Consider the following 230686-nt stretch of genomic DNA (forward strand, 5'->3'; position numbering starts at 1 on the left):
GCCGCAACAGGTACACGTATGATTACGCAAACATTGAGAGAACTGAAACGCCGTGGCGGAGGGGTCGGTTTGACGACTGCTTGTGCCGCTGGTGGTCTTGGTGCAGCAATGATCCTGGAGGTTGAATAATGTGTGAGTCAATTTTTGAACTGAACATGCAAGATGATGGCATTGCCGTCATTACAATCGATCTACCAGGCGAAGCTCAGAATGTTTTGAAGCCTGAGTTCGGTGAGCAGGTTGGAGAGATTCTTGAGAAGCTGTCCGATGATATCAGTGTAAAAGGTGTCATCATTCGCAGTGGAAAAGCTGGTAGTTTTATTGCCGGAGCTGATATCACAGTCCTTAATAGTGTTGATACAGCTGAAGAGGCTGAAGAGATCGCGAAAACGGGTCAGAGACTATTTACCCAATTAGAAAAGTTCAAGGTGCCGATTGTGGCAGCGATTGATGGTGCCTGTCTGGGTGGTGGCCTCGAGCTTGCTCTTGCTTGTCATGGCCGTATTGCAAGTGATAGCTCCAAAACCAAACTGGGGCTACCGGAAGTTCAGCTAGGATTGTTGCCAGGAAGCGGCGGCACTCAGCGCTTACCGAGACTTGTGGGTATTCCATCAGCTTTAGATATGATGCTTACGGGTAAGCAGCTTTTCCCTAAGCAGGCAAAGAAATTGGGGCTGGTTGATGAGATTGTGCCAGCTGCAAATTTAATGAAGGCAGCCACCAAGCGACTTCATGATTTACGCAAAGACCGCTCCATGAAAAAGCCGTGGACTTATTATCTTTCTCTGGCCGGTATTAAAGAGTTATTACTGGAGGCTAATCCTCTAGGTCGAAACCTGGTGTTCAATCAGGCTCGTAAAACCGTGGATAGTAAAACTAAGGGCAATTATCCGGCGCCTCATAAAATTATTGAGTGTGTTGAGAAGGGATATAGCCAGGGATTTGATGCGGGTTTGGCTGTTGAAGCAAAGAACTTTGGTCAGTTGGTGGTGACACCTGAAGCAAAAGCGCTGATCAGTATTTTCTTTGCAACCACTGAGCTTAAGAAGGACAAGGGCGTTGAAGCTGATGTTGAAGCCGCTAAGGTCGATAAAGTTGGCGTATTAGGCGGCGGTTTAATGGGGTCGGGAATCGCCTATGTTTCCGTAGACAAAGCTGGCAAGCAGGTACGTGTTAAGGACGTCAGTTCAAAAGGCATAAATGGTGCCCTTAACTACAGCTGGAAAATCATCAGCAAGAAAATGAAGCGTCGTATTATTTCACCCAGCGATGCTCGAAATACCATGTCATACCTGACTGGTTCGACGGATTACAAAGGCTTTAAAGATTGCGATATGATCATTGAGGCAGTATTTGAAGATTTAGAACTGAAGCATCAGATGGTTAAAGATGTTGAGGATAACTGTGCTGAGAAAACGATCTTTGCCACCAATACTTCCTCTATCCCAATCAGTAAAATCGCTGAGGGTGCCAAGCGTCCTGAGCAGGTGGTGGGACTGCATTATTTTTCACCTGTAGAGAAAATGCCGTTGCTTGAAATCATTAAGACAGAAAAGACCGCAGACTGGGTTATTGCAACCTGCGTTGCTTTAGGCAAACAGCAGGGCAAGACGCCAATAGTGGTTAATGACGGTGCTGGTTTCTATGTTAATCGAATTTTAGCGCCTTATGTGAATGAAGCTGGTATTCTTCTGAGCGAAGGCGTCGCTATTGAAACTCTCGATAAAGCGATGGTGAAAGCTGGATTCCCAGTAGGCCCAATAACCTTGCTGGATGAAGTTGGCATTGATGTGGCGACCAAAGTCGCTCCGATTCTGCAGGATGCCTTTGGTGACCGCATGGAAACTCCAAAAGCCTTCAGCAAATTGCTTGATGACGATCGCAAAGGCCGTAAGAACAATCGTGGCTTCTACCAATATCCAGCCAAAGGCAAAAAGAAACAGGTGGACGAATCCGTTTACCAAGTACTTGGAGTGGAACCAGGTAAAGAAGTGAGTTCAGCTGAAATAGCCGAACGAGGAATGTTGTTAATGGCCAATGAAGCAGCCCGTTGTCTGGATGAAGGCATCATTCGCAGCGCAAGGGACGGAGATGTTGGAGCTATTTTTGGTATTGGTTTCCCTCCCTTCCATGGTGGGCCATTCCGTTATATGGATAAACGTGGCATCGCGACCATTGTTGATCGTCTGGAGCATTACCAGAATTTATATGGTGAGCGTTTCAAGCCGGCAAAAGTCCTAGTCAAGATGAAGGAAAATCAGGAATCTTTTTATTAAGTAAAGTTGTATGAAAAAGCCGGGCAACCAAGCTCGGTTTTTTTATGCCTGTTTTTTATACCTGAAGTGATATAAAGAATATACGGGAAAAATAAAAGGCGACCGGAGCCGCCTTGAAAAACTACAGGGAGGAGTTACTCAAAGATTTTCTTTAACAAGGGTTTAGAAGCAATAGTCAGGGCAAATGCAACAAACAGCTCTTTGTTTTCAGCAAATAGCTGAGCAAAGTATGGAGTGTCTGCCAAAAACTTGATACCTGCTAAAGCAGCTACAATAACAAGTATATATTTCATCTTAATTTCCTACACATATGGTTTGTTTACATCGTATGGTGGATATTCTAGAGAGTTTTCAAAAATGATCTGTGTGCTGATTCTCACTGAGTTGTGAGCTAGTGTGAAACAGTTTGCAAAAAATGTCAGAAATCTTTACAGGCTTATAATGTTCAGGAATATCAAGGGTTGTATAGGAGCCACCAGCGTGAAACTCATGGCTCCGATAGCTATTAGCGATTAAGGTGTAAATCTTAAGTTTAGTCCAGATGTAAGGCCTGTTGCCTCTTCAGATACGGCAATACCTACAGACCACAACTTAGAGAAATAATAGCGCGTTTCTAAACCATAGACTGAATCGTTATCATCTTCATGGTTAATTTCGTCAACATAAGGAGAAAATTCTACATCACGATATCCGGCAAAAACTGTATACTCCCAATTGGCCGCGAATCTGCTACGAATACCAATATTGGCTAAGTAACCATCTTCATCATTACCGTATGTATCGCCTGGTATTATTCCTTCAGCGTCTTGCTTTAGATAACCAACTTCAGCAAAAAAGTCTGTACTTCTCCCCATTGGTGTATGCCAACCTAAAGCAACGGAATACTCCTTGGCTGTGACCTCTCCAGCGACATTGTCTGTCCAGATATCCGCCTTTTGTTCTTGGGCTATATAACGCAGGTATGTGGACTCATTAAAACTACCCACCAAATCAATCTTGAAGCCGGTTTTATCGCTAGTAAGTTCACCTTCACTGTGGATATAACCAAACTGCCAGTAATCATAGCTGAGTTTATCGTTAGCTTGCGTAGTTAAGCCAATCGTGCTCATAAGTGCTAAGAATAATGCTTTTTTCATCGTTATCATTCCATATTCAAAAAATTCACCGGCCATCATACTATAACCAAATCCGGATTAGAAAATAAAAAGCCACTTAAAAGTAAGTGGCTTTTTAGGTCTAGCTGATATGCTTAGAAGCTATAACGGAAGTTTACACCGATATGCTCGTCAAGCTCATCATCGTTACCAAACTCAAGGGCAACTGACATGTTACGGTCAAAGTGATAACGACCCTCCACAGTAATGTCTGTTGAGTCAAGAACGTCTGAGTGAGTGGCATAGGCGCCTACTTCTAAGTCGTTAGTAAACATGCTTCTAAAGCCGGCCATAACGTTATAACCGTTATCATCAAAACCAAAGTCAGCATCAAAGTCTTCATAACCTAACTCGGCAACGAAGTCGGTATTGTTGGTGATTTCCATATTGAAACCAGCATTGATTCGTAAAATGCTAATGTCAAAACCACCGTTATCTAGGTCACTATAGTCAACTTTACCGTAGAAGTTTTCAGTAAAGCTTTTTGAAAATTCAAAGTTAACACCGTCAACTTCGTCATAATCGATTAGACCACCTTGAACATAGTCATAGCTGACGTTGTTCGCCATGGCTAGACCTGATGAAAGAGCGATCGTAGTTGCAACGAACAATTTCTTTAATGACATTATTATCTCCTCATGTATTCTTGTTAAATAATGCGAGGTCAATTATCCTCGTCAGTATCTGAACGATAACTGAACCCTGATTAATGAAATATTAATAGGTTCACAGAACTTATATCCGGTAAATTTATGCATAAAAAGTTGAATCCTGTCCTTGACCAGCTTAACAAAGTAGTTTTAGGCAAGCCTCATCAAGTCAAACTTGCCGTTGCCTGTTTATTAGCCAAGGGGCACCTGCTGATAGAAGATTTACCCGGCATGGGTAAAACAACCTTAGGGCAGGCGATAGCTAGAGTTTTTGGCCTCGAGTTTCAACGGGTTCAGTTTACCAGTGATATTTTGCCCGGGGATATCGTAGGTGCCAATATTTATGATCGTGAGAAAGGCAGTTTTGAGTTTCATCCTGGACCAGTTTTCTCGCAGCTGGTTCTGGCAGATGAAATTAACCGGGCAACTCCTAAAGCTCAGAGTGCTTTACTGGAAGCCATGGAAGAGCAGCAGGTTACGATTGAAGGTAAAACGTATCCATTACCGCAGCCTTTCTTTGTAATTGCCACTCAGAATCCTTCCTACCAGATCGGTACTTACTCTTTACCTGAGTCGCAACTGGATCGTTTCCTGTTTCGAATTCAACTGGGTTATCCAGAGGCGGGCTTTGAAAAAGTCTTGCTTCGTGGAGAGTCAGGGCGAGTACAAATGAATAAGATTGAAACTCTGCTTGAGCTGGATGAGTTGATGAAGATTCAGAAATTTGTTCAAACTATAACAATCAGTGATCACTTATTAAGTTATGTCATGGAGCTGATAAATGCTACTCGGCAAAGTCCTGACTTTGCACACGGTCTTTCGCCTCGTGGTGGACTGGCGCTGATCGGCGCTGCAAAGGCCTGGGCTTTCCTTGATGAAAGGGACTATGTTCTACCTGAAGATTTACAGATGGTTTTTGTGCCAACCGTTGCGCATCGCTTGCAGTCAGTGAAAACTTCCAGTGAGAAAATTGAAGTACTGGTGGAGCAAATAATCCAAGATACACCAGTACCAGCATAACCGAAACTTGATGAAAATTGTTAGCGCCATAGAACAGAAATTCTTCAGCTGGGTGGATAAGAGAAGCCCTGAGCAGCAAGAAGTTCATCTTCGCCAGAAAAATATCTATATTTTACCTACCCGTTACGGCTGGCTGATGTTGATGATTCTGATTCTGATATTGGTCGCCTCAACTAATTATCAGAACAACATGGGCTTTATGGCGGGTTTTATTCTGTTGGCGATCGGCATGCTATCGGTTTTCTATACCTACCGGAATGTGCGAGGCCTTAAAATCAGAGCCTTAAAACCGCAGTCGGTTTATGTTGGACAGGAGTGCTCATTTCCTTTTGAATTTAATAATTCATCGGAGAGTTACCGTTCTTCAATAGGTATTGGCCTGAACAAGAAACAAGTTGAATACTGTGACGTTGATTCTCGTTCTAAGACTCTCTTTCATATCAAAATCAAGGCGAACAAACGTGGGCTGTTAGAACCAAAGCGATTCGTCTGTACCAGTATTTTCCCATTTGGCATTTTTCAGGTCTGGTCCTGGTTTAAGCCGAGTTATGGTGCATTAATTTATCCTAAACCTATCGAATGTCCTCAGATCCTGGCACCGCAGTCTCATGGGCAGGAAGAGGGAGCCTTTGCCCAGAGAGGTTCAGAGGACTTTCATAGTCTACGAGATTATCAGTCAGGCGATCCCATCAAGCAGGTGATGTGGAAAGCTTTCGCCCGAGAGCGTGGTTTATTAACCAAAGAATTTGAAGAGTTGGTTGGTGAGCAGCACCTTCTTACTTGGGAAAGCGTCAGTCAATATGATAAAGAGTTAGCAATATCATATTTGACTGATGCAGTTATTAAGGCCGAGCAGGCTGGCAATCTGTATGGACTTGAATTACCCAAAGTTCGAATCGAAAAAGGGCAGGGCGCTGAACACTTGCATCAATGTTTAAGTGCTCTGGCTTTGATGGAATAAAGGGCGAGCAAAACTATGAATACTCAATCGCTGCCACTGACCCGCCCGGGCATTATTCCTATTTTAATTATCGTGCAAGCTATTGTGCTTTCACCCTTATGGTTTCATCTCCCTGCCTGGATTTCAGCGTCAACTATTGCACTTCTTTTGACACGATTTGCAGTTTATAAAAAGGCCGTTCATATTCCTTCCTGGTTGATTTTGATTTTGGCGATTTGTGCGCTTGGTGGTGTGTTTCTTTACTTCAGGACTATTAGTGGTCGTGAAGCGGGCGTTGGACTTATTAGTTTGATGTACACCTTCAAACTTCTTGAAGCAAAAAACTATCGCGACGGTGCGTTAATTTTATTTATTTCTTTTTTCATCTTGGTAACTGCATTTTTATACGACGAATCGATTTTGATGGGCGTCTATTTGCTGGTTGCAATGATGTCAATATTGATGGGGCTGATTGCGCTGAATAGTATCCAGGGTGTCGCAGGCATCCGAAATCTAGGCAAGATTTCAGGAATAACTTTACTGCAAGCATTACCGATTATGTTGATTCTCTTTTTTCTTTTTCCGAGACTTTCTGGACCTTTGTGGGCCATGCCTTCGCAGCGTGAAAGTGGTATGGGAATTGACGATGAGATGATCCCTGGTTCTATGGCTGGATTGTACGGCTTTGATGAAATTGCATTTCGAGTAGATTTTGAAGGTGAGGCTCCTCCTATCAACCAAATGTATTGGCGCGGCCTCGCGCTATCCGAGTTTGATGGCATAGCATGGAAGATAGGCGTTGAGTCTCCACTTCGAAGAGATAGTTATCCAAAGGGCTCGCCTACTTATCAATATCGAGTTCAGTTAGAACCGCATAATCGTCGTTGGATTTTTGGTCTGGAAGATCTGATTGAACCACCCAAAGAAAAAGTCTATCTATTTAACAATTACACTTGGCGACAATCTCAGAGAGTAACCCAAAGATTACTTTATTCTGCCCAGGCTTACCAGATTGATTACTCAGATATTGAGCTATCCCAATGGCAAAGACAGCTCAATACTCAGTTACCCGAGGATAGTAATGAGCAAACAAGAGAGTGGGCAATTGAGGAGTATCAGAAAGTCAATGAGCCTGAAGAGTTTGTTCGATATGTATTAAGCCATATTCGCCAGCAGAATTATCACTATACACTTTTACCTGAAGTCTTTGAGCAGAATGTTATCGATGGATTCTGGCTTGATAGCCGTGAGGGTTATTGTGAGCATTATGCCAGTGCCTTCGTGTTTATTATGCGTGCCGCTGGAATTCCGGCAAGAGTGGTAACCGGCTATCAAGGTGGCGAGTATAACCCCTACGGTGATTACTACATCATTCGCCAAAAAGATGCTCATGCCTGGACTGAAGTCTGGTTAGAAGGTGAGGGCTGGAGAAGGGTTGATCCTACCGCAGCTATCCATCCGTCACGAGTTGATGATTCATTGTTAAATCAAACCAGCTCAAGGGATGACTGGTTTACTGATTTTGATAGTTTAACGACTACTGACAGTGAACTGGCTAGAACTTTTTGGCGGCAGATTAGCCTGCGCTGGGATGCCATGCAAAGCTTCTGGAACGAGAGCTTGATGGGTTATGACAAGGATATGCAGTTCAACTGGTTGTCAAAAGTAGGTATCAATAATAACCAATGGCGCTACCTAGGTTACGCTTTGCTGGCAACTATATTGCTGGCAGGCGCTGGCTTCGGTCTGTGGATTTTAAGTCAGGCTAAAAGTAAGGATAAGATTGAACGGGCTTACAGACGTTTCCAGCGAGTATTAGAAAAGCAGGGAGTGGATATCAGGCTTTATGAAGGTCCTAAGGATCTGCTGCATAGAATTAAGCAACAACATCCCGAGCTTTACCCAAAAGCCGAGCGAGTTATTAAGCGATATATCTCTATTCGATATCAGAAGAGCAGGGTTTCCGAATCCAATCAGCAAAGCTTTATTAAAACTGCCAAAAGCTACCATTAGTATGGATTGCTGGCTAACCATCTTAAGCACGGGGGCGCTAACACTGACAACGTAAGGGCAAGCGGGTATAATGCGCCCATATTTGGCTACCAACAATGATCCCATGGCTGATATCACGCCAATCCATAATTTCTTGCATTGCAAAACCCCTGCTGCCTGGCTTGAGAGAGCCACTCAGGAAATCGAAACCTTGCTGATTGATCATGCGCACTGTGAAAAAAAAGCTGCTGCAACTGCGGTTAAACTAATGTTTCGCTATCCTGATCGCATTGACCTGCTGAAGAAACTGTCGCAACTGACTCGTGAAGAAGTGTTGCACTTCGAGCAGGTACTGGAGTTTATGGAGCAACGTGATATTCGTTATCGAGCCATTAAGCCTTCACGTTATGCTGCTGGTTTGCATAAGTATGCAAGTAAAGATGAGCCACAACGTTTAATCGATGGTTTGATTATTGGAGCCATTATCGAAGCTCGTTCCTGTGAGCGCTTCCATGCTTTGGCACCTTATTTCAAAGATAGTGAGCCGGAGCTTTCAAAGTATTACCGCTTCTTATTAAAATCAGAGTCACGCCACTTTGCGGATTATCTGGAACTGGCGCAAAACTACGCCAAAGAGCCCATTGATGAGCGCGTGCAGTTTTTTCTTGAGAAAGAAAAAGAGCTGATTGAAAGTCCGGATAAGCAGTTCCGTTTTCACTCCGGGGTGCCCGCATAACCTAATTCCAAATTGATGGAGAGACCTAATGTCACAATCATCACAACAAAAGTTATTATTACTAAGCGCTTCAAGAGAAGGGCAAACAGACTATCTTGAGCATGCACTGCCCATGATGGATGCTTTTTTACCATCTGCAGTTAAAGAAATTCTATTCATTCCGTACGCAGGATTTGCCATGGGCTATGACGCCTATGAAGCAAAAGTCAGTCAGGCCTTGCAGCCGATTAAGCGAAAAGTAGTGTCGATTCATCAGTTCGACGATCCTGTTAAAGCAGTAGAGGATGCGCAGGCAATTGCTATCGGCGGCGGCAACACCTTTTATTTGTTGAAGCAACTTTATGACAATGAGCTAGTGGACGCGATTCGCAAAAAAGTGAATGCAGGAACGCCTTACATGGGCTGGAGCGCGGGCTCAAACATGGCTGGTCTGACGATTTGCACGACGAATGACATGCCAATTGTTCAGCCAAGAAGCTTTAACGCTTTGTCATTGGTACCATTCCAAATTAACCCGCATTACACCGATTATCAGCCGCCGAATCACAATGGCGAGACACGTGCCGAGCGTATCTATGAGTACACTCGTGCTAATCCTCATCGTTATGTGGTCGGCATTCCAGAAGGAACGGCACTCGAGCGTCAGGGCGATCAGTTATTCTTGCGTGGAGCTAAAGACGGTTTAATATTCCGTGACGGAGAGGGGATTAAATCCATCAAAGCAGAGAGCAATATCAGCTGGTTGTTGTAACCCAGCATTTTACAATCTGCTTTTAATGCAAGAATGACCAGAAATGATGTGCTGGTAAGACCAAATAATCTTTTCATATCAATTGGTTATTGATTGCTATAGGATTGAAGTTAGCCAAGGACGGGTAACTTTTCCATAATCATAAATTAAAGAATCCTCCTTGGTGTTAACCATATAGCATTAAGGAGATCTATCTATGAACAACTGTCTAAAGTTGTGTTCCTGGTTAGGAGGAGTTGTTGTGGCCAGTTCGATGGCCGTGCTAACTTCCGGGGCCGCACAAGCATCCGATAAAGCATCCCACGATGACGAGTTACAGGGCAAAGTTCCATTTCTAACGTCCACAGCGCAAAATCTTGATCTGGCTGATTCGCCCATTCATCCTTTCATCAATTCAGCACTACCCAATCCGCCAGCAGAGGTTTATTCAGGACCACTGTTCCAGTTGCGTCATGACTACCCAAGTCAAGTTCCTTCGGGACAAACTTATCCCTGGAAGCAGGTGACCAATAATGGCCTGATAACACCTCAGAATTCCATGGCTTATGTTGAAGCTTTGAAAGACTATGTGTCTGATGATATGCGTAAGTTGCTGTACAGTTATGATCAATGGGATCCACAAAGTGAGCCATGGTGGCAGTCGATCTGGTTGGGGACTGAGCGAGAGCCCATCCATGGCTTTTATGTGGGCTCGGGTTTTCCTGCAGGCACCATGCCTGAGCAAACGTTAGATCTAACCACTTACGTTTTGACCTTGTATGATGAAACTGCAGCGGTAACCTTGGGCAACATCTGGGGCACAACCGAAGCGCAAGCTTATAAACCCAATCTGACTAGTCCGGCAGCTCAATATGCTGAAGGCAGCGTTATCGTCAAGTTTGCCTTTGTCACGCCCTGTGGCGCAGACTGGGCGCCAATGGAAGGAACGGTTGCTTGGCCGATTTACTCGACCTTAAATGAAAGTAATGGCTCGGGAAATAATCCCAGTATTTCAAAATGTCCCAACAATGGCTCTAATGGTACAACTGCTGACCCTACCTTAACCAATGTGTACCTCATGCAATTCGATATCATTGTTAAGGACAGTCAGGCCGCACCGCAAACCGGCTGGGTATTCTCAACACTGATTTATGATAAAAACGCACCGGGTAATGATGCCTGGGATAAGATGATTCCATTGGGAGCGACTTGGGGTGGTGATCCGGATATCATCAACACAGCCAGTACCGCATTAACACCACCGGTCACGGTCAATACCAATTTGAAACAGAACTGGATTAATCCCCAGGCACCTGCTTATGCAACGGCCACCTTGGGCTGGGACGGTCGACTATCAGGGCCTAATGATGGTGCGGTAGTAACTCCAGCTTGGGCTGGCAGCCATTATTACCCAAAAGGGTTAGCATCCGCAGGCTGTTTGGGATGTCATAGCAATGCTCAGTACCCACAAAAGTCATTTCTATTGCCAAGCACCACCTATCCTCCGCAAGTTACCAATGCCCCAGGCTCCAGCACCAAACAGGCACTTGTTCTACATGAACCTGGTTCGAAAGGCTGGATGAAATGGTTCCAAAGTCGCTCAGGCACAGAACCGATGGATCCGGGTGATGGTCGAATTGGACTGGACTATGATATGGTCACTGCATTCAAAGCCATTCCAATGTGGCAAGCAGCGCTTGAGGCAATTCAAAAAGAAAATGCTGCTAAACCGTCATTAAAAAGAAAATAGTAAAGGAAGCAATGTCACTATGAACTTAGATGATTTAACACGCGATGTGTTGGACTTCTGGTTCGGCGCGCCTGACTCAGCAGAGTTGGGCGCTGACCGCGCCATCTGGTTTCAATCCGATCCGGAATTTGACCAAGAGGTACGCGACCGGTTTGGCGAAGCACATCAGCTTGCCGCAGAAGGCAAGTTAGATGATTTGATGCAGAGTCAAAAAGGTGCTCTGGCCTTAATCATTATCCTTGATCAGTTTTCTCGCAATATTTATCGAAATCAGGGACAGGCATTTGCTACCGACCTTCAGGCTCAGCACTATGCAGAACAGGCATTGAAACATGGTTTTGATAAAGGGCTATTAACGGTTGAGCGAAAATTCTTCTACATGCCTTTTATGCATGCAGAAGATCTGATGTTGCAGGAAAAAAGCATCGAATTGTTCATCCAATTGGGTGATCCCAATACGCTAAAATTTGCATTGTGTCACCGCGATCAGATTGTCCGTTTTGGCAGGTTCCCTGGCCGCAATCAGGCGTTAGGTAGGCAAAGCACTCCTGCAGAAGAGGCTTTCCTGAAAAATCCCTTCTGCTAATACTCTGAAATTAAATCATCAGCATTGACTTCAACTCTAATGACATGATGTTGTGAATAGTGTTTGCGCCACTCCCAAGTTTTGTCCAAAAGTACGATATTAGTCAGCCCAAATTTTTGCATGTCGCTTATTGAGTAGTCATAGCCTACAGTTTCTTTAAAGTAGCGATATAGAAAGTTCCAGAAAGTGAACTCTTTATGTCCGTACTCTGCCAACATTGGATGAATATTAACTTTTTTATTGAAAGCATTCTCTTCTTCTCTGTACTTGACCGCATGTTGCTTCCCGTCCAGATAATGCTCATTGATGTCTTCTTGGTATGAGTTGCCGTGCCAAATAAGTGCAGAGTGTTTGTGAAGATATTTTGTTTTACCAGCCGGAAATACATAGTTAGCACATGATGAAGCACAAACTTTATCAATTATGACATCTAACTTATTATCAAAGACCCAGTTGCCTAGTCGAAGTCCTTCCATGGCATTTCCACCTAGACTCGAAATTTTAAGTTTAGTCGGTTTAACTTTGGATTGAAGGTAAAGATTGAATAATCGTAAATTTGCATGCTCATTAATGCTGCCAACATAATTTAAAGTATTGCCTTGATCGATAAAGACCTTGGTATTTGGTTTTGTATCTTTTGGGGCTGAGTCAACAGTCGCACAGCCTGAAATCAATGTGGTAATGAGTAGTATTAGGCTCAACAGTTTTTTCATTATATGTCCCTATAAAAAAATTGATTACGCAAAATAATGGCTATCGATTTCATCACCTTCGATGGTCAGGAAATGACCTTTATCGCCCCAGTCGCTGAGTACGATGCGTTGGCAGTGTTTGCCATTGACTTCAATGTCATGGAAATCGGGGCGGTGGGTGTGGCCATGAATCAGGATGTCTGCCTGATGTTTTTGCAGAACTTCTTTGACCGCATCAGGATGCACGTCAGTGATGGCGCTGGCTTTGTTAGCCTGAGCTTCACGGCTTTTCTGGCGCAAATCGGCTGCAATTCCTCGGCGCACGGCTAAGGGTTGAGAAAGCAGTTGCTGTTGCCATTCGTCGGAGCGTACCATCTGACGAAACTGCATATATTCTTTGTCGTCCCAGCATAGACTGTCACCGTGCATCAGGATGGCCTCTTTATTGCCAATGGTGATGGGATGAACCTCGCCAACAATGACACCACCAGTTGCCTTGGCAAATTCATCGCCTAATAAAAAATCTCGGTTGCCATGCTGAAAGTACAATGGCTTACCAGTTTCAGAATAATCTTTGAATTTCGCTATGATACTTTTAACAAATTCCGAGTCATCATCGTCACCAATCCAGCTTTCGAATAAATCTCCCAGCACATACAAAGCATCCGACTTTGGGGCAATCTCATCCATGTACTGATTGAAAAGGGCGGTCAGGTCTGGGCGTTCTTCGCAAAGGTGTAAGTCGGAAATAATATGAATCATAGGGTTATCTTTTATTGGATGTTGGATTAGTTTGTAAGAGAAAGCTGTATTAACTTGATGCTAATACAGCTTATTAGAGAGCTCTGGTCTTAGTCTTGGTGAACAACTGCTTTCTCAATGATAACAGGCTCTACCGGAACGTCTTGGTGAACGCTATAACTGCCGGTTTCGACTTCTTTGATGGCGTCTACCACGTCCATACCTTCAACCACTTTCCCAAATACGCAGTAGCCCCAGCCTTGCATGGATTCCTGAGAAAAGTTCAAAAAGTCATTGTCTTTGACATTGATGAAGAACTGGCAGGTTGCCGAATGAGGATCCATGGTGCGGGCCATGGCAATTGTACCGCGGGCATTGGCCAGGCCATTATTGGCTTCGTTCTCAATAGGGCTATCTGTTGGAAGTTGTTCCATGTCAGTAGAAAAGCCACCGCCCTGAATCATGAAGTTAGAAATAACTCGATGGAATATGCTGCCGTCATATTGGCCCTTCTCTGCATAATTAATGAAGTTCTGAACAGTATTGGGTGCTTTACGAGCGTTAAGCTCAATAACAATATCACCGTGATTGGTGGTTAAAGTGACTTTTGGATGTGCGTTGCTCATGATTAATGTCCTGATATTTTGCGATTCGCTGACCAAATCCCGCAGTGTAAATTCAACATGCTCTAGCCTGTAGGCCTGATGATGGTTACAATGTCGGGCTTATGTTTGCCGCATATAATAATGTTTTTTATCGCTAAAAGCTAAATTCAAAACCGAGAAAAGATACCTATGTTACAGATCTATAATAATTTGACCCGTCAGAAAGAACCTTTTAAGCCCATGGTAGAAGGCAAGGTTTCCATGTATGTGTGTGGCGTGACGACTTATGATCTGTGCCATATTGGCCATGCTCGGACTTACGCAGCCTTTGATGTAATTAATCGTTATTTGAAGTTTCGTGGTTATGACGTGACTTATGTGCGCAATATTACGGATATTGATGACAAAATTATTAATCGCGCCAATGAAAATGGCGAAGACTTCAGTGAGCTGACTGAGCGTTTCATTCAGGAAATGTATCAGGACTTTGATGCGATAGGTTTGCAGCGCCCGGATATCGAGCCTCGCGCCACGCGCACCATGGCTGAAATCATCGAGATGACCCAAACCTTGATAGACAAGGGCGCAGCTTACGCAACTGCTAATGGTGATGTGTACTTCCACGTACCTGCGTTCAAGGACTACGGTAAACTCAGTAAGCAGGATCTGACACAGCTCAATGCCGGTGAGCGCGTTGATGTGAATGACATCAAAAAAGACCCGATGGACTTTGCCCTGTGGAAATCCTCAAAACCGGGCGAACCTGCCTGGGACTCACCTTGGGGTAAAGGTCGCCCCGGCTGGCACATTGAATGTTCGGCCATGAGTAAAAAATGCCTCGGCGATACTTTTGACATTCACGGTGGTGGTTCTGACCTACAGTTTCCGCACCATGAAAATGAAATTGCTCAATCAGAGTGTGCGAATGGCTGCACTTTTGCCAATACCTGGATACATACCGGTATGGTACAGGTGGATAAAGAAAAAATGTCTAAATCCCTGGGCAATTTTTTCACCATTCGCGACGTGCTGAAGCAGTATCGCCCGGAATCAGTGCGTTACTTCCTGATGAGCGGTCATTACCGCAGTCAACTTAGTTACTCTCAGGCTAACCTGGAGTCAGCAGATGCCAGTCTCGAGCGTTTATATAATGCGCTTAGAGGTGTGGATTTAAGTCAGGCAACTGAAAAAAATCTGGATATTCTAGAGCAGGCCCAGTCACGCTTTACGGAAGCTATGGATGACGACTTCAATGTTCCAGAGGCGATGCCTGTGTTGTTTGATCTGGCAAAGGAAGTTAATCGTTTGAAAGCCACTGACATGGCCTCAGCAGCCACCATTGCTGTGAAGCTGAAAGAGTTGGCTGGCGTGTTAAGCCTGCTGCAACAGGATCCTGAAAGCTTCCTCAAGTCCGGTGCTGGCGATAACGATGTGTCCGATGAGGACATTGATAGTTTGATTCAACAACGTCTGCAGGCGCGTGCCGATAAGAACTGGGCACTGGCCGATGAGATCCGCGATAAGCTTCATGCCATGAATATTGAGTTGGAAGATGGAGCGGGTGGTACCAGCTGGCGTAGGAAGTAGTCATCTTGTCATTCCCGCGAAGGCGGGAATCCACTGTTTTTTATGTTTAAATAGATTCCCGCCTTCGCGGGAATGACTTTAAAGCGGCTTTCTTCTTAATTCATTAAACACCGACAGTTCCCAATTCCTTAAACCAACCACCAGGCTGGTGCCTTTTTTTTCTGCCAGCGCAACATTCTTGTCTTCTCGCAATTGCTGACGATAGGCTATGCCCAACTCATCAATCAGTTCCTGAATCTTCTGGTTCGATTTGTCGCTTAACATGCCGGATATAAACAACACCTTTTCATTCTTTTCGGTAAAGCTGGAGCGAAAAAATTCATTCTGAATATGCTCAGCAAAAAAGTTCTGGACCGGTCCTTTCGGGTGCCATTTAAAATGGGGGCTGACTCGTTTGCGAATCCTATTGCCTGGTAACAATTCAATAAACTCAATCCGATCCAGCTGCACCAGGTATTTAATTAGCTGAGGCTCAGTGAAGCTATAACGCTCCAGCATTTCATCAAACTTCCAATCTGACAGACATAATTGTGCGACCAATAACAAGCGTTGATCACTGATCAACTGGTTTTCCTGTTGCAGCGTCAGCTGTGAAATTTGTTTGCGTTGCTGATGAGCAGATTGAGTCAGCTGCAAAATATCCAAATGCAATAAATCACAGATCTTTTCCAGCCGGTCGAGACTTATTTTATGTTGGGAGAACATACGCTTGATATTTGCTTCACTCATGTCCAAAGCCTTGCTCAGTGCTTTATAGGTGATTCCCTGTTTCCTGAGCTCTTGCTTCAGAGCTTCGATAATTTCCAGCGTTTGATTACTCATAGTCTATTATTTGTATACCAAAAAGACACTTCTGCACGACTTTAGCATTAAAAGTAGCTTAAAGGTAGCGCCTATGACAACTTATCCCCATCAAAACAACGATTCACAAGGAAATACCATGATTTCTGTTTACCAACTTAAACCCAAGTTTCAGCAGTTATTAAGACCCCTGGTTAACGGGCTAGCCCGCAAAGGCATCACCGCTAATGAGGTCACCGTGCTAGCGATGCTACTGAGTGTCATTACAGGTGTTGCCCTTGTTATCAGCAATAGCCTGGTATCTTTATTGGCTTTGCCAATTATTTTATTGATTCGTATGGCGCTGAACGCTATCGATGGCATGCTGGCCAGAGAGCATAACCAGCAATCGAAGCTGGGTGCCTATCTCAACGAAATCGGTGACGTGATTTCCGACCTTTTCCTAATCATTCCTTTAATCATTATTCCTGACATCAGTCTATGGCTCTTGGCTGCATTTGCTTTTACAGCTCTGCTAACCGAGTTCGCGGGCATTCTAGGCGTCATGGTGGGGGCTGAACGTCAGTACCAGGGGCCGATGGGGAAAAGTGATCGGGCATTGGTATTGGGACTGATTGGCCTGCTGGTCCCGTTGTTTGCTGTGTCATCGATTTATTTAAATGCTGCTCTGACTGTTTTTACCGCTCTGTCAGTGTGGACTGTGATTAACCGAATTCGTGCCGCGCTGTAAGCGGACTGTATAAAAAGAGGATATGGATATGTTTTTCGATATAAGTAGTTTGCAACCCGTTACGCAAGTTTTTGGCAGTTTGTTTGTTCTGTTATTAGTGGCGACTTTAGTGTCATTTATGCTCAGTCGCTCAAAGCCACAAACGGATTACAGTGAACTAACCCAGCGCATCAACTCCTGGTGGATCATGATGGGTGTGTTTGCACTATCACTCTACATGGGGCCTATGGTGACGATTCTGATGTTCGCCATGTTGAGTTTTATCGCGCTCAAAGAGTACTTCTCCATGACGCCAACCCGATTGGTGGATCGGAGGGTTCTGTTTTGGGCTTATGTAACCATTCCATTGCAGTATTACTTTATCTCTATTGGCTGGTACGGCATGTTCATTATTTTCATCCCGGTCTATGCCTTCTTATTTATTCCTTTCCGCATGGTCCTGGCGGGTGAAACTAAAAACTACTTACGTGCAGTGGGTAATATCCATTGGGGCTTAATGTTGACTGTCTTTACCTTGAGCCATTTGGCTTATCTGGTGATGTTACCGAACGAAGCCGAAGTTAAAAACCTGATGGTGTCCGGTTCAGGCGCAGCATTACTGTTATATCTTGTGCTTTTGACTCAGTTGAATGACGTCAGTCAATACGTCTGGGGTAAGTTGTTTGGCAAACATAAAATCGCACCAGCGATAAGCCCGAACAAGACGCGCGAAGGCCTGATTGGTGGCGTTTTAACGACTGGCTTATTGGCGATGGCTCTGGCTGAAACCCTAACGCCAATGCTGTGGTGGCATGGTCTGTTGGTTGGCCTGGGTATTGGCATTGCGGGCTTTATTGGTGATGTGTCTTTGTCAGCCATCAAGCGTGATATTGGTATCAAGGATTGCGGTCAGCTCATTCCAGGACATGGCGGTATTCTCGATCGTCTCGACAGTCTGACTTTTACCGCACCGTTATTTTTCCATGTTATTCGTTACTGCTATTACTAATAATCCGGGAGCCAAACTCATGAACATGATTAATAGAGCATTACGTTGGTTATTTTTCGCCATCATTATCAAGCCTATAGTGAAATTGGTGATAGGTCTTCGTTATCAGAATAAGCCCATTCTTCCTGAGGATGGGCCAGCTCTGATTATCGCCAACCATAACAGTCATCTGGATACCATGGTTCTAATATCGCTGTTGCCATTGAAGGTATTGCACAAAGTACAGCCGGTAGCTGCTGCTGATTATTTCCTGAAAAATAAATTTATTGCCTGGTTCGCACTAAATATCATCGGCATCCTACCGATTGAGCGTCAGTCAGAACGCCAAACTCGAAGTCCCGTTGAACAGTGTGCCGAAGCTTTACAGCAGGGAAAAATCTTAATCTTTTTCCCCGAAGGCTCGCGTGGCCAGCCAGAAACTATGTCTGAGCTGAAATATGGCGTAGTAAAGTTGGCCGAAAAATGTCCTCAAGTACCGCTTTATCCAATTTATATGCATGGACTCGGGAAAAGCCTGCCCAAAGGCGATGCCCTATTGGTGCCTTTCTTCTGTGACGTTGTTTTCTCAGAACCTATGCACTTCCAGCCGAACTTATTTGATCAGGTAAAAGCACGATTCGAGCAGATGCAGTCATCGGTCAAGTTACCGAAGTGGGATTAGAGCAAAACAATCATAAGGGTATAAAACTATGAATCGTTCGATATTGGCCGGAGTTTGGGGTTTTGCTGAAGCGACATTGTTTTTTATTCTGCCCGATGTGTTACTGAGTTACTACGCGCTCGACAAGAAGAATCAGTTGATACGGCTTTGTAGCATTACTTTGATTGGCGCTCTTTTGGGTGGAACGCTGATGTATTGCTGGGGACAGTATCATTATGCAGCAGCGTATGAGTGGGTCGAATCAGTTCCAGCAATAAATGTAGAGTTGATGGCAACGGTTAAAGATAATATGCAGCAGACTGGTTTGTTGGCTATTTTCTTAGGCCCTTTGCAGGGATTGCCTTATAAAACCTTTGCCGTGCAAGCCTATGGTGCCGGTATATCCCTTGAAACATTTTTGTTGATTAGTGTACCTGCGAGATTGCTGCGGTTTCTGGCTATTGCTTATATTGCACGCTGGATAGTTACAGGGCTATTGAAGAATTTGCCGCGAAAACAATTAATTGCAGTGTGGGGCGGGGTGTGGATTCTGGTTTATGGCTTGTATTTCTACCTTTTCCCATCTTAAAAATATCCTACAGATAATAAAAAGCCATGCACTAAGGCATGGCTTAAACATCAAAACTAATTCGTCTTAGTCGTGCAGGTGCTCGCAGGCAAATAAAGTGTTGCTCATCAGCATGGCAACCGTCATTGGGCCAACGCCGCCTGGAACCGGGGTAATCCATGAAGCCTTTTCTTTAGCCACGTCAAACTCTACGTCACCAACCAGTTTGCCACTTTCCAAACGGTTGATACCAACATCAATGACAATGGCTCCCGGTTTAATCCAGTCACCTTTGACCATTTCGGGGATACCAACGCCGGCTACGACAATATCAGCCTCAGAGACTTTTTTCGGTAAGTCTTTGGTTTTGCTGTGACAGAAAGTGACCGTACAGCGTTCCATTAAGAGCTCTAAACCCATCGGACGACCAACAATATTCGAAACCCCGATGACGACCGCATCTTTACCCATTAAATCGATACCGGTCTCTTTTAGCATGACCATAACACCATAAGGTGTGCAAGGGCGCATGGTCGGCATTTTCTGTGCTAGACGCCCCATGTTATAAGGATGGAAACCATCCACATCTTTATCGGCCTTAATTCGCTCAAGGATGACATTTGAGTCCAAATGCTCTGGAAGTGGAAGTTGCACCAGAATACCGTCAATTTCGGGATCAGCATTTAACTGGTCAATATGCTTTAATAGTTCTTCTTGAGTGGTAGTAGCATCAAGGACTATTTTACGAGAAATAAAGCCGACCTTTTCACAAGCTTCTACCTTTTTGTTAACGTAGATCTGTGATGCTGGGTCAACACCAACCAAGATAACCGCTAAACCTGGTGCGCGTAGACCTTTATCTAGGCGTGCTTTAACTTTTTCGGCCAGCTGTAGCTTAACTTTTTCGGAAATGGCTTTGCCATCAAGAATTTGAGCAGACATAAGATTCAATAAATTCAAATGAGCGTTTGAAAGGCGCTATTGTCGCAATAATTGGCTATCGGCTCAATGGTTTTATCAGAAGCAACATTTTGTAAAAAAACAAAAGAAAAAGTGTTGACGGTAATGGGGGAAATCAGTAATATGCGCGTCTCGCAGGGGCAAGCCCTTGTGAAGTTCGGAGATTAGCGCAGTCTGGTAGCGCGCCTGCTTTGGGTGCAGGATGTCGGGGGTTCAAATCCCTCATCTCCGACCAATTTTTTCTCGCCTCGTACGTCTGGATTCACATGCGTCCGTAGCTCAGCTGGATAGAGCAACGGCCTTCTAAGCCGTGGGTCGCAGGTTCGAATCCTGCCGGACGCGCCATTTTAACGAATGGCCGACATGAGGAGAGAGTAGCGGTTGATGGTGGGCGTAGCTCAGTTGGTAGAGCCCCGGATTGTGATTCCGGTTGTCGTGGGTTCAAGTCCCATCGTCCACCCCAGATTCTATCTGCAAAAGTATTATGATTCTAAGAATCAAGCAGTTAGAATAAACAATATGGTACGATGAGGGCTCAGGGCCCGCATTCAAAAATGCGAAAGTGGTGGAATTGGTAGACACGCTGGATTTAGGTTCCAGTGCCGCGAGGCGTGAGAGTTCGAGTCTCTCCTTTCGCACCATTTTAATCTCGGTGCTTAGTTAAACATTATATAGCAAGCATTTATCGATATAGAGATTAAATGGTATTCCCTTCAAGTCTTCATCCAAAAGCCTTATCATATTCATTTTATGTAAAGAATAGCTATTGCTAACGATAGCCTATTGGAGATCAGCGAATGCAAGTTTCAGTTGAAACCACCAACGGTTTAGAAAGAAAGCTTATTATTGATGTTCCTGCTGAGAACATTGATGGTGCGGTACAAAAGCGCCTACAAGACTTGGCACGTAACGTTAAAATGAACGGCTTTCGTCCAGGCAAAGTTCCATTCAGCGTAGTCAAGAAACGCTATGGTGCTTCAGTACGTCAAGAAGTCCTTGGTGATGTTATGCAACGTCACTACTTTGAGGCAGTACAACAAGAGAAGTTGATGCCTGCTGGTTATCCTCAATTAGAACTTATTGAAAATAACGACGGTGCTAATCTTAAGTTCTCTGCAACTTTCGAAGTTTATCCTGAAGTTAAATTAGCTGATCTAAATGCTATTGAAATCGAAAAAGCCACTTCTGAAGTATCTGATGAAGATTTGACAAAAATGATGGATACCCTGCGTGGCCAACGTGCTAGCTGGGTTGAAGTGAAGCGCAAATCAAAAGATGGTGATCAAGTAGTTATCGACTTTAAAGGTTTCATCGATGGTGAAGCATTTAAAGGTGGCGAAGCAAAAGAATTCCCATTGGAGCTTGGTGCAGGCAACATGATTCCAGGCTTTGAAGAGCAACTAGTTGGTGTTTCTGCTGGTGATGATGTTGAAGTTAAAGTGACTTTCCCAGAAGATTATCATGTTGACGATTTGAAAGGTAAAGAAGCTACTTTTGAAACGCATGTTCATGTCGTTAACAAAAAAGAACTTCCAACAGTAACCGAGTTAGCTGAACAGCTAGGTGCTGACGACATCAACAGTTTGAAAGGTGATGTTAAAAAGAATATGGAGCGTGAGCTTCGTAATGCCATTAAATCTCGAGTTAAAGGCCAAGTGATGAATCAGTTGGTTGAAAAGCATGAGGTAGAAGTTCCTAAAGCAATGCTGGATCAAGAAATCGAGCGTATGCGTCAGGAAATGGCACAACAGATGCGTGCTCCACAAGGTCAAACTCCTGACCTTCCTGCGTCATTGTTCGAAGAGCAGGCAACTCGTCGCGTTAAGCTTGGTTTGGTAGTTTCTGAAATTATTAAAGCTGAAGGCCTTAAAGCTGATGAAGATAAAGTTCGTGCACAGGTTGAAGATTTGGCTGGTGTTTACGAAGAGCCACAAGAAGTTATTGATTGGTACTATGGTGACCCAAATCGCTTACGCGAAGTAGAGTCATTAGTATTAGAAGATACAGTGGTTGACTTGGTGCTGGAAAAAGCTAAAGTAACTGAGAAATCAGTAAGCTTCGATGAACTTTTAAATCCTAACAAAAATCAGGATTAAAAGTAGCACGATAAACTATCGTTTATTCTAGAAAAGAAGCGGACTTGTTCCGCTTTTTTTATTTTCAGGCAAGGAAATACAACATGAGTAAAATTATAGAAACTCAGGCATCTGGCCTTATCCCAATGGTAGTTGAGCAGACCTCACGTGGTGAGCGCTCATATGACATATATTCCAGACTTTTAAAAGAACGCGTTATTTTCTGTGTCGGTCAGGTAGAAGATTACATGGCCAATTCAATTGTCGCTCAAATGTTATTCCTAGAGTCTGATAATCCAGACAAAGATATTCATTTATATATCAATTCACCAGGCGGCGTCGTAACTGCTGGATTAGCTATCTATGACACTATGCAGTTTATTCGCCCTGATGTGTCGACGGTTTGTGTGGGTCAGGCCGCCAGTATGGGTGCTTTATTGTTGGCTGGTGGTGCAAAAGGTAAGCGCCATACTCTGCCAAATTCGCGTATGATGATTCATCAACCGCTAGGCGGTTTCCAGGGGCAGGCCTCAGATATAGCCATCCATGCTCAGGAAATTACTGAATTAAAACATAGGCTTAATTCGATTATGGCCGATCACTGTGGTAAAACGGTTGAAGAAGTAGAAAAAGATACTGACCGTGATAATTTCCTTACTGCAGATGAGGCCGTTAAGTATGGTCTGGTAGATTCAATCATCAGTTCAAGAAAGCAAAGCTAAACCCTCCTACTGTTCATCCCTAAACAAGCTCTTGCCTCAGGCAAGAGCTTGTTCATTTCTTTTCGCACTTCATCATTATTTTAGATATCATCCAGTTTAGTGCAGCTTTTTACCTTTTTTATTGTCTAATTCTAGATAGGTTAGAATAAATAGCTGTAAGTCCAGTGTCGTTCTTGGCTTAATCAATAGGGAATCCCTTTAATTGGGGCATTTATGGATGATCAACAACGAAAATTCAGCTGGTTAGAGACTAAACTTTCCAGGATTGTCAAAATCCGTCCAGGAGAAGGTAAAAGCACCGCTTTGCATTTCCTGACTCTTTTCATACTCATGTTTTCCTATTATCTGCTTAAAGTCATCAGGGACCCGTTGATCCTTTCCGAAAGTACTGCGGAAGTAAAAAGCTACTCAACTTCAATACAGGCGGGACTTTTGCTTTTACTGGCGCCTCTGTTCAGTAAATTTTATTTTGCCTACTCGAGAAATAACGACCATTCACGATTTATTAAAGCCGTGATGCTTTTTTTTAGTATGAACATAATCGTCTTCGCTCTACTCAGTTATATAGGAGCTGCGATAGGCGTTATCTTCTATATCTGGTTAGGAGTGTTCAGTGTGGTTGTTATTGCTCTTTATTGGGCATTTTGCGCTGATTGCTACAGCACCGAAGCGGGTAGTCGCCTATTTATACTGATCGCCGTGGGTGGAGCTATCGGGGCATGGGTCGGATCCCGGTGTGCAGGTTGGAGCTATCAATTAATTGGGGTCACTGGTTTGATGGCGCTTTCAGCACTATTGTTGGTCATTGCAGCGCTTCTTACCACCTATTGTTTTAAAGCAGTACCTTCAGATTCCAGGTCTATCTCATCGGCAGAGCCAATAAAGTCTCAGAAGTGGTACCTTGCAATAGTAAAGCTTTTGAAAAAACCATATTTATCTCTTATCGCAGCATTTATTGTGCTGATTAATTTTATAAACTCAATGGGGGAGTACATTTTAGCCAAGTTTGTTGTAGAGTTTGCTTCAGGTCTTGAGCTAGTAGGCGAAGACAGGCAGTCATATATGACAGAGTTTTATGCTGGTTATATTGCATGGATAACACTATTTGGACTTCTTTTGCAGATTTTTCTCGTTGCAAAGATATTTAAATGGATTGGTGTGGGAGCTTCTATATTAATTCTGCCTACCTTGATGATGTTTAATTACACTTTGGTGCTATACCTACCGGTATTTGCTCTAATTAAATGGACTCTGATTGTAGAAAACAGTGCTAATTATTCTATACAGAATACCACCCGGCATGCTCTTTTTCTGCCTATATCGAGGGAAGATAAATATATCGGAAAGAATGTCATTGAAGGATTCTTTTATCGTTTTGGTGACTTATTATATGGTGCAGTAGTTGCCATTGGCGTCACTTTTTATGCCGCCGATAAAATTGCTTTTATCATGCTTAATGCTTTACTGGCATTTGGCTGTTTCCTCATTGCTTTTAGGATTAGAAACCGTTATAGAGACATGGAGGACGAGATCTATTGGTCGACAAAAAACGGTAATAGTTAGTGGTCGTATATATGCTGACCACTAATGATTCTGACCATAAAGCTGCAATAATTTATCTCGCCTTTTCAACAGAGCCACTATCTGTTTATCATTCAACAGGAAACCTAGTTCAGCCTTGAGGTTATCCTTAGAAAGAGACTTTAACTGTTGCTCTAACTGAACGGATAGTTTAGCCACCGGAGGGAGATCATATTCCGGTAACGTGTATAGGTTACGGAAGCTTCGGGTATGATCAATGAGCCATAAATAACCAGTATCTAAGCTATAAAGTTTATTGCCTGTATTTCTGTCGTCATTATGAATCAGCAAATCGAATATTTGCATTAACTCTTCTTCATCATCAGCCGAGCAGTAACCCTCTAACTGCTGCTTACTTTGGATAAGTTCAGTTTTGCTGATAGAGTCTTCAATCCAATATTGAATGATGCCTTCTTGATCTTTGTAGGTAAAGGCTGCTGTATACGGAACCATGTATAAATTTAAAAGCCTATCCAGTTTGAAGGCTGCCAGATCATATAAAAAACGATCGGCAAAATTATCCTGACGAGAATGCTTTCTTTTATTTTCCAGTTTTGGATCGCTATCCATGTATTTAAAAATTGCATTGTGTTGTTTCCCCTGGAAATCAAAAGTTAGCTTTAATGGTTTGCTGTAAAAGTCTGATAATGGTTTTTCAGAAATAACTTCAGCATTTGCAAAATATTCAGATAGATACTCATCACTCAACTGGTTTGGATACAAAGGCTTTCTAACTGGATCCGGCTGTGGTTCTGTATTACTTGGATCTTTAAGATTAACTAACCGGAGCTGGTTATTTTCGATTACTGCGGCTGTGGGCTGGCCTTTATAGTATGCCTGTAGCATGCCTGTATCCAAAAGAATCAATTTTCCATCAAAACGGGAGCGTGCAACTCGGCTATCATCTGGGGTGTGGCCAACAAGAACTTGCTTAACACCAAAGTGTTTTAAGGCTTTTTCTATGGTATGGCTTTCCATATATTCATGACAATAAATGTTGCCACGATACCAGACTGGTCCCTTTGTCGTAATTAATAGAGATTGAGAAAGCTCTATAAACTCCTCTGCTTTTTTCAATATACTTCTTTTGGTAAATCTATCCTGTTTAATCTGGCCAGCTAGTAGTGCCTCCAGAACCTCGATTCTTTCTCGCTTATTGAAATAATGCTTAAATAATCCCAGCTCTATGAATTCGTGATAGAGCTCAGAATAGGACTTAACAGTCTGGCGAATCTGACGGTTGATCTGTTGCTCGCTAAAACCAAGGTCGAGTAGCTCTTCAGAGATACCTGCGTGTAGATAAAGTCGATCCTGAAAAACTTTGACCGTATCCTTCTCAAGTAGCCATTTGCCATATTTGCCCGAATGGGAGTAGGCCTCAACCAGACCAAAATATCCGGGTGGATATAGCCGATTGAAGCTTTTCAGGCTTTCGCTGGAATGCTCAAGATTAGAGTAATTTAGATAGTCCTGGTAGACCGACTCACGATAGCTGGCAGATTCTTCTGGTTTGAAAGCAAGAAACTCCTGGTCAGAGACATAGCGAAGATCAGCAATGATGTTCATGATTTCATGATTGCCAAGAAGAACTATGACATTTCCACCACTATTGGCGGCCTCATCTTCAAGTCTCATAAACAGGTCGATGACTTTGCGTGATTCTGCACCTCGGTCAAGATTATCCCCCAGACTTATCAAGGTAGCCGTATTACCGCTCCATTCCAGCTCGTCATTGATTACATTTGTGGCCTTAAGCAAACTGATCAGCGAGACATAGTCACCATGCACATCGGTTAATACTACAGTTTTACTTTGCACTGGGTTTGCATTGAGCAATCCACTAAATATTAAAGTGAATATCAGCAATGTCTTAATTACTATCGATTTGGTATGGCTCATGGGTCTGCCTCTAATATAGTTACTTCGTTTCCGATACCGAGCGCTTTAAATATTAAGGATATTAGCATAAGTATAAGTTGGTGCTAATTTGGCTGCAGAGGTTCTGGTTACTGTGGATTAGACAGTAAGTGAAGGGATTTGTGCTTTTGTTAGAGTAATTATTTTGATACTGTAATTAGTAGCGAGAAATAAAATGAGTGCCAGACCTTGAGTTTCGGAGGTTTAGCCTCAATAAAGCGTGATAGAAACGCCTTTTGGCGGTGGAAATGTCTAACGGACTGTAGTGACAGTCTTATGAGGTAACGATGAGTAGCGATAACTCAGACAACAAAACGTTATATTGCTCTTTCTGTGGCAAAAGCCAGCATGAAGTAAAGAAGCTCATTGCCGGTCCAAGAGTTTTTATATGCAATGAATGCGTAGATTTATGTAACGATATAATTATTGAAGAGATTCAGGAGGTTGCTGCAAAAGAATCGCGTAGCCACCTACCTAAGCCAAAAGAAATAGCTGAATTTTTGGAGCAGTATGTCATTGGCCAGGAACGCGCCAAAAAAGTATTGTCTGTAGCTGTTTACAATCACTACAAACGATTAGAAAGTGAGCCTGCTTCCAGCGAGCATAAAGAAGTTGAGCTGGGTAAAAGTAACATCCTTCTAATTGGTCCAACAGGTAGTGGTAAAACCCTGCTTGCTGAGACTTTGGCTCGCATGCTCGATGTGCCATTTACCATGGCAGATGCGACAACCTTGACTGAAGCCGGTTATGTGGGTGAAGACGTCGAGAATATCATTCAGAAATTGTTGCAGAAGTGTGATTATGACGTTGAGAAAGCTCAGCGCGGAATTGTTTACATTGACGAAATTGATAAGATTTCTCGTAAATCCGACAACCCCTCTATTACGCGTGATGTTTCAGGTGAAGGTGTTCAACAAGCTTTGCTTAAACTGATTGAAGGAACTGTTGCATCCGTGCCTCCGCAAGGCGGTCGCAAGCACCCGCAGCAGGAGTTCCTGCAAGTTGATACTGGAAATATCTTATTTGTTTGTGGCGGTGCTTTTGCAGGCCTTGAGAAGATCATTCAGGAACGCACCGAAAAAGGCGGTATCGGTTTCGGTGCTGACGTTAAGCAGGTTAAAGAAGGTAAGGCTATTGGCGAAATGCTCAAAGCCGTCGAGCCTGACGACTTAGTGAAGTTTGGCCTGATTCCTGAGTTTATTGGCCGGTTACCAATCGTTACAACTTTGCAGGAGCTAGATGAAGACGCCTTAATCAGAATCCTGACAGAGCCAAAAAACGCACTAACCAAGCAATATAGTAAATTGTTTTCATTGGAAAATGTGGATTTAGAGTTCCGCAAAGATGCGTTGTCTGCTATTGCTCATAAAGCTATGCAGCGTCGCACAGGTGCTCGTGGTTTACGCTCTATCCTTGAAGAAATTTTATTAGACACCATGTATAACTTACCTTCCCTCGAAGGCGTCAGCAAAGTATGTATTGATGCGGCTGTGGTAAAAGGTGAGGCAGAGCCTCTACTGATTTATGACAACCAACAACAAGCTGCTGCTGAGTAGCCTTCGTTATCAGGCTTAATAATGAGCTTGGTGGTGAGCAAAGACAGTTAAGTAAAGGGGAGGAGGTTAACTTCGCCCCTTTTTTATTACTTATTCAGGATTAATGATTCATGCAAACAGAAACTACTACCAAACAACTTCCTCTGCTACCACTGCGAGATGTCGTAGTGTTCCCACATATGGTGATTCCACTGTTTGTTGGTCGCGAGAAGTCAATCCTGGCGCTTGAAGAGGCTACCAATGGCGACAAACAGGTCATGCTGGTCGCACAACGTGAAGCCACCGAAGATATGCCAGATACAGAGCAGATCTATGATTACGGCTGTGTTGCAACCATACTACAGATGCTTAAATTGCCCGACGGTAATGTCAAAGTATTAGTGGAAGGTGTACAACGAGCTAAAGTTACAAAGTATGTCGATACTGATCCTATGTTTGTTGCTGAAGTTGAGCTTATTCCAACAGAAAGTGAGCACAACGATGAGGCTGACTCTTTAGCTCGTGCGGCTTTAAGCAGCTTTGACAAATATGTGAAACTAAACAAGAAAGTTCCGGGTGAGATACTGACAACCTTATCTGGGATTGAGAACCCAAGCCGTCTGGCTGATAGCATCGCTGCTCACATGTCTTTAAAAATTGAAGATAAGCAGCAAATCCTGGAAATGGAAAGCGTTGCTGAGCGCCTTGAGCAGCTGATGGCAAAGATGGAAAGCGAGATGGATTTGCTTGAAGTCGAGAAGCGTATTCGTGGTCGTGTCAAAAACCAGATGGAAAAAAATCAGCGCGAATATTATCTGAATGAGCAAATTAAGGCGATTCAGAAAGAGCTAGGTGAAGGTGAAGAAACCGTCTCCGAGCATGAAGAGCTGGCTCGTAAAATTGAAGAATCAGGCATGACTAAAGAAGCTAAGGAGAAAGCAGAAGCCGAGTTGAAAAAGCTTAAGATGATGTCTCCTATGTCAGCCGAAGCGACGGTTGTACGGGGCTATATTGACTGGCTTCTGGGTATGCCCTGGAGCAAGCGAAGCCGCGTTAAACACAACTTGAAGAATGCTGAAGAGACTTTGGATGCTGACCATTATGGGCTAGAAAAAATTAAAGACCGTATTCTTGAATATCTGGCAGTACAGCAGCGAGTGAAAAAGCTCAAAGGGCCAGTATTATGCCTGGTAGGCCCTCCAGGTGTCGGTAAAACCTCTCTGGGCCAATCTATCGCCAAGGCTACCGGTCGTAAGTATGTTCGTATGGCATTAGGTGGTGTCCGTGATGAGGCTGAGATTAGAGGCCACCGACGCACTTATATCGGTGCTATGCCAGGCAAGTTAATGCAGAAAATGAGTAAGGTTGGTGTTAAAAACCCACTTTTCCTGCTCGATGAAATAGACAAAATGTCGATGGATATGCGTGGTGATCCATCTTCTGCGCTGTTAGAAGTGCTTGATCCTGAACAGAATCATACCTTCAATGACCACTATCTTGAGGTTGATTATGACTTGTCCGAGGTTATGTTTGTGGCAACCTCAAATTCCATGAATATTCCAGCGCCTCTGTTGGATAGGATGGAGGTTATTCGAATCCCGGGCTATACCGAAGCTGAAAAGCTTGAGATTGCTAAACGCTACCTTGTACCTAAGCAGATGAAAAATGCCGGACTGAAAAAAGGTGAGTTGGCACTGGAAGACTCGGCTATATTAGGAGTAATTCGCTATTATACCCGTGAGGCAGGTGTACGGAATCTAGAGAGAGAAATCTCTAAGATTTGTCGTAAAACCGTTAAGCAGCAGTTGCTAGCTGACAAACCAGAAAAAACGGTTACGGTTAATGATGAAAATCTTGATCAATATCTTGGTGTTAAGATCTACGATTATGGTCGTGCTGGCGAATCTAACAAGGTAGGGCAGGTCACAGGCCTTGCTTGGACATCGGTGGGCGGTGAGTTGTTGACTATTGAGTCAGTAGTTGTAGATGGTAAAGGTAAAACAACCTATACCGGCCAACTGGGCGATGTGATGAAAGAGTCCATTCAAGCCGCTATGACAGTGGTTAGAAGTCGTTGTCTTGCGCTTGGGATTGAAGCCGACTTCTATGAGAAGAAAGACATCCATATACATGTTCCTGAAGGTGCGACACCTAAAGATGGGCCTAGCGCAGGTATTGGTATGTGTACGGCTATTATTTCTAGCCTAACGGATATTCCTGTCAGAAAGGATGTCGCAATGACTGGTGAAATCACTTTGAGAGGTGAAGTATTACCGATCGGCGGTTTAAAAGAAAAGCTTCTGGCGGCGCACCGAGGTGGTATTAAAACAGTCATAATTCCGAAGGAAAACGAAAGGAATTTGGCCGATATACCGGATAATATTAAAAAAGATTTGAAGATTGTTTGCGTGAAGTGGATTGATGAAGTGATTGATATTGCACTGGAGAGACCTCCTGAGCCAATCAGTAAACCAGTCTCAGAAGCGCCCGAGAGTGAAACAGGGAAAGTTGACGAGCAAGATAAGATTCATGCTCATTAATGCACAAAAAGCCTGCAATTAGCAGGCTTTTTGTCCGTTTATCGGAAATTTTCTTGACACATAAAAGGCTCAGTTGATATAACAGCAGACCTTGAGTTGTGCAGTAGAACGCTAATAATTACTGCTTATTTTTTGTACTTCAGATTACTCTAAATAAAAGGGGAAAGTGAGTGAATAAATCAGAACTAATCGACGCTATCGCAGCTGGCGCGGATATCTCTAAAGCAGCTGCAGGTCGTGCACTAGACTCTATGTTAGGCGCAATTACGGATTCATTACAAAAGGGCGAACAAGTATCTCTAGTTGGTTTCGGTACTTTCGCAGTTAAAGAGCGTGCTGCTCGTACAGGTCGTAATCCAAAAACTGGTGAAACTATTCAGATCAAGGCTGCAAAAGTTCCTGGTTTTAAAGCTGGTAAAGCTCTTAAAGACGCGGTAAACTAGCCGCCGTTTTTACGGGTGGTTAGCTCAGTTGGGAGAGCATCGCCCTTACAAGGCGAGGGTCACTGGTTCGAGCCCAGTACCACCCACCATGCTTCTTTTAGCGTGGCGTCCGTAAAACGACAATTTAGGAGCGGTAGTTCAGCTGGTTAGAATACCGGCCTGTCACGCCGGGGGTCGCGGGTTCGAGTCCCGTCCGCTCCGCCAGAAACTAAACGCGCCTACCAAGGCGCGTTTTTTTTATCCAGTATCCAAGTCTGCGTCCTGAGCTTTCAGGTTATCCTTTTTATCGACTAAGTGATTAATAGTGAATTAATGCTGAGTAACTGGGTAGATTGAATTATAATTTAAAGTTTAATGTTCGGACTGAATAATTAACAAATAGGTAGTTTCAGCCATGATGTTGGAAAGAATACAGCAAAGCATGCAAGGCCCAATAATGAAGGTGATATTATTTGTCATCATCATCTTCTTTATTTTTGCAGGATATTTTACGGGTACCCTGTTTAGTGGTAACCCAGATAAAGTTGCAGAAGTTGAAGGCGCAGAGATTACAAGTGCGCAAATTCAGCAAGGCGTTGATCGTGTACGTCAACAGATGGGTCAGCAGTTTGACCAGCAATACGCAACTGAAGCCAGTCAAAAGTTGTTGCGCGAACAAATCAAACAACAGCTTATCAATGAGCAGGTTATTAAGGCCAACCTTAATAAAGCGGGCCTAACTGCCTCTGAAGAACAAATCAAAAGCTGGATCAGGGAGTTTCCGCAATTTCAGATAGGCGGTATCTATTCTCCAGAGCAGGCAAAAATGATTATGGCCCAGATGGGTTGGTCAGAAGACCAACTACGTCAGTATGCCCGTCAGCAAATTGCACAGGAGCAACTTAATCAAGGGCTAGGCACTACTAATTTCGCTTTGGATTATGAAGTTGATAGCTATTACCGCTTGCAGGAACAATCTCGTGATGTTCGCTATGTTCGAGTTTCGCAGGAAGATTTTGCTGACTCGGTTGACGTGACAAGTGAAGAAGTTGAAGAGTACTATCAACAGAATCAGGCTCAGTTCGAGCAGTCTGAAAAAATAAACTTACGTTATGTCCGCTTATCCACTGAACAATTGGCTGAGAGCTACAAAGACAAGATTAGTGAAGAGCAGGTTCAGGAGTTCTATGATGCGAATAAAGCAAATTACCAGGACCCTACTGAAATATTAGTTGCACATATCTTAATCGATAATTCTATTGATAGTGCTGAATCAAAAGCTAGTGAACTGTTAAATCAGCTCAAAAATGGCGCTGATTTTGCTGAATTAGCAAAGGAGCACTCAAGTGATACTTTCAGTGGTGAAAACGGTGGACAGCTTGATTGGGTAGATGCAATTCCGACGTCTGATGAGAACCCTTCAGGTACCGGCTGGGTGCCTGAGTTTGAAGCTGCAGCATTGGCTTTGAATAACGTTGGTGATATGACTGAGGTTGTTGAAACTCAATATGGCTATCACATTATCAAGCTAGTTGATAAGAAAGAAAGTCAGACAACACCTTTAGCTGAAGTTGAGAGTGATATTCGAGAAACTCTTGCTAACGAAAAAGCCCAGGAAGAGTTTTTCGCTAAACAGTCAAAGTTGAATGAAAACTTATTCGAGTTTGGTGATGATCTCGATAAATTTGCTGAACAGGTTGGTCTGGAAGTTCAGGAAACCGGTATGTTCAGTGAAAGTTCTGCAACTGGCCTTACAGCAAATCCTGTATTCCTTGAGAAAGCTTTCTCTGCATCGGTTCTAGAGTCTACAGAAGTTAGTGACATGATCGAGCTGACCAACAATGATATCGTTTATGTAACGGTTAAAGAGTATCAGCCTGCTCAAGTACAGCCTCTGGACGAAGTTAAAGAAACAGTAGTTGCAACTTTGAAAGAAGAGAAAGTTCGAACAGCTGCTAAAGATTTTGCAGAACAGGTGTTGGCCCGTCTACAAGAAGGCGAGGATGCTGAAACTTTATTAAGTTTAGAAGGTTTAAGCTGGAGCGAGACCACAGGCCTGAAACGACGTGATACAGCTATTGGTTTTGATCTGACTAATGCAATATTTAATGTTAAAGCTCCAGCTGAAGGTCAGGCAAGCCGTTCGGTAGAGCAGCTATTCAACGGTGATTATGTAGTAGTTGAAGTCAATGCTGTTAACTATCCTGATCCTGACACCATGGATGATGCAACGCGTCAGCAGATTGAGCAAAGATTAGCTAATGCTAGTGCTCAGGCAGAAATGCAAAGTCTGATGCAGAACTTCAGGGAGAAGTCAGAGGTTACGCAATAATCTCTGATTAGAACCTGAATAGTATCAGGTGATAGAAGTTATTTAAAAAGCCACTCATTAATTGGGTGGCTTTTTTATTTCTCGATAGCCTTACGATAGCTTGCTGAGGCGTTTAACAATTCCAGAGTATATCTTGACTGGGGTTGACTAAAGACCTCACCAACACGGCCATATTCCTTCTGTTCGCCGTTATGCATGACCAGTACCTTGTCACTGAAGTGTTGTACCAGTCCCAGGTCATGTGAAATGAAGACATAGGCTAAGTCGAGCCTGTCCTGCAAATCGAGTAATAGATTAATAATTTGTGCCTGAACGGAAACATCCAGTGCGGAAACTGGCTCATCAGCGACAATGACTTTGGGATTGAGCATAAGCGCTCTTGCAATCGCGATACGTTGACGCTGACCACCAGAAAAAGTGTGTGGATAGCGTTCAGCATACTCTGGTCTTAATCCCACTAAATCAAGTACCTCAGCGATTCTATCTTTGCGACTTTGACTATTGCCTGCTTTGGCGTTGATTAGTGGCTCTTCCAGACTTTGTCTGATGGTTGCCCTGGGGTTTAGTGAGGCCGAGGGGTTCTGGAATATCATTCGGATATTACGGTACCAGCTAAAAGAGCTATTCTTAATAATATTATTGCCTTCAAATAAAAGCTCTCCACTGTCGGGCTTTTCTGCACCCACTAGAATTCTGGCTAGTGTAGACTTACCTGAGCCAGATTCACCAACAACCGCCAAGGTTTGTCCCGCATTTAAGCTAAAGCTTATACCTTTAACCACTTCAAGATAGCGTTGCTTGAAAGGGTTATTGGAAACCTTGTATGACTTACGAATAAGTTTGGCTGATAACAAACTAGGCATCAGGAATCCTCCTCTTCAATCAGAGGGAAGTGACAGCGAACTCTGCGGCCTTTAATATTGAATAGCTCTGGAGACTGAACACACTTTTTGGCTGCATAGGGGCAACGAGGTCCAAGGTAGCAGCCAACAGGTAGATGACTGATTGGTGGCGTGGTGCCGGGCAGATTAAATAAGCGGCGTCCTTTTTTATAGCGCATACCAAAATGCGGAACGCTATCAAGGAGAGCTTTTGTGTATGGGTGATATGGCTGGCTCAATAAGTTATAAGTTCTGCCTGATTCGACAATTTGTCCGCAATACATGACATGTACTTTTGAGGTTGTTTCCGCCAGAATCGAAAAGTCATGAGTGATGAGCATCAGAGCCATATCATGTTCTTCTTTCACTTTTAACAGCAGGTCAAGAATCTGAGACTGGACGGTAACATCAAGTGCTGTTGTAGGTTCGTCTGCAATCAACAGCTTGGGTTGGCAGGCTAGTGCTATGGCAATCATAACCCTTTGATTCAGCCCACCAGATAGTTGGTGTGGATACTCTTTATATCGTCTTTTGGCGTCCATGATGCCAACCTGCGACAAGAGCTCCAGCGCACGCTCTTTGCGTTGTTTTGGAGTTCCACCTTCATGGAATCGAATGGTTTCATCCAGCTGATAGCCTATAGTCAGAGCTGGATTTAAGCTCGAGGTTGGCTCTTGAAAAATTATTGAGATATTGCTGGTTATATGATTCTGTCTTTCTGCAAGGCTCATTCGAGTGAGATCATGACCATCCAGATTAAACAGATCCGCCTGCATTCTGGCCGCTGGAGACAGTAAGCCAGCAATGGCAAGCGCCATTACGCTCTTGCCTGAACCCGATTCGCCAATGACTCCAATCACCTGACCGCTTTCTATGTTGAGCTTAACCTTGTCGACAGCTCTAACCAGACCATCGTCTGTCATAAAGTCCACATTCAGGTTTTCAATTTGCAGCAAACTCATAGCATCACCTGTTCAAGCGCGGGTCAAAGGCGTCTCGTAACCCATCACCGACTAGATTAATAGACAGCACAGCTAAGAATATAGCCAGTCCCGGCAAAGTCATAGTCCATGGCGCAAACTGGATAAAAGCACGCGCTTCTGAAAGCATGGTTCCCCATTCTGCCATCGGCGGCTGAGCACCAAGCCCAAGGAACCCTAACGCTGCGATATCTAATAGTGCGGTAGAAAAGCTGAAGGTCAGTTGGACAATCAAAGCTGGAATAATGTTGGGCCAGACATGATGTAGCAGTAATCTTATATGGCCAGCTCCATCGAGCCTCGCAGCCATCACATAATCTTTGCCTAACTCCTCAGAAATGGCGCTTTGCGTCACTTTGACGAATTGAGGGATGAGGACGATCACCACTGCGTATACCGCATTGGGTAGTCCTGGCCCAATAATAGCAACAATCGCTATGGCTAGTAACAAAGATGGCAGAGAGAGTAATAAGTCCATAAAACGCATGAGCAATGAGCGTAGGCCTGCATTCAGAAAAGCGGCAGCAGCGCCGAGCAGAATGCCAATAAAAGCCGCTGCAAACACAACCATTAAGGTTAATTTCAATGATAATCGTGCGCCGTGCAGAAGCCGGGACAACATATCCCTACCCAGGTCATCGGTTCCCAAGGGGGTTACAAAGTCGCCATTGTCGTACCAAAGGGGCGGTGTCAGAATTTTATCGCTGAATTGCTGCGCTGGATCATGAGGGGCAAACCACGGACCGACCAGACTCATTAGCAATATAACTAACAAAATCAGACTGCCCGTCATGGCACTTTTATTATGGCTGAACACCTGCCAGGCTAACTTGGTGTTAGACAGTGTCATGATGGCCTCCTAAGTCGAGGATTCATGTAACTTGCAAGTAAATCCAGAGCCAGGTTGAATGCTATAACCAGCAACGAAAGGGCCAGAATACCAGCCTGGATACTGGCAAAATCACGTCTGGAAACCGCCTCTAGCAGCCATTTACCAACACCAGGCCAAGCGAAAATATATTCTGTGATAATCACCCCTGACATGATGATGCTGACCTGAACGCCACTGATAGTCAAAATAGGAATTAATGCGTTACGAAGCGCGTGAACCCAGATAATCCTTTGCTGGCTGAGGCCTTTTGAACGTGCTGTTCTAATATATTCAGCTTTGAGGACTCCCAACAACGATGAGCGGGTCATTCTGGCTATGATAGCCATCGGAATAGTGCTAAGAGTTATTGCAGGAAGTATTAGATGGAGCAGGGCATTAAAAAATGCATCAAAGCCATATTGGTCCTGACTCAGCAATGAGTCAATAAGCATAAATCGAGTGACTGGTGGGACGTCATATATATAATCAATCCTCCCGGCAACTGGCGTCCAGCCAAGTGTCAGAGAGAAAAGGAGGACTAACAACATTCCCCACCAATAGATTGGCATGGAGTAACCTGCCAGGGTAACTCCCATCAGGGTATTGTCCAGCCATTTACCCCGTCGATTGGCAGCCATAATGCCAAGTGTCAGCCCAAAAATAATGGCAAACAGTAGGGCCAGCATCACCAGCTCAATGGTGGCCGGGAAGTGCTGTAGAAAGTCATAGAGCACTGGCCGGTTGTGAATACTGGAATAACCCCAGTCGCCTGCTAGCAGATACTGCAGATACTCGAGGTACTGCCCCATAAAGTGCTGACTCTGATAAATATGAAGTGCACTGTCGCCTCGTTGACTAAGCACAAAGGTCAACAAGGTCAAACCAAACAAGCTGATCAATAAGGTGGTGCCGTGTCTGATAAGCAACTTAAACATCAGTTTGTGTCCTCATCAGGGGGTGTTTCACCCTTGTTGAACGAGACCTTATCAAATTCCACATTACCAACCGGAGAAATTACAAGACCAGTCACATCGGGTTGCGTTAACAGACTTTTGTTGGCGTGTGCAATAGTCAGCCAAGGAGCCTCTTCTTTAAATAGAGCCTGAGCTTGTAGGTAATATTGCTTGCGTTTTTCAATATCGGAAGATTGGCTGGCATTTAGAATTAGCTGGTCAAACGTTGGGTGACACCATTTTGCATAGTTATTGCCACTACGTGCGGAAGCACAACTGAGCAAAGGATTGAGGAAGTTGCTGGGGTCCCCGTTATCAGCATTCCAGCCAAGAAGTACGCTATGGTGCAACCCCTGTGCAACGCGCGCTAGAAACGTTCCCCATTCGTAGCTGATGATTCTTGCCTTGACCCCAATTTTTTCCAAATCCTGCTGCATCATTTCAGCCATCTTGCGGGCGTTTGGATTATAGGTTCTTTGGATGGGCATGGCCCAGATATCAATGGTAAAGCCATTTTCATATCCCGCTTCCGCTAACAACTGTTTTGCCTGCTGGGTATTATATCGAACACGAGAAACTTGCTTGTTATAGGCCCATGAGGAAGGTGGGATGGGGCTGGTTGCTATCTGTGCCTGCCTGTCATATACCGCTTTTAAAATAGCTTCCCGGTTAATCGCCATGGATAATGCCTGTCGTACTTTGACATCGTGAAATGGTGGCTTTTCAACATTAAATGCCCAATAAGCAACGTTAAAGCCGGGTATTTCTAGTATGTTCAATTTGTTCTGACGAGCAATCCGAAGGTGGACTGGCAGGGGGTTGCTCATGATGTCGCATTCGCCTGCGCTAAAGCGTGCAAAGCGCATAGCTGCGTCCGGTGTAATCGAGTAAACCAGATCCTTTATCTTCGGGGCGCCACCAAAGTAATCCTCAAATGCCTCGTAGCGTATGTAGGAATCCGGCTCGTACCGCTTAAACCTAAATGGGCCTGTACCGATAGGCTTGCTGTCTATCCACTCTAATCTATCGAGCCCTTGTAACACTTCTGCATACTCAGCGGAGAGTATTGAAGCGAATGGGGTCGCAAGAATGGCCAGGAAAGGACTCTCAGGGCGGGATAGAACAAACTCTACTTCTTTATCACTGACTTTGTTGATGTCAAGGATAAGCTGATCAAGTCCCTGGGAATAAAAATACGGGTAACGGCCCCCTGAAACTTCATGGAATGGGTGGGAGCTTAGCCTTTGGCGATTAAAGCTAAAGATAACATCGTCAGCATTTAAGGTGCGAGTAGGGGTAAAGTCCTGATTGCCATGAAAATTGACGCCTTCCTTTAGCTTGAAGCGATAGCGTGTGCCATCGTCACTAATTTTCCAGGATTCGGCCAAAGCTGGGGCAATGTCTGTGGTTCCAGAATTATAGGTGACCAGCTGGTTATATATAGTATGGGCCGTTGCGTCGTAGGATGTGCCTGAGCTGACTAATTGAGGGTTGAATGCATCCGGACTACCTTCAGAACAGTAAACCAGCAGACTATCTCTCTGGTTTGATGCAATATCACCTTGGGGCTGACAAGACCAGCAAGCAAGGCCGCTCAGAAGTGCCGTAAGCAAGGTTCTAGTCAAAGGTTGTGAGCTCATTCAGCAAAATTGTTTTTATCAGAAGCCATCATCATACCAATGTTAATTTGGCATGAATAGCCGAGTCTGGGAATAAAGCCACAAAATACAGGCAGTTAGCATGGAAACTTGTGAGTTTTACCTAATTTTACAACTCTTATCATTGAAAGAAATCAGGCGTTTACCTATACTGAATGAATGCTAAAAGGGTTTGGTTCAGTAACCATGTTGGTTTCTAAGTTCTTGAAAATCTAGAAAAAATCAATCCTTTTAAAAAATTACAAAGTGAAAGTTCATTTATTAAGAGTCGTGCAGTGATGATAAAACCAATCTCAAAGCCATTCCGTGTGCCTGCAATCAGGACACTACTATTGGCATCGATGAGCTCGATAGCGCTTAGCAGCTATGCTGAGAGCACGGAGCAGGGTGGTTCATTCATGAATGATGAGTTGTTTGTAATGGAGAGCCTTCCCGGAACACAGTTCTCGGGGTTTAATCCATTTGTAATCGATGATTCAAGCGTGCGAGTCACTGCTAATGATATAAGCGTGAGTTTATTGGCTAATAATCAACTGAAAGAATTCGGCAGAGAGCGTCTGAAAAGTGACCCCTTGTCTTTTAACATTAAAGATGAAGACCAGGGTGAGTGGCTAGTTTCGTTAGATTTGTCTGATTCTGCCAGTAATCGACCAAATGCTAATCTATTCGCCGGCTACCAAATGCCGAATCAAAGTTCCCAGTTTTTCATAAACTATGGCAAACAGAGCCTACCTGTTTCGGTCAGCTTTGATGATTCGGTTAACGGCCTACTCGAAGAGAAACATCTGAAGCAAAATACCATGGCTTTAGGTTTTAATCAGGAAATAAGTGAAGGCTGGGATGTGACGATTAGTTATATGAAGTCTGATCTAGACCTAATTACTACTGAATCAGCGTTAGCTCAAATGGGCAAGCAGGAAGCTGGGTATCGCTTTTATTATGATTTTGATATGGACGGTTCTCCAGAGGCAATTAACCTTAAATCAAACCTGGCTGGTATTGAAGGCTTTCAGCAAAATCTAGAAGGTATTGAAATAAAAATTAGCCGGCAAGTCAGCGATGATTTAACGATAGGGGCTTCAGTTGAAACAGCCAAAGGTTTATATCACGAACAGTTATTAGGTTTAAAAGAGCAGGAGACACCCTTTGAGGCAAGTGCTATTTCCCTGTATGGCGGAATGCGTTTTGCTGAAGACTGGACTTTTGCTGCTAACGTTAATAAGCAAGATAGTAAGCTAGCCCTTGATAGGGGGGAAGCGAGTCTACTTGAGTTTGAAGACACCACTCTTGATATTGGTCTCCAGTATCAGACTAAGTGGAACAAAACCGGATTAGTTATACGAATTGATTTGATGAATCTACTGGGTGCTGCACACTTGGATGATTCGATATCACAGTCAATGGATTTAGATGCCAGGGGCCTGGTTCCTTATACATTCCAAAGCCCAAAGTATATAAAGTTAAGCGGTAGCATCAACTTCTGATAACGCACAGTTTTTAAAGCAATTCGGACGCTATACTGAGCTATAAGATAAAGTTATGTATTGCATAAAGAATTGTGAATTCCCCCGATACATTTGTTGACCCATACCGCCTTTCTCTTTATAGTTGGCCTCTTTGTCCACAAGTTTAGGCCGTAAGGCTGGCGTTAATGCTTTTAAAATTAAGGCTTTTTGCTGGGCGATAAATCACTTGATTTTTTTGTCTGAAAGCTCTAGTTTTCAAAAGCATTGGCAATCAAAAGCAAAGATTTCTGAACAGAAATTTGGGTAAGTTTATGAAAAAACAACTATTTTTGAAAAAAACAGCTGCTGCCGTTCTGGCAACTGCTGTCATGGGCAGTTCATTTGCAGCTGGCCAATTTGAATCATCAATGAATATCGAGAAGCGGATTGACCGTGCTGCAGCCAGCACTCAAACCACGGTAAATAAGTTGGCTGAAGAAGCAACTGATTTATCTCTTGAATATCGTAATACTCTACAAAGAGTAGACAGCCTTCGTATCTATAATGCTCAACTTGAAAAGCAGATTGCTAGTCAGGAAAAGCAAATTGTTGATAGTGTCCAGGAAATGGAGAGTATCGATGAAACTGAGAAGGGTGTTTTACCTTTGATGGACGAAATGATCACAACTCTTGACGAGTTCGTTGAGTTGGATATCCCTTTCAACTTGGACGCACGTCAAACTCGTGTTCAAAATCTTTATGCTTTAATGGATGATGCGAACGTTTCAGTTTCTGAAAAGTATCGTAAAATTCTAGAAGCTTACCAAATTGAAATGCAGTACGGTAACGCGGTATCTGTGGATACTGGTAGCATTGATGCTAACGGTGAGCCGCTTGAAGTTGAATTCTTACGTGTCGGTCGCTTGACTTACGTTTATTTGACGCTGGACGGTAAGCGTGGTGCCTACTGGAACAAGTTAGAGCGTAAATGGGAAACACTACCTGAAGAGTACCTAGACTCAGTTAATAACGCGATTAAATTCTCTCGTGGTATTTCATCACCAGTTCTATTTAAAGTCCCAGTTCCTGTAGCGGAGGCAGCACAATGAGAAATATCCTAGCTATTACATTAGCTGGCGTCTTCGCGCTGGCATCTGTTGCTACTAATGCGGCAGAGAGTTTGTCACACGCAGATCTTTTAAAGAAAGTTCGTGACAAAGAACGCATTCAAGAACAGGTTAACGAGCAGCGTGTTCAACAGTTCAGATCACAGCGTAATCGTCAACAACAACTTTTAGCTGATGCAAAAGCACGTTTGGCTGCAGAAGAAGCTAAGAGTGAGCGTTTAAAAGCACAGTTTGACGAAAACGAAAAGCAGTTAACACAAATCGCTGAAGATCTTCGAATCAAGCAGGGTAACTTGGGTGAATTGTTCGGTGTGGTTCGTCAAGCAGCAAATAGTATGACAGGCGATATTGGTACATCATTAGTAAGTGCTCAATATCCTGGCCGTCAAGGTTTGTTGAATACTCTTACTGAAGCTGATGCTCTACCTAAGATGGAACAATTACGTGCATTCTGGGTATTAATGCTTCAGGAAATGTCAGAGCAAGGCGAAACGACAACATTTACTGCAGATGTAGTGAATGAAGGTGGCCGTTCTGAACAGCAAACAGTTACTCGTGTTGGTACATTTAACCTTGTTTCTAGTGGCGAGTATTTGTTCTTTGATAAAGGCGTTATCAAAACATTACAAGTGCAACCAGACTCACGTGTACTTAATCAAGTGGAAGAGTTCCAATCTACTAACTCAGGCTATGCAGGTTTATTCCTGGATCCAAGTAAAGGCGCAATTCTACAGCTAGAAAAGCAGAAAATGAGCCTGATTGACCGCTTGTGGGAGTTTAGTGGCTTTGCTGGTAAAACAGTTATGGTACTTCTTGTAATTGGTCTATTAATCGCGCTAGAGAGAATCTTCACTCTATATTTTGTTACTGGGCCAAAAGTTCAGTCTCAAAAGAAGTCTTCTACACCTGGAAACAACCCTCTTGGTCGTATCATGAAGGTTTACCAAGCGAATCGTAATGAAGACGTAGAGAACTTAGAGCTTAAGTTGGATGAGGCGGTTCTTAAAGAGACGCCTAAAATTGAGCGCGGTATCAACTTAATTAAAGTTATTGCAGCACTTGGTCCTCTACTAGGTCTATTGGGTACGGTTGTAGGTATGATTGAAGTATTCCAATCAATCACCTTATACGGTACAGGTGACCCAAAAACCATGGCTGATGGTATTTCTCAAGCGTTGGTAACAACAGTTTGGGGTCTATTAGCTGCGATTCCTTTGACTTTCTTACACGCTGTAGTTGCTGGCAAGAGCAAAAGTATTATTCATGTTCTTGAAGAGCAAAGCACTGGCTTAATGGCTCAGCACGAAGAAAGTAACGGATAGGTAATTCTTATGGAATTAATCTATACGATATTAGATTTTATTGATAAAGGTGGATGGGTCCTATGGTGGATAGGACTCGTTCTCTTCTTGATGTGGACATTTATTATCGAAAGGTATTGGTACATTTACAGCCAGTTCCCTAAAGAAGCCAGAATGATGGTTGCTCAATGGAACGCTCGTGAAGACACCAAGTCATGGCGTGCACACAGAATTAGAGAGGCATGGGTATCTATTGCTCGTGAAGCACTCAACCAGAGAATGCTTCTAATAAAAACTCTAATTGCAATTTGTCCATTACTTGGTTTGTTAGGTACCGTAACCGGTATGATTGATGTGTTTGAGAGTATGTCTGGACAAGGTTCCGGAAGTGCTCGTCAAATGGCAGGTGGTATTTTTAAAGCTACAATCCCAACAATGGCTGGTATGGTTTCAGCTTTGTCAGGTATTTTCTTTAGCAGCCGCCTTGAGCAAACAGCTTATATTAAGTCGCATCAGTTAGCTGATAACCTTCCACATCACTAGAATTTGGTGAACCTTAATGGCTATTGAGACTCAAAAAAAACAGGAAGATGTAGAAATTGATATGACACCGATGTTAGACATCGTGTTTATCATGCTTATCTTCTTTATTGTTACGACTGTATTTGTGAAACAGGCTGGCGTTGATGTAAGTAAACCTACTGCTGACTCAGCAGTAGAAAGAAAGAATGCTTATATTTTCGTAGCAATTGATGATAAGAACCAGATTTTTATCGACAAAGATATGTTGCAGCCATCTGAAATTAAGGCAAAGATTCAGTCGTTAAGAACCGAGAACCTTGAAGGTGAAGTTGTGATCCAGGCCGATAAAAAGGCGAAAGCTGGATTAGTACTTGAGGTTTTAGATATTGCAAAGAGTTCCGGTGCTACTGTTTCTGTGGCAACGGAAAGGGTTGAATAATATGGCAAGAGTATTACTAAGCGCATTATTGGCTATAGGTATCGTACTTGGCATTTTCTTATTAATGAATGCTTTGATTGACACTGCAGGCAATCAAGAAAAAGAAAGAGAAAATGTAAATGTCGATATTGGCTTTATTGAAGAGGAAAAGGATGTACAGCGAAAAGAGCGCACTCCACCCAAAAAGCCACCACCGCCTAAAGAGCCACCACCACCTCAGCAACAAGATGTTCCTGAGCAAAAGCAGGTGGTAACAGCTCTAGTCGATATTAAAATTGACAACATTGACGCAACAATGGATGGTGGTGGTATTTATATCGGTGGTCTAGGAACAACTGACTTTTCGGGTATGGGTGACGGTGAGGCAATTCCATTAGTCACGGTTCCCCCAGAGTACCCACAGAAAGCAGCAATGGAGGGTATAGAAGGTTACGTTATGTTCCAATTTGACATTGCGCCTGATGGTTCTCCATCTAATATTCGAGTTATTGATGAAAACCCTAGAGGAATGTTCCGAAGAGAAGCATTAAGAGCTATCAGGAAATGGAAATTTAAGCCTCGTATTGTCAATGGTCAGGCAATTCATCAACGAGATATGAAATATAAGCTGGAATTTCAGCTAAACAATTAAATGAGTGAAAGTATCAATTATGACTAAAATCACACATATAGTCGGATTTATTGCTTTGACGTTTGGTTTTGCAGTTAATGCTTTACCTCAAACTAAATACACAAGTTCTTGTGAGTTGCTAGCACCTAAATCAGGTGAATACGAGGATGACAAAGCACCAGCGATGACATCTGAGTCAGCCTATAAAAAAATTACAGCGGCTAACGAGGCATATGCAGATGCTAAGTACGTTGAATCTATAGCAATACTTCAAGAATTAATTGCCAACTCGAACGATAAGGCTGCAGTTGGGAAAGCGATTTTCCTTTTAGGCTTAAATTACCGTGAGCAAGGTAAATACGATCAAGCTAAAGCAGAGTTAAGGCGTGCAATGAGTTCTGGTATGCTAGGAAAGCCAAACGAAGTAAATTTACGTTTAACACTGGCACAAATATCTGCAACTCAAGAAAACTATTCCGATGCATTGCGTTGGATGAAAGAGTATTTTAGCGAAGTAATTAATCCCCCAGCGTCCTCATATGCTACTTACGCAAGTTTATATTACCAAAACCAGGACTTTCGTTCTGCGATTTGCCCGGCATATTTAGCTTTGCAAGAAGGAAGCAAATTGACTAAACCACTTTACAGTCTACTTTTTGCATCCCATATTGAGCTAAAAGATTTGGCCGGCGCAGAAGTAATAGGCAGAGAGATGGTAGAGCTTCTTCCAGGAGAGAAGTCTGTTTACGATAATTTGTTTGCTGTCTTGAGTCAAAGAGGCAAAGTTCAAGATATGCTAGCACTTGCAGAACTTGCATACATGAATGGTATGTGGGACTCAGAAACAAATTATAAACAACTTTCAGCATTATACTCAAATAACCAGATACCTTTGCTAGCTGCAGATAGACTTGAAGAAGGTGTAAATAAAGGTATTGTTGAATCTAATGAAGAGATCTGGCGTAGCATTGCTAATAGTTATAAGTATGCAAAAGCTAGCGCAAAAGCGATCAATGCTTACAATAAAGCTTCAAGCTACACCAGTAGTGGTAAATACGACTATGAGATTGCTAGCATTTATTTCAATGATGAAGAATATGCAAAGGCAATTGAATCTTTCAGATCAGCTATTAGAAAAGGTAACCTAAGAGATGGTGATGCAGGCTATGCTTATTTACAAATGGGTGTTGCACATCAACGAATGGGTCAACCGGATCAAGCAATAGCTGCGCTCGAAAGAGCTAAAAATTATAAGAATGTATCTAAGAATGCAAACGCTTACATTTCTTACATTCAACAAATTGAAAGTATGAAGAAAGAGTTGGCATTAAACGATTAATGTTTTATAAAGGCCTCAACTGAGGCCTTTTTTCTATGCGTAAATTATTATTAATAACCTTTCTTACTCTTTGCTTTTCCTCCAAAGCAGCGGACTTTTATACCTCTATTAAGTCAAGTTTATTAGAGGGAATATCTGATGGCTTTCATATTCAATTAATTGACGCAAACATTTCAAGCCACTATGTTTTATTACAGGCGAGCGGCTCAGATGAGTTAAAAGAAACTTTTTTAACGCTAAAAAATGAATTATCTAGAAGTGGGCTTAAAGTTACTTATACCAATAGTATCGTTCGCCAGAGCTTGATTTTAAAACTACCAAAAGAGCTACTGGATTCGCATCTTGAAAAGCTATTACAAAGGTTGTCATCTAATAAGTTATCATCAGTAGAGTTAATTGTTTTTGGTGGAATCAATCAGCAGCGGCTTCTTGGGGTAATTAATCGTCAGTTTAATGCAAGTAACTTCAATATTACGACTGATAATGAGGTGTTGGCATCAAGGAACTTGATTGCATTACCAGCTTCATCAGAGGAACCGCTTGAAGCACAACAAAATGATTGGTTAATTGGTCTTACAGTGGGGCTTTTTAATTGTTCTTATATTGATAACGGTTATATTAATTTTTACTATTTCCAACAACAGTTCTGGTGTAAAGATTATTCTCCAAACCACTCTTTAACCGATAAAGATGTGGCAGATCTTAAAGACAAACTTTATTCAGATATACAGTTAAGTCTTGATACTCCAGAGGGTTTTCTTAATTATATTGGTTCTTTCAAGTCGGAACGTCGATTAGAACTTTCACAATTATTTTTTAATCGTTTACCTTCGATATCAATTGATAACATTCTTGAATACCATTACAAAAAAATTCTTAATGTTCCTCCAACGTCCGACTCTTTAGGTTCTGATATTGAATTCGCTTCAGTTTATCAGTTACCTGGAAGTTATAAGGTCAAGTCACAATTAGTATCCAATAACTCCAAAGTAGTTAAATTTGATCTTGCGATTGATAGTAGCTTTACCTGTGTTCAGCTTAACTGTGCAAGTCTGGCTGGCCTTCCTTATATAAAATATTCGGCTTCTGATAAAGTCCATTTATTCTCTATGCGATATCCTTCAGCACACGAAACGACTGTTATCAATGAACTTAATAAAGTACTGTTCATACCTTTATCAACATCTAACAGAATTGCCCAGGAAAACCTTCTGGTATCATTACAGGGAGGCTTTCTGTTGGAGGCTTATGACGATAGTTTTAAGCTAATGTCCAAGTTACCATTAGTTAATGCCCACATGAATACTTATGCCGGTATTCCCTCACAGAATACGACTTTAGCATTTACAATTAATAATGATAATAAAAGTCGTATTTCCGTATTTTTGAATTCAGTACCTGGAGGGCAGCACTGGGAAGAGTCAGAGCTGATGTATTTCATTCTTCTTAGTTGGAGCAAGGGAGCAAGTAATCGTTTTCAGGTGCATAAATCCAATACTTTGGTTAATACAGAGCTTTCTGAGAACGTTTATCTCGAAGCAGATAATTCACCCCTATTCATTGATATTGACAACACCGACACTGAGCAAACTGAGCAGATGATACAGGAAGCATTGAACTTTTTGGGTGACTTCCCAGAAAAGCTATCTCGTAATGATTTTGTTGATTTTAAGAAGAGTATTATTACCAATCTTAGTTTGCTAGAAGCGGATAATAAGGCATTACTTCAAGTATCTCACTTATTTGACTTGGAAAAGCCAAGTGGTTTACTCATTCAGCGCTTAGAAAACCTTAGTTATGAACAGTTTAAGGCATTTCTAGCTCAAAAAGCAGCATTCAATAAGATTATTATTTCTACAAATTTTGAACTTAATGAGTCTACCAAACAGTCAATTACAGACTTATCGAACGATCTCTAGCTAAGCCTCTTAAGATCCAAGCCCTCAACCATTAATTCTACAATTTATTTATGCTATTTAACTCATAAGCAACCAGAAATATCTGTTTACGATTCGATATAATGCCTAATCGTTTTGTGTTTTATAATGACTAAAAGTTAAACATGGTCAATATATGAGTGATAAAAGCTCAATTAAAAGGGTGCTTTACAAGGTTGAGCAACTTGTAGAGAGAGGTATTGATAAACGCGTCAGGATTGCGGTTACCGGTTTAAGCGGTGCTGGCAAGACCGCCTTTATCACTTCGCTCATGAACCAGCTTTTGCATATAGCTGATAATGACCAGTTGCCATTCCTTAGAGCCGCTAAAGAAGGTCGAATTCTAGCAACTAAGGTAAGCTCCTACGATGAGTTACATATACCAGAATTTAAGTACAAGCAGTCTCTAGATGCCATCTTCGATAAAAAACCCACATGGCCTGTATCCACTACCGGTATTTCTCAGGCACAACTTGATATTCGATACACTATAAAAAATGAATGGCTAAAGAAGCTACAAAAACAAAGTCAATTAACAGTCGATATCATTGACTATCCCGGTGAATGGTTGCTGGATTTGCCTCTACTAAGACTATCTTTCAAAGATTGGTCTATGCAATGCCATGAACTATTGGAACAGAGTGAGCTTGATAGCAGTTGGAGAGAGCAAGCTGTAGAGCTTATTTATCAGCAGCCTTTACAAGACGATAAAATTGCACAGGTATCGACTGAATATAAGGATTTTATTAGGCAAAATTTCTCACAACAGCACACTTATAATTTATTACAACCTGGACGATTTATCCTTCCTGGTGAGCTTGCGGGAGCCCCGGTATTAGACTTTTTTCCAGTACTTGATATCGATATTTTAAACTCTGACTGGAGTACCCTTTCGTCAGACAGTTTAATTAGAATTTTAGAAAAGCGCTTTAACTATTACAAAAAACAAATTATTGAGCCATTCTTTAAAGAATATTTTGAAAAGGTTGATCGTCAGATTTTACTTGTAGATTGTCTTGAAGTGCTCAACAACGGATATCAGAATTACCGTAATATGCAGTTTACCTTAAGTGAGCTTTTGAAAAGTTTTCATTACGGTCATTCAAACTGGATAAAAAGGATGTTCAGTCCCTCTATCGATAAGTTGCTTATAGCCGCAACTAAAGCTGATCATGTCCCTCCTGAACAACATAGAGAGTTGGAGCTATTCTTACAAAAGATGCTTCAGGGCTCTAGAAACGATATTCAGTATGAAGGTATTGAGCTGGAGACTTTGGCCATTAGTGCTATCAAAGTCACTGAGGCTGTGATGGCCGAACATCAGGCGCAAAAGCTAATGTGTGTAAAAGGCGTGGAGCTTTCTTCGGGTGATGAAGTCATCAATTATCCAGGAAAAATTGCACCTCATTCTTTATCAAAAGAATTATGGCAGGAGCAACAGTATGACTTTGTGGACTTTGCGATTCCTGGAAATTTAACTAGCAGCATACTTCCGCATATCCGGATGGATAAAGTCTTGCAGTTTTTAATAGGAGATAAGTTCCGATGAAGGATAAGCCAGTAAAGATTAAAAGTAAAAGCGTAGATATAGCGGTCGAAAAAGTTGATGAAAAACTATTTGAAGAAGCTGCTGAGAAATCTTTAGCTGATTCAAGTCAGTTCGGTAGGCGCTCATTATCGACTACTGCCAAACCTAAACTTTTAGTTAAAAAGTCAAACAAACGAATAAGAAAACTATTCTGGCCTTCATTATTTACCTTTGTCGCTGGTGCGGCTGTTTATGAGTCCTATCTATTTATTGAGAACCTTTTTTCTTTGAACTCAATTGTGGGGATTGCTGCTACTGCTGTAGCTGGGCTTGTAGTTGTCAGTGGGGCAGTTAGTCTAGTAAAAGGCTGGTTAAGCAGGAGAAAACTTAGGAATCGAAAAAGCAAGCAGATGGCATTTTCACAGCTTATTTCTGAAAACACCTATGGTGAGAGTCAGAAGTTGATAGATGATGTTAATTCCGAAATTGGCCAGCATCTCGATTTGTCCGGTCCAATATCAATATACACAGGTCAAAAACAACAGGTTCATAACGACCGGGAGTTAATTCAGCTCTACTCGCAAACGGTGCTAGAAGGTTTAGATGAGATTGCGCTGGACACCATTACAAAGCACGCAACGGAATCGGCGATTATGGTTGCATTAAGCCCATTAGCAGCAGCTGATATGGCGCTAGTGGCTTGGCGTAGTAGCAAAATGCTTCAGGAAGTATCCCGTGTCTATGGTTGTCCCCAAACAACACTGGGGCGAATTGGACTCACCAGACAGGTAATGACTAACATGATGTTGGCTGGTGCAAGTGATATGCTAGCTGACGCTGGGGCAGAGTTATTAGGTAAAAGCCTGACTGCAACTGTCTCCACAAAAGTAGCGCAGGGAATTGGCGTCGGTCTGCTTATTGCTCGCATGGGCATTCAGACCATGAAACTATGTAGACCTGTAGAGTTTACTGATGACAACAAACCAAAACTTAGCTACATTCGAAAATCTTTGTATAACAAGATTACGACTATCTTAAAGAAAAGCGAACCATCAAAGGACGCTGTTAAAGTAAAAGGGGAGCAAGATGATAGAGATTAAAGATCTCGCAAAAACATTTGCCTACGATAAAAAGGAAGCAAAAAAGAAGAAAGGTAAGACGGTTAGTGATCCTCGAGAGGGTGAGGGTGTTTTCCATGCCGTAAAAAATGTCTCATTCAGTTGCAATGCTGGCGAGGTGCTTGGGTTGTTGGGACCTAATGGAGCAGGAAAAACAACGACTTTACGCATGCTATCAACAGCACTGGAGCCAACAGCGGGGCAAATTCTCATTAATGGGCATGACGTCACCAAAGAGCCTCGGTATGCACAAAAACAAATTGGATTCCTATCTGGTAAAACAGGGCTCTACCACCGCTTGAGTGTTCGTGAAAATGTTGCCTATTTTGGTCGTATGCATGGTCTTTCACGCCAACAGATTGATGAGCGTATTGAGAAGATTTTCACGATGCTGGATATGCATTCATTTGCAGGTAAGCGTGCAGATGACCTTTCAACGGGTATGATGCAAAGAGCATCCATCGCTCGAGCTGTGATTCATGAGCCAAAGGTATTGGTCTTTGATGAGCCAACCACCGGCCTCGATGTGATTTCAGCCAAGACGGTGCTCGATTTCATCCAAAGTTATAAAGGCAGCGAAATGTCAGTCATCTTTTCGACTCACCACCTGCATGAAGTTGAAAAGCTCTGTGATAGAGTTTGTCTGATTGATTTGGGAGAAACTAAATTCTTTGGGCCTACAGATGAGTTTGCAGCAAGTACTGCATCCGGTTCACTGTATGATGCTTTCCTTGCCAGTGTAAATAATAAGAAAGAGGTAGCTTAACATGTGGTTAGTTTACAAAAAGGAATTACTGGAAATTTTACGCGATAAGAAAACGCTAATATTTTCTATTTTGTTACCAACGCTTATTTTTCCTGTTTTGTTTTTTGCAATTGGTAAATTTACCGCAAGCAAAACCGAAGAAGCAGAAAATAAAGAAATCAAAGTGGCATTCGTTAACAGCATAACCCTGCCTGGCTTTGAGGATTTGTTCACTCGAGAGAAAGGTTTCATTAAGGTAGAGCTAGAGTCGGATGATTATAAAGCAGCAATCCTGGATAAAAAGGTCGATTATATCTTCCATGTTCCAGCTGGCGTCAGCTTACCTGCAGAGTCAAGAAAGCAGGAAGTTTTAAAAGTATATTCCAAAGAATCAACCAGGCTGGATAATATTTTAGGTAAGCGCGTTGATGATGTAGTGGATGCTTTTAATAATACGCAACGAATGGAGTTGGGCCGCAACTTTGATTTAACCACCGACAACGTTAAAGCCTTTAATAAGCCTATTCTGATTGAAGAAAATAACTTTGCCTCTCAGCGTGAAAAAACGGGTGAGTTTGCAGGTCCATTGCTCGCTTATTTATTGATTGCATTGGCGGTTTCCGGCGCTATGTATCCAGCACTGGAGCTAGGTGTTGGAGAGAAAGAGCGTGGTACGCTGGAGACATTATTGCTGACACCTATGTCAAAAGGTCAAATCGTAATGGCTAAATTTGGCGTTATTTTTACGGCCAGTTTCTTTACGGTGGTGGTGACGCTGCTCAGTTACCTGTTCTGGGTCTGGATATTTAGCTTCTTTGCCATGGATTCATCAGTAGCTGCTGATCCTGATAGCCTGACGGGTAAGCAGTCAGGCGGTGGCCTCGATTTCCTTTCGAATATTTCGAGTCTTGATCTGTTGTTAGTTGCAGTTTTATTGGTGCCACTAACCAGCATATTTGCTTCCATCATGCTCAGCGCGTCAATTTATGCCAAGAACATGAAAGAAGCCCAGGCCTATATGTCGCCTATCTTTATGATCGGCTTTATGCCTGTTATTGTTGCATTTGTTCCGGGTATGGAGCTCAATGTTAAAACTGCCATGATTCCGGTAACCAATGTTGCACTGGCAATGAAAGACTTGATTAAGGGTACGGTTGATTACGGTTTAATTACCATTCTGTTGATATCAACTGCGGTATTAGCTGGTGGTTTGCTTTACTGGACAACGGTATTCTTCAAGAAGGAAAAGGTTCTATTTAGGAGTTAGATTGAAGCTGCTACGCTAATAAAAAAGGGGCTAGTTAGCCCCTTTTTTATATCTATTCGCCAATCCGTAATGGCTTTTGTAGAAGACCGCTTAACTATTTGCTGTAAATTGTCAGCGTCTGTCCCGGTTTGATTAAAGAGGCATTTTTTAAGCCATTCCATTTGGTTAAATCACTGACCTTGACGTTGAAGCGTCGAGCAATGGTGTACAACGAGTCTCCACTTTTGACCTGGTATGAGCTTTTGTTCGATGCATAATTGGCATAACCGCGAGGCCAAACTTTTAACTTCTGGCCGATACGAATGGTGCTGTTTTGAGCAATTCCATTCCAGTTAGCCAGTTGCCGTGTACTCACCCCAAACTTTTTGGCAATGGTCCACAGACTATCACCGGAGCGCACGTTATATACCTGATAGCGACGTCGCTGCTGGTTTTTGCTCAATGTTGCAAAGAAGTTTTTTTCATACTCAGTGGCATTGATAATGCCGGGCATTTTTAATTCCTGACCGATTTTTAGAAAATCCGATTTAAGCCCATTTAACTGCTTAATGGTTTTAACCGAAGTATTATGTCGCTTAGCGATAAGACTCAGGTTATCTCCAGATTTCACTTTATAGCTTACTGAAGCCATCAGCTGCTTGGGATCAATTTCTAGAAGCCCCTGGTTGAAATGGTCCACTGTTTCCACAGGGACCAAAATAGTCGCCTTTTTATGGTGTTCAGGTACGAACAAACGGTTATAGGCAGGGTTCAGGCGATAAAAAGTATCTTTGTCAATTTGTGCAATCTTAGCCAGCTCCATTAAGTTTGCTGGAGCATCAACTTCTACCTCAACAAAGGCCGGCTGGTTATCGATTAAGGGTAAATCAACCTGGTATTTAGGCGCATTCAGGAAAATATCCGACAGTGCCAACCACTTTGGTATATGGCGCATGGTTTCTTTAGGTAGTTTAAGTGACCAATAGTCGGTTGGTTTGCCTTGGCGCTTATTGGCACGAATGGCCTTCATCACATTACCCGGACCTACATTGTAAGCGGCAACAGTCAGTAACCAATCTCCATCAAACATTTTGTTAAGATACTGGTAGTAATCTAATGCGGCATGGGTAGACGCTACAATGTCACGGCGGCCGTCGTACCATTCATCGATTGTGATACCAAAGCCCTTCGCTGTTTTAGGCATAAACTGCCACATTCCAGCAGCCTGAACGACTGAGTGTGCCAAGGGATCGAAATTACTTTCTACCATAGGGGTAAAAGCTAACTCGACAGGCATATTACGGTTCTCAAGTTCAGTAATGATGTAGTACAGGTAGGGCGCCGCTTTATCTGCGCGCTTTAGAAGCAGATGTGGGCTCTTAAGGTATTGTTCTCTAAAGGCATCAATGCGTGGGTGCTGGACATTGGCAAAACTTTGTTCGCTGGCCAGGTGTTCCCATAAGTTAGGAACAAAAGGTGCAACCTCTGAATCTGACAGTAATAATGGATTGTTGTTATCCAGCTCAGGAGCGGGTAACGGGCTTCCATCCTCGGTCGTCTGTGGATTATCAAAACGAGGGTCATTGACTGTATCTTCTTGTTTTACAAGGGTACTACAGGCCGTTAAACCCAAACAACTTATCAATAGCAAGCGCTTCATAGGCATTTATATTTATTAAAAATTATCTTTTAGTCGTCTGATTGTAGCAAAAGTTTCCACAGGATCAGAGAGACTTTTATGGGTGGCCTTTTCTGCGGCCTGGATCACAGTCGCTTTCGAGCAGCGTAAAAAGGGGTTGGTATTCAGTTCGCTTTCAATAGTAGAGGGCAGAGTTTCCAGATCCTTTTCCCTTAACTGTTGGCATTTTTCTTCCAATGCCAACAGTTCAGAGTTATCCGGCTCTACCGTTTTGGCAAAAGCAATATTGGCCAAAGTATATTCATGCGTGCAATAAACCAGAGTATTGGCAGGAAGCTGCGCCAGCTTCTGAAGCGTGTTATAAAAAATCTCAGGAGTACCCTCAAACATTCGCCCACAACCGGCCCGAAATAGCGTATCGCCACAGAATATCAGGTTCTGTCCATCAAGGTTTTGTCCAAAGTAGCCGATATGACCCATGGTGTGGCCGGGCAGATGAAGGACCGAAAACTGGTAAGTATTATCAAACAAACTGATTTGATCGCCTTCATCAAGCTCGGTATCGGTAAATCTGAGTTTGTCATGTCGTGACGCGTAGACATGGCAGTGATAACGATCTTTAAGCTTCTGAACACCGCCAATATGGTCATTATGGTAGTGAGTGATGAGGATGCTATTGAGCTTGAGGTTGTTATCCTCAAGGAACTCAATAACTGGGCGGCTGTCACCTGGGTCAACTACCGATACCTGCTTGCCGTCAGGGGAAAATATCACCCATATATAGTTATCACTGAAAGCTTTTAAAGGAATAATACGCACTGGCTTGCTTGAGTTCATTTGTCAGGTTAGCATGACCCCTAATGTACATAACCGACCAGTGACTGGCAACTTGCCGTGCCCAGTCCTTCGAACGATGAATTAGCCATGACCATAAAGCTGTCAGAACTCAGTTGGCCAGAATTACCTGCCGGTAATCGGATTCGTTATATCTGGCAGGAGTGGTTACAAAGTCACCTTGAAGAGTATCATGGCGGTTATCTGTTAACTCTGGATAGTCTGACTCAATGCCTTAGCCTTCCGGATAATGTCTTTGAGCATGAAATCAGGCTGGGCAAAAGCCTGGAGCATTGTGTTGAGGCAGATCCTGAACAATTACCTTTTATGACTGACTCTTTGCAAAGCGTGGTAATCAGTCATGCGCTTGAATACACCGAAAACCCAAGTGTGTTATTAGGCGAAATACATCGTAGTCTGGCTCCGCAAGGGTATTTGTATGCCCTGATTTATGCTCCGGATAATCCTTGGTACTGGCAGGGAAAACTACGCCTTGCGCATAAGCGACGTAACTTGCCGCTTCATCGTTATACACTGAGTCGTTATACGGATTGGTTCAATTTGTTGGGCTTTAAAACAATAGAAGTCGAAACCATTGGCTGCCCATGGTGGCGAGGCTTTAAGAGTTTTCAGCGCAAAAGTCAGATGAGTAAGGCGTGGATGTCTGCGCCTATTGCCTATATGGTCAAGGTGCAGAAAAAGGTCTCTACAATGACACCTATCAGGCCGCTGGAAGAAAATCTGTCAGTGGCAATGGCTGGCAAACTGGCAAATATATCAACCAAACAACTTGATCAAATAAACAACTAGAAGAACGAATTTGTGAAAAAAGTAGAAATTTATACTGACGGAGCCTGTAAGGGCAATCCAGGCCCTGGTGGATGGGGCGCACTATTACGCTATGGTAAGCATGAGAAGCATCTGTTCGGTGGTGAGTTAAATACAACAAACAACCGAATGGAGTTGATGGCCGCAATCGAGGCTTTGAAGGCCTTAAAGGGAAAATGCCAGGTTGATCTGACGACCGACTCGGTGTATGTCAAAAATGGTATTAATCAGTGGCTGGAAAACTGGAAAGCTAAAGGCTGGAAGACTGCTAATAAGAAGCCGGTTAAGAATCAGGATTTATGGCAGGAACTGGATCAGCAGGTTGCACGGCATCAGGTAAGCTGGCACTGGGTCAAAGGGCACAGTGGTCATGCAGAAAATGAAATTGCAGATGAACTTGCTAACAAGGGCGTAGAAAAAGTGCTGCGGACAGCAGGCGTTTAATCGAGAAGATTACTGATATGAGACAGATCGTTTTAGATACAGAAACTACGGGTCTTGAGCCCTCTGATGGCCATCGAATTATTGAAATTGGTTGTGTAGAGCTTGTTAACCGAAAATTCACAGGTAATCACTACCATCAATATCTACAGCCTGATCGAGAGATTGATGAGGGCGCCATTGAAGTTCACGGCATCACGAACGAATTCTTGGCTGATAAACCGAGATTTGTTGATGTTGTGGATGAGTTTCTGGAGTTTATCGAAGGTGCTGAGCTGGTTATCCATAACGCGCCTTTTGATGTTGGTTTTCTTGACCATGAATTAAATTTACTTGATAGCAGCAAAGGGAAACTTTCTGATTATTGTACGGTGCTGGATACATTGGTGCTGGCCAGGCAAATGCATCCGGGACAGCGAAACAGTTTGGATGCGCTGTGTAAGCGCTATGATATTGATAATAGTCACCGCGAGTTACACGGAGCATTGCTGGATTCTGAAATTCTGGCCGATGTTTATTTGAGAATGACCGGCGGTCAAACCAGCCTAACCTTGGGGCGTCAGAACGCAGCAAATCAACAAACTGCGGAAACAACCATTCGACGTATTTCCAGCAACCGACAGCCGCTGAAAGTCATAAAAGCCAGCGAGCAAGAAGCTGAAGCGCATTTGAAGAAGCTGGAATCACTTAATAATGCCATCTGGAATCAACAGGAAGGGTAGAATGTCAGAATTTGTATCAAGCCATATTGAAAATAAAGTACTGCATATAGAGTTAAGCAGAGCCGATAAAAAGAACGCCTTAACTTCAGATATGTATACCGCATTAACTAAAGAGTTTGCTGAAGCAAAGTCCAATTCAGATATTCATGTAGTGTTGTTTAAAGGGGCAAAAGATTGTTTCTGTGCCGGTAACGACATTGCTGATTTTCTTGAACAGCCGGTTCTTGATAGTGGGAGTCCGGTTTTGTCTTTTCTTAAAGAGCTATACAGTTTTAATAAACCTATTGTGGCCGCTGTTTCAGGACCTGCAGTTGGCATTGGTACAACTTTCTTGCTGCATTGTGATTTGGTCTATGCCACTGAACAGACATATTTCAGTTTGCCTTTTGTTGACTTAGGGCTGTGTCCTGAAGCTGGCTCCAGTTATTTGTTGCCACGCCAGATTGGTTATGTCAGAGCAGCAGAGTTGCTGTTGCTAGCAGAGCCATTCGATGCATCAAAAGCAAAAGAATTAGGTGTTATTAACGATGTTGTCGATGCAGAAAGCTATTGGCAGTTTGCACAGGAGAAGGCTGAAAAACTGGCAAGAAAACCAGCTCATGCATTGCAGGTAAGTCGCCAATTGATTCGTTCGAACGCCAGTATGGTTGGACAGGCTATTGAACGCGAGGCCAGAAGTTTCTCTGAGTTACTGAAAAGTGACGAAGCAAAAGCTATTTTCAAAAAGTTTCTAGAAAAGTAGTTTTAAGTCCTATAAAAAAAACGGACTTCAGGTCCGTTTTTTTATAGGTTTGAGTTATTAATGGCCAACCAGGAAGTAAACCACCAAGGTAATAATTCCCGCTCCAATCAGGTTCAAAATAAAACCATTTCTAACCATCAGTTCTACACTTAATTTGTTGCTGGAAAAAATCACTGCATTGGGTCCTGTTGCCACTGGCAACATGAAGGCGCAACTGGCGCTAATTGCTGCAGGGAACATTAAAATAGCAGGGTCCATGTCAGCTGCAACTCCTGCTGCTGCCAGTATTGGCATTAGTAATGCTGCAGTTGCTGTATTGCTTGTCAGTTCGGTAATAAAAGTAACGATCAGGCAAATTGACACTATCAACAATAGTGGCGGTAAACTAGTCAGGAAGCCCATAGAGTTGCCGATGATTTCGCTAAGTCCTGAAGCGGTGAACGCTGAGGCAATGGCAATCCCACCAGCAAATAGTAGCAAGACTCCCCACGGGATCCTGTTGGCTGTCTCCCAGTCTAGAAGCTTGCAGCCTTTTCCATTAGGGATCATAAACATGGCAATAACCCCAAGTAGAGCAACTGAGGCATCGTTTGCATGCTCAAGTCCAAGCAATTCGCTCCAGCCGCCAAACGGCCCAGTACGGGAAATCCACAGAAGGGCGACTACTGTAAACACCGCCATGGTACGCTTTTCTTCGGGACGCCACTTGCCTACTGGGGGCAAGTCATAGCTCTGGTGTGCCTTGAGTTTACGTGTCAGCCATAGCCACATTAGAGGTACAAACAAAATAACAATAGGTAGAGCCCACATCATCCAGTCGATAAAGCTGATGACTTCCCCGGTCGCTTGCGCGTAGAAGTTCATAAATAGCAGATTGGGAGGTGTTCCTATCGGAGTACCGACACCGCCAATATTGGCGGCATAGCCTAGACCGAGTAACAGGGCTATGGCAAATTTTCGGGTGTTCTCATTGTCCGGCCCACACTGGATGATGGCCATTGCAACGGGTAATAGCATCAATGTGGTGGCTGTGTTCGAAATCCACATGCTTAGAGCGGCACTTGCTACCATAAAACCGAACACTATTCGCTTTTCCGAATGTGACCCGACTAATCGAATCATTCCCAGTGCCAGTCTTTTATGCGTACCGCTTTTTTCCAGGGCCGTGGAAAGGATAAAGCCACCCATCAGTAACAGTATCAGCCAATGGCCATAGGCTTCTGCAACCTGCTTGGCACTAAGAACATCGAATGCTGGAAAAGCAGCGATAGGAATTAATGAGGTTGCCGGAATAGGGATAGGCTCAAAAATCCACCAGATTGCGCAGAGTGAAGCGATCGCTGCGGTAATTGAAGCTGGGTGGGTAAAGCCAGAGCTGCTCATTAGAAAGTAAACCAGAGCGGCAAGTGCTGGCCCGAAAAATAAAGCAATAGGTCGTAACTGTTGTTGCATTGCTTAACGCCCCCATTTAGTTAAGCGAGTTGACTGAAGTTTATTCTTTGTTTTTTGTTTCAGTATTATGTTCGTTGTTTGGTGTTTTGGATTGATCAGTTAATTGAGGTGTTTCTTTGTGGTGGTCATTACTTGAATCATCCTCATCCGTTTTGTCATCATTCTCCTGGCGATCATTACCGTATGGCTGTGGCTTAACACCTTTCGGAACCTTCCAGTGACTGGCCGAGCGTTTCAGAGCTATGATGCCAGAAAACAGTATGGCAAAAATGATAAAGGTTACCGCTAATGCTTTTAACATCCTGTACCTCGCTTGGTTAGTTGTTTCTATAACTACTCGGCCTTGCAGATATTCATAACATACTTATGCACAAGAGCATCAAGCTTGGGCATGATGAACTGTTTGCCGCCTAGGTCAGATTGTTCTAATGTCTGTCTTAAAAGCTCGAGGGGAAATTCTTTCAGTGCTTTATCAGCAATCGGCTGATAACTGATATGCCATGGCTCGCAGGCTACGCCACCAATATCCTGTGCATAAGGTTTGAAAAACTGGTACTCACTTAAATGGTCTTCTAGCCAATCGTTAAGACTGGCACATGGGCCTTGTTTTGCAAACTCCTGTTCGGTGAGTTCGACGTCATGCCCCATGTCAATTGCACTTGCGTCAAATACATCGAAATCAGTTCCCCAGTGGTGTCGACTGGCTCCAGGTAACGCTGAATAGTGAAGTATGGCATTCACTCGCTCCTGTCCATCAAGATCCTGAGAGTTGACCGTTGAGCCATCGCGAAGATTGAGGGTGACTTCCTGATAATATTTTTTGTTCCAGATAGCAAGCTGATGTTCAAACGATCGGTAGCTGCTAACGATACGTATCGGAATGCCATCCTGCTCGGAACGTCGAATGAGTTTTGCAATAGGCACCAATGCTTCGTGATGACATTGAAACTTTTGGCCCAGCAATTCGCTGTTGTCAGCGATATGCAACAGATGATCCTGATTAATGCCGATAATCTGTTCCGCTGTCATCATAGAAGAGTGCATAAGGAGCCTTTGGGTTGTTAATTATAAAGTCTTTGGCGTTGCCAATAACTCTACCAGAATTTGATAATAGACTTCAGTGAGTTTATCGAGGTCTTCAATCTTTACGCACTCGTTGATTTGATGAATGGTTTTATTGACCGGACCAATTTCTACAATTTCTGCACCGGTTTTAGCTATAAAGCGGCCATCAGAAGTACCGCCAGTTGTTAGTGGCGCTGTGTTGATCTGGCATACTGCCCTGATAGCATTACGAGCTGCTGTCAGCAAGTGACCGTGATCCGTTAAAAAAGGTTCGCCATTGAGTTTCCAGTTAAGGTCGTACTCAAGATTATATTTATCAAGTACGGCAACAACTTTTTGTTGTAACTCCTGGTGAGTGGTTTCTGTGGAATATCGGAAATTGAATTCAACGTATTTTTCGCCCGGGATTACATTACCAGCAGTACCGGCTTTAATGATCGCAATCTGGAAACTGGTTGCCGGGAAGAACTGATTACCCTGATCCCACTCCGTATGTGCCAACTCATCCAGTGCCTTGAGCGATTTATGAATAGCATTATCTGCCAGATGCGGATAAGCGACGTGCCCCTGAGTGCCTTTGATGGTTAAGAATCCAGTTAATGAACCACGCCGTCCATTTTTTATGACATCACCAAACTGTTCGCTACTGGACGGCTCTCCAACCACGCAGTAATCAAGCGGCTGGTTTCTCTTCATCAACTCTTCAACAACGCGCACAGTGCCATTGATAAAAGGACCTTCTTCATCGCTGGTGATTAGAAAACCAATCGAGCCAATGTGTTCTGGGTAATCCTTAACGAAACGTTTAGTTGCGACCAGCATCGCAGCCAAGCTGGACTTCATATCAGAGGCACCACGCCCATACAGATAGCCTTCTTTTTCGGTGGCTTCAAAGGGAGGAGTGTGCCAATTTTCTAATGGCCCGGCAGGAACTACATCGGTGTGGCCTGCAAAAACAAAAACTGGACCTTCGGTTCGTCCGTGGCGTAATGACCAGAAGTTGCTGGTATCTTCAAAGTTCATGATCTCATTCTTAAAACCAAGAGCTTCAAGATATTGCATCATCATTTGCTGACAACCAGCATCTTCCGGCGTTACGGATGGACGATTGATCAGGTCTTTACTAAGTGCCAGCGTTTCGCTCATAGAACTGTCTCGTTAATTAAAAATCGCTTGATATTGTTCGGGTTTAAAACCCAGATGAACATCAAGTTTGTTACCATCCTTTAACACTAATACTGGGCGCTTGATAAGAGTGACTTTATCCAGCATCAGCTCAAGTGCAGAGTCACGATCAATATTATCTTTTACAGATTGCTCCAGTGGCTTCCAGGCAGTGCTGCGTTTATTCAAAAAAGTTTCCCAACCAATAGCCTTGTCCCAGCTTTCAATCTCTTTTCGAGGTAAAGGATTCTTACGATAGTCGATAAACTCATGGTTAATATCGTTAGCTTCTAACCATTTAACCGCTTTACGCACAGTATCACAATTTGGAATGCCATAGATTTTGATAGTCTGACTCATAAGCAGGCCCCTTAAAATTTATCCATGCGTAACAGATCGTTGATGCTGGTTTTAGCACGAGTTTTAGCATCCACCTGCTTCACGATAACCGCGCAGTTCAGGTTATATTTTCCACAATCTGACGGTAGACTGCCTGGTACAACTACTGAGCCAGCCGGTACGCGACCATAAGTCACTTCATCGGTCAGGCGGTTATAAATTTTGGTGCTTTGACCCAGGAAAACGCCCATCGAAAGTACGGAGCCTTCCTCAACAATAACGCCTTCAACAACTTCGGAGCGTGCGCCTATAAAGCAGTTATCTTCAATAATGGTTGGCCCAGCCTGCAAAGGCTCTAGAACGCCACCAATACCTGCTCCTCCAGACAGATGTACATTCTTACCGATTTGCGCACATGAGCCGACAGTTGCCCAGGTGTCAATCATGGCGCCTTCATCGATGTATGCACCTATGTTGGTGTAGCTAGGCATTAAGACAACATTTTTTGCGATAAAAGAGCCATGACGGGCAATGGCATGCGGAACGACTCGTGTGCCACCTGCCTTGAATTCTTCTTCAGTCATGTTCTGATATTTCATCGGAACCTTGTCATAGAACTGAGCAAGACCAGTATCAATGACTTTGTTGTCATTCAAACGAAATGATAAAAGCACTGCTTTTTTTAGCCATTGGTGTACTACCCAGTCGCCATCAATCTTTTCAGCAACACGGGCCTTGCCTGAGTCGAGCAGATTCAGTGCTTCGCTTACGGCTTCTTTAACTTCTTGCGGTGCTGATGCTGGCGATAATTGATCGCGGTTTTCAAAAGCTTGTTCAATAGTAGTTTGTAATGACATAGGATTTCTCTTTATACAATCAAAAGGTTTATCAGTTAGCCAGCAATGGCTTCTAATATTTTCTGTTTAACTTGTTTGAGCTCAGCCTTATCTTTTAGAGGCTGGTTATTACGACGACTCAGGGTAAAGGTATCTTCAACTCGCTCACCCAGAGTCACAATCTTGGCCGAGTGGACTTTTAGCTCGCAGTCCATAAAGGCCTGTCCCAATTTTGCCAAAAGTGCCGGACGATCCAAAGCGGTAATTTCCAATGTGGTCAGATTGGATTTTTCGTCATAACTAAAGGCTATACGAGTTTTTACATTGAAATGTTTCAGGCGGCTTGGCACGGCTCGAGTCACATCAAGTCTACGGTTCTCAAGGTCGGACAGACCATCAATTAAATTGTCACGAATTTCCTGAATACGTCGCTCATAGGAAAGAGGGTGGCCTTGTTCATCAAGAACAATGAAAGTATCCAGGCATAGACCTTTCGGCGAGGTGTATAAAGTGGCTGCCTGAATATTCAGGTGATTCTGACTAAGCAGGGCAGTAATCGCGGCAAACAGGTCACGCTGATCTTCAATCGCGATAAATACTTCGGTACCAGCCTGTGAGCGGTGATTCTTAATTGCAACGTAAGGAAGTTCAGGTTGCGACATTAACTGTTCGGTCTGCCAGATAATCTGCTCAGGGTGGTAACGCAATAAATATTCATCACCGAGCTCTTCAAGCAATTCTCGAATAGGCTCAATTGAATCGCCAACCTTACCAAACTGCTCCAGTACTTGCTGACGAGTATCTTGCACCATTTCACTTTGGTTAGCTCGAGGTGTAGATTGAGTCAGATATTGCTTTGTAGCTAAAAATAACTCCTTAAGCAGCGACTCTTTCCAGGAATTCCATAGAGTTGGATTGGTTGCGCGAATATCTGAAACCGTTAATACATACAGTAGCTCAAGGTGCAAAATCGAAGGAATTTGCTTGGCAAAGGTTTCAATGATGTTTGGATCGCTGATATCTTTGCGTTGGGCTACCAATGACATAATCAAGTGGTTTTTGACCAGCCATGACACCAGTTCGCAAATGTGTGGCTCAAGTCCGATACTTTGTGTGTATTCAAGTGCGTCAATAGCCCCAAGTTCAGAGTGATCACCACCGCGACCTTTGCCAATATCATGAAAAATGGCGGCCAGATAAAGCGGGGTAGGATCGACCAGAGTTTTCATAATCTTACTGCACAGAGGGAATTCCTGCTGAAACTCTGGTTTGTTGTAACGAATAATGTGGCGCAGTAAAAACAGAGTATGCTCATCAACCGTGTAGGCATGAAATAAGTCAAACTGCATCTGACCTTCAATCTTGGCAAAAAGAGGAATCAGCGAGCCAAGAATATTGGTTCGCTTCATCAGGGCAAAGCCGCGACTGGTCAATTGCTTAGTGGATAAAAACTCTTTGAAGAAGCTGATGTTTATCGGGTCGTTTCGATATTGCTCATTAACGATTTGCTGACTCGAGCGAATGATCCGCAACGTACGAGCTTCGATTTCCTGAATCTCAGGATGCAGTGAAATATGGCGGAAGATTTTGATCAGGCAGTGAGGCTTTTTATAAAACAAATCCGGATCGTTGGCGCCAATGCGACCTTTGTAGATATAGAAATCATCATCCAGGTCTATGACTTTCTGGCGTTCATCCGGACGTAAATGCTCCTGTTCAAAAACCTGAATAAACAGTTCGTTCAAATTTCGAATCGACATTACAGCGCGATAATAACGTTGCATCATATGCTCAACCGCAAGCTTATGATCGTCATCTTCGTATCCAAGCCACTCTGCGACTTTTTTCTGATGCTCGAATAACAGCCGATCTTCACGTTTGTCACACAGCACGTGTAATGCAAAGCGAACACGGTTTAAGTATTGCTGATGATTAATCAGACTTTTATATTCGCGTCGAGTGAAAATGCCATGGGCAATCAGATCATGCAGACTGCTGGTTTTAAAATGCTTGAGCGTGATCCACTGCATGACCTGCAAGTCACGCAGTCCGCCCGGATTAGATTTGATATTGGGCTCAAGGTTAAAGGAAGTGTCCTTGAACTTAGCATGACGAGCTCGTTGCTCGCTGACCTTGGCTCTAAAAAATTGCTCAGAGGGCCAGAAAGTGTCTGATTTGATAACTTTGAGCAGATCCTTAAACAGGTTATTTTCACCGCACAGGAATCGTGACTCAATCAGGTTGGTCGCCACTGAGATATCGGTACGAGCAAGCTCTTCGCATTGGCTGACTGTTCTGACGCTGTGCCCCACTTCCAGGCCAATGTCCCAGAGGAAAGCCAGCCATGATTCCAGCTCCTGAGTGTGCTCAGAATTTGAGTCCTCATTTAATAGAACCAGGATGTCGAGATCAGAATAGGGCTGCAGCTCTTCTCGGCCATAGCCACCTACTGCGACCAAAGCCGAATGGCCATTAACCTGAAACTGCTGCCAACTGGAAATTAGGATATGATCGAGCAAAGCACTGCGAGCTTTCAGAAGCTGGTTGATACTGGTGCCTTTCTTGAATTGCTTTACTAAGGCATCAAGACCAGCCTGTAAGTAACCTTTATAGCTTTTAAGGCGTGCTAATGGGTCGCTGGCATCGCTTCCTTTAAATAGCTCTGCTGCTTTCGGTAGATAATTGTATTTGTCAGGACTGGCCACGATTTATTTGAAAGGCTCTTCGCTGCGACGAGTTAACACCTCAACGCCGTCAGCGGTAACCAGTAAAGTATGTTCCCATTGCGCTGACAATGACTTGTCTTTGGTCATGACTGTCCAGCCATCTTTTTTATGATGCTTAACGAAGCGTTTACCAGCATTAACCATTGGCTCAATGGTAAAGGTCATGCCTTCTTTAAGCTCAACGCCAGTACCAGGACGACCATAATGAGTTACCTGAGGTTCTTCATGGAAGGTCGCGCCAATTCCATGTCCACAATACTCGCGCACGATGGAATAGCCTTTGCCTTCGGCATATTTCTGAATTGCAGCACCGATATCACCCAAACGCACGCCAGGTTTAACCATGTCGATGGCCAGATAAAGCGCTTCTTGGGTGGTGTCGATTAATTTTTTAGCTTGTGGGGTTGGTTCTCCGACAACAAACATCTTGCTGGTGTCGCCGTGATAGCCGTCTTTAATCACGGTCACATCAATATTAACAATATCCCCATTGCGTAAAGGTTTTTTGCTTGGAATGCCATGGCATACCACATCATTGACGGAAGTGCAGACTGATTTGGGGAAGCCGCCATTGCGCACAGGAGCCGTTGGTTGGCCGTCTTCACCCAAGGAAACAGGGTAGGGTGAGCCACCATAATACAAAGGCGCAGGGTAGCAACCTTGCACCTTAACGATATGCTCATGACAGATGTCATTCAGCTCTTCTGTGGTCACGCCTTTCTTAACGTGCTCACCGATCATTTCCAATACTTCCGCAGCCAGACGTCCGGCAACGCGCATTTTTTCAATTTCTTCAGGAGTTTTAATAGTAATCGTCATCTTCTGCCCAAATGGTGCTCTCACAAAGCCTTACTATTCAAGGGGTTAGTGAAAGCTGAAACGGTAACTCGTAATTTGCGGTCTATTCTAACGAATTGTAGGAAACAAGGGAAACTGGATAGTAAAAACCGCCAGTTTAAATTGGCGGTTTTGATTCTGTAGGCTTACGTCTTCTTTGTATTCTCGTCCTGCTGATTATCAATACCCTTAAGGCCGAATTGAGCTGCAAAAATGTATTTGATTGATGGTATTGCAATGGCTAATGATATTGCAATTGAGATAATGGCTTCTATCTTTGGAACTGTGTATGGCTTGGTTTCATAAAAGAAAATCAAAGAGAAGAATACGTTAACCATAATAAAAGTAGCTAAAGCTAGGAATATTAGAGCCATAACACTTCCTAGAAACTTTTTGGCTCGACCTTCTACAAGGCAGGCAACGAAAACAAGAATACAAAAGCCTGTAAGAATATATAGAAGCTTTGGTTGCTTACTTTCTGGAGCGGATATTACAAGGTATACAGAAAGTATAACGGCAAGAATGGCTATGACCAGCCCTTGCCTTTTACTCAAGCCTTCATCGATTGCTCGAATAATTACGAAAATATTCAACGCGGCATCCCTTTTTTACAGACCTGGTGAGTAAACCTTTACTTAGATTTTCGGTTCTTAGCATCTATCGCCAGGCCAACGGCAAAGCCAACTGCGATACCAATTGGTATCCCAAGCGCAATATTATCCAAGGCAACGCCTAAGGCCGCGCCAACACCGACGCCAACTGCCATAAAGGCGCCAACGAAGGTTTGTGGTTCTTTATTATCGTTGTTTTGATCAAGTTGCTTGTTTTCCATGGAATCCTCTTAGTTTTTATCTTGCTTGGTTTTCGGACAATCACCAAGACGCGTTGACTCCCAGTTCATACTGAGTTTCATTTCTTGGCCCATTCCCATAATGACAAAATCCATCTTACCATTGCCTTTGTCGCCGTTAACTTCATATTCGCCAGCGACAGAAGATGTCATTCCAGCATCTTCACAATGCATAGTGAAATTGAGTTTATTGCCCTTAAGTTCATTTTGAGTCAGTTTGCAACCTTGCATATCTTTGGTCAGCTCTTCAGGATCGAAATACCTTTCCTCGATACATTCTTTTTGGGTATCGGTGACTTCCTGCCCACTTAAGGGATCGGTTCTGGTCATACTGGTTTCCCACAATCCTGGTTCAACCTCGAGTCCCTTTGCCATAGTTAAAGTAGGCAGCATAATGCTAACCAGTAAAATCGCCTTATATTTCATGATATATATATTCCTTTAAGTTAATTGTAGTGCCTTACTTTAATCGATTTGCACGGTTGTGTCAGGAATGAATTTCAAAGTTCAAAGATATAGCTTTGAACCCTGAGCCAGTGATTGTAAGCAATGCAGTTTTCTTCATTCGAGGTATTTATTATTTGATTGTTCCTGTAAATCTTCTCTTAGTTCAGCTGGGCGAGGAAGCTTAACCTCAATGACCCAGCCTAAAGTTTTAAGAAACTCTATAAAGTGCCATGTAGGATCTGACTGGCCTTTCTCAATCCCAATTCTTGCTGATTCAGGAAAAGCGTGATGGTTGTTATGCCAACATTCTCCGTAAGTCAAAATCCCTAATCCCGGTAAGTTTGATGCCTGAACATAGGCACCTTTTACTTTCCACCTGCCCTGACCGGGGTTGTGGCAAAAGTAGGTTATTGTCCAGTGCCCAACGACACTTACTGAAACTCTTACAAATATCCCCCAAACCACAAATGGCAACCCACCAAAGTAATAAAGGATGAAGGCCAGCGGTATCTGGTGCAGACGCCATGTTTTCTCAAGAAATTGGTAGAAGCGATCATTCTGTAGATGATCTTCTATTTGAAGGAGTGGAGGATGAGTGAACTTAAAGCGTGACGTTAGTTGCCACCATAAGTCTTGCCAATAAGATCTCTTGTGAGAGAAAAAATCGTGACACTTATTTTGGCGCTGCGCCCAATCTCGCAAGTCATGAATCTTGATTACGCCATAAGGCCCAGACATACCCACTAAAACACCAATATAAATTAAAACTCTCTCAACGGGTTTAATAGCTTTAAATGACCGATGAATCATCATTCTATGCATACCAGCGCTATGGCCAATTAGTAGGGTAAAGTAGGTCAATACAACAAAAAGCAGAACTGAACCGGAAGTGGTATAAAAAGGTATCAATGCAACTGAAGCCAGAATCATACCAAGGTTCCAAATGGCTTTGGGCCAATCAGTTACCACGTTACCCTCATTGGGGTTAGCATTCTTTCCGTTGACTCGTAGGACGGGTTCCATCATGAAATTTTATTCCTGTGTATTAGGAAGCCAGTTATTTAATGGCTCCCATAAAAGCATATATCCAACGGGAAGCAACCATACTGAAAAGTATCCTCCTATTATGTAGTTTGTAACCACTTGTTTCTTAGTAATATTCTTTATGAGTCCGAAGATGCCGGTGACTATAAATGGGATTATTAAGCTTACAAACAGTATTTGGATAATGGTTTTGTAAGAGTGTTGAGTATATGAGTTAGAAATCATGTAGATAATGCTTGCAGTACATATAACTGAAATCATAGTTCCAGCAAAAATATGTAGGGGGGAAGAATGCTCTGTATAGCTTTTTAAAATACGGGCTGAGGCAATAAAGGAGATGATGCTCAGAATGATTAAAGCAAGCAGGTATATAAACATAGTGTTGATCGTTCCCTGAATTTATTGTTCTGAAGTGTATTTCACTAGAGTAGTAAGAACAAGTCTGCATGTTGTTACTAATAATGAAAAGATAAATAGATACACCATAGACCTTCTTTTGATATCTAGTCTACGTGCAAACTACTTGGTGGAGGGACAATTGCTAACGAGAATGGCGGCTGTTCCGTATACCCATTGGGCTGAAATACAACATAAACAATTGCTTCAACCCCTTAAAAATGGTATAAAGCGCGCCGTGGCTGGCAAGTGCGTCTATTTTTGATGGATTTCTAGTCACTAAACTTAAACTACACACGCAAATCGACACATTTGCCGGGGTGCTCAGCCAGTATATAGCTGGTCTGGGTCGGGAAATGGGATTTGCGGAGGCTTAACCCGAAATTCGGAGAATTTATTATGTCTAAAGTTAGTATGCGTGACATGCTACAGGCGGGCGTGCATTTTGGTCACAAAACCCGTTTCTGGAACCCTCAAATGCGTCCATATATCTTTGGTGCGCGTAACAAGATCCACATCATCAACCTTGAAGAAACTGTACCTATGTTCAACGACGCGTTGAATTACCTAGGTAAAATTGCTTCTAACAAAGGTAAAATTCTGTTTGTTGGCACTAAGCGTGCTGCTAGCGATATCGTTAAAGAAGAAGCGACTCGTTGTGGTCAGTTCTTTGTTGATAAGCGCTGGTTGGGCGGTATGTTGACTAACTACAAAACGATTCGTGGCTCTATTAACCGTTTGAAAGACTTAGAAAAACAGTCTGAAGACGGTACTTTCGAGCGTTTGACTAAGAAAGAAGCTTTAATGCGTCGTCGTGAGATGGAGAAATTGGAAGCTTCTATCGGTGGTATCAAGAACATGGGCGGTTTGCCTGACGTATTGTTCGTGATTGACGCTGACCACGAAAACATTGCTATCGCAGAAGCTAACAAAATGGGTATTCCAGTTGTTGCTGTTGTTGATACCAACTCTAGCCCTAAAGGCGTTGATTACATCATTCCTGGTAACGATGATGCGATTCGTGCCATTCGTCTATACTGCGCAGCGGTTGCTGATGCGGTTCTTGACGGCAAGCAAAGCAGCGCTACTACTGCCGATCAAAGCGACGAGTTTGTTGAGGCTGAAGAAGCTTAATCAACGGGCTGACAATGCTTTTCTAAGGGGGCGATGCCCCCTTTTTTGAATTATTTACTGATATTCGTTGCAGGATTTAAGCAACGAAAGATATGCGGAGAGAAATCATGGCTATTACTGCAGCATTAGTTAAAGAATTACGTGAGCGCACTGGCGCTGGCATGATGGAGTGTAAAAAAGCTCTAGTTGAAGCTGACGGCGATATCGAGTTAGCGATTGATAACATGCGTAAATCAGGTCAGGCGAAAGCGGCTAAAAAAGCAGGCCGTATCGCTGCTGAAGGCGTTATCATGGCAAAATCAAACGGCGGTGTTGGTGTGTTGGTTGAAATCAACTCAGAAACTGACTTCGTTGCGCGTGATGAAAACTTCTTGAAGTTTGCTAACGCGGTTACTGATTTAGCGCTAGAAAAAGGTATTGGCGATATCGAGACTTTGAACAGCACAGCAATGGAATCAGGCGAAACTGTTGAAGAAGCTCGCGCTAACCTGGTTGCTAAAATCGGTGAAAACATCACTGTACGTCGTGTGACTAAAGTTGAAGGCGACAACTTAGGCGCTTACATCCACGGCGGTCGTATCGGTGTACTAGTTTCTGTAAATGGTGGTGACGAAGACTTAGCAAAAGACGTGGCTATGCACGTTGCAGCAAGTAACCCACAGTTCAACAAAGCTGATGACGTTGCTCCAGAAGTTATTGAAAAAGAAAAAGAAATCATCAAAGCTCAACCTGATATGGAAGGCAAGCCTGAAGAGATCGTTGAGAAAATGATGGTTGGCCGTATCAAGAAATTCGTTGGTGAAATCACTCTTGAAGGTCAAAACTTCGTTAAAGATCCATCAACAACTGTTGGTGCTTTAGTAAAATCTAAAGGCGCTGAAGTTGTTTCATTCACTCGTTTCGAAGTGGGTGAAGGTATCGAGAAGAAATCAGAAGACTTTGCTTCTGAAGTTGCTGCTCAAATGGGCAAGAAGTAAGCTAGGTTTAGCTTAAAGTAACAGTTCTCGATAGACGCGATAGTTAAAGAGGAACCGCGCATGACAAACCCGGCTTACAAGCGAATCTTGTTGAAATTAAGTGGTGAAGCACTAATGGGACAGGAGGCGTTTGGAATCGACCCTTCGATTCTGGAGCGTATGGCAAAAGAAATTAAGGGGTTGAGTGAGCAGGGTATACAGATTGGCGTGGTGCTCGGTGGCGGTAATATTTACCGTGGCCAGAAGCTATCCGAAGCTGGCATGAACCGTGTGACAGGTGATCACATGGGCATGCTGGCTACAGTAATGAATTCGCTGGCTCTACAAGATGCTTTCGAGCGTGTTGGACAGCCAGCGAAAGTTTTATCGGCAATGCCTATCGATGGTGTTTGCCAGGGTTTTTCACGTCGAGGAGCAATCAATGCTCTAGAGAAAGGCCGTGTTGTCATCTTCTGTGCCGGTACAGGCAATCCATTCTTTACTACAGATACAGCTGCCTGTTTGCGCGGAATTGAGATTGATGCAGACTTAATTTTGAAAGCGACCAAGGTTGATGGCGTCTATTCAGCAGACCCAGCTAAAGATAAGAATGCTGTTCGATATGAACAGTTAAGCTATAAAGAAGCTCTTGATAAAGAGCTTGCTGTTATGGATTTGACTGCATTCTGTCTGGCTCGTGACCATAATAAAAATATTCGTGTTTTTGATATGACTAAAGCCGGCGCTTTAGAAAAAGCAGTTTTTGGTCATAATGAAGGGACATTGATTCATCCCTGATAGAACCATACGTCCGGAGAACTAACCGGCCGTTGATCCCAGCCCGAAATTGGGCATAATAGCCCTTGCTAATAAGAAACAAGCAAAATAGGAGAATATTCTGTGATTAACGACATTCAAAAAGACGCTGACCAGCGTATGGATAAGACCATTGAGTCATTTAAAAGTGACTTGGCAAAGGTTCGTACTGGTCGTGCCCACCCTAGTTTGCTTGAGCACATTATGGTGCCATATTATGGTGTTGACACACCTATTAATCAGGTTGCCAGCATCAGCGTGCAGGAAGGCCGTACCTTGTTGTTGCAGATTTTCGACAAAGGTGCCATCGAAGACACTGAAAAAGCGATTCTGAAATCAGATTTAGGATTAACGCCAAGTGTTGCAGGCCAGGTACTTCGTATTACGCTTCCACCACTGACAGAAGAACGTCGTAAAGAGTTTATTAAAGTGGTTAAGGGCGAAGCTGAAAACGCTAAAGTTGCTGTACGTAATATTCGTCGTGATGCAAATAACTCATTGAAAGAATTAGAAAAAGAAAAGGAAATCTCTGAGGACGAGTTACGTCGTGCAGAGGACCTTATCCAGAAGTTGACAGACGCCAAGGTAGCGCGTATTGATGATATTTTGGCGGAGAAAGAAAAAGAATTGATGGAAATTTAATTTCCTCAGTGCTATTTCATGAACGCCGTGGGCTTATGCTTCGCGGCGTTCTTGTATTTAAGTCTTTGAAATTTAGGATATAACAGGGTGTCAGATAAGCAAAAAGCTACTACAGATAAGCTTCCCCAGCATATTGCCATTATAATGGATGGTAATGGTCGCTGGGCACAGGCGCGTGGCAAAAAGCGAGTGTTTGGCCATAAAGCTGGCATGGAAAGGGCTCGCGAAATGGCTGAAACCTGTGGTGAGCTGGGGGTTCAGTACCTCACGCTTTTTGCTTTTAGTAGCGAGAATTGGAACCGCCCACCTGAAGAAGTCAGTTTTCTGATGGATTTATTTGCAACTAGTCTCAAGAATGAGTCAAAGAAACTGAATAAAAATAATGTCCAGCTGAAAGTGATTGGCGACAAAGACGGTTTTGATAAAGGGTTGCGGAAAGCGATTGATAAGGCCGAAGCTCTGACTGCTGACAACGATGGATTGGTTCTAAATATTGCCGCTAACTACGGAGGTCGTTGGGATATATTGCAGGCTGGTCAGAAGCTAATCAATAGCGGTCAAGAGGTTACCGAAGACAACTTGAGTAAGTTTTTGGCTACTGGCAATGCACCTGAACCTGACTTGCTGATAAGAACCGGTGGTGAAAAGCGGATCAGTAACTTTTTATTATGGCAGGCTGCCTATTCCGAGCTCTATTTCAGTGATGCTCTGTGGCCTGATTTTGATAGTGAACACTTAAAGTTAGCGTTAGCTGACTATGCACAAAGACAAAGACGCTTTGGCAAAACCGGTGAACAGGTAACAGGGTAAATTATGTTGAAACAAAGAATTATTACTGCGCTAGTGCTTTTACCATTAGCCTTAACACTGCTTTTCTACCCTGGGCTTAAGGTCTTTTCGCTTATTCTCATCCCAATCTTCGGTATTATCGCCTGGGAATGGAGTCGCCTGTTACAGACAAATACTTTCCTCAAAACGTTATTTATAATGATAGTTCTGGTTGCTCTTGGCGGGATTTATTATTGGTTAACTCAACGTGAGTTTTTTGAGTATCCCACAATCCCCACTAACTGGACCGAAGTCCATCCCTTTAAACTCTTAATGGTTTCGATCATGGCGTGGGTCGTAGCGTTTGTACTAATTCTTCTCTACCCAAAAGCTGGTCGAACATGGTTGCGCGGACCATGGATACGTGCGTTGTTTGGTTTGGTATTTTTAGCAGCAGCCTGGCTGGCTATCGTGCTGATTCGCAGCACCGACATACTAGAAAATCATTTTTATGGCGGTTGGTTACTGCTGTTGATGTTTGTCGTTATCTGGGGCGCTGACGTTGGTGCCTATTTCTTCGGCAAAACAATTGGAAGGCATAAACTTGCTCCTGTGGTGAGCCCGAATAAAACCTGGGAAGGCGCTATTGGTGGTCTGGTAACAGCAACGGTTCTTTCAACAATTGCTGCATTCTTTATAGACCTATCCTTTTCGTTGAGTTGGTTTGTCCTATTGGCAGTGATTCTTGTAGTGGTTTCCATAATTGGGGATCTGTTTGAAAGCATGCTTAAAAGACAGGCAGGCATTAAAGACAGCAGTCAGATTTTGCCGGGACACGGCGGCTTACTGGACCGACTCGATAGTACTTTATCAGTAGCACCATTCTTTATTGTTGCTTTACTTATTTTTAAGCATGGCTTCAGCCTTAGTTTGTGATTATGACTGTGCAACGTGAATCTATCTGCATACTTGGCGCAACGGGCTCCATAGGAACCAATACGCTGGACGTGATTAGACGTCATCCAGAGCGCTACCGTGTCTTTGCACTGACGGCTAATCAAAACATTGATTTGTTGTTTAAACAGTGTGTTGAATTTGAACCTGAGTACGCCGTACTCACAAGTTCAGAGCATGCAGAGTCACTACAGATCAGACTTGCTGAGCATAATGTTTCTAGCAAGGTTTTAGTCGGTGACGAGCAGCTTGCCTGGGTGGCCAGCCATGACCATGTAGATACAGTTATGGCTGCAATCGTCGGTGCAGCAGGTCTATTACCAACTTTGGCAGCAGTAAAAGCAGCTAAGAAAGTTTTATTGGCTAATAAAGAAGCATTGGTGATGTCTGGTGCTATTTTTATGCAGGCAGTAAAAGAAAGTGGTGCCACTCTGTTGCCAATAGATAGCGAGCATAATGCTATATTCCAATGTTTACCGGAACATTTTGTTGCGCGAGGCATCCAATCCTGCGGTATCCATAATATTGTTCTGACCGGTTCAGGTGGACCATTTTTAACGAAGCCACTGGCTGAATTCTCTGTGATTAGTCCTGATGAAGCCTGCGCTCACCCGAACTGGACAATGGGACGAAAAATTTCTGTAGATTCAGCCACTATGATGAATAAAGGTTTGGAATTGATCGAGGCCTGCTGGTTATTCGATGTTCAGCCTCAGCAAATAGAAGTGGTTCTGCACCCGCAAAGTATAATACATTCGATGGTTCGCTATCAGGATGGTTCTGTATTGGCGCAGATGGGGAATCCTGATATGCGTACACCAATTGCGCATGCTCTGGCTTTTCCTGAAAGGATTAGTGCAGGCGTTGAGCCCCTTGATTTCATGCAGATAAGTCAGTTGACCTTTGAGCAACCAAGTTATGAGCGCTACCCCTGCTTGAAGCTAGCGAAAGAAGCCATGGAGCAGGGTGGTAATACACCTGCCCGATTGAATGCAGCTAATGAAGTTGCCGTTGCGGCTTTTTTAGACGAAAAAATAAACTTTGATCAGATTGCAGTGGTTATTCAGCAGACATTAACTGAAACTGTGTATGCTGAAGTGATTGACTTAGATTCAGTACTGGACGCTGACAAGCAGGCAAGAGACCGAGCACAGCATATTGTCGATGGATTTGCTGCAAATTAATATACCCGCATTGACGGGCAAAAGATTGAGAACTTATTAAGAATGACGGATTTTTTATACAGTATTTTTGGCTTGTTAATCCTGCTTGGAGTGCTGGTCACTTTTCATGAGTGGGGACACTATTGGGTTGCAAAAAAACTTGGCGTAAAAGCGCTAAGGTTCTCGGTCGGCTTTGGCAAACCAATTTGGGGGCGCACCAATAAGCATGGAACTGAGTTTGTTGTTGCCCCAATCCCTTTAGGCGGCTATGTGCGGTTTGTTGATGAGCGAGAAGGTGACGTAGCCGAAGAAGACCTGCCTTACGCATTTAACCGCCAGCCAGTGTGGAAACGAATCTTGATTGTTTTGGCAGGGCCCATGGCAAACTTTCTATTAGCCATATTGGTTTATGCGGCTGTGTATATGATGGGCATAGCGGTTGGAAAGCCATTTGTTACGGATGTTTTACCAAATACTGTAGCATCACAGGCCAATTTCCCTGAAAACAGTGAAATTCTGGCAGTGGATGGGGTTCCTGTAAAAAGCCTGGAAGATGCGGTCTTTGCATTTGTAGATCATATCGCCGATGACAAAACCATTGACGTTGAAGTGAAGCCTATCGGACAGGATCCAACGATCGTTACATTAGATGTGAGTCAATGGCAGGAGCCAGACGAGGGTACTATTTTTGATAGCCTGGGGCTCGATTTTGGTCCAGTAAATGGTCCTCCTAAATTGGGTACAGTTGTTAAAAACTTGCCAGCCGATAAGGGTGGGCTAAAAGCACAGGATCAGATCCTGTCGGTCAATGGCCAAAACATCACTCTGTGGAGCGAGCTGGTTGAGTTTATTGAGGATAACCCAAATAAACCGCTGGAGCTGGTTGTATTAAGGAATGGATCTCAACAGCACTTAACCGTTACACCACAACCGAACGAGCGAGATCCCAATATAGGTTTTGTAGGGATTAGTCCTGGGTTTCAAAGCTATAACGTCATCAACTATGACTTTTTTGGTGCTATTGGTAAGGGAACTGAACAAACCTGGGTCATGATCGAGCGAATAGGTAGTTTTCTCGGTAAGCTGGTGACTGGAAAACTCTCAATCAAAAATCTGGGTGGGCCCGTTGGCATTGCTCAGGGTGCAGGCCAGACTGCACAGGCTGGAATGGTTGCATTCTTGCTTTATCTCGCTATGATAAGCGTCAATTTAGGCTTCGTGAACCTTTTGCCAATCCCAATGCTGGATGGTGGTCATTTAATGTACTATCTTGTCGAACTTGTTCGTGGCAAGCCTGTCTCTGAAAAAATTATGGAACTTGGTATGAGAGTTGGCATCATACTAGTGCTGACAATCATGGCGATTGCGCTATTTTTCGATATAAACCGAATAAACCAATAGAGAACAATCAATGCGTTTGATAACAAAAACAGTTACGGCTTTAGTATTATCTGCACTTTTTTCCAAAGCAGGCGCAATCGAGCCCTTCGTTGTAGAAGACATTCAGGTTGAGGGATTGCAAAGGGTAGAGTTAGGCTCATTTTTTACAGAGCTACCTATTCGTGTAGGTGAAACCCTTGACGATGCACGTGTCCCAGGAATTATTCGAGCTATTCATCAGAGCGGTAATTTTGATTTTGTAAAGCTAGAGAAAGAGGGTAATACACTTAAAGCCATAGTGGTTGAACGTCCTGTTATCACAGACATTATTATCAAAGGCAACAAGGTCTTAAAAACCGAACAGCTGCTTGAGGGTATGGAAGGAGCTGGGATCTCCAAAGGAGAAGTACTCAACAGCTTTGTTCTAGAAAAAATTGAGCAGGAAATTGCCAATCAGTACTATTCGAACGGGCATTACCATATCAGTGTTGAAAAGAAGTTAGCGGAGTTGTCACGTAACCGTGTTCAGTTACATTTAACCATCAATGAGGGTGGTTCGGCTAAGATTAAAGAGTTTAATATTATTGGTAATAATGTATTTCCTGATAATAAATTACTATCTCAGTTTGAGCTAACAACTGGTGGGTTTTTAACTTTTATCACTGATGATAATAAATACAGTAGTACAACTCTTGAAAAGGATCTTGAGACATTAACATCTTTTTATAAAGACCGTGGATATTTACAATTTAAAATTACCTCTACAGAAATTTCATTAGCAAATAATGAAGAAGATATATATATCACTATCGTTGTTGATGAAGGTGAGGTGTATACCATTTCGGAGTTAGATGTTTTGGGTGATTTTAACTTTGATGTTGAAACATTTAAAAATCTAATTCCTCTAAAAGCTGGAGATACTTACTCTGCAGCGGCCATGACATTCGCTGAAGAACAGATTAAACAATTTTTAGGGCTTTATGGTTATGCATTTGCTGAAGTGAGAACGATACCTGAACTTTCGAAAGATACCCCTGAAGCAAAGTTGAGAGTCTTTATAAATACAGGGGAGCGTTATTATGTTGATCGCATTGGTTTTAAAGGGAATACTTCTACAGATGAAAATGTTTTAAGGCGCGAGGTAAGGGTCCAGGAGGGTGGCTCCCTATCTTCGGCTTTGGTGGAAAGATCTAAAATTAGGTTACAAAGATTACCTTATCTAGAAAGCGTTAAGGTTGATACTGTAAAAAAGGAAGGAAGCACTGATAGAGCTGATGTGATTTTTGAGGTTCAAGAAAGAAGTGCTGCTCAAGTTAGTGGAGGCTTGGGTTACAATGACTTTTATGGAATGAGCATTAATGGAGAGTTATCACACAGTAACTTTATGGGTACAGGTAATTCAGTAGGTTTAGCGCTAAATACAAATAAAGCAATAAAAAGTATCAGGTTGAATTATACTGATAATTATTTTACTCAAGATGGTATTGGTTTATCTTCTAATATTAACTTCAGTGAAACTGACTATGGAAAATTAAATTTAATCGCACAAAGCTTAGACACCATTGGTTTTGGGACCAACGTTTTTTTACCTACTGGTGAGTTTTCAACTTTCAATGTTGGCTTTAATGTATCCAAGAATGAACTCAGCTCGCCTATCACAAACTCTCAGAGAGTAATAGACTTCTTTGAATTGCTTGGGAGTGATGCAAGAGTAGATACAGACGTTGAGTTTGATATTTTCTCAGTTAATTTAGGTTATAGTATTAACTCACTGAATCGCGCAATTTTTCCTTCAAAAGGTACTCGTCACCGTTATGGTTTAGATGTAGGCACCTCAATCGGAGATTTGGAGTTCTACAAAGCCACCTATGATTATGACTATTACTTCCCAATATCTAATGATGGATGGATTTTCTCTATTCGTGGTGGACTAGCGTATGGAGATGGATATGGTGATACAGAGGATTTACCATACTTCCAAAACTTTTATGGTGGTGGTAGCTCATCTTTAAGGGGATTTGAAACTAATACAATCGGCCCCAGAGATATTCAAAGGATTCGTACAACTCAGAGCGTGCCCAGCCCGATACCAGGTGCAGGAAATACTACCGTAATTTTGCCAAGTGAGTATGACCAGCTCTTCATAGGAAGATATTCGGTAGGAGGTAATGCTCGTTTCTTGAATTCATTTGAATTGATTTTCCCGACCCCATTTATAGAAGATAACTCTAATGTAAGAACCAGCTTTTTTGTTGATGTTGGTAATGTCTGGGATACAAAGTTTGACGCGGAGCGATTTGAAGGTTTAAATATTGAACAAAATAGCCTTCTACAGTTTGTTCCTGATTATAGTGATTACAAGGATTACAGGGCTTCATATGGAATATCATTGCAATGGTATTCAGCTATGGGCCCGTTGCAGTTTAGTTTATCTCGACCTTTAAAAAGTGAACCTTATGACGACACAGAAACTTTTAGTTTTACAATTGGTCGAACATTTTAATTAAAATTATTGGAGAAATATTTTGAAAAAATTATTAGCTGTTATTTTATTTGTTGTGGCAAGCGTACCAATGTTGGCAAATGCTGAGACTAAAATTGGTATTATAAACTTTGGTGAAGTTATGGCTAAAGTCCCACAAAAAGATGCAATCAATCAAAAGTTGAAAAAAGAATTTTCTGGACGTGAAAATGAGTTGAAGCGTTTAGGTGAAGAAATTGAAACTGCTCGTCAAGAATACATCAATAACGTAGCAACCATGTCAGAATCCCAAGCTACTGAAAAGAAGCGTGCGATTCAGCAAAAAATGTCTGATTTCCAGTTAAAGGAAGCCGCTTTTAAAGAAGACGTTGAGAAACGTAGTCGTGAAGAACAGATTAAATTGGGCAATCAAATCAGAGCTGCTGTTGAGTCTGTTGCTAAAAAAGGTGGTTTTAACATTTTATTAGACCGTCAATCAGCACCATACATTGATAGCTCTGTACCAGAAGTAACCGATCAGGTTCTTGCTGAGTTATCAAAATAAGCCAATAAAGCTTTAAAAATATTGCAACCGTTTGATAAGTGAGTAGTATTATTCTTAATAAGGGTATATTCAGGTAGTCAAAGGTTTGCAAAAGACACTTCAAGAAATCGCTGAGCACATTGGCGCTGAGCTTAAAGGTGAACCGCAGTTAGCAATAACTGCGGTTTCGCCGTTAAATAAGGCGCAAAAAGGTGAGCTGAGCTTTATAAGCGACAAAAAGTATTTAAGTCATGTAGAAAGTAGCAATGCTTCGGCATTGATAGTTAATTCTGCTATTGCTGAGCAGTTAAGTGGTAATTTGCTGGTCATGCAAGACCCCTATCTTGGTTATGCAAAAGTTGCTCAGCTCTTTGATACAACTCCTCGTCCCAAGCAGTGCATTTCATCAAGCGCTATAATTGCCGAATCAGCTCAACTGGGCGTTAATGTAACTGTTGATGCTAATGCGGTGATTAAGGAAGGAGCTGAGATTGGTGATAATGCGGTAGTTGGAGCGGGCGTAGTAATTGGTGAAAACGTCAAAATTGGTTCCAACACCTTAATATATCCCAATGCGGTTATCTATCATGCAGTTGAAATAGGCAAGGATTGTATTATTCACGCTAATGCAGTGATTGGCTCAGATGGTTTCGGTTATGCCAATGACAAGGGTGAATGGGTAAAGATTCCTCAGGTCGGTAGCGTTATCATAGGGGACTCAGTGGAAATCGGTGCACATACAGCTATAGACCGCGGTGCTCTCGAAAATACCATTATCGGAACAGGGGTTAAGCTCGATAACCATATTCATATTGCACACAATGTTGTCATTGGTGATTACACAGCTATCGCTGGCTGTACGGCAATTGCTGGCAGTACTACTATTGGAAAGCACTGCACAATAGCTGGCAGAGTGAGTATAATTGGCCATCTTGAGGTATGTGATAAAGCACATATCACAGCTACAACTTTTGTGAATAAATCAATTACGGAGCCTGGAGCCTATTCTTCAGGTACAACATTCCAGTCTAACAAGGAATGGCATAAAAGCGCCGTACGGTTCAGGCAACTGGATGAGATGTGGCGTAAACTAAAACAGCTGGAAAAAGAATTAGGACAGCTAAAAGACTCAAGAGAAGATAAAGATGAGTGATAACAATTTTACAGAAATGAATTCGATGGATATCTATGAAGTAATGAAGCATTTGCCTCATCGTTATCCTTTTTTGTTAGTTGACCGAGTGGTTGACTACAAAGCAGGGGAGTATTTGAAAGCGATTAAGAATGTTACGGTAAACGAGCCATTCTTTCCGGGCCACTTCCCGCACCGTCCAGTATTTCCAGGGGTTTTAATGCTTGAGGCGATGGCTCAGGCAAGTGGTATATTGGCATTTAAGACTACCGAAGATTTGCCAACAGATGACTCTTTGTTTTATTTTGTTGGTATTGACGATGCACGCTTCAAGAAACCTGTTGAGCCAGGCGATCAGTTGGTGATGGAGGTTACTGTCTTGAAGCGTAAGCGCGATATGTGGAAATTCGCTGCCAAGGCTACCGTTGACGGTAAAGTAGTGTGTTCCGCTGAACTCATGTGTGCAAAGAAGGATATTGTGTGATCCATCCAACCGCCATTATTGACCCATCAGCAAACATTGCTGAAGACGTAGAAATTGGCCCATACTCAATTGTTGGTAAAGAGGTTTCCATTGATTCTGGGACTGTAGTTGGTCCTCATGTCGTTATTGGAAGCTACACCACGATTGGTAAAAATAACCGCTTCTTCCAGTTTTCTTCAATTGGTGAAGAAAATCAGGATAAGAAGTATGCGGGCGAGCCCACTCGAACCATTATTGGTGATGGAAATGTATTCCGCGAGTGCTGCACTGTGCATCGAGGTACAGTACAGGATAATTCAGAAACGCGTATTGGCAATAATGGCTGGTTTATGGCCTATACTCACATAGCACACGATTGTGTGCTGGGTGATAACATCATCATGTCGAACAATGCGACTCTTGCCGGGCATGTTCATGTTGGTGATCATGTCATTCTTTCCGGATTTGCCAAGATTCATCAGTTCTGCAAGATTGGCGCGCATGCCTTTATTGGTATGGATTGTGCCATCAGTAAAGATATTCCACCGTTTGTTTTGGTCGCTGAAAATGCGCCCTATGGCCTTAATTCAGAAGGCCTTAAGCGCCGTGGCTTCTCTGCGGAGAGTATCAGCGAGCTCAAGCGTGCCTACCGAAGTATCTACCGTAAGTCACTGAAGACCGAAGAAGCAATTGCTGAAATGTCGGAAAGTTCCGATCCGCATGTGCAACAAATGATAGAATTTTTGCAGAATGCGAACCGAGGTATTTTGCGTTAAGTTGTTTAAAGCAAAGCTGTCGTAGATATCTGGTCTGCTTAAGTTAAAAATAATAAAGGGGTATAGCGATGCAAACATCGCCTTTTGCTGATAATACCGTAGCAGAATCAGTGACCAAGATTGCCATAATCGCCGGAGAATCATCTGGCGATATCTTAGGTGCAGGCCTAATTAAACAGCTAAAAAAACACTTCCCTCATGCCGAGTTTGAAGGCATTGCTGGCGATTTGATGCAAGCCGGGGGCTGCAAATCCCTATATCCGATGGAATCTCTGGCGGTAATGGGGATTGTTCCAATTCTGAAAAGACTTCCAGAATTACTTAAAATGAGGCGTGAACTGGCCAAACGCTGGATTGAATCACCGCCTGATATGTTTATCGGTATCGATGCCCCTGAGTTTAATATTGGTCTGGAAAAGAAGTTAAAAGCCAATAATATTAAAACGATTCATTATGTCAGCCCGTCAGTTTGGGCCTGGCGTCCGAAACGTATTTTCAAAATCCGTAAAGCTACCGATCTGATGTTGTGTCTGTTTCCTTTTGAGCAGGATATTTATCAGAGACATGCGATTGATAACTTCTGTGTGGGTCATCCGTTGGCCGATCAGATCCCAATGGAGATGGATAAGTCAGAAGCCAGACAGCGCTTAGGATTATCTTATTCGGCTGACCAGCGAGTTGTTTGTATTATGCCGGGAAGTCGTGGGTCAGAGATGAAGTTCCTTGGGCAGGATTTTATCGATACGGTAAAACTGATTCAGGATTATTATCCAGACACCCAATTTATTGCGCCAATGGCAAACCAGGCTCGCCGACAGCAATTTGAAGCATTGTTGCAAGACACCCGAGATGCGCCTGATATTCAATTATTTGATGGGCAATCGAGAGATTGTATGGCTGCCAGTGATTTGGTTGTGATGGCTTCAGGTACTGCAACTCTGGAAGCGATGCTGATAAAACGTCCTACTGTAGTGGCGTACAAAGTTGGCGGTTTCAGTTATCAGATATTTAAACAATTACTGATCATCGATACTTTCGCCATTCCTAATTTGCTGGCTAAAAAGCCCTTGATACCAGAGTTGATACAGGACGAATGTACGCCAGACAATATTTTTGCAGAAGTCCGTGCATGGCTGGAAGATGATGGCCAACGCTGGCAGGAAACTAAGGCTGTATTCGAAGAATGGCACAGCAAATTGCGTAAGGATGCAGATGTTTACGCAGCTAATTCTATTACCCAGTGGTGGCTGAATAACACACGCTAACCCCATTTCATAAATAAAAAATAGTCTATGGAACAAACAATATTAATTGCAGGTGTTGATGAGGTAGGGCGAGGCCCTCTAGCGGGACCGGTAGTCGCGGCAGCGGTAATTCTCGATCCTGCCAAGCCTATTGAAGGACTTGCAGATTCTAAGAAGTTGACTGAGAAGCGTCGCGAAGCGCTTGTTATTGAGATAAAGGAAAAAGCTCTGGCTTGGTCAATAGCTCGAGCCGAAGTCGAAGAAATTGACCAAATCAATATTTTGCAGGCCAGCTTGCTGGCCATGAAACGGGCCGTAGAATCGCTTCAGCATGCTCCTGAACTTGCACTAATTGACGGTAACCACTGCCCTGAACTGGATTGTCGAATGGAAGCTATCATTAAAGGTGATAGTAAGGAACCGGCAATCAGCGCTGCATCAATTTTGGCAAAGGTTGCAAGAGACACTGAGATGGCTGAAATGGAGCAGGTTTATCCGGGGTATGGTTTCGCCAAGCATAAAGGTTATCCTACCAAGCAGCATCGAGAGGCGATTTTAAAGTTAGGTATCACTCCCATTCATCGTCGTTCCTATGCGCCAGTCCAGAAAATGCTCGAATTTTAAGTGTTGATTCTAAATTATTGAAAAATAATATAAAAATAACAAATCAATTAAAACACTGGAAACAATTCTACTGGCTTTTATAATAAGTCAGTTCATACCAATAATTAATATCTCATAACGACAAGAGCCAACAGACAGAAAACTATGACGCCACGCTTTGTTCACCTTAAAATGCATACCGAATACTCTATGGTGGATAGTGTGGTGCGGGTTAAGCCACTGATCGCGCATTGTAAGGAACAGAATATTCCGGCAATCGCCATGACCGATCAGATGAACATGTGTGGCCTGGTCAAGTTCTATTCCCAGTCAGTATCCGCGGGCATAAAGCCGATAGCAGGCGCTGACTTATTAATTCAGAATCCTAATGATGAGGACGACCATTTTCGTGTCACGGCTTTGTGCATGAACAATACCGGTTACCTCAATCTCAAGTATCTTATTTCTCGTGCCTACCTTAAAAACCAGCATCGTGGTTTACCTCTTGCAAAAAAAGAATGGCTACCCGAGTTTGCCGAAGGGCTCATTATTCTTTCCGGCGGACGTCAAGGGGATGTAGGTAAGGCACTCCTTGCTGGCAATATGGATCAGGCAGCATCAAACCTGGGTTTCTGGAATCATCATTTTAAAGATCGCTTCTATCTGGAGCTGCAGCGTACTGGTCGTCCACAAGAAAATGAATACATTCATCAGGTGATAGGTTTAGCGCAAGGCGCTAGCACACCTGTTGTGGCTACTAACGATGTGCGATTCCTGCACAAAGAAGATTTCGATGCCCATGAGGCTCGTGTGTGCATTAACCAGGGACGTGTTCTCGCTGACCCTCGTCGTCCAAGAGACTACAGTGAGCAGCAATATTTGCGCAGCGAAGCCGAAATGGTTGAGCTGTTTGAAGATATTCCAGAAGCGCTAGAAAACAGTGTAGAAATTGCCAAGCGCTGTAATTTGGATATGCGTCTAGGCGAGTACTTCCTGCCGGAATTCCCCATTCCTGAAGGCATGACCATTGAACAGTACTTTGAGAAGGTCTCCAAAGACGGCCTCGAAGAACGACTTGACCAATTGTATGACCGCAATGCAGAGAACTTTGCAGAAATCCGCAAGGAATATGATGAGCGTTTACAGATTGAGCTAGACGTTATTAATCAAATGGGATTCCCGGGCTACTTCCTGATCGTTGCCGACTTTATTCAATGGTCCAAAAATAATGGCGTACCGGTTGGCCCCGGCCGTGGTTCCGGTGCCGGTTCCTTAGTGGCCTATGCCATGAAGATTACCGATCTTGATCCACTGGAATACGACCTGCTTTTCGAGCGATTCCTGAATCCTGAACGTGTATCGATGCCCGACTTTGACGTCGACTTCTGTATGGAAGGACGCGATCGAGTCATTGATTATGTGGCCGAACGTTACGGCCGAAACAGTGTTTCGCAGATTATTACCTTCGGTACTATGGCCGCCAAGGCGGTTATTCGTGACGTTGGTCGTGTACTGAGTCATCCTTACGGTTTCGTCGATAAGCTGGCCAAGTTGATTCCTTTCGAAGTAGGGATGACGCTGGAAAAAGCATTTGAGCAGGAACCAGAATTACCACGCTTGTACGAAGAAGATGAAGACGTTCGTGAGATGTGGGATTTGGCGCGTAAGTTGGAAGGCGTCACTCGAAATGCCGGTAAGCACGCCGGTGGTGTGGTTATCGCACCGAATGATCTGGAAGAGTTTGCGCCGCTGTATTGCGATGAAACTGGTCACAATATTGTTACTCAGTTTGATAAAGACGATGTGGAAAGTGCCGGTCTGGTCAAGTTTGACTTTTTGGGTCTAAGAACCCTGACCATTATTGACTGGGCACTTGAAACGGCCAACGCCATTATCGCCAAGAAAGGCGAAGACCCAATCGATATTGCGAAGATTGATACCGAAGATCAGCAGGTTTTCGATTTGCTGCAACGCGCAGATACCACAGCAGTTTTCCAGCTTGAATCACGCGGTATGAAGGATCTGATTAAGCGTCTTAAACCAAACCGTTTTGAAGACATTATCGCACTGGTTGCTCTGTTTCGTCCGGGTCCGTTGCAGTCAGGTATGGTTGATAACTTCATCAATCGTAAACACGGACGCGAGAAAGTTTCTTACCCAGATCCTCATTATCAACATGAATCCCTAAAAGAAATTCTCGAACCGACCTACGGCATCATCCTCTATCAGGAGCAGGTGATGCAGATTGCTCAGGTTTTGGCTGGTTATACGCTTGGCGGCGCGGATATTTTGCGTCGTGCCATGGGTAAGAAAAAGCCCGAAGAGATGGAGAAGCAGCGTAGTATCTTCAAAGAAGGCTCGATCAAGAATGGTGTTGATGGCGATCTGGCCATGAAGATTTTCGACCTGGTAGAAAAATTCGCCGGTTATGGTTTCAATAAGTCGCATTCGGCTGCTTATGCATTAGTAGCGTATCAGACCGCATGGCTGAAAACGCATCATCCGGCAGCCTTCATGGCTGCGGTAATGTCCTCCGATATGGATAATACCGACAAGGTTGTTACCTATGTTGAAGATGCGCAGAACAGCGGACTAACCATTACGCCGCCAGATGTGAACAAAGGGCAGTACCGTTTCTCGGTGGATGAAGAAGGTCGTATCGTCTATGGAATCGGTGCCATTAAAGGAGTTGGTGAGGGTGCTATCGAAAGCATCGTCAAAGAACGTGAAGCCAATGGCCCATACAAAGACCTGTTCGATTTCTGTAGTCGAGTTGACCTGAAAAAAGCCAACCGCCGTACTTTAGAAGCCTTGATTCGTGCTGGCGCGATGGACCTTATAGGGCCGAATCGCGCAACGTTGATGGCTTCGCTCGATGAGGCGGTAAAAGCTGCTGAGCAGTTTAATAAAAGCCAGGCAGCAGGGCAGGACGACTTGTTTGGAAGCGTCGTCACCACAACCGCCACCGAACAGCATCAATATATTCGTGTTAAGCCGTGGACTGATGAACAGGTTCTGCAAGGCGAAAAAGAAACATTGGGATTATACCTGACAGGTCACCCAATCGATCGTTACATTCCAGAAATTAAACAAATGAGCATTACCCGACTGCGTGACCTGCAACCAACCGGGCGTGGTAATTCAGCAAGAGTGGTAGGCTTGATTGTTGGCATGCGCGTCATGAATACTAAGCGCGGCGATAAAATGGCGATTCTCACTTTGGACGATAAGTCCGGTCGTTGTGATGTCACAGTCTATGCTGAAACTTTTGAAACCTACCGCCATTTATTGAGCCGCGATAATGTCATTGTGGTTGATGGCGAAGCGCGCCATGATGATTATTCTGGCGGCACCAGCGTCAGCGCTAATAGCGTCATGTCATTTGAACAGGCGCGAGAACAATACTGCAAAAAAATCGTCATCACCATCTCCGACTCCATCATCGGCCCAGACACCATGGTCGAGCTTGAAGAAAAAATCAGCCAAAACCGCGACGGCGCCTGCCCAGTAATTATCAACTTCCAGTACCAACAAAAACAAATCGCCGGTGATTTCGTCATGAGCGAAGACTGGTGCGTACAGCCAGTTGATTCATTAGTGTTCAGCCTCAAACACATCCCCGGCTGTGTTGATGCAAGAGTGGAGTATTAGATAAATCTGCTGGGATTCACTTCGTTGATCCTGCCCTAGGGGTACATCACCAGCCTACGGGTGCCTTTAATTTGACTAAAAGTAGGTTGGCGATGAGCAACGCGAATCCCAACAAAATCTTCTTTATCCCAATACCCCATAAACCAAAGCACCACCCAACACTAAACAACCAATTGCATATATAGGAAGTAATCGAATTACCCAGGGAATAATTTTATCAGCAAACTTTTTGTGCCACCACCAGGGAATACACAATAACCCGATACTGGTAACCACCAGTAACCAACCAAAATAGAAAAAGACTTCGCTGTATAACATCTGCGGTGAGTAGAGAATCAAGGATAAACCAAAGATGATTCGAACCAGCTGTTCGCTGTAATGTGCTTGGCTAGATGAGGCAAACTGTCGCAAGAAGTGCTTTGCAGGTGCAGGTTTGATAACAGCTATGAATGCGAAGCCTATAAGAAATATGGCTGCGACTAGAATGATGAGGCTGAAAATCCAATTCATCTAAAGTGACTGTTAAAGTGGAGCAGACTTAGAGTCTGCTCACTATGATGACTAATTACAACTTTTTCTTTAAGCGCTTTTCCACCATCTTCTTTTCCCAATTGATCTTGAAAAGGTTGATGACCTCAAAGGCCTGCAATCCATGGATGGTAAGACCCAATGCCCAGGCTCCCCACGGGATTAACATCTCAGAAATTTTCCCCGTAAAAATGAAGATGACAGTAAAAATGATGAAGAACAGTAAATGTCCATAAAAGTCTTTAATCCCTTTTACGTACTCCATTGCTTCAGCTTCTTCATTGCTAACAGTTTCAACAGCTGGCTTAGGTTTCGCGCCTTGTTGAGCTTCTTGAGTCGTTTCATTGGTATTGGTGGTGTTCATATCAGGCTCTCCTGTGCTGTCCATTGCTATGGACGGTTCAAATGTTGCTATATCAACCTCAAACACAGCGGCTAATGACTTTTGAGTTTCAAGACTGGGCTTAGTCTGGCCACGCTCAATCCGCTGAATCGTACGAGTGCTAACACCCATCAACTCGGCTAAGTGCTCTTGTGACCAACCTCTTTTCAATCTCAATTTTCTAACAATCATAATCAATCCGTTTGTGTGTTTAGTAGTAACGCTGGCTGATACAGCGGTGAGCCTGAATTATGGAAATTCCAGGCCAAGTATAACACGACATCTTCGCGAAGGATGAGCGACATTGGGGTGACAACAAAGCGACATGGCTATAATAATCAATGGGTTATATGACCACCATTCTAGTATTGTCATTCTGGACTGTGACGACGGTAGAGCTCCTGAGAAATTCAGAATCTGCTCTAAAACATTTCACTAATACCAATGGTGGCAAATTGGAGAACATGCATGCTACCGAGCGGAATCGATACTTGTATAAAGAGACTAATGATAATAGAGTCTTATGATACGAATTCGTATAAGAAAGCGGTATTTGCTTAAGGAAGTGAAGTGTTAAATTTGATACCTAATAAAAAACTCGATTACAGTGAGGAATTATCAAAAGAGTTTATTGAGCGTGGTATTTCTAGTTTTCACGCTGCATGTGATTATGTATGGAAACTGCCTTACGGAAGAACTTCTGACAGAGCTAATTGGAAACTTGTGCTAACTGAAAGTCGAGGTGCTTGTAGTACAAAACATGCTTTACTGAAAGCACTAGCAGATGAACTTTTGATTGATATCGATTTGGTAGTGGGTATTTACCCTATGACAGGAAAGAATACTTCAGGGGTTGGTAAAGTTTTGCTAAAGCATAACGTTGAATATATTCCTGAAGCACACTGTTATCTTCGGTATCAGGATGAACGGCTTGATTTTACAAGATACAGTGTGCAAGCCGACGAACCGATAAACAAATTCTTTTCTGAAATTTCTATAAAGCCCAATGAAATTGGCGAGATAAAGTTAAATTTCCATAAAAATTTTATTCGCAATAACTATAGTAAAGTTGAGTTTGAAAGAATCTGGGCTATAAGAGAAGAGTGCATTGCAGAAATTAGTACATAACAAACGCAGTTCATGTAAACGTTATGTTAATAAATTTAGAGGACGACCTATGTCGACAAACAACAGACAGATCTTATTAGCTTCGCGCCCGAAAGGGGCTCCTACCGATGATGATTTCCGTCTAGTGGAATCGGCTAAGCCAGAACCAAAAGAGGACGAAATACTGCTAAAAACTATTTATTTGTCCTTAGACCCATACATGCGCGGTCGCATGAATGATGCCAAGTCGTATGCCGATCCGGTCGAGTTAGACCAGGTGATGGTTGGCGGTACGGTGTCTCAGGTTGAAGCTTCCAACAATGATAAGTTTGCGGTCGGTGATTGGGTCTTGAGCCAGAATGGTTGGCAGGATTACAGCGTTTCGGATGGTAAAGACGTTATGCCGCTGGGCAAGAACCCTTCTAATCCGTCTTATGCCTTGGGCATTATGGGAATGCCTGGGTTTACGGGGTATATGGGGCTGTTAGATATTGGCCAGCCTAAGAAGGATGAGACTGTGGTGGTGGCAGCGGCTACCGGGCCTGTTGGCGCAACGGTTGGCCAAATTGCAAAGATTAAAGGCTGTAAGGCGATTGGTGTTGCCGGTGGTGAAGAAAAATGTCGTTTTGCAGTTGAGACATTAGGTTTTGATGCCTGTATTGATCATAAGGCCGATGATTTTGCCGAGCAATTAGCGAAGGCATGCTCTGATGGTATTGATGTTTATTATGAAAACGTTGGCGGAAAAGTGTTTGATGCAGTGTTGCCACTTTTAAACACCAAGGCAAGAATTCCGCTGTGCGGTTTAGTTTCCCAGTATAACGCCACTGAACTACCTAGTGGGCCAGACAGAATGGGTATGTTGATGGGTACCTTGTTAGTCAAGCGTATCAAGATGCAGGGCTTTATTATCTTCGACGATTATGGGGACCGTTATCCTGAATTTGCTCAAGACATGGGGCAGTGGTTGAAGGAAGGAAAAATTCATTATCGTGAGCAGATGGTTGAAGGACTGGACAAGGCACCGCAAGCGTTCATGGGAATGCTCGAAGGCAAAAACTTTGGCAAGCTAGTGGTTAAAGTGAATGAGCCAATAAGTTAAAGACTGCACAAGGACAATCATCCTATGACGTCGAATATGACACACCAACTGCTTCTCTATCCAATGGCTGCCCACATCGCGTGGGTTGCTTTTCTTTATGTTTTGCTGACGATTGTTCGTGCTCCTGCAGTGTGGGGTGTTATAAAGAGCAAAAAAGAAAACTGGGCGTCAATCGAACCGCGAATTTAGTGCAAACCTCTCGAATCAATTCGAGTGGCCTTTGTTTTTCCACATCACCTGTTTGCTGTTAATCGTGTTAGGTAATACTGATACTTTTCAATTATGGCTGGCTTGGATATTTGTGGGTGGCCGATTGATTCATAGCGCAGTGCAGATATTGACAAATAATATCCGCTTAAGAGGCTTGGTCTTCACCATCAATTTTTTGGCGGTTTTGGCGATGTGGTTTTTTCTTTTGATATAACCTCTGAACATTATTCAGGCATCCTGCACTGAATTTCTCTTTCACATATCTGTCGCTAAACAAAATAAAATCTTACATTTAGAAACCCGCTCCTTGTATCAAAAGCAATCTTACATGCGTAGATTGAAATAATAACGAATATTAAAAAGGATAATGAGGAATTTTCAGTGAATAACTTACGATTTATAGCAGGTTTATGCGTGGGATTGGTTGTGCTATCTGGTTGCGTAATCAAGCAGCACGCTGCGCAGGGAAAGAACAATGAAGAAAATAAAACATTTGCTCTAACTAACGTAAATATCATACCAATGACCGTTGATAATGAGATCATCGAGAACACGACAGTTGTAATTGTTGATAATAGAATTTCAGCCATTGGTGAAAAAATACCAAATGATGCCAAGATTATTGATGGTGAAGGTAAGTGGCTTATCCCTGGCCTGATAGACATGCACGTTCACAATCTAGTAGATGGCAGCCCTGGAAATAACTACCCAACCAAGGGGGCATCAATCTTCTTCGACAACCAAGATATTATGTTGTTATACGTTGCTAATGGCGTTACCACCACATTTGAACTTAGCGGTAGAGTTGAGCATTTCGGGCAAAGAAACGAAATCGTTAAAGGCGATGTCACTGGTCCCAGGATTGCGTTGGCGGCGTTAATTGATGGAAGCAATGCGAGTAAAGTGGCAACTACTCCGTCCGAGGGGCGCCAGGCTGTTCGCATCGCAAAAGGCGATGGCTACCAATTTATCAAGGTTTACTCAAGGCTTAATATTGAAACCTACAAAGCGATTGTGGATGAGGCTAACAAACAAGGTATGAAGGTGGTGGGGCATATACCCAATGCCTTCGAGGGTAAGAGTGAAGATGCCTTCGTCCCTCACTTTGGCTTAGTAGCTCATGCAGAGGAGTTTTCAAAGCAAGCCAATGAGTTTACTGAAGAAGAAGCTTATAAGCTTGCAAGATTGGCTAAAGAGAATGGCACCTGGGTTACTCCTAACCTATCGAACCTGGTAAGGATTGCTGCTCAGGGACGCTCATTGGATGCTGTAAGAGATCTTCCAAGTTTTAAATACGTACATCCATTAATGCAAGACAAATGGATTACTGCTAATCAATATAATCAAGGCACAACCCCAAAAAGAATTGCTTACTATGATGAGCTGGTTGATTTTCATGTAAAGCTCGTAAAAGCATTTAAAGAGCTTGGCGTTCCCATGGTAGCGGGTACCGATGCAGGCACTTCAGGTATAGTTTGGGGTTATTCATTACATGACGAGCTGACCTTGTTAGTGGATGCTGGTTTAACCACAGAAGAAACCTTGGCAGCTGCAACAAGGTTGGCAGCTACATGGTTAGGAATTGATGATAAAGTTGGGACTGTTGAAGTTGGTAAGCTAGCTGACCTTGTTTTGATTGATGAAAACCCTTTGTTGGATATTAATAACACTAGAAAGATATCAGGAGTGTTTTTTAATGGACGTTGGGTTGATAAAAGTCAGATTGATATCATGCTTGAAAATCTGGCAAAGAAAAACTCAGACAATCTCGGTAAAGATGAGTTTCTTTGGAGCAAAATAAGAGAGCGTTGATTGAGGTGATTAAAAGCTTATCTGTTAATCCTGAACTGAAATTGAAAGCCACTTCGTTTCCACATCATGGCGGTTAATCCAAAAAAGAACGACATGTATAAGGCGAAGTGCCATTCAATGATGTTTTCTGCTTGATCGGCCCAGCTTACTCCAGTTGCTTTGATGACGACGTTTGAAATACCTAAAACCCAGTAAACTGTAATTAGAATAAATTGAATGGTTAAATACCGTAGAATCTTTTTATCCAATGAATTGCCAAGCTTTTGTAAGCTGCGAATGCTTAACATCTGCGCCAGAATGGTCATGGCAAAGTAGAGGGTGATTCCATAACGTCTCATAAACTCATAAAAGTCACCTTCGGTACCAAGAAAGTCTGCGTATAGAACTAAAAACACAGCGCCAATGGTTCCTAGCACGAAAATCGTGTTGTGCGATTTATGGGTTAGCTCTTTCAGCCAGACACACTTTAAATACCAGAACATCACCAGAAATGCCGCTGTTGGCATCATCAATCCACGAAACAAAAATATCGCATCACCATTTCGGGCAGCGCGGCTGATTGAAGTGCATCCCTCAAAGTAGGGTACACACTCGTTGGCAACCCCCTGCCATAGGCCAATGAATAAAGCTCCATGCGCGGCTATGATGGGAACTAAACAGACTATCCAGGCTATGTGATGTGGACGGATGATTGTCTCCTAGTATTTAAAGCTTTGGTTAATCATAGAGCTGAAAAGTGAAACAGTGCAAGTATAGATCCAACCAAACAGTTTAGTCATCCTGAACTAGATTCAGGATCTGCTCTTTGATTTAGCCATTCCGTGCTAGGACACGGAATCCAGGCTTTATTCCTGCTGGTAATAATAATCATCTAGCACTGGCTTGCACACTATTTAAATTGCCAATAAACTTCATGCCGTTTGAAGTAATTGCTATTAGTTCAGATGTATTGGCGTAGTTAAAGAAGATTACGTTTGGATTAAATTTTACAAAAGGAATAACAATGAGCAAGATTACAATAAGCCGCGATAGTGGCTATGCGGATAGGGTTCGCAAGTATAAAGTTATCTGTAATGGGGAAGAAGTAGCACAGGTTGGAAATGGCGAGACCATTGAATTCGAAACGCCACCGGGCGAAAAGGAAGTCTATTTGAAAATAGACTGGTGTCGTTCGAACAAAGTTACTGTCAGTGTACCCCCCGGTAGCGAGGTCAAACTTAATGGAGGCTCAAGTCTGAGAGGGGGCAAGGTGCTATTAGCGGTCTTTTACGTGTTATTCATGCCTTCGAAATATCTTTGGTTGCAGACTAACTAAACTTTTCCAAAAGCATTTGTTGGGTTACGAGGCAAGCTCTAACCCAACCTAGAACAGTTCAAAATCCTTTAACTAAACTAATTACTATTAAGCTATCGAATACTCACTATTGAGTATCCTCATTAGTTTTTCACATTTCGCTCTGTATAATCTTTTGTGTCTTTGAATATAAACCCTAAGGAGCGATCGAATGAAAGTACTTTTTGTATTAACCTCGCATGATCAATTGGGTGATACGGGCGAAAAGACAGGTTTCTGGCTTGAGGAGTTTGCCAGTCCTTATTATCGACTTAAAGATGCGGGTGTGGATATCACGCTTGCTTCGCCTCGTGGCGGTCAGCCACCACTTGATCCGAAAAGCCATGAACCAGATGCTCAAACGGAAGATACCAAGCGTTTTGAAAGCGATCAGGAAGCACGTAATCAATTAGCTAACACCGTTCGTCTGAGTGACATGAATGCTGATGATTATGATGCAATTTTTTATCCTGGTGGCCATGGACCACTATGGGACCTGCACAAGGATGAAAACTCTATAAAGCTTATTGAAAACTTTTTTAAGTCTGGTAAACCGGTTGCCGCCGTTTGCCACGCTCCAGCAGTTTTGCTTAATGCTAAGGACGCAAGTGGCGAGCCACTTGTTAAAGGAAAAAAAGTTACTGGATTCAGCAACTCTGAAGAGTCTGCCGTTGGTCTTTCTGAAGTCGTGCCATATCTTTTAGAAGACCAGCTTGTTGAAAAAGGCGGTGTCTATGAAAGAGTGGACGACTGGGGATCATTGGCGGTTGTTGATGGTCAATTAATTACAGGGCAGAATCCAGCATCCTCTGCGGCTGTAGCGGATGAGCTGATTAAAGCACTTAGTTAATCTCTCTATATAATAAAATCAGCCAGGAGCTTAATAGGCTCATATCTGGCTGATTTTTTTGTATCTATTAGTCTGGGTTTGACAGCACAATCATCAAGGAAGATACTTGTATTACGAATTGTGTGATTCGTCTTTTACATAATATTTTTAGGCTTTGCGTTTGGTATTTAAGGGATAATCTGTTTACTAATTTATCAAGGAGTCTGATATGCCTAAATACATAATTGAACGTGACATTCCTGGAGCGGGTCAACTATCCGCAGATGATCTTAAAGGTATTTCGCAAAAGTCCTGCTCGGTTCTTACTGATATGGGGCCGCAAATCCAATGGCAACAAAGCTATGTCACTGGTGATAAGGTCTACTGCGTTTACATCGCACCGAATGAGCAGGCGATTAAGGACCATGCCCAACAAGGCGGCTTTCCCGCCAATAGGGTTTCCGAAGTTGCTGCTATTATCGATCCGACAACGGCAGAGTGATAGACCAATATAAGTATAAAAAAAAGGTGCTCATAGAGCACCTTTTTAGTTGCAGCGATCAGTTTAACGACAACTTGCAGATATAAATCCATCACCATCAGCATCTAAGTCGCCGACAGTTGTCGCGTCACAATCTTCGTCAATGCCTTTCGAATCGCAGATTTCTTTGTTACCCGGAAAACGATTAGGGTTATTGTCATCGCAGTCATTCCCGCCGCAATGTATTGCTTCGAACCCATCACCATCTTTGTCTTCACAGGTTTTCTCACACATCTTTTCGCGCTCATAACATCTTACGCCGTCACAAGGACTGGTGCCCGGTCTACACTGACCTGAACGACACATCTCCTGACCATTACAGAATACGCCATCGTTACAGTCTGCATCACGGCGGCACTGAATTTCCGGTTCAGCATTGGCTGCTGCCTCAAGATCAGCTTTAGAGACACAGGCGCAAACTGAGAGTCTTAATCCACCTCTATCCCAACGTTCAACTTCCTTGGTCGTTCTACCACATGGGCATCGTTGCTGTTCGCAACGTACACCGGTTCTTCGCTCATACTCATTACAAAACTTAATCGCGTCAGAAACAGCATCTGCATAGACAGGAGTCGAACCTATGGTTGATGTTAAAAATAACGTAATCGAAGCTAATATTAATGTCACAATTTTTTTCATGTTCCTTCTCCTTATTGTTGTCCATCACAATTTTCATCGATGCCATTATTGGGGGTGTCGCTGGCCCCTGGATATATTTGTCTGCTTCTGTCATTGCAGTCATTACCTCTGGCGGAATAACCCGGTTCTTGTTTGCAGGCTAGCCAAGGCTGGTTACTATCACCCCATCCATCACCATCCGCATCAAGAAAATAAGTTCCTGTGACACCTTCATCTACGTCACCATCACAGTCATTATCTATTCCATCACAGGCTTCAACAGCACCCGGTTTAACGGCTCTGTTATTATCATCGCAGTCATAGGGGCCTCGGAATCGATTATTCTGACTGGCTAGCCTGGTATTGGCCTGTGCCTGAGGTTTGACAGCTGTAGACTTAACCTTTATTTGGTGTGCTTTAAGCTTTTTTTGATATTCTGTATTGCTGAGCATTTTAACTTTCTGAATATCTTTAATAGCTTTGGTATTTATAGTCGTAGTTGGTTTGATTGGTTTAATTGAAGTTTTTTTAATCTGTGTCGCACTTGCCGTATTTAGCGTCAGTGCGAAAAGGAGAGTTACAAATACTCCTACCCCTTGGGAAAATTTAATATTCATAGTGTTATTCCTTCTAAATCCCTGTTTTAGTGTTTGAAACACTATGAAAACTACCATATTAGGGTCATTTCGGCCCGTATGGGCGTCACAATAACTAATTTTCAAGAATCTTCTTGTTGCGGCGGCATCGCTCAGAACAATATACAACTTCATCCCAGCATTTTTGCCATTTTTTACGCCAGGTAAAGGGGCGATTGCAGACGGGGCAAGTTTTAGTCGGTAGATGAGGTTTCTTGTGCATGATTAGCTTTTACTGGGGCGAACATGGGTTTGCAGGATGCGACTGGCTTCCTGTTTGACGCTATTATGCTTTCTAAAACTCCAGAGTAGCTCCCGGGCGCGTTTACCACTTTCTGATATTTCAACAATTGGGTCAGGATAAGTAATCGGATTAAGCTGCTTTTCAAGCGGTGACATTTCCCAGGGAGTATGAATGATTTCTGTTGGTAATCCCCTAAGCTCTGGACACCATTGCTTGATAAACTCTCCATCGGGATCATGTTCCTGAGCCTGTTTGGTTGGATTGTAAATTCGTATGGTATTGATACCAGTCACTCCAGCTTGCATCTGAATCTGGGGATAGTGAATACCGGGCTCAAAATCTAAAAACAATTGTGCAAGATAGTGTGAGATCCAGCGCCAATCCAATAATAGGTGATGGCAGGCAAAACTGACCAGCATGGCGCGCATACGAAAATTGATATACCCAGTCTCTCTCAAGCAACGCATACAGGCATCGACCAGAGGGTAACCCGTTTCACCTTTACGCCAGGCGAGATAGTCTTGTTTAGCGGTGTCGTCATAACGATATGGGAAGTCTAAATAGGCTATGTTCATTGGGCGATGTTCGATGTCGGTTTCGCTTTCAAACTTCTGAATAAAATGACAATGCCAGTGCAGCCTTGATGATAAGGCTGACAAAGAACGCCGCCAGCCAGTTCTGTTCCAGTTTGCCAATAGCTCCTGATATGTCTCTCTCAGGCTCAGGTTGCCCCAAGCAAGGTAGGGCGATAACCGCGAGCAATGATTTCTGCTTGCTAAAGGCTTGGAGATGTACTTGGAATATGATTTTCCGCGTTGATCAAAGAAGTCTTCCAAAACTTGCTTAGCCACCGTCATGCCACCAGTTTGAAATTGTGGATTTGGTTTTTCCCATCGATGACTGTCCACAGGTGGCAGGTTCAGTTTTCCTTCATACCAAATGGCTTTTTTAAGATTGGGTTGAGCCAGCGGTGCGCGCATGACTTGCTTCCAGTGCGCGTCCCATTGCTTTCGATGTCTTGCACCTCTGATAACGGCACCGTATGAGGATTCTCTCCACTGAATTTGATGATTTTCGCACCATCTCTTTACCTTGATATCACGATCAAAGGTTCGATTAATACCCACTTCCTGGTAGGAAAAAATGGTCGTGATATTAGTAACATTTCGAATAGCTTCCAGTGTGTCCAGTGCTTCGCCTTGAGTGATAACTAACCGCCCACCGTAGGGCTTTAACTTTTGCTCGATATCACACAATGACTGCCATACAAAGCGCCAATGGCGAGTGGAATAATGAGGATCTGATAACAGTGAAGGCTCGAAGATGTACAGTAATATAAAGGGCTCTGGCCGATCACAGGCCAATTGCAGTGGCTCATGATCCGTCAATCTTAAATCACGTTTTAACCAGACAATATTGATACCGGACATACTGATAAACTTGAGTTTTTATCAGTAGGGTAGTTCGATACCTGTGATTGAAGTGTGAAGGGTTATGACAGGTAGTAAATTACTCTATTACCCCTTCATGTCTTAACAACCATTCCTTGATTGCCAATCCTCCAGCATATCCCGTTAATGTTCCATTCGCACCAATAACGCGGTGGCAAGGCACTATGATCGATATTGGGTTTTTACCATTGGCTGCGCCAACAGCTCGGCTGGCGTTTTTGTTGCCGATAGCATGAGCTAGCTGGCCGTAGTTCCAGGTTTTTCCGAAGGGAATGTCACACAGCGTTCGCCAGACGGTTTGCTGGAACTCTGTGCCTTCTGCTTTGAGTGGTAAGTCAAAGCTCATTCTTTGCCCCTTAAAATATTCATCCAGCTGACGATGAGTTTTCTCGATCACGTGATTGCTTTTGTTGATGATTTCGTGGCTCGATATTTTATTCCATGATTCGAAAAGAACTGCTTTCAGATGCTGCTCATCTGCATATATATGTAGTGTTCCAAATGGACAGGGTGATTGCTGATAATGGATAGGTAATTTCATGATTTTGCTCTTTTAAAGGCTGTGCCACAGTTGCAAGGTGGCGTAACTGCGCCAGGGCTGCCACGTTTCACTGCTTGTAAGTTGATATTTTTCCATGGCCTTAATGACGCCAAGATCTTTTTCCGGGAAAGCATCGCTATCCATGCCGCTTCTTAATTTAATGTACGCATAGGTCCAGGGGCCTATGCCTTTGATGTTGAGTATTGACGATAAATCTTCGCCTTGAGTATCGAGATACCACTGCGCAAAATTATGCAGCGTCTGTTTGCGGCTGTTTGGCATTTTCAAAAAGCTTAAATCGCCATCGACGATTTGCTGCGCTGTTGGAAACAGTTTGTACTGGTGATTGTAGTTGCTGCCCAACTGTTCGATGACGCTTGCGGTGTGAGTGTAAGCCGCTTTGACAGAAACTTGCTGCCCCAGAATGGCTTTAACGCCTGCTTCAAAGGTATCCCAGCAGGCAGGAAGACGCAGTCCTGATTTAATTAATGGTTTAAATGCTTTGTCTTGTGCCAATGAGCTTTCTATGACTTCAAGGTCGCTGTTTAGATCGAATACACGACGTATATGATGGGTAACTTCCAAAAGTTTACTCATGTCGTCTAATTCAATAGCCACCTGGAAGCATGAGTCATCTGAGTCGTGTTTGGCTGAAAAGAACCCTCTGCAACTTTCAAGACTAAAGCTTCGGCTGTATGTGGTCTCGGTTACTGTTTCGATGGCTGATAGTTCGCGCTGTTGCAAAAAATCATGCATCAGTGACCAGTCATAGGGCGGACGGTAATGAAGTTTAAGTTGAATCGCCTGCTGGTCAGTGTCACTTCTTTTATTGATTAGAGTTTTGCGCAACTGACTCGGGCTCAGTTGCATGGTTGCTTTAAAGCTGTCATTGAAGCGGCGGACGCTGTTAAATCCCGCTATGAAAGCTATATCGGTAATCGGTAGCTGGGTCTGGTGGAGCAGTTGTTTGGCAAACATCAGGCGCAAGTGGTTGGCATAGGTAATCGGTGAAACCCCAAGGTGTTCCTGAAACAGTTTACGGAGGTAGCGATCAGTAATGCCCATTGATTCGCTGAAGTCTTTCAGTGAGCGCTGATTTAAGGCTCCAGCCTGAATGCGTGAGACTGCCTTTCTGAGCACGGCTTGATTGCCCAGCCATGCCGACGACTGTGGTGCTGTTTCTGGTCGACAGCGTAAGCATGGGCGGTAGCCGGCTTCCTGAGCCTGAACCGAGCTTTGGTAATAGGTGACATTCTGCTCCTTTGGAGCAGGCGCAGGACAGATTGGGCGGCAATAGATACCGGTGCTTTTAACAGCCACAAAGAAAGCCCCATCATAGCGCGGGTCGCGTGCCAGACGTGCTTGCTGGTAGGTTTTAATCGTTGCCGCTTTTAGCATATTCGGTGATTACTGGGTCAAAGTGCCACTATCTTAGCAGGATATTGAACACTGAATAGCCATATTCGGAACTGAATCAATTTTAGGAATGGCTTGGCTGTTTATGGTTAGATTGAGCAAAAATGCCTAATTATTAATGTTTTGCGACGATAAAGGCTGACAGTTTAGACCAGTCAAGTTACCATTCATTATCAAAGCAAATAAGGGTAGAATATTGCCCCTTATACGCCACTAACTAACAGTTTTATAAGGCATGAGTTTGAATTTTCTAGACTTTGAGCGTCCTATCGCTGAATTAGAAGCGCAAATCGATGAGTTGCGCATGATGGGCGAAGACAGCGAGATTAATATTAGCGAAGAGATTGAGCGCTTAAAAAAGAAGTCAAAAGACCTGACTAAGCAAATCTTTTCTGACCTAACGCCATGGCAGGTAGCGCAGTTAGCGCGTCACCCGCAGCGTCCTTATACCCGCGATTATATTGAGAATATTTTCACTGACTTTGATGAGTTGGCAGGTGACCGTGCCTATGCTGATGATGCATCGATTGTCGGTGGTGTTGCTCGTTTAAACGATAAGCCTGTGGTGGTTATTGGCCATCAGAAGGGGCGTGATACCAAAGAGAAAATTAGACACAACTTTGGTATGTCTCGTCCGGAAGGCTACCGTAAAGCCAAGCGCATCATGGAGCTTGCTGAACGCTTCTCATTACCAGTGTTTACTTTTATTGATACTCCGGGAGCTTTCCCAGGGGTTGGCGCCGAAGAGCGTGGCCAGAGTGAGGCCATTGCCCGTAACCTGAAAGTGATGTCGCGCCTTGAAGTGCCGATTATCGCTACCGTTATTGGTGAAGGTGGTTCCGGTGGGGCATTAGCAATCGGTGTTGGCGATCGCGTTAACATGCTTCAGTACTCTACTTATTCCGTAATTTCTCCAGAAGGCTGTGCTTCGATTCTTTGGAAGAGCGCAGAAAAAGCTGAAGAAGCTGCTCAGGCGATGGGTATTACTGCTGAGCGCATCAAAAGCCTTGGTCTGATTGATAATATCGTAGCCGAGCCTTTGGGTGGTGCGCATCGTGATTACCTGACTATGGGTAAAAGCCTCAAAGAGCGTCTGGCTAAAGACTTGGACGATCTTGAAAAGTTAAGCGTTGAGCAGTTGTTGGCTAAACGTTATAACAAGCTGATGTCGTTCGGTACAGTCAGCGAAGAATAATTATTCCGCATGTCAAAATTAGAGCCAGTTTCTCAAGCAATTGATGAGTTCCTGGCTCTTTGCATTTCTAACTCCATCCATTCTGTTGTAGTTGCCCTCAGTGGCGGTGTTGATTCCTTATCATTGCTTCACAGTTTGCATCAGCGTATTAAAAAGTCTTCGCATACAATGTCATTGTCTGCAGTCTATATTGATCATCAGTTGCAGGCAGGCTCTGACCTTTGGGCCGAGAAAAACAGACAGTTCTGCGAGTCACTTGAAGTAGCGTTCGAAACGGTAAAAGTAGAGGTCGATAAAAGCACAGCAAGCCTTGAAAAAGCTGCACGCACAGCGCGCTATCAGGCTTTGTCTCAGTTTATAGCTGACGAGCATACCTGCTTAGTGACTGGTCAGCATTTGAATGATCAGGCCGAGACATTCCTACTGCAGTTGCTCCGTGGGGCAGGGAGTAAAGGCTTGTCAGCCATGCCTGACTGGACTGATTTCGCTAAAGGATTTATCGCGAGACCATTGTTAAATATTCCTAGAGCAATACTTGATTCCTATTGCGCGTCTCATGGCCTTGAACCGATTGAAGATCCTACCAATTCTGATACCGATATTCGTCGCAATTTTGTGCGTCATAAAGTTATGCCACTGATTGAAGTAAAGTGGCCTCAGGCGGTTAAAACCATTGCTGCAGCCAGTGACATTCAGGCCGAGAATCAAAAACTCCTTAATGAATTGGCAGCGATTGATTTTGAGAATTGTTTTGATGCTCGCAGAAATGCTCTTCTACTAATCCCTGTCAAGCAGCTAAGCCCTGGAAGAGTTCGTAACCTGCTGCGCTATTGGCTAGATGCCTGTGGTGCTGATATGCCCAGTCAGGCGGTGTTGCAGCAGATTCAGCTACAGATGCTGGATGCAAAGGAAGATGCCAGCCCAGTAATTGAGTTGGCAAAGGGTTCTATCCGGCGTTATCGTAATGCCCTATATTGGGTTACAGACTCTGCTCCGAATTACTCAGAACTTAAATTAAATTGGTCAGCTCACTCAGACTTATTATTTAACAACCAGCTGTTAATTCCATTGCAATGGTTAGAGCAGAGTTACCCACACTTGTTGGGTAAGGATTTAATAGTCAAAGGCCGTCAGGGAGGCGATCGGATCAGGTTTAAAAAAAGTCAGCAAAGCATCTCACTAAAAAATTATCTTCAGCAGCAGGGTATTCCACCCTGGTTGCGTGATCAGGTTTTACTGCTGGATGATGGTAATGAAATTTGTGCAGTTTACTTGCCCGAGTAACAAGCTAAAAGATAGAGTTCAGCTTTTCCAACGTCCAACTATGATGCTCTGCCCAATCAGCTACTATGGATTCATCTGTTTTCTTGTCTAGCGCTCTAAATCCAGTTTGCTTATTGTTTAAGGCATCATCTATGGCAATATTATGGGCGTAAAAAATTGGGTCGAGAAATTCTATTAAGGTCGGTTCTTTGAGTATGAAATTTACTGGCTTTTTATCGGCGAGAATTTCGCTTGCTTCAAAGGCAAAGCCAAACTCATCTTCAGCCCCAGCATTGGCGAGCAGTTTGCCTTTAAATGCCTGTGGGTGATAGTTATCACTGATTATATCCTTAAGCCCAGTTGCCGTTACAATCAAGTCGCTTTTGTCAGCCGCTTGCTCCACTGCCTGTGAATTCCTGGCATCAACATTTTGATAACCACGTTGTTCAATCAGCTTTAACCGTTCATCATCAGCTTCGGCAACAATGATATTCGGTGTAATTTTGGAAAAGTAGTAGGCTATTCCAATGCCAACCTTTCCAAAGCCAAAAATAAGAACATTTTTACCGGTTAAATCCGTATCTGCAATCTGTGTTATGGCACGATAAACGCCTTCACCAGTTCCAAGGCAAGTTTCCAGACACTTTAAGCGGGTGTCATCGACCGAAACTATCGGCACATGAAATTCTTTGTGTTGCTGGTAGCGCATGGCACCGGTTCGAGTCAGCTCGACAATGCCTTTGTTCGTGTAGCAGTTTTCTACGAGCTCAGCGCCACAATCCAGCAAGAAATCAAACTCGCCTTTGACCAGCTGTAGAGGAACATAAGCTATCTGTTCATTCTCCAGTATTTTGATGGCCTCTTTATCTTCATTCATAAAGCTGGGGTTGGTTACTACAAGGTCGGCACCTGCTGCTTTGAGGCAGGCAATTTTCATGAGGGTAGTTTGTGTTAGCGGTACATTATGAACAATTTTAAAACCCTTATAAGGTTGGGTAGCTTGATAATCAGCAAGCATCTTATGCATGAAAGGAGCCACCTCAGGTGTATAGTGGCGAAATACATCGGCAAAGCAATTCATTGGAGGTTAGTCTTCCTGTGAAGATGGCTCGTAATCAAAAAAGCTCAGAATATTATGCTTCTGTTTCATGGCGTCCTGATAACCCATTTCGATCAAGTGGCTGGTAAAGGACTTATCGAACAGCAGGTAACTCAAAATACTTTCACCATTCTGATCATCAACGCCAATTCGCTTAAAGAAGAAACGTAAGCCACGTGGCAGATTTTTAAAATATTGTCCCGCTAACTCCATCGGATCAATGCTTGGCGAAATAATAAAGGTATCAACCTGTTTCAGAGTTAGCTGTTCGCGCACTATGTCACGCTCAGGGATATGAGCCAACAGCTCATTAACCCGCATCATCCTTTCAATATCACTCTCCAGGCTGTCGATAAAAATACTGTCCAGTAAATGACCACTGATATCACCAATCGATGGGATTTTAATTTTGTGGTCGACTTCCCCGCGTAAGGGTTCAACAGTCACCACAAACAGTTTGTTGGCGCCTAAGTGCAGGGCGGGACTCAGAGGTGTTAAAAAGCGCATTGAGCCATCGCCAAAGTGGATGTCATTTATAGGCTCAGATGGAAACACCATTGGTATGGCGATTGAGCCCATCAGGTGTGACATGGTTAAGTCTTCAGCTTTACCAAAACGTCGAAAGCGTTGCCATTCCACCAAGTCCGGTAGTCCCTGAAAGAAGCTGACCGAATCGCCTGTGTTATAGTTATAGGCTGTAATACAGGCAGCATCGAGATGGCCATTATTTATATTATCGCGAATATCATCAAAGCGAATGGCTTTAGTCAATAAACCACGTAATGGTTCATTGTCGAGCAGCGCCAAAGGTTTTTTAATCTGGCTGGCTGGGCGTAGGATATTCCATAACCAGCGACAGGCATTGCCGAGTAACTGAGATAACTTGGTGTGATAGACCTGATCAGGAGTCAGGTTGATCCAGATTTGCTCAAGCCTCTTAAGGCCTTCATCAAAACGATGACTATGCTCTGCAACTGCACAGGAGTTGATGGCTCCAGCGGAAGTTCCGCTGACAATTCGAAAAGGAGACTGTTCGGGTTGCTCAAGAATTTCTGAAACGGCTTTAAGAACACCAACCTGATAGGCAGCACGCGAACCACCGCCACTTAGAATCAGTCCTGGTATTGAAGGTTTATCAGTCATTGATTTTAGAGTGCCCAGCGATTGCGAAGCGCTGCATACACCTTGTTCGGATACTTTGCACGACCTCTGGAACCATTGTAACGTCCCAATGCATAGGTCAGGTTGCCTTTCTCCATATCCAGATAGAGTTTCAGAATATAGCAGCCGTACCTGACATTCGTTTCCATATCAAACAGTGAGTCTTCAGGGTGGCCAATTTCATCTTTCCAGAAAGGCATGATCTGCATCAGCCCTCGGGCATTAGCAACAGAAAGCGCGTAACGATCAAAGTTACTTTCCACTTCCATGATGGCTAAAACCAACTGCGGGTCAACGCCAGATGCATTGGCATAGCGGTGAACCAGAGTAAGTATTTTGAGGCGCTCTTCTTCAGGTATATGGGGCGCACGACGTTTTAAGCGGCCCGACATATCCTTCATCCAGACTTCGGCATCATAACGATCAACAAAATGGTTTTCAGCTTCCATCAAGGCTTTTAATTCATCATAAAAAGCCTGATTAGGACGCTCCTGTGCCTGACTGATTTGAGTAAAACCAGCCAGGGCAACGAAACCCATAATGATCAAAGCTCTGTTGAGTGTCATACTGCCTAATGCCATATTGCTTATTGTTGTAACAACCCCTGAATATAATCTACAACATTTTCAACGCTGACGTCATCTTTGGCGGTATTTTGACGGTTTTTATATTCAATGGTGCCATTTTCCAGGCCACGGTCGCTAACCACCAGACGGTGCGGAACACCGATTAGCTCCATATCAGCAAACATTACGCCTGGACGCTCTTTGCGATCATCGAAAATTACATCGATACCCAGGTTTTGCAGATCCTGATAGAGCTTTTCTGCTACTTGCTGAACCTGCTCTGAGCGATGCATATTCATAGGAATAATGGCTACCTGGAACGGAGCAATCGACTGTGGCCAGATAATGCCATTGTCATCATAATTTTGCTCGATAGCAGCGGCAACGATTCTTGAAACACCAACGCCGTAGCAACCCATGGCAAGAGTGACTGCTTTACCATTCTGATCGAGAACCTTGCAGTTCATGGCTTCAGAGTATTTAGTGCCAAGTTGGAAAATATGGCCTACTTCGATGCCACGCTTGATTTCTAATACGCCTTTGCCATCTGGACTTAGGTCGCCAGCAACCACATTACGGATATCCATCACTTCGGTGATTTGCGCATCACGGCCCCAGTTAAAGCCGGTCAGGTGATAACCTTCTTCATTGGCACCACAAGCGAAGTCGCTCATCACTGCCGCATCACGATCAACAATAATCGGGATATTCAAACCTTGTGGACCACATGAACCAGGGGTACTGCCCGTTGTGGCTAGCACAATTTCATCACTCACTAACATTAGTGGTTCTGCAATGAGTGGATGCTTGCTTGCCTTGATTTCGTTAAGTTCATGGTCACCGCGTAAACAAAGTGCGATAACTGGTTGCTCCTCGGTTTCGCCTTGAACAAACAGAGTTTTTAAGACCTGACTGGTTTCAATGCCCATTGATTCGGCAGCCTGTTTGACTGTCCGACAATCAGGCGTTGCCACTTTTTGCAATTCTTGAGTAGGTGCCGCAGCTTCCAGTTTGGGCGCAAGACTCTGAGCTTTTTCAATATTGGCTGCGTAATCACTTTCAGTACTGAAAGCAATTGCATCTTCGCCTGATTCTGCAAGAACATGGAACTCGTGTGAGTTGCTACCGCCAATAGCGCCTGTATCGGCCAGCACAGGACGATAATCAAGACCAATACGTTCAAATATGTTGCAGTATGCCTGATGCATGACCTGATAAGTATCGCCTAAAGACTCTTCATCAATGTGGAAAGAGTAGGCATCCTTCATCAAAAACTCTCGTGCACGCATCACACCAAAACGTGGGCGCACTTCATCGCGGAATTTGGTCTGGATCTGATAGAAGTTGGCCGGTAGCTGTTTGTAGCTATTAATTTCATCGCGAATAAGCGCGGTGATAATTTCTTCGTGGGTTGGACCCAGGCAGAAATCACGACCATGACGATCCTGAAAGCGTAATAGTTCCGGCCCAAACTGATCCCAGCGGCCTGATTCTTCCCACAACTCAGCAGGTTGAACACCGGGCATTAATACTTCAATGGCACCTGCTTTATTCATTTCTTCGCGAACGATAGCTTCAACTTTACGCAGAACACGCAAACCGGTCGGTAACCAGGTATACATGCCTGAAGCAATCTTGCGAATCATGCCTGCACGAAGCATCAGTTTGTGGCTAATCAGCTCAGCATCGCTTGGATCTTCTCTTTGTGTGGATAGTAAGTATTGGCTACTACGCATCAGTTACTCGTTGTTGTCATTATCAAAATCATAGAGGGCGTCTATTGTAGCAAGCTTTAAGAGGGCTCAAAAGCGCCTTTGATAGATAAAGTGAATTGTCAGCTGGTTAAAAAACGTACTATTATGGTGGTAAGTCTTTTACTTGGAGGCTTTTATGAAAATACTACCTTTAGCTCTAGCCGTGACTGCCTTTGCAGTAATGGCTACAGGGTGTAATTCTACCTCTTCTCGTTATGCCGCATCTTCCGATGATGATGAGTATGTTTATGTTGTCGACTGGGAGAAAGTGTACCTGGTGGAAAAGGCTACGCGTGAAGGGAACGCTAACGTGGATACTGTCTGGATTAACTATCCTAAGAAGCGTGTTAAGAAGAGTGAATTAGCCAGCCAGTAATTTAATCCTACTGGCTCGGAAGAATGTTAGTTGCGTGAGCTTGACGCTCACGCAGGGTATTTTTTACGTAAATTAATTGTTCAGTTAAGGCGTTTGCCACCAACCCAGGTTTGTAGAACTTGGACATCATCAAGCTGCTCAGCCTCAACAGTAAAAACATCCTTATCGACTAAGATAAAATCTGCTTTTTTGCTTGCTTCAAGACTACCAACCTCATCTTCCCAGAAGGCAGAATAGGCCGCATCAATAGTAAAAGCTTTCATGGTTTCAGCTCGGTCCAATTTTTCACCAGGTAACCAGCCGCCTTCAGGTTGATTCTCACTGTTTTGACGAGTTACTGCAGCATGAATACCCAGGAACGGGTTGGCCAACTCGACTGGGAAGTCTGAACCCGCAGCAATCAGCACATTATGTTCGCGCATCTTGCGCCATGCATAGGCACCTTTTAATCGCTCATTGCCAAGACGATCGCCGGCCATATTCATATCGCTGGTAGCATGAGTTGGCTGCATTGAAGCGATAATATTTAATTCAGCAAAGCGTGGAATATCATCAAGCGCAACAACCTGAGCATGCTCTATACGATGACGAAGTACATTTGCAGACTGCTCTTCAGGCAGCTTGGCGAAAGCATCCAGAACCAACCGGTTAGCTGCATCACCAATGGCATGTACGTTGGCTTGAAAACCATACTGTGTAATCAAATTTAAATCTTCAGCGAGTTTCTTTTCCGTGGTCAGCAATAATCCTTTGTTATCAGGATCATCAGAGTAGGGGGCCAGCAAAGCAGCACCACGGCTGCCAAGAGCACCATCGCTGTATAATTTAACTGAGCGGAATTTTAAAAAGGGAAGTTCTACTTTGCCTAATTTCAACATGGTCTCAAGACGTGGATCGCTACCACTTAACATGCCGTAAAGACGAACAGGTATTTGCTGTTGCTTAGCCATTTCCAGCATCAGCTTATAGGTGTCGAAATCAACACCGGCGTCGTGAACGGATGTGATACCTAATTTGAGCATATGATCAAAAGCCAGCTCCAGAGCCGTGCGCCGCTCCATTTGATTAAGCTCCGGAATTTGGTTTTCGACCAGCTCCATTGCTGCGTCAATCAGAACACCTGTTGGCTCACCTTGTTCATCTTTAATAATTTTTCCACCGGCAGGATCTGCCGTGTCTTTCGTAATACCCGCCAGTTCCAAGGCTTTGCTGTTGGCCCAGCCAGCATGACCATCAATACGGCTAAGCCATACCGGACGTTCACTAATAAAACGATCCAGCATTTGCTTGGTCGGGAATTCTTTTTTTGCCCAAAGAACCTGGTTCCAACCACGGCCCTGAATCCAGCGTAACTCGGTATTGGCTTTGGCATAGTCTTCGATGGTTTGCAGAGTTTGTTCCAGCGAATCAATACCGCGCAAATCCACACGCATTAAATTCAGACCAAGCCCTAGAACATGACCGTGGGCATCGGTTAGACCGGGTAGCAGCGTTGCACCTTTTCCATCAATTGAAATACTGGCTTTTGCCTGTTTGGCCAACTCATCGTGAGAGCCGTAAGCGATAACCGTATCGTTTTCGAATAACAGACTGTCGAACTCGACCAGTTCGCCATCAGCAAAGGTATAACCCTTAACATTATGAATTAGCGTAGGCAACGCCTGTACTGTTGATACGAGGTTTGAAGTAATTATCAGGGCAAAGCCCAGTATCCATTTGGTCATTCGCATATTGAAATTCGTCAATCAATTAGGGTAGTAGCACTTTAGTCTATTTTGAGAACCTGATAAAGCTCTATGAATAGAGGGCAAAAATGCTGTCGCAAAAAGTTCACCTTAGTGTCGTGGGTCTGTCATTGCCAGTTGCTATAAATATGCTGAGAAAAAAGAGGTGAATTATGCTAAAGCAAACAACGGTTATAAAAGAGCAGAAAATCAAACTGCACAGTAAGATTGAATTGAATTATCAGTCGATTATGCTCGAACTGGCGCAAAACCTGATACGAAAGCCCTCCATTACTCCTTCTGACCAAGGGTGTTGCGATCTGATTGGTGAGCGCTTGCAGGCTATCGGTTTCAAGTTAGAGTTTATGAATCAAAACAGTGTTTCCAATCTCTGGGCAAAAAGAGGCAGTGGTCATCCGGTGGTGGTGTTTGCAGGGCATACTGATGTTGTACCCCCTGGCCAAAACGCTAAGTGGGAAACGCCAGCTTTTATACCAGTTATTAAAGATGGGTTTCTGCATGGACGTGGCGCGTCGGACATGAAAGGTAGTCTTGCCGCCATGGTGGTGGCCGTAGAGCAGTTTGTGGCGATGTATCCAGAACATCATGGCGCTATTGGTTTTATGCTGACCAGTGACGAAGAAGGCATCGCTGTTGAAGGAACCAGGCATATTGTTGATAACCTGCTGGAACGCAATGAAAAAATCGATTGCGCGATTGTAGGAGAGCCCACCACTGAGAGATTGCTTGGAGATTCGATTCGTATCGGGCGGCGTGGTTCGATTAATTGCAAAATCACCTTACATGGCAAACAAGGACATGTTGGCTATCCCGAGCAATTGATTAATCCTATCCACAAATCATCGCGACTGATTCATAAGCTTTCGTCCAAGCGTTGGGATATGCCTAGTCGCTATTTCCCATCAACCAGTTGCCAGCTGGTAAAGGTCCATTCCGAAAGTGGCGCCATGAATGTAACGCCTGCGGATTTGGAGCTTTGGTTTAATTTTCGATATTCGCCCAGAAACAGTTTTGAAAAAATCAAAGCTTATGTTGAGAAGAAAATAATCAAATATGGACTTAAATCAGACATTGAATGGGATCATGAAGCTGAGCCATATTTAACCAAGCGCGGTTCATTGCGCAAATGTGTTCAGTCGGTGATTCAAAAGCAATGTGGCATTAAACCAAAGTTAACTACTGGTGGTGGCATTTCCGATGGTCGTTTTATCAAACAAATTGCCAGGCAGGTTATAGAACTTGGACCCAGCAATAAAACTATTCACCAGGCCAACGAAAGAGTTAGCATAGAAGAGCTTGATCAGTTGCGTCAGCTGTATTTCAAACTACTAGAAAACCTGCTGCTTAAGTAGCAGCAGGGCGGGAATTTATTTAAAGTGAAGTGTTGCCCGACTAATCGATGTATCGTTTACGTTTCTTGTCTTTTAATTTAAGCAGGTCAATCCACACCACACTATCAATACAGTCGCCAAAAGCAGGGTCCGAACCAAAGTCATGAAACTCGACACCGCCTTCAATACACAAATCGCTGTATTGTTTGAAGAGTGTTGGAACGCTGCATCCTAGTTTTGCGAGTTCTGACTTTAATACTGAAAAGGCTTCCTTTTCATCAAGGTGATTAAACAGCTTTTCAAGCTTGGCTTTCTGAACGGGTTTGATCCGGTAGGCATTAAAGGAGCGCGCCAATAATAAAGGAGCACCGTAAAACTTCTGGTAGAAATATATGATCAGATCTTTGGCAAAAGTGGGGTAATCATTGCTTAGACTGATGGAGCCGAAAAGATATCGCACATGAGGATTTTCCCGCAGATAGGCACCAATTCCAAACCATAAATAGTCAAGACTTCGTTTGCCCCAGTAATGCGGTTGGACAAAACTTCTACCAAGCTCCATGGCCATTGGGAACTTCTGTCGCAGCTGGTCTTCATATCCAAACAGGGTTTCAGAATAAAGCTCCTGATCCTCTTGGAACTTGCTGATATCGGCGATTCGATAGCTGCCGACAATTTCTAAATTCTGTTCATCCCAAAGCACAATATGCTTGTAGTAGTAATCGAACTTGTCGATATCACGGCGATTGCCTGTGCCTTCGCCCACTTTCCGAAAGGCTACTTCTCGAAGGCGACCAATTTCGCGTAGTAATACTGAATCAATGGTATTTTCAAGTAGATAAATCTTTTTATTATCATGAGTCTGACCAATTAAGCGGCAACGGCTGAGTTCTTCTTTGAGTAGCTGCTTTTTTTCAGGGTGAGCAATCGACTGTTCTGTTTCAAACAGTTCGCTTTTGTTTTTTTTCAATCCGTAAAGATGTTCCTTAAACCGCAAAATACTATCCTTGCTGGCAGGTGACATGCCGCTGAATGAAGCAAAAGGAATCAGATTGCCTACTTTTATGGGTAGCGTCAGTGAGACATTTTTGAACATTTCACGAACCAGTAGTAGAGCACTGACCGGTTTGGCAATCAGTGATAAGCCATAAAAGAACTTGGAGTTCTTACCGCCCACATGAATCGGTAACACTGGCGCTTTTGCATGCTTTGCCATGCGCAAGAAACCCGAGTGCCACTTACCATCGCGCACGCCCTTAACAGAAAGGCGCGATACCTCACCTGCCGGAAAGAAAATCACTGCCTGCTCATCATCTAATGCCTGATGGAGCTGCTGGATTTTGTAGCGGCTATTTTGACCGATGAGATTATTGACGCCTAAAAAGAAGGGGCGCAGTGGTGTCATTGACCCTAACAGTTCGTTAACCACGATTTTCACATCCTTGCGTACCGAATGCACTAAAGCTAGTAACGCGAGCCCATCCAATGAGCCCAACGGGTGGTTGGCAATGATCACCACGCGCCCGGACACGGGGATATTTTCTAATGATGAATTGCTGACGGTATAACTTAACCCCAGGTGTTCATTGACCTTTTCCAGAAAGTCGCTGTGGGACAGGTGTTGGTGCTGTTCAATGAAGTGATTGATTTCTTGCTGATGAAATAATTTGGCAATGAGATTCGATATTCCCGACTTGATACGCGGTGACTTGTCCAGTTGGGGTAGCAATTGCTCGACCAGGTTTTTGCTGTCAATCATAAGTGTTCACTCCAGGATGACTTACTTGTGATGATGGTGCTGTTGGTATGTACTTTTTCATGTTGTCTATTTTTTCAGCGCAAAGTGACAGCGGCGTAGCAGAGATTAGAAACTTTTATGACAGACCAGTCCTTAGTCAGATGTCGCTAACTGGGTTAAAATTCAGCAATTCAGGGGCTTCCAGCTTGCTACTCGGCAAGCTGTGGCGTACCATACTGCGTTTTTTCGGGGTTTTTCCCTTCTTAAATAATTCAGGTTTCAGGCAGAAATACCTATGACAAGCAAAATGCGAAGCCATTACTGTGGCGAACTATCAAAAAATGAAGTAAATCAATTGGTTACATTGTCAGGCTGGGTGCATCGCCGTCGTGATCTCGGAGGTCTTATATTCCTTCAGGTTCGTGACCGCAGTGGTTTGATACAGGTCGTGATTGATCCTGACTTTAAAGAGTTGTTTGCTACCGCAGAGCAGCTTCGTAATGAGTTTGTGATTCAGGTGAAAGGGCAGGTGCGTGCTCGCCCTGAGGAAATGGTCAATAAAAACATGACCACTGGCGAGATTGAGGTGTTAGCTCAGGAGCTAACTATCCTGAATAAGGCTCAACCACCAGCAATTCCAATTGATGAGAATCTTGAAGCTTCTGAAGAACAACGCCTGAAATACCGTTACCTTGATTTGCGTCGTCCTGAAATGGCGCAGAATCTAATCTTCCGTCATAAAGTAACCAGTGCAATGCGCCGCTTTATGGACGAGCATGGTTTTATTGATGTGGAAACACCAATTTTAACCAAAGCTACCCCAGAAGGTGCGCGTGACTATCTGGTTCCAAGTCGTGTCCATAAAGGTTCATTCTACGCATTGCCGCAATCGCCTCAGCTGTTTAAGCAGTTGTTGATGATGTCAGGCTTTGACCGTTACTATCAAATCGTTAAATGCTTCCGTGATGAAGACTTACGTGCCGATCGCCAGCCTGAATTCACACAGCTGGATATTGAGACTTCTTTTCTCGATCAGGAAGAAGTGATGGAGCTGATGGAAGGCCTAATCCGTCACTTATTTAAAGATCTCAAAAATATTGAGCTGCCAACATTTCCTCGTATGAGCTATGCCGAAGCGATGGAGCGTTATGGTTCGGATAAGCCAGATTTGCGTACCGATATGGAGTTGGTCACCGTTGATGACATTGTAAAAGATGTCGAGTTTAAAGTGTTCGCAGGTCCAGCTAACGACGAACAAAGCCGTGTTGCTGCTTTAAGAGTTCCAGGTGGTGCACAGCTGAGCCGCAAACAGATTGACGAATACACCAATTACGTGGGCATTTATGGCGCTAAAGGTTTGGCCTGGATGAAGATCAATGGTCAAGGTGCTGAAAACCTGCAAAGCCCAATTCTGAAATTTCTGGGTGATGACAAGGCATTAGCCATCGTTGAACAAGTTGGGGCGCAGGAAGGTGACATTATCTTCTTCGGCTCGGATAGCAAGCGTGTGGTTGCTGATGCTATGGGGGCATTGCGATTAAAAGTTGCAGCTGACCTTGAGCTGATTCGCGATGAGTGGAAACCATTGTGGGTTGTGGACTTCCCAATGTTCGAAGAAATCGATGGTGAAATTCATGCCTTGCACCATCCGTTCACCGCTCCAAAAGAAAACGATGCAGCAGCCGTAAAAGCAAACCCAACCGAGACTCTGTCAAAAGCGTATGACATGGTTCTGAACGGTAGCGAAGTCGGCGGTGGTTCGATTCGTATTCACAACCAGGATATGCAGGAAACGGTTTTCGATATTCTAGGTATTGACGAGACTGAACAGAAAGAAAAGTTTGGCTTCTTATTGGATGCACTAAAATTTGGCTGTCCTCCACACGGTGGTTTGGCTTTTGGTTTAGACCGCTTGGTTATGTTGATGGTTGGCGCAGACTCCATTCGCGATGTTATTGCCTTCCCGAAAACGACTACAGCAAGTTGTCCTTTAACCCAGGCGCCAAGCATCGTTGAAGAGAAGCAGCTGGATGAGCTGGGCATTCAGGTTAAGAAGAAAGAACAGTAATCATTAAATTTTAGCTCAAGGTTAAGAACGCTTTGGGCTAAACAATTTCAAGAAGTTTGTAAAAGATTAAAATCTGTAAAAGAAGGATTAGACGAAACTCTAACGCGACAAATTGAAATTTTTAGCGGAGCGTAAAAAATTCAGCTCCGAAGTTACAGAAAGTTAAAGTATAGGCTTGAAGATAAGAGAACGCTTTGAGCTAAGCAATTTCGCGGCATAAAGTTTGAAAGAGTGAGGCGTTTATATTTCATAAATAACGAACTCGATCAAACTTTATAACAATGAAACTGCGACGATCAAAAGTTCGAGAGGAGTGCAAAATGGCTGGTCACAGTAAATGGGCAAACATCAAACACCGCAAAGCAGCACAAGATGCCAAGCGCGGGAAAATCTTTACCAAAATCATTCGTGAGTTAGTCGTTGCTGCGAAAGAAGGCGGTGGCGATCCCAATGATAACCCAAGACTAAGAGCCGCCATGGATAAAGCGCTTGGCGCTAACATGAAAAAAGATACCATCGAGAAAGCGATCGATCGTGGTACCGGTAATGCAGAAGGTGACAACTACGAAGAGTTAACCTACGAAGGTTATGGTCCGGGCGGGGTTGCGATTCTGGTTGAATGCATGACCGATAATAAAAATCGTACTGTCGGTGAAGTAAGACATGCCTTTACCAAACACGGAGGCAATCTAGGTACCAATGGCTCGGTTGCTTATCTTTTCGAAAAAAAAGGTCAGTTTGTTTTTGGCGATAACGTTGAAGAAGAAGCGTTAATGGAAGCGGCACTAGAAGCTGGCGCAGAAGATTTTATCGCCCATGATGATGGTTCATTTGAAATTCTGACGACGCCAGAAGACTTTATGGATATCAAGGAAGCCCTGGTGAAAGCTGGTTTTGAGCCAGAAAATGCAGAAGTATCCATGTTGCCATCAACACAGGCAGAGCTTACTGTAGACGATGGCGCTAAAGTTATTCGTTTAGTAGACCGTCTTGAAGAGCTAGATGATACGCAGAATGTCTATACGAACGCGGATATACCTTCTGAATCCTACGACCTCGTCTAGAAATGCTTATACTCGGTGAGGCTTTGTTAAAAGAATAATAAAAGCTTGTCATTCACTATATGTGAACTCCGCGCTTTGATAATTCTTTTGCCGCGCCTCACCTTCGTCTAAATCATTTCTATTGTTTTTTTACTTCGACGATACTTCGTTAAACCGGCAGTGAAATATTACTCATTTACTGTTTGTAAAATCCTGATTTTTCACTGCCAGTCTGCCTCGTATCGTCTTCGTCTTGAACACCTCTAATTGTAGAGCGATAAATTGAATAAGGTTTTGTTGATTCTTTTGTAGGGGCGATTCATGAATCGCCCGTACTAAAACCTGTGAACGCCTCTCTTTTATTGTGCTTTCGCCGCGCCTCACCTTCATCTTCATCTAAATCATCTCTGTTATTTTTCGATCTTTCCTTACGACTTTCAGTTTATCAGAGCCTAGGGGCAGATTCCCCATTCGTAAAGAATGTCTCTTTCCTATCACCTTGACCATTGCCACTAGAAAAAGTCTAATAGGCGATTGAGTATAAGAATCTATTTATCGGTTTGGAGCATTAATGCCTATTATCCTTGGAATTGACCCGGGCTCACGCCTGACTGGCTTCGGTATTATCGAAGTAGGCGGTCAAATTCCTGCCAATCGCCCGCGTTATATTACCAGCGGCTGTATACGGATTAAGGATGAAACGCTCGATTTAAAGCTTAAACAGATTTTTGATAGTGTGTGTGAGTTGATTCAGGAGTTTAAGCCTGATGAGTTTGCTATCGAGTCAGTTTTTTTGTCCAAGAATGCTGACTCAGCCTTGAAATTAGGTCAGGCTCGTGGCGCAGCAATTGTTGCTGCCAGTCATTATGCCTTGCCTGTTTCCGAGTACCCGGCCAGAAAAGTGAAGCAATCAGTGGTGGGAACGGGTGGTGCCGATAAAACTCAGGTTCAGCACATGGTCAAAACATTATTAAAACTCCCAACCAGCCCTCAGGCCGATGCGGCCGATGCTTTGGCGGTGGCTTTATGCCATGCCAACACCACTCAGGGGCTGGCTCAGTTGAAGGGGGTTAAGACGATAACCAGAGGACGTTTACGTTGATCGGTAGAATACGCGGTACATTAATCGAAAAAATCCCTCCTTTTGTCATCATTGAAACCAGTGCCGGGGTCGGCTATGAAATTCAGGTGCCAATGACAACCTTTTATCAGCTACCAGAAGAAGGTGAGCAGGCTATCCTGTCTACTCACATGTCCATTTCAGAAAATTTACATGCGCTATATGGCTTCATCAGCACTAAAGACCGAGCATTATTTCGCGAGCTGATAAAAGTAAATGGTGTTGGTCCAAAGTTGGCTTTGGGTATTTTGTCTGGCATGGAGTCTGATGAGTTTGTGATGACGGTACATGATGGTAATGTGGATAGGTTAGTGAAACTACCTGGCGTGGGTAAGAAAACCGCCGAACGTCTTTTAGTTGAAATGTCTGATCGCCTCAAAGACTGGTCAATTAGTGCCGGACTTTCATCCAGCAAACCATCTGAAACGACCATTCCGGCTGGCGCTAAAACGGATGCTTCACAGGAAGCTGTCAGCGCCTTGATTGCCTTGGGTTATAAACCTCAAATCGCCAGCAAGGCAGTCGCGCAGGTGGCTCACGATGATGCCAAGAGCGAAGAGTTAATTCGCTTGGCTTTGAGACAATTAGCGGGTTAGTGTAAATGTTATTGAGATTGCTTTTAGTTCCTTTCAGCCTATTACTCTCTTCGGTTATTGTATCCGCAGAAGAGGACCCGATTCGACTGAAAGTTGAAAAGCGCTATGAGCAATTTCAAGTAAGCGACTGGTTCACAGACTCTGGTTTAAAGTCCATTCTGACGCCATTGATGAAAGTCATCAATCAGGAGCATATTCTGGAAGATGAGCAACAGTTTTATCATGCCGCGGATCTTTATGATGCAGGGCAAAAGCAGCTAGCGTTTTATTATATGCATCATTTAGCCCATCTTGGATACAGTGTGCCGCAATTTTATCTGGGTTATATGTATAACGTTGGTGAAGTGGTTGAGCAGAACCATGAAGAGGCTGCTTATTGGTATCTACTGGCTGCTATGAGTGGTGATGCGGATGCTCAACGTAATCTGGGTTATATGTATTATTATGGCGAAGGTCTTGCCGTTGATTATGACGAGGCCATTTATTGGTTTAGTCAGGCCTCGTTTAATGCTGACCCCGATGCACAATTTGAACTTGCCTATATTTATGATATGGGTGAAGTGGTTGCTGCAGACAAATTCAAGGCCATTGAACTTTATAAAATGGCATCGCGCGCAGATCATGTTAAAGCAACACATTTCCTTGGACTGTCCTATCGAGATGGTGATGGCGTTGAAACCGATTATGCTGTCGCTTTCCAGTATTTCAGTAAGGCCGCAGAGCTAGGCCACATTGCAGCTATGTCGGAGCTAGGGTATTTTTACCTGAATGGCTTTGGCACCGAAGAAGATTTTGATAAAGCCTTTGAATGGTTTGAAAAAGCCAAAGCACAAGATGATATCAATGCTTACTACAATATTGCCTGGATGTATGAAAATGGCGTAGGTGTTAAGCAGGATTATGAGAAAGCACTGGAACACTATTTAGTTGCTGCAAAAGCAAACGATGCTGATGCGCTGTTTCAGGTCGGTTACTTTTATGCCGAAGGTAAAGGAACTAAACAAGATATCCGTAAGGCCGTGTATTGGTATGAAAGGGCAGTCAGCCACAATAGTTTGTCTGCAATGAATAACCTGGCCAACATAAACTACAATGATAATGGGCAATGGAGAGATCATTCTAAGGCTGTGGAGTTATGGGAAAAGGCCGCCAATGGTGGACATCTTCTGGCTCAATATAATCTTGGGGCTTATTACGAGACGGATGATAACCCGACCAGAGATGAACAAAAAGCTTTCCACTGGTATTTGAAAGCCGCCAAACAGAATGATGGAGAGTCTCAGTACAAGATTGCCCAAATGTACTTAACAGGGACTGGAACAGACCCTAGTTTTGAGCAGTATCAGTATTGGCTGAAACAGGCCGCAGAAAATAACTATCAGCCTGCAAAAGATGAGCTGGGTGATGAAGGAGAAGATCTGGATCCTTCCGTGTGGGAACAAGTTCGAACTCTCATTAACAATGCCAATCCATAATTACTGAGCATTATTGTCTTTCTTTTTTTCGTTCAAGTTTGTTGGCAAACATTCTCTTATCCGCCAACTCTAGTAGTTCATCAACGGTATTTACGTCGTCTGGAAAAATAGCGATACCAAAACTGGCCCCGAGTTGAAACTCTTGACCATCTTCTTTCATGGGTAAGTCAAGAGATTGGATTAAGTTTTGCACCACAGCTTTGGCTGAGTCCATTCCGTTTACAGGCGATAAAGTAATCGCAAATTCATCACCGCCGAAGCGGGAAACAGTATCAGAACTTCTGATGGTTTCTGAGAATCTATTGGCCAGGGTCTTTAATGCTTTATCACCGATATGATGTCCATAGGTATCATTCAGAACTTTAAGGTTATCCATATCAATGGCTATTAGCGCAACCTTACTACCGTCACGCTTAGCGTGAGCGATATTCTGGTGCAGGTGATCCATGAATAGGGCACGGTTAGAAATTCCTGTCAGTTCGTCACGAGTAGCACGGCGGAACAATTCATCCTGAGCATAATATTGAGCATTAAACATGGTGCTCGCTACTAGTTCGGACATGTAGGCAATTATCTTTAGCTCCAACATCGAGAAGAAGTTTGGCTTGCTCGATAGCACTTTAAGAACACCAACAACTTTCTTTTGATGAAATAACGGAAATACCACCATAGAGCGATGGCCAATTGCTGCTCTGGAGATCTGATCGACTCTTTCATCATTTTCGCTATCGTTGGCAATAAGCGCCTGCTGAGTCCGAATGGCAATCGCAGACATATTGTTGGCGCTTTCCCTTCTTACACCAAGATAGTGTGAGGCAATACCTGTCGCCGCCCTGATGACCATCTCACTATCCTCAATTAACTCAATGACGGCGCCGGCTGCGTTGGTGAGTTTTTGTGACTGCAGACAAGCTTCATTCAGAATGGCGCCGAAGTTAATACCCAGTCGAGCAATTGAAGTTTGCGCATGGATTATTTCTTCCAGTTTTTTGTGAGAAAGCAACGTATTTTCTATAGTTGCATCGTTACATTGGAACTGCATCCCTGATCCTCTGAGTGATTAAACAATCTACACCTGACACTATGAAACAAAGCGAATGGAAGTGTCAAATTAGTATCTTTTAATACAAAACTGGTCTGACAATTGCATAGTAACTCATGCCACTTTAGAATTTACGCTAATTGACTTCATCAAAGGATACACAGAGTGAAATACTACGAAAAACAACTGATTATGCCTAAAAAACTCATGTTGGCAGTAACTATCCTGCTGGTGTTTTTATCGGCATTGTTTGGTTATTCTTTCTACGAACAGGAGTTTCTCGATAAGCCTGTCCCTGAAACAGGAATTGCTGGTCATTGGGCATTACTTATTTGCGCGCTAACTGCGTTCGTAGCCTGGTATGTTTCTAAAATTGCAATCATTACCAAGGTCGAAGAAGATACGCTTTATGTCAGCCTGGGTAAGTTTGGCAAAGCTAAAGTTGAGCTTAAAGACATTGAGTCAGTAGAAGACAAGAAAGGTAATCCAGCTGCTGAGTTCTTGGGTTATGGGTATAGAGTAAAGCTGAAACAGTTAGGTTATGTTGGCCGAGGGAAGGAGGCTATTGAAATTAAGATTAAAGGACAGAAACGCACTCTTGTCATAACGACTGACAATGCCTCTTCACTGAAAGAAGCATTGCAATCAAATATAGATACTACTGAAAGTCCTTAACTTCAATTTTGCCCATCTGAACTATTCCGGATGGGCCATTTTTAATGCTCCATGTGCCATAGAGCACCCGCGATGGCAAATCTGCTTCAAGAGAGTATTCAATGGTGGTTCCGGTATTGTACATTTTAGTAAAGCTAAATTTCTTTCCGTTGATTTTAGGGTTTATCACTTTAGCAATTTGGGCATAAAACTGAGGATTTAAATCGGGCTCCAAAATAGTTGCATAGATGCCTTTAGGAGATTTCTCCATTATCATGGTAAAGGTATTTGCCGGGGGCGTATCCGCAGTACGGTTATCATAGTCGTACATACCAATCCAATGACCTGTCAGGAAATCATCAGGTATACTGGCGGAAGCTTGAGACTTGGAATCGCCATCCAACATCTGCTTGAGCTTATCTTTATTGGAGTCAGCAGCTGTCGCAAGACCACATAAAAATAGCAGGCAACCAAGGAAAGCGAGTTTAATTGAGCTTTTATTCAGAACCATATAACCCCCAGAAAATAATCTTTTATAGATGTGATGATATGGCTCAGTCTAGCATTGGATTCGGTATAGGGAAATAATCAGTTGATATACGAGCTTACCGCTAATTCCGATAAGCTCGAATAAGGCTTACTCAGCTTCGTTTTTATCTTCAGCTTTTTTAACGCGGATTTTACTGCCGTCAACATTACGACCATTCAGGTTCTTAACTGCTGCTTTAGCTTCACCAGGCTTAGGCATTTCAACAAAACCGAAGCCTTTGGAGCCGCCAGTGGCTTTATCCATAATTAAATTGCACCACTGAACGGTACCGTACTCTTCGAATAGGGCTGTAACTTGTTCTTCAGTAGTGGTGCGGGCGAGATTTCGAACTAATAATTTCATAATGAGTAGATAAATAAGAATGAATGTACAGCATCATATCATTAGTCATCAGTTTTAGCGGATTATTATTTTAGTAATTACAAGAATCAATGAGATGATTAAAAGTCATCAATAGATTTACCAGCACGCTTCATAATCTTGACTTGATACCTGTCGAGGCATAGTCTGAGATAGCTATCTTTGTCGCGAAGCAGTTATATAAGGGATTATGCCAATGAGAAAGTTGCCACTAAAGCATGTAGCTAGTCGAGTCTTTTGCACCTCCATTTTGACGATTGCACTACTGCTGTCGAGTGCAAGCTACGCCTCACAAGAAGGAATAGCTTCTTTTCTGGCTTTTTCCGATGAGTCATACATTATAAAAGATGCCCGTATATTTGATGGAAGCGGTGTGCCCGCTAAAGAAGGACGTTCAATATGGATAGACAAAGGAAGAATAAAGAAGATAGCTTCGATAGATAAATTAAGTCTACCGGATGACATCAAAGTAATATCCGCAAAAGGGAAAACGGTAATACCCGGGCTAATTATGATGCACGAGCATCTTGCCTACTTAAGTAGCCCAAAAAGCGACATTTTTGATCTTCACCCGAACACCATTCCTACATTGCTTTTAGCATCTGGCATAACGACGGCTCGAACTGCGGGTTCTGATTTGCCACAGGCCGATATCAGCGTAAAAGATTCTATCAATGCAGCGAAGCAGCCTGGCCCCAATTTAATTATTACTGGCCCTTACTTTAATGGGCAGCGCCAATTTTCCAGTGATCTTTTGGTATCAAATACAGAGGAAGCAAAACTCCTTGTTAAATTTTTGGCTGCAAAAGGCGTTGAGTGGTTGAAAGTTTATAGTTCTTTACCACCTGAGGTTGTTAAAGTAGTAATTGAAGAAGCCCATAAGCATGACTTGAGGGTGGCCGGACACCTAGGGCCAGCTACCAGCTGTGCCCAAGCTGCAGAATATGGACTTGATACGCTGGAGCATAGTATTGATTCGTGCTGGGTAAAGCGTACCCCTGAAGAGATGACGCGATTAGTCAATGTGCTCATCAAAAATGATGTTACTGTGGTCACAAATGCACCTTGGCGTAGAGATAGCCCAAATGATTTAGAGGCTATAGCGATGTATTCTCCACAGTATCTTGATGACTTTAAAGAACCAACAATAAACAAACAATCCTCAGAAAATATTATAAGCCCTCGCAATAAAGCGGCCATGCAGTTTGACCGACAATTTTATGATGCTGGAGGGACTCTTTTAATGGGTGCAGATGCTATTGTCTACCCCCAGGTCCCTGGTTTTAGTAACCACAATATGATGATTGCATTGGGTATGAGATTTACACCAGCTGAGGTATTACAAATGGCGACCTCAGATGCTGCTGAATATCTGGGCATCGAGAAAGAGCGAGGCTTAGTCAAAGTAGGGTATATTGCTGACTTGGTTTTGGTGGATGGTAGTCCTGATAAGGAAATAAAAGATATTAAAAATATATCATTGGTCATTAAGGATGGAAGGGCATATGACCCCAAAAAATTACTTGATTCTGCTAAAGGCAGACTTGGTATTGATTGAGTAGCTTATGTGAAGTCATAGTGGAGTTCATATGCTCGTCGACATAAATCTACTTCTAGTATATAGCTTTGAAGGTGGCTTAAAATGATACTCGCTTACTGAGACAGGCAAGTTAGGAATGATTATTAATGAAAAATACCTACCGCCAGTTCCGCCCAGACCAACAAAAACGCCAACGCAATAACAACCATTGAAAACAGTCGATAAGATGGTTTCTTGGTAATCATCAGCGCCAGCTCAACCGCTAAACCTGCGCCAAGCAGCATGATTCCGAAAATCAGAAAGTCATACTTGTCCCAGGTAAACTCAGCACTGAATTGATTGGCAGTTACAGCACTAACCATAAGAAGTGCAGCAATGACCCAGTAAGTGGTTCGTAATTTGTTACTGTTCATATATTGGTCCTTAGATTATTCGTCAGTTTCCTTTCGAGTTATAATTGTATTAACCTCAGGATCTGTGGAAAAGGCCAATAATATCTCGTCTCCATTAAAACCAACAGCAAGTGCTTTGATAGGTAAATCCTCAGATGACTGGATAGTTTGGGGGTATTTGAACCGCTCATCATTTGTTAGTCCGGTAACTTTAGCCAAACACATTTTTGGGGAGCACTGCAAATTACTGAGTTGTGCCTTGCCTTGAAGGTGAAACGGACTGGTATTAAAGAAATGTTGATACTTGACCTTAGTTTCATAGCTGTATTCAGGCTCATAATATGACTCTTCCAGTTTATATAAAGCCTGGTCGAAGGCTTTAGGGTCAGACATTAATTTAAATATTTCATTCGAATCAAGGGCTCCGTTTTTTTCGAGCGAGTCTATTAATTTAACAATATCCTGGTCGGTATTTTGAGTAGGCGTTGAGTTGGAATTATCAACCGTTGAGTTCATTTTAGGGGTTTTTTCTGAGTCCTTGGCTGAAGGTTCGGGCGCTTTAACATTACTTTGTGATTCAGATTCTTTTATTTGGCTTTGAGTATCTTCAGCTTTTACACCCGCCATGTTTTGTGAATAGGTGTAAAAATAAGCACCAACAAGTGTGGCAATGATAAGTATTAGTATGCTCCAAATTTTAGTTTTCATATTTTATATCCTTTTGAGTTTATGGAATCACTCTGACAGCATTGCGTAATTAATAAATTATTGGCATTGATTTAGAGGGCGTTGGTATCGGTTATAGGAGTTGCCTTTATACTCCCGGCTTCTACACCCTTTAGAACTTCTCTTGCTTCAAGAATATATTTCTCTGGTATGTCTTTTTGTGACGTATTATCGATCGTTACAGTGGTCATTGTATTCCATTCGGGTATTCTAGGGTCTGTTGATTCCGCTACCCCTAAATGCACACCTCCTCCCCAGGGCATATTAAACTTTAGGTAGTATGTTCTGCCAGGCTTTAATTGGCCTTTAGCTGCTCCCCATGAGCCTTGTACGTATACCATGAAGGTATGTTCACCTGGTTCAGTCTGATATTGCAAAAGATTACCAGCGCTAAGGGTTCCAATAAACTTGTCTTCATCCCATACTTCAACTTTGGCTCCATCCCCTAAAAAAACAGCCCTTCTAACAATGTTTACGGTAGCTTTATCTGGACTTGCTGTGGTTTGGAATTCTACTTCTTTCATACTTCCTAACCCAGCACACCCAATCAGACTGAACAAAACTAAAAAGATAATAGTAGCTCGGAATATCGCGTGCATTTAATTAACCTCTAATTCAATAAGTAGTAATTAATGGAACTGTTTTAGCTTTATTGTTTTGTTGCTTAGACAGGTACTAAAATGCCGATAGCTCTTTTGTCGGTTTTGGCTAAGAGATACGGGCCTGAATTATTTGTCTGAGCAGATACTACCAAACCCTATATCTCAAAGGAAATCTAACCTTGAGCCAATATCACTATCTCTACTGATTCTGATTGTACTGCTTTTGCGAACCGATATAATGGCTGCACTTTTGACCAATCACTAATTCCATGCTGTTTTTCGAGAACATGGCGCTGCGCCGTGGCAAAAAAGTCTTATTTGAAGATGCCAGTTTCATCATTAATCCTCGCGACAAGGTGGGGGTGACGGGAGCTAACGGTACGGGAAAGTCGTCGCTGTTTGCTTTGATTCGTGGTGAGCTTGAGGAAGATGCCGGTAATTTCTCGATGGCGGGCGGGATTACGATTTCTAGTGTACGTCAGGAAACACCGTCCGTGGAAACGCCTGCACTGGAATATGTGTTGCAGGGTGATGAGGAGTTGTGTGCGGTTGAAGCGGAGCTGGCTCGTTTGGAAGAGAAAGCTGCGCAGGGTGATCATAATGAAGCGGATGGCCAACGGGTGGCGAAGCTGCATCAAAAGCTGGATGAGATTGACGGTTATTCGGCAAGGGCTCGTGCAGGCTCTTTAATGCATGGTCTGGGTTTTAATGCTGAGCAGGAACAGTTACCAGTATCGAGCTTTTCCGGTGGCTGGCGGATGCGTCTTAATTTGGCACAGGCTTTGATGTGTCGCTCGAACTTGTTATTACTGGATGAGCCGACTAACCACCTGGATATGGAAGCGGTAATTTGGCTGGAAAACTGGCTCAAGGCTTATCAGGGAGCGGTGTTACTGATTTCCCATGACCGTGACTTTCTTGACCGCACCGTCAACCGAATCGCTCACATTGAGCAGGGAAAAGTCACTCTATACAGCGGCAACTATTCTGACTTTGAAATTCAGCGCGCCGAGCAACTGGCACAGCAGCAGGCGCAATTTGAGCGCCAGCAGAAAGAAATTTCCCACATGCAGTCCTTCGTTGATCGCTTTAAGGCTAAGGCTTCAAAAGCCAAACAGGCACAAAGCCGACTCAAGGCTTTGGAGCGGATGGAGAAGATTGCACCGGCGCATGTGGACTCACCGTTTCACTTTGAGTTTCCCGAGCTGGGTCATTTGCCGAGTCCTTTACTGCAACTTAAATCCGCTGACGCAGGCTATCAGCTCGAAGAGGGCGTAAAGAAAGTACTGTCTGGCGTGGGTTTTTCGTTAATGCCAGGAGACCGTATTGGTCTGCTGGGTAAGAACGGAGCCGGTAAATCGACGCTAATTAAAGTGCTTGCAGGCGAGCTGGCGTTGCTGGCGGGTGAAAAGGTTTTAGCAAAGACGCTCAAAATTGGCTATTTTGCTCAGCATCAGTTGGAGCAGTTGCACCCACAAATGTCGCCGTTGCAGCATTTGCAGCGTGACTATCCTAAAGCAACCGAGCAAGAGCTGCGCAATTTCTTGGGTGGCTTTGACTTTAATGGTGATAAGGCATTAGAGCCAGTAGCACCATTTTCCGGTGGTGAGAAAGCGCGATTGGTATTGGCCATGCTGGTTTATTCAAAACCCAATCTGTTGCTATTGGATGAGCCGACCAACCACTTGGATCTTGAGATGCGTCTTGCCATGACCATGGCGTTTCAGAGTTTTGAAGGCGCCATGGTGCTGGTCTCACATGATCGCCACATGCTCAGAACGGTATGTGATGATCTCTATTTGGTGGCAGACGGCAAGGTCGAACCGTTTAAGGGTGATCTGGATGATTATGCGCGTTGGTCATTGGAAGATACGCTGCAGCAAAAGAAGGCCGGACAAACTCAATCCTCACAGCAAAAAGTCACTGATTCTGGTAGTACAGACAACGAGTTGTCGCGAAAAGAGCAGCGCCGCATTGAAGCTGAAAAGCGCAAGCAGTTACAACCTCTGAAGAACAAGCTGAAAAAACTGGAACAGCAACTAGACGAATTGCAGCAGCGCAAGGCTAAGCTGGATGACGTCATGGCGGACCAGAGCCTGTATGAAGAGAGTAATAAATCGAAACTGGTACAACTCACTGCCGAATACTCTGAAGTTACCGGCCAATTGGAGCAAACCGAAGAAGAGTGGCTGGAGCTACAAGATCAGCTGGAACAGGCGATTTAATTGAATTATGACCAATTATGGAAATCGCTTATGGCGTGGTTCCATAAATTACAGACACTTGGTAGACTAGCTTCACGTTATTTATCCCAAGTGCCTTTGCACGATATTCAATGATTGAGCATGACCGCATCATTACACCATCAGAGTTTGCTGACGAAGATCAGTTTGATCGTGCTATTCGTCCAACGACCTTAGATGAATACGTTGGACAGGAAAAAGTCCGCGAACAGATGGAAATTTTTCTTGGCGCTGCCAAAAAGCGTCAGGAAGCTCTCGATCATGTACTTATCTTTGGACCTCCAGGTTTAGGTAAAACAACGCTTTCCAATATTATCGCCAATGAAATGGGTGTGGGCATTAAACACACCTCTGGCCCTGTGCTTGAAAAAGCGGGCGATCTGGCAGCCATGTTGACCAACCTTGAGCCTAATGATGTCCTCTTCATTGACGAGATTCACCGCCTAAGTCCGCATGTTGAAGAAGTACTTTATCCTGCGATGGAAGATTACCAGCTGGATATTATGATTGGCGAAGGCCCTGCAGCACGCTCGATAAAGATTGATTTGCCACCCTTTACTTTAGTTGGCGCGACAACGCGAGCCGGTCTTCTGACCTCGCCGTTGCGTGATCGCTTCGGCATTGTACAAAGGTTGGAGTTTTATAACTTAAAAGATTTAACCCATATTGTGATGCGCTCGGCGCGCATTCTGGATTTGCCGATCGAAGAGAAGGGCGCACTTGAGATTGCCCGTCGCTCTCGCGGTACGCCAAGGATTGCCAATCGTCTGTTAAGACGGGTTCGAGATTATGCAGAAATCAAATCCGATGGCGTGATTACTCAAAACATTTCCGATCGCGCGTTGGATATGCTCGACGTTGATCACAAAGGCTTCGACATGATGGATCGCAAATTATTGCTGACCATTATTGAGAAGTTTGCCGGAGGTCCGGTCGGCCTGGATACTTTGGCGGCTGCCATTGGCGAAGAGCGCGATACGATTGATGAAGTGTTGGAGCCATTTTTGATCCAGCAGGGTTTCATTCAACGAACTCCACGTGGTCGAATTGCCACCAAGCTCGCCTATCAGCATTTTGAGATTATTCCGCAAGATCCCGACTTGTTTGATTAATTTATCCGATAAATAAGGCAAACTTGCCAATGAGCCTGCAACTTTTTCGAGATCCTATTAACACTTTTTACAAATTCAATCGTTATAATACAGAGTCGCAAAACTGATGAGTGTGCGTGAATTTATTTGGCCCGTTAGAGTCTACTACGAAGACACCGATGTGGCAGGCGTAGTGTTTTACGCCAATTATTTGAGGTTTTATGAACGTGGCCGTACTGAATGGCTTCGTTCTTTGGGGTGGGAACAGGATATCTTAATCGACAAGGGCTTGGCTTTTGCTGTCGCTCATGTGGATGCCAAATACCTCCTACCTGCGCGTTTTAATGACAAACTTCTGATCAAAACCCGAATCGCCAGCGTTCGTAGAACCAGTGTGATTTTTGAACAGGAAATTGTCACTGACGACGAACAACAATTATTAGTAAATAAAGCAACTATACGCGTGGCTTGCGTTGATATGAAAACCATGAAACCTGCTGCCATGCCTGAATATTTAAAAGAGGAGATAGCTCGTGACTGGTGCTGAAACAACGACTGCAGTTTTGTCTACGTCCGATGATCCAATGTCGATTGCCAATTTATTTTTACATGCCAGTATTCCGGTGCAGGCCATTATGGTGCTGTTATTATTGATATCGGTTATTTCCTGGGCCATGATTTTCCAACGCTCAAGTGTGCTCAACAAAGCTGCCAGAGAAGGGAAAAAATTCGAAGACAGGTTCTGGTCGGGTATTGATTTAAGCAAGCTATCCACTGATTTATCTCAACGTCAAAAACCCGTCACTGGTTTGGAATCCTTGTTTCAAGCTGGTTACCGTGAGTTCATGCGTTTACGCCAGCAAAGTGGTGTCAGCCCAGAAGCCGTCATGGACGGTACTCACAGAGCGATGCGTGTGGCACATAGCCGTGAAGTCGAAAAGCTTGAGCGTAATTTGGCATTCCTGGCAACTGTGGGTTCGGTGACACCTTATATCGGTCTGTTTGGTACGGTATGGGGCATTATGAACTCTTTTATCGCCCTCGGTTCAGTCAAGCAGGCGACGTTGGCAATGGTTGCACCAGGTATTGCAGAAGCTTTGATCGCAACGGCCATGGGTCTGTTTGCAGCGATTCCGGCGGTTATTGCCTACAACCGATTTACCAACCGTCTCCAGCGAATAGAAACTCAGTACGAGAACTTCCTTGAAGAATTCTCGGGCGTATTGCACCGTAAAGCGCATAGCTAGGAGTAATTATGACTCAACTGGTTCGAAGAGAACGTCGACGCCCTAATGCAGAAATCAACGTCGTACCTTATATCGACGTGATGTTGGTATTGCTGGTGATCTTTATGATCACGGCGCCATTGATTACCGCTGGTATTGATGTTGAGTTACCTTCTGCTCACGCAGAACCTATTTCACCAGACGAAGTGACACCATTTGTAGTGGGAGTCAGAGCTGATGAATCATTTCACATGGATATTGGTTCAAGGCAGTTCCGTGATATGACACTGGAAGAGCTTATGAGTGTCATCGCTAAAGAACAGCAAAATACACCCAACGCGCCAATTATGATTAAAGGCGATAGAAATGTGCCTTATGGAACTATTGTTGAGTTAATGGATCAATTAAGACAACAGTTTGGTGTCGAGAACGTTGGTTTAATGACAAATCCACTCTAATGTCGAATAGGTATTAATTCGTGTCAGACAAGAAAAACATAGTGCCAATAGTACTCTCCATTGCGGTTCATGTAATCGTTATTGGCTTATTGTTGTTTAATTTTGCCTGGGATGAGGAGGTCGATGTTAAGCATCAATATGTGGATGCTCCAATTAATGCACAGCTAGTAACTGCGCCAGAGCGCCCTAAACCTGACGCCAATGCCATCAAGAAACAGCAGGAAGCTGAAAAAAAACGCAAGGAAGAAGAGCGTAAAAAACAGCTAGAAAAAGAGCAGGAGCAAAAGCGTCTTGAAGCTGAAAAGCAGCGTCAAGAACAGAAAAAGCTGGAACAAGAGAAGCAGCAGAAACTAGAAGAGGAAAAGCAGAAGCAACTGGCACTTGAGCAGCAAAAAAAGCTTGAAGAAGAAAAAAAGCAAAAAGAATTAGAAGAAAAGCAACGTAAAGAAGCCGAAGAGAAGCAGCGATTAGAAGAAGAAAAGCGTAAGAAAGAAGAGGCAGAACGTAAGCGTAAGGAAGCAGAAGCAGAAGCAGAGAAAAAGCGTAAAGAGGAAGAGCTTAGGAAACTGGAAGAAGAAATGGCTGCAATGGATAACGAATTCTTCGAAGCACAGCGTGATACGGTTCGACAAGGACAGATAATGTCTGAAGTTGAGAAGTTGACCGCATTAATTACCGCAAAAATTAAGCGTAATTGGTATCCTCCTAAGGCACCGGGAGCTTGTTCTATTCGGATTTCGATGGGGCCGGGTGGCGTAGTGCTACAAACGGAAGCTTTAGGCGGTGATTACGATTACTGTGAAACCGGTAAAGCCGCCATTACGCGTTCTTCGCCACTGCCATCATCAGATGATCCGGAAGTCATGAACCAATTACGTGAAATGACCATTGTATTTGACCCAAGCTTTAAAGAATAAAGCTTAAGAGTAAAAGACATTAAAAAATTAAAGATTAAGGCTAAAGCATGAAACATATTTTAAAGTCGATAGTAATTATCAGCATCAGCCTTATGGCTTTGGCCAGTAAGGCTGAAATTCAGATATACATCACCGAGGGACGCTCCGATGCGCGCCCGGTGGCGGTTGTCCCATTCAAGTTTGAGTCAGAATCAGAAGTTCAGGCTCAGCCGCCTTTTGATTTTGCAAAAATTATCGCCGATGACTTGCGTCGAAGCGGTAAATTTAACCCAACTGAAATATCAAAGCTTCCACAACACCCTTACTCTATTGAGGATGTAAAGCTTGAGCAGTGGCGTGAGCTAGGTGTTGACGGTGTTGTATACGGGACAGTGACTCAGACCGCGTCCGGTAATTACATGGTGTCTTATGATTTGATTGATCCTTTTAACGATAAGGCAATTTTTTCATCAGATATTGAAGCCGGTAGCTACCCGATTATTCCAACCTCATCACACTTGATGGTTCTTAAAACAAAGATTGTCGATAATGACAACTTCCGTTGGGGAGCGCATATTGCAGCCGACGAAATTTATGAAGCACTAACGGGAGAGCGTGGCGCTTTTGCAACACAAATCGCTTATGTGGAAGTAAATCGCAATGACCCAAGACCTCATCAGTTATTTGTTGCTGATAGTGATGGTTTTAACGCAAAACGTATTTTTGCTTCCAGAAGCCCAATTATGTCGCCAACCTGGTCACCAGACGCAACTAAGCTTAGTTATGTTACTTTTGAGAATGGTCGCTCGGAAATTGTGGTACAAAATATTGCTTCTGGACAACGTGAAATTGTTGCCAGTTACAAGGGCTTCAACAGTGCTCCAGCCTGGTCGCCTGATGGCTCAAAAATGGTAGTGGTTCTATCAAAAGATGGAAATCCAGAACTTTACCTGCTGGATTTAACAGGCAAAAGATTACAAAGACTTACCCGACATTATGCGATTGACACCGAGCCATCATGGGCTCCAGACGGAAAAAGTTTGATCTTTACCTCAGATCGAGGAGGAAGACCGCAAATTTATCGCATTACACTTGCAGATAATAAGGTAGAAAGGGTAACCTTTGAGGGTATACATAACGCAGGTGCGGAGTTTGCACCGGATGGTAAAAGTATCGTAATGGTTCATCAGGCCAACGGTGCATACCATATCGCAGCTCAGGATTTGGCGACAGGTCAGCTTACAGTTTTGACAAAAACTACGCTTGATGAGTCGTTATCAGTTGCTCCCAATGGCAGTATGATTATTTTCTCTACTGTTGATGGTGGGCAAAAAGTTCTTAGCGCGGTTTCAATGGATGGGCGTTTTAAAGCACGGCTACCAGCTACTGTTGGGGAAGTTAAAGCACCAGCATGGTCGCCTTTTATTTTATAAAGTTAATAACAGTGACAACAATCCCGGAGGATAACAATGAAACGTTCGGTTCAATTACTACTAGCTCTTACAGCTGCTCTATCTTTGGCTGCATGTAGCACTACTCAGCCAGAAGAAGAGCAGGTTGATACAACTGCACAGGAAGATGCCGCAGCACAAGCTGAAGCTGAAGCCCTGGCACGTCAACGCGCTGCTGAAGAAGCTGAAAGACAACGTATTGCTGCTTTGTTAGAAAACAATGTCGTTTACTTCGACTTTGATGATGACTCAATCCGCAGTGAGTATGTTGAACTTTTAGAAGCTCACGCTAAATACATCCAAAGCAGCGGTAAAAGCGTTGTACTAGAAGGCCACGCTGATGAGCGCGGTACTCCAGAGTACAACTTGGCATTGGGTGAGCGTCGTGCAAAATCAGTTGCTCAGTTAATGAGAACTTATGGTGTTTCTGATTCAAGCATTGAAGTCATCAGCTTTGGTGAAGAAGCTCCAGCTAACCCAGCTCATAACGAAGAAGCATGGCAAGAAAACCGTCGTGTAGAGATTAAATATCAGTAATGAAAAAAGTTGTATTTAATCTTTTAAGTGCAACATTACTCACAGCCTCGGCTGTGAGTAATGCAGCTGCACCAGTTGTTGACGCGAGAGACATTACAGCAGTCCAACAACAGCAAACCAGTCAACAAAGTCAAATTATGGCTGAGTTGATCCTTCAAGTGAATCAACTCCAGCAAGAAGTCCGCCAGTTACGTGGACAAGTTGAAGAGCAGGATTACCGTATCAAGCAGCTGACTAAGCAACAACGGGAACTCTATCTTGATCTTGACCGTCGCCTGCAAGGTGGAGCAGCACTTTCCAGTTCTGAAACTGATGAACTGAGTTCTGAATCCTCTGCTGATAGTTCAGGAACTAACTCAAGTGAAAGGGCTCAACAAGCTTACAACCAAGCCTTTACCTTATTTAACGAAAAGAAGTATCCGCAAGCTAAAAGTGCGTTTAAATCTTTCGTTGCAGATTACTCAACAGACCCTCTTGCTTCAAATGCTCATTACTTATTGGGGCAATTACATTTCAGCGACAAAGAATACGCTGAGGCTGAAAAGCAATTTAAGTCTGTTTATGAGAAATTTCCTGAAACCAGTATTAAAGACAAAGCAATGTTAAAGCTTGCCCAGGTTCAGGAGCTCAAAGGCGATAAAACAGCAGCTAAGGCAACTTACCAGCAAGTCAGTAAGTTATTCCCAAATACCACTGCTGGCCGTTTAGCTAAAGCCAAACTGGATACTCTCTAAAATCCTAAATCATAGCTAATAGCTGTCTTTATAGGCAGCTTTTGCTACAATCCGCGCATATTTTCACCATTTCTATCCTCTAGCCAGAGTTTTGAGCTGACTCCATGAGTAAATTACGCATAACCGAGATTTTCCACTCGTTACAGGGTGAGAGCCTGACCGTTGGCGTGCCGACAGTCTTTGTTCGCCTGACAGGCTGCCCTTTGCGCTGTGTCTATTGTGATACCGATTATGCTTTTGGTGGTGGCCAGTGGATGACTTTTGAGGAAATTCTGGCTGAAATTAAACAATACGGATGCGAGCATGTCTGTGTGACTGGTGGCGAACCGTTAGCGCAAAAACGTGTTTTTGAGTTTTTTAAGTTACTCTGTGATGAAGGCTTCAAAGTCTCAACTGAAACTGGTGGGGCGCATGATATCAGTGAACTTGACTCAAGAGTGATGGTTGTCATGGATCTGAAAACCCCTAATTCACAAGAAATGGCACGCAACCTCTATTCAAACATTGAGCACCTAAAGCCCACCGATCAGGTGAAATTTGTTATTTGTAGCCGTAAAGACTACGAATGGTGCAAAATGACGGTGGAACAATACGATATCACCAGTAAATGTGAAGTCCTATTTTCGCCAAGCTATGGGCAGGTTGAGTATGCTGATCTGGCTGAGTGGATATTGAAAGATCGGTTAAAGGTTAGAATGCAGGTGCAGTTGCACAAAATCATTTGGGGTGAACGCACCGGCGTCTAATCTAAGGCGCTAAAATGCTTTTATACTGCGTTATACGACTTAAATATAATCCTCATTTACTGCATCATGTAAAATCCTATTCTATTTAAGTCGAAAGCCTTGTCTAAAAGCATTTTCTCAGTCTCAGATAGTGCTAGACCGTATGAGTAGCGCATAGTGAGCATTTTCGCTCCTTCCAATGGTATTCTGATGTACGTAGGGATCTAGAGGGGCAGACCCTACGCCTTGGTACACATTTTTAAGTTTCAAAGGTAATTATGAACAAAAGAGCAGTAGTATTACTTTCAGGTGGTTTAGACTCCACAACGGCTTTAGCGATTGCTAAATCGCAGGGTTATGACTGTTATGCCATGAGCTTTAACTACGGACAGCGTAGTTTGGCTGAGCTTAATGCCGCAAAAGAAGTGGCCAAGTCAATGAATGTAATCGAACATATCGTTGTTAATCTTGATATGAGTCAGATTGGTGGTTCCGCATTAACTGATCACTCTATTGACGTTCCGACTTCAGGTGTTGAAGAAGGTATTCCGGTTACTTACGTTCCTGCTAGAAATACCGTTTTCTTATCAATTGCGTTGGGTTGGGCTGAGGTCCTAAACGCTGAGCGAATTTTTATTGGCGTCAATGCCGTTGATTATTCGGGTTACCCTGACTGCCGCCCAGAGTTTATAAAGGCCTTTGAAACCATGGCTAACCTTGCAACTAAAGCCGGTGTAGAAGGGCAAAAGCTCAAAATAGAAGCGCCTCTTATTAATCTAACCAAATCACAAATCATTGCCAAAGGTATAGAGCTGGGTGTTGACTACAGTCAGACCGTTTCTTGCTACAAGGCTACTGATGATGGAAACGCCTGTGGTGTTTGTGACTCTTGCCGCTTGCGTAAGCAGGGCTTTGAAGGGCAGGGCTTCCCTGATCCCACACGATATATATAACTTGAAGCTATTGAGTTAAGCCTCTTACCATCTGCCGGTAGACTATCAGCAGCAGTGTGCTAAGCTGGCAGGCATGAATTATCCTGCATATAAAGGCATAGAAGTTTCAGCATCATTTCCTGCCGAAACAGTCATGCTTAATAAAACCGACAGTGTTGAGGCCTATATGACCTTAACGAATCAAACCTCAGAACCAATCGAGCTAACATTTAATAGTGGTCAGCTATTTGATATTTATCTTTATGATAGCAATGACCAACTAGTCAGTCAGTGGTCAAATGGTCGTATGTTTACTCAGGCTTTTCAGACTATTACGCTACACCCAGGGCAACAGGAGCGCTTCGGAGATAAGCTTGAGCTCAAGGACTTATCTGGCAATCCACTGGAAGTAGGTACCTATAAAATAAAGATTGAAGTTAAAACTTCCACTAAAGCTTCAGGCGAACTGTTTCAGTTAATTCCATTTGAAGCCGAAGGCCAATTACAGCTCGATGACATGACGCAACGCAATTAGGCCCAAAAGCTCGACAAATCAAGCCTTGCGCATTGCCCAAATAATAGACATTCAGTATAATGCGCGCGATTTTAAGGGGTTAGTCAAAAGCCAAATAGGCAATGTGCTAGCCCCTTAACCTTTATTATGAATCCTTAATGTAATGCTGACTTATAGCTGAGGAAGCATTTGACTGAATATTGATGGAGTCCGAAATGGCTATCGAACGTACTTTTTCTATCGTAAAACCAGACGCAGTTGCAAAAAATGTTATTGGCGAAATCTACAGCCGTTTCGAGCGCGCTGGTCTTCGCATCGTTGCAGCTAAAATGATCCACCTTTCTCGCGAAAAAGCTGAAGGCTTCTACGCAGAACACAAAGAGCGTCCTTTTTTCGGTGCTTTAGTTGACTTCATGACTTCTGGCCCAGTTATGGTTCAAGTTCTTGAAGGCGAAAATGCGATTAAAGCAAACCGTGAAATCATGGGTGCAACTAATCCTGCTGAAGCACTACGCGGTACTATCCGTGCAGATTACGCTGTATCTGTAGATGAGAATGCTGCCCATGGTTCTGACAGCCCTGAGTCAGCAGAGCGTGAGATCAGTTATTTCTTCGGTGCTGATGAGATTTGTCCTCGCACTCGATAAAAACGGTTGTTTTGTTCAATTTCTTTGTTGCCTGATAGATTTTCATGCTCAACGACCACTCAGGTCGCCTCCGCTGAAAACCCATCAGGCGCCTCGAACTTGAAGCAAACCTCCACGTTTTAAAGTTTAAGGTTGTTTTACTCAATTTTTTTGTTGCCTGAGTGATTTAACCTTAACGACAAAGAGATTAGTAAGGCACATAGAAAAGGGATGATGTTGTCATCCCTTTTTTAATTAGTGATTTTTGCTTAAAAGCGTGCTTTTGCTATTCGCAGCAATTGCGCATAAAATGTACAAAATTTTGATTGTAGCTAGTCCTCTCTAGTTATTAATCGTGTAAAGGTGTCCTGTAATGAGTAACGAAAAAACTAATCTACTCAACCTGACGCGCGATGAAATGGTCGAGTTCTTCGTTGAACTTGGTGAAAAGCCATTCCGTGCCCAGCAGGTGATGAAGTGGGTTCATCAGTTCGGTGTCGAAGATTTCGACGAAATGACCAATATCAGCAAGTTATGCCGTGAGCGCCTGAAAGAAGTTGCTGAAATCAAAGGTCCTGAAGTCCTTAGTGTACAAGAATCTAAAGACGGTACTGTTAAATGGGCTTTGAAGATCCCTGGCGGCCAGGCTGTGGAAATGGTCTTTATTCCTGAGCGTCATCGTGGAACTCTATGTGTTTCTTCTCAAGTAGGCTGTGCGCTGGAATGTACTTTCTGCTCCACAGGATATCAGGGCTTCAACCGAAATCTGACGACTGCTGAGATTATTGGTCAGGTCTGGTTGGCTGCCCGTTACCTGCATGGCAAGCATAAAAGCGATGAAAGGGTAGTGACAAACGTAGTGATGATGGGTATGGGCGAGCCATTGGCAAACTTCGACCCGGTAGTGAAGTCCATGCAAATTATGATGGATGACCTGGCTTATGGGTTATCTAAACGTCGTGTAACTTTGAGTACCTCGGGTATGGTACCGCAACTCGATCGTTTGATTGATGAAGTGGATGTAGCCTTGGCTATTTCACTGCATGCTCCTAATGACCCATTGCGTGATGTCTTGGTACCTATTAATAAGAAGTACCCGATTTCAGAACTAATGGCCAGTGTACATCGTTATCTGGAACGCTCTAATGCCGCGCGCAAGGTGACGATTGAGTATGTGATGCTGAAAGATGTTAATGACACCTTAAAGCACGCCAAAGAATTGGCTGAGCTATTGAAGAATACGCCGTGTAAAATTAACCTGATTCCGTTTAATCCTTTCCCACAGGCCAATTATCAGACTTCGACGCAGGAAGCTATTGATTTATTTAGTGATTATTTAATCAAGAAAGGGTATGTTGTAGTGACTCGACGGACTCGAGGCGATGATATTGATGCAGCCTGCGGCCAGTTGGCCGGCAAGATCAATGACAAGACCAAGCGTCAGCAACGCCGTCAGCAATACCAAAAAGATATTGTTGTTGAGACATTAGCCAATTAATTTCAAAAGGCGCTGAACTATAGCGCCTTGTACTGTGTCCAACTTCCTGATTTATTGAATAAATCAGCTCATAACGTGAAATTACCGAGTAAAACTTTTATTATAAATAGCAATAAAAATTGATAGGAAGTAAGCAATGACGAAGCATGCCAAGTGGGTGATGGTTATTTTAGCAGTCATGTTGGCTGGGTGTCAGACTACAACCAGAGAAACAACTAGTGCTGCAACTAAAGATGGAGCGGTGCAACGTACCAAATACGAGCCTAAAGAAGCTGCAGCTAAGCGCTTATCGCTGGGGCTGCAATATTTACAAGCCGGCCATATGGAATGGGCCAAACATAATCTTTTGAAAGCATATGAACATGCTCCAGATATGCCGGATGTTCTGTATGGTCTTGCCTATTACTATCAAACTGTTTTTGAATACGATAAAGCCGAAGATTATTATCAGAAAGCAATTGACGAATCTCCTAAAAATGCGGACTACCTCAATGCTTATGGCGTCTTTTTGTGTGATTCTCGCAAGAAGTATGACGAAGGTATTCGTTACTTTTTAAGAGCGGTAGAGCAACCAAATTATACTTCGGTAGGTGCTGCCTATGAAAATGCAGGATTCTGTGCCATACGTGCCGAGAAATATGAGCCTGCTAAACAGTACTTTGAAAAAGCATTGTCATATAACCCTAATTTGACTCGTTCATTATATGGCATGGCAGAAGTAAACTATGTTACTGAGAACCACCGCTTAGCAGAAGCCTATTTGTACCGCTTTGAAGCTAAAACCAAGCCGACAGCAAAGTCTTTGTTGTTGGGCTATAAGATAGCGAAAAGTCTGGATGCGCGTGGCAATATGCGTGGGTATGGAGAAAAATTAATGGAGCTTTATCCGACCTCTGATGAAGCTCAAGAATATATTAGTATAAGATAATTAATGTCAGAATCTGAGCAAACTCCAGAAAACGATATTCAGTTTAGCCCCGGAAGTCTGTTGAAGCAGGCTAGAGAAGCGGCTGGGATTTCTATTGAAGAAGTCATTCAGCAATTAAAGCTGACCCGACAGACCGTCCTCGCTATTGAAAGCGATGATTACTCTTCAGACCTTCCAGCAACTTTTTATCGTGGCTATTTACGAAATTATGCAGAGTTATTGAAATTGGATGACAATGATATTGTCGAAAACTTTGATAATTTCTGTAAGCGCAATAATTTATTTGTTAAAGCGGAGCAGTCGCTTGCGACGATAGAGCTTGAGAAACCAATCAATTCCAGCAACTGGCTGGTTAAAATCTTTACCGCACTAATTGTTCTTATTTTACTTTTGGGTGCTTACTATTTATTAGTTGAGAAAAAGGTGTGGCAGCAGCTAACCTCTTCATTAAATAGCTCAGAGGGTCAGGTTGAATCAATATCGGACAGTCCTAATAGCGAGCTTTTACTGCCTATTTCCGAGAATTCTTCAGGCTCAGCAGACGACAGTCTGCAAACCGTTGGCGAGCAGACCTCTGAGCAAACTAATGCTCAAGAAGATCAAAGGGTAAGCTTATCTGAGAGTGAACTTTCATCTGAAAGTTTGAATCTTCAGGGAGATGCTTCCAATGAAGCTCTTGCAGAAGAAAGTGCCCAGCCTGAATCAGTGGCTTCTAATGGAGAGTTGGTGTTGGTATTTTCAGATGATTGCTGGGTAAGAATTACTGATGCTAATGGCAAGGTGCTTGCATTAGGAATTAAGAAAGGCGGTACATCGATGACTTTGTCTGGTCCAACGCCTTATGAACTAACACTTGGTAAGCCTTCTGCTGTACAATTGTCCTATCAAAATGAACCCATCGATTTATCGAGCTATCCGGATACTCGTGCTGCTCGATTGACCTTGGGGAACTAATCTTTCGGTTTTAGCCTGTAGATTCAACAACCTGTATGTGAAATATTATGAACGGTCGATCATGGATTAAGCGACGCAAATCGCGTCAAATAATGGTTGGTAATGTGCCAGTGGGCGGTGATGCTCCCATTGCTGTACAAAGTATGACCAATACAGATACCTGTGATGTAGATGCAACGGTAGCACAAATTCGTGCCTTGGCGGATACGGGTGCAGATATCGTAAGGGTCTCGGTACCCACCATGAAGGCAGCCGAAGCTTTCAAGCTGATTAAACAACAGTCGCCAGTTCCCTTGGTGGCGGATATTCATTTTGACTATCGCATCGCCCTTAAAGTAGCGGAGTATGGCGTTGATTGCTTAAGAATTAATCCAGGCAATATTGGCTCGGAAGAAAGAGTGAAAGCGGTAGTCGATGCTGCAAAAGCTCGTAACATACCCATTCGTATCGGTGTTAACGCTGGTTCCCTTGAGAAAGATTTGCAGGAGAAATACGGTGAGCCGACCCCTGAAGCATTAGTTGAATCAGCGTACCGCCATATCGATATTCTGGAACGTCATAATTTTAAGGACTATAAAATAAGCCTCAAGGCTTCTGATGTCTTTATGACTGTGTCAGCCTACAGAATCCTGGCAAAAGAAATCGATAACCCACTTCATTTAGGTATTACCGAAGCCGGTAGCTTCCGCTCAGGTGCAGTTAAGTCTGCTGTTGGCCTGGGTATGTTACTGGCAGAAGGTATCGGTGACACCATACGTGTCTCATTAGCCGCTGACCCGGTTGAAGAAGTCAAAGTGGGTTACGATATTCTGAAAAGTCTTGGCCTGCGTCAACGAGGCATTAACCTTATCGCCTGTCCATCTTGTTCTCGCCAGCAATTTGATGTGATCAAAACCGTTAATGAGCTTGAGCAGCGATTAGAAGACGTTAATGAACACATTGATGTTGCAGTCATTGGGTGTGTAGTTAATGGCCCGGGCGAAGCTAAGGAAGTGACTATCGGATTAACTGGGGGCTTCAAGAAAAGTATGCTTTATGAGAATGGCGAAAAGAGTCATAAAGTGGAAAATGAAGCACTGGTTGACGAGCTGGAGGCACAGATTCGACGTAAGTTAGCCGAAAAGCGCGAAAAGACCGAAGAAATCACCAAAGGTGCTGAGCAGGTGCCTGTCACCCAAGTTCGTTAAAATCACATTTCCAATCGAAGAGTTTGGCGGAAAAAGCTACTGTTTTTCGCCAAATTCGCTATAATCTCGCACTTTAATCCAATTTTTCAATTGATGGAGCCAGGTTAGTTTTGGCGGAAAAAATACAAGCAGTCCGAGGCATGAATGATATCCTGCCGGACTCTACACCTCACTGGCAAAAATTAGAGTCGGTATTAAGACAACTGATGGCTAGCTATGGCTACAGCGAAATTCGTATGCCTGTTGTCGAAAAAACTCATCTATTTAAACGATCTATCGGCGAAGTGACTGATATCGTTGAAAAAGAGATGTACACCTTTGAAGACCGCAATGGCGAAAGCCTGACTTTGCGTCCTGAGGGTACTGCCAGTTGTGTCCGCGCCGGTATTGAGCATGGTCTGTTATATAATCAGGAGCAACGCCTGTGGTATATGGGCCCCATGTTTCGCCATGAAAGACCGCAAAAAGGCCGCTACCGACAGTTTTATCAACTTGGAGTTGAAACATTTGGCGTTGGGACACCTGATGTAGATGCTGAACTTATTTTGATGACAGCGCGCCTCTGGAAAAAGATAGGCATACATGATTCGGTACGCCTAGAAATTAATTCCCTTGGTTCCAATGAAGCCAGAGCTAACTATAGAGATAAACTGGTTGAGTTTCTGTTACCAATAAAAGACCAGCTTGACGAAGATAGCCAGCGTCGATTGCAAACTAACCCTTTACGCATTCTGGATAGCAAAAATCCAGAGGTTCAAAAGCTGGTAAAAGATGCACCGAAGTTGAGTGAACATCTGGATGATGAGTCTAAGCAACACTTTGAGCGTCTTTGCCAGATTTTGGATACCAATAATATACCCTACACCATCAATACCAACCTGGTACGTGGTCTGGATTATTATAATCGGACCGTATTTGAGTGGATAACAGATAAGCTTGGCGCGCAAGGTACAATATGTGCTGGTGGTCGCTACGATGGTCTGACTGAACAGTTGGGTGGTCATGCAACACCAGCAAGTGGATTTGCCATGGGCCTTGAAAGAATCGTTGCCTTGATTGAGGAAATGGAAACAGACGAAATTCCATTGGCTGATGTCTACATGGTAGCCCTGGGTGATCAGGCGGAGTTAACTGCCACGCAACTAGCTGAGCAGTTACGAGATCAATGGCCAGATATTAAAGTGCGTATGAACTGTGGTGCTGGAAACTTTAAGAAGCAATTTAAACGTGCTGATAAGAGTGGCGCAAAAATCGCACTTGTGATTGGCGAGCAGGAAGTTAAGGATGGCACCGTTGGTGTTAAATATCTACGTGAACATAAAGAGCAGTTGGTGATATCACAGCGTGATGTCTGTCAGCTACTTGACCAGTATCTTGTATAAAAGAACGGGTCTAAACAGTTAATATAAATTAGAGCAATTATTGAGGAGGCCGACAGTGGCTTACGAAACAGAAGAACAACAGGTCGAAGCGATCAAACAGTTTTGGAAGGAAAACGGCACAGCGATTATTTTAGGTGCCGTTATCGGTTTTGGTGCTTTGTTTGGCTGGAACTACTATCAGGACCACAAAACAAAACAGGGTGAGCTTGCTTCTTTGGCCTACTCAGAGATTTTGACTATGACTGAACAAAGTTCATCAGACAATTCTGAACTTATCAGTAAAGTTGATGCTATCAGAACTGAGCATGCAGCCTCTAGTTATGCTTCTTTGGCAGCTATGAGTCTTGCGCAAACCTTTGCCAGCGATAATAAATTTGAAGAAGCTGCGGAACAATTGCAGTGGGTTGTTGACCAAAGTAACGATACTTTTGAGTCTATTGCTCAGTTGCGATTAGCGCGAGTTCAACTTCAATTAGAAAAGTACAACGATGCGATTGCTACTGCTGATAGTATTGATGAGCAAGCTTTTAAAGCTAATGCCTTGTTAGTCAAGGCTGAAGCTCTGATTGCTCAAGGTAAAAATGATGAAGCTAAAAGTGTCTTAATCGAAGCTCGTGATGCGGGAAATGGAGCAGTTAACCCATTACTTCAGATGCGTATTAGCGAGTTTGGCATTGAAAACTAATTGATACTAATAACGGGATAAATTTATGATTTCTGGTTGGACACAACGAATAGTCACTTTATTGATCGCTACCAGTTTTCTGGTGGCTTGCTCCGATGAAGTGGTCAATCCACCTAAAGAGCTTGACGATATTGAAGAGAAGTTCTCTATAGAGTCAGCGTGGGTTGAAGTTATTGGAGATGGTGATGACGGTAAGTTCAACAGCTTAATTCCAGCAATCTGGGAAGATAAAGTCATTACGGCTGATGTTAAAGGTTTGATTTCAGCTTTTGATCTTAAAACTGGTGACCTGATCTGGGAAACACAACTGAAAGAACCTTTATCGGGTGGCGTAACGGCAAATGCTGGCCTTGTAGCAGTTGGAACCAAAGATGCCAAGGTTCATGTCTTAGATATTAATGACGGCAAAAAGTTGTGGCATGTAGATGTGACTACTGAAGTGCTGGCAAAACCTGCCATTGATGATGGTCGTTTAGTGGTTCGCACACCCGATGGCAGAATTTTTGCTTACTCGCTGGCTACCCAGAAACAGGAATGGTTCTACGATCGTATTATCCCTAATTTAACATTAAGAGGGACATCGGCGCCTGTTGCAACCAGTGGAATTGTTATTAGCGGATTTGCCAATGGCAAAATGGCAGCTTTTAATATTCGTACTGGTGACTTATTGTGGGAGCAGCGTATTTCTGCCCCTCGAGGAAGCTCTGAGATTTCACGAATTGTTGATGTAGACTCAAGCCCTGTTATTTATTCTAATTACCTTTATGCCGCTGGCTTTAATGGTTATGCGATTGCAATGGATTTAACTAATGGTCGCTACTTATGGCGAGAGGAAACATCCGTTACTCAGGAATTACTGGTGGATGCAACTCGTGTATATCTTGTCGAAACAACAGGTAAAATTGTTGCTCTAGATCGCTTTACTGGAGAACAGGTTTGGAGCCAGGAAGGTCTGTTATATCGCAAGCCGACAGGTGCTGCAGACAATGAAGATTATATTGTTGTAGGTGATTTTGAAGGTTACCTGCACTGGCTAGACAAAAGTACGGGTGAATTTGTCGCCCGAACCCATCTGGATCGTTATGGCGTAGCTCACGCTCCAATCGTTACAGATGAACACATTATTGCTACAACTCGCTATGGTTACCTCCACGTAATGGAAAACCCTATAGCTTCATCCTCTGAAGAGTAAAATTCATGCTACCAGTTATCGCTCTCGTTGGTCGTCCCAACGTTGGTAAATCTACATTATTTAACAGACTAACTAAGTCTCGCGATGCGCTGGTAGCAAACCTGCCTGGACTGACTCGTGACCGTCAATATGGACAAGCCACATTAAAAGGCCAGAAGTTTATTGTGGTTGATACCGGTGGTATTGCCGGTGATGAAGAGGGTATTGATGGCTTAATGGCAGGGCAGTCATTGCAGGCTATCAATGAAGCAAACATAGTTCTTTTCCTGGTAGATGCCAGAACTGGCATGACTGCCGCAGATGAGTTCGTAGCTAGTCACTTAAGACGTCAAAACAAACCTATTATTGTGTTGGTTAATAAGGTCGATGGTATCCATGCCGATGCAGCCCTTTCTGATTATTACAGCTTAGGTTATCAAACTGTATTGCCACTGGCCGCAGCCCATGGTCGTGGTGTTAATACGTTGGTTGATACCATATTTGACGAACTGCATCTGGAATCTACTGATGACGAAGAGCTGATTGGCTATGAGAAAGCTCAAGGCTTAAAGCTTGCAATCGTAGGCCGTCCAAATGTTGGCAAATCTACACTGGTAAACCGTTTCCTCGGTGAAGAGCGTGTTGTTGTTTATGACATGCCAGGCACCACTCGTGACAGCATCTATATTGAAATGGAGCGTCGTGATAAGAAATACACCCTTATTGACACTGCGGGTGTTAGACGTCGTGGCAAAGTTAAAGAAACTGTAGAAAAGTTTTCTGTTCTGAAAACCTTACAGGCAATCGATGATTCCAATGTCACCATCATGGTGATGGATGCACGTGAACCCATTACCGATCAGGACCTCAGCTTAATCAGTTATATTATTGATGCTGGCCGCTCAATGGTTATTGCAATTAATAAATGGGACGGCATGACTGAGGAGCAACGTGATAATGTTAAGCATGAAATTGATCGCCGCTTAGGCTTTATTGATTTCGCCCGTATTCATTTTATTTCCGCTCTGCACGGTTCTAACGTTGGCCACCTTTGGGAGTCTGTTGATGAAGCCTGGGCCAGTGCGCAAGTGGAGATGAGTGCTTCGAAATTAACTCGACTGCTCGAAGAAGCTGCTGAGAAACATCAGCCACCAACAGTCCGTGGACGTCGTATTAAATTGCGGTATGCTCATCCTGGTGGACATAACCCGCCACTGATAGTCATTCACGGTAATCAGGTCAGTAAACTACCTGAAAGCTATAGACGTTTCCTGGTGAATTTCTTTCGCGATAAATTAAAGCTGATTGGTACCCCAATTCGTCTTGAGATGAAAGAGGGCGATAATCCGTTTAAGGGCAAGAAAAACGAAATCACAAGACGTCAACGCCTGAAGCGTAAGCGCGCTATCAAGAAGTGGGGCGGAAGATAATTTAGCTTTTGGTCGGTATGCTTTTAACCTCACCATCTGCAAAGCGGGTAGTGAGGAGTTTTGCTTTCTTAGCCTTTGCAGCCGAAGTTATGGCCTTTCCTGTTTCATCTTCCGTTATTGTATAACCACGTTCTAAAGTAGCTAGAGGACTGATGTTATTCAGTTTCTGTGCTTTAAGAGCTAGCAACTGCTGCTTCTGCTTAAGCAGATAATGCCATGATTGCTGAAGGTTTTTGTTTGCCTGCTGCAAAGTGGTTTTAGCCTGATTGAGCTGTAACCTGGGGTTGTAGCTGTGTAGTCGAGACAACAAGTCTTTAAATTCTGCCTGTTTAGTTTGCATCAAATATTTTTGTGCATTGAATAGGCTCTTATTCAGTGAGTGCAATTCAACCTTGTAATGATTAAGTTGCTGCTTGGGGTGTACAATACGAGCAATCAATGTATCCAGCTTGGACTGGGCAACCTGAAGTTTATGTTCAAACTCTCCAGCAAGGCGACGCTCGAACTGTATAAGTTTGTGGCGTAAATCGGCCTGGTCTGGAACAAGTAATTCAGCAGCTGCTGAAGGTGTAGGTGCTCGCAAATCCGCTACCCAGTCACTGATAGAGGTATCAACTTCGTGACCTACCGCTGATACCACCGGGATTTTGCTTTCGCGAATTTTTCGAGCCAATGTTTCGTCATTGAAGCACCACATGTCTTCTAAAGAGCCACCGCCCCGAGTGATCAGCAACACATCACATTGAGCATGTTGATTGGCGATTTCGAGTTGCTCTATCAAGGTTTTTGCTGCTTTTTCGCCCTGAACCTGACTTGGGTAAATAATGACTGGAATCTGTGGCATCCGACGCTTCAGGACACTCAATACATCCCTTATGGCTGCACCGCTTGGTGACGTGACAATCCCTATTCTATTTGGAAATTTAGGAATCGGGCGCTTTAACTCAGGTGCGAACAAGCCTTCGGCCTGTAGCTTTTCTTTCAGGCGGTTAAATGCTATTTGCAGGGCGCCTTCTCCAGCTGGTTCGATATATTCACCAATCAGCTGAATGTCACCACGGGGTTCATAAAGACTGAGTTTGGCTCTTATGAGCACTTGCTGACCGTCTTCTGGTGTAAAACGAGCACTACGATTACGATTCTTGAAAATGGCGCAACGTAACTGAGCACCATTGTCTTTTAGTGTGAAGTACCAGTGGCCTGAGGCGGGAAGGGCAAGGTTAGATATTTCGCCAGTAATCCAGATTTGACCGATGACATCTTCAAGCTGTTTTCGAACTTTGAATGCCAATTCGCTCACAGAATAAATCTTACGTGTTTCGCCGGTTTGTTGTGGTTCAAGAATTGGCTTAATCATAGACAAATCGAATCAAATAGTTATTTACCTTGCAAGGGGGAAGACGTTATAATAACGCGCTTCATCGAGCCAGCGCCTTTTGCGTTGGCGTAATAATACGTGGTACACAATATGCGCATTATAGAGGAAGCTCTTACCTTTGACGACGTTTTATTAGTGCCGGCACACTCCAAAGTATTGCCTGCTGACGCAGACCTGCGCACTAAGATTACCCGCGAATATAGCCTCAATATCCCACTTGTTTCTGCTGCAATGGACACGGTCACAGAATCGCGTTTAGCTATTGCATTAGCCCAAGAAGGCGGTATGGGATTTGTTCATAAGAACATGACTATTGAGCAGCAAGCTGAACATGTTCGTCGCGTCAAGAAGTTTGAGAGCGGAATTGTCAGTGATCCAATCACAATCACTCCTGATACTACCATTGGACAAGTCAAGCAAATGACTCGTGAGCATGGTATTTCGGGAATGCCTGTCGTTGATGGTAATCAACTTGTGGGTATTGTGACCAACCGTGACATTCGATTTGAAACCAGCCTGGACAAGCCTGTCTCTAAAGTCATGACGCCAAAAGAGCGTTTGGTGACGGTAAAAGAGGATGCCAGTCAGGAAGAAATCTACGACAAGTTGCATGAGTTTCGTATCGAAAAACTATTAGTCGTTAATGATAATTTTGAGCTGAAAGGCCTGATTACCGTTAAAGACATAAACAATGCCGAAACAATGCCTAACGCCTGCAAAGATCGTTATGGTCATTTGCGTGTTGGCGCAGCTGTCGGTACAGGTCCAGAGACTCCTGATCGCGTCGCGGCAATTGTTGCAGCAGGTGTTGATATTATTCTTGTTGATACTTCACACGGTCATTCGCAAGGTGTGTTGGATCGAATTAAGTGGATTAAGCAGAATTATCCTGAAAAACAGGTCATTGGTGGTAACGTTGCCACTGCTGCTGGTGCTCGTGCTTTAGTTGATGCTGGTGCTGATGGCGTTAAAGTTGGTATTGGCCCCGGATCAATCTGTACAACTCGTATCGTTACTGGCGTTGGTGTTCCTCAGATTTCAGCAGTTTCCAGCGTAGCTAAAGAGTTGGCAGGAACAGGCGTTCCATTTATTGCTGATGGCGGCATTCGTTTCTCAGGTGATATTTGTAAAGCATTAGCTGCCGGTGCATACAGCGTCATGGTTGGCTCCATGCTTGCAGGTACCGAAGAAGCTCCTGGTGAAGTTGAGTTATATCAGGGCCGTTCATATAAGTCATACCGTGGCATGGGCTCATTAGGCGCCATGTCTCAAAAGCAAGGCTCAAGTGACCGTTATTTCCAGAGTTCTAACGCTGCTGATAAATTAGTTCCAGAAGGTATCGAGGGTCGAGTACCTTACAAGGGGCCGGTGACACAGATCATTCATCAGATGATGGGTGGCATTCGCTCCAGCATGGGGCTTACTGGCTGCGCAACTATTGAAGAGATGCGTACCAAAGCGGAATTTGTAAGAGTGACTAATGCTGGCATGAACGAAAGCCATGTGCACGACGTTGCCATCACAAAAGAAGCTCCTAACTATCGTGTTAAGTAAGTGATGCGCCAGTATTTGGTACTGGTGTCAGAGCGAACAATAAGACGGGTTATTTCAAAGCCGCAGTATCAGTCTGCGGCTTTTTGATTTTTTTAAGATTTCTACCTAACTTGATAAAAGGTAATAGCAATGCAAGCAAACATTCATGAGCATCGAGTTCTGATTCTGGATTTTGGTTCGCAATATACTCAGTTAATTGCGCGTCGCGTACGTGAAATTGGCGTTTATTGTGAGTTGGTACCATTCGATGTCGAAGACGAGTTCATTCGTGAGTTTAATCCAAAAGGTATTATTTTATCCGGTGGGCCAGAGTCGGTAACCGGTGAAAATACACCACGTGCACCGCAGCTTGTTTTCGAGTTAGGAGTTCCTGTTTTAGGCATTTGTTATGGTATGCAAACCATGGCGCATCAATTTGGTGGCCGTGTCGGTGGCTCAGAAAAGCGTGAGTTTGGTTACGCAGAAGTTTTCACCAAGTCGCATAGCACATTGTTCGAAGGCATTGAAGACCGTTTCAACACAGAAGGTCATCCAGTACTTGATGTGTGGATGAGTCATGGTGATAAAGTTCTTTCAGTTCCAGAAGATTTTGTGGTCATTGCTTCCAGTGATAATGCTCCGATTGCAGCAATTGCTCATAAAGAAAAGCCTTTCTACGGTATCCAGTTCCACGCAGAAGTAACGCACACCAAGCAGGGCGGTCGAATACTAGAGCGTTTTGTTGATGAAATCTGTGGCTGTGAAAAGTTATGGACCGCAGAAAACATCATTGATGATGCGATTGAGCAGATTAAACAACAGGTAGGCGACGATGAGGTTGTACTTGGCCTTTCAGGTGGTGTTGACTCATCAGTAACGGCTATGTTGTTGCATAGAGCTATTGGCAAGCAGCTTACCTGTGTATTCGTAGATAATGGTCTATTACGTTTAAATGAAGGTGATCAGGTGATGGCCATGTTTGGTGATAACTTTGGTCTGAACATTATCCGTGTAGACGCAGAGGATCGTTTCCTATCTGAATTGAAAGGTGTTGATGAGCCTGAAGCTAAGAGAAAAATTATTGGTAAAGTGTTCGTAGATATCTTTGACGAAGAGTCCAAAAAGCTGGTCAATGCAAAATGGTTGGCGCAAGGCACGATTTATCCAGATGTCATTGAGTCAGCTGGTGCAAAAACGGGTAAGGCACACGTTATTAAGTCACATCATAATGTGGGCGGTTTGCCCGAAAAAATGGATCTTAAATTAGTAGAACCATTACGTGAATTGTTTAAAGATGAAGTTCGCAAGATCGGTTTAGAGCTGGGGCTTCCATACGATATGCTATTCCGTCATCCTTTTCCGGGACCCGGTTTAGGTGTTCGTATTTTGGGTGAAGTAAAAAAAGAATATGCGGATCTGCTTCGTCGCGCAGACGCCATCTTCATCGAAGAATTGTACAAGCACGACCTATACGATAAAACCAGTCAGGCATTTACCGTATTCTTGCCAGTTCGTTCTGTTGGTGTGATGGGCGACGGCCGTAAATATGATTACGTGGTAGCACTTCGTGCGGTAGAAACTATCGACTTCATGACAGCTCGCTGGGCGCACCTTCCATACGAGTTTCTGGAGCATGTATCAGGCCGTATTATTAATGAGGTGGATGGGATTTCGCGGGTGACTTATGATATTTCCAGTAAACCCCCAGCCACTATTGAATGGGAGTAGACTTGTCTTTTTGCGATTCTACTTTGTTAAAAACAGATTTTAGTGCTCAGGGACTTTGTGTCCATTCCGCGCTAAAATCTGTTTTTGCCGCGTAGAGATCACAAAAATCCTGCGTCTACAGAGCTGGCGCAAATAAGTTAATCCAATATTTCTTCTCGCAAATTTGAAACCAAATAATTGTATGACTCTATAGGATGGTTTAGCTTGTAAAGCGTAACCCATCATCAGATCCTCCATTATTGCCAAAACTAACCTATGACTGACTTTACTGAATTCGACCACAATTGCATGCAACGAGCTTTTGAATTGGCGGCTATCGCTGAAGAGAAGGGCGAGGTTCCTGTTGGTGCGGTATTGGCGAAAGAGGGTGAAATTATTTCTGAAGGCTTTAATCAACCGATATTAAGCCATGACCCAACGGCTCATGCTGAAATGGTAGCTTTAAGGGCTGCAGGGGCGCAGATAGAGAATTACCGCCTCGTAAATTCAACTTTGTATGTCACTCTTGAACCTTGCGCCATGTGTGCAATGGCGATGGTTCATGCGAGGGTAGCTAGGGTGGTGTTTGCAACTCCCGACCCAAGAACTGGCGCTGCGGGATCCGTGCTCAATATTTTGCAAAATCCTAACTTCAATCACCAGTGTCAGGTCGAATCAGGTCTTTTACAGGACGATTGTAGCGAGCAGCTAAAACGATTCTTTAGAAACAAAAGAAAAAGCTCGGACAAAAAATAACCATTTATTATTTGACATTATCGTGAAATAACTTATATTCCGCAGTTATGAAAATGACTTTTACGTTCAAGAAACACAGCAAGAAGGCACTTAAAAAACGTGTCTCGATAAGTTGTGGGTGAAAGAATAGTTAAGCATTTATCAATATTTCAAACCCGCACAGGACATCCTCTGCGGGTTTTTTTATGGGCTAAATATATTTAGAGTAAAGATTCGTATTCGTATAAAGAAAAGCGATCGGAGAACAATGATGACAACAAATAACACAGCTTGGCATGTTTTAAAGTTTGGCGGAACGAGCGTATCAACGCGAAGTAACTGGGATACTATTGCTAGAATCGTCAAACGAAAACGTGCGAAGGGCATTAATGTATTTGTTGTTCATTCAGCGGTCAGTACTGTTTCTAATCGCCTTGAGCAGCTCATTCAATTTGCTATTGCAGGCGAACATGAGACAGCTTTTAAGGAGCTGGTAGAGCTTCATCAACAATTGATTGAGCAGTTAGATGTCAATCAGAGTTTGTTAGATGACGAGTATCGTTATCTGAAGCGCCTTCTTGATGGCATCAATTTGCTGGGCGAAGTCAGTGATCGAATCCGTGCATTGATTATGGCGCAGGGAGAGTTATGGGCCACTAAAATAGGTGCGCGGTATTTACATAGTCAGTTAGAAGATAAACCGCATTGGCTCGATGCCAGAGAGTATTTATCAGCAAACCGCCAAAGTCAGAATGATTATCTTGCTGCTGGATGTGACTGTGACTTGGATGAAGCCTTGTTACAGCAAATCAGAAACAATTCAGTCATTATTACTCAAGGCTTTATTGCCAGTAATCAGGAAGGCGATACAGTATTACTTGGGAGGGGCGGTTCAGACACATCTGCTGCATATTTTGCGGCAAAAACTGGTGCAGACAGGCTCGAAATTTGGACAGATGTTCCTGGTATTTTCACCGCCAATCCAAACCAGGTGCCTAATGCTCGCCTGCTCAACCATCTTAATTATGATGAAGCACAGGAAATGGCGTCAGCTGGAGCAAAAGTACTTCATCCCAGAGCTATTCGTCCGGCACAATTATCTAATATTCCAATTTATATCCGCTCAACCATTGATTCTGAACTCGCCGGTACTCAAATTCATCACTTCGATAATCGCTGGGGAATGGTTAAAGCGATTACTGCCAAGAATGGTATCACCTTGATATCTATGGAAAGCCAGGGCATGTGGCAACAAGCCGGTTTCTTGGCAGATATGTTCGCTGTTTTTAAAAAGCATCAAGTTTCCGTTGATCTGGTATCAACGTCTGAAACCAATGTTACAGTTAGCCTCGACAGTCTGACTCAGGTAGTCAGCGAACGCAGACTTAAAAATCTGGTAGATGAATTGTCCACCATTTGCCGGGTTAATGTCATGAAAAACTGCTCAGCAGTTTCGATTGTAGGTCAAAACGTCCGCGCCATTTTACACAAGATTGCGCCGGCATTTTCTATTTTTGAAACCTATAAAGTGTATTTATTATCGCAGGCCGCTTCTGACCTGAATCTTACTTTTGTCATTGATGATGAGCACTGCGATAAAGTGATTGCAGCCCTTCATGAGTTGTTAATTAGCAATAACCCTAATAGTGAAATTTTGGGGCCGACTGCTAAAGAGCTCAAGAAACCTATTGAAAGCGAAACCCTTAGCGAAAAGTGGTGGCAGAAACGCCGAGCTGATATTGAGCTTTGTCTGGAGAGTCGTGAAAACGCCTATATTTATAACCTGTCAGCAGTTAAAGATAACATCAGTGCATTAAAATCGATAAGTGCTGTTGACCAGATATTTTTTGCCGTCAAAGCTAACAACCACCCACAAGTATTAACCACGGCTTTCCAGCAGGGAATCGGATTTGAAACTGTATCAATTTTTGAAGTAGAAAGAGTTTTAGAATTGTTCCCGGATATCGGTAAAGAGCGAATCTTTTTTACACCAAATTTTGCCAGCCGTGTTGAGTATGAAAAGGCATTGGAATATGGAGTAATGCTTTCACTCGATAGCAGTTACCCTCTAAAAAAATGGGCGGAGACTTTTGCTAACAAAAGCATCTTTTTACGAATTGATCCTAATATTGGTAAAGGTCATCACGAGAATGTACGAACTGCTGGTGCTACTTCTAAATTTGGAATTCCCATACAGGAAATTGAACAGTTATTACCAATCATAGAAGAGAATAATATTAAAGTCGTTGGTCTTCACGCGCATGCGGGAAGCGGCATTTTAACCAACGAGCACTGGGCAGAACATGCAAAATTATTAGCCGATGTTGCCAGCCAATTCCCTGATGTGAGATTTCTAAATCTTGGTGGCGGCTTCGGTATCAAGGAACGGGCTCAGCAAACAGAGCTTACTATGGAGCAAATAAATCATAGTCTGCAGCAGATAAAATCTCAATATCCACAGTATCAGCTCTGGATCGAACCGGGGCGCTACATAGTTGCTAATACTGGTGTTCTGGTAGCTAAGGCCACTCAAGTTAAACAAAAGCAAAACTATTACTATGTTGGTATAAATACTGGCATGAATTCGTTGATGCGTCCTGCTTTGTATGGCTCCTATCATCCTATTGTTAATCTGTCGCGGCTTTCAGAGACCAAAAAGCATCTGGCCACTGTTGTTGGGCCTATCTGTGAAAGCACTGATAAACTGGGAATTGAAATTCCGTTTCCAGATACTTTTGAGGGGGACCTGATTCTTATTGAAAATGCAGGGGCCTACGGCCATGTCATGTCTACTCATTACAACATGAGAGCCCCGGCCGAGGAGGTTTGTATACCTTAAGGTAGGAGCTTGAAGCACCTCACTTTAAATTATTCGACTGAGGAGTATGATAGATATATGTCATGAGAATAAGGAGGTGCATATGGCTCATTCTAAAGTAGGTATTTGGCTTGATCATAGAGAAGCAGCTTTAGTCGAAATCAGTGACAAAGGAATCAGTACGCGATTTATTCAATCTGGTGTCGAAGAGCATATTGATGAAAAGCGTGGCTCCCGATCCAAGACCCCATATGGTCCTCAAGGTGTATTTGCAGAGGATAAGGCTGATCGTAGAAGCCAAAACCTGTTAAATCAGTACTATTCAGAAGTGGCTTCGGGAGTAAATAATGCTGAAAGTCTCTATATCTTTGGTCCTGCTGAAGCGAAGCAGGAGTTTGCAAAGTATCTTGACCAGCACCAGAACCATAAGCCAGCAAAGGTCGAAGTGGAAAGTGCTGATAAAATGACGGAAACCCAGATTATTGAAACAGTCAAAAAACACTTTCGCTATAAACCCGATTTATTCTGATGCGAATATATGGCTAAAAATGGCTATAAAAAAGGCGCTGATTATCAGCGCCTTTTTTATTTTCTGATTTGGTTTTTAATGAATAAAGTATTCCATTTCAACCGCTGAATCATTTTCAAGTCCAGTCCACATTAAGCAGTAGGTCTGATCAATTGGGGCAGTAAATGTTTCAGTAATTGCTTTTGTTTCATGATCTTTTACCGGATAAGTCACTTCACTTTCCTGATGGTAGTGAAAGTTAAACATAACCGGCTTATTACTTTTAATACTGTAAGTCAGCTTTTGCCCCTCTTTTAATTCAGGACAAGCCTCACCAATTTGACCTTTGGAGAACTTAAAATAGCCGTAATGTTTTTGGGATTCATTGGCAAGTGCCGTGAACCCTACAAAAAAGGTCAAAATAATAATTAATAACTTCATAGTGCCTCCAGTTGCTTAATTTGCTCAGCGACTTTACCCAAAGTCGACTCAACTTCCTCAAGCTTTTCCTTTTCTTTATTGACGACCGCTTCAGGTGCTTTATCAGTAAAGTTCTTGTTGGACAGTTTGCCGCTGATACGCTGTTGCTCTTTCTCAAGCTTTTCCTTTTCCTTGTTGAGACGAGCCATTTCCTGCTCAACGTCAATCAGGCCAGCCATTGGAATTAGGATTTCCATTTTTCCCGCTAAAGCAGTTGCAGACATTGGTGCTTCCTGACCAGCTTCAAGCCACTCAATGGAATCCAACTTAGCCAGTTTGCTCAAGAAGGTACGGTAGCTGTCGAGACGAGACTTGTCTTGCTTAGAGCCATTACGGAACAATACGTTAAGTGGCTTGCCTGGTGCAATATTCATTTCGCCACGAATATTACGAACCCCAACAATAATAGTTTTTAACCATTCGATATCCTGCTCAGCCTGATCATTAATCAGTCCAGCCTGAGAAACTGGGAAGGGTTGTAACATGATGCTTGCATGGTTTTTAGTATCGATACCAGTTAATGGTGCAACACGTTGCCAGATTTCTTCGGTGATAAACGGCATGAATGGATGTAGCAAACGCATTAGACTTTCGAGCACAGACACCAGCGTATGGCGAGTCCCGCGCTTTTCAGCTTCACTATACTCGTCGCCATACAAAATCGGTTTAGATAGCTCAAGGTACCAATCACAGTAGGTGTTCCAGGTGAACTCATAGAGTGCATTGGATGCTAAGTCAAAGCGGTAATTGGCGACTGCTTTTTCAAACTCGGTAATGGTTTTCTGAAGTTCACTTTTGATCCAGTGGTCGGCAACACTCAAGGTCATCTCGCCACCATTGATACCGGTGTCCTGCTCTTCAGTATTCATCAGAACATAGCGCGCTGCATTCCAGATTTTATTACAGAAGTTGCGGTAACCCTCAACACGGTTCAAATCGAAATTGATATCGCGTGAGGTTGAGGCCATCGCGCAGAAAGTAAAGCGCATGGCATCAGTACCATAGGGTGCAATTCCTTCGGGGAATTCTTTACGAGTGCGTTTGGCAATTTTTTCCGCATCTTTGGGGTTCATCATGCCGGTGGTACGCTTTTCCACCAGAGAATCTAAATCAATGCCGTCGATAATATCGATAGGATCCAGAACATTACCTTTGGATTTCGACATTTTCTGGCCATGCTCATCGCGAATCAGGCCTGTGATGTAGATTTCCTTGAAAGGAACCTTTCCGGTGAACTTAAGCCCCATCATGATCATGCGGGCAACCCAGAAGAAAATAATATCGAAACCTGTTACCAATACACTTGTCGGTAGGAAAGTTTCCAGCTCAGGTGTTTCTTCCGGCCAGCCAAGTGTCGCAAATGGCCAAAGGGCAGAGGAGAACCAGGTATCCAGAACATCCTCATCGCGACGTAGTTTAATATCGCCAAGATTATGTTTCTGGCGAACGTCTTCTTCGCTACGACCAACGTAGACATTGCCATCATTGTCATACCAGGCTGGGATTTGATGGCCCCACCAAAGCTGACGACTGATACACCAGTCCTGAATATTTTCCATCCAGTGATAGTAGGTGTTTGACCAGTTTTCGGGAACAAATTTGATATCGCCATCTTTAACCGCTTTCAGCGCTGGTTCTGCTAATGGCGCAATTTTGACGTACCATTGATCAGTCAGATAAGGCTCAATCACAACACCACTACGGTCACCGCGAGGCACTTTCAATTTGTGTGGTTCAATTTTTTCGAGCAGACCTAATTGTTCAAAGTCTTCCACGATTTTCTTACGAGCTTCGTAACGGTCTAAGCCGCGGTAAGCTTCAGGAGCAGTATCACTGATGTGTGCAGTGGGTGTGAGCACATTAATCATTTCTAGATTATGTCGCTGACCCATTTCATAATCGTTAAAGTCATGCGCTGGTGTAATTTTCACACAACCAGAACCAAAGTCTTTTTCCACATAGTCATCAGCAATGATTGGAATTTCGCGATCAGTCAATGGTAGCTTGATGGTTTTGCCAATCAGGTGCTGATATCGCTCATCTTCAGGATGAACAGCTACCGCGGTATCACCGAGCATGGTTTCTGGTCGAGTTGTGGCAACTACTAAATGGCCTGAGCCGTCAGACAAAGGATATTTTAGGTGCCACAAATGACCATTTTCTTCGTGAGATTCAACTTCCAGATCAGATACCGCAGTTAACAGCTTGGGATCCCAGTTGACCAGACGCTGACCACGGTAAATCAAGCCTTCTTCATAGAGGCGAACAAAAACTTCAAGCACCGCATCGGATAAATCGTCATCCATGGTAAATGCTTCGCGCGACCAGTCACAGGAATCGCCCAAACGGCGCATTTGGCGGGTAATGGTTCCGCCTGAGTGTTCTTTCCACTCCCAGACTTTATCAATAAACGCATCGCGTCCTAGGTCATGGCGGCTTTTGCCTTCTTTATCCAGCAAACGTTCAACTACCATCTGAGTTGCAATACCGGCGTGATCGGAACCCGGTTGCCATAAGGTATTGTCACCTTTCATGCGGTGATAACGGGTTAGCGCGTCCATAATCGTGTGCTGGAAAGCGTGGCCCATGTGCAGACTGCCCGTGACATTGGGCGGAGGGATCATGATGCAGTAGCTATCATCACCACCTTTTGGTGAAAAATAGTCATTATCTTCCCAGGTCTTGTACAAGTTTTGTTCGATCGATTTCGGGTCGTATGCTTTTTCCATGATTAGGTCTTAGCCAGTTGAACGTTATTCGTAGTGAAGCCCTGAATTATAGCGTCTATGGCTTAGATATCTAGGATTTGTTGAACTTTCATGCCGCTTTTATGCTAACAAATCCTAGGCTTGAGAGGTTATTTTGCTGGTTTTGCAATATAGATAAAGGAAGGAGGGATATTCAGCGCAATCCATTTGGATTTGGTTTCAGGAAAGTACTCCATGATCAGTCTGCGATCCTTTGGTAAATACTGGTACTGAACAAATAAACCATTGGGTGATAGCACCTGGTGAATTTGCTGTAATAGATCGCGTTTCATCTTCTCATCGAACAGGGCAATCGGCAAACAAGACAGCAAAAAATCAACACTATCAGGCTCAAAGTCGTTGGTTAGCTCTAATGCGGAGTGATTATTGATGCTGAAGCCGGGGTGCTTGATACCCTGTAGTAGAGGCAGAAGCTGGTCGGAAAGTTCGTAAGCCGTTAATTTGGCATCATCATTCATAGTTGCAAGCAGATGGCGTGTGATTACACCATCTCCAGCACCCAGTTCAATTAAGGTTTTAGCTGTTGGTGGTATAGTTTTTGCAATCTTCTTAGCCAGAAAGCGTGAGCTTGGGGCAATGCTTCCTGTGCTCTTAAGGTTTTTAAGGGCGTATCGGGTAAACCCATTCATACAAAATGTCTCGTCTAAGCTATTAAAATTATTATAAATTTTGTTTAAAAAATTAATGTTTTTTATGTTGCAAAGGATAGCCGTGTCCCCGATAGAACTTATAGCGTTCACGAGCACTTTCTTTGTGTTCTTCCTGATTTGGCACTATCTCATAGCATTTGAGAAAGTAACTGAAAAAAGGTTGCACGTCACGCGAAAGATTTATCAGGCAGTCGTGCTGTTCTTCGGGAGGTTGAGTAAATCCAATCTGCACCGGAGGGGCTTTTGCCGGCCCTTCACCAACCAGATTATGAGGTATAAACTCGTTTAAATCCAAAGCCCAGAGGTATTCATCAACTGCATGCGCCTGTTCCTGATCGTGTGCGTGGATATAGACTTTCCGCCCTTGTTTGTAGAGGCTTTTAACACATTGACCAATCAGGCGAAGATAAGCTTCTTCGCCTGGTTGGCTTTCAAGAATATGGAACTCGACCTGCGTCATAGTTACTTGATTCGGTTAAGAACAATTTGTGACAAAAGGGGAACAGGTCGGCCGGTTGCACCTTTTTTGGCACCGCTGTTCCAGGCTGTACCCGCGATATCAAGGTGAGCCCAGCGGTACTTCTTGGTGAATTTGGCCAGGAAGCAGGCCGCAGTAATGGAACCTGCTGCACGTCCACCAAGGTTGGTAAAGTCGGCCACATTACTCTTGAGTTGCTGGTGATACTCTTCCCAGATTGGTAAGCGCCAAACGCGATCGTTAGTAATATCACTGGCAGATTCGATTTCATTTGCCAGGCCGTTATGATTACTCATCATGCCAGAGGCTTCGTGACCCAAGGCGATAATGATGGCGCCAGTTAAGGTTGCAATGTCGATAACGATATCTGGATCATAACGCTCGATATAGGTTAGTGCATCACACAACACCAAGCGGCCTTCGGCATCGGTATTTAATATTTCAATTGTCTGGCCAGATAGAGACGTCACTACATCACCTGGGCGAGTTGCGCGTCCACTAGGCATGTTTTCAGCTGCTGCTACAACACCAATGACATTGACCGGCAGGTTCATTTCCGCAATAGACTGCATCACACCGAATACAGATGCAGCACCGCCCATATCAAATTTCATTTCATCCATTGACGCGGACGGCTTAATGGAAATGCCACCGGTATCGAAAGTGATGCCTTTACCAACGAATACCACTGGCTTTTCATCTTTGTCGCCAGCCATGTATTCCATGCAGATTAACTTGCCTGGCTCATCTGAACCTTGAGAAACAGACACAAATGCACCAGCGCCCATGTCAGCTAATTCTGATTCATCCAGAATAGTGGTTTTCATGGCGTCATAGTGCTTGGCTAACTCTTCAGCACGTTTGGCTAGATAAGTTGGGTTACAGATATTGCCCGGTAAATTTGCCAGATCTTTAGTTAATGATTGACCTTTACTGATGGCCTGGGCATGTAGAATGGCTTTTTCACCCTCTGAAAGATCTGCACGCGACTCAACGAATAAAGTCATTTTTTTCAAAGGACGACGGGTTTCGGACTTTTTGCTCTTCAGCTCTTCGAACTGATATAGGCTTTCATTGGCTGCTTCAACTGCGAATCGAACTTTCCAATAGAGATCCTGTCCTTTAACATTGAGAAGAGGCAAGCAGCTAATGGCATCAGTAGTGCCTGTTTCATGAAGGAACTTGATGATTTTGCTACAGAGTTTTTTGTACTGAGATCCATCAAATTCGCGCTCTTTGCCACAGCCAACTAACAATACACGCTCACAACTGGTATGCGGAACATTATGTAATAAAAGTGTTTGTCCAAATTTGCCTTCCATGTCGCCGCGACGAACGATGGCGCTAATGTAGCCCTCGCTGATTTCGTCAATATGTTGAGCCTGAGCGGAAAGTTTACGTGACTCAAATACAGCAACAATCAGGCAACCGGTTTTTTGTTTTTCCGGACTGCCACTTTTTACAAAGAATTCCATAGATCACCTGCAAATCGTTGATTTTGGTTTATAATGCGCCATAGTTTAACCGATATGAGAATTAATACCAGCACAGCAACTCGCTGTTTGACAGGGTATTAAAGCTTGGGCATAGCCAGTAAAACCAAGGAATTCCTTTGATTTTAAGTCGTTATTTAAATCGCGAAGTGTTAACCAGCACCACTGCAATTCTCGGGGTGCTCTTTGCAATTTTTATGAGTCAGCGCATTGTTAAATATCTGGCGCAGGCTGCGGCTGGGGATATTTCCGGAACCATGGTCTGGCAAATGGTGGGTTTATATAGCCCGGTTCTGATTGGATTCTTGCTTCCGCTGGCTTTCTTTCTTGGTTGCCTGTTAGCTTTTAGTCGACTCTACGTTGATAGCGAAATGGCGGTATTACGCTCGGTAGGCGTCAGTGAGCGATTTCTGATCAAAATGTTGATGCCTGCGGCATTGATTATTGCCTTAGTAGGTGGGGCCGTAACTTTATGGTTATCGCCACAGGCTAATGAGCTGACCTATCAAATTCGCGATGAGCATGCCAGCAAGCTGGAGCTTAGTATGCTGACTCCTGGCCACTTTCAAGTGTTTCAGGAAGGTGAGGGTGTTGTTTATGCCGACTCTTCCGAACGCTCTACTCAGTTAGGGAATTTCTTCCTGGCAGAAATGCCTAGCGAGACCAATCCTAATACTCGTATTATCTCAGCTCAGAGTGCTGAGCGTTTTTACGACGAGTCCATTGATAAAAACTTTTTGCAGTTAAACGACGGGCATGTCTACGAGTTGGATGAGAATCAGCAGATTAGTAAGATCACGCAGTTTGAAAGTTATTTTGCACGTCTTGACGCTGAGCGCAGCATTGTTTCCCGTAGAAAAATCAGTGCAACATCAACCCCTGTGCTTTGGAATACTGCAGATGGTGCAAGTTGGGCTGAGTTGCATTGGCGTTTGGCCGTTCCGATTTCAGTTCCATTATTCATGTTCCTGGCTATCCCATTGAGTCGTGTGCGTCCGCGGGAAGGTAAATTCGCAAAAATGCTGCCAGCGTTGATGGTTTATATCGGTTACATTGTTCTCATCGTTGTTTTCAGGCGTGCGCTGGAATCTGAGCAGATTCCTGGCTGGATAGGCTTCATACCGATTTATCTGGTTATGTCACTGTTAGTTGCAAGACTTCTTTATTTGCATGGTCGAGCCAATACGGTAAATAACAAAAAACAGGATACCGATAAAGAGGAGGCTGGCTCATGAATATCCTTCGCTTCTATATTGGTAAAACCATTCTCGCCACTTCCATCATGACCTTGGCTATGCTGGCAATCATTCGAGTGCTGTTTACTTTGATTGATGAAAGCGGTGATTTTGGCAAAGGCAGCTACCAGTTTGTGGATGGCCTATCCTACTCGTTATTGCTTGCTCCCCAATATATTTACGAATTTTTCCCCATGGCGATTTTGATTGGCTCTATTGCTGGCCTGGGATTACTGGCCTCGCGCAGTGAGCTTACGGTTATGCGAGCAGCCGGCAAGACAACCATGCAGATTGTCGGATCCGCATTAAGTTATGGACTGATTTTAATCGCCTTTGCCATATTCCTGGGTGAATATGTGTCACCAAAAACTACTAGAATGGCTGAGGATATTCGTAATCGAGCTATTCTGGGTGATCAACTGGTGAAGGGTGAGCAGGGTGTCTGGGTTAAAGATGGTGGCAAGATGGTTCATGTTAAGGACGTGATTGGTAACGAGCGTATGGAAGGTGTCTCAATCTACCAATTTGACCAAAGCCAGACTCTAGAATCAGTTATACATGCTTCCAGTGCCTTGCTGGATAATAATATTTGGCAGCTAAAAAACGGTTATAAATCGATTATTACTCAGGATGGAATTGAGCGGCAGCGCTTTGACGCTTTCGAGTGGCAAACCAATATTGAAATGGAGAATCTATCAGTACTGAGCGACGATCCTGAAACTCTGGATATCGTTAGTCTCTACACGTATCGACAGTATCTGGCTAATAATGGACTGGAAACTCAAAGTTACGATCTGGCATTCTGGCGCAAACTTATTCAGCCCATCAGTACCGCGATTATGATTGTTCTGGCTGCTTCTTTTGTCTTTGGCCCGATGCGAAGTGTTTCAATGGGGGCCAGAGTGTTGGTAGGAGTTTTGACCGGAATGGCCTATTTCTTTGCGGTACGCACTTTTGGGCCGGTCAGTCTGGTATTCGGCATGCCTGCGATATTTGGAGCCATTTTGCCGCCAGCCATTTTTGCAGCTGGTGCCTGGTATCTTTTACGGCGAGCAGGTTAGTATCCTTTCACTGCTAAACTCAGTAAACGACACTTTTTATCGTTATTGTGCCGTGGATCGGTTAAAGTAACCACTTCGGCAATGCCAGATTGGGTTAAGTTGTTAGCAAAAGACTCCTTGTCGCACTGCTATGACGACTACCGAGACCTAATTTCAATATGCCTTCCCTACGTTTTCGTTACCAGACCATAGAATTTGGTGGTGCTGGTAATATGGATATCCATGTGCGCACTTTGCGCGACAAGCAGCAGTTTTCCGATATTAACCAGTCAGCAGAGAATCTTGGTATCAGTTCTGCCTCATGGCCTATTTTTGGAGTGGTCTGGGATTCGAGCCGAGTATTGGCCGAGCTAATGCATGACTTTGATATTAAAGGGAAAAGGATTTTAGAAGTCGGTTGTGGAATTGGATTAGCAAGCCTGGTTCTCAATAAGCGTGAAGCTGATATTACGGCCACCGATTACCATCCAGAAGTCGAAAACTTTCTAAACATCAATGCGCTGTTAAATAACGACCAGGTGATTCCATTTGTTCGAACGGGCTGGGCTGACGATGACTGTGGCATTGGCAGATTTGATCTAATCATAGGCAGCGATCTGCTGTATGAGTCTGAGCATGTTGAATTATTATCAGATTTTATTGATCAACATGCCAAGCCGAAGTGTGAAGTGATCTTAATCGATCCTGGCCGTGGCCATCATGCTAAGTTCAGCCGCAAAATGGTCGGACTCGGCTATGAGCATACACAAACAGCAGCGATTCCTAATGATGCTATGGCTAAAGGCTATAAAGGACAGGTATTGCGTTACGAGAGGTCTTAATCGTCTTTCTTATCAGGTAAAGCTACTACTCGCGTTCCACTGAGCATGTCATGCCAGCCCAGCTTTTTGCTATTAAACAGGCTGAATAGCATACCTATTCCCAATATTGCAGTGATGTCTCGAACCAGAGTCTGTCCCAAGGTGACCGGTTTACCGTTGTTTTGAACCAGCATCAGCTTCCAGGAACTCATGCCTACGGTTTGTCCGAAGCGGACATGAGAGCCGACGAAGTAAAACAGTATCAGTAGCGTGGGTAGAATCGAGTAAACTCTATAAGTTAGTGTGTCCTGCCAGCCGGTATCCACTTGCATATCTTCAACACCTAGTAACCAGCGGATCAATGGAAAAGTGAATAGTCCCCACAAAAACCAGATGGCAATGCAGATTAGTGCATCGTAAAGCCAGGCACCTAGCTTTTTAGTCAGTGGAGCAGGTGTGGTGACCAGTGGTTTAGGGGAAGTCGGTTTGGACATTGGCATTGTTTGGGCTGGTATTAATGTGGCGCTAGTCTACCAAAAGCGTCCACATGACTCCATATGAAACATTCCGTAACAGCATATCGGTAACTCTATTTCTTCTTGGCTTTATCAAGTCGTCAAATCTTGCTATAAAAGGTTCACGAACATTTCTTTGGTGATAATAATGAAGTTAATCAAGACGCTCTTTATTTCAAGCCTAATTTCAACTGGCTTATTGGTTGGTAGCCTGTCTGCTCAGGCCGGTGAAGATTACACACAATGGTTGCATGAATTTTTTGACAAGGTTGAAGAGTACAATCTTAAACAGAACCCTATGTGGGCCGCCAGTCGTGGTGATGAGTCAGCTAAAGGTAAATTGCGCGATGTTAGTCCCGAAGCCTACCAGGCGCGAAAAGTAGAGTTAGAGAAGCTTATTAAAGAGTTGAAGTCGATCCAGAGAGATGACCTATCAGCCGAAGATCAAATCAGTTACGACATGATGCAGTCGCAGCTGCAACAGCAGGTAGCTGAGATTGATTTCAAGACTTATGAAATGCCACTTAATTCAGAGTGGGGGTTTCATGTTGAAGCAGCCGGCTTAGCACAGCGAGTGAGTTTAAGAACGTATGAGGATTACGAAAATTACCTCACTTTACTGACTCAAATTCCAGGTTTCTTCCAACAGAACATTAGCAATATGAAAGCGGGCCAGGCTCGTGGTTTTAGCGTACCGAAAGCTGTGTTAGAAGGTTACAGCGATGGTATCAAGGCTTACATCAAGGACAATGCCATTGACACCGCATGGTTTGCTCCTTTCAATAATTTCCCGAAACACTTTACCGAAAAACAGAAAAATGAGCTGGTGAAACAAGCCAAGACCATCATTGGGCAGGTGGTGGTGCCAGAGTATCAAAACTACCTCAAGTTCTTTGAGGAAGAGTATTATCCAAACGCCAAGGAAACCATTGCAGCCTATGACTTTCCTGAAGGTAAAGCCTATTACCAGAATCAGCTGAAACTCTACACCACATTGGATATGTCACCGGATGAGATTCATGAGATTGGTCTTTCTGAAGTTAAGCGTATCCGAGCCGAAATGGAGCAGGTCATCAAGGACAGTGGTTTCGAGGGCAGTTTTGCCGAGTTTCTGGAGTTCCTAAGAACCGATCCTCAGTTTTATGCTAAAACGCCTGAAGAGCTGATTAAAGAAGCATCTTATATTTCAAAACGCATGGATCATAAGTTACCTCAATTTTTCGGAAAGTTGCCGCGCCAACCCTACGGAGTTGTACCTGTACCAGAAGCGATTGCGCCAAAATACACCACCGGTCGTTACTCTGGAGCGCCTCTGGATAGCACTCGTGCTGGCGAATACTGGGTCAACACTTACGCACTCGACAAGCGCCCTCTGTACAATCTGGAAGCGCTTACATTACATGAAGCGGTTCCTGGTCATCACTTACAAACAGCCCTGGCCAAAGAGTTGGAGCATCTACCGAACTTCCGCCAAAATACCTACATTTCAGCTTTCGGTGAAGGGTGGGGACTCTATAGTGAAAAATTGGGCCTGGAAGCAGGTTTTTATCAGGACCCTTATAGTAATTTTGGTCGACTAACCTATGAGATGTGGCGTGCAATCCGCCTGGTTGTCGATACCGGTATGCACACCAAAGGCTGGACGCGAGATCAGGCCATAAAGATGATGGAAGAAAATACCGCGCTTTCGACTCATAATGTACGCACTGAAATTGATCGCTACATCAGCTGGCCAGCCCAGGCACTGTCTTACAAACTTGGAGAGCTTAAAATTCTTGAGCTTCGTGCCAAGGCTGAAAAAGAATTAGGTCAAGATTTTGATATCCGAAAATTCCATGATGCGATATTGGCAAATGGTTCAATTCCTTTAAGCGTACTCGAAGATCAGATTGAGCAGTTTATTGAAGCTGAGAAAGCTTCAGTTGAGAAGGGAAGTTCGAAATAACCAACTATTAATAAACAACAACCAGTAGACTCAAAACCCAGCCGTTTGTGCTGGGTTTTTTATTGGCCAAGAAAAAAACTTGACTTGGTATGCTTAGTGGTCATAATGAAACCCTTGGGTATCATTAAGGGTTGTTTAGTTCTCTTCCGATGCCTCTATATCAATCATAATTTATGGAGAAATGATCTATGAAACAAAATAACTGTGCAGAAACGGTCGATAGGATGCAGCGAGGCGTAGCTTGGGGGATGCTGCTATGTGGGATCACTTATTTAATCATTCTTGCAGAAGATTTAACGCCTAAGGGTACACTTAATAGTATCTTGGATAAGGTTACACTCGGTGGTGTTGCAATCACAATGGCAGTCACAATTATTGCTATATGGCCGGCATTAAAACAAAAGCTTAGCGGACAGCTTATTGGCGCAAAGGAACCAGAAGGATTCTTGTCAGGCGCGATGCTTACCAGCTTTAAAAATGGCTGGATAGCGACAACGCTTAGCATTACCATTTTGCTTAGTTTGTCCTCTAGATTCGAACTTCTGGAGCTGCCTATACGGTTCTACTTTACTTCATTATTTGCCATTGCAGTTCTTTCAGTCAGCATAAGCTTCTTTTGGCTAACTCGTGAGGATGATCTGGAAAATATGGAGGACTAGCTTATGCATCCTGAAATCGATAATAGAATTCGTGTTTTTAGGGCAGAGCACCGAATGAGCCAAGGTGAATTAGCTGAGGCAATTGGTGTTTCAAGAAAAACCATTAGTACTATTGAGGTTGGAAAGTTCGTCCCTTCAACCATCATAGCTCTGAAAATTGCCAGATACTTCAAGGTTCCCGTTGAAGAAGTGTTTAGCCTGACTGACATGGAGCAGCAAAGCGCCTAAAAAGGGTAACGCTAGTATTGCAAAAACAGTCTGTTAGTTTATAATGCGCCTCACTTTTGGGACCTTGCCTAAAAGAAAGATTTAAAGCCAGAGTGGTGAAATTGGTAGACACACGGGATTCAAAATCCCGCGCCCTTAAAAGCGTGCCGGTTCGAGTCCGGCCTCTGGTACCATCTCAAAGCCGTTGTTTGAACAACGGCTTTTTTTTTTGCTCAAAATACAGTGAACTTAATCACAAAATGATTAAATACCTAAGTCATAACTGACTTAATAGAGCCCTTTTCTTTACGCTTATCTGTACTTATGCCATGAATAGCCAGCTCTGGCGTTTGAATTCCTGCCTTTTGTTTCAAGTACGTGTTTTAATAATTAATATAAATGTTTTAAAAACAATTGCTTAAAGTATAATGCATGTATGATTTTTAGTCGTTTTGTCGCCCGCCAGTGTTTTAAACTTGTGTTTTTTACAATTAGAAAATCTGATGATATAACCTTCTTGCCTTATAAAAACTAATCAAGGCGATGAAGGAATGCTTGCAGGGTGATATCAAAATAACAACTTGCAAGTGAAGCATCAGCTTATTAAACCTAGGGGGTAGAAAATGCTGAAGAAATCTTTCCTAAACAAGTTGTTGTTGGGGGCCTCATTAATTGGTGGTTCCTTAATGGCAGCCTCCGCAAGTGCTAATGTCGGTGTTGCTTTTGTTCATGGCACAGGCCAGCAAAGCGACGCCTATAATGATTATTGGACTGGTTCTATGATTCAGTCAGTGATTCAAGGCCTACCAAATTCAAGCAACTATACCGTTATCAATTGTGACTTTACTCAATACATGTGGGATAGCCGTGCATCAGGCTGTCTGGCAGGTCAGTTGACTAATTTTATCAATAATAAAGGCATTACCCAGATGACCCTGATCACTCATTCCAACGGTGGTAATGTGGTTCGCTGGATTCTCTCTAACCCAACCTGGGACAGTCGATTCCCTAATATCATTAACAAGACAAAAGAAGTGATTGCCTTGGCGCCTTCCAGTGGCGGTACTCCGTTAGCTGAAGCCGTGTTAAGCGGTAATGCTTTCGAGCAATCGCTTGGCTGGTTGCTTGGCTACCAGAATGATGCGGTTCGTATGCAGCAGGAGTCCTGGATGGCAAGTTATAATGCCAACTGGTTATACGGTACAGCGGGACGTCCTAGCTTGCCTAAACCTTTCGTTAATGTAGTTGGTACCGATGTTGAGTCGGCAATTTGGGATGGCGACAGTTACTGCGGCGGTTATTCGCAGAATGTTGGTCTTGAGTTTACTCAAAACTGGTTAGACAGCTGTTCTGATGGTTTCCTCAATTGTAGTTCGCAAAGTGCAGCGGGTTCTGTGTGGTTCTATGACAAGTGGTATACCAAAGGTGGTGAGCCTCTCAGTCACGCCCAAAGCCGTCGCAACTGCTTCTATCTAGACACATACCTACGTAACCGTATTTAAGGAGCCCGTCATGAAGAATATCGTATTAATTACTTCTACCACGCTGGCTCTTGTCTTGAGTTCAGCCGTTAACGCGAAAGACACCACCAGCTACAGTTTTGCAATTGAGTCTAGTAACAAGTTTGTTGTCAGTCATAGCGAGTATGTTCCCTCAACGCAAAGCCGTGAATACAGCATTGATGTTAATGGCCAATCATTGCAACGTGGTGTGTCTTTAACCACAACAGCACCAGGAGCTTTGGTTCGCATTTCTGCTGCAGATGGTCGTTCAGCTGTTGAACCGCAAATGATGAACATCAGCCAAAAGGGTGGCAAAAGTTTCGCCAAAGGCAGTGGCTTCGACATGCTGGTCGATAGCAACTCAATGCAGGCACAAGGCATTGGATTCCAGCGCGGAACCACCGGCTTTAAAATTGCCGATGAGCTGGGAAAAGGTGAGTTCACTCTGCAAACCAACCAAAAAATCAATCCAAACGGAAACTACCGCATCAATGTCTTTGAGAAAAATAGTGATACGGCGTTATATCTTAAATCGCAGCGTGGCGGATACTTCAAAGGTGATACTTTAAGTGTTGATGCCCATGTTTTTGATCAAGGTCAGGCGCAAACTATCCGTAATATTAAAGGGCAGCTAGTGTCGCCAACTGGCCAAAGTTATCCTGTGATTTTCAAAAAATCAGGTGATGGCTATCAGGTTAAAATGCCTATGAAGATGTCGGCTGATAATGTGCCCGGTGCTTTGTGGGAGCTACACACCGAAGTTAAAGCTCATGTCAATGGTAAACTGGTTCAGCGTAACGGTCGCGTACCATTTTCCTATGACGAAATGACCGCTTCAGTTGGCAGCAAAGTGCAAATTGTTGGTGGTGATAAGAACCTGAAAGCGATGGTTCCAGTGAGCGTTAAGCAAGACAGCCGTTTTGAAGTGCGCGGTGTTTTATATGGCACAGACAAAGCAGGTAACATGAAACCTATCATGACAACCCACACCGCACAGAATCTTGGTCGTGGTGCTGGTCAAATCATGATGGAGTTCGACGCAAAAATCTTAGCTAACAGTGGCCTTAGCGCACCTTATGAGCTGAGAAATGTAGAGTTGCGAGACCAAAGCCAAATGGCTATTTTAAAATAATCATCATTGTTTTGATTGATTCAGGCAGCTTCGGCTGCCTTTTTTTAATATTTAAGTAGTAACTGCCAAAACCCTACATCTACCCATTGATCAAATTTACGGCCAACCTCTTTCAAATGCCCGACTTTTTCCATGCCGAACTTTTCAAGCAAAGCGATGCTTGGATTATTAGGCAGTGCGACACTTCCTATTACTGCATGTATGTGATGTGCTTTTAATATTTCCAGTAATTCCTTGAAAAGCTTTGTCCCCCAGCCTTGACCTCTACTTTCTGGCGCAAGGTAAACTGAAGCCTCTACAGTATGCTGATAAGCAGAGCGGGCTTTCCATTGAGTGGCATAAGTGTAACCAATGATTTCGCCATCACGTTCGGCAACCAGCCAGGGGTAACCATGTTTTTCACACTCTTCAATACGCGCTATCATTTGAGTGACACCAATGGGCTCAACCTCAAATGTGGCGGAGGAGTTTTTTATGTAATGATTGTAGATGGAGGTAATATTTTCAGCGTCTTCTAATCTAGCTGGCCGAATCATTGCGTTATCTCTTGAGTCATTAGAACGGAGGGTATTGATTTAAGTTTAGCTTACCACAAATATAAAAAGGCCATCGAGTGATGGCCTAAAACTTATCTAACGTTTCTAAATCTGACTTAGATTCCCCAGCGGGCTTTGGTGCCTCTTACGTCAACATGCACAAAAGGTCCACGTACGGCGTTAGGTTTATAGACGCCGATACCACCGACAAGATCATCACGATGATCGTGTGTTTCTGGGTTGTTGGCGAATTCATAAAGACGCAGGGCATCTTTTTCATTCACTGCGCCATCACCATTGATGTCGTCCATACGGCCGTTGGCTAGCGTATCAATAAAAATATCAGATGCATCACCATAAACATGGCGGCTGTTTGCTACGTTGCCGATTGCTTTGTTATATGCTGGCGTACGATATCCGCTCATAATGACGAAGCTATCAGTGCGGATACCTTTGTTGTTCACATCGGTCAGCAGGTTCTCCAAATTTTCCAGCAGGTTCTGTCTTAACACCATGTACTTTGGGAAACCACTGGGTTGTTTGCACAGAAACTGTCCCAGCGTGAAATGCGGGGTAATTTTGGTATGCATGTTTTCTTTGGTCACTTCGATAAAGCCTTTTGGCGCAGCATAATTTGGCAGGCCCTTTAATGGAGATGGATACTCGCCAATCTTATAGCCATTCAGCACGCCATTTTTCATTTCTGAAGCAGGGCGCAATACAAACACAGATACTGTAATCTGATGACCGGTTTCCGCATCAGTGGTTTCCAGTTTGTATAGACCTGGTGCTTTAGGGGCTTTCCACAATAAGCCGCCATTTTTCCAACTCAGTTTCTGCCACTGCTGGTTCACTTGGATTCTGCTGGATAATTGTTGACGGCTCGATTTTAACTGTAATGATTGCTCAGGCATTACAGTATGAAAAAATACATCGTAGGGAATACTTTTGCTGTTAACGGATAGATCAAACTGGGCTTTACCGCTTTGATAGTCCTTAACCTGGGTAACTGCCTGGCTTAGATTTGGGGTTAAGATGCTGAGGCTTGCGATTAGCAAAAACGCCAACATAAATCGCCCTTTGTATAAGTCATTCAGTAAAATTTTCGGCACATATACTCCTTCACTGGTTACAGTGAACTTAAAATAAACAAAATTATGCCCTAGACCGTCCAGTTGGCCCTTTGAGGTGAGTCCTTTGAGGGTTAGCGCAGAAGGATTCCTGTCGCTGGTTGTTGCAGTGCTTGATACAGTTTAGTATCACGTTGATAAATGTCTGTTCTGAACTGAATCGTCTGATCCAGGCCCCAATAAGCGGTTCGATATTCGAGTCTTATTGGCACAGGCAGAGGTAAGCTTACCGTATTTGTATGTTTTTTGTTCAATTGATTTTCTATATCAGTATCGCTTAATCCATTAGTCCGCAAGATCCACCACAGTAATTCCATGGGTTCCTGAACCCTGATACAACCTGAGCTAAAAGCCCTTATGTCGTTTTTAAACAATGACTTAGCTGGTGTGTCATGGAGGTAAACTTCATAGTTATTAGGGAACATAAATTTGACCTGCCCGAGCGCATTGTCTGCTCCAGGTTCCTGTACCAATCGATACGGAAAACGTGATTTTGTGACTTGTTTCCAGTCAATTTGCATCGGATCTTCGATTTTGAAGTCATTTAGATAGACGCTGAAACGGTTATCCAGTAGATATTGTGGGTTTTCCTGAATGAGAGGAAGTTTATCCTTGGTTGCTAGCTCCCAGGGCACAACCCAGTTTGGATTTAGAACCAGATACTGAATTTTATCTTCAAAAATTGGTGTCTGCCGCTCTAATTGGCCGACAATCACCGGCATTCTCAATTGTTCTTCGTTATTAATCAAAGCTACAAGCTCAAAGCTTGGGATATTCACTTTAATCAACCGGTTGGCTGGCTTCAGTTCATGCCAGCGAATTTGTTCCAGGTTAACCACCAACTGCTCGATGCGTTGTTGCGGTGTGATATTTAATGCTGCAATGGTTTTTTTTCCCAGAACGCCGTCTGCTTCCAGGCCATGGCGTTTTTGGAAATGCTCAACTGCTCGAATTAAATCGTCTTCGTAAACCATCGGTGAGGGCGCTAAATACGACCAGTCCGAGGGAAGATCTCCCCAGAACATCAGGCGCTCCGCAATGGCTACGAGTCTATGGTCGATCATTTGAGGCTTTATGGAGGGTTGTAATTCAATCTCTGGCCATTGTGGCGCATTGCGACTTCTTAGTTCAGAAAGGTAGTTCCTAAGTCCGGTGTAATCCTGTGAGTGGGGTTCTATCTCTTTAAAATAGTCAAAAAGACTGGGCATACTGGCTGCTCTGGTTAGCAGGTCAGAAAGATTGGTTGTGGGTTTGCCGACCTCTGTGTCTTTCAACAACTGGTTGGGATTCACTTTACCAATTTGTAAGTGCTGGGAAAGGGTCAGAATTGCATCGCTTTGCAGCAAATCGCACTCGGTTATGGCTGCTGGAACGGGTAGCTGGCAATGTTCAGTCAGCGGTTGCAGGTGGTAGTCACTGCCTAATAGGCCGTGTGAATCAACCTGACGAAGGTACTTTAATAATTCTTGTATTGGGTCTTGTTCACGATACAGCGGGCTCCAAAGTCGTCTGAAACCTCTTAAGCCATAGAAACCATAGAGAGTGGAGCTGTTGGCAAGCGCAACGCCCAGATGCGGGAGGAAGCCTGTTTGCTGGTGAAATTCGAGATTGGCTTTTATCTCCATCTCTGTAATAGAACCGTCCGCTGTGTTGGTCTCAGGTTCTAACAATACGTACGGAGGCATTTCAGCTGATAAGGTCTGGCAATAAATTAGGGCCGCACTAAGAACGATAACTTTAAGATAAAAGTTACAGCCTCTAATGCAATCCATCAGCCAAAACCACATAACGGCACTCCAGTGAAAAGTAGCTTCCTAGCTATAGACCAGTATAGAACTTTTATGGTTGTTTTTTGAACAGTTGTTGAGATTGTTTTTGTAAAAGATTGCTTTTTTTTATGAATGGGAAGTAAGGGATAGTCTTATTCGGTAGATTATTGCTGCCTGTGAGCTTCTCAGGGCTACTCGACAAAGGTTTGCACAAAAAACAACCTGCATTATGATTTAGAACATGCTAATTTAATTAGCATCTTAAAGAGTGGCTAGCTGCATGGATAGACGGAATCAAGACAGACGTTTAAGAACCCGCGAAAAGCTGACAACGGCACTTCTCGTTCATATCAGTTTATGGGCACTGTCGATTGTGATTCTGGCATCAATTGTGACCTTCCTCACCACCTATCAATCCACTAGAGAACAGTACATTCAGTTACTCAAGCAGGACATAGCTCCTAAGCTTGAGAAGAAGCGTTGGCAGTTTGAACAGGTGCAGTCCCAGGCAGAAATCCTTGCTGAGCAATTTTTAAAGCGCTATCAGCAACTCATGGCAAACCCAGAGCCGAGCATTGCTGCATTTGATGAATGGTATGAGGAGACCTCGCCCGGAGTTCTGCGCCTTAAAGCCGAATTTAATCGCGGTAAGACTGTTGATTTCGACCTGTTCGAAGATCTGTCTACATTTGTAGGCCCCCGCAAGAAGGCAATTGATGATGAGCTAAAAGTTCGTGTTATCGCAGCTCAATATACCCTGAATGAGCTTGGGCCTGGCTGGCAGGAACGGGTAGCTAATAGTCATTTCTCTTTTCCAGAAAATATTATCGTCATGTATTCTCAGAAGGAGCCATGGGGGCTGTTAGCGGATAAAGATTTAGTGATAACTGACTTTTCGGTGGTGCAGTCAACATTGCAGGAATTTAATCCTGAACGCGAGTCTATTTGGACAGGTCTCTATTATGATATTTCTGCAGATTTCTGGGTTACCACCTATCAAAAACCTGTCGACCTCAATGGTAAGCATCTGGTTAATGCCAGTTTTGATGTCAGTCTTTCCAAACTGTTAGAAGAGCTTGTTAAAAAGAAGCAACCCAATGCAGAGCACTTGGTGTTGAACGATAAAGGTGGATTAATCGCTGCATCAAACATGTCTATGAGTGCCCTGAATACCCATCAGGTATTAACGCCGGACAATTATCAGGAACCTCTGTATGAAGCAATTTTTCAGCTTCTTCAACAGCAGCCAGATTTGACAGACAGCATTGTCCTAGATGAAGGGATAGAAGATCATTTAGTCATCGTCAATAAAATTGAAAGTCTTAACTGGTGGTATTTCACGGTCTATCCGCGATCAGAAATTCAAAAGCAGGCTATCATATTTCCGATCAAGCTGACCCTGGCGGGGATTGCTCTGGTTGGGTTGATTTTATTGATGGTTTACTGGCGGATCAAAGCAGAAGTATCAAAGCCACTGCAGATAGTGGCCAAAGTCGTTTCTATGATGGGTGCTAAAAACTACGAAGATGTCGTTTCGAGTAATATCGTAGATTCGAAAACCCATGGTGAAGTGCGTAGAGCTATTGAAGCTTTCAAAACCATGGCCAAGCGTTTTATTGGTGCTCAACAGGAACTTGAAGCCAAAGTGGAGCAGAGAACCGCTGAGCTGGCAAAAGCCAATCGCAGATTAGAAGAATTAGCTCATTCGGATGGACTGACCGGCTTACTCAACCGCCGCTCCTTCGATCAGGATTTAGATAAAATCATCAAGACGCCAGAAGAACGATATGTGTTGGCAATTGCCGATATTGATGACTTCAAACTCTACAACGACAACTATGGCCACGAAGCAGGCGATAACGCACTGAAAGCGGTATCTGCTTATATGCTCAATAAATCCAGCGGCAACTGTTATCGCTATGGTGGAGAAGAGTTAACCATCTTACTTAAGCTCGGTGATTTAGAAGCTATGAGATCGGAACTCGAATCAATTGTAAGCGGCATCAATGAGCTACAGATAAAACATGACTATGGAAAGAAAGGTGGCAATTATCTTTCCATCAGCATTGGTGCCGCCATCATAGCCGCCAACGACTCACCGCAACAGGCCATTAAACGCGCCGACCAACAGCTCTATATAGCTAAAGCTGAAGGTGGTAATCGAGTGTGTTTTGGGGAGTGAATACTCAATAACTAGAGAAGGAAAATATTTAGCGTTGCTTGTATTGAGTAGGGCAATATCCACGCTCAACTTCTGGGCTGCGTAATTTTAGATGTTTCGTTTTCCGCCCAGAGACTCGTTTGCGCCATAATCGAAAACTAGAAGGCTTTAACTCTTTACGCATCAATTCAATGACTGACTGTTCTGATAAGCCATATAAGGTTTCAATAGCCTCAAAAGGCGTACGATCTTCCCAGGCCATTTCAATGATTCGTGATACGTCACTTGCTTTCATGCTGAATTAGATTGTTGTTAACAGGTAAGCCATTATGAGGGGCCGCTCGTCAAAAAAGCATGAAACCATCACTTGCTGTGGTTGTTACCAATAAGTTGTGTAAAGTGCGAAAAGGATACCGAGTGTTCTTCGGCGATATTTCGTAGGCTTTCTATTATGTTATCAATGGTGTTGTTTGTTCTATGTGTTTGGTGTTTATTTAATGAAAACTCTTTGTTACATCGAGGCTTAATATTGGCCAAAGCCTGTTTCTCTAATGTAGACACTATTGTCTTGGCTTCACTCTGTTCAAAAGAACCGGCCAAGCGCAAAAGATTGAAAGAAAATCGGTCTAAGATAGAGTTGTCTGAGCGAGAGGAAAGGTAATCCCAATTCTCATTGGCAAATCCAATTCGGTTTTTGCCAGTCACCACGCCTGTATCTTTTACGCGTTGCTTAGAGTTGTTGGTGAAGATGTCACTTAATGACCTCTGAAGGTGAGGGTGGCTAACCTGCTTGAAAATGGCTTGAAGTTTATTTACCGGATTTTTCGATGCTCCGAATCCCACCCTAGAACCACGTAGCGTAATGGTCTCAAGGTGTCTCAACCAGCGATCGGCAAGAATTTTACCCCCAATAGGTTGGTACTTACCTAAGTAAATCACTTCGTCATCAAATCGTATTAAGTAAAGACCAGGTCCGGATAGATTCTGTTGAAGATCTGAGGAGACTTTGTGCAACCCAAAGGAAAGGTTAAGAGGCTCTGATAATGTGGCGACTGGGTTGACTTTGATGACTTCGTTAATGGGTACTGAAGTGACAATCATGAATTCCTCGAAAATATTAATGACTATTGTGTTAAATGACCGATCGAGTTATTGATTCTTACCGGATTTTGATTTTTTGGATCGTGCCATTTGGTTGAGCAAATCTTGAACCTGCTGTCTTGAACGACAGACGTTCTCGCAGGGAATGCCATCATTGTCGCCATCTCTTTTTCCGAACTTACCATCAGGATAATCCGCAATAACCTCTGCACATGAGCGGTAATACTTGCAATACTTCGCCGCACTAACTTCAGGTGATAGAAGTAATACAGCAAGCAATAGAGATAAGAAGTGTTTTGTCATTTTCTTCTTGTTAACGCCATGTTTAACTGCGAGAAAAAAGCGAGGCTTTTTGTGAGTCATTGCTACCTCAGGTAGCGACTTGGTTAGAACACTTGTTAGGGACATTTTAAACCTATATAGAATTTAGCCAAGAAATATATTCACTTGCAACCTTTGCTTGAACATCGCACAACGGCGGCTTTGACTCAATAGCAAACTCTGTAGCATTTACAATATCAGCAACGGGATGAAGAATGTCTCCATTATAGTGTTTTAGCACATATATCATTGCAGGCGGCAAATAGAAGGCAGCATTCTTTTCACCACTATGATTAAGAACACCATGCGTTCCAAATAGATGCATATCACTCTCTGGGATATCTTGCCATTTAGTACATTCAGATATACCCGCTAATTCTGGATTACTTTCTTCGATCCGGCTATCAATAGCTGCGCATTTCCGTAATGTCATACCATCAGTCAAAGTCGAATCTGAGAATGCCGCCTCTATTTTATTTATCAAGATGCTTCTTTGTCGTTCCAATTTATTTTCCTAACATTTTATTACCGAACATTACCGGTAACTTTTTTGATTCTAAATTAATTATTTTGTTTGCCCTTTAATAAGTCAGAGATTTTGATTGCATCTCCATTGCATGAGTTAATTGTGATCTCTGATAGAAAATTATCTTCAAAATGAAACGTGATGTTTGGATTTTCGCCGTCATACCAAATTCTTTTTAATGTAACAGTCTCTAAGCAGTATTTTAGGTTTCCTTGACCATGGTTCAGAAAAGCTCGTATTGAACCGTTAGAGTCAAAAAGCATCAGTGCTGTCTTTGGTAGGCCACTGTTAGACACTGCAACGAAGACTGTTTGATCTTTGGAAGCGGCTATTTGCTCAAATGACATACCAGGAAAAACAGCTATTTGTTTGTTACCTTTATAGATCTTTATGTAGAACTCAGGAAATCGTTGATTTTCTCTTGAGTCCACTCCCCTAACTATTTGTATTTCTCCGAAGTTAAATTTAGTTTCGTCGAGTTCTGGCTCAAATCGCCATGAGTCCGCAAATAGCGGGGTGGAAACCATGGAACTAATGATAAGAATGATTATTAGTAGTGCTTTGTTTGAAAGGTTATCCATTTGGTAAGACTGGTAAGTATCCGTAAAACATGCGTTTATAATAGTTAGGTTTTTGTTGATTGCAATGTGTTTGTGGGGTTGGTTTGTTTTCAAAGTGTAGGCGAGGAGCTGAAGAGCAGATCACCTAAAGGTACTTCCTTCGGTCGTCTTAATTACCTAAGAGCAGATTCTGAATCCAGTTCAGAATGACATTACTTATGGCATTTTTTTGCTGTGAGTTATAGGGCAGTCCTTAGGGGGGTGAGGGAATATCTCAAGATATAGGAAATATTCCGTATAATTGACAATATACAATTTAAAGCGTATAAATTGTTTTGTGAGTACAAAAAACATACCGACAGTCGCGGTGATTACCGGTGACATTATCAATTCCAGGGCGAAGAAGGACTCGACGGATTGGCTTGAGCCTTTGAAAAAGGCGTTGGCGACTCTGGGTGAATCTCCTCGTCAGTGGCAGATCTATCGTGGAGACAGTTTTCAGCTGCGGTTGGATAAACCTGAGTATGCGCTGGATATTGCGGTCTGGTTGAAGGCGGTGGTGCGTTCGACCAAGGGGCTGGATGTACGGATGGCGGTGGGGATCGGTGATATGACGCATAAGGCTGATTCAATCCTTGAGTCGAATGGTTCTGCGTTTGTGAATTCCGGTGATCTGTTTGATAGTTTGAAAAAGCGGACGCTGGCGATTAAGACGCCGTGGGATGAGGTGGACGAGTTGTTGAACTTGTATCTTAAACTGGCATTGTTGACGATGGATGGTTGGTCAGTGACAGTGGCCGAGGTGGTGCGGGCCAGTATGCAGATGCCGAACGCGACGCAAACAGAAATTGCTGAAATGTTAGGTATTACACAAAGTCGGGTCAGTGAGCGACAGAATCGGTCGGGGTTCGATGCTATTATGGAGATGTTGGCTTACAGTCAAAAGCTAATAAAACAACACCTGTAATTTCACCGTATTCTAAGGATTTTGTGGGAAGCCTATGACATTACTATTCCTAAAATTATTACTCGCACATCTGGTCGCGGATTTTGTCATTCAACCGTTAAAGTGGATTAAGGATAAGGAACAAAAGGCGTTTGCTTCGACTGGATTAATTCTTCATGCTGCGGTTCACGCGGTACTCTATGCCATAGCCTTTTCATTCAATCCTGATTACTGGCTGGGCTTTGCTATTTTGGTGGTTTCTCATTACCTTATTGATGGCTTTAAGTGCATGGCAGGGCGCTATGCCGATAACTACAGTCGTCCCGAGTCATTCATCAATCGTCGTACTTTCTTTGTTATTGATCAGCTATTGCACCTGGTGATTATTGCTTTCGTGGTATCGCTGTATTTCTCAGGTTTAAGCGAGTGGGTCATTCCGCAGGAGAAAATCCTGGCGCTGATTATTGCCGTACTTCTATTGACTCGAGTTTCATCGATTATCATCAAAGTGCTAATTTCGCGCTGGGCGCCATTGAATGTTTACGATGGTGATCATTCGTTGGCCAATGCCGGAAGCTTTATTGGGATGCTGGAGCGTTTATTTATCTTTGTATTTATTCTTTCTGGCAACTGGCATGGAATTGGCTTCCTGCTGGCTGCTAAATCGGTGTTCCGTTTTGGCGACTTGAAAGAAGCGCATGATCGCAAGCTGACTGAGTATATTTTGATCGGTACTTTGATTAGCTTTGGATTGGCGATAGCGGTTGGGCTGGGTTATATCGGTTTCATTCAATGAGTTGGTAACAGTAGGCGAGTATTTAAGAGTATTTTGGGCGCACACATAGGTTGCGCCCCTACCTAGAAGTTTTAATGATGTAGTAATCGGACAATCTAATCGTCTATCAGATCTTCAAAGTCTTCGCGGTAGTCTGCAATTTCTTCGAGCAAGTGGCGTTTTTGTTTAGCGCTTAGAGTACGCAGCATTTTAAGCTGGTATTCTTTATAGATTTCGCCATTGTGGTCTCTGATAGCATTAAGCTCTTCGCCACCGACTTGATAGGGATCGATTATCAGGCTTTTGATGGCGGCTTGGCCGGCTGGTGTTGTGCGCTCTGTTAGGGCGGTGCGAAAGGCATCACGCCATCTCGATCTGTATTGATAGGTTACTTCGCCTGAAGATTTGAGTAGGCTGGCCATTTCTTTAATCAGTGCTTGTTGGTCATCGTTAAGACTGCCAATCCATTCGCTGAAGCTTTCTTCCAGTCGTTCAATCCGTTCTTCCTGTCTATCTTCCTCTTTGGTTTCCTTAAATTCTTCGTACTGCTCTTTAGCTTCTTTATCGAGGTTGTCCATTAGTTGCTTGACCTGCTCATCACTGAGGCTGGCGGTTTGTGCTACCAGGTCGTCACTCATTTCAGCCAGCAGGGTGTTGTAGAAGCCTCGCATATCACGGCGATAGCGATCATAGGTTTGGTGAATGGCGCCTGATTTAATATCAGCTTCCATACGGTTGAGCATGGAAACATATTTGGGTAATTCGTTGGAACGATGCCATTCAGTTTTAATTTCCAATAATTTTTCCAGGGTATCTTCCTGTTGGCTGGTCAGCTCAACATAATCATCCAGATACCAGGGCACGACCCAGTCCAGGCGGTTGTACCAGAATTTAATACCGCAGGCCTGAATAAAGAAAATACCTATCAACACGATGATAAAACGAGACTGTTTATTTTGGATGGTCATGCTTTTCCTTGGAGTTATATCAACCGCCATTAGCAATGGCAGTCATTATTATGATTACTATAGGCGATTCGAGTGAAAAAACCGTCAATTAGTTCCCTGTTTCAGGACTTAAACCAATGCGCTAGAATATGCTGGTTTTAAAAATTGGCCTTACACAACATAACACAGATAACCATAATACAGAGGGAATATCATGAAGCGTTTTCTTGGGGTTTTTATGGTAGCGAGTTCGCTACTTTTTATGAGCGCCTGTTCAGATGACAAGCAGGAGACAGTAAAACCTGCGTCTAAACCATTAGTTCAGGCAGCCTGGTTGCAGGCATCACTTCCGGACAGTACCGTTGCTTACGTTCGGGTACCTACCGCCTGGTTCCTGTTCACCGGTCAGGACAATGGATTCAAGCTTGCGCAAAATAACGAAGCGCATAATCAGCAAGTTCAGGCGATTCAAACTGCACTTAATCAAAATATTTTGAGCCATCTTGAAGCTCCAGCTGATGCCGTTGCGAAACTGTTTGTTGAACACATGACATCACCGCTTGAAGTCGCTTTCATTCAAGAATCCGCTGGCAAGCCAATGCCTATCATGGTCTATGCAACACGTTTCAATTTTGCTGATAACAAAGCGTTTAACGATACATTAGTGGCGTTAACTGCGGACTTAAAAGCTCAAGGAATTAACCATACGGCGAATGATGATGGTACAGGTTCTTTCGCGATGCCAGGAGCAATGGCACGTTATCACTATGATGCAAATACTCAGCAATTCGTTATGGCGACAGGTTTTGCCACATCATTTACCGTGCTGAGCAATGTTATGGACTCTTTGAAAGATAACCCTCAGCATGCCATGCATGATATTCAAAGTCGTATCGACAGCAGCGGCAAGGGCCTGTTTACCTGGGTCAATACCAAGCAAATCATGCCGATCTTGACCATGAGCTTACCGCCACAACAGCTGAATGAACTTAAGGCGCTAGGACTTGATCAGATGAATGCAGCTGGTTTTGGCTATGGGGTCAGTAACGGTAAAACACGCTTAACCATGTTGATTGATATGCCAAAGGTTGGCATCCGCGATTTTATACCTGCGGTTAATAATGATTTTGATATTAAAACAGTAGGCACACCTCGCACCATGGCGATGCTGTCGATTCCAACCTATGAAGAGCAGATTCGTTTATTTAATAGCATCAATAAGGCTAATGGCGATAGTGCCAGTCTGGAAGAGCTTAACCAACAGGTGGTTGAGAAATTAGGCTTCAGCCTTGAGCAATTGGCAAGTGTGTTTGGTCCTGAGCTTATTTATTTCCGCGATGATGTTGGCGGCTTCACTGCAACAAAAGTGAATGACCCTCAATTAATGCAACAGATGATTGATAGCGTGGTTAAAAATGCCGAGGGCAATTATCAGGTAACCAAGCATCAGGGAAAAGAAATTCATGCCTTATCGTTTAAAGCGATGGCTAAGGAAGACCTGGCTGAACTTAATTCTGCAACTCCCTTAAGTTTTGAGAAAACCTTTTCCAAGCTCAATACGCGTCTTTATTGGACGATTGAAAATGGTTACCTGATTTATTCATCGGTGCCTCAGCCTCTGATTGAACGAAGCAAGCGTAGACCAACTGTATCCTTAGCAAAGTGGGTCAATGAGACTCAAGGACAGGATGTAAGCCACTCAATCTTTTCAGCAACCACTTCAGTGCGCGACCTGTCACGTAATTCTTATCATTACTATTTAGAAGCTTTATTAATGGTGGCTGATATCACTGAAGCTGATTTCGATATCATGGCTTTGCCAACTGCTGATCAGATGGGTTTTTCTGAATATGGAGCGGTGGGATTTAAGTTGGACTCAAGCGATAAGTATTTGGGTGTTGAGTTTACCTTTGAGCAAAGTGCTAGCGATATTCTTTTTGCTGGTGGTGGAATGCAGGCCGTAGCCGTCACGGGTGTTCTGGCTGCTGTGGCAATTCCTGCCTATCAGGATTACACCAAGCGTGCCAAGTTGATGCAGGTTAAGGTCAATGTGGGCATGATTAAAGATCAGGTAGCCTATGCACAGATGATGGGGGCACCACTGGAAGAGCTTGATGCTGGAAAGCATGGAATTATTGAAGGCTTTACCCCTAACGAGTCCATAGAGCGAGTAGAGGTTGAAGATGGCGCTATTACCTTCTTTCTGAATAAAGCAACTTTTAGTGTCGGCTATTCTGTTCCTTTTGTTAGATATGAGTACCCAACGGATGAAAGTAAGGAGTGGGTTTGTACGTCTAATCTGGAGCCAAAATTCCGCGAAACAGTGTGTGGGTTTTGATGAGGACCGTTTTTATTTACATTTATGTAGGGGCGATTCATGAATCGCCCGTACAAAGAGTTGAGAAGTAGTTAGACTTAAAGAAATTTGTCGAGATTGCCATGAGTTCTGCGAACTCCCACAATGACGATCTAAATAGTGTCTGTAGGGACAACTCATGAGTACCCAGTGGGGCAGACTCTTGTCCGTACGACAGTATTCAACTAGAGCAGCTCTTTGTCTCGACAAACAAAAAAGCCCGCAGAACCTGATGGTCGTGCGGGCTTTTTGTTTCCTTCTAATTAAGCAAGGAAGAGGAGCTTACAGTCGCTTATGAAACGATATCCAGTAACTCAATTTCAAAGATCAAGGCCTGGAATGGGCCAATAGCACCACCGGCTCCTTGCTCGCCGTAGGCAAGGTTATAAGGGATATAAAGTTTCCACTTTGAGCCAACTGGCATTAACTGTAGTGCTTCGGTCCAGCCTTTAATCACGCCGCCAACTGGGAATTCAGCTGGTTCACCGCGCTTGTATGAGCTGTCAAACTCCTGACCATTGACCAAAGTACCTGCGTAATGAGTACGAACCATTGAGTCAGCAGTTGGCTTTTCGCCAGAGCCTTCAGTGATGACTTCATACTGCAGGCCGCTTTCAAGTACAGTGACTTCATCGCGCTTAGCATTTTCAGCTAGAAACTCTTCGCCTTCAGCGGCATACTTTTTGGCCATTTCAGCTTGCTGGGCCTGTAAACGTTCCTGCATTTCCACGAACGCAGCATTAATGTCGTCGGCTGGAATTTGAGGATTCTGACCAGCGAATGCATCTTGAATGCCAGCTACAACTGCATCGATTGAGATGCCTTCAAAAGCACCTTTAACCTGCTGGCCCATTTGTAGGCCAATACCGTATGAGGCTTTGGCTTCGGTAGACGTGAAGTCTGGAGTAGACATAATAATTTCCTAAATGATGAATCAATTAGCTATGTGGGGATAGATTGGCGGAATTAAAGGCTTTTAGCCGAATTTGTTAGCCTGCTTATTGATTTGAGGCATCATTAGCTAAAATTTGGCCAGCTCAAGCTATGGCGGATGAGGTTGAATTTCGCCATAATACGCCCCCTAATTCTAACGCAGATATTGTCCTCATGTGGTTTCGTAATTGTCATATTTATCACCTCACAACACCTTTTCAACACTCTCCAGAAGAGTTAGCCGAAGTTCTTGAAAATCAACGCTTTAGCTCGGTTGGCAGGCAGGATACTGAAACCCTGGGCTGGATTTCTCCATTAAATCGTCAGTTCGAGCATCTGGTCCATGCGGCCAATGGCTGTATCTTGCTGTGTATGCGTAAAGAACAGAAAGTGATCCCGGCAAGCATGGTCAAAGAAACGTTGGAAGAGCGTGTTGCGACTATTGAGGCTGAAGAGGGGCGCAAAGTCTTCGGCAAGGAAAAGTCAGCGCTGAAAGACGATATTCTGAGCCTGTTAAAGCCCAAGGCTTTAAGCAAGTCCAGTCATACCTATGGGTACATCGACCCTCGTAATAACCTGTTGGTGATTAATGCTGGTAGCAACAGTGTGGCTGACAGCTTTATTCAGCTACTGATCGATAGTTTGGGAACATTGGGCGCCATTCGTCTGATGGGTGAAGAGAGTCCATCAGCAATCATGAACCGCTGGTTGAAAGAGGGTTTACCTCATGGCTGGACTCTGACAGGCCAATATGAATTCAAGGATCCGCAGAATGATCGAGTGGCCAAATTCAAAGATAGTGAAGAGTCCAACCCTTTGATTGATGACTTGTTAGAAGATGGATATTGGGTAGAAAAGTTGGGTATTCGTTTTAAGGATCAATTTAATGCAGTGATTCAGTCTGATATGCTGGTAAAAAGCATCAAGTTTGATGATGAATTGCTCAAAGAAAATGAAGATGTCGATGATATTGAGCCTTATGCCCGACTGGATGCTGATCTGGTGTTGATGACTCAGACTTTTGCTGAGTTTATTGCAGAGTTGAAAACTGAATTTAAAGTGATTACCGAGAAGGAATAAGTTGTGGTTGAACACGATAAAACCTTAACGACCGAACAGAAAGCGCTGGCGGTTAACCTGAATCCTACTCAGTATGGGACCATTGTTGAAATTGGTGCCGGTCAGGAAGTGGCGCGTCAGTTTTTCTCAGCAGGCGCTGCTGCGGGCACTGTTGCCAAAACCATGTCTGCCTATGATATGCAGGTCAGCGATGATATTTATGGCAAAGCTGGGCGCTATGTGAGTCGTGAGCGTGTCGAGCAGATGCTGGTTCATGAGTATGACCTGCTGCATTCTCGTCTTGATGAAGTGCGCTCAGCCGACACTCAATATTTCAGTTATGCCGCGACGGTTACTGCCCGCAGTTACAGCCAGAAGAACGAATGTCATGGCTGGATCGGAATTCGCATGCAGTTGGAACCTAAAGCGCCACCCAGCGAGATTGTCATGCACGTTCGGATGCTGGATGAAAGTAATAAAGAGCAGTCGGAAGCGCTGGGTATTTTCGGCGTCAATGTGGTTTACGGTGCATTCCATTACCATAAAGATCCGAAGGTATTCATTGAGTCGTTACTGGATAATTTGGTCAATGACTTTGGGCAGAAGCGTATTGAAGTGGATCTGATTCATTTCGCTGGACACACTTTCGAAAACGTCGAAAACCGATTAATGAACTTACATCTGGTTCGTTCCTGGTGTTGTCGTGCAGTTATGTTTGATGCACAGGGTGCTTCGGAAGTGCCGGGTACCATGTTACGTAAAAAAGATGTGCTGGTCATTCGTGGCTCTTTCAAGCCGCCAACAAAGGTCCATGTGGACATGACCGAAGCCGCGATGAAGCAGTTTCTTGAAGAAGAGGGCGTGCAGCGAGACAAAGTCTTTACCGTCGCTGAAATCACCATGGCGGAGCTTGCCAACGATGCGGAAACTGACGATGCCAGCTTTCTTGCGCGCGTCGACCTTCTCAACAAGCTTGGGTACAACGTACTGATTTCCGATTACCTGCGTTTCTTCCGCCTGCGTTCATGGATGCGTCGATATACTCAGAACCGAATTGGTATCGTACTGAGTATTCTTGATTTCGATCAGTTATTTAATGAGTCATATTACGAAGGGCTTGAGGGCGGCATACTTGAAGCCATGGGTAAATTATTCTCAGGCAATACTAACGTGTATGTATACCCAACCCGCGTTGGCGAAAAACTAGTCACGCTTGAAAATGTTGAAGTGGCAGAGAACACTAAATATTTATTAAAGCACCTGATTGAAAACAAACACCTCGTCGCTACCAAAACCTGGAATGACGAAAACCTTCACATCTCCGCACGCAACATCGCTAAAGAAATCCCTCTCGGCCAAGGTGACTGGGAAAAGCAGCTGCCCGATGCCATACGCGATGAAATTAAAGCACGTTGTATGTTTGGGTACTGTGAGTTGCCGGAGAAGTAGGCAGGGTTTCTGAAGCGAAAAGTTGCTTTATCGTAGGGTGCGTCGTGACGCACCATTGAGCTACTTGGCACTAAAAGAGGTGCGTCACGACGCACCCTACGAATAAGAAAGGAACTCCAATAATGATATCTGAATTAAAATCCTTAATTGAAGAACATTTCGGCGTATTTAAATGCGTAGAAATTGGCAATGAGAATAATTGTAAAGAGGTGTCTTTCAAACACTCAGTCGGCTTATTAAAAGATTGTAGTGACTTACCTAAGGTTGGAGATATTCCTGACTTTTACCATGCCTTCGGCAGTTTAACGCTTTACCATGATGAGGTAAGTGGCGATTCAGCTGTCTATATTGCGAATCCAAAGCAGTGGCCTGAACTTCATAATTACTTTTCTGATTGGGTTGGCGACTTAGATGAGGATGAAAAAGAAGAGCTGGTTCCTGAATGGGTGGATACCTGTATTGTTATTGGGGAAATTCCAGCAACCGGAAATTACTTGTTAGTTCCAACCACTGGTGAAAAGACTGGTCACGTCTATTTATTTGAACACGATGGTTTTGAATTTATAGAATTAGCATCGAATATAGAGGCCTACATTCATAGGATGCTAAATTTAGATAGCCATATGCTAACTCAGATTGCTTCCCATATGAGATTTATAGAAAAAGACAATTACAATCAGTGGTGGATAAAAGAACTGCGAGATAATAAAGGAAATTTAGTTAAAACTAATGATGACTAAATATAATGGAACTCTGCTTTGACCACTCTAAAAACACTTCTCGGCACAATCCGCCTTCCTTTTCTTCTGCTGACGCCGGCATGTGTTTCAGTAGGCATCGGTACTGCTTATTGGCAGACAGGAACTCTTAACGGCTTTTATGTACTGCTGATTATTATTGGTGCTTTGTCTGCTCACATCAGCGTCAATGTCTTCAACGAGTATTTTGATGCCAAAAGCGATTTAGATTCTAAAACTATACGCACGCCTTTTAGTGGAGGTAGTGGTGCTTTGCAGGCGAATCCTAGCCTAAGCAATGTGGCTTTACGGCTTGCCTGGTTAACTTTCGGGATAACGGCTCAAATCGGGATTTACTTTGTTTCTGAATTGGGTTGGCAGCTATTGCCTTTAGGACTTCTTGGTTTACTTTTACTGGTTACTTACACAACCTGGTGGGTCTACAATCCCTGGTTATGCCTTATTGCACCAGGTTTAGGTTTTGGTGTTTTGATGGTTGCAGGTGCGCATTTTGTTTTAACCGGTGAGTATAGTTCCGTTGCATTTGTTGCCTCTTTGCCAGTTACTCTACTCGTCAGTGGATTACTGTTGTTAAACCAGTTTCCAGATGTTGAAGCAGATGAGTCAATTGGGCGCAAACACCTTCCCATTGTTCTTGGATTTCAGAATAGTGCATGGGTGCTTGGCGGCTTTTATTTGCTGACTTATTTGATTGTGATAATAAGTGTGTTATTAAAAATACTACCAATCTACTGCTTACTTTCACTAGCGACTGCTCCATTGGCGTGGAAAGCATTTTACGGGGCAAAAAGTTTCAAAGGTAATATCCCTCAACTAATTCCTGCGATGGGTATGAATGTTGCGCTAAACTTAATAACCCCTTTGCTGTTGACCATAGGTTTAATTTTAGGAACATCATGAATACAAATTGCCCCTGCCGTATGAAAGAAAACACTAATCTTTTAAATTACAGCGATTGCTGTGAGCCTTTTCATCTGGGCAATGCTTTGCCGGAAACCCCCGAACAGTTAATGCGCTCTCGATACACTGCTTATTATCTGGGGCTAGGGCAGTATATCTTTGATACCCACCACATTGATTTCAGAGGAAACACATCTGTAGAAGAATTTACTCACAGTGCTCAAGCTACTCGTTGGTGTGGTCTTGAAGTGATACATGCGGAGCAGGAAGCTGATAAAGGTCTGGTTGAGTTTAAGGCTTATTTTCTGGACAAAGATAAGTTGCATTGTCTGAATGAGGCTTCTAATTTTGTAAGAGAAACAGGACGCTGGCTGTATACCGACGGTGAATTCAAACCAAAATCAGTAGTTAAAAATTCCAGAAATGATCCATGCCCCTGTGGAAGTGGTAAAAAAGCAAAAAAATGTTGTCTAATGGATTAAACCTTTTTGGGTGTCTGTGCATCTAAAGGACGTTGCAACGATAACCAACAATATAATGATAATTAGGAGAAGGGATGATAGAAGTTAGGGGTATCTCTAAGCGCTACGGTAATCTGCAGGCCGTAGACAATCTTTCGATTACTATCGAGAAAGGCCATATTTTTGGTTTGCTGGGGCCTAATGGCGCGGGCAAAAGTACCACCATTTCCATGATGTGTGGGCTGATAAATCCTGACCAGGGGCAGGTTCTGCTCAATGGTAATGCACCGGGAATAAAAGAAACCAAACATAAAATTGGCCTGATTCCACAATCTATTGCTTTGTATGAAGAATTAACTGCTCTGGACAATTTGAGCTTTTTTGCAGATTTATACAATTTGCCAGCCAGCCAAAAAGCAGAACGTATGGAGTGGTCTTTAGCTTTCGTCGGTTTACAGGACCGAGCAAAGGATGCGGTACAGGACTTTTCAGGCGGTATGAAGCGTCGATTAAATTTAGCGGCATCTTTGTTACACGATCCTGAATTTATTTTTATGGATGAACCTACAGCTGGTGTTGATCCTCAGTCGCGTAACAAGCTTTTTGAAAGCGTTTTTGAACTAAAAGCTTTGGGCAAAACCATTATCTATACTACTCACTATATGGAAGAAGCGGAAAAGTTATGCGATAGGGTTGGAGTGGTTGATAAAGGACAGTTATTGGCATTGGGAACTGTTGATGAATTGATTGAGCAATATGGTGGTGAGTCCAGGGTTCATATTAAGTCTGAGCAGGGCGAAGAAAGCTTTATGACAGCCAATCCGGTTAATGATTTGATGACACGCTTGAAAGGACTGACAACGGTTGAGAACTTAAGTTTACAACGTCCTAATTTGGAAACCGTTTTCTTGAACTTAACTGGCAAGCAATTGAGGGATTAATGATGAAAGCTGTTGTTGCACTAATGAAAAAAGATTTGAAGTTACTCTTTAAAGACAAAATGGCTGTCTTTTTTACCTTTATTTTCCCGCTTCTTTTTGCCTTCTTTTTCGGCTCAATATTTTCCAGCAGTGGTGGCTCTCAGGGCTTGAAAATAGCTGTATCCGATCGGGACCAGACTGAGAAGTCGCAGGCTTTTATTGGGCAACTCAAAGAAGCCAGCGAGTTTCGAGTAACAGAAACGGATGAAGCGAATGCTAAGAAATTGGTTCGGACTGGTAAACAGGTCGCATTCATTATTTTACCGGAAGGTTTCGGTGAGAATTACGGTGGTATTTTCAGCGGCCAGCCACCGGAAATTCTGGTGGGGATTGATCCAGCCAGAAAAGCCGAAGCTGGATATTTGGAAGGTTCATTGATGAAACTCGGCATAAAGCGCTTCGAGCTGGCTTTTTCCGATGCCAATGAAATGATAAAGCAGCTGGATTTTTCTATTGAGGATATTCAGCAAAGTGATGATATGCCTGCGGAGTGGAAATCGTTGCTTGGTGATTATCTACCCAAATTTAAGGAGTTAACCGAACTGGAAATCGCAAAACAACCCGAAGGTTCAGATTCTTCTGGACTGAGTTTTGGTTCCGATGGTGATAACCCAATGATGCCATTGAAAATTACTAAAGAGGAAATCACGGTTCAGAAAACGGGTCCACGTAACTCCTTTTCAATTACCATTCCGCAGGGCGTTATTTGGGCCATCATGGGCTGTGTCATTGGCTTTGCCATCAGCCTGGTGCGTGAGAAAACATTAGGGACTCTGGATCGACTTGCTATAGCTCCTATCAGTCGTACTCAAATCTTAGCTGGAAAAGCTTTAGGCTGTTTTGCCGCACAGGCGATGGTGGTCACCTTATTGTTTACTATTGCTTATTTTATGCTGGGTGTAAGATTTGATCTGATAAAGCTTGTGTTAGCAGTGCTGGCGGCGGGTATCTGTTTTGTTGGTTTTATGATGTTCTTCGCATCGATTACTAAAACGGAACAGTCGGTAGCCGGTATGACTAATGCATTTCTAATTATTATGGGCATGATTGGTGGCGCTATGATTCCACTATTTGCAATGCCTGGCTGGATGCAGTCAATCAGCCATATAAGTCCTGTGAAGTGGGCTATTTTGGCTTTTGAAGGCGCGATATGGCGAGACTTCACCTATATTGAAATGATGACACCGCTTACTATTTTAACCGCAATCGGTGTCGTTACCTTCTTTATAGGAACCCGTATGCTAAAATTGAAGCAGTCGTAAGAAAAAATTTATATAGGTGGGTTAAAGCCCACCTTACATTTTCCTGAAGGTGTACTATGAGTTCCATCGAAGATTTACAAGAACAAATTCACGAACTGCAATCCAAACTGGCATTTCAGGAAGACACCATCGAGCATTTAAATAAAATGGTGACCAAGCAAGATGACATCATTCGAATGCTAGAACGTCGATTTATGCATCTTGGCGATAAGATTGATGATATTCGCTCGCAATTGCCAGATAAGCCTTTTAATCCAGCAGATGAGATTCCTCCTCACTATTGATCCAAGATAAATGTCGAAGCTGCTGGGGGATTAGAGTTGAATCGTGAGGTAAATGCCTGTTAACTTGTCATTATCATTGGATGTAATAAAGAGGCAGTCATGGGTTTTCGAATTGAAAAAGACAGCATGGGCGAAGTAAAGGTCTCGGAAGATGCTTTATATGCCGCACAGACGCAACGAGCTCTGGATAATTTCAAACTCAGTGATCTGAAAATGCCAATTGCTTTTATAGATAGCATTTTGGATATCAAGCTGATTGCTGCAGAAATTAATCATGAATTAAAGCTTCTATCTAAAAATAAATATCAGGCCATTACCAAAGCCATAAAAAAGATCCGTAAAGACAAGTTAGTTAATCATCAGAATTTTCCACTAGATATTTTCCAAACAGGATCGGGCACCAGCACTAACATGAACGTTAATGAGGTGGTTGCCCATTTAGCATCAAACTCCCGCGTAACAGTTCACCCTAATGATGACGTTAATATGGGGCAGAGCAGTAACGATGTCATTCCTACTGCTATTTCTGTTTCTGCATCACGTGCTCTCATACATGATCTTATTCCGGCACTATTGACGTTAAAATCAACTATCGAGAATAAAGGAAAGTTACACAAGAAAGTGATTAAAACTGGGCGAACCCATCTGATGGATGCCATGCCATTAAGCTTGCAACAGGAACTATCCGGTTGGGCACATCAAATACAGATCAGTCTTGATGCTTGCCAGAAAATAGTACCGACCATTGCTCAGCTGGCGCAAGGCGGAACAGCGATTGGTACCGGGATTAATAGCTCAGCAAAATTTCGTGGACTCTTTGCGCGAAAGCTCAAAAACTACACTGGGTTGCCTTTTACTAAAAGCAAAAACACCTTCGCCAGCATCGCAGGCCAGGACGCCAGTGTGGCTCTTTCCGGTGTACTCAATACGCTTGCGACAGCACTGATGAAAATCAGCAATGACTTACGTTGGATGAATAGTGGCCCGGTCAGTGGCCTCAGTGAAATTCAACTGAAAGCGATTCAGCCAGGCAGCAGTATTATGCCAGGAAAAGTTAATCCTGTGATACCAGAGGCTGTGGCGATGGCTGCTGCACAAATAATAGGTAATCACACGACCATCACCATAGGGGCTCAGTCGGGCAACTTTCAGCTCAATGTGATGTTGCCGGTCATTGCATACAATTTATTGCAATCCTTGCACCTTGCGACAACTTCGGCAGAACATTTAGCGCGCACCATTGCTCATTTTGAAGTTAATCAAAAAGCTCTGGCAGATAAACTTGATCAGAATGCAATTTTAGTAACTTCTTTAGCTCCTGAGATTGGTTATGAGAATGCTTCGAAAATTGTCTATAAGGCAAGGAAGGAAGAGCGAACCATACTTGATGTAGCCAAAGAACTAACAGACTTGCCGGAAGCTAAATTGAAGAAGCTGCTATCGCCGAAGAATTTGATTTAAGGAAGATGATTATATGTAGGGTGCCTTTTGGGCACCCTATTCAAACTTTACTTTACTCTACACACCAGTTTTGATCTGATTTTCAATTCACCCATTAGGGTTCTATGTACTGGGCACTTGTTGGCGATTTCGAGCATTCTTTCCTGCTGCTCTCGATCTAAATCACCAGTTACTTTTATCTGACGTTCAAGAATATCGACAAAGCCTTTTTCAGTTTCACAATCTTCGCAGTCTTCTGCTTTTATTTTCTTATGAATAACATCAACTTTGATTTGTTCAACAGGCCACTGCTTTCGATTAGCGTACATGTTTAAAGTCATGGCAGTGCAGGTGCCAAGAGCTGTAGCAAGATAATGGTAAGGAGCGGGGCCTTTGTTGTGACCTCCAAGCTCTTCTGGTTCATCACCTACTAATTTATGGCCATCAGCATCAATATTGCAGAAGAGTCCGTCTTCAAGAATATTAGTGACTGTTGCCTTATGTACGCTGTCTTCAAGCATGATAGCTCCTTTATTTCTTCTTGATGTCTTCTCGGTTTATCACAAACACATTGCCCAGTCCAATCAGTAAAATGCCGCCAGCGATGATCCAGGTCCAGACAAAGTCTTCAAAGAAGGTAGAAATAATCAGTGCCACGGCAGGGAAGAGTACCACTGCATAGGTGGCTTTATGGATGCCAATTCTTCTGAGTAAGGTGAGGTAGGCACCAAAAGCCAATACTGAACCAAATACAGACAGGTAGATTAAACTTATAGTGTAACCAGCAGCCATGTCATAAACCAAAGCCTTGCCTTGCACCAGACCAACCAATAGGCTGAATAAACTGCCATAACCCATGGCATAGGCATTCATCTGAATGACCGGCATATCGTATTTTTGAGTTTGTACCGAAACCATGTTACCGATAGAGGCGCAGAGAACGCCCAACAATGCGATGACCAGTCCATAGAGCTTGGCATTTTCAAAACTGAAGTCAGTCAGCTCATTCCAGAAAATCATCATCATACCCATTAAACCCAGAGCTGAACCAATAATGACTCGGGCGGTTATCTTGGTTTTGAAAAATAGCCACGAATTGAAAATATTCACGATAAGAACTGCTGAGAAAATCACGGAAGCCATCGCTGAGGTGAGATATTCCTGAGCCTCGTACACCATCAAATAATTGAGGCTGAAAAAAGTGATGCCCATTAACACCAGCCAGGCATGCTGTAATAGACCATAGCGCAGTGGCAATTTCTTTAGCCAGCAATAGGCAAATAGTAGAATAGAAGCAAGGCCAAATCTGTAGAAAGAAGAGTATTCGTGGGGTACAACGCCAAGCTGGAATTCGATTGCAAACCAGGTGCTCCCCCAAATCAGTACGCACAGCGCATACAATACCGGGGTGCTCATAATGAAAGCCATAACAATGTGTTACTTATCTGAAATTGATCCCGTGATCATGCCATAAGTGGTAAGATCCTGTCGCATGATTTTTGTAAATGCATATTATCGTTCGAATTTAATAAGGCTGGGGAATGCATAGAAAAGATGTGATTATTATCGGCGCGGGTGCCGCAGGACTGATGTGCGGTATTACTGCAGGTCAGCGCGAGCGCTCAGTAGCCATTTTGGATCATGCCAACAAAGTCGGTAAAAAAATTCTGATGTCGGGAGGTGGGCGTTGTAATTTCACCAATTACTATGCTGAACCGAGCAATTACCTATCGCATAACCCTCACTTCTGTAAGTCAGCCTTAAGCCGCTACACCCAGTGGGATTTTATTGCTTTGGTCGAAAAACACGGTATTCCCTATCATGAGAAAAAGCTTGGCCAGCTTTTCTGCGATAACAAGGCTAAAGATATCGTTAATATGCTGCTGGATGAATGTGCTCAGGCTGGGGTGGATGTCCGCACCGAATGCTCGATTCAGCAAGTGAATAAAGTAGACGATGGCTTTATCATTCAAAGCAGCCAGGGCAAATGGCATTGTCAGTCATTAGTCATCGCTACCGGTGGTTTGTCGATTCCAACCATGGGGGCAACCGGTTTTGGCTACGACATTGCCAGGCAATTTGGTCTCAAGTTATTCCCCACTTACGCAGCACTGGTGCCTTTTACGCTTACCCCAAAGTTGTTGGATCAGTTTGCAGGATTATCCGGCACTTCCGCTGATGCGTTTGTAAGCTGTAATGGCCAATCATTCCGCGAGAATATTTTATTTACTCATCGTGGCTTAAGTGGCCCATCTATTTTGCAAATTTCTTCCTATTGGCAGCCAGGTGATGCCATTACCATCAACTTATTTCCGGATGTGGACTTGTATGAGCAGTTAAAGCAATTGCAACAGGAAAGACCCAAAGCTCACATCAATACTGTGCTGGCTGAACAGCTAACGAAAAAGCTGGCTGATAGGTTATGCGAAATCTGGTTTGTTGATTATGTCCAAAAGCCATTGGCAGAACTATCCAACGAGGCTCTGCAAAATATCGCTGAACAATTACAGAGTTGGCAGCTTAAACCAACTGGCACGGAAGGTTATCGAACCGCTGAAGTGACTATGGGCGGCGTGGATACAGATGAAGTATCTTCTAAAACCTTTGAAGCGAAGAAGGTGTCGGGACTTTATTTCATCGGTGAGGTACTGGATGTGACCGGTCATCTGGGAGGCTTTAACTTCCAATGGGCGTGGGCTAGTGGATTTGCTTCTGGGCAGTATGTATAACTTAGAAAGTCCACATAAATAGGTTTATTGATGTGGACTTTCTACTGGAGCTTATTTACCGGGTTTAAGATCCTCGACCGGAATCATAATGTGAGCATAGGGAGTATCACCCCACATCACATAGGGTCCACCTTCAGACGGGTCATCAGTAATTCCCGACAACATTTCTTTGGGAACGATGACCATCAAATGTGGACCAGTTTCCACATAATCATCTGCATTTTTATGGTCTTGGTGATGCGGATTGGAGTTACTGACTCCTGCACCTTCATCTCCCTGTAGCATGTAGGAGATCCCTACCTTGTTGGCAGTGAAGTCCTCTTTTTTACCCATAGCCTGCATCATTTCCATCCAGACTGCATCAACGCAGATTGGTGCATTGTCACCAGGAAAGGTGTCTGGCATGCAGGTCCAGCCGTTGGTGCCTTCAACGAGTACTTTGTCGCCATCGACAATGGTGGCGTCAGCGCTCACAGAAGGAGGGGCAGCGGAGCGTGCTTGTTTAATACGCTTCTGGTCACTGGCTGTTGCTGAGTAGCTGAGAACTAAAAGAGTCGAACAGCATGTTAGGGTTAACGCTTTATACATTCGAGATCGGGTTTTCATAACATATCTCCCTGATATAAAAAGAAAATGGAACCGATCTGGCAAGGAGGTGGTTGAAGTGTTTGAGATTCAATGACAGTTTAATAACTAAATTGCCATTTCTGTCGCGGGTAGGATTGTTATTCCGCAGGCAGGCCCAGATCCTTGTCAGCCCAGCTACGTATTATAATGAATTTAGCAGTCATGTTGGTTAAAAAATAACCAGCATGTTAACTGGTTACCACTCTGCAGGATCGAGGCAATAGTATTGTTTAAACTCTTGATAAAGCTCTGTGTGAAGCTTCTTAAGCTCCTGAGGCTTCTCGAAAAAGATTTCGGTTGCTACTGCGAAAAATTCCGCCGGATTGGTCGCGCCATATTTATCCAGCAGAGTTTCCTCACCTGTAGATGCCTTACGTTGTAATTCCTTAAATTCATGTGACATGATTTTTGACCACTTATCATAGCTTTGCTCACTGGAAAGTGGCGGTGCTCCATTAGTTATACCCGACTCACCATCCAACTGATGCGCGAACTCATGAATCACCAGGTTGTGGCCATCTTCGAAGTCGGCGCCACCGTTGGCAGAGTCTGTCCAGGATAATATGACTTGTCCACGATTCCATGACTCACCGAGTAAAACTCGTGGCTCCTGACTTTGGATCCCTGATGCATCATAGCGATTGTGACGGGTGATAAAAGCTGCCGGGTAAACGATGATACTCTTCAAAAATGGATAAAAATCCGTAGAACGGTTGAGCAATAGCATACAGGCCTGTGCAGCAATGGTAACTTTAACTTCATCGGTGATGTCCTGACCCTTGCGTCCGATAAAGTCTTTTTCCGCCAGAAAGATCTGCATCTTGTCTTTGAGCTGGAGCTGCAAAACAGTGGGCATCTTATAGAAAAAAGGAAGGTTTTGACGAAGAATTTGGCGCCACTCTTTAGGGAAGGGTTGGCTCGCAATTTGCTTTCTTTTGCGCTTCTTACGCTGGTTTGAGGTGAGAATCCATATAATAGCAAAAGCTGAAATAGAGAGAACAATATAGAGGGCGGTCATAAGTCTTTATTCTTCATGGTGTTTTACCAAGATTGGGGTGATTGATTACTTTTCAAGCACAGGGTGGTCTTTTAAGAGAAAGAGCGGACTAAAACTGCTGATAAGACCTCAGTTAGCTTGAATATGGCTTGCTAGATAAGGTATAACTTTGCACTTGGCTTAAATTGAGGAAATGAGATGGATAATAATAACGGGGCTGCGCCAACTGGGGCTATTGCTCGATTTTTGAATGGTATCGAGCGAGTTGGTAATAAACTGCCCGATCCGGCAATGATTTTCTTATCAGCAATGCTGATAATTTGGGTACTTTCGTGGATGCTTTCGGGGATCAGCTTTGATGCCATCGATCCGCGTACTGGCGAAGCGATTATCGTTAATAACCTTTTAACAGGTGATGCATTAGCCAGCTTCCTGTCGAATATGGTCGTAACCTTTACCAGCTTTGCACCACTGGGTGTTGTACTTGTGGCTATGTTGGGCGTTGGGGTTGCTGAACATTCTGGCTACATCAATACCGGCATCAAGCTGATGTTGAAAAGAACACCGCAATTCCTGTTAACACCTACTATCATCCTAATCGCTATTGTCAGTCACACGGCAACCGATGCGGGTTATGTATTGGTAATTCCTTTGGCAGGTGTGATTTATTATGCAATGGGGCGTCACCCACTAGCAGGTATCGCAGCAGCATTTGCCGGCGTGAGCGGTGGCTTCAGTGCTAACTTTATTCCTTCAGGTATTGACCCGTTACTGCAAAGTTTCACTCAGTCGGCGGCTCATATTATCGAGCCAGGTATGCAGGTTAATCCTTTGAATAACTGGTTCTTTACCGGTATTTCCAGTGTATTCATCATTCTCTTAGGCTGGTTCATTACGGCGCGTATCATTGAGCCACGTCTACAGAATACTAAAGTGGATGGTGATACTGACGATCTTCCAGAGTTCCATGAGATAACCAAAAAGGAAAAGAAAGCATTCGTTATCGCAACTTTGGTTATGCTTGCTGGTATCGCTGTTTTGATTTATGCCTCAATGGGTACTGATTCATCTTTGCGTCATGATGGTTCCCTAACTTCATTCCAGGCGCCTCTAATGAAGTCGATTGTTCCTTTGATTTTCCTGTTGTTCTGGATTCCGGGTGCGGTTTACGGTTTCACAGCGGGCACTTTCAAGAAAACCAAAGACATGATTGATGCCATGAGTAAAGCGATGCACGGCATGTCTTACTACATCGTAATGGCATTCTTCTGTGCTTTGTTCATTGCGGCATTCTCACAATCAAACCTTGGTGCCTTATTGGCGATCGAAGGTGCTCAGGTGCTTAAAGCAATGGCGCTGCCAAGTGCGGTAACCATTGTTGGTATTATTTTCCTGACAGCTTTCGTTAACCTGTTTGTGGGTTCTGCTTCTGCCAAATGGGCATTACTTGCACCAATCTTCGTTCCGATGTTGATGCAATTAGGCATTTCTCCTGACTTAACTCAGGCCGCGTATCGTGTGGGTGACTCAAGCTCGAACATCATCACACCGCTAATGCCATACTTCCCATTAGTCGTTGTTTACTGTCAGAAGTACGTTAAAGATACCGGTATCGGCACTCTGGTAGCCATGATGTTACCGTTCTCGGTAGCCTTCCTGATTGGTTGGAGTTTATTCCTGTTGGCATACTGGTGGATTGGAATTCCGCTAGGGTTACAGGCAAGTTATGTTTATCCAGTTGGATAATTGTTACGGAGTTGATAAAAATGCCGCTGTTTAGCGGCATTTTTTATGTCAATTCTATCATTGGCCTTTGCATCTTGTAGGTGCAATATTTTTAACTTTATGAAGCCTTCAACTCTACGGCGGCTTTTATGATGTCTTCTTTGCTCGGAAGAACGTATTGCCATGAAGTGCCGATGGGAATGAAGGTATCGTGACCTGTGATTCGTTTAATTTGTGGCAGTTTCTCAAGTCTTTCTACCAATCCAGTGATGACTTCTTCGCTCACTGAGCCTGTCTTGCGGCATTCGTCTACGATCAGGACCTTTTTGTACTGGCCAGCGATGTCGGCTATGGCCTCGTGGTTGAGTGGCGCCAGCCAGCGTAAATCCATGATGGTCGCGTCCAACTTATGTTTTTCACTTAAATCTTTTTGAGCCTGTGCAGATAAGTAGTAGCCGTTACCATAGCTGATAATCAGCATGTCTTTGCTATCGACTTCTTTGCCTTTACTGTTAACCGGCTTGCGTAATCCCGGCTGACCAAATTCGACCACTTCATTGGGCTCCGGATACTCAAATAACCAGCCATTGTCGCCGGTTTCATGCAGATCCTTGGCATGGTAAAGCGCAATCGGTTCAAGAAAGATGACCACTCGCTTTTGTTCGTCGGCAAGGCGGAAGGCCTCACGCATCATTTTAGCAGCATCCTGACCGTTTGAAGGGCAGGCCAGAATCACGCCAGGTATTTCGCGCAAGAAACCAATGCTGTTGTCATTGTGGAAGTGACCACCAAAACCTTTCTGGTAGGCAAGACCGGCGACTCGAACCACCATCGGGTTGGTGAACTGATTATTGGAGAAGAAGGATAGCGTAGATGCTTCGCCGCGGATCTGGTCGATTGCGTTATGGGTATAGGCCAGAAATTGAATCTCTGGAACTGGCAGATAACCTAAGTGGGCGGCGCCAATGGCGGTTCCCAATATGCTGGTTTCATCCAGCAGAGTGTCGAATACGCGATGTTCGCCAAAGCGATTCTGTAGGTTGGTTGAAACGCTGTAAACGCCACCTTTTTTGCCGACATCTTCGCCAAACATTATCGAGTTAGGATACTGTTCCATTAGATCGGTCAGCGCATAGTTAATCAGCTGTGCCATACTTCTGGGCTTATCCAGAAACTTAAACTGGCGACCAATTTCGAACAACTCCTGACGACGGGTGATTTTTGCGACTGGTGGCTTTTCTTTGGCTGGAAGCTCAGGTGCAATGGAAGCGCAGACCTCTTCAGCGGTACTGATTTTGGGTAGCTTAATAGCTTGCTCAGCGGTTTTTTCTACTTTTAGACGAGTATTCTCATACAGATCGAGCACATCTTCGGTAGATAGGTATCCCGCTTCGATGCAGATACGAGCCGAGTGCAATAAAGGATCCTGAGCTTCTGTCTGTTCAATCTTTTCAATGCTGTGGTAAATGCTTTCAGTATCATTACCGGCATGTCCCATCAAGCGCACTGTTTTCATGTGCAGGAATACCGGGCGACGCTCATAGCGCGCAATCTCTTCCGCTTCCTGCGCAGCAAGGTAAACATCAGGCAGGTGTAAACCATTGCATTGAATGTATTCGATGCTGTGACGATTCTTAACGTTATTCTCAACCCAGTTCGGTGGTGTCGACACAGAAATACCAATGCCATTGTCTTCGCAGATATACACTAACGGCAATGGCTCACCTTTATAAGACAGATACTGAGCAGTATTAAAAGCCGACTGAGCCGTGGCATGGTTGAAGCTGGCATCACCAAAGTTACACAGGATCACGCTGTCGCCGGGAATGTTGGCATCGAAGTTATTACGTTCGGCACGCCCCAGTGACCAGGCTGCCCCCATCGCTTTGGGTAAATGCGAGGCAATAGTACTGGTTTGCGGTGGCACAAACAGTTGTGCGCTCCCAAACACCTTATGTCTGCCTTGAGAAATCGGATCGTCTTTGGCTGCGACCAGCGACAGCATCTGATCGCGAATCGGATCGATATTCGGTAACTGACGCGAGCGCTGGGTCATCAATGCGCCGGAACGATAATGCAAAAAAGCCATATCGGTATGGCGAAAAACCTTACCCAGCACCGCGTTGCCTTCGTGCCCGCTACTGCCAATGGTGTAATAACCAATACCCTGATCCTTGAGAATTCTGGCTCGTAAATCGAGGTGGCGGCTAATGACTTGGGATTCAAATAATTCGACGAATTCGTTAGGGGAGAGCTGCGTCACTGACGCCTTGATATTGCTGACTTTTTCGGGGAACTTGGCTGTTTTGACAGCGATTTGGAAGTTCTTATCAATGACACTGGCACGATCTAACATTTTATAGCTTTTATATTGGTTAAAAATTGCCGGTTAGTATGCTTTAAGGCTATAAGGATGTCACTGATGGAGCAACTGGTTGGATCTGATCAAATGGCTTCAAAGATCCCTCCAATATGATAAAGTAGCGTCCATTCTACAAATAACCGGTTGTTATAACCTAAACGCGAAGGTTTTATGAAGGTATACAGCAATATTCTTGAGATGATTGGCCACACGCCAATGGTAGAGTTCCAGAATCTGGATACAGGAAAATGTCGTCTGTTCGGCAAGATGGAATCGCAGAATCCTGGGGCTTCCATTAAAGACCGCATCGCGGTCAGCATGATTGAAGCGGCCGAAAAAGCAGGGCATATCAAACCGGGCGATACGCTGATCGAAGCGACTGCCGGCAATACAGGTCTTGGTCTTGCCTTGGTAGCATCTCAAAAAGGCTATACCCTGAAAATCGTCATGCCTGACAAAATGAGCATGGAAAAAGAATACAACTTGCGTGCTTTTGGTGCGGAAGTGATTCGTACACGCTCTGATGTGGGCAAAGGCCACCCAGAATACTATCAGGATGTGGCCAAGCGTCTGTCGGAAGAAAACGGCTGGTTCTTCATCAATCAATTCTCGAATGACGCCAATATCCAGGCGCATTACGAAACCACAGCTCCAGAAATCTGGGAACAGCTGGACGGTAAAGTTGATGCCATTGTCCTTGGTGTGGGTTCTGGCGGAACGATCACTGGCATTGGCCGCTACATGAAAGAAAAGAATCCAAACGTAGAAATGGTATTGGCTGACCCTGAAGGTTCTATTTTGGCTGATTACCTGAAAACTGGCGATATCAAAGAAGCCGGTAGCTGGGTGGTTGAAGGTATTGGTGAAGATTTCATCCCTGATATCTGTGACATGAGCCTGTTCGATAAAGCTTATACCGTTAGTGATAAAGAAGGCCTGATGGCTGCACGTGATTTGATGCGTAAAGAAGCGGTGATGGGTGGTTCTTCAACCGGTACGTTATTAGCAGCTGCCTTGCGCTACTGCCAGGAGCAAACTGAGCCTAAGAATGTAGTGACTCTGGTTTGTGATACCGGTAATCGTTATCTGTCAAAAATGTATAACGATGAATGGATGAAAGAGAAGGGCTTTCTGTAATGACTCAACCTTCTGAACAAAAAGTACCCCAGCCGGAAGTTTTTAAGCTATCACCGGTTGCACTGCTATTGGACATCATTGGTATGGCTTTAGTCGTGTTTGCCGGCTATGAAATCTATTTGAACAATGAGAAGGGTGGCGGTTTGTTGGTTAATGCTATCAGCTGGCCCTATTATCCTTGGGTGATAATGGTTGTTGGTGTGTTGCTGATGATCCCATTCCATAAACAAATTTTTAAAGCCTATCGTATTGTTAAGCAGTACAAGAAAGAGCAGGCTAAAGCTGACCGTCCTCGCTTTTAGAAGTCATCGTTAAGGTTAAAGGTAAAGAATTCTATGTCTGATAAAAAATTGAAATTTGGCAGCCGCGTGATTCATGCAGGTCAATCACCTGAGCCAATTACTGGCGCGGTAATGCCGCCTATTTTCACCACTTCAACTTATGCTCAGCCAAGTCCGGGCGAACATACCGGCTATGAGTATTCTCGTAGTCAGAATCCTACGCGCATGGCGTACGAGCGCTGCGTTGCGGATTTGGAAGATGGTAAGCAGGGTTATGCCTTTGCGTCTGGTATGGCTGCGACCAGCACCATTCTTGAGTTATTGGATGCAGGCTCGCACGTTATCGCCATGGATGATCTGTATGGCGGTACATTCCGTTTGTTCGACAAAGTACGTAAGCGCACAGCAAATCTTGATTTCACCTTTGTCGACCTGTCCGATTTAAGCCATCTGGAAAAAGCACTTAAGCCTAATACCAAAATGATTTGGGTTGAAAGTCCGACTAATCCTATGTTGAAAGTAGTCGATATGCAGGCGATAGCAGACTTTGCCAAAAAGCATAATCTGATTGCCGTGGCCGATAACACTTTTGCAACGCCTTATAATCAACGTCCATTGAATTATGGTTTCGACATCGTGATGCATTCGGCAACCAAGTATCTAAACGGTCACTCGGATATCGTTGGCGGTATGGCTGTGGTTGGCGATAATGATGAGCTTCGTGAGCAGATGGCTTTCCTTCATAACTCAGTTGGCTCGATACAAGGACCATTCGATTCTTACCTGGCATTACGCGGTGTAAAAACTTTGGCTCTACGCATGAAACAACATAATACCAGTGGTCAAATCATTGCTGAGCATTTAGCCAAGCACCCGCAGATTGATAAGGTGTATTATCCTGGTTTGGATTCGCACCCTCAGCATGAGCTTGCCAAGAAGCAGATGAAAGGCTTTGGTGGCATGATTTCTGTGTTGGTCAAAGGTGACACAGAAGAGCAGGCAGCTAAGAATTCACGCACCTTTATGGAAAAGTTGAAGCTATTCACTTTGGCCGAAAGTCTAGGTGGTGTGGAAAGCTTGTCTAATCATCCGGCGATCATGACGCATGCTTCAGTACCTTATGAAATTCGTCAGGAGATCGGTATCCTGGAGAACCTGGTACGCTTGTCAGTGGGGATTGAAGATGTTGAAGACCTGATTGCTGATATTGACCAGGCGTTAAAGTTCTAACTCAATTCAAAATGAGTATAAAAAAAGGCGCTATGAGCGCCTTTTTTTATTACTTCAGAGAACGGTAAGAACTACCAGATTTTATCTTTATCGCCTTTTCTGACGGTCCATGCACCAAGGTAAGCGCTTAGGAACATAGCTGGCGTAATTGCCATGAGCTCTGGCTTAAAAAAACTAGTAAACCAGAATACGAAGCCCAGTATGACACAAGCGCCTTCTACTCTAATTAGATCTTTGCGGCGTCGAATGCCAAACAAGTTGAATCGCATCCACCAAGGTTGTGCTTTCCATTCTTCTGTTTTCTTGTCTATCACGATAATCTCCTTTTGCAATGTTTCGATGTCAGTTTCGAACACCGCAGCAAGAGCCTTTAATGATTCTAAACTGGCGCGATTACCACTTTCTATCCGTTGGATTGTCCGGATGCTCAGGCCACTCAGTGTTGCCAATTGTTCCTGTGACCATTGCTTATTTTCGCGTAGTTTCTTGATGACCATTAAATTACTCCATGTGCTGTGTTCTCGAATAGAGATTATCCAGAAAATGGCTACTGGCGGTGACGACAAACACCCGCCAGTAGGGTGACAGTATAAAATTTAGTCGGGTTTGCCTGTTATTTTAGCAAGTTAGCAGGTGAATACTGATCGGTTAGCACCTCTGCTTCAGTATCCCAGTTTACTTCATCGCTGATGGCGTCAAACAGAGCCAGTGTATCCACGCCATAAATCAACAGCTCTCCCTTCAGTTCATTCGCTTTTTGCAGCAACTGACGCTTTTCAGGCAACGGCTTTTTACTGACCACAATCACGCGATTGGTTTTCTTGTTTTTGAAGTTGATTTGATACAAGGGGCCGAACACTTCTGCATAAGTTGCTGATTCATGATGAAACAAATCACTGGTACTGAAGGTGTTCGCCATGATGATTCCGTCATCTTTGGCCAGTGCTTTAACTTCTTCCAGATATTCTTTGGTCATCATATGTTCAGGAATATAGTCGCTGTTAAAGGCGTCCAACAAGATAAAGTCATAACGTTTATCATCTTTCAAGGCGCGCTTTACAAACACTCGGCCATCGCGCACGTGGGTCTCAAAATTAGCTTTAGAGTCGTCATAGTCGAAGTATTTTTTAGCCATTTTGACTACCACCGGATCAATCTCAACGGAAGTGATATGGGCATCTGGGTAGACTTCGCCAAAGGTGTTGGCTAATACACCGCCACCAAGACCTATGATCAATATTTCCTTAGGGTCATCCAGAAAGAAGGTTGCCCCCATGGCCTGCTTGTAATAATCAAACACAAAAATTTCCGGGGCATCCAGGAATACGCATGACTGGCTGAGGTCATTTTTATTTTTCTTACGGAAACGCATACAGTGCATACCGTACTCTTCAACCATGTAGACATTTTGATAAAGCGAGCGTTCTTGCTCAATGATTTTGGCATTGGCCTGCTCTGGGGCTGCAAGAAAAAGAGCAGATGCAGTCAGAGTGGTCAGAATCGTTTTGACGATTAATGATTTCATAAACTTCCTATTCTATATTTTCATTTGAATTAACGGTTGCGGACAGTGGCGGTTGCGGGAAGAAAAAGGCAATCAAGCCGAGAGTAAATAATATTAACGCAGAACCGTATAAAATATGATCAATCTTAAACCATAGTACTAGATAAAAAGATGTGGCTAAAGTTCCGCCTGCGCTACCCAGAGTTGAGACGAAGTATAAAAAACCAGCGGTTTGTCCACTACTATGGGCTGTTCTGACTAATAAGCGAACGGAATAGGGAGCAACCATGCCCAAAATAATACTCGGGATAAGAAAAAGAACGGTGGAAGCCAGTAACGAACCATAGCGTGGATCATCAGTAACATCGAAGACCCACTCTGAAACTGCTTCATGGCCCAGGGTTAAAGGCACAACCGATAGCGCGGCAAGCATAAAGATGATGCCATACTTACGGGTATTAGGGTTGTTGAGTGATAATTTGCCACCAAATAAGTAGCCAACGGAAAGGGCTAACATAAATACCGTGATGATACTTCCCCATACATACACACTACCGCCAAAATAGGGCGATAAAATTTTTCCGCCAAGTAGCTCAATGGTCATGATCAGAAAGCCGCATAGAAAGGCGCAAGTCAGGATTAATATTTGCATGATGTCTTTTATTATTGATTAAATGAACACTGATAATAAGGGAACGGCACGGAATGTCAAAGCCAACCAGCCTGCAAATTTTTATGACCGATAGGTCTGCTCTATTGGGTCAAAGAATTGAACGTGTTAGAATATCAAGCCTTTACAGTGAGCGTAACCCATCAATTTATAACCTAATTCTTAAGACTAGGAGAGAAACATGGCAATTGAACTTCCTGCATTACCATATGATCGTGATGCATTGACGCCACATATTTCAGAAGAAACGATCAATTATCATTATGGCAAGCATCATCAAGCTTATGTGACTAATCTGAATAACATGATTGCCGGAACTGATTTCGAAGGTAAATCATTAGAAGATATCATTCGTACATCTGAAGGTGGTGTTTTCAATAATGCTGCACAGGTATGGAACCACACATTCTACTGGAACAGCTTGAGCCCTAATGGTGGCGGTGAGCCATCTGGTGCATTAGCTGACGCAATTAACTCTGCATTCGGCTCTTTTGCTGATTTTAAAGAGAAGTTCACTGCAAGCGCTGCAGGTAACTTCGGTTCAGGCTGGACCTGGTTAGTGAAGAACTCTAGCGGTGCTCTAGAAATCGTTAACACCAGCAACGCAGGCACGCCAATTACTAATGCTGGCGTCACTCCATTGTTAACCGTTGACGTTTGGGAGCATGCATACTACGTAGATTACCGTAATGCTCGCCCTGAGTACTTAAAGCACTTCTGGGAATTGGTTAACTGGGACTTTGCTGCGAAAAACTTCGCTTAATCTCAGTAACTGGAAACAAAAAAAAACCGGCTTTTGGCCGGTTTTTTTTGTGCCGATGAATTCTCTTATTTAGGGTGAGGTTTGATCCAATGTTTTTGCATTTCAATGTAAAGCAGAGATGCTGTCCATGCGATGAAAACGAGCCCAATCACGGCTTCGATACCTGCCATAAATCGAATTGGACCCTCTGGAACGATATCACCAAAACCGAGGCTACTGTATGAAGCAAAAGAAAAGTAGATACAGCTAAAAAAGTCATTAACGATTTGCCCATCTACATTGACCAGCTTATCCGGACTTTCGTGATAATTACCAATCAGATAATAAGCAATTCCAAATATCCAGATTTCTATGAAATGCGCGATCAACGCCAGTAGTACCCCCAGCATTACTTTGTAGCGGCCCGCTGTTTTTATGCGCTCCAGAAATACTGAGATGCTATATAAGGCCTGATAGTGGACTCCTACAGTCAGCATGATCAATATAACCGTTACAACAAGGATAAATATCATGGTTAAAGCCTTTGTTTGTCAGCAACTTACAATACTTTAGCAGAAAAAATAGGCAATAGGCATCCGTTAATCTCAATGCTATAGTAATGAACAAAATATAAACGGAATGGATATATGGAACCGAAGCAACTAACAAAAAAACAAAAGCACTGGCTTCAATATGAGTCAGATGAGTGGGTAGAGCAGGGGATTATAAATTCACAGCAGCAATCTCAAATTCTTGGTCGCTATTCAACCAGCCATATTGAAAGCTTTTATTCCAGCTGGAGCAGTTTGTTGCTCATTTCTCTGGGGGCAATATTAATTGGCGGCGGCATAGTGTTATTAATTGCCCATAATTGGGAAAGTTTTGGCAAGGGAACTCGTACCGTTTTATCCATTCTTCCTTTGCTATTGGCTCAGGCACTGACCTGGTACTCCGTACGATATAAACCTCAACTGACAGGGCTAAGAGAAGCCTCCGGCATTTTGTTATTTTTTGCAGTGGCAGCCAGTATCGCACTGATTAGTCAGACTTATCATATCTATGGTGACCTGGAGCGCTTCCTGGTCACCTGGCTTCTACTCGGTATTCCGACGCTTTATCTTGTGGAATCTGCTGGCGTGCTGATGCTGGTTTGTGCATTGATATTATGGCTCTGTGGCCTCGAGCGTGAACCCTACTGGCTCTATTATTTATCCTTAGTGCCTTATCTTTATAGTCTCTTTAAGCGACAGCGACTGGCGTTATTCCACTGGGCGCTCTGGTTTATTGTAATTGGTACCACTATCTCAATCATTTACAGTGTCGCCTGGAACTCGCCACTGGATCACTGGATGATTTATATAACCCTGGCACTATGTGGCTTTTATTATTCATTGGGCAAGTGGTTGTTTGGATTTAAGGAGCATGGATTCTGGACAAACCCTCTTTGTACGGCTGGTGTTCTCGGCATCCTCTTTATAAGTTTGCTACTAACCTGGGAAGACTTTTATCGCTATAGCCATTTGGATACTGATGGCAAATGGGGCTTTAACGATTATCTAATTTTGTCTGTTTTTGCCATATCGATAGTATCAATAGTTGGTTTTCTCATTCATAAATTTAAGTCACTACAGATACACCAATGGTTATTGATAGGCAGCGTACTTTTAGCAGGGCTTGGCATGGCGGGTTTCCACTTAGGTTTATCAGAATTAGTCTACATCGTTTTGGTAAACGTATATGTGCTGGTCGCTTCTGTTATTTTAATGTCACAGGGAATTCAGCAGCATAGGCTGATGTTATTGAACGGTGGCTTACTTTGGTTTTCTTTCCTTGTTCTATTTCGATTCTTTGACAGTGATATTCCTTTTGTTCTTAAAGGCGTCGTTTTCATCTTTATCGGCAGTGCGTTTATTGGCGTTAATATCTGGTACAACAAAAAACTTAAACAGCAAGCTGAGCAGCAGGAGGCTGGAGCATGAAACCAAAAATAATTTTATTAATTGTTCTCTTTGCCATCCAGCTTGCCATTCCAGGCTATATGATTTTTGAGCAAAACCAGATTCTGACAGAAGGCACTGCGTATAAATTTAAGACCCGTCCAATTGATCCCTATGATCCTTTTCGTGGTCGTTATGTAACCTTGGCTTTTGACGCTAACCAGGATGTTATTCCAGTTGTAGAAGGTGCTGATATAGAGAGTGAGCAATGGGTATATGCACTACTGGATATAGATGATGAGGGTTATGCAGTGCTTCAAGGGCTAACCGATGTTGAGCCTGATTCAGGGCAGGATTATCTTTATCTGGAAACTTACTATAGAAGCTACGATGGTGGCTTCCAGGTCAAATTACCTTTCAATCGCTATTATGCGTCAGAAGAGAGCGCTCCGAAAATTGAATCGGCAGTCTGGCGACGCCAAAGAGATGAGGTTGAAGATGTCTATGCTGTCATCAGAGTATTGAATGGAAAGGGCACAATTGAAGAGCTTATGGTCAATGATATGCCTATCCATGAGTATATTATGCAACCCCAAGAATAATTACCCGCCGATTACACTATGCAGGATATATCGATATCCTGCTTAAATTTCAATAAGTTATAATCTTAAAAACATCCCTGAGCTTGATCCTTGTCAAACCCCGGAAATTTTTTTAATAATCATAATAAGAATGATTTGCATTTAGATATTTGTTCTTATATAGTGCGCCCGTTTTTAAATATATTCCAATTTTTCAGGGGAACACGATGAAATTCAAACTTGCACTTGTAGCTGCTGCAATCATGTCTTGTGGCGTTGCTAACTCAGCGGAACCAACCAATCAAGAATTGCTTGATTTAATTAAAAAGCAACAGCAGGAACTTAAAGAATTAAGAAACGCTGTTGAGGAGTCTGATAAGAAATCAGAAGAAACAATCAAAGCTGTTGAAGCCAATATGAGCGCTTCAAATACCTCAAATGTATCTCTAGGTGGATATGGTGAGCTGCACTATAACAACATCGAAGACAATGAAAGCATTGATTTCCATCGCTTTGTACTATTCATGGGTTATGAGTACAGTGATGACATTCGTTTCTTCTCTGAGCTTGAGGTTGAACATTCATTAGCTGGTGATGGTAAGCCAGGTGAAGTAGAGCTTGAACAGGCTTATGTAGAAATCGATTTGAATGACACGACTTCTGTAAAGTCAGGTTTGTTTTTGGTACCAGTGGGTATCCTAAATGAAACTCACGAACCACCAACATTCTATGGCGTTGAAAGAAACCCTGTTGAAGGCAAAATAATTCCTTCAACCTGGTGGGAAGCGGGTGCTATGGTGAATCACAAAATTGCTGACGGCGTTTCTTTTGACTTCGCTATTAACTCAGGACTTGAAGTTCCAAATGACGCGGGTGTTTATGATTTTAATATCCGTAGTGGTCGTCAAAAAGTGGCTAAAGCTAATGCCGATAGCCTAGCTTATACCGCTCGTTTGAAGTACACCGCTGTACCTGGTTTGGAATTAGCAGCATCGGTTCAACACCAGTCTGATTTGACTCAAGGTGTATTAAGCGCAGACGCAAATCTTTATACTGCTCATGCTATCTATAACACGGGTGGCTTTGGTTTGAGAGCCTTATACGCTATGTGGGATATTGATGCATTCGAAGCAGATGTAAATGGTCAGGATAAGCAAGAAGGATTTTTTGTAGAGCCTAGCTATCGCTTTAATGACAAATTCGGTATCTTTGCTCGTTACAACGAGTGGGATAATCAAGCTGGAAGTGGTAACTTAGTGGATACTACTATGCAGCAGACTAATGTTGGCTTTAACTACTGGCCACATGAAGACGTTGTGTTCAAGTTTGACCTGGAATCTCGCTCCGGTGCTCAAGACGGTAACGGTTTCAATCTTGGTGTTGGTTACCAGTTCTAAGTTGACTGTTGTGTCAAAATTCACAAAGGCAGGCGTTTAGCCTGTCTTTGTGTTTGAATAATTTATGATAATGAAACGACTACTTACTGCTATATTGGGTTTTATTCTCTTCATTCCGATGGTATCGGAGGCGGAAGTTTATATCACCCAGGAAGAATTTTTAGCTCAGCGTTTTGCTCATCTCGAGAATGGGGTACAGCCAGAAATCAACACACTGTGGCTGAATCAATCCTTGCAAGATGCCATTTCAAGTATATTAGGCCACCCTTATCCAAAACTTCGATTGCGTTACTGGCGGCATGGTAACCAGACAGTCTGGTTCTTGGATGAAATTGGTAAGGAGCGTCCTATTACTTTTGGTGTTAGTGTTATTGATAACCGAATTGATAAGATAGAAGTCATAGAATTTCGAGAAAGTCGTGGATATGAAATTCATATGGAGACTTTTTCAAGACAGTTCGATAATTTGACCTTAACAGATGATGATAAGTTAAGCGATCATATTGACGGTATTACCGGAGCAACTATGTCTGTCAGCGCCATGAAAAAAATAGCCCGAGTAGGCTTAACACTTCATCGGCTAACCACTGAGGAATGATAATGAGCCGCAAAAAGCAGGCTGCACCTAAATCAACATCTCGATATAAGTTGCATTTCAGGAAATGGCATCGACGGTTAGGTTTTCTAGCAGCTATCTTTCTGCTCAACTTATCCATTACCGGACTCTTATTAAACCACTATCAATCACTGTCACTTCATAAAAATTATATTACCTCAACGCTCTTATTAGATTGGTACGGAATAAAAGCGCCCGATAGTGGGGTCTGTCTTTCTAAAGAGCCGCTGTCAGTATGTCAGATAGGCGAGCAGCATTATATTAACGGGCAATACTGGAAGGAGACATCGAGTCAATTGCTGTTACTAGAGCCATCGCCGATAGGCTTAGTATTGGTCACCAACGAATTTGTTTACTGGCTAACTAAAACAGGGCAGCTCATTGATGCTTTATCCATTGCCGATTCTTTAGACACTGCAGCCACATCTGCAACACAGGTGAATCAGCAGATTTATATTCAAACCCTGAAAGGAAATTACCAGCTAAACGAAAACACGTTTCAATGGGAGCCTGTGGACATCATTAATTTCCCACAGCTGACCAAAGAGCAACTTGATGGTGACCAGCTATCAGACTTGCAGGAACAGTATCGCTCACGCCAAATAACTCAGTTAAAGCTTGTTCAAGATTTACATAGCGGAGCTATTTTTGGTATTACAGGAACATTATTTACAGATATCATGGCTTTAATATTGATTTGGCTAGTTATTAGTGGTTTCGTAACATGGTATCGACGTCGAAGCAAAACAAGCACTTAAGATATTGATATAAAACATGCTATATTGGCAATCATGTAGGTTTTAATAAGCGTGTTGTCGATAGATTGACGAAAATTAATGTTCATAAAACGATAACTCTAATTCTTCAAGCCATTCTTGTTGCTGAAATTCTGTTGGCACTTTGGAATGAACAGTGGTTTACCGCACTAATTACTGCTGGAATTATTATTATCACTCTGGCTCCACTCTTTATTGCAAAATTCCTTCACGTCTACATTCCCCATATCTTCTCGTTAATGGCAATAGCCTTTATTTTCGCCTCCTTGTTTCTTGGTGAGATTCGCGATTACTACACGAAGTTTTGGTGGTGGGATATGGCTCTTCATACAACCTCAGGATTTCTACTAGGAATCACAGGCTTTTTGATGGTGCATGTGCTCAATGAAACCGAAGAAATTGGTATGCACATGAAGCCGGGGTTTGTTGCATTCTTTGCATTTCTTTTTGCCATTGGCTTTGGCGTCATCTGGGAAATTTTCGAATTTACCATGGACAGCTTCTTTGGCATGAATATGCAAAAGCCAATGCTGGGTGACCCTTCAGGGCTTACAGATACCATGTGGGATTTGATTGTTGACTCTGTAGGCGCTTTAATAGTGTCTGTGTTTGGATACATTTATATAAAACGGGGCCACAAAGAGTCCTTTCTGGAGCGCTGGGTTACAGCTTTTGTAACTAGCAATCCAAGGCTGTTTAGAAAAAGGGGAGGCGATGAAAGACGTTAAGTCTGAAACGATGACAAAAAGGAAGTTGACTACAGCTGTCAGAGGCGCCGTCATTTATGCCGCCATTGGTGGCTTATGGATTCTTTTTTCAGATAAAGCTTTAGAGTCGTTCACCAATGATGTTGATTACATTACTGTAGCGCAAACCTATAAAGGTTGGTTCTATGTACTGGTCACATCAGTACTCCTATTTATCCTACTAAAAAGGGCTATAGAAAATACTGAACGATTACTTTCACTGGACCCATTAACGCAGTTACCTCGGCATTATCAATTTACCCGCTTGCTCGATAGGCAGGTCAAAAATATCAGCAAAGAAAAAAAAGTCGTTCTGATTTATTTGGATCTCTGCAAGTTTTCACAGATCAATCAGGAGTTTGGTCATCGCAAAGGTGATGCGGTATTGCAAAAGTTAACCGGTGAATTATGGGAGTGTTTCCACGAAAATGGTGTGCTCGGTCGTTTAGGATCGGATCAGTTTGGCATTGCCATTAAGGTTAAAAATAACGATAGACTAATTGAGGAGCTACCAGATTTAATATTTCGCATGACCCAGAGGGTAGGCGTTGAATTAAAAATTCCACTGAAAGTTTGTCTAGGCTTAGCCATTGCACCCTTTGATGGAAAAGACAGCAAATCCCTGCTTTCTGCTGCCAGTATTGCATTGCATAACGCCAAGAAAATTGGTGATGATCAGTGCAGCTTCTTTAGCCATGAACTGTCTGAGATTGCTTTGCATCGGCAGCGGCTCATCACAGAGTTAAAAAGTACAGACGTCTTTCAACACTTTAAGACTGTGTACCAACCTCAGTTATCGATTAGTGATCAGAGTATCACTGGCGTTGAGGTATTGATCCGTTGGATACATCCAGAATTAGGCTTTATTTCTCCAGAAGACTTTATTCCCATAGCCGAAGACATAGGAGCCATGCCCAATATATCCCGCTGGGTGATTACTAATGCAAAAAAAGAGTTGAATGAAACGAATTTAATTCCAGAGAAAATTAAGAGGGTATCGATTAATATTTCTGCGCGCGAATTGAATATAGAAGAGCAGGCCCAGAATTTGCATCAAGTATTTAAGGAAAACCTGGACTTCGCCAAGATTTGTCAGATTGAAATTACTGAAACGACAGCTATTTATGATATTACAACCAGTCAGAAATTTATCGAGAGCTTAAAAGAATTAGGTTTGAAGTTCTCCATTGATGACTTCGGAACAGGCTTTACATCATTATCCAACCTTAAGAACCTGCCAGTTGATGAGTTGAAAATTGACCGGTCGTTCATCGATAAGATTGAAACGGAAAATAACTCACAGATTATCGTGAAGTCAGTTATTGATTTGGCTGACAACTTTGGCATTAAGTCTATTGCTGAGGGTGTTGAAAATGAAAACCAACTCATCTTTTTAAAGAATTGTGGCTGTGATGAGGCTCAGGGTTATTATTTTGCCAAGCCAATGGGTATTGAAGACCTAAAAAAGTTTATGGCTGCCTAGTGTTTCATTTCTTAAGATTCCGCACATGTTGTTGGTTAGTTTTAAAGCCACACTCCAGTCTGTTGTCCTCAATCTGGCTCCTTACCTGATAAATCTGTTGCTCAGTTAACACAATCTCATTAAATCCCTGCAAATACTTTTTAAGACTTTGCTGTTTGATCACATTTTTGGGTAAGTCAGTTTTAAATGTAGCATCACCAGCAAACACAATCACTGAATGAAAAACATTGAAGGGAAGCTGAGTTAACTCTTTGAGTGTTTTGATGTGTTTGTAGTTTTGTCTAAGCGGATTTTGAAACTTGTTTTTATTCTTATAAATGACCTGCGTCCAATAACTGCTCTTTTCTGAACCGAATATCCAGCCAGAGTAATTTTTGGTTTCTATCACAAAAACGCCGCACGCTGAAATTATGATATGGTCTATTTGGGTAGAGCCAGTTGGTGTTGGCAAAGTGACATCATGAAAAACAGTGTAGGAGTCTGGGTCTAACTGCAGAGTTACAGTTTTTACACGCCTTTCCCCAGCCCAGCCTTTAAAATAGGACGATTTAAAAAAGGCAATCAGTATAAATAGAGGGATAAGCCACCAAAGCTGCGAAAAGATTTGAGCAAACAGGTTTGTTAAAAAATCATCTGCATACATAACAATATCCTTATCAATAAAAAAGCCTGACAATTGCTTGCCAGGCTCTTGGAAGAGGAGTTAGACGTCTCTTAGCTCCTCTGTTCCCCCAATCGATATGGCTTTGAAAATCGTTTATTTTCAAGCCAATATCACTTTATATGACCAAATATCACCTTTCGTGGCACGTAACACTCAGGAGGTATTAATCCCAAGATAGGGCACCACCAGTTTGGTATTCAATCACACGAGTTTCGAAGAAGTTTTTCTCTTTCTTCAAGTCCATGATTTCGCTCATCCATGGGAATGGGTTGGATACATTCTTGAATTGAGCGGGTAGACCTAGCTGGGCAAGACGACGGTTACAGATGAACTGTAGGTATTCTTCCATCATGCCTGCATTCATGCCTAATACACCACGTGGCATTGTGTCGCGTGCGTATTCGATTTCAAGCTGAGTACCTTCAAGAATCATCTGAATGACTTCTTGCTTAAACTCTTCAGTCCACAGGTGTGGGTTTTCGAGTTTGATCTGGTTGATGACGTCAACACCGAAGTTCAGGTGCATTGACTCATCACGCAAGATGTACTGGAACTGCTCAGCGACACCGGTCATCTTGTTACGGCGACCCATAGACAGAATCTGAGTGAAGCCACAGTAGAAGAAGATACCTTCAGTCACACAATAGAAACCAATCAGATTGCGCAGCAACTCCTGATCGGACTCTGCTGTTCCTGTTTTGAAGGTAGGGTTAGAGATACCTTGCGTATGCTTGATACTCCAGGCCGCTTTTTTAGCGATACTTGGAACTTCACGGTACATGTTGAATACTTCAGCTTCATCCATGCCCAATGACTCAACACAGTATTGGTAAGCGTGGGTATGAATCGCTTCTTCAAACGCCTGACGCAAAATGTACTGACGACACTCTGGGTTGGTGATTAAGCGATAAATGGCAAGTACCAGATTGTTCGCAACTAATGAGTCAGCGGTTGAGAAATAACCCAAAGAGCGCATGACGATTTTACGCTCGTCATCGGTTAAGCCGTTTGGATCTTTCCAGGTCGCGACATCTTTAGTCATGTTAATTTCTTGTGGCATCCAGTGGTTGGCGCAGCCATCAAGGTATTTTTGCCATGCCCAGTCGTACTTGAATGGAACAAGCTGATTCAGGTCAGCACGGCAGTTGATCATTTTCTTGTCATCAACTTCGATACGAGCCGCGCCCATTTCTAATTCTTCCAGACCAGGAGCAACATCAAGTTCTTCTAGTGCTGCCTGTGCCTTTGCAACATTGTCCAGCGCTTCTGGCTCTACATATTCTTCTTGTGTCGCTTTTGGCTCAGCGGCAACCTGTGGAGCTGGTTGCTCTTGCTTCTCTTCGACTACGGGAGCAGGAGCAGGTTGTGCTTTTTTCGGCGCTTCGGCCTTTTCCTCTTTTTCGTACTCATCCCAGTTGAACATGTTTACCTCTCTTAAATTTTGTTGAGCTTTTCACCATTCGATTTATTTTCGGTGAAAAAAGGGGCGAACTTTCGTTGCGACCCCATTCCGTTGTCGTCACTTCTCTTTTTAGTTATTCACTAAAGCGAAAAGCTTGCCATTATTGGCAAGCCTCGCAATCTGGGTCATCAATGGAGCAGGCTTTTGGTGCGGCAGAGCCAACTGGTGCTGGACCAGAGGATACTGCGTTAAGCTTGCCATCACTGATGGTTGATTTCTCGGTGCTGGTTGCGCCCAATGAACGCAAGTAGTAAGTGGTTTTCAAGCCGCGGAACCAAGCCATGCGATACACCATATCCAGTTTCTTACCGGAAGGTTCACTCATGTAAAGGTTAAGTGACTGTGCCTGGTCGATCCATTTTTGACGACGACTGGCAGCTTCCACTAACCATTTTGGTTCTACTTCAAAGGCAGTTGAGAACAACTCTTTGACATCACTTGGGATACGGTCAATGTGCTGCAAGCTACCTTCGTAGTATTTCAGGTCATTAACCATAACTGTATCCCACAACTTACGAGCCTTAAGCTCTTTCACCATGTATGGGTTAACCACTGTGAACTCACCTGACAGGTTAGACTTCACATACAGGTTCTGGTAAGTCGGTTCAATAGACTGTGAGACACCCGTGATATTGGAAATGGTGGCTGTTGGTGCAATTGCCATCACGTTTGAGTTACGCATACCAACTGTCTTTACACGCTCACGTAAAGTATCCCAGTCCATGGTTGAGCTGGTGTCGACTTCGATGAACTCAGAGCCACGCTCTTCAACCAGTTTCTGAATTGAATCGATTGGTAGAATGCCTTGCGACCACAATGAGCCAGCAAAGGTCTCATAAGAGCCGCGCTCTTCTGCAAGGTCAGTCGAAGCCTGAATCGCATAGTAGGAAATCGCTTCCATAGCGTTATCAGCAAACTCAACCGCTGCATCAGAAGTGTAAGGAATGTTCTGCAAATACAATGCATCCTGGAAACCCATCAAGCCTAGGCCCACTGGACGGTGACGCATATTTGATTTACGCGCAGTTTCTACAGGGTAGAAGTTAATATCGATAACGTTATCCAGCATGCGAACTGCTGTCTTAACTGTTTTCTCTACTCGCTCGATGTCCAGCTTGCCGTCTTTCATATGCTTCGGCAGGTTAACTGAACCAAGATTACATACCGCAATCTCTTCACCGGCTTTGGTGTTAAGAGTGATTTCAGTACAAAGGTTCGAGCTGTGTACTACGCCTGCGTGCTGCTGTGGCGAACGGATGTTACATGGGTCTTTGAACGTGATCCATGGGTGACCGGTTTCGAACAGCATCGAGAGCATTTTACGCCACAAGTCTTTAGCCTGAAGAGTCTTAGCTGTTTTCAGCTTGCCGTATTTGGCCATTTCTTCATAGTACTCGTAACGCTCTTCAAATTCTTTACCGTACAGATCGTGTAGATCAGGTACTTCGTTTGGACTAAATAGCGTCCACTCGCCATCGGTGCTAACGCGCTTCAGGAATAAGTCTGGCACCCAGTTGGCTGAGTTCATGTCGTGCGTACGACGACGGTCATCACCGGTGTTCTTACGAAGCTCAAGGAATTCCTCGATATCAATGTGCCAGGTTTCAAGGTAAGCACAGACAGCACCTTTACGCTTACCGCCTTGATTCACGGCCACTGCAGTATCGTTGGCCACTTTAAGGAAGGGCACAACACCTTGTGATTTACCGTTGGTACCTTTGATGTATGCACCAAGACCACGAACTGGAGTCCAGTCATTACCTAAACCACCGGCAAATTTCGACAATAGGGCGTTATCTTTAATCGCGCCATAGATACCGTCGAGGTCATCAGGAACATTGGTCAGATAACAGCTGGAAAGCTGCGGACGTAATGTACCTGAGTTAAATAGAGTAGGGGTTGAGCTCATGTAGTGGAATGTTGACAACACATCATAGAACTCAATGGCACGCGCTTCGCGATCGTCTTCATTGATAGCAAGACCCATAGCGACACGCATCCAGAATACCTGAGGCAACTCGATACGGACTTCATCTTTATGGATAAAGTAGCGATCAAATAGCGTCTGAATGCCCAGGTAAGTGAACAGCATATCACGCTCAGGTTTGATGGCGTTTGCCAGCTTCTCAATATCAAAGCTCAGAAGCTCAGGGCTTAAAAGTTCGTTTTCAACACCAACACTTAGGTAGGCTTTGAAGGCTTCAGGGTAGATAGCCGTCATTTCGCTTTGGGTTGCGCGTTTGGCAACGCCTAGCTCTCTTAGAGCCTCAGAGCGAATGCTGTCCAATAATAGACGAGCGGTAACGTAACTGTAGTTTGGCTCTTGCTCAATCATGGTACGAGCAGTCATCACCAACGCTTGGTAAACGTCTTTAATCGCAACACCATCGTATAGATTACGCATGGTGTCTTTAAGAATTTGGTCTGGAGTAACGTCAGACAGGTCTTTACAGGCTTCAACCACAACCGTATGCAGGCGCTCAACATCTAACGGACGTTTACTACCGTCTTCAACGGTAACCATTACCTGGTTGTCGCCAACAATGGCATCCAATTTGGCTGAATCACGAGCAGCACGCTCACGAGCACGCTCTTCACGGTATAACACGTATGAACGGGCAACTTTTTGCTCGCCATTACGCATTAAGGCCAGCTCAACCTGATCCTGAATGTCTTCGATGTGGATGATACCGCCACCTGGCATTCTGCGTTTGAACGCTTCGGTGATTTGTTTGGTTAATTGGCGCACCGTTTCATGCACACGGCTAGATGCTGCTGCCGCACCACCTTCAACCGCAAGAAACGCCTTGGTCATGGCAACTTCGATCTTGCTGTCGTCATAAGGCGTCACCTTTCCATTGCGGCGGATAACACGAATTTCACCCGGTTTAGTGGCTTCAATTTCGTGGCTGGATGGTGTGTTTGTTTTTGGGGTTTTGGCAGCTGATTGTTCAGGTTTGCTGACTTCGGTTTCCATTATTCCTCCACAGACCTCTTTGCATTATTTGTCGGTTGGCTGTTTTTTGTTCATTATTTGACTGAGATTACAGAGAATCAACAAGTTAGACGATCTTCTTGATTCACTATATATAGTTAGTTGCTCTCGCAATGGATACAAGATAGTGCGTTTTTTGCCGCTTGGCAAGAGCATATCTTGGGGAATTTTCTGTGGATAAATTGTTAAGAAATAGTGGGTAACTCGGGAAGCCTTATGGGGCTTGGGCTTGCGCTAGGTCAAGCGTTTTAAGTCATATTTGCATTTTTTTAAAATTGGTTAAAAATTTTACAAAGAAATGTGATCTGGATACACGATCAAGTGCTTCACATCCAGGTCGAACCCTATATCTTGTGATAATGGATAATCGTGATGACTAGGGAAAATGGCCTTTAATTGCTCATTATTAGACAATTCCAGCTCATATTCGATGATCGCGCCTTTAAACACCTTATGTGTCACCTTGCCGCGCAGAGGAGAGTTCATATTAGGTTTAACGTCGTCGGGTCGCATTAGCACCAGCACGCTATCATTGGGGGTGAAGGTTTTGCCATTGGCAATGGTGAAATTACCCAACACTGTATTGACGTGCTGGCGGTCAGTAATGGTTCCTGCAATGAAATGGCCTTCGCCAATAAAAGAGGCAATCTGGGCATCTACCGGTTTATGGTAGAGGTTGTAGGGAGTGTCCCACTGCAGTAATTTGCCTTGGTGCATTACGCCAATATAGTCTGCCATGGCAAATGCTTCCTGTTGATCATGGGTGACCAGCAGGCTGGCAATGTTCTGCGCTTTAAGCAATTCCTTTAACTCTCGCGCCAGCGAGCGACGCAAATGAGTGTCTAGGCTGGAGAAAGGTTCATCCAGCAGGATCAATTCAGGACGCGGTGCAATGCTGCGTGCCAGCGCGACGCGTTGTTGCTGGCCGCCTGATAATTGATGCGGATAACGCTTTTCCATTGCCTCCAGACCAACCAGTTCAAGGCACTCTTGTACTCGTTCGCGACGCTCTTTACGTGGCAGGTGGCGCAAACCAAAGGCCACATTGTCGAAAATATTGAGGTGCGGGAATAGGGCGTGATCCTGGAAAACCAGTCCCAGATGACGTTTTTCCGGAGGCAGAGTGAAGTCTGGCTTGGAGCAGAAGCGGCCGTGAATACTGATGAAACCTTCATAAATAGGCTCAAGCCCAGCAATCGCACGCAATAAGGTTGTCTTACCGCAGCCACTGGGTCCAAGCAGGCAGGCACTGTCGCCAGCTTTTAATTTGAAATCAATGTGATTAACAATAATCTGATCGCCGTGGCGACACTGAACATCGTTCAGTTGCAGGATAGGGTGGTCGCTAAATTCGCTCATAAAGGTGCGTTTTCTGCCCGTAAAATCTGAAATCGGATTCTAATTGAAACTAATTCTCATTTAGTAACGCATTGTAGCGACAAGAATTCTGCTTGCATAGATGCAGATCAAGATTTCTTGCGATTAACGGTGCTCATCGCCCTTGAAAAGCGTTATAATCGCCGCCATCTGATATCGGGCAGGGCGCCTAATTAACAAATTTGAGGTCATACATGAGCGACACTATTGAGCAAATCAAACAACAGATTGCAGACAACAAAGTTTTAATTTACATGAAAGGTTCACCGAAACTGCCAATGTGTGGTTTCTCTGCTCAGGCCGTTCAGGCATTGATGCAGTGTGGACATGAGTTTGCTTATGTGGACATCCTACAAAACCCAGACATTCGTGCTGAGCTTCCAAAATACGCTAATTGGCCAACATTCCCACAGCTATGGGTTGATGGTGAATTGATTGGCGGCTGTGACATCATTCTGGAAATGTTCCAGCAGGGCGAGCTTCAAGAAGTCTTGAACGAGTCTTATGGTAAGCAACCTGAGTAAAACGACGTTTTACGTAAACAGCTTATATGATTAAATGCCGCTATATGCGGCATTTTTTATGGAAGGACGAACATGGAACAGAATAAGCACATAGCATTATTTGTCGATGCGGATAATGCCTCGAGCAAATACTTCGATTTAATTTTGTCGGATCTTGCCAATCACGGCATGGTCATCATTCGCAAAGCATACGGCAACTGGAAGAACGTCAATCTCAAAGGCTGGGAAGAGATATTACTGGAGTTTGCTATTCAACCGATTCAGCAATTTGATTTAACCAAAGGTAAGAACGCAACTGATCTGGCAATGGCCATTGATGTGATGGACGTACTTTATGGCAAGGACATTGATATCTTTTGCTTGGTAACATCCGACTGTGATTTTACTCCATTAGCTACTCGCCTTATTAATGAGGGTAAACTGGTGTTTGGTTATGGTGAAACCAAAACCCCTGATGCCTTTCGTAATGCCTGTACGCGCTTTTTAGAACTGGGTGCCAAGCTCGATAATACTGATGTTTCTAAATTCTCTCCAAGTAAGCTGAAGCAAGATACCAAACTTATCGAATTGATCAGAAATGCCATTGAAATGACTTCCGATGATGACGGCTGGGCTTCACTGGGACCGATCGGCTCCTTTATTGCTAACAAATCATCCATTGATATTCGAAACTATGGCTACAAGAAGCTGAGTGATTTGATCAAGGTTATCGATCTATTTGAGACCAAATCTTTTGGAACGAATTTAAAAGTAAGAGACAAAAAGCAGAAGAGCGGTAGATAGCATGAAAGTCATCGGTCATCGCGGTGCCATGGGGCTGGCTCCTGAAAACACTCTGTTGTCCTTTCGCAAGGCTTTAGAGCTGGGCGTTGATGGGGTTGAGTTTGATGTGCAAAACATTGATGGCAACTTGCTGGTTTTTCATGATGACACGCTAGAGAGAACCACTGATGGGGTAGGCCATATCCATCAGCATTCTGTCGAATACTTACGAACACTGGATGCCGGTCAAGGTGAGCAGATCCCTTTCTTGCAAGAAGTGATTGCGCTGATTGGCTCTAAGACCATGATCAATATTGAGCTTAAAGGAGTTAGAACAGCGAGTTTGGTGATGCACCTGGTTAAGTTGCTTGATAAAGACCACTACAACAAAGATAACTTCATTATCTCCTCATATTTATTTTCCGAACTGTTTTTGATTCGCCAACTCGATCCTGATATTAAGATCGGTGTCATTGCTGACGATCAGCCTGACGTTGCTCTAAGTTTTGCGCGGGATGTGAATGCGTATAGTTTCCATCCCAGTTTAAGTCTGGTCAGTAAAGAATTAGTGGAACAGGTCCATCAGGAAGGCATGCAGCTTTATGTTCACACCGTTAACGATTCTAAGAATATTGCTAAGGTCAAAGCGATGGGAGTGGATGGAGTTTTTACCGATTACCCGGATAGGGTTAGGGGAATTTAAACGTAACCATAAAAAAGGGCAGCTCATGGCTGCCCTTCGTCGTAAATAGCTTCCGACTAATTACCATCCTCGTGCATTTTTTCTGCCAGGTAATTTTGAATACCAATTTTTTCGATGAGTCCAAGCTGAGTTTCCAGCCAGTCAACATGTTCTTCTTCACTTTCAAGGATATGGTTAAGAACATCACGGCTGACATAATCACGAACTTCTTCGCAGTATTTAATACCGTCACGCAAATCTGGGATCGCTTCAAGTTCAAGCGCAAGATCGCACTCCAGCATTTCTTTGGTATCTTCGCCTATACGTAAGCGGCCTAAATCCTGCAGGTTTGGCAATCCCTCTAAAAAGAGAATGCGCTCAACCAGCAAATCAGCATGCTTCATTTCATCAATAGACTCTTCATACTCATGATCAGCAAGCTCTTTCAGGCCCCAATCTTTATACATGCGAGCATGCAAAAAGTACTGATTAATTGCTACTAATTCATTACCCAGTACCTTGTTAAGAATTTCAATAACTTTTGCGTCGCCTTTCATTCTTTTAATCCAATTGTTAAGTATGTATTTTGAGATTGTACGACTTTGAATTCTTACAAGCAAGTTAACGCATCGCTAACTTATTGAATTTAAATGTAAATTAGAATGATTGTTAAATGTGATGAGTTCTTGTTTAAGAGTGATTTTCGATCATGTCAAGGAGGCAGTTCGAGTCGGGATTAGCGGGGCAGGCATAAAAAAGCCCCTAAAAAGCGGCTTTTTGTGAATCTACGACTTGGTAATAGTTTTACTACAATGCTTTGCCCAAAGTTGCATCCACAAAGTTTGGAGTGGTTTGTGGATCGAACTGGGTAACTTGGCTTTTGTGCTCGCGAAGTATTTGCTTAGCAGTAACTGCACATTTGCCACATTGAGTAGCAACGCCAAGGTCTTTATTCAGGCAACGCATACTGGTTGCTCCGTTATAGGCAGCGTCTTTAATTTGCTTATCTGTGATAGCTTTACAAAGGCAAACGTACATAGAAATAAAGTAAAAAGTGTTCGATGGTTGAGATTATATCTAAATGAGAATGATTGTCAACTGCTCTTGCATTGGCATTTAGAAAAGATCAGATAGTTATAAAACGATCATCTATAATCTATTGATAAGTAAACAATTAAAAATTGTAAAAACTTAAAAAAAAAAGGCCACACAGGGTGGCCATCAGGGGGAGTGTTACAAATAACTTCCATGTCACAGACGAGTCTTTCGACTATCGATTAAACAAACACAGTTGGGGAACTGATGGTTAAAATATATACAATTCACTGTGAAACTGACGTGAAAATGTTTGATTAAAATATAACTAATTGAATTTCCTAGCTATTTCAGCAACACGGACACCTAGAAGGCGCGCTGTTTCCCGATCACTTTGTGGTGGTACCACGTCAGAGCCTTGGTCAGCGTTGCTTTGTGCCATAGCACCAAGGTAACTACCTACACGATTAAGGTCATCAGGTGAGCCTGTTGAGCTATTATTACCCGGTAAAATACCAAGACTAACCCATAGCATGCTTTGTTGAGCAGCAAAGATAGATAGTTGCTGAAGGGTGTTCAACTTATCACCACTCATGGAAGCTGAGTTGGTAAAACCTGCCGCCAGTTTATCTTTCCAGCCTTGTTCTGCCCAAACCTTAGATGATTTATCCATAAAAGCCTTAAAGTCTGCACTAACGCTACCCATATAGGTTGGACTGCCAAAAATAATGGCATCAGCTTTAGCTAGGTCATCCCAGTGTTTATCGACATCTGATACCGGTACTAATAAAGCTTCAGCGCCACCATCTTTAGCACCCTGAAGGACTTGTTCTGCAAGAACCTGGGTGTGGCCATAACCACTGTGATAAACAACTGCTACCAATTTATTACTCATTGAAGACTCCTAATCGAAACAATTAACTTGATGACGCTACTCTAACGGGTTTATAGTTATGCTTGAAATGCATTAAAGAGATATTGAGTATGCAAACCGAGAATATTCGTTCTATGGATATGAATTTGCTGGTGCTACTGGACGTGCTATTGGAAGAAAAGCACATTTCAAATGCTGCTGATCGACTGCATATGAGCCAGCCGGCTGTCAGCCGCTCACTACAAAGACTGCGAGAAATGCTGGCGGACCCTTTATTGGTCCGTGTTGGTAATGGCTACCAGTTAACCGATAAAGCTGCAGAGCTACAGCCCAAGCTTAAGAGCTGGCTGGCTGATTTCATGTGCATGATTCAGCCGGAAAAATTCGAACCGACTAATGCCAAAGGTGAGATCAGCATCATGTCCATGGATTTGGAGATGAGCCTGTTTATGCCAAATCTATGGCAGGACCTACAGGCGCAGGCACCCAATGTTGCATTACGTTCCTTCAATATCCGGCCCGACGGCATTTCCCTGTTAGAGCAGGGCGATATTGACTTTTTAGTTAGTGAAGAAGATAAATCATTGGAGAGCACTAAGTATCATAATTTCCACCTGATTCAGCATGACTTTGTACTTGTTATGTCAAAAAGTCATCATTTGGCCAAACAGAAAACCATCGGATTGGAAGAGTATTTACAACAACGGCATGGCCTAGTGACCGTTACCGGTAAAGGCAAGCCATTCATTGACCGTACTTTGGAAAAGCAGGGATATTCGAGAAAAATCGCACTCTATGTACCAACATTCCACCTGGCACTCGATATTTGTAGCCGCACTGATTTGATGTTTTCCATGCCACGACTGGTGGCTGAAAAAGAAGGTGATCGTTATGGCGTTGTCATGAAAGAAATGCCCTTGAAACTGCCGAAACTGGACATATATCTTTATTGGCATGAACGACAACACCAAACGGCGCTGCATAAGTGGTTCAGAACCCTGATGCGAGAAAGTTTTGAGCAAACCCGTAAGGGAATCAGCGCCCACTCAGTGGTATCCCCCAGTCGCTGAGTTAAGTGTTGTCGTTCAAGTTTTTTTATAGCATTAAAAAAGACTTTAATCTTTTGTGAAAGGTCTTAAGAATTAATCGTATATCAGCGTATAATACGCACACCTAAAATTGAATAAACACACTCTTGGAGGAAATAATGGGAGTATTAGTAGGCCGTAAGGCACCAGACTTCACAGCAGCAGCAGTATTAGGCAATGGCGAAATCGTAGAAGACTTCAACTTCGCAGAAGCCACCAAAGGTAAGCCAACCGTAGTATTTTTCTATCCTCTAGACTTCACTTTCGTATGTCCATCAGAGCTAATCGCATTTGACCATCGTTTAGACGAGTTCAAAAAGCGTGGCGTAGAAGTGATTGGTGTTTCAATCGACTCTCACTTCACACACAACGCATGGCGTAACACAGACATCAAAAACGGTGGTATCGGCCAAGTAGGTTACACACTAGTAGCTGATGTTAAGCACGAAATCTGCCAAGCATTCGACGTAGAGCATCCAGAAGCAGGCGTTGCATTCCGTGGTTCATTCCTAATCGATAAAGACGGTGTTGTGCGTCATCAGGTAGTCAATGATCTTCCTCTAGGCCGTAACGTTGACGAAATGATTCGTATGGTTGACGCACTTCAGTTCCACGAAGAGCACGGCGAAGTTTGTCCAGCAGGTTGGAACAAAGGTGATAAAGGTATGGATGCGACTCCTGAAGGTGTGGCGAAGTACTTGTCCGAGTCAGCTGACAAACTATAATTGCTTGTTAAATTGCCCAACTTCTTTGTTGGTTAATCATTTTTAATGCTCAATGACCCTATTAGGTCACCTCCGCTGAAAAATGATTAACCGCCTCGAATTTGGACAATTTTCCTGCGCAATTGCTTGAAAGAAAGCCTGGCATTTTGTCAGGCTTTTTTTTGCTCGCTTATCTATTTGGTAAGCTCCGCTCTTGAAATAACTTCTGCCTTGAACTCAAAAAATCTATCGGCGTTAAAAATTGAAACCTCACAGTTCGATTGGGCTGTGAGGATTTTATATCCCATGACCTTAGATGTTACGTCATTGGAGCGGGTTAAAAACAAACAAGACTATTATTTTCCTCTCTTTTAACGACTTTTTGTTCATGAGAATTATACTTTTGATCACTATCTAGAGTTTTAACAATATCCCATGAACCATTTTTATTTTTCTCAAATAAGTATGTAACATAATTGCAGGAACCTTCTGCGTATGTATCAAGTGTTCTTTCTTTTTCAAATTTCACATATGAAATCTCACACCAGCCAGGTTGACCTTTCGCTTGCCCGCCTCCACATGGGATCGTAGATGGCTCCGAAATAAGTCTATAACCGCCTAGTTTTTTATAGATTGTATCTTGAAAGGTTTTAGCTGCGATAGGAGAAAAAATGAACGGAGGGTAATCTCTAAAAATAGGCTCTATCGCATTTGCTAGAAAAATTTCATCTTTTGTTATACTTTTTTTAATCTCCCAAACGTTGTTTTCTTTTACTAGTAGTAGCTTGGCAATTTGCAGTTCATCATTTTTATCGTTATACAGATAAGAGCAGGAGGCATAAGCACCACCATATCTACAGGTATCTGGATAGTCGGCAATTTTTTTGGTACTTTTATTTTTCTTAATCCAGTCTCTTACTATCCAGTCAATTGTATCAAATGAGCTTACACTTCTATCTATAACGCCATTATTAGATTCTATTGCTGCTGTGTAAGCTGTAAAGCTTCCTTTAAATTCTATATCTGTAGGGTCTTCTGCTGAACCTTCTATTATGATAGGGATTTTATAATCTATCTCTTCGCCGAAAGTAATTTTAAACTTCGTTTGCTTTAGCCAAACTGTGTTTATGTTACGCTCGGGATCGTGGATATTAAGAGCTAATGGTGGTGTGCTGCTATTTTCATTCGGAAACTGAATGGTTGTATTACGATAGTTGTCACTTAACCTGAATTCAATTTTATACTCTGAATCCATAGCAGGCTCAATTCCTTCTCCCTTAAATAAAGTTAGCATATTGTTTTTGTAATGGCCCTTAAATCCTGATATCTCCAGACCATCTACTTTAACCGTGAGAGGCATTTCTTCTGGTTGTTTTGAGCAAGATAAAATGAATAGAAGCAATAAGAATGGTGAGTACTTCAAAATGGTTCTCCCTAGTTTTTATTATTACAGGTTTCTTTATGAATAATACTCAGTAATATTTCTGGCCGTATGGTTTCTAAGTCTTCTTTATTCATTAGAGTTTCACCTATTATTTCTACCAGCAGCTTTTGTCCGTTTGCTTTGGTTAATGGGCTATAGCTCGAATGAAGTAAGCTTGCATCTTTATTGATATCAATGATGTATGTCTTTCCTGTTTTGCAGTCTTCAAATGTTCCCTGCCCATTGGTTTCCGAATAAAGTCCAATTTTGTGTTCGCCATTGCTGTGTGTTTCGAAAACCTGTTCGTCAAGGTAAGGTTCCAGGGTGGCGATATCTTCATCGGTATTGTTGCTCTCAGGCTTGGAGGCTGTGCTCTGCGATGAGTCGTCATTGCAGGCGCTTACTAATATAAATAGCAAGAAAGTAATTGAAAGTTTAAGTTTCATAACGACTCCTTTTAGCGCCTGCTTGGTGTTTATTGTTCCTGATAGATTTCTATACTGATGTTGCCGTCAACATCAATAGACCCTCGGTACATTCCCGGGGTGTTAAAGCTCATCATGATGTTACCGTCTTTGTCTAAACCAATCACACCACCATCACCACCCATGGCTTTTAGTTTCTCCTGAATGACAATATCCGCTGCTTCTTGAATGCTTTCACCTTTGTATTCAACCAGAGCGCAAATGTCATAGGCCACTGCTGCTCGAATAAAATATTCGCCATGACCGGTTGCTGAAATACCGCAATATTGATTGGCATAGGTTCCAGCACCAATGATCGGTGAGTCACCAATTCGCCCATAACGCTTATTGGTCATGCCACCAGTTGAAGTGCCTGCGGTAATAACGCCATTCATATCGAGCGCTACTGCACCGACGGTACCAAACTTAGAGTTTTTGGCTTCATCTTCAGACAATTGCATTTTGTCTGGGCTTTCCTTGAGAATTTTCTGTAATTGATCCCAGCGGTTCTGCGTAAAAAAGTATTTAGGGTCAACCATTTCAAAGCCTTGCTCTTTGGCAAACTCTTCTGCACCTTCGCGGGCCATCAGCACATGCTTGGAATCGGTACGAACTTTATCAGCTAACAGAATGGGGTTCTTGATATGGCTAACGCCTGCGACTGCGCCAGCTGAGCGATCGCTGCTGACCATGATGGAGGCATCCAACTCATTTTTGCCTTCATGAGTAAACACCGCGCCTTTACCAGCATTAAAGAGAGGCGAGTCTTCCATAGTCACGATGGTCGCTTTTACTGCTTCTGTGCTTGAACCGCCTTCTTGAAGAATCTGGTGACCGGTCTTGAGAGCATGAGTTAGGGCTTCAATATAAGCCTGCTCAATTTCTGGGGTCATTTTAGACTTGAGGATGGTACCAGCACCGCCATGAATGACGATGGCTGTTTTGGACTTTGTATTGTCCGAGTTGTCCATGGCATTAATTCCAGATGCTAATCCAGCGATTAGAAAAAGTGCGGTAAGCGTTTGTTTTATCATCGTAAATTAAAACCTGTTGTTGAAAAAGTAATCTCCTTAGCATAAGTCGATTTTTAATCGAATGCACCCCAAGCTGTGAACTTTTTAATAAAAAAAAAGAAATAGCTGTTGCTATAAAAGCAAATGATAATTATTCTCATTTGAAGATGATGTAAAACTTATAACGAAATAAAAGGGTGTAGTGTGACGTACATGATTAATGCCTGGCTGGACAAGTCCAAGCCAGAATTGCAATTAGTAGAACGAACCTCCGGTGAAGTTGTTGCCTGTTGGAAAGGTCGACGGTTAAAAGAGTTATTTGAATCTGGTCTTGTCAGTTACGAAGAACTCAGCTCAGTTACTCCTGAGAAACTCAAGCTTGTAGAGAAGGCACTAATTTTGCAGATGACCTGCGAAGAGTTATGTGGCCGCTGCTTATACAACGGCCGATAGTATTAAAACTGGTTTGCTCGGTTGACCAATAAGCAGAAAAGCTCCGCGGTCTTGGTAGCGTCGTACAAAGCTGAATGAGCTTCTTTCTGACTGAACTCAATGCCGGCCAGGTCGCAGGCCTGAGCCAATACTGTATGACCAAGCATTAATGCTGATAAGGAGGCAGTATCAAAGCTGGTAAAAGGATGGAAAGGATTACGCTTAATATTGGCGCGTTCGCTGGCTGCATTTAAGAAGCTCAAGTCAAACCAGGAGTTATGGCCAACCAGAACGCAGCGATTGCATTCAGCATCTTTTTGTTCGGTGCGCAAATCCTTGAATAGACCTTTGAGGGCTTTCTGTTCTGAAATGGCGCCGCGCAATGGATTATCAGGATCGATGCCAGTAAAGTCCAAGGCCTTCTGTTCTATATTAGCACCTTCAAAGGGCTCGATATTGAAATGGTAACTATTGTTGATGACGAGTTCTCCCCGCTCATCAAACGTGGTTGTGACAGCAGCAAGCTCCAATAGCGCATCGGTTGCTGCGTTAAAGCCGCCGGTTTCCACATCGACAATGACTGGGAAGAAGCCTCGAAAACGCTCCTTCATGCTCAAGTTATGCATTGTCTTTGATTTTCCACTCAATAGTTTCACCGGCTCTGAATGGCACCAGAGTGTCGTTACCAAGGCACAGTTTTTTCGGCATTTTCCAAGATTCTTTGACCAAAGTAATGGTCTCGGTATTGCGAGGCAAACCATAAAAGTCAGGGCCATAGAAACTGGCGAAAGCCTCTAACTTATCCAGCTTTCCTTCACTTTCGAACACTTCTGCGTAAAGCTCGATGGCAGAGTAAGCCGTGTATACACCCGCACACCCACAGGCATTTTCTTTTTTGTCTTTTGAATGCGGTGCGCTATCAGTGCCCAGGAAAAACTTTGGTGAGCCTGAAGTCGCCGCCTCAATAAGTGCTTGCTGGTGAATCTGACGTTTAAGAATCGGCAGACAGTAAAGGTGGGGGCGAATACCACCAACCAGCATGTCGTTGCGGTTTAAAAGCAGGTGATGAACGGTAATGGTCGCTGCCACATTTGGACCTTGCGAGCGAACAAATTCAACCGCATCTTTGGTGGTGATATGCTCCAAGACTACTTTGAGGTTGGGGAACTTCTCGATGACAGGTTTAAGCTTTGTATCAATGAAAACCTTTTCGCGATCGAATACATCAATGTCAGGAGTTGTGACTTCGCCATGAACCAATAGAGGCAAACCCAGCTCAGCCATCTTCTCAAATACCGGATAGGCCTTTTCGATATCAGTAAGACCAGAGTCTGAATTAGTGGTCGCTCCGGCAGGGTAGAGCTTACAGGCTTTCACAAAATCTGAAGCAACCGCCTCTTCGATATCCTCTACTGACGTGTTATCGGTCAGATAAAGCGTCATCAATGGCTCAAACTCGGTACTGTCACTTTTATAACGTAAAATACAGTCACGATAGTCTTTGGCCTTTTCAACGTTGGTCACCGGTGGCACCAGGTTGGGCATGACAATAGCGCGCGCGAACTGGCGGGCTGCATCTTTGACGGTATGTTGGAGGGCTGCGCCGGAACGCAGGTGAATGTGCCAGTCGTCTGGTCGAGTGATCGTAATGCTTTGCATAAATTCGAGCCCATTGAGGGCGCTTCACCATTTACTTGCTATAATGGCCGGCTATTATACGCAAGTCATGCTTGCAACTAAAGCGTAACTCAATAAATTAGTTTCGGAGGAATAATGAGAATTCTACACACCATGCTTCGCGTACGTGATCTGGATAAAGCATTACATTTTTACACGGATGTGCTGGGCATGAATCTTATTCGTAAACATGACTATGAGTCAGGACGGTTTACCTTGGCATTCGTGGGTTATGGCGAGGAAAAGGACAACACCGTGCTGGAGTTAACGCATAACTGGGATACTGACGATTACGAGATGGGCAATGCTTTCGGTCACATAGCCATTGCCGTAAACGATGTGTATGAAGCTTGCGAGAAAATTCGTCAAGCGGGCGGCAAAGTCACCCGTGAACCTGGACCCATGAAACATGGAACAACAGTTTTAGCGTTTGTGGAAGATCCGGATGGATACAAAATAGAGCTATTAGAAGATAGACATAACAAGTAGGCTCTATATTCTAAGAATTATTGTCCATTTTACTACTAAGGAGAGCTTTAATGATTGTAAGGCTAAGTTTTATTTGTCTCACTTCGGCACTTTTCCTGGCAGGTTGCGCAAATGACCATGCTAAAGCATCTAGCGTTGAAGATGCCACTGTAACAGAGCACCAGGAAGTCAGTTCTCCTAAAGAAAGCCGGGCAATAAGCGAAATATCTCAGGAAGATGGTATTAAACAACAAGACTGCGAAGATAAATTTAAAAATGAACAGGGGATATGTGAAGTACCTAATCCCGAATACCCAAAAGAATTAATTGAAAAAAAATACAAAGAAAAGGAAGACAACAATTAGTTTTCTACCAGAACTGTCAAGATATTCGACAGTTATCAAATAGTATC

Annotated in this window: 227 protein-coding genes and 7 tRNA genes (1 of these 234 cut by a window edge); 147 read left to right on the plus strand and 87 right to left on the minus strand. The window is 43.5% G+C overall.

What is annotated here, in order from left to right; genetic code table 11:
- Both fadI and fadJ read left to right on the plus strand, forming a co-directional pair.
- Positions 1 to 129, plus strand: partial view of an acetyl-CoA C-acyltransferase FadI gene (gene fadI / locus B158_RS0105045; protein ID WP_018624275.1) — the 3' end only. It extends 1191 nt beyond the left edge of the window; the window shows 129 of its 1320 coding nt (coding positions 1192-1320); its start codon lies beyond the left edge, outside the window; the stop codon is at positions 127 to 129.
- Positions 129 to 2276 carry a fatty acid oxidation complex subunit alpha FadJ gene (gene fadJ, locus B158_RS0105050; RefSeq protein ID WP_018624276.1) on the plus strand — a complete coding sequence of 716 codons (2148 nt, stop codon included), beginning with the start codon at positions 129 to 131 and terminating at the stop codon, positions 2274 to 2276. The genes fadI and fadJ overlap by 1 nt, the downstream gene beginning before the upstream one ends.
- 134 nt (positions 2277 to 2410) lie before the next feature.
- On the opposite strand, the gene B158_RS13445 is transcribed toward fadJ, so the two are convergent.
- The 3 genes from B158_RS13445 to B158_RS0105065 form a co-directional block, all read right to left on the minus strand.
- Positions 2411 to 2569: a hypothetical protein gene (locus tag B158_RS13445; RefSeq protein ID WP_018624277.1), complete on the minus strand. Its 159-nt coding sequence runs from the start codon at positions 2567 to 2569 to the stop codon at positions 2411 to 2413.
- A 219-nt stretch (positions 2570 to 2788) separates the two neighbouring features.
- Positions 2789 to 3451, minus strand: a complete 663-nt coding sequence (locus B158_RS0105060) for a porin family protein (protein ID WP_018624278.1) — start codon at positions 3449 to 3451, stop codon at positions 2789 to 2791.
- Positions 3452 to 3525: 74 nt separating this feature from the next.
- Positions 3526 to 4056 carry a hypothetical protein gene (locus B158_RS0105065; protein ID WP_018624279.1) on the minus strand — a complete coding sequence of 177 codons (531 nt, stop codon included), beginning with the start codon at positions 4054 to 4056 and terminating at the stop codon, positions 3526 to 3528.
- A 126-nt stretch (positions 4057 to 4182) separates the two neighbouring features.
- On the opposite strand from B158_RS0105065, the gene B158_RS0105070 reads away from it, so the two are divergent.
- The 7 genes from B158_RS0105070 to B158_RS0105100 all read left to right on the plus strand — a co-directional run bounded on the left by B158_RS0105070 (position 4183) and on the right by B158_RS0105100 (position 11834).
- On the plus strand, positions 4183 to 5100 hold the full coding sequence (locus tag B158_RS0105070; protein WP_018624280.1) for an AAA family ATPase: 918 nt from the start codon (positions 4183 to 4185) through the stop codon (positions 5098 to 5100).
- Positions 5101 to 5110: 10 nt separating this feature from the next.
- On the plus strand, positions 5111 to 6061 hold the full coding sequence (locus B158_RS0105075; protein ID WP_018624281.1) for a DUF58 domain-containing protein: 951 nt from the start codon (positions 5111 to 5113) through the stop codon (positions 6059 to 6061).
- Between the two features lie 15 nt (positions 6062 to 6076).
- Positions 6077 to 8053 (plus strand): transglutaminase TgpA family protein, encoded by a 1977-nt coding sequence (locus tag B158_RS0105080; protein ID WP_018624282.1) that lies wholly within the window; start codon positions 6077 to 6079, stop codon positions 8051 to 8053.
- A gap of 70 nt (positions 8054 to 8123) precedes the next feature.
- Positions 8124 to 8768: a tRNA-(ms[2]io[6]A)-hydroxylase gene (miaE, locus tag B158_RS0105085; protein ID WP_018624283.1), complete on the plus strand. Its 645-nt coding sequence runs from the start codon at positions 8124 to 8126 to the stop codon at positions 8766 to 8768.
- A 28-nt stretch (positions 8769 to 8796) separates the two neighbouring features.
- On the plus strand, positions 8797 to 9519 hold the full coding sequence (pepE, locus tag B158_RS0105090; RefSeq protein ID WP_018624284.1) for a dipeptidase PepE: 723 nt from the start codon (positions 8797 to 8799) through the stop codon (positions 9517 to 9519).
- 196 nt (positions 9520 to 9715) lie between these two features.
- Positions 9716 to 11248 (plus strand): hypothetical protein, encoded by a 1533-nt coding sequence (locus tag B158_RS0105095; protein ID WP_018624285.1) that lies wholly within the window; start codon positions 9716 to 9718, stop codon positions 11246 to 11248.
- 19 nt (positions 11249 to 11267) lie between these two features.
- On the plus strand, positions 11268 to 11834 hold the full coding sequence (locus B158_RS0105100; RefSeq protein WP_018624286.1) for a DUF924 family protein: 567 nt from the start codon (positions 11268 to 11270) through the stop codon (positions 11832 to 11834).
- On the opposite strand, the gene B158_RS0105105 is transcribed toward B158_RS0105100, so the two are convergent.
- From B158_RS0105105 to B158_RS0105115, 3 genes are all read right to left on the minus strand, one after another.
- Positions 11831 to 12547 carry a hypothetical protein gene (locus B158_RS0105105; protein WP_018624287.1) on the minus strand — a complete coding sequence of 239 codons (717 nt, stop codon included), beginning with the start codon at positions 12545 to 12547 and terminating at the stop codon, positions 11831 to 11833. The two genes, B158_RS0105100 and B158_RS0105105, sit on opposite strands and share 4 nt — an antisense overlap.
- Before the next feature lie 24 nt (positions 12548 to 12571).
- Positions 12572 to 13288 (minus strand): UDP-2,3-diacylglucosamine diphosphatase, encoded by a 717-nt coding sequence (locus tag B158_RS0105110; RefSeq protein WP_018624288.1) that lies wholly within the window; start codon positions 13286 to 13288, stop codon positions 12572 to 12574.
- A gap of 89 nt (positions 13289 to 13377) precedes the next feature.
- Complete coding sequence (locus tag B158_RS0105115; protein WP_018624289.1) at positions 13378 to 13893, minus strand: peptidylprolyl isomerase; 516 nt, start codon at positions 13891 to 13893, stop codon at positions 13378 to 13380.
- A gap of 168 nt (positions 13894 to 14061) precedes the next feature.
- On the opposite strand from B158_RS0105115, the gene cysS reads away from it, so the two are divergent.
- Positions 14062 to 15459, plus strand: a complete 1398-nt coding sequence (gene cysS, locus B158_RS0105120; protein ID WP_018624290.1) for a cysteine--tRNA ligase — start codon at positions 14062 to 14064, stop codon at positions 15457 to 15459.
- Between the two features lie 78 nt (positions 15460 to 15537).
- Here cysS and B158_RS0105125 read toward each other — a convergent pair whose 3' ends face one another.
- Positions 15538 to 16281 carry a helix-turn-helix domain-containing protein gene (locus B158_RS0105125; RefSeq protein ID WP_018624291.1) on the minus strand — a complete coding sequence of 248 codons (744 nt, stop codon included), beginning with the start codon at positions 16279 to 16281 and terminating at the stop codon, positions 15538 to 15540.
- Positions 16282 to 16399: 118 nt separating this feature from the next.
- On the opposite strand from B158_RS0105125, the gene B158_RS0105130 reads away from it, so the two are divergent.
- The 4 genes from B158_RS0105130 to B158_RS0105145 are packed head-to-tail and all read left to right on the plus strand — an operon-like array spanning position 16400 to position 19207.
- Entirely contained in the window at positions 16400 to 16990 is a 591-nt protein-coding gene (locus B158_RS0105130) for a CDP-alcohol phosphatidyltransferase family protein (RefSeq protein WP_018624292.1), read from the plus strand.
- Between the two features lie 28 nt (positions 16991 to 17018).
- Complete coding sequence (locus tag B158_RS0105135; RefSeq protein ID WP_018624293.1) at positions 17019 to 17978, plus strand: phosphatidate cytidylyltransferase; 960 nt, start codon at positions 17019 to 17021, stop codon at positions 17976 to 17978.
- 19 nt (positions 17979 to 17997) lie between these two features.
- On the plus strand, positions 17998 to 18639 hold the full coding sequence (locus tag B158_RS0105140) for a lysophospholipid acyltransferase family protein (protein ID WP_018624294.1): 642 nt from the start codon (positions 17998 to 18000) through the stop codon (positions 18637 to 18639).
- 28 nt (positions 18640 to 18667) lie between these two features.
- Positions 18668 to 19207, plus strand: coding sequence for a YqaA family protein (locus tag B158_RS0105145; RefSeq protein ID WP_018624295.1), 540 nt, complete (start codon positions 18668 to 18670; stop codon positions 19205 to 19207).
- 66 nt (positions 19208 to 19273) lie between these two features.
- On the opposite strand, the gene folD is transcribed toward B158_RS0105145, so the two are convergent.
- Positions 19274 to 20128, minus strand: coding sequence for a bifunctional methylenetetrahydrofolate dehydrogenase/methenyltetrahydrofolate cyclohydrolase FolD (gene folD, locus B158_RS0105150; RefSeq protein WP_018624296.1), 855 nt, complete (start codon positions 20126 to 20128; stop codon positions 19274 to 19276).
- Positions 20129 to 20304: 176 nt separating this feature from the next.
- Between folD and B158_RS0105160 the strand changes: the two genes are divergently transcribed.
- The 7 genes from B158_RS0105160 to B158_RS0105190 all read left to right on the plus strand — a co-directional run bounded on the left by B158_RS0105160 (position 20305) and on the right by B158_RS0105190 (position 24506).
- Positions 20305 to 20381: transfer RNA gene (locus B158_RS0105160), tRNA-Pro, on the plus strand.
- A gap of 33 nt (positions 20382 to 20414) precedes the next feature.
- Positions 20415 to 20491: transfer RNA gene (locus tag B158_RS0105165), tRNA-Arg, on the plus strand.
- 42 nt (positions 20492 to 20533) lie between these two features.
- A tRNA-His gene (locus tag B158_RS0105170) sits at positions 20534 to 20609 on the plus strand.
- Between the two features lie 93 nt (positions 20610 to 20702).
- Positions 20703 to 20787, plus strand: a tRNA-Leu gene (locus tag B158_RS0105175).
- 156 nt (positions 20788 to 20943) lie between these two features.
- A complete protein-coding gene (gene tig / locus B158_RS0105180) occupies positions 20944 to 22242 on the plus strand; it encodes a trigger factor (RefSeq protein ID WP_018624297.1) in 1299 nt (432 codons plus the stop codon).
- 83 nt (positions 22243 to 22325) lie between these two features.
- On the plus strand, positions 22326 to 22943 hold the full coding sequence (gene clpP, locus B158_RS0105185) for an ATP-dependent Clp endopeptidase proteolytic subunit ClpP (protein ID WP_018624298.1): 618 nt from the start codon (positions 22326 to 22328) through the stop codon (positions 22941 to 22943).
- Between the two features lie 213 nt (positions 22944 to 23156).
- Positions 23157 to 24506: an NTP/NDP exchange transporter gene (locus B158_RS0105190; RefSeq protein WP_018624299.1), complete on the plus strand. Its 1350-nt coding sequence runs from the start codon at positions 23157 to 23159 to the stop codon at positions 24504 to 24506.
- 21 nt (positions 24507 to 24527) lie between these two features.
- On the opposite strand, the gene B158_RS0105195 is transcribed toward B158_RS0105190, so the two are convergent.
- A complete protein-coding gene (locus B158_RS0105195) occupies positions 24528 to 26423 on the minus strand; it encodes a metallophosphoesterase (RefSeq protein WP_018624300.1) in 1896 nt (631 codons plus the stop codon).
- A gap of 305 nt (positions 26424 to 26728) precedes the next feature.
- Between B158_RS0105195 and clpX the strand changes: the two genes are divergently transcribed.
- From clpX to B158_RS0105225, 6 genes are all read left to right on the plus strand, one after another.
- The gene (gene clpX / locus B158_RS0105200; RefSeq protein WP_018624301.1) at positions 26729 to 27997 is read left to right on the plus strand and encodes an ATP-dependent Clp protease ATP-binding subunit ClpX; all 1269 of its coding nucleotides are present in this window, start codon (positions 26729 to 26731) and stop codon (positions 27995 to 27997) included.
- Positions 27998 to 28107: 110 nt separating this feature from the next.
- The gene (gene lon, locus B158_RS0105205; protein ID WP_018624302.1) at positions 28108 to 30516 is read left to right on the plus strand and encodes an endopeptidase La; all 2409 of its coding nucleotides are present in this window, start codon (positions 28108 to 28110) and stop codon (positions 30514 to 30516) included.
- Positions 30517 to 30686: 170 nt separating this feature from the next.
- A complete protein-coding gene (locus B158_RS0105210) occupies positions 30687 to 30959 on the plus strand; it encodes an HU family DNA-binding protein (RefSeq protein WP_015780967.1) in 273 nt (90 codons plus the stop codon).
- A 13-nt stretch (positions 30960 to 30972) separates the two neighbouring features.
- Positions 30973 to 31048: transfer RNA gene (locus B158_RS0105215), tRNA-Val, on the plus strand.
- A gap of 38 nt (positions 31049 to 31086) precedes the next feature.
- Positions 31087 to 31163, plus strand: a tRNA-Asp gene (locus B158_RS0105220).
- A 193-nt stretch (positions 31164 to 31356) separates the two neighbouring features.
- On the plus strand, positions 31357 to 33270 hold the full coding sequence (locus tag B158_RS0105225) for a SurA N-terminal domain-containing protein (protein WP_156823081.1): 1914 nt from the start codon (positions 31357 to 31359) through the stop codon (positions 33268 to 33270).
- A gap of 74 nt (positions 33271 to 33344) precedes the next feature.
- Here B158_RS0105225 and B158_RS0105230 read toward each other — a convergent pair whose 3' ends face one another.
- From B158_RS0105230 to B158_RS12895, 5 genes are read right to left on the minus strand one after another with little or no spacing between them, the layout of a single operon-like run.
- Positions 33345 to 34133: an ABC transporter ATP-binding protein gene (locus B158_RS0105230; RefSeq protein WP_018624304.1), complete on the minus strand. Its 789-nt coding sequence runs from the start codon at positions 34131 to 34133 to the stop codon at positions 33345 to 33347.
- The gene (locus B158_RS0105235) at positions 34133 to 35113 is read right to left on the minus strand and encodes an ABC transporter ATP-binding protein (protein WP_018624305.1); all 981 of its coding nucleotides are present in this window, start codon (positions 35111 to 35113) and stop codon (positions 34133 to 34135) included. The genes B158_RS0105230 and B158_RS0105235 overlap by 1 nt, the downstream gene beginning before the upstream one ends.
- 4 nt (positions 35114 to 35117) lie before the next feature.
- Positions 35118 to 35981, minus strand: a complete 864-nt coding sequence (locus B158_RS0105240) for an ABC transporter permease subunit (protein WP_018624306.1) — start codon at positions 35979 to 35981, stop codon at positions 35118 to 35120.
- Complete coding sequence (locus B158_RS0105245; RefSeq protein WP_018624307.1) at positions 35978 to 36937, minus strand: ABC transporter permease; 960 nt, start codon at positions 36935 to 36937, stop codon at positions 35978 to 35980. The genes B158_RS0105240 and B158_RS0105245 overlap by 4 nt, the downstream gene beginning before the upstream one ends.
- Positions 36937 to 38595 carry an ABC transporter substrate-binding protein gene (locus tag B158_RS12895; RefSeq protein ID WP_018624308.1) on the minus strand — a complete coding sequence of 553 codons (1659 nt, stop codon included), beginning with the start codon at positions 38593 to 38595 and terminating at the stop codon, positions 36937 to 36939. Before B158_RS12895 ends, B158_RS0105245 begins: the two co-directional genes overlap by 1 nt.
- A 296-nt stretch (positions 38596 to 38891) precedes the next feature.
- Between B158_RS12895 and B158_RS0105255 the strand changes: the two genes are divergently transcribed.
- The 12 genes from B158_RS0105255 (at position 38892) to B158_RS0105310 (ending at position 51991) form a co-directional block, all read left to right on the plus strand.
- Entirely contained in the window at positions 38892 to 40097 is a 1206-nt protein-coding gene (locus tag B158_RS0105255; protein ID WP_228127089.1) for a hypothetical protein, read from the plus strand.
- Positions 40098 to 40390: 293 nt separating this feature from the next.
- On the plus strand, positions 40391 to 41167 hold the full coding sequence (locus B158_RS0105260; protein ID WP_018624310.1) for a DUF3450 domain-containing protein: 777 nt from the start codon (positions 40391 to 40393) through the stop codon (positions 41165 to 41167).
- On the plus strand, positions 41164 to 42507 hold the full coding sequence (locus B158_RS0105265) for a MotA/TolQ/ExbB proton channel family protein (protein ID WP_018624311.1): 1344 nt from the start codon (positions 41164 to 41166) through the stop codon (positions 42505 to 42507). The genes B158_RS0105260 and B158_RS0105265 overlap by 4 nt, the downstream gene beginning before the upstream one ends.
- Positions 42508 to 42516: 9 nt before the next feature.
- Positions 42517 to 43029: a MotA/TolQ/ExbB proton channel family protein gene (locus B158_RS0105270; protein ID WP_018624312.1), complete on the plus strand. Its 513-nt coding sequence runs from the start codon at positions 42517 to 42519 to the stop codon at positions 43027 to 43029.
- Between the two features lie 16 nt (positions 43030 to 43045).
- Positions 43046 to 43447: an ExbD/TolR family protein gene (locus B158_RS0105275; RefSeq protein WP_018624313.1), complete on the plus strand. Its 402-nt coding sequence runs from the start codon at positions 43046 to 43048 to the stop codon at positions 43445 to 43447.
- Between the two features lies 1 nt (position 43448).
- On the plus strand, positions 43449 to 44078 hold the full coding sequence (locus B158_RS0105280; RefSeq protein WP_018624314.1) for an energy transducer TonB: 630 nt from the start codon (positions 43449 to 43451) through the stop codon (positions 44076 to 44078).
- 19 nt (positions 44079 to 44097) lie between these two features.
- On the plus strand, positions 44098 to 45396 hold the full coding sequence (locus tag B158_RS0105285) for a tetratricopeptide repeat protein (RefSeq protein ID WP_018624315.1): 1299 nt from the start codon (positions 44098 to 44100) through the stop codon (positions 45394 to 45396).
- A gap of 35 nt (positions 45397 to 45431) precedes the next feature.
- Positions 45432 to 47315, plus strand: coding sequence for a hypothetical protein (locus B158_RS0105290; protein ID WP_018624316.1), 1884 nt, complete (start codon positions 45432 to 45434; stop codon positions 47313 to 47315).
- Positions 47316 to 47469: 154 nt separating this feature from the next.
- The gene (locus B158_RS0105295) at positions 47470 to 48882 is read left to right on the plus strand and encodes a YcjX family GTP-binding protein (RefSeq protein ID WP_018624318.1); all 1413 of its coding nucleotides are present in this window, start codon (positions 47470 to 47472) and stop codon (positions 48880 to 48882) included.
- Complete coding sequence (locus B158_RS0105300; protein ID WP_018624320.1) at positions 48879 to 49961, plus strand: YcjF family protein; 1083 nt, start codon at positions 48879 to 48881, stop codon at positions 49959 to 49961. Before B158_RS0105295 ends, B158_RS0105300 begins: the two co-directional genes overlap by 4 nt.
- Positions 49948 to 50745, plus strand: a complete 798-nt coding sequence (locus tag B158_RS0105305; RefSeq protein WP_018624323.1) for an ABC transporter ATP-binding protein — start codon at positions 49948 to 49950, stop codon at positions 50743 to 50745. Before B158_RS0105300 ends, B158_RS0105305 begins: the two co-directional genes overlap by 14 nt.
- Before the next feature lies 1 nt (position 50746).
- Entirely contained in the window at positions 50747 to 51991 is a 1245-nt protein-coding gene (locus tag B158_RS0105310; protein ID WP_018624324.1) for an ABC transporter permease, read from the plus strand.
- A 94-nt stretch (positions 51992 to 52085) separates the two neighbouring features.
- On the opposite strand, the gene B158_RS12900 is transcribed toward B158_RS0105310, so the two are convergent.
- Both B158_RS12900 and gloB read right to left on the minus strand, forming a co-directional pair.
- A complete protein-coding gene (locus B158_RS12900; RefSeq protein WP_228127065.1) occupies positions 52086 to 53615 on the minus strand; it encodes a lytic transglycosylase in 1530 nt (509 codons plus the stop codon).
- 30 nt (positions 53616 to 53645) lie between these two features.
- On the minus strand, positions 53646 to 54446 hold the full coding sequence (gene gloB / locus B158_RS0105325) for a hydroxyacylglutathione hydrolase (RefSeq protein WP_018624326.1): 801 nt from the start codon (positions 54444 to 54446) through the stop codon (positions 53646 to 53648).
- 57 nt (positions 54447 to 54503) lie between these two features.
- On the opposite strand from gloB, the gene B158_RS0105330 reads away from it, so the two are divergent.
- The 4 genes from B158_RS0105330 to B158_RS0105345 are packed head-to-tail and all read left to right on the plus strand — an operon-like array spanning position 54504 to position 57176.
- The gene (locus B158_RS0105330; protein WP_018624327.1) at positions 54504 to 55253 is read left to right on the plus strand and encodes a methyltransferase domain-containing protein; all 750 of its coding nucleotides are present in this window, start codon (positions 54504 to 54506) and stop codon (positions 55251 to 55253) included.
- Between the two features lie 12 nt (positions 55254 to 55265).
- The gene (rnhA, locus tag B158_RS0105335) at positions 55266 to 55715 is read left to right on the plus strand and encodes a ribonuclease HI (RefSeq protein ID WP_018624328.1); all 450 of its coding nucleotides are present in this window, start codon (positions 55266 to 55268) and stop codon (positions 55713 to 55715) included.
- 17 nt (positions 55716 to 55732) lie between these two features.
- A complete protein-coding gene (gene dnaQ / locus B158_RS0105340) occupies positions 55733 to 56434 on the plus strand; it encodes a DNA polymerase III subunit epsilon (protein ID WP_018624329.1) in 702 nt (233 codons plus the stop codon).
- 1 nt (position 56435) lies between these two features.
- Complete coding sequence (locus tag B158_RS0105345) at positions 56436 to 57176, plus strand: enoyl-CoA hydratase (RefSeq protein ID WP_018624330.1); 741 nt, start codon at positions 56436 to 56438, stop codon at positions 57174 to 57176.
- Positions 57177 to 57233: 57 nt separating this feature from the next.
- On the opposite strand, the gene B158_RS0105350 is transcribed toward B158_RS0105345, so the two are convergent.
- The 12 genes from B158_RS0105350 to B158_RS0105405 form a co-directional block, all read right to left on the minus strand.
- Positions 57234 to 58628: an SLC13 family permease gene (locus tag B158_RS0105350; protein WP_018624331.1), complete on the minus strand. Its 1395-nt coding sequence runs from the start codon at positions 58626 to 58628 to the stop codon at positions 57234 to 57236.
- Positions 58629 to 58668: 40 nt separating this feature from the next.
- Positions 58669 to 58929 (minus strand): hypothetical protein, encoded by a 261-nt coding sequence (locus tag B158_RS0105355; RefSeq protein WP_018624332.1) that lies wholly within the window; start codon positions 58927 to 58929, stop codon positions 58669 to 58671.
- Between the two features lie 32 nt (positions 58930 to 58961).
- A complete protein-coding gene (locus B158_RS0105360) occupies positions 58962 to 59672 on the minus strand; it encodes a M15 family metallopeptidase (protein WP_026309257.1) in 711 nt (236 codons plus the stop codon).
- 21 nt (positions 59673 to 59693) lie between these two features.
- Entirely contained in the window at positions 59694 to 60839 is a 1146-nt protein-coding gene (dapE, locus tag B158_RS0105365) for a succinyl-diaminopimelate desuccinylase (protein ID WP_018624334.1), read from the minus strand.
- A 12-nt stretch (positions 60840 to 60851) separates the two neighbouring features.
- Complete coding sequence (locus B158_RS0105370) at positions 60852 to 61217, minus strand: Spx/MgsR family RNA polymerase-binding regulatory protein (protein WP_018624335.1); 366 nt, start codon at positions 61215 to 61217, stop codon at positions 60852 to 60854.
- 11 nt (positions 61218 to 61228) lie between these two features.
- Positions 61229 to 62053 (minus strand): 2,3,4,5-tetrahydropyridine-2,6-dicarboxylate N-succinyltransferase, encoded by an 825-nt coding sequence (dapD, locus tag B158_RS0105375; protein ID WP_018624336.1) that lies wholly within the window; start codon positions 62051 to 62053, stop codon positions 61229 to 61231.
- Positions 62054 to 62088: 35 nt separating this feature from the next.
- Complete coding sequence (gene glnD / locus B158_RS0105380; protein ID WP_018624337.1) at positions 62089 to 64737, minus strand: [protein-PII] uridylyltransferase; 2649 nt, start codon at positions 64735 to 64737, stop codon at positions 62089 to 62091.
- Positions 64738 to 64740: 3 nt separating this feature from the next.
- Positions 64741 to 65577: a type I methionyl aminopeptidase gene (gene map, locus B158_RS0105385; RefSeq protein ID WP_018624338.1), complete on the minus strand. Its 837-nt coding sequence runs from the start codon at positions 65575 to 65577 to the stop codon at positions 64741 to 64743.
- 164 nt (positions 65578 to 65741) lie between these two features.
- Positions 65742 to 66188, minus strand: a complete 447-nt coding sequence (locus B158_RS0105390) for a hypothetical protein (RefSeq protein ID WP_018624339.1) — start codon at positions 66186 to 66188, stop codon at positions 65742 to 65744.
- Between the two features lie 38 nt (positions 66189 to 66226).
- The gene (locus B158_RS0105395; protein ID WP_018624340.1) at positions 66227 to 66427 is read right to left on the minus strand and encodes a hypothetical protein; all 201 of its coding nucleotides are present in this window, start codon (positions 66425 to 66427) and stop codon (positions 66227 to 66229) included.
- Positions 66428 to 66436: 9 nt separating this feature from the next.
- Positions 66437 to 66871, minus strand: a complete 435-nt coding sequence (locus tag B158_RS0105400) for a DUF3617 domain-containing protein (protein WP_018624341.1) — start codon at positions 66869 to 66871, stop codon at positions 66437 to 66439.
- 135 nt (positions 66872 to 67006) lie between these two features.
- Entirely contained in the window at positions 67007 to 67918 is a 912-nt protein-coding gene (locus B158_RS0105405; protein ID WP_018624342.1) for an acyl-CoA desaturase, read from the minus strand.
- An 813-nt stretch (positions 67919 to 68731) separates the two neighbouring features.
- Here B158_RS0105405 and rpsB point away from each other — a divergent pair.
- The 16 genes from rpsB to dnaE all read left to right on the plus strand — a co-directional run bounded on the left by rpsB (position 68732) and on the right by dnaE (position 87019).
- On the plus strand, positions 68732 to 69466 hold the full coding sequence (gene rpsB, locus B158_RS0105415; RefSeq protein ID WP_018624344.1) for a 30S ribosomal protein S2: 735 nt from the start codon (positions 68732 to 68734) through the stop codon (positions 69464 to 69466).
- A 107-nt stretch (positions 69467 to 69573) separates the two neighbouring features.
- Positions 69574 to 70443 carry a translation elongation factor Ts gene (gene tsf / locus B158_RS0105420; RefSeq protein ID WP_018624345.1) on the plus strand — a complete coding sequence of 290 codons (870 nt, stop codon included), beginning with the start codon at positions 69574 to 69576 and terminating at the stop codon, positions 70441 to 70443.
- A gap of 60 nt (positions 70444 to 70503) precedes the next feature.
- On the plus strand, positions 70504 to 71220 hold the full coding sequence (gene pyrH / locus B158_RS0105425; protein ID WP_018624346.1) for a UMP kinase: 717 nt from the start codon (positions 70504 to 70506) through the stop codon (positions 71218 to 71220).
- Positions 71221 to 71322: 102 nt separating this feature from the next.
- The gene (frr, locus tag B158_RS0105430; protein ID WP_018624347.1) at positions 71323 to 71880 is read left to right on the plus strand and encodes a ribosome recycling factor; all 558 of its coding nucleotides are present in this window, start codon (positions 71323 to 71325) and stop codon (positions 71878 to 71880) included.
- An 87-nt stretch (positions 71881 to 71967) separates the two neighbouring features.
- Positions 71968 to 72690 (plus strand): isoprenyl transferase, encoded by a 723-nt coding sequence (locus B158_RS0105435; RefSeq protein ID WP_018624348.1) that lies wholly within the window; start codon positions 71968 to 71970, stop codon positions 72688 to 72690.
- A 3-nt stretch (positions 72691 to 72693) separates the two neighbouring features.
- Positions 72694 to 73584, plus strand: a complete 891-nt coding sequence (locus B158_RS0105440; RefSeq protein WP_018624349.1) for a phosphatidate cytidylyltransferase — start codon at positions 72694 to 72696, stop codon at positions 73582 to 73584.
- A 2-nt stretch (positions 73585 to 73586) separates the two neighbouring features.
- Positions 73587 to 74786 carry a 1-deoxy-D-xylulose-5-phosphate reductoisomerase gene (gene ispC / locus B158_RS0105445; protein ID WP_018624350.1) on the plus strand — a complete coding sequence of 400 codons (1200 nt, stop codon included), beginning with the start codon at positions 73587 to 73589 and terminating at the stop codon, positions 74784 to 74786.
- 42 nt (positions 74787 to 74828) lie between these two features.
- On the plus strand, positions 74829 to 76166 hold the full coding sequence (gene rseP, locus B158_RS0105450; protein ID WP_018624351.1) for an RIP metalloprotease RseP: 1338 nt from the start codon (positions 74829 to 74831) through the stop codon (positions 76164 to 76166).
- A gap of 10 nt (positions 76167 to 76176) precedes the next feature.
- Positions 76177 to 78648, plus strand: a complete 2472-nt coding sequence (gene bamA / locus B158_RS0105455; protein ID WP_018624352.1) for an outer membrane protein assembly factor BamA — start codon at positions 76177 to 76179, stop codon at positions 78646 to 78648.
- Between the two features lie 22 nt (positions 78649 to 78670).
- Positions 78671 to 79171, plus strand: a complete 501-nt coding sequence (locus B158_RS0105460) for an OmpH family outer membrane protein (RefSeq protein WP_018624353.1) — start codon at positions 78671 to 78673, stop codon at positions 79169 to 79171.
- Positions 79172 to 79256: 85 nt separating this feature from the next.
- Entirely contained in the window at positions 79257 to 80303 is a 1047-nt protein-coding gene (lpxD, locus tag B158_RS0105465) for a UDP-3-O-(3-hydroxymyristoyl)glucosamine N-acyltransferase (RefSeq protein WP_018624354.1), read from the plus strand.
- Positions 80296 to 80766: a 3-hydroxyacyl-ACP dehydratase FabZ gene (gene fabZ / locus B158_RS0105470; protein ID WP_018624355.1), complete on the plus strand. Its 471-nt coding sequence runs from the start codon at positions 80296 to 80298 to the stop codon at positions 80764 to 80766. Before lpxD ends, fabZ begins: the two co-directional genes overlap by 8 nt.
- On the plus strand, positions 80763 to 81521 hold the full coding sequence (lpxA, locus tag B158_RS0105475; RefSeq protein ID WP_018624356.1) for an acyl-ACP--UDP-N-acetylglucosamine O-acyltransferase: 759 nt from the start codon (positions 80763 to 80765) through the stop codon (positions 81519 to 81521). The genes fabZ and lpxA overlap by 4 nt, the downstream gene beginning before the upstream one ends.
- Before the next feature lie 68 nt (positions 81522 to 81589).
- Complete coding sequence (gene lpxB / locus B158_RS0105480; protein ID WP_018624357.1) at positions 81590 to 82786, plus strand: lipid-A-disaccharide synthase; 1197 nt, start codon at positions 81590 to 81592, stop codon at positions 82784 to 82786.
- A gap of 27 nt (positions 82787 to 82813) precedes the next feature.
- Positions 82814 to 83389, plus strand: a complete 576-nt coding sequence (gene rnhB, locus B158_RS0105485) for a ribonuclease HII (protein WP_018624358.1) — start codon at positions 82814 to 82816, stop codon at positions 83387 to 83389.
- A gap of 144 nt (positions 83390 to 83533) precedes the next feature.
- On the plus strand, positions 83534 to 87019 hold the full coding sequence (gene dnaE / locus B158_RS0105490) for a DNA polymerase III subunit alpha (RefSeq protein WP_018624359.1): 3486 nt from the start codon (positions 83534 to 83536) through the stop codon (positions 87017 to 87019).
- A gap of 123 nt (positions 87020 to 87142) precedes the next feature.
- Here dnaE and B158_RS0105495 read toward each other — a convergent pair whose 3' ends face one another.
- Positions 87143 to 87529 (minus strand): hypothetical protein, encoded by a 387-nt coding sequence (locus tag B158_RS0105495; protein ID WP_018624360.1) that lies wholly within the window; start codon positions 87527 to 87529, stop codon positions 87143 to 87145.
- 55 nt (positions 87530 to 87584) lie between these two features.
- On the minus strand, positions 87585 to 88121 hold the full coding sequence (locus B158_RS0105500) for a helix-turn-helix domain-containing protein (RefSeq protein ID WP_018624361.1): 537 nt from the start codon (positions 88119 to 88121) through the stop codon (positions 87585 to 87587).
- A 378-nt stretch (positions 88122 to 88499) separates the two neighbouring features.
- Here B158_RS0105500 and B158_RS0105505 point away from each other — a divergent pair, with 378 nt between their 5' ends.
- From B158_RS0105505 to B158_RS0105520, 5 genes are all read left to right on the plus strand, one after another.
- Complete coding sequence (locus tag B158_RS0105505; protein ID WP_018624362.1) at positions 88500 to 89057, plus strand: hypothetical protein; 558 nt, start codon at positions 88500 to 88502, stop codon at positions 89055 to 89057.
- Positions 89058 to 89106: 49 nt separating this feature from the next.
- Complete coding sequence (locus tag B158_RS0105510; protein WP_018624363.1) at positions 89107 to 90138, plus strand: NADP-dependent oxidoreductase; 1032 nt, start codon at positions 89107 to 89109, stop codon at positions 90136 to 90138.
- Positions 90139 to 90174: 36 nt separating this feature from the next.
- Entirely contained in the window at positions 90175 to 90327 is a 153-nt protein-coding gene (locus tag B158_RS13490; RefSeq protein ID WP_211215572.1) for a hypothetical protein, read from the plus strand.
- A gap of 52 nt (positions 90328 to 90379) precedes the next feature.
- Positions 90380 to 90562: an MAPEG family protein gene (locus B158_RS13675; RefSeq protein WP_407635761.1), complete on the plus strand. Its 183-nt coding sequence runs from the start codon at positions 90380 to 90382 to the stop codon at positions 90560 to 90562.
- A gap of 167 nt (positions 90563 to 90729) precedes the next feature.
- Positions 90730 to 92160, plus strand: coding sequence for an amidohydrolase family protein (locus B158_RS0105520; protein ID WP_026309258.1), 1431 nt, complete (start codon positions 90730 to 90732; stop codon positions 92158 to 92160).
- A gap of 17 nt (positions 92161 to 92177) precedes the next feature.
- Here the strand turns inward: B158_RS0105520 and B158_RS0105525 are convergent, their stop codons facing one another.
- A complete protein-coding gene (locus tag B158_RS0105525; RefSeq protein ID WP_228127066.1) occupies positions 92178 to 92669 on the minus strand; it encodes a hypothetical protein in 492 nt (163 codons plus the stop codon).
- 494 nt (positions 92670 to 93163) lie between these two features.
- Between B158_RS0105525 and B158_RS0105530 the strand changes: the two genes are divergently transcribed.
- The 3 genes from B158_RS0105530 to B158_RS0105540 all read left to right on the plus strand — a co-directional run bounded on the left by B158_RS0105530 (position 93164) and on the right by B158_RS0105540 (position 94824).
- Positions 93164 to 93475: a hypothetical protein gene (locus B158_RS0105530; protein ID WP_018624367.1), complete on the plus strand. Its 312-nt coding sequence runs from the start codon at positions 93164 to 93166 to the stop codon at positions 93473 to 93475.
- A gap of 190 nt (positions 93476 to 93665) precedes the next feature.
- The gene (locus B158_RS0105535; protein WP_018624368.1) at positions 93666 to 94343 is read left to right on the plus strand and encodes a type 1 glutamine amidotransferase domain-containing protein; all 678 of its coding nucleotides are present in this window, start codon (positions 93666 to 93668) and stop codon (positions 94341 to 94343) included.
- 208 nt (positions 94344 to 94551) lie between these two features.
- On the plus strand, positions 94552 to 94824 hold the full coding sequence (locus B158_RS0105540) for a DUF4242 domain-containing protein (RefSeq protein ID WP_018624369.1): 273 nt from the start codon (positions 94552 to 94554) through the stop codon (positions 94822 to 94824).
- 63 nt (positions 94825 to 94887) lie between these two features.
- Here the strand turns inward: B158_RS0105540 and B158_RS0105545 are convergent, their stop codons facing one another.
- From B158_RS0105545 to B158_RS0105565, 6 genes are all read right to left on the minus strand, one after another.
- On the minus strand, positions 94888 to 95502 hold the full coding sequence (locus B158_RS0105545) for a putative metal-binding motif-containing protein (protein WP_018624370.1): 615 nt from the start codon (positions 95500 to 95502) through the stop codon (positions 94888 to 94890).
- Positions 95503 to 95513: 11 nt separating this feature from the next.
- On the minus strand, positions 95514 to 96098 hold the full coding sequence (locus tag B158_RS12910) for a putative metal-binding motif-containing protein (protein WP_033413985.1): 585 nt from the start codon (positions 96096 to 96098) through the stop codon (positions 95514 to 95516).
- Positions 96099 to 96192: 94 nt separating this feature from the next.
- The gene (locus B158_RS13680; RefSeq protein WP_071989651.1) at positions 96193 to 96339 is read right to left on the minus strand and encodes a DUF2256 domain-containing protein; all 147 of its coding nucleotides are present in this window, start codon (positions 96337 to 96339) and stop codon (positions 96193 to 96195) included.
- A gap of 2 nt (positions 96340 to 96341) precedes the next feature.
- Entirely contained in the window at positions 96342 to 97790 is a 1449-nt protein-coding gene (locus tag B158_RS0105555) for an FAD-binding domain-containing protein (protein WP_018624372.1), read from the minus strand.
- A gap of 79 nt (positions 97791 to 97869) precedes the next feature.
- Positions 97870 to 98352 (minus strand): methylated-DNA--[protein]-cysteine S-methyltransferase, encoded by a 483-nt coding sequence (locus tag B158_RS0105560; RefSeq protein ID WP_018624373.1) that lies wholly within the window; start codon positions 98350 to 98352, stop codon positions 97870 to 97872.
- 12 nt (positions 98353 to 98364) lie between these two features.
- Complete coding sequence (locus B158_RS0105565; protein ID WP_018624374.1) at positions 98365 to 99750, minus strand: DNA-3-methyladenine glycosylase 2 family protein; 1386 nt, start codon at positions 99748 to 99750, stop codon at positions 98365 to 98367.
- 253 nt (positions 99751 to 100003) lie between these two features.
- On the opposite strand from B158_RS0105565, the gene accA reads away from it, so the two are divergent.
- Positions 100004 to 100963 carry an acetyl-CoA carboxylase carboxyl transferase subunit alpha gene (accA, locus tag B158_RS0105570; RefSeq protein ID WP_018624375.1) on the plus strand — a complete coding sequence of 320 codons (960 nt, stop codon included), beginning with the start codon at positions 100004 to 100006 and terminating at the stop codon, positions 100961 to 100963.
- 9 nt (positions 100964 to 100972) lie between these two features.
- Positions 100973 to 102247, plus strand: coding sequence for a tRNA lysidine(34) synthetase TilS (gene tilS, locus B158_RS0105575; RefSeq protein ID WP_018624376.1), 1275 nt, complete (start codon positions 100973 to 100975; stop codon positions 102245 to 102247).
- Between the two features lie 4 nt (positions 102248 to 102251).
- Here tilS and B158_RS0105580 read toward each other — a convergent pair whose 3' ends face one another.
- From B158_RS0105580 to B158_RS0105595, 4 genes are read right to left on the minus strand one after another with little or no spacing between them, the layout of a single operon-like run.
- Positions 102252 to 103253, minus strand: coding sequence for a Rossmann-fold NAD(P)-binding domain-containing protein (locus B158_RS0105580; protein ID WP_228127067.1), 1002 nt, complete (start codon positions 103251 to 103253; stop codon positions 102252 to 102254).
- Positions 103254 to 103313: 60 nt separating this feature from the next.
- Positions 103314 to 104468, minus strand: a complete 1155-nt coding sequence (locus B158_RS0105585; RefSeq protein WP_018624378.1) for a patatin-like phospholipase family protein — start codon at positions 104466 to 104468, stop codon at positions 103314 to 103316.
- A 5-nt stretch (positions 104469 to 104473) separates the two neighbouring features.
- Positions 104474 to 105067, minus strand: a complete 594-nt coding sequence (locus B158_RS0105590; RefSeq protein WP_018624379.1) for a transglycosylase SLT domain-containing protein — start codon at positions 105065 to 105067, stop codon at positions 104474 to 104476.
- Positions 105068 to 105072: 5 nt separating this feature from the next.
- Positions 105073 to 106788 carry a proline--tRNA ligase gene (locus tag B158_RS0105595; RefSeq protein WP_018624380.1) on the minus strand — a complete coding sequence of 572 codons (1716 nt, stop codon included), beginning with the start codon at positions 106786 to 106788 and terminating at the stop codon, positions 105073 to 105075.
- A 154-nt stretch (positions 106789 to 106942) separates the two neighbouring features.
- Here B158_RS0105595 and B158_RS0105600 point away from each other — a divergent pair, with 154 nt between their 5' ends.
- Positions 106943 to 107182 (plus strand): hypothetical protein, encoded by a 240-nt coding sequence (locus B158_RS0105600; RefSeq protein WP_018624381.1) that lies wholly within the window; start codon positions 106943 to 106945, stop codon positions 107180 to 107182.
- Between the two features lie 80 nt (positions 107183 to 107262).
- Here B158_RS0105600 and B158_RS0105605 read toward each other — a convergent pair whose 3' ends face one another.
- Complete coding sequence (locus B158_RS0105605) at positions 107263 to 108912, minus strand: amidohydrolase (protein WP_018624382.1); 1650 nt, start codon at positions 108910 to 108912, stop codon at positions 107263 to 107265.
- A 167-nt stretch (positions 108913 to 109079) separates the two neighbouring features.
- Between B158_RS0105605 and dapE (B158_RS0105610) the strand changes: the two genes are divergently transcribed.
- The gene (dapE, locus tag B158_RS0105610) at positions 109080 to 110279 is read left to right on the plus strand and encodes a succinyl-diaminopimelate desuccinylase (RefSeq protein WP_018624383.1); all 1200 of its coding nucleotides are present in this window, start codon (positions 109080 to 109082) and stop codon (positions 110277 to 110279) included.
- 40 nt (positions 110280 to 110319) lie between these two features.
- On the opposite strand, the gene B158_RS0105615 is transcribed toward dapE (B158_RS0105610), so the two are convergent.
- The gene (locus tag B158_RS0105615; protein ID WP_018624384.1) at positions 110320 to 112017 is read right to left on the minus strand and encodes a lysophospholipid acyltransferase family protein; all 1698 of its coding nucleotides are present in this window, start codon (positions 112015 to 112017) and stop codon (positions 110320 to 110322) included.
- Between the two features lie 286 nt (positions 112018 to 112303).
- On the opposite strand from B158_RS0105615, the gene aspS reads away from it, so the two are divergent.
- The 5 genes from aspS (at position 112304) to B158_RS0105650 (ending at position 118298) form a co-directional block, all read left to right on the plus strand.
- A complete protein-coding gene (gene aspS, locus B158_RS0105625) occupies positions 112304 to 114064 on the plus strand; it encodes an aspartate--tRNA ligase (RefSeq protein ID WP_026309261.1) in 1761 nt (586 codons plus the stop codon).
- Positions 114065 to 114384: 320 nt separating this feature from the next.
- On the plus strand, positions 114385 to 115128 hold the full coding sequence (locus B158_RS0105630; protein ID WP_018624387.1) for a YebC/PmpR family DNA-binding transcriptional regulator: 744 nt from the start codon (positions 114385 to 114387) through the stop codon (positions 115126 to 115128).
- 550 nt (positions 115129 to 115678) lie between these two features.
- Positions 115679 to 116209 (plus strand): crossover junction endodeoxyribonuclease RuvC, encoded by a 531-nt coding sequence (ruvC, locus tag B158_RS0105640; protein WP_018624389.1) that lies wholly within the window; start codon positions 115679 to 115681, stop codon positions 116207 to 116209.
- A complete protein-coding gene (gene ruvA, locus B158_RS0105645) occupies positions 116206 to 116823 on the plus strand; it encodes a Holliday junction branch migration protein RuvA (protein WP_018624390.1) in 618 nt (205 codons plus the stop codon). The genes ruvC and ruvA overlap by 4 nt, the downstream gene beginning before the upstream one ends.
- A 5-nt stretch (positions 116824 to 116828) precedes the next feature.
- On the plus strand, positions 116829 to 118298 hold the full coding sequence (locus B158_RS0105650) for an SEL1-like repeat protein (protein ID WP_018624391.1): 1470 nt from the start codon (positions 116829 to 116831) through the stop codon (positions 118296 to 118298).
- A gap of 10 nt (positions 118299 to 118308) precedes the next feature.
- Here the strand turns inward: B158_RS0105650 and B158_RS0105655 are convergent, their stop codons facing one another.
- Complete coding sequence (locus tag B158_RS0105655) at positions 118309 to 119340, minus strand: sensor domain-containing diguanylate cyclase (protein WP_018624392.1); 1032 nt, start codon at positions 119338 to 119340, stop codon at positions 118309 to 118311.
- A 165-nt stretch (positions 119341 to 119505) separates the two neighbouring features.
- Between B158_RS0105655 and B158_RS0105660 the strand changes: the two genes are divergently transcribed.
- The gene (locus tag B158_RS0105660; protein WP_018624393.1) at positions 119506 to 120015 is read left to right on the plus strand and encodes a hypothetical protein; all 510 of its coding nucleotides are present in this window, start codon (positions 119506 to 119508) and stop codon (positions 120013 to 120015) included.
- On the opposite strand, the gene B158_RS0105665 is transcribed toward B158_RS0105660, so the two are convergent.
- Positions 119999 to 120505, minus strand: coding sequence for a hypothetical protein (locus tag B158_RS0105665; RefSeq protein ID WP_018624394.1), 507 nt, complete (start codon positions 120503 to 120505; stop codon positions 119999 to 120001). The two genes, B158_RS0105660 and B158_RS0105665, sit on opposite strands and share 17 nt — an antisense overlap.
- A 126-nt stretch (positions 120506 to 120631) precedes the next feature.
- Positions 120632 to 120886, minus strand: coding sequence for an RNA recognition motif domain-containing protein (locus B158_RS0105670; RefSeq protein ID WP_018624395.1), 255 nt, complete (start codon positions 120884 to 120886; stop codon positions 120632 to 120634).
- Between the two features lie 214 nt (positions 120887 to 121100).
- Between B158_RS0105670 and B158_RS0105675 the strand changes: the two genes are divergently transcribed.
- Entirely contained in the window at positions 121101 to 122462 is a 1362-nt protein-coding gene (locus B158_RS0105675) for an amidohydrolase family protein (protein ID WP_169334649.1), read from the plus strand.
- A 125-nt stretch (positions 122463 to 122587) separates the two neighbouring features.
- On the opposite strand, the gene B158_RS0105680 is transcribed toward B158_RS0105675, so the two are convergent.
- The 3 genes from B158_RS0105680 to B158_RS0105690 all read right to left on the minus strand — a co-directional run bounded on the left by B158_RS0105680 (position 122588) and on the right by B158_RS0105690 (position 124086).
- Positions 122588 to 122857, minus strand: a complete 270-nt coding sequence (locus tag B158_RS0105680; RefSeq protein ID WP_018624397.1) for a hypothetical protein — start codon at positions 122855 to 122857, stop codon at positions 122588 to 122590.
- A gap of 15 nt (positions 122858 to 122872) precedes the next feature.
- A complete protein-coding gene (locus B158_RS0105685) occupies positions 122873 to 123544 on the minus strand; it encodes a hypothetical protein (protein ID WP_018624398.1) in 672 nt (223 codons plus the stop codon).
- A 71-nt stretch (positions 123545 to 123615) separates the two neighbouring features.
- On the minus strand, positions 123616 to 124086 hold the full coding sequence (locus tag B158_RS0105690; protein ID WP_211215574.1) for a hypothetical protein: 471 nt from the start codon (positions 124084 to 124086) through the stop codon (positions 123616 to 123618).
- Positions 124087 to 124433: 347 nt separating this feature from the next.
- On the opposite strand from B158_RS0105690, the gene B158_RS0105695 reads away from it, so the two are divergent.
- From B158_RS0105695 to der, 21 genes are all read left to right on the plus strand, one after another.
- A complete protein-coding gene (locus tag B158_RS0105695) occupies positions 124434 to 126389 on the plus strand; it encodes an ATP-binding cassette domain-containing protein (RefSeq protein ID WP_018624400.1) in 1956 nt (651 codons plus the stop codon).
- Positions 126390 to 126499: 110 nt separating this feature from the next.
- Positions 126500 to 127519 (plus strand): Holliday junction branch migration DNA helicase RuvB, encoded by a 1020-nt coding sequence (ruvB, locus tag B158_RS0105700; RefSeq protein ID WP_018624401.1) that lies wholly within the window; start codon positions 126500 to 126502, stop codon positions 127517 to 127519.
- 106 nt (positions 127520 to 127625) lie between these two features.
- Positions 127626 to 128045: a tol-pal system-associated acyl-CoA thioesterase gene (gene ybgC, locus B158_RS0105705; RefSeq protein WP_018624402.1), complete on the plus strand. Its 420-nt coding sequence runs from the start codon at positions 127626 to 127628 to the stop codon at positions 128043 to 128045.
- A complete protein-coding gene (gene tolQ, locus B158_RS0105710; protein ID WP_018624403.1) occupies positions 128032 to 128745 on the plus strand; it encodes a protein TolQ in 714 nt (237 codons plus the stop codon). The genes ybgC and tolQ overlap by 14 nt, the downstream gene beginning before the upstream one ends.
- An 8-nt stretch (positions 128746 to 128753) precedes the next feature.
- Complete coding sequence (gene tolR, locus B158_RS0105715; RefSeq protein ID WP_018624404.1) at positions 128754 to 129182, plus strand: protein TolR; 429 nt, start codon at positions 128754 to 128756, stop codon at positions 129180 to 129182.
- A 20-nt stretch (positions 129183 to 129202) separates the two neighbouring features.
- Positions 129203 to 130099 (plus strand): cell envelope integrity protein TolA, encoded by an 897-nt coding sequence (tolA, locus tag B158_RS0105720; RefSeq protein ID WP_026309263.1) that lies wholly within the window; start codon positions 129203 to 129205, stop codon positions 130097 to 130099.
- A 47-nt stretch (positions 130100 to 130146) separates the two neighbouring features.
- Positions 130147 to 131511: a Tol-Pal system beta propeller repeat protein TolB gene (tolB, locus tag B158_RS0105725; RefSeq protein WP_018624406.1), complete on the plus strand. Its 1365-nt coding sequence runs from the start codon at positions 130147 to 130149 to the stop codon at positions 131509 to 131511.
- Between the two features lie 36 nt (positions 131512 to 131547).
- Positions 131548 to 132066, plus strand: a complete 519-nt coding sequence (pal, locus tag B158_RS0105730; RefSeq protein WP_018624407.1) for a peptidoglycan-associated lipoprotein Pal — start codon at positions 131548 to 131550, stop codon at positions 132064 to 132066.
- Entirely contained in the window at positions 132066 to 132800 is a 735-nt protein-coding gene (gene ybgF, locus B158_RS0105735) for a tol-pal system protein YbgF (RefSeq protein ID WP_018624408.1), read from the plus strand. Before pal ends, ybgF begins: the two co-directional genes overlap by 1 nt.
- A gap of 104 nt (positions 132801 to 132904) precedes the next feature.
- Complete coding sequence (queE, locus tag B158_RS0105740) at positions 132905 to 133546, plus strand: 7-carboxy-7-deazaguanine synthase QueE (RefSeq protein WP_018624409.1); 642 nt, start codon at positions 132905 to 132907, stop codon at positions 133544 to 133546.
- Positions 133547 to 133803: 257 nt separating this feature from the next.
- Complete coding sequence (gene queC, locus B158_RS0105745) at positions 133804 to 134478, plus strand: 7-cyano-7-deazaguanine synthase QueC (RefSeq protein ID WP_018624410.1); 675 nt, start codon at positions 133804 to 133806, stop codon at positions 134476 to 134478.
- Positions 134479 to 134551: 73 nt separating this feature from the next.
- Positions 134552 to 134992, plus strand: coding sequence for a BsuPI-related putative proteinase inhibitor (locus B158_RS12915; RefSeq protein ID WP_018624411.1), 441 nt, complete (start codon positions 134552 to 134554; stop codon positions 134990 to 134992).
- 194 nt (positions 134993 to 135186) lie between these two features.
- Positions 135187 to 135618 (plus strand): nucleoside-diphosphate kinase, encoded by a 432-nt coding sequence (gene ndk, locus B158_RS0105755; RefSeq protein WP_026309264.1) that lies wholly within the window; start codon positions 135187 to 135189, stop codon positions 135616 to 135618.
- A 352-nt stretch (positions 135619 to 135970) separates the two neighbouring features.
- A complete protein-coding gene (locus B158_RS0105760; RefSeq protein ID WP_018624413.1) occupies positions 135971 to 137095 on the plus strand; it encodes a bifunctional tRNA (adenosine(37)-C2)-methyltransferase TrmG/ribosomal RNA large subunit methyltransferase RlmN in 1125 nt (374 codons plus the stop codon).
- 136 nt (positions 137096 to 137231) lie between these two features.
- Entirely contained in the window at positions 137232 to 138023 is a 792-nt protein-coding gene (gene pilW, locus B158_RS0105765; protein ID WP_018624414.1) for a type IV pilus biogenesis/stability protein PilW, read from the plus strand.
- A gap of 3 nt (positions 138024 to 138026) precedes the next feature.
- Positions 138027 to 138977 (plus strand): RodZ domain-containing protein, encoded by a 951-nt coding sequence (locus tag B158_RS0105770; protein WP_018624415.1) that lies wholly within the window; start codon positions 138027 to 138029, stop codon positions 138975 to 138977.
- 47 nt (positions 138978 to 139024) lie between these two features.
- On the plus strand, positions 139025 to 140164 hold the full coding sequence (gene ispG, locus B158_RS0105775; RefSeq protein ID WP_026309265.1) for a flavodoxin-dependent (E)-4-hydroxy-3-methylbut-2-enyl-diphosphate synthase: 1140 nt from the start codon (positions 139025 to 139027) through the stop codon (positions 140162 to 140164).
- A gap of 110 nt (positions 140165 to 140274) precedes the next feature.
- A complete protein-coding gene (gene hisS, locus B158_RS0105780; RefSeq protein ID WP_026309266.1) occupies positions 140275 to 141546 on the plus strand; it encodes a histidine--tRNA ligase in 1272 nt (423 codons plus the stop codon).
- Positions 141547 to 141601: 55 nt separating this feature from the next.
- Positions 141602 to 142231 (plus strand): YfgM family protein, encoded by a 630-nt coding sequence (locus tag B158_RS0105785; RefSeq protein ID WP_018624418.1) that lies wholly within the window; start codon positions 141602 to 141604, stop codon positions 142229 to 142231.
- Between the two features lie 25 nt (positions 142232 to 142256).
- A complete protein-coding gene (gene bamB, locus B158_RS0105790) occupies positions 142257 to 143423 on the plus strand; it encodes an outer membrane protein assembly factor BamB (RefSeq protein WP_018624419.1) in 1167 nt (388 codons plus the stop codon).
- Positions 143424 to 143428: 5 nt separating this feature from the next.
- Entirely contained in the window at positions 143429 to 144832 is a 1404-nt protein-coding gene (der, locus tag B158_RS0105795) for a ribosome biogenesis GTPase Der (protein ID WP_018624420.1), read from the plus strand.
- Between the two features lies 1 nt (position 144833).
- Here der and xseA read toward each other — a convergent pair whose 3' ends face one another.
- A complete protein-coding gene (gene xseA, locus B158_RS0105800; RefSeq protein WP_018624421.1) occupies positions 144834 to 146189 on the minus strand; it encodes an exodeoxyribonuclease VII large subunit in 1356 nt (451 codons plus the stop codon).
- A gap of 111 nt (positions 146190 to 146300) precedes the next feature.
- Between xseA and guaB the strand changes: the two genes are divergently transcribed.
- The 5 genes from guaB to B158_RS0105825 all read left to right on the plus strand — a co-directional run bounded on the left by guaB (position 146301) and on the right by B158_RS0105825 (position 153532).
- Positions 146301 to 147764, plus strand: coding sequence for an IMP dehydrogenase (guaB, locus tag B158_RS0105805; protein WP_018624422.1), 1464 nt, complete (start codon positions 146301 to 146303; stop codon positions 147762 to 147764).
- Positions 147765 to 147893: 129 nt separating this feature from the next.
- Positions 147894 to 149471 (plus strand): glutamine-hydrolyzing GMP synthase, encoded by a 1578-nt coding sequence (gene guaA, locus B158_RS0105810; protein WP_018624423.1) that lies wholly within the window; start codon positions 147894 to 147896, stop codon positions 149469 to 149471.
- A gap of 255 nt (positions 149472 to 149726) precedes the next feature.
- A complete protein-coding gene (gene tadA / locus B158_RS0105815; protein WP_018624424.1) occupies positions 149727 to 150206 on the plus strand; it encodes a tRNA adenosine(34) deaminase TadA in 480 nt (159 codons plus the stop codon).
- A 247-nt stretch (positions 150207 to 150453) separates the two neighbouring features.
- Positions 150454 to 153024: a bifunctional aspartate kinase/diaminopimelate decarboxylase gene (locus B158_RS0105820; RefSeq protein ID WP_033413856.1), complete on the plus strand. Its 2571-nt coding sequence runs from the start codon at positions 150454 to 150456 to the stop codon at positions 153022 to 153024.
- Between the two features lie 82 nt (positions 153025 to 153106).
- Positions 153107 to 153532, plus strand: a complete 426-nt coding sequence (locus tag B158_RS0105825; RefSeq protein WP_018624426.1) for a hypothetical protein — start codon at positions 153107 to 153109, stop codon at positions 153530 to 153532.
- Positions 153533 to 153607: 75 nt separating this feature from the next.
- On the opposite strand, the gene B158_RS0105830 is transcribed toward B158_RS0105825, so the two are convergent.
- The 5 genes from B158_RS0105830 to B158_RS0105850 form a co-directional block, all read right to left on the minus strand.
- Entirely contained in the window at positions 153608 to 153952 is a 345-nt protein-coding gene (locus B158_RS0105830) for a hypothetical protein (protein WP_018624427.1), read from the minus strand.
- A complete protein-coding gene (locus tag B158_RS0105835) occupies positions 153949 to 156720 on the minus strand; it encodes a valine--tRNA ligase (protein ID WP_018624428.1) in 2772 nt (923 codons plus the stop codon). Before B158_RS0105835 ends, B158_RS0105830 begins: the two co-directional genes overlap by 4 nt.
- Before the next feature lie 128 nt (positions 156721 to 156848).
- Complete coding sequence (locus tag B158_RS0105840; protein ID WP_018624429.1) at positions 156849 to 157388, minus strand: class I SAM-dependent methyltransferase; 540 nt, start codon at positions 157386 to 157388, stop codon at positions 156849 to 156851.
- 52 nt (positions 157389 to 157440) lie between these two features.
- The gene (locus tag B158_RS0105845) at positions 157441 to 157869 is read right to left on the minus strand and encodes a DNA polymerase III subunit chi (protein WP_018624430.1); all 429 of its coding nucleotides are present in this window, start codon (positions 157867 to 157869) and stop codon (positions 157441 to 157443) included.
- 2 nt (positions 157870 to 157871) lie between these two features.
- Positions 157872 to 159362 (minus strand): leucyl aminopeptidase, encoded by a 1491-nt coding sequence (locus B158_RS0105850; RefSeq protein ID WP_018624431.1) that lies wholly within the window; start codon positions 159360 to 159362, stop codon positions 157872 to 157874.
- 137 nt (positions 159363 to 159499) lie between these two features.
- On the opposite strand from B158_RS0105850, the gene lptF reads away from it, so the two are divergent.
- From lptF to B158_RS0105865, 3 genes are all read left to right on the plus strand, one after another.
- On the plus strand, positions 159500 to 160615 hold the full coding sequence (gene lptF / locus B158_RS0105855) for an LPS export ABC transporter permease LptF (protein WP_018624432.1): 1116 nt from the start codon (positions 159500 to 159502) through the stop codon (positions 160613 to 160615).
- Positions 160612 to 161676, plus strand: a complete 1065-nt coding sequence (gene lptG, locus B158_RS0105860; RefSeq protein WP_018624433.1) for an LPS export ABC transporter permease LptG — start codon at positions 160612 to 160614, stop codon at positions 161674 to 161676. Before lptF ends, lptG begins: the two co-directional genes overlap by 4 nt.
- A gap of 158 nt (positions 161677 to 161834) precedes the next feature.
- On the plus strand, positions 161835 to 162497 hold the full coding sequence (locus tag B158_RS0105865) for a class I SAM-dependent methyltransferase (RefSeq protein WP_018624434.1): 663 nt from the start codon (positions 161835 to 161837) through the stop codon (positions 162495 to 162497).
- Here B158_RS0105865 and B158_RS0105870 read toward each other — a convergent pair.
- A complete protein-coding gene (locus B158_RS0105870; protein WP_156823046.1) occupies positions 162494 to 162970 on the minus strand; it encodes an RDD family protein in 477 nt (158 codons plus the stop codon). The genes B158_RS0105865 and B158_RS0105870 overlap by 4 nt on opposite strands.
- A gap of 169 nt (positions 162971 to 163139) precedes the next feature.
- On the opposite strand from B158_RS0105870, the gene B158_RS0105875 reads away from it, so the two are divergent.
- The 6 genes from B158_RS0105875 to B158_RS0105900 all read left to right on the plus strand — a co-directional run bounded on the left by B158_RS0105875 (position 163140) and on the right by B158_RS0105900 (position 168436).
- Complete coding sequence (locus B158_RS0105875; protein WP_018624436.1) at positions 163140 to 164936, plus strand: DUF885 domain-containing protein; 1797 nt, start codon at positions 163140 to 163142, stop codon at positions 164934 to 164936.
- Positions 164937 to 165124: 188 nt separating this feature from the next.
- On the plus strand, positions 165125 to 165595 hold the full coding sequence (locus B158_RS0105880) for a hypothetical protein (RefSeq protein WP_018624437.1): 471 nt from the start codon (positions 165125 to 165127) through the stop codon (positions 165593 to 165595).
- Between the two features lie 3 nt (positions 165596 to 165598).
- Positions 165599 to 165823, plus strand: a complete 225-nt coding sequence (locus tag B158_RS0105885; protein ID WP_018624438.1) for a helix-turn-helix transcriptional regulator — start codon at positions 165599 to 165601, stop codon at positions 165821 to 165823.
- An 86-nt stretch (positions 165824 to 165909) separates the two neighbouring features.
- Positions 165910 to 165996 (plus strand) — tRNA-Leu (locus B158_RS0105890).
- Between the two features lie 492 nt (positions 165997 to 166488).
- Positions 166489 to 167304, plus strand: a complete 816-nt coding sequence (locus B158_RS0105895; RefSeq protein ID WP_407635762.1) for a lipase family protein — start codon at positions 166489 to 166491, stop codon at positions 167302 to 167304.
- 10 nt (positions 167305 to 167314) lie between these two features.
- Entirely contained in the window at positions 167315 to 168436 is a 1122-nt protein-coding gene (locus B158_RS0105900) for a DUF4785 domain-containing protein (protein WP_018624440.1), read from the plus strand.
- 44 nt (positions 168437 to 168480) lie between these two features.
- On the opposite strand, the gene B158_RS0105905 is transcribed toward B158_RS0105900, so the two are convergent.
- The 3 genes from B158_RS0105905 to B158_RS0105915 form a co-directional block, all read right to left on the minus strand.
- The gene (locus B158_RS0105905; protein WP_018624441.1) at positions 168481 to 168972 is read right to left on the minus strand and encodes a GNAT family N-acetyltransferase; all 492 of its coding nucleotides are present in this window, start codon (positions 168970 to 168972) and stop codon (positions 168481 to 168483) included.
- A 116-nt stretch (positions 168973 to 169088) separates the two neighbouring features.
- A complete protein-coding gene (locus tag B158_RS0105910) occupies positions 169089 to 170084 on the minus strand; it encodes a D-Ala-D-Ala carboxypeptidase family metallohydrolase (RefSeq protein ID WP_018624442.1) in 996 nt (331 codons plus the stop codon).
- A 92-nt stretch (positions 170085 to 170176) separates the two neighbouring features.
- Positions 170177 to 171874, minus strand: coding sequence for a L,D-transpeptidase family protein (locus tag B158_RS0105915; protein ID WP_228127070.1), 1698 nt, complete (start codon positions 171872 to 171874; stop codon positions 170177 to 170179).
- Positions 171875 to 172151: 277 nt separating this feature from the next.
- Between B158_RS0105915 and B158_RS0105920 the strand changes: the two genes are divergently transcribed.
- A complete protein-coding gene (locus B158_RS0105920) occupies positions 172152 to 174053 on the plus strand; it encodes a GGDEF domain-containing protein (RefSeq protein ID WP_018624444.1) in 1902 nt (633 codons plus the stop codon).
- Positions 174054 to 174081: 28 nt separating this feature from the next.
- Here B158_RS0105920 and B158_RS0105925 read toward each other — a convergent pair whose 3' ends face one another.
- The 5 genes from B158_RS0105925 to B158_RS0105945 form a co-directional block, all read right to left on the minus strand.
- Positions 174082 to 174327, minus strand: coding sequence for a TIGR03643 family protein (locus B158_RS0105925; RefSeq protein ID WP_018624445.1), 246 nt, complete (start codon positions 174325 to 174327; stop codon positions 174082 to 174084).
- 68 nt (positions 174328 to 174395) lie between these two features.
- Positions 174396 to 175133, minus strand: coding sequence for a hypothetical protein (locus tag B158_RS0105930; RefSeq protein WP_018624446.1), 738 nt, complete (start codon positions 175131 to 175133; stop codon positions 174396 to 174398).
- 48 nt (positions 175134 to 175181) lie between these two features.
- A complete protein-coding gene (locus B158_RS12920; protein WP_018624447.1) occupies positions 175182 to 175541 on the minus strand; it encodes an excalibur calcium-binding domain-containing protein in 360 nt (119 codons plus the stop codon).
- Positions 175542 to 175548: 7 nt separating this feature from the next.
- On the minus strand, positions 175549 to 175959 hold the full coding sequence (locus B158_RS0105940; RefSeq protein WP_018624448.1) for a DUF6714 family protein: 411 nt from the start codon (positions 175957 to 175959) through the stop codon (positions 175549 to 175551).
- Positions 175960 to 176015: 56 nt separating this feature from the next.
- On the minus strand, positions 176016 to 176561 hold the full coding sequence (locus tag B158_RS0105945; RefSeq protein WP_156823047.1) for a hypothetical protein: 546 nt from the start codon (positions 176559 to 176561) through the stop codon (positions 176016 to 176018).
- Between the two features lie 316 nt (positions 176562 to 176877).
- Here B158_RS0105945 and B158_RS0105950 point away from each other — a divergent pair, with 316 nt between their 5' ends.
- On the plus strand, positions 176878 to 177507 hold the full coding sequence (locus B158_RS0105950; protein ID WP_026309268.1) for a SatD family protein: 630 nt from the start codon (positions 176878 to 176880) through the stop codon (positions 177505 to 177507).
- A gap of 34 nt (positions 177508 to 177541) precedes the next feature.
- Complete coding sequence (locus B158_RS0105955) at positions 177542 to 178282, plus strand: DUF3307 domain-containing protein (protein WP_018624451.1); 741 nt, start codon at positions 177542 to 177544, stop codon at positions 178280 to 178282.
- Between the two features lie 95 nt (positions 178283 to 178377).
- Here the strand turns inward: B158_RS0105955 and B158_RS0105960 are convergent, their stop codons facing one another.
- The gene (locus B158_RS0105960; protein ID WP_018624452.1) at positions 178378 to 179229 is read right to left on the minus strand and encodes a DUF6279 family lipoprotein; all 852 of its coding nucleotides are present in this window, start codon (positions 179227 to 179229) and stop codon (positions 178378 to 178380) included.
- A 193-nt stretch (positions 179230 to 179422) separates the two neighbouring features.
- On the opposite strand from B158_RS0105960, the gene B158_RS0105965 reads away from it, so the two are divergent.
- Positions 179423 to 181546 carry a pilin gene (locus B158_RS0105965; RefSeq protein WP_018624453.1) on the plus strand — a complete coding sequence of 708 codons (2124 nt, stop codon included), beginning with the start codon at positions 179423 to 179425 and terminating at the stop codon, positions 181544 to 181546.
- Positions 181547 to 181856: 310 nt separating this feature from the next.
- Here B158_RS0105965 and B158_RS0105970 read toward each other — a convergent pair whose 3' ends face one another.
- The gene (locus B158_RS0105970; protein ID WP_018624454.1) at positions 181857 to 182477 is read right to left on the minus strand and encodes an FKBP-type peptidyl-prolyl cis-trans isomerase; all 621 of its coding nucleotides are present in this window, start codon (positions 182475 to 182477) and stop codon (positions 181857 to 181859) included.
- 194 nt (positions 182478 to 182671) lie between these two features.
- Between B158_RS0105970 and B158_RS0105975 the strand changes: the two genes are divergently transcribed.
- The 9 genes from B158_RS0105975 (at position 182672) to B158_RS0106015 (ending at position 191111) form a co-directional block, all read left to right on the plus strand.
- The gene (locus tag B158_RS0105975; protein WP_033413991.1) at positions 182672 to 183577 is read left to right on the plus strand and encodes a recombination-associated protein RdgC; all 906 of its coding nucleotides are present in this window, start codon (positions 182672 to 182674) and stop codon (positions 183575 to 183577) included.
- Positions 183578 to 183580: 3 nt separating this feature from the next.
- Complete coding sequence (locus B158_RS0105980; protein WP_018624456.1) at positions 183581 to 185005, plus strand: hypothetical protein; 1425 nt, start codon at positions 183581 to 183583, stop codon at positions 185003 to 185005.
- Positions 185006 to 185127: 122 nt separating this feature from the next.
- Complete coding sequence (locus B158_RS0105985; protein ID WP_018624457.1) at positions 185128 to 185745, plus strand: SMI1/KNR4 family protein; 618 nt, start codon at positions 185128 to 185130, stop codon at positions 185743 to 185745.
- A gap of 18 nt (positions 185746 to 185763) precedes the next feature.
- Positions 185764 to 186663 carry a prenyltransferase gene (locus B158_RS0105990; protein WP_018624458.1) on the plus strand — a complete coding sequence of 300 codons (900 nt, stop codon included), beginning with the start codon at positions 185764 to 185766 and terminating at the stop codon, positions 186661 to 186663.
- The gene (locus B158_RS0105995) at positions 186660 to 187145 is read left to right on the plus strand and encodes a YchJ family protein (RefSeq protein ID WP_026309269.1); all 486 of its coding nucleotides are present in this window, start codon (positions 186660 to 186662) and stop codon (positions 187143 to 187145) included. The genes B158_RS0105990 and B158_RS0105995 overlap by 4 nt, the downstream gene beginning before the upstream one ends.
- A gap of 74 nt (positions 187146 to 187219) precedes the next feature.
- Positions 187220 to 188065 (plus strand): ABC transporter ATP-binding protein, encoded by an 846-nt coding sequence (locus tag B158_RS0106000; protein ID WP_018624460.1) that lies wholly within the window; start codon positions 187220 to 187222, stop codon positions 188063 to 188065.
- On the plus strand, positions 188065 to 189366 hold the full coding sequence (locus B158_RS0106005; protein WP_018624461.1) for an ABC transporter permease: 1302 nt from the start codon (positions 188065 to 188067) through the stop codon (positions 189364 to 189366). Before B158_RS0106000 ends, B158_RS0106005 begins: the two co-directional genes overlap by 1 nt.
- Before the next feature lie 56 nt (positions 189367 to 189422).
- Positions 189423 to 189650, plus strand: a complete 228-nt coding sequence (locus tag B158_RS0106010; protein WP_018624462.1) for a SlyX family protein — start codon at positions 189423 to 189425, stop codon at positions 189648 to 189650.
- A gap of 99 nt (positions 189651 to 189749) precedes the next feature.
- Positions 189750 to 191111 carry a class II fumarate hydratase gene (locus B158_RS0106015; protein WP_018624463.1) on the plus strand — a complete coding sequence of 454 codons (1362 nt, stop codon included), beginning with the start codon at positions 189750 to 189752 and terminating at the stop codon, positions 191109 to 191111.
- A 47-nt stretch (positions 191112 to 191158) separates the two neighbouring features.
- Here B158_RS0106015 and B158_RS0106020 read toward each other — a convergent pair whose 3' ends face one another.
- The gene (locus B158_RS0106020; RefSeq protein WP_018624464.1) at positions 191159 to 191611 is read right to left on the minus strand and encodes an OsmC family protein; all 453 of its coding nucleotides are present in this window, start codon (positions 191609 to 191611) and stop codon (positions 191159 to 191161) included.
- A gap of 10 nt (positions 191612 to 191621) precedes the next feature.
- On the minus strand, positions 191622 to 192506 hold the full coding sequence (locus B158_RS0106025) for a DMT family transporter (RefSeq protein ID WP_026309270.1): 885 nt from the start codon (positions 192504 to 192506) through the stop codon (positions 191622 to 191624).
- Positions 192507 to 192631: 125 nt separating this feature from the next.
- On the opposite strand from B158_RS0106025, the gene B158_RS0106030 reads away from it, so the two are divergent.
- Entirely contained in the window at positions 192632 to 193819 is a 1188-nt protein-coding gene (locus B158_RS0106030) for a BaiN/RdsA family NAD(P)/FAD-dependent oxidoreductase (protein ID WP_018624466.1), read from the plus strand.
- A 51-nt stretch (positions 193820 to 193870) separates the two neighbouring features.
- Here the strand turns inward: B158_RS0106030 and B158_RS0106035 are convergent, their stop codons facing one another.
- Positions 193871 to 194425 (minus strand): hypothetical protein, encoded by a 555-nt coding sequence (locus B158_RS0106035; protein WP_051082500.1) that lies wholly within the window; start codon positions 194423 to 194425, stop codon positions 193871 to 193873.
- A gap of 217 nt (positions 194426 to 194642) precedes the next feature.
- Positions 194643 to 195464, minus strand: coding sequence for a M90 family metallopeptidase (locus B158_RS0106040; RefSeq protein WP_018624468.1), 822 nt, complete (start codon positions 195462 to 195464; stop codon positions 194643 to 194645).
- A gap of 177 nt (positions 195465 to 195641) precedes the next feature.
- Here B158_RS0106040 and B158_RS0106045 point away from each other — a divergent pair, with 177 nt between their 5' ends.
- On the plus strand, positions 195642 to 197189 hold the full coding sequence (locus tag B158_RS0106045; protein WP_018624469.1) for an AbgT family transporter: 1548 nt from the start codon (positions 195642 to 195644) through the stop codon (positions 197187 to 197189).
- A 97-nt stretch (positions 197190 to 197286) separates the two neighbouring features.
- Here B158_RS0106045 and B158_RS0106050 read toward each other — a convergent pair whose 3' ends face one another.
- Entirely contained in the window at positions 197287 to 199524 is a 2238-nt protein-coding gene (locus B158_RS0106050; RefSeq protein WP_018624470.1) for a thiamine pyrophosphate-dependent enzyme, read from the minus strand.
- Positions 199525 to 199701: 177 nt separating this feature from the next.
- On the opposite strand from B158_RS0106050, the gene B158_RS0106055 reads away from it, so the two are divergent.
- The 3 genes from B158_RS0106055 to B158_RS0106065 are packed head-to-tail and all read left to right on the plus strand — an operon-like array spanning position 199702 to position 202178.
- Positions 199702 to 200667 carry a PLP-dependent cysteine synthase family protein gene (locus B158_RS0106055; protein ID WP_018624471.1) on the plus strand — a complete coding sequence of 322 codons (966 nt, stop codon included), beginning with the start codon at positions 199702 to 199704 and terminating at the stop codon, positions 200665 to 200667.
- A complete protein-coding gene (locus B158_RS0106060) occupies positions 200667 to 200969 on the plus strand; it encodes a hypothetical protein (protein ID WP_018624472.1) in 303 nt (100 codons plus the stop codon). Before B158_RS0106055 ends, B158_RS0106060 begins: the two co-directional genes overlap by 1 nt.
- Positions 200970 to 201002: 33 nt before the next feature.
- Positions 201003 to 202178, plus strand: a complete 1176-nt coding sequence (locus tag B158_RS0106065) for a trans-sulfuration enzyme family protein (protein WP_018624473.1) — start codon at positions 201003 to 201005, stop codon at positions 202176 to 202178.
- 71 nt (positions 202179 to 202249) lie between these two features.
- On the opposite strand, the gene B158_RS0106070 is transcribed toward B158_RS0106065, so the two are convergent.
- The 3 genes from B158_RS0106070 to B158_RS0106080 form a co-directional block, all read right to left on the minus strand.
- On the minus strand, positions 202250 to 202675 hold the full coding sequence (locus B158_RS0106070; protein WP_018624474.1) for a helix-turn-helix domain-containing protein: 426 nt from the start codon (positions 202673 to 202675) through the stop codon (positions 202250 to 202252).
- Positions 202676 to 202791: 116 nt separating this feature from the next.
- Positions 202792 to 203703, minus strand: a complete 912-nt coding sequence (locus B158_RS0106075; protein WP_018624475.1) for a spermidine synthase — start codon at positions 203701 to 203703, stop codon at positions 202792 to 202794.
- Between the two features lie 7 nt (positions 203704 to 203710).
- Complete coding sequence (locus B158_RS0106080) at positions 203711 to 204334, minus strand: fused MFS/spermidine synthase (protein ID WP_033413860.1); 624 nt, start codon at positions 204332 to 204334, stop codon at positions 203711 to 203713.
- A 199-nt stretch (positions 204335 to 204533) separates the two neighbouring features.
- On the opposite strand from B158_RS0106080, the gene sodB reads away from it, so the two are divergent.
- Positions 204534 to 205115 (plus strand): superoxide dismutase [Fe], encoded by a 582-nt coding sequence (gene sodB / locus B158_RS0106085; RefSeq protein ID WP_018624477.1) that lies wholly within the window; start codon positions 204534 to 204536, stop codon positions 205113 to 205115.
- Positions 205116 to 205180: 65 nt separating this feature from the next.
- Here sodB and B158_RS0106090 read toward each other — a convergent pair whose 3' ends face one another.
- Positions 205181 to 205627: a potassium channel family protein gene (locus B158_RS0106090; RefSeq protein ID WP_018624478.1), complete on the minus strand. Its 447-nt coding sequence runs from the start codon at positions 205625 to 205627 to the stop codon at positions 205181 to 205183.
- 114 nt (positions 205628 to 205741) lie between these two features.
- Between B158_RS0106090 and B158_RS0106095 the strand changes: the two genes are divergently transcribed.
- The 7 genes from B158_RS0106095 (at position 205742) to B158_RS0106125 (ending at position 212630) form a co-directional block, all read left to right on the plus strand.
- A complete protein-coding gene (locus tag B158_RS0106095; protein ID WP_018624479.1) occupies positions 205742 to 207073 on the plus strand; it encodes a DUF2157 domain-containing protein in 1332 nt (443 codons plus the stop codon).
- Positions 207070 to 207633, plus strand: coding sequence for a GDYXXLXY domain-containing protein (locus B158_RS0106100; protein ID WP_018624480.1), 564 nt, complete (start codon positions 207070 to 207072; stop codon positions 207631 to 207633). The genes B158_RS0106095 and B158_RS0106100 overlap by 4 nt, the downstream gene beginning before the upstream one ends.
- Positions 207634 to 207839: 206 nt before the next feature.
- Positions 207840 to 209009 carry a porin family protein gene (locus B158_RS0106105; RefSeq protein WP_018624481.1) on the plus strand — a complete coding sequence of 390 codons (1170 nt, stop codon included), beginning with the start codon at positions 207840 to 207842 and terminating at the stop codon, positions 209007 to 209009.
- A gap of 70 nt (positions 209010 to 209079) precedes the next feature.
- Positions 209080 to 209607: an FMN-binding protein gene (locus tag B158_RS0106110; protein ID WP_018624482.1), complete on the plus strand. Its 528-nt coding sequence runs from the start codon at positions 209080 to 209082 to the stop codon at positions 209605 to 209607.
- 2 nt (positions 209608 to 209609) lie between these two features.
- A complete protein-coding gene (locus B158_RS0106115) occupies positions 209610 to 210383 on the plus strand; it encodes a PepSY-associated TM helix domain-containing protein (protein ID WP_018624483.1) in 774 nt (257 codons plus the stop codon).
- Positions 210384 to 210448: 65 nt separating this feature from the next.
- Positions 210449 to 211129: a hypothetical protein gene (locus tag B158_RS0106120; RefSeq protein WP_018624484.1), complete on the plus strand. Its 681-nt coding sequence runs from the start codon at positions 210449 to 210451 to the stop codon at positions 211127 to 211129.
- Entirely contained in the window at positions 211116 to 212630 is a 1515-nt protein-coding gene (locus B158_RS0106125; protein WP_018624485.1) for a putative bifunctional diguanylate cyclase/phosphodiesterase, read from the plus strand. The genes B158_RS0106120 and B158_RS0106125 overlap by 14 nt, the downstream gene beginning before the upstream one ends.
- 4 nt (positions 212631 to 212634) lie before the next feature.
- On the opposite strand, the gene B158_RS0106130 is transcribed toward B158_RS0106125, so the two are convergent.
- The 4 genes from B158_RS0106130 to B158_RS0106145 form a co-directional block, all read right to left on the minus strand.
- Entirely contained in the window at positions 212635 to 213273 is a 639-nt protein-coding gene (locus B158_RS0106130) for a nuclease-related domain-containing protein (protein ID WP_018624486.1), read from the minus strand.
- 184 nt (positions 213274 to 213457) lie between these two features.
- Positions 213458 to 214717, minus strand: coding sequence for a ribonucleotide-diphosphate reductase subunit beta (locus B158_RS0106135; protein ID WP_018624487.1), 1260 nt, complete (start codon positions 214715 to 214717; stop codon positions 213458 to 213460).
- A 139-nt stretch (positions 214718 to 214856) separates the two neighbouring features.
- A complete protein-coding gene (locus B158_RS0106140; protein WP_018624488.1) occupies positions 214857 to 217733 on the minus strand; it encodes a ribonucleoside-diphosphate reductase subunit alpha in 2877 nt (958 codons plus the stop codon).
- A 306-nt stretch (positions 217734 to 218039) separates the two neighbouring features.
- Entirely contained in the window at positions 218040 to 219110 is a 1071-nt protein-coding gene (locus B158_RS0106145; RefSeq protein WP_018624489.1) for an ABC transporter ATP-binding protein, read from the minus strand.
- Positions 219111 to 219322: 212 nt separating this feature from the next.
- Between B158_RS0106145 and grxD the strand changes: the two genes are divergently transcribed.
- The 3 genes from grxD (at position 219323) to B158_RS0106160 (ending at position 221117) form a co-directional block, all read left to right on the plus strand.
- Positions 219323 to 219652: a Grx4 family monothiol glutaredoxin gene (grxD, locus tag B158_RS0106150; RefSeq protein ID WP_018624490.1), complete on the plus strand. Its 330-nt coding sequence runs from the start codon at positions 219323 to 219325 to the stop codon at positions 219650 to 219652.
- 72 nt (positions 219653 to 219724) lie between these two features.
- Positions 219725 to 220435 carry an NYN domain-containing protein gene (locus tag B158_RS0106155; protein ID WP_018624491.1) on the plus strand — a complete coding sequence of 237 codons (711 nt, stop codon included), beginning with the start codon at positions 219725 to 219727 and terminating at the stop codon, positions 220433 to 220435.
- Position 220436: 1 nt separating this feature from the next.
- Positions 220437 to 221117: a glycerophosphodiester phosphodiesterase gene (locus B158_RS0106160; protein ID WP_018624492.1), complete on the plus strand. Its 681-nt coding sequence runs from the start codon at positions 220437 to 220439 to the stop codon at positions 221115 to 221117.
- 56 nt (positions 221118 to 221173) lie between these two features.
- Here the strand turns inward: B158_RS0106160 and bfr are convergent, their stop codons facing one another.
- The 3 genes from bfr to B158_RS0106175 all read right to left on the minus strand — a co-directional run bounded on the left by bfr (position 221174) and on the right by B158_RS0106175 (position 223026).
- Entirely contained in the window at positions 221174 to 221653 is a 480-nt protein-coding gene (bfr, locus tag B158_RS0106165) for a bacterioferritin (protein ID WP_018624493.1), read from the minus strand.
- Positions 221654 to 221903: 250 nt separating this feature from the next.
- Positions 221904 to 222134, minus strand: coding sequence for a bacterioferritin-associated ferredoxin (locus B158_RS0106170; RefSeq protein ID WP_018624494.1), 231 nt, complete (start codon positions 222132 to 222134; stop codon positions 221904 to 221906).
- A 325-nt stretch (positions 222135 to 222459) separates the two neighbouring features.
- Positions 222460 to 223026: a flavodoxin family protein gene (locus B158_RS0106175; protein WP_018624495.1), complete on the minus strand. Its 567-nt coding sequence runs from the start codon at positions 223024 to 223026 to the stop codon at positions 222460 to 222462.
- Positions 223027 to 223115: 89 nt separating this feature from the next.
- On the opposite strand from B158_RS0106175, the gene B158_RS0106180 reads away from it, so the two are divergent.
- Complete coding sequence (locus tag B158_RS0106180) at positions 223116 to 224075, plus strand: LysR family transcriptional regulator (RefSeq protein ID WP_018624496.1); 960 nt, start codon at positions 223116 to 223118, stop codon at positions 224073 to 224075.
- Between the two features lie 137 nt (positions 224076 to 224212).
- Positions 224213 to 224818, plus strand: a complete 606-nt coding sequence (locus tag B158_RS0106185) for a peroxiredoxin (protein ID WP_018624497.1) — start codon at positions 224213 to 224215, stop codon at positions 224816 to 224818.
- Between the two features lie 316 nt (positions 224819 to 225134).
- Here the strand turns inward: B158_RS0106185 and B158_RS0106190 are convergent, their stop codons facing one another.
- From B158_RS0106190 to B158_RS0106200, 3 genes are read right to left on the minus strand one after another with little or no spacing between them, the layout of a single operon-like run.
- Positions 225135 to 226220 carry a hypothetical protein gene (locus B158_RS0106190; RefSeq protein ID WP_018624498.1) on the minus strand — a complete coding sequence of 362 codons (1086 nt, stop codon included), beginning with the start codon at positions 226218 to 226220 and terminating at the stop codon, positions 225135 to 225137.
- An 11-nt stretch (positions 226221 to 226231) separates the two neighbouring features.
- Positions 226232 to 226666, minus strand: coding sequence for a hypothetical protein (locus B158_RS0106195; RefSeq protein ID WP_018624499.1), 435 nt, complete (start codon positions 226664 to 226666; stop codon positions 226232 to 226234).
- 29 nt (positions 226667 to 226695) lie between these two features.
- Entirely contained in the window at positions 226696 to 227718 is a 1023-nt protein-coding gene (locus B158_RS0106200; protein ID WP_018624500.1) for an isoaspartyl peptidase/L-asparaginase family protein, read from the minus strand.
- 192 nt (positions 227719 to 227910) lie between these two features.
- On the opposite strand from B158_RS0106200, the gene B158_RS0106205 reads away from it, so the two are divergent.
- Positions 227911 to 228150 (plus strand): hypothetical protein, encoded by a 240-nt coding sequence (locus tag B158_RS0106205; RefSeq protein WP_018624501.1) that lies wholly within the window; start codon positions 227911 to 227913, stop codon positions 228148 to 228150.
- Positions 228151 to 228152: 2 nt separating this feature from the next.
- Here the strand turns inward: B158_RS0106205 and rnt are convergent, their stop codons facing one another.
- The gene (rnt, locus tag B158_RS0106210; RefSeq protein ID WP_018624502.1) at positions 228153 to 228755 is read right to left on the minus strand and encodes a ribonuclease T; all 603 of its coding nucleotides are present in this window, start codon (positions 228753 to 228755) and stop codon (positions 228153 to 228155) included.
- The gene (gene pyrC, locus B158_RS0106215) at positions 228748 to 229788 is read right to left on the minus strand and encodes a dihydroorotase (protein ID WP_018624503.1); all 1041 of its coding nucleotides are present in this window, start codon (positions 229786 to 229788) and stop codon (positions 228748 to 228750) included. Before pyrC ends, rnt begins: the two co-directional genes overlap by 8 nt.
- 114 nt (positions 229789 to 229902) lie before the next feature.
- Between pyrC and gloA the strand changes: the two genes are divergently transcribed.
- Both gloA and B158_RS0106225 read left to right on the plus strand, forming a co-directional pair.
- Positions 229903 to 230295, plus strand: a complete 393-nt coding sequence (gene gloA, locus B158_RS0106220; protein ID WP_026309275.1) for a lactoylglutathione lyase — start codon at positions 229903 to 229905, stop codon at positions 230293 to 230295.
- 50 nt (positions 230296 to 230345) lie between these two features.
- Complete coding sequence (locus tag B158_RS0106225) at positions 230346 to 230639, plus strand: hypothetical protein (RefSeq protein WP_018624505.1); 294 nt, start codon at positions 230346 to 230348, stop codon at positions 230637 to 230639.
- The last annotated feature ends 47 nt before the right edge of the window (positions 230640 to 230686 follow it).

Origin of the sequence: Kangiella aquimarina DSM 16071, assembly GCF_000374105.1 — a bacterium.
In the GTDB taxonomy this organism is placed as follows: domain Bacteria; phylum Pseudomonadota; class Gammaproteobacteria; order Enterobacterales; family Kangiellaceae; genus Kangiella; species Kangiella aquimarina.

Coding starts and splice junctions, on each gene's coding strand:
- fadJ (WP_018624276.1), top strand. CDS start 129: ATGTGTGAGTCAATTTTTGAACTGAACATGCAAGATGATGGCATTGCC.
- B158_RS13445 (WP_018624277.1), bottom strand. CDS start 2,569: ATGAAATATATACTTGTTATTGTAGCTGCTTTAGCAGGTATCAAGTTT.
- B158_RS0105060 (WP_018624278.1), bottom strand. CDS start 3,451: ATGATGGCCGGTGAATTTTTTGAATATGGAATGATAACGATGAAAAAA.
- B158_RS0105065 (WP_018624279.1), bottom strand. CDS start 4,056: ATGTCATTAAAGAAATTGTTCGTTGCAACTACGATCGCTCTTTCATCA.
- B158_RS0105070 (WP_018624280.1), top strand. CDS start 4,183: ATGCATAAAAAGTTGAATCCTGTCCTTGACCAGCTTAACAAAGTAGTT.
- B158_RS0105075 (WP_018624281.1), top strand. CDS start 5,111: ATGAAAATTGTTAGCGCCATAGAACAGAAATTCTTCAGCTGGGTGGAT.
- B158_RS0105080 (WP_018624282.1), top strand. CDS start 6,077: ATGAATACTCAATCGCTGCCACTGACCCGCCCGGGCATTATTCCTATT.
- miaE (WP_018624283.1), top strand. CDS start 8,124: ATGCGCCCATATTTGGCTACCAACAATGATCCCATGGCTGATATCACG.
- pepE (WP_018624284.1), top strand. CDS start 8,797: ATGTCACAATCATCACAACAAAAGTTATTATTACTAAGCGCTTCAAGA.
- B158_RS0105095 (WP_018624285.1), top strand. CDS start 9,716: ATGAACAACTGTCTAAAGTTGTGTTCCTGGTTAGGAGGAGTTGTTGTG.
- B158_RS0105100 (WP_018624286.1), top strand. CDS start 11,268: ATGAACTTAGATGATTTAACACGCGATGTGTTGGACTTCTGGTTCGGC.
- B158_RS0105105 (WP_018624287.1), bottom strand. CDS start 12,547: ATGAAAAAACTGTTGAGCCTAATACTACTCATTACCACATTGATTTCA.
- B158_RS0105110 (WP_018624288.1), bottom strand. CDS start 13,288: ATGATTCATATTATTTCCGACTTACACCTTTGCGAAGAACGCCCAGAC.
- B158_RS0105115 (WP_018624289.1), bottom strand. CDS start 13,893: ATGAGCAACGCACATCCAAAAGTCACTTTAACCACCAATCACGGTGAT.
- cysS (WP_018624290.1), top strand. CDS start 14,062: ATGTTACAGATCTATAATAATTTGACCCGTCAGAAAGAACCTTTTAAG.
- B158_RS0105125 (WP_018624291.1), bottom strand. CDS start 16,281: ATGAGTAATCAAACGCTGGAAATTATCGAAGCTCTGAAGCAAGAGCTC.
- B158_RS0105130 (WP_018624292.1), top strand. CDS start 16,400: ATGATTTCTGTTTACCAACTTAAACCCAAGTTTCAGCAGTTATTAAGA.
- B158_RS0105135 (WP_018624293.1), top strand. CDS start 17,019: ATGTTTTTCGATATAAGTAGTTTGCAACCCGTTACGCAAGTTTTTGGC.
- B158_RS0105140 (WP_018624294.1), top strand. CDS start 17,998: ATGAACATGATTAATAGAGCATTACGTTGGTTATTTTTCGCCATCATT.
- B158_RS0105145 (WP_018624295.1), top strand. CDS start 18,668: ATGAATCGTTCGATATTGGCCGGAGTTTGGGGTTTTGCTGAAGCGACA.
- folD (WP_018624296.1), bottom strand. CDS start 20,128: ATGTCTGCTCAAATTCTTGATGGCAAAGCCATTTCCGAAAAAGTTAAG.
- tig (WP_018624297.1), top strand. CDS start 20,944: ATGCAAGTTTCAGTTGAAACCACCAACGGTTTAGAAAGAAAGCTTATT.
- clpP (WP_018624298.1), top strand. CDS start 22,326: ATGAGTAAAATTATAGAAACTCAGGCATCTGGCCTTATCCCAATGGTA.
- B158_RS0105190 (WP_018624299.1), top strand. CDS start 23,157: ATGGATGATCAACAACGAAAATTCAGCTGGTTAGAGACTAAACTTTCC.
- B158_RS0105195 (WP_018624300.1), bottom strand. CDS start 26,423: ATGAGCCATACCAAATCGATAGTAATTAAGACATTGCTGATATTCACT.
- clpX (WP_018624301.1), top strand. CDS start 26,729: ATGAGTAGCGATAACTCAGACAACAAAACGTTATATTGCTCTTTCTGT.
- lon (WP_018624302.1), top strand. CDS start 28,108: ATGCAAACAGAAACTACTACCAAACAACTTCCTCTGCTACCACTGCGA.
- B158_RS0105225 (WP_156823081.1), top strand. CDS start 31,357: ATGTTGGAAAGAATACAGCAAAGCATGCAAGGCCCAATAATGAAGGTG.
- B158_RS0105230 (WP_018624304.1), bottom strand. CDS start 34,133: ATGCCTAGTTTGTTATCAGCCAAACTTATTCGTAAGTCATACAAGGTT.
- B158_RS0105235 (WP_018624305.1), bottom strand. CDS start 35,113: ATGAGTTTGCTGCAAATTGAAAACCTGAATGTGGACTTTATGACAGAC.
- B158_RS0105240 (WP_018624306.1), bottom strand. CDS start 35,981: ATGACACTGTCTAACACCAAGTTAGCCTGGCAGGTGTTCAGCCATAAT.
- B158_RS0105245 (WP_018624307.1), bottom strand. CDS start 36,937: ATGTTTAAGTTGCTTATCAGACACGGCACCACCTTATTGATCAGCTTG.
- B158_RS12895 (WP_018624308.1), bottom strand. CDS start 38,595: ATGAGCTCACAACCTTTGACTAGAACCTTGCTTACGGCACTTCTGAGC.
- B158_RS0105255 (WP_228127089.1), top strand. CDS start 38,892: ATGATAAAACCAATCTCAAAGCCATTCCGTGTGCCTGCAATCAGGACA.
- B158_RS0105260 (WP_018624310.1), top strand. CDS start 40,391: ATGAAAAAACAACTATTTTTGAAAAAAACAGCTGCTGCCGTTCTGGCA.
- B158_RS0105265 (WP_018624311.1), top strand. CDS start 41,164: ATGAGAAATATCCTAGCTATTACATTAGCTGGCGTCTTCGCGCTGGCA.
- B158_RS0105270 (WP_018624312.1), top strand. CDS start 42,517: ATGGAATTAATCTATACGATATTAGATTTTATTGATAAAGGTGGATGG.
- B158_RS0105275 (WP_018624313.1), top strand. CDS start 43,046: ATGGCTATTGAGACTCAAAAAAAACAGGAAGATGTAGAAATTGATATG.
- B158_RS0105280 (WP_018624314.1), top strand. CDS start 43,449: ATGGCAAGAGTATTACTAAGCGCATTATTGGCTATAGGTATCGTACTT.
- B158_RS0105285 (WP_018624315.1), top strand. CDS start 44,098: ATGACTAAAATCACACATATAGTCGGATTTATTGCTTTGACGTTTGGT.
- B158_RS0105290 (WP_018624316.1), top strand. CDS start 45,432: ATGCGTAAATTATTATTAATAACCTTTCTTACTCTTTGCTTTTCCTCC.
- B158_RS0105295 (WP_018624318.1), top strand. CDS start 47,470: ATGAGTGATAAAAGCTCAATTAAAAGGGTGCTTTACAAGGTTGAGCAA.
- B158_RS0105300 (WP_018624320.1), top strand. CDS start 48,879: ATGAAGGATAAGCCAGTAAAGATTAAAAGTAAAAGCGTAGATATAGCG.
- B158_RS0105305 (WP_018624323.1), top strand. CDS start 49,948: ATGATAGAGATTAAAGATCTCGCAAAAACATTTGCCTACGATAAAAAG.
- B158_RS0105310 (WP_018624324.1), top strand. CDS start 50,747: ATGTGGTTAGTTTACAAAAAGGAATTACTGGAAATTTTACGCGATAAG.
- gloB (WP_018624326.1), bottom strand. CDS start 54,446: ATGAACTCAAGCAAGCCAGTGCGTATTATTCCTTTAAAAGCTTTCAGT.
- dnaQ (WP_018624329.1), top strand. CDS start 55,733: ATGAGACAGATCGTTTTAGATACAGAAACTACGGGTCTTGAGCCCTCT.
- B158_RS0105345 (WP_018624330.1), top strand. CDS start 56,436: ATGTCAGAATTTGTATCAAGCCATATTGAAAATAAAGTACTGCATATA.
- B158_RS0105350 (WP_018624331.1), bottom strand. CDS start 58,628: ATGCAACAACAGTTACGACCTATTGCTTTATTTTTCGGGCCAGCACTT.
- B158_RS0105355 (WP_018624332.1), bottom strand. CDS start 58,929: ATGTTAAAAGCATTAGCGGTAACCTTTATCATTTTTGCCATACTGTTT.
- B158_RS0105360 (WP_026309257.1), bottom strand. CDS start 59,672: ATGCACTCTTCTATGATGACAGCGGAACAGATTATCGGCATTAATCAG.
- dapE (WP_018624334.1), bottom strand. CDS start 60,839: ATGAGCGAAACGCTGGCACTTAGTAAAGACCTGATCAATCGTCCATCC.
- B158_RS0105370 (WP_018624335.1), bottom strand. CDS start 61,217: ATGAGTCAGACTATCAAAATCTATGGCATTCCAAATTGTGATACTGTG.
- dapD (WP_018624336.1), bottom strand. CDS start 62,053: ATGTCATTACAAACTACTATTGAACAAGCTTTTGAAAACCGCGATCAA.
- map (WP_018624338.1), bottom strand. CDS start 65,577: ATGACGATTACTATTAAAACTCCTGAAGAAATTGAAAAAATGCGCGTT.
- B158_RS0105395 (WP_018624340.1), bottom strand. CDS start 66,427: ATGGAAAACAAGCAACTTGATCAAAACAACGATAATAAAGAACCACAA.
- B158_RS0105400 (WP_018624341.1), bottom strand. CDS start 66,871: ATGAAATATAAGGCGATTTTACTGGTTAGCATTATGCTGCCTACTTTA.
- B158_RS0105405 (WP_018624342.1), bottom strand. CDS start 67,918: ATGATGGAACCCGTCCTACGAGTCAACGGAAAGAATGCTAACCCCAAT.
- rpsB (WP_018624344.1), top strand. CDS start 68,732: ATGTCTAAAGTTAGTATGCGTGACATGCTACAGGCGGGCGTGCATTTT.
- tsf (WP_018624345.1), top strand. CDS start 69,574: ATGGCTATTACTGCAGCATTAGTTAAAGAATTACGTGAGCGCACTGGC.
- pyrH (WP_018624346.1), top strand. CDS start 70,504: ATGACAAACCCGGCTTACAAGCGAATCTTGTTGAAATTAAGTGGTGAA.
- B158_RS0105440 (WP_018624349.1), top strand. CDS start 72,694: ATGTTGAAACAAAGAATTATTACTGCGCTAGTGCTTTTACCATTAGCC.
- ispC (WP_018624350.1), top strand. CDS start 73,587: ATGACTGTGCAACGTGAATCTATCTGCATACTTGGCGCAACGGGCTCC.
- rseP (WP_018624351.1), top strand. CDS start 74,829: ATGACGGATTTTTTATACAGTATTTTTGGCTTGTTAATCCTGCTTGGA.
- bamA (WP_018624352.1), top strand. CDS start 76,177: ATGCGTTTGATAACAAAAACAGTTACGGCTTTAGTATTATCTGCACTT.
- fabZ (WP_018624355.1), top strand. CDS start 80,296: ATGAGTGATAACAATTTTACAGAAATGAATTCGATGGATATCTATGAA.
- lpxB (WP_018624357.1), top strand. CDS start 81,590: ATGCAAACATCGCCTTTTGCTGATAATACCGTAGCAGAATCAGTGACC.
- rnhB (WP_018624358.1), top strand. CDS start 82,814: ATGGAACAAACAATATTAATTGCAGGTGTTGATGAGGTAGGGCGAGGC.
- dnaE (WP_018624359.1), top strand. CDS start 83,534: ATGACGCCACGCTTTGTTCACCTTAAAATGCATACCGAATACTCTATG.
- B158_RS0105495 (WP_018624360.1), bottom strand. CDS start 87,529: ATGAATTGGATTTTCAGCCTCATCATTCTAGTCGCAGCCATATTTCTT.
- B158_RS0105500 (WP_018624361.1), bottom strand. CDS start 88,121: ATGATTGTTAGAAAATTGAGATTGAAAAGAGGTTGGTCACAAGAGCAC.
- B158_RS0105510 (WP_018624363.1), top strand. CDS start 89,107: ATGTCGACAAACAACAGACAGATCTTATTAGCTTCGCGCCCGAAAGGG.
- B158_RS13490 (WP_211215572.1), top strand. CDS start 90,175: ATGACACACCAACTGCTTCTCTATCCAATGGCTGCCCACATCGCGTGG.
- B158_RS0105525 (WP_228127066.1), bottom strand. CDS start 92,669: ATGATGCCAACAGCGGCATTTCTGGTGATGTTCTGGTATTTAAAGTGT.
- B158_RS0105530 (WP_018624367.1), top strand. CDS start 93,164: ATGAGCAAGATTACAATAAGCCGCGATAGTGGCTATGCGGATAGGGTT.
- B158_RS0105535 (WP_018624368.1), top strand. CDS start 93,666: ATGAAAGTACTTTTTGTATTAACCTCGCATGATCAATTGGGTGATACG.
- B158_RS0105540 (WP_018624369.1), top strand. CDS start 94,552: ATGCCTAAATACATAATTGAACGTGACATTCCTGGAGCGGGTCAACTA.
- B158_RS0105545 (WP_018624370.1), bottom strand. CDS start 95,502: ATGAAAAAAATTGTGACATTAATATTAGCTTCGATTACGTTATTTTTA.
- B158_RS12910 (WP_033413985.1), bottom strand. CDS start 96,098: ATGAATATTAAATTTTCCCAAGGGGTAGGAGTATTTGTAACTCTCCTT.
- B158_RS13680 (WP_071989651.1), bottom strand. CDS start 96,339: ATGCACAAGAAACCTCATCTACCGACTAAAACTTGCCCCGTCTGCAAT.
- B158_RS0105555 (WP_018624372.1), bottom strand. CDS start 97,790: ATGTCCGGTATCAATATTGTCTGGTTAAAACGTGATTTAAGATTGACG.
- B158_RS0105560 (WP_018624373.1), bottom strand. CDS start 98,352: ATGAAATTACCTATCCATTATCAGCAATCACCCTGTCCATTTGGAACA.
- B158_RS0105565 (WP_018624374.1), bottom strand. CDS start 99,750: ATGCTAAAAGCGGCAACGATTAAAACCTACCAGCAAGCACGTCTGGCA.
- accA (WP_018624375.1), top strand. CDS start 100,004: ATGAGTTTGAATTTTCTAGACTTTGAGCGTCCTATCGCTGAATTAGAA.
- tilS (WP_018624376.1), top strand. CDS start 100,973: ATGTCAAAATTAGAGCCAGTTTCTCAAGCAATTGATGAGTTCCTGGCT.
- B158_RS0105580 (WP_228127067.1), bottom strand. CDS start 103,253: ATGCATAAGATGCTTGCTGATTATCAAGCTACCCAACCTTATAAGGGT.
- B158_RS0105585 (WP_018624378.1), bottom strand. CDS start 104,468: ATGACTGATAAACCTTCAATACCAGGACTGATTCTAAGTGGCGGTGGT.
- B158_RS0105590 (WP_018624379.1), bottom strand. CDS start 105,067: ATGGCATTAGGCAGTATGACACTCAACAGAGCTTTGATCATTATGGGT.
- B158_RS0105595 (WP_018624380.1), bottom strand. CDS start 106,788: ATGCGTAGTAGCCAATACTTACTATCCACACAAAGAGAAGATCCAAGC.
- B158_RS0105600 (WP_018624381.1), top strand. CDS start 106,943: ATGAAAATACTACCTTTAGCTCTAGCCGTGACTGCCTTTGCAGTAATG.
- B158_RS0105605 (WP_018624382.1), bottom strand. CDS start 108,912: ATGCGAATGACCAAATGGATACTGGGCTTTGCCCTGATAATTACTTCA.
- dapE (WP_018624383.1), top strand. CDS start 109,080: ATGCTAAAGCAAACAACGGTTATAAAAGAGCAGAAAATCAAACTGCAC.
- B158_RS0105615 (WP_018624384.1), bottom strand. CDS start 112,017: ATGATTGACAGCAAAAACCTGGTCGAGCAATTGCTACCCCAACTGGAC.
- aspS (WP_026309261.1), top strand. CDS start 112,304: ATGCGAAGCCATTACTGTGGCGAACTATCAAAAAATGAAGTAAATCAA.
- B158_RS0105630 (WP_018624387.1), top strand. CDS start 114,385: ATGGCTGGTCACAGTAAATGGGCAAACATCAAACACCGCAAAGCAGCA.
- ruvC (WP_018624389.1), top strand. CDS start 115,679: ATGCCTATTATCCTTGGAATTGACCCGGGCTCACGCCTGACTGGCTTC.
- B158_RS0105650 (WP_018624391.1), top strand. CDS start 116,829: ATGTTATTGAGATTGCTTTTAGTTCCTTTCAGCCTATTACTCTCTTCG.
- B158_RS0105655 (WP_018624392.1), bottom strand. CDS start 119,340: ATGCAGTTCCAATGTAACGATGCAACTATAGAAAATACGTTGCTTTCT.
- B158_RS0105665 (WP_018624394.1), bottom strand. CDS start 120,505: ATGGTTCTGAATAAAAGCTCAATTAAACTCGCTTTCCTTGGTTGCCTG.
- B158_RS0105670 (WP_018624395.1), bottom strand. CDS start 120,886: ATGAAATTATTAGTTCGAAATCTCGCCCGCACCACTACTGAAGAACAA.
- B158_RS0105675 (WP_169334649.1), top strand. CDS start 121,101: ATGAGAAAGTTGCCACTAAAGCATGTAGCTAGTCGAGTCTTTTGCACC.
- B158_RS0105680 (WP_018624397.1), bottom strand. CDS start 122,857: ATGAACAGTAACAAATTACGAACCACTTACTGGGTCATTGCTGCACTT.
- B158_RS0105685 (WP_018624398.1), bottom strand. CDS start 123,544: ATGAAAACTAAAATTTGGAGCATACTAATACTTATCATTGCCACACTT.
- B158_RS0105690 (WP_211215574.1), bottom strand. CDS start 124,086: ATGAAAGAAGTAGAATTCCAAACCACAGCAAGTCCAGATAAAGCTACC.
- B158_RS0105695 (WP_018624400.1), top strand. CDS start 124,434: ATGCTGTTTTTCGAGAACATGGCGCTGCGCCGTGGCAAAAAAGTCTTA.
- ruvB (WP_018624401.1), top strand. CDS start 126,500: ATGATTGAGCATGACCGCATCATTACACCATCAGAGTTTGCTGACGAA.
- ybgC (WP_018624402.1), top strand. CDS start 127,626: ATGAGTGTGCGTGAATTTATTTGGCCCGTTAGAGTCTACTACGAAGAC.
- tolR (WP_018624404.1), top strand. CDS start 128,754: ATGACTCAACTGGTTCGAAGAGAACGTCGACGCCCTAATGCAGAAATC.
- tolB (WP_018624406.1), top strand. CDS start 130,147: ATGAAACATATTTTAAAGTCGATAGTAATTATCAGCATCAGCCTTATG.
- pal (WP_018624407.1), top strand. CDS start 131,548: ATGAAACGTTCGGTTCAATTACTACTAGCTCTTACAGCTGCTCTATCT.
- ybgF (WP_018624408.1), top strand. CDS start 132,066: ATGAAAAAAGTTGTATTTAATCTTTTAAGTGCAACATTACTCACAGCC.
- queE (WP_018624409.1), top strand. CDS start 132,905: ATGAGTAAATTACGCATAACCGAGATTTTCCACTCGTTACAGGGTGAG.
- queC (WP_018624410.1), top strand. CDS start 133,804: ATGAACAAAAGAGCAGTAGTATTACTTTCAGGTGGTTTAGACTCCACA.
- B158_RS12915 (WP_018624411.1), top strand. CDS start 134,552: ATGAATTATCCTGCATATAAAGGCATAGAAGTTTCAGCATCATTTCCT.
- ndk (WP_026309264.1), top strand. CDS start 135,187: ATGGCTATCGAACGTACTTTTTCTATCGTAAAACCAGACGCAGTTGCA.
- B158_RS0105760 (WP_018624413.1), top strand. CDS start 135,971: ATGAGTAACGAAAAAACTAATCTACTCAACCTGACGCGCGATGAAATG.
- pilW (WP_018624414.1), top strand. CDS start 137,232: ATGACGAAGCATGCCAAGTGGGTGATGGTTATTTTAGCAGTCATGTTG.
- B158_RS0105770 (WP_018624415.1), top strand. CDS start 138,027: ATGTCAGAATCTGAGCAAACTCCAGAAAACGATATTCAGTTTAGCCCC.
- ispG (WP_026309265.1), top strand. CDS start 139,025: ATGAACGGTCGATCATGGATTAAGCGACGCAAATCGCGTCAAATAATG.
- bamB (WP_018624419.1), top strand. CDS start 142,257: ATGATTTCTGGTTGGACACAACGAATAGTCACTTTATTGATCGCTACC.
- der (WP_018624420.1), top strand. CDS start 143,429: ATGCTACCAGTTATCGCTCTCGTTGGTCGTCCCAACGTTGGTAAATCT.
- xseA (WP_018624421.1), bottom strand. CDS start 146,189: ATGATTAAGCCAATTCTTGAACCACAACAAACCGGCGAAACACGTAAG.
- guaB (WP_018624422.1), top strand. CDS start 146,301: ATGCGCATTATAGAGGAAGCTCTTACCTTTGACGACGTTTTATTAGTG.
- guaA (WP_018624423.1), top strand. CDS start 147,894: ATGCAAGCAAACATTCATGAGCATCGAGTTCTGATTCTGGATTTTGGT.
- tadA (WP_018624424.1), top strand. CDS start 149,727: ATGACTGACTTTACTGAATTCGACCACAATTGCATGCAACGAGCTTTT.
- B158_RS0105820 (WP_033413856.1), top strand. CDS start 150,454: ATGATGACAACAAATAACACAGCTTGGCATGTTTTAAAGTTTGGCGGA.
- B158_RS0105825 (WP_018624426.1), top strand. CDS start 153,107: ATGGCTCATTCTAAAGTAGGTATTTGGCTTGATCATAGAGAAGCAGCT.
- B158_RS0105830 (WP_018624427.1), bottom strand. CDS start 153,952: ATGAAGTTATTAATTATTATTTTGACCTTTTTTGTAGGGTTCACGGCA.
- B158_RS0105835 (WP_018624428.1), bottom strand. CDS start 156,720: ATGGAAAAAGCATACGACCCGAAATCGATCGAACAAAACTTGTACAAG.
- B158_RS0105840 (WP_018624429.1), bottom strand. CDS start 157,388: ATGAATGGGTTTACCCGATACGCCCTTAAAAACCTTAAGAGCACAGGA.
- B158_RS0105845 (WP_018624430.1), bottom strand. CDS start 157,869: ATGACGCAGGTCGAGTTCCATATTCTTGAAAGCCAACCAGGCGAAGAA.
- B158_RS0105850 (WP_018624431.1), bottom strand. CDS start 159,362: ATGGAATTCTTTGTAAAAAGTGGCAGTCCGGAAAAACAAAAAACCGGT.
- lptG (WP_018624433.1), top strand. CDS start 160,612: ATGAATATCCTTCGCTTCTATATTGGTAAAACCATTCTCGCCACTTCC.
- B158_RS0105865 (WP_018624434.1), top strand. CDS start 161,835: ATGCCTTCCCTACGTTTTCGTTACCAGACCATAGAATTTGGTGGTGCT.
- B158_RS0105870 (WP_156823046.1), bottom strand. CDS start 162,970: ATGTCCAAACCGACTTCCCCTAAACCACTGGTCACCACACCTGCTCCA.
- B158_RS0105875 (WP_018624436.1), top strand. CDS start 163,140: ATGAAGTTAATCAAGACGCTCTTTATTTCAAGCCTAATTTCAACTGGC.
- B158_RS0105880 (WP_018624437.1), top strand. CDS start 165,125: ATGAAACAAAATAACTGTGCAGAAACGGTCGATAGGATGCAGCGAGGC.
- B158_RS0105885 (WP_018624438.1), top strand. CDS start 165,599: ATGCATCCTGAAATCGATAATAGAATTCGTGTTTTTAGGGCAGAGCAC.
- B158_RS0105895 (WP_407635762.1), top strand. CDS start 166,489: ATGGCAGCCTCCGCAAGTGCTAATGTCGGTGTTGCTTTTGTTCATGGC.
- B158_RS0105900 (WP_018624440.1), top strand. CDS start 167,315: ATGAAGAATATCGTATTAATTACTTCTACCACGCTGGCTCTTGTCTTG.
- B158_RS0105905 (WP_018624441.1), bottom strand. CDS start 168,972: ATGATTCGGCCAGCTAGATTAGAAGACGCTGAAAATATTACCTCCATC.
- B158_RS0105915 (WP_228127070.1), bottom strand. CDS start 171,874: ATGGATTGCATTAGAGGCTGTAACTTTTATCTTAAAGTTATCGTTCTT.
- B158_RS0105920 (WP_018624444.1), top strand. CDS start 172,152: ATGGATAGACGGAATCAAGACAGACGTTTAAGAACCCGCGAAAAGCTG.
- B158_RS0105925 (WP_018624445.1), bottom strand. CDS start 174,327: ATGAAAGCAAGTGACGTATCACGAATCATTGAAATGGCCTGGGAAGAT.
- B158_RS0105930 (WP_018624446.1), bottom strand. CDS start 175,133: ATGATTGTCACTTCAGTACCCATTAACGAAGTCATCAAAGTCAACCCA.
- B158_RS12920 (WP_018624447.1), bottom strand. CDS start 175,541: ATGTCCCTAACAAGTGTTCTAACCAAGTCGCTACCTGAGGTAGCAATG.
- B158_RS0105945 (WP_156823047.1), bottom strand. CDS start 176,561: ATGGATAACCTTTCAAACAAAGCACTACTAATAATCATTCTTATCATT.
- B158_RS0105955 (WP_018624451.1), top strand. CDS start 177,542: ATGACATTACTATTCCTAAAATTATTACTCGCACATCTGGTCGCGGAT.
- B158_RS0105960 (WP_018624452.1), bottom strand. CDS start 179,229: ATGACCATCCAAAATAAACAGTCTCGTTTTATCATCGTGTTGATAGGT.
- B158_RS0105965 (WP_018624453.1), top strand. CDS start 179,423: ATGAAGCGTTTTCTTGGGGTTTTTATGGTAGCGAGTTCGCTACTTTTT.
- B158_RS0105970 (WP_018624454.1), bottom strand. CDS start 182,477: ATGTCTACTCCAGACTTCACGTCTACCGAAGCCAAAGCCTCATACGGT.
- B158_RS0105975 (WP_033413991.1), top strand. CDS start 182,672: ATGTGGTTTCGTAATTGTCATATTTATCACCTCACAACACCTTTTCAA.
- B158_RS0105985 (WP_018624457.1), top strand. CDS start 185,128: ATGATATCTGAATTAAAATCCTTAATTGAAGAACATTTCGGCGTATTT.
- B158_RS0105995 (WP_026309269.1), top strand. CDS start 186,660: ATGAATACAAATTGCCCCTGCCGTATGAAAGAAAACACTAATCTTTTA.
- B158_RS0106000 (WP_018624460.1), top strand. CDS start 187,220: ATGATAGAAGTTAGGGGTATCTCTAAGCGCTACGGTAATCTGCAGGCC.
- B158_RS0106005 (WP_018624461.1), top strand. CDS start 188,065: ATGATGAAAGCTGTTGTTGCACTAATGAAAAAAGATTTGAAGTTACTC.
- B158_RS0106010 (WP_018624462.1), top strand. CDS start 189,423: ATGAGTTCCATCGAAGATTTACAAGAACAAATTCACGAACTGCAATCC.
- B158_RS0106015 (WP_018624463.1), top strand. CDS start 189,750: ATGGGTTTTCGAATTGAAAAAGACAGCATGGGCGAAGTAAAGGTCTCG.
- B158_RS0106020 (WP_018624464.1), bottom strand. CDS start 191,611: ATGCTTGAAGACAGCGTACATAAGGCAACAGTCACTAATATTCTTGAA.
- B158_RS0106025 (WP_026309270.1), bottom strand. CDS start 192,506: ATGAGCACCCCGGTATTGTATGCGCTGTGCGTACTGATTTGGGGGAGC.
- B158_RS0106030 (WP_018624466.1), top strand. CDS start 192,632: ATGCATAGAAAAGATGTGATTATTATCGGCGCGGGTGCCGCAGGACTG.
- B158_RS0106035 (WP_051082500.1), bottom strand. CDS start 194,425: ATGAAAACCCGATCTCGAATGTATAAAGCGTTAACCCTAACATGCTGT.
- B158_RS0106040 (WP_018624468.1), bottom strand. CDS start 195,464: ATGACCGCCCTCTATATTGTTCTCTCTATTTCAGCTTTTGCTATTATA.
- B158_RS0106045 (WP_018624469.1), top strand. CDS start 195,642: ATGGATAATAATAACGGGGCTGCGCCAACTGGGGCTATTGCTCGATTT.
- B158_RS0106050 (WP_018624470.1), bottom strand. CDS start 199,524: ATGTTAGATCGTGCCAGTGTCATTGATAAGAACTTCCAAATCGCTGTC.
- B158_RS0106055 (WP_018624471.1), top strand. CDS start 199,702: ATGAAGGTATACAGCAATATTCTTGAGATGATTGGCCACACGCCAATG.
- B158_RS0106060 (WP_018624472.1), top strand. CDS start 200,667: ATGACTCAACCTTCTGAACAAAAAGTACCCCAGCCGGAAGTTTTTAAG.
- B158_RS0106065 (WP_018624473.1), top strand. CDS start 201,003: ATGTCTGATAAAAAATTGAAATTTGGCAGCCGCGTGATTCATGCAGGT.
- B158_RS0106070 (WP_018624474.1), bottom strand. CDS start 202,675: ATGGTCATCAAGAAACTACGCGAAAATAAGCAATGGTCACAGGAACAA.
- B158_RS0106075 (WP_018624475.1), bottom strand. CDS start 203,703: ATGAAATCATTAATCGTCAAAACGATTCTGACCACTCTGACTGCATCT.
- B158_RS0106080 (WP_033413860.1), bottom strand. CDS start 204,334: ATGCAAATATTAATCCTGACTTGCGCCTTTCTATGCGGCTTTCTGATC.
- sodB (WP_018624477.1), top strand. CDS start 204,534: ATGGCAATTGAACTTCCTGCATTACCATATGATCGTGATGCATTGACG.
- B158_RS0106090 (WP_018624478.1), bottom strand. CDS start 205,627: ATGATATTTATCCTTGTTGTAACGGTTATATTGATCATGCTGACTGTA.
- B158_RS0106095 (WP_018624479.1), top strand. CDS start 205,742: ATGGAACCGAAGCAACTAACAAAAAAACAAAAGCACTGGCTTCAATAT.
- B158_RS0106100 (WP_018624480.1), top strand. CDS start 207,070: ATGAAACCAAAAATAATTTTATTAATTGTTCTCTTTGCCATCCAGCTT.
- B158_RS0106105 (WP_018624481.1), top strand. CDS start 207,840: ATGAAATTCAAACTTGCACTTGTAGCTGCTGCAATCATGTCTTGTGGC.
- B158_RS0106110 (WP_018624482.1), top strand. CDS start 209,080: ATGAAACGACTACTTACTGCTATATTGGGTTTTATTCTCTTCATTCCG.
- B158_RS0106115 (WP_018624483.1), top strand. CDS start 209,610: ATGAGCCGCAAAAAGCAGGCTGCACCTAAATCAACATCTCGATATAAG.
- B158_RS0106125 (WP_018624485.1), top strand. CDS start 211,116: ATGAAAGACGTTAAGTCTGAAACGATGACAAAAAGGAAGTTGACTACA.
- B158_RS0106130 (WP_018624486.1), bottom strand. CDS start 213,273: ATGTATGCAGATGATTTTTTAACAAACCTGTTTGCTCAAATCTTTTCG.
- B158_RS0106135 (WP_018624487.1), bottom strand. CDS start 214,717: ATGTTCAACTGGGATGAGTACGAAAAAGAGGAAAAGGCCGAAGCGCCG.
- B158_RS0106140 (WP_018624488.1), bottom strand. CDS start 217,733: ATGGAAACCGAAGTCAGCAAACCTGAACAATCAGCTGCCAAAACCCCA.
- B158_RS0106145 (WP_018624489.1), bottom strand. CDS start 219,110: ATGAGCGAATTTAGCGACCACCCTATCCTGCAACTGAACGATGTTCAG.
- grxD (WP_018624490.1), top strand. CDS start 219,323: ATGAGCGACACTATTGAGCAAATCAAACAACAGATTGCAGACAACAAA.
- B158_RS0106155 (WP_018624491.1), top strand. CDS start 219,725: ATGGAACAGAATAAGCACATAGCATTATTTGTCGATGCGGATAATGCC.
- B158_RS0106160 (WP_018624492.1), top strand. CDS start 220,437: ATGAAAGTCATCGGTCATCGCGGTGCCATGGGGCTGGCTCCTGAAAAC.
- bfr (WP_018624493.1), bottom strand. CDS start 221,653: ATGAAAGGCGACGCAAAAGTTATTGAAATTCTTAACAAGGTACTGGGT.
- B158_RS0106170 (WP_018624494.1), bottom strand. CDS start 222,134: ATGTACGTTTGCCTTTGTAAAGCTATCACAGATAAGCAAATTAAAGAC.
- B158_RS0106175 (WP_018624495.1), bottom strand. CDS start 223,026: ATGAGTAATAAATTGGTAGCAGTTGTTTATCACAGTGGTTATGGCCAC.
- B158_RS0106180 (WP_018624496.1), top strand. CDS start 223,116: ATGCAAACCGAGAATATTCGTTCTATGGATATGAATTTGCTGGTGCTA.
- B158_RS0106185 (WP_018624497.1), top strand. CDS start 224,213: ATGGGAGTATTAGTAGGCCGTAAGGCACCAGACTTCACAGCAGCAGCA.
- B158_RS0106195 (WP_018624499.1), bottom strand. CDS start 226,666: ATGAAACTTAAACTTTCAATTACTTTCTTGCTATTTATATTAGTAAGC.
- B158_RS0106200 (WP_018624500.1), bottom strand. CDS start 227,718: ATGATAAAACAAACGCTTACCGCACTTTTTCTAATCGCTGGATTAGCA.
- B158_RS0106205 (WP_018624501.1), top strand. CDS start 227,911: ATGATTAATGCCTGGCTGGACAAGTCCAAGCCAGAATTGCAATTAGTA.
- rnt (WP_018624502.1), bottom strand. CDS start 228,755: ATGCATAACTTGAGCATGAAGGAGCGTTTTCGAGGCTTCTTCCCAGTC.
- pyrC (WP_018624503.1), bottom strand. CDS start 229,788: ATGCAAAGCATTACGATCACTCGACCAGACGACTGGCACATTCACCTG.
- gloA (WP_026309275.1), top strand. CDS start 229,903: ATGAGAATTCTACACACCATGCTTCGCGTACGTGATCTGGATAAAGCA.
- B158_RS0106225 (WP_018624505.1), top strand. CDS start 230,346: ATGATTGTAAGGCTAAGTTTTATTTGTCTCACTTCGGCACTTTTCCTG.